The organism is Deinococcus arcticus, from assembly GCF_003028415.1.
GTDB classification, from domain to species: domain Bacteria; phylum Deinococcota; class Deinococci; order Deinococcales; family Deinococcaceae; genus Deinococcus; species Deinococcus arcticus.
In genome coordinates this window covers 1-222,866 of the sequence record NZ_PYSV01000002.1, presented here as the reverse complement: position 1 = coordinate 222,866, position 222,866 = coordinate 1, and the positions used below count along the sequence as shown (strand labels likewise).

Below are 222,866 nucleotides of genomic sequence, written 5' to 3'. Positions count from 1 at the left end.
CAAACCCCTCGGCCTGCAGGCGCACCGGCCGGGTCGTGCCGGCCAGGGCGGCAACGGCCCGGGTCAGGCGCTCAAAGGCGGCTTCATCGGGAACGTCGTTCGGGTGCAGCGTGGCCGTCAGCGGTGGCAGCCCGAAATTCACAATCAGGATCAGCCGCAGGCCGCCCGGGTCCACCTGAACCTCCAGCGAGTGTTCTGCCTCGTCCACCAGGGCCTGAAGGGTGCTGGGGTCCGGCAGGGGTGCGGGCTCGCCGTCCAGCAGGAAGGTCCAGGGCAGTGGACAGTCGCCCAGCACGGCACACAGCCCGTTCGCGTCCAGGGCTTCAACACTCAGCTCCAGCAGGGAGCCGTCAAAGTCAAAGGCGTCCTGCAGGTCGGCGCGCTTCATGGGCGCACCCGCTCGGCGCCGGCGTACACGGTCAGGCGGCCTTCGCGGGCAAAGCCGCACAGGGTCACGCCGAAGGCGGCGGCCGTGTCCACGGCCAGGGTGGTGGCCGCGCCCACCGCCACCACCACGCCCAGCCCTGCCGCCACCGCCTTCTGCACAATCTCAAATCCGGCGCGGCTGCTCACCACCAGGACGTGGTCCGTCAGCGGCAGGAGGCCGCGTTCCTGCGCCCAGCCCACCACCTTGTCCACCGCATTGTGGCGCCCCACGTCCTCAAAGGCGGCCCGCAGCGTGCCCCCGGGGGTAAACAACCCCGCACCGTGCAGGCCGCCGGTCCGGGCAAAGCCGGGCTGGGCGGCGCGCAGGCGCTCGGGCAGGGTGACCAGCCGCGCGGCGCTCAGGGGCCCGGCGGTCCAGCCCGGCGCCGGGGCCCGCCCCAGCAGCGCCTCGATGCTGCCGGTGCCGCACACGCCACAGGCACTGGACGACACCGTCAGCCGGGCGCGCAGGGCCAGCGCCGCAGGGTCCGGCGTGCGCAGGTGCCAGAGGTTGGGGCTGTCCGGGTCGGCCTCCAGCGCAAACTCGTCCGGCAGCAGGCCCTCGGCCACCAGCCAGCCCAGCAGCAGTTCGCGGTCATGGCCCGGCGTGCGCATCAGCACGCCCAGGGGCAGCGGGCCGTCCGGGGTGGGCAGCCGCAGTTCCAGCGGTTCTTCCTGGGCCACGGCGTCCTGGTGCGCCTGCCCCGCCGGAAAGCGCACCACTGGCAGCCGGGCACCGCTGGCGCTCAGCGCCCCACCTCGGCCGGGTGGGCGCTGGGCTCGGCGTCCCCGGCCTCGCGCAGGGCGCGGCCCATGCCCTTCAGGAGCGCGAAGATCGCTCCCAGGGCCACCTGCACGTCGCGGTCTTTGAGGAGCGTCAGCAGTTCGCCCAGGCCCAGCCCCCGGCCCAGGGCCACGTGGCGCGCGCCCTCGTTCAGGCCAGTGCTCAGGGCGTGGCCCAGCAGGCCCACCTCGCGTGGGTCCAGGGTGCCCAGGGTCCGGGTCAGTTCGGCCACGTTGCGCAGGGCCCGGGTGCCGCCGGGGCTGCCCAGGCCCTGCAGCAGCGCGGCGCTCAGGCCCTCGCCGCCGCGCACGGTGCGGCCCAGTACGTCCAGCACGCCGTGGTCGTGCAGGGCGCGCAGCAGGGCCAGCCCCTCCAGCAGGGCCTCGGTGGAATCCTGAACCTCTGCGTGCAGGCGCTGCTGGGCAGTGGGCGGTTGGGGGACGTAGTCCAGCGGCTTGGCCATGGGGGCTCCTGCAGGGGCGAGAACGGCGGGTGGGAGCGGGAACAGGGGAAGCGAGAAGGGGCTAGGGTGTGTCTGGCCCGTCGTCGGCGCCCAGGCGGTCAGTGCGGGCGTTCAGGCTGTTGCCATGCCCGGCCAGGGCGCGGCCGGGAAACACGTAGTCGGGCCGGGCCCACTTGCGCGCTACCTCCACGCCCGGCTGCGGGGTGGGGTGGCCCCAGCGCGGATTGCCCCGGGGCAACGGGTTCTCGCCCACCTCGGGCAGGATCTCCAGGCGCACGCTGGTGTCCTTGTAGGCCGGGGTGTTGGTCTGGCGGTCGCCGCCGCTGCCGGTCAGGCGGTTCACGGCCGCCTCGGCGTGGCGGGCGTTCATGGGCAGGTACAGCTCGTTGCCCCGCACCCGTCCGGTGACCAGCGCCCGCACCCGCACGGCCCCGTGGGGGCTGACCAGCCGCACCCACCTCCCGCTGTCCAGCCCGCGCTCGGCGGCCAGTTCAGGGCTTACCTCCACGAAGGTGTCCGGCACCTTCTGGCGTAGCCCCGGCACCTGAAAGGTCATGTTGCCCTCGTGAAAGTGCTCCAGCAGGCGGCCGCTGTTCAGGTGCAGGTCGTACTCGGCGTTCGGGGCAGATGTGCGGGGCTGGTAGGTGGCGGCCTTCAGGCGGGCCTTGCCGTCCGGGAAGTGAAAGCGCTCCTCATACAGCAGCGGGGTGTCGGTGCCGTCTTCAGCGACCGGCCAGCACAGCGAGCCGTAGCCCGAGAGGCGTTCGTAGGTCACGCCGGCGTAGAAGGGGGTCAGGCGGGCAATCTCGGCCATGATGTCGGCGGGGTGGGTATAGGTCCAGTTCGCGCCCAGACGCTGCGCCACGGCCTGATAGATCTCCCAGTCGGCCCTGGTGCCCTTCAGGGGTTCCATCACGCGGTACAGGCGCTGAATGCGCCGCTCGGTGCTGGTAAAGGTGCCCTCCTTTTCCAGCGAGGCGGCGGCAGGCAGCACCACATCGGCGTAGCGGGCCGTGTGGGTGAAATACAGGTCCTGCACCACCAGGAAGTCCAGGGCCTCAAAGCCCCGCGCCAGATGGTTCACGTTGGCGTCGGTCAGGCTCATCTCCTCGCCCGTGATCCACAGCCCTTTGAGCTGGCCGGAAAGTGCCGCGTCCATCAGCTGGGTGTTGTCCAGCCCGCGTTCGGGGCGCAGCGTCACGCCCCATTCGCGCTCGTGGCGCGCCACGGCCAGGGGGTCGGTGGTGGCCTGGTACCCGCTGACCTGATCGGGCATGGCGCCCATATCGCCCGCCCCCTGCACGTTGTTGTGCCCGCGCAGGGGATAGGCCCCGGTGCCGGTGCGGCCATAGTTGCCTGTGAGCAGCAGCAGGTTGCTGATGGCGGCGCTGGTGTCGCTGCCGCCGCACTGCTGCGTGACCCCCATGGCCCACAGGATGCACAGGCCCTCGGCCGCCGCCATCTGGCGGGCCAGGGCCTCCAGGGTGGCGGTCGGAATGCCGGTCTCGGCCTCGGCGGCGGCCAGGGTGTAGGCGGCCAGCGAGGCGCGGTATTCGTCCAGGCCACCCACCCGCGCGTCCAGAAACGCCCGGTCCTCCAGGCCGTGGTCCAGAATGAACCGGCACACGGCGCTGATCCAGACAAAATCGGTGCCCGGTTTCGGCCGGATGAACTGATCGGCGCGGCGGGCCATCTCGTGCTCGCGCAGATCAAAGACAATCACCCGCGTGCGGCCCAGCTTCTGCGCGCGCTTGACCCGGGTGGCCAGCACAGGGTGGCTCTCAGCGGTGTTGCTGCCGATAATGACCACCAGACTGGCCTGTTCGATGTCGTGAATGGTGCCGCTGTCCCCGCCGATCCCCACGGTCTGCGAGAGTCCCTTGGTGGCGGGCGACTGGCAGTAGCGCGAGCAGTTGTCCACGTTGTTCGTCCCAATCACCTGCCGGGCGAACTTCTGCACCAGGAAGATGTCCTCATTGGTGCTCTTGCTGCTGGCCACAAAGGCCAGGGCGTCGGGGCCGTGCGCCGCGCGAATGCCCTCCAGGCGGCTGGCCACCAGATCCAGCGCCTCGTCCCAGCTGGCTTCCCGAAAGCCGGTGGCTTCCCGGATCAGCGGGGTGCTCAGGCGCCCAGGACTGTTCACATAGTCCCAGCCGAATTTCCCCTTCACGCAGGTAGAGATGCCGTTGGCGGGGCCCGGCCCCGGTTCCACCTTCAGAATCTGACGGTCCTTGGTCCACACGTCAAAGGTGCAGCCCACCCCGCAGTAGGTGCAGACGGTCTTGGTCTGCGCCACAGAGCCGCGCCGCGCCGCCGCCTCGATCTCGGAAATGGCCGTGATGGGCTGCAGGCCGGTGCTGGCTTCCAGGCCCTTGACCACCGCCGTGGCCGCGTTCCACACCGGCAGGGGCAGGCCCGTGAACAGCCCGGCCTCGCCCAGCATGCTCTTTTCCATCAGGGCGTTGCAGGGGCACACGGTGACGCAGTGACCGCACGACACGCAGCTGGACTCGTTGATGGCGCGCCCGCCGTCCCACAGCACCCGGGGCTGCCCGGCCTCCCAGTGGATGCTCAGGGTTTCTTGCACCTGCACGTTCTGGCACGCCTCCACGCAGCGCCCACACAGGATGCACTGGTCCGGGTCGTAGCGGTAGAAGGGATTGGAGTCGTCCACCGGAAAGCCCTTGGGCTGAAAGGGCCGGGTCTGGTGGGCCGGGGCCAGCAGGCTCAGCGTGTTGTGCACCGTGCAGTTGCCGTTGTTGTTGTCGCACACCGTGCAGTACAGGTCGTGGTTGGCCACCAGCCGGTCGTAGGCGTCGCGCTGGGCGGCGCGGGCCGCCTGGGTCTGGGTGCGCACCACCTGCCCGGCCTGGACCGGGGTGCCGCAGGCCCGCGCCAGTGCCCCGTCCACCTCCACCACGCAGGTGTCGCAGGTCTGCACGGGCCCCAGTTGCGGGTGGTAACACACCTGCGCCAGCTCGGTGCGCGCCCGGTTGACCACCTCCACCAGGGGCTCGCCCTCGTGGGCTGCCCAGGCCACGCCGTCCACCTGAATGCTGACCGCCCGCCCCTGCGGCGGCCGGGCGGGGCCCACCACCGAACGAAGCTGCGCGCCGTTTGGTACGTCTCTTTGCCCCATGAAGCCCCCTTGCGAACCTTGTGGGGAGTATAGGGGGTCTATGGTCGATGGCAGATGGTCAATGGCAGATGGCTCAAAGAGGTTTTGCCATCTGCTGTCCGCCATCTGCACGCCCCCCAGAGCGCCTACAGCACCAGCACTCCGTGATGCTTGGCCTGCTCCTGGGGCTCGACGTGAATGGTCACGTTCACCTCGGGCATCTCGGCGCGCAGGGCGTCTTCCAGGCGGTCGCAGATGGCGTGCGCCGCCGAGACAGTCATGTCGCCGGGCACCACCATATGAAACTCGACAAAGGTCACCCGGCCTGCATGGCGGGTGCGCAGGTCGTGCATTTCCAGAGCGCCTTGGCCGTGTTCGCTGAGCAGCGTGCGAATGCGGTTCTCGGTCTGGGGCTCCACTGCCGCGTCCATCAGCCCGCCCACGCTGTCGCGCACGAGGTGCCAGCCGCTGTACAGAATGTTCAGCGCCACCAGCAGCGCCAGCAGGGGGTCGAGCACATGGAGTCCGGTCAAGCGCGCCGCCACCACGCCGATCAAGACCCCCACGCTCGTCACCACGTCGCTCAGAATGTGGCGCCCGTCGGCCAGCAGGGCCGGCGAACGCAGGGCCCGGCCCCGGCGCAGCAGCACCGAGGCCCACACCGCGTTGATCACACTGGCCCCCAGGTTCACCGCCAGGCCCGCGAAGGGCGCGTCCACCGCGCGGGGAGAAAACAATGCTGGCCACGCCTCGCGCGCAATGCTGACGGCGGCCAGCACCACCAGCACCCCCTCGGCCACCGCGCTGAAGTATTCGGCCTTGGTGTGCCCGTAGGGGTGTCCGGCGTCGGCGGGGCGGGCGGCCACGCGCAGGGCAATCACCGCCGCCACCGCCGCCGCCACATTGATGATGCTTTCCAGCGCGTCGGAGTACAGGGCCACGCTGCCCGTCATCAGGTAGGCGACGAACTTCAGCCCCAGCACCACCACCGCCACCAGCACGCTGCCCAGCGCCAGTCGCGTGGCGCGGGCGGCGGTCTGCTGGGACGCCTGGGAGCCAGTCACCGCAGGAGCGTAGCAGGGTTAGGTGCAGCAAAAGGCGTGCCCTGCCCAGAGACACCCGCCGCCGCTGATTACGCCTGGAACAGAACCGTGCCTGATACAATCCGCCCGTGACCGCGCCCGACCTTCTCTCGCAGCTGAACCCCACCCAGGCCCAGGCCGCCGACCATTTCACCGGCCCGGCCCTGGTGATCGCCGGGGCCGGCAGCGGCAAAACCCGGACCCTGATCTACCGCATTGCCCACCTGATCGGGCACTACGGCGTGAACCCCGGCGAGATCCTGGCGGTGACCTTTACCAACAAGGCCGCCGCCGAGATGCGTGAGCGCGCCAGCCACCTCGTGCCCGGCGCCGACAAGCTCTGGATGAGCACGTTTCACAGCGCGGGCGTGCGGATTCTGCGTGCCTACGGCGAACACATCGGCCTCAAACGCGGCTTTGTCATCTACGACGACGACGACCAGCTGGACCTGCTGAAAGAAATCATGGGCTCGCTGCCCGGCATTGGCCCGGAGACCTCGCCGCGCGTGGTGCGGGGGATTCTGGACCGCGCCAAGAGCAACCTGCTGACCCCCGCCGATCTGGACCGCAGCGGCGAGCCGTTCATTTCCGGCATTCCCCGTGAGGCGGCGGCCGAAGCCTACCGGCGGTACGAAGCGCGCAAGAAAAGCCAGAATGCCATTGATTTTGGGGATCTGATCACGGAAACCGTGCGCCTTTTTCGGGAAGTGCCCGGCGTGCTGAACGCGGTGCAGAACCGCGCGAAGTTTATTCATGTGGACGAGTACCAGGATACGAACAGGGCGCAATATGAATTGACGCGGCTGCTGGCCTCAAGGGACCGCAATTTATTAGTGGTTGGGGACCCCGATCAGTGTCTGCCCCCCGAGACGCTGATTTCCACCCCCCAGGGGCAGCGGCCCATCGCGGAGATTCGGGAGGGCGACACGGTATGCGGCGTGGGCGCCGCTGGTGTTCGGGTGCCGGTGCAGGTCACGCACGTCAAGCGTGGCTTTGCCGAGGGACCCCTGTGGCAGGTCAAGGCGGGTGAACAGACTCTGCGCGGCACGCCGCACCATGTGGTCCTGGCCCGCCACCAGCCCATGGAGGGGCAGTGGTACGTGTATCTGATGTACCGCGAGGACCGGGGGTACCGCATTGGGCTCACGGTGGGTGCACGGCAGAACAGCGAGGGCCAGCTGGACTATGGGTGCCGCGTGCGCCTGAATCAGGAAAACGGCGATAAGGTCTGGGTGCTCCGCACCTGTACCTCGCGCGCCGAGGCGGCGTACTGGGAAGCGCTGTATGCCGCTCGGTATGGTCTGCCCACTGCTCTGTTCCACGGACAGGGCCGCAACCTGGCGCTGGGTGAAGTACACCTGGTCCGGCTTTTTGCTGAACTGGACACCCGCGCAGCAGCCCAGCGGCTGATGGCTGATTTACACCTGCACCCGGAGTTCCCGCACCACCGCCCTCAGAACGGCGTGCGGCGTCAGAGCCTGAATCTGGTGATGTTTCAGGACTTCCGGCGCGGCTCGGTGGGTTACCACCGCATTCAGTGGAGCAGCAACCGCGCCGAGATTGCCCAGAAGCTCAAGGAGGCCGGGCACGCCGTTCGGGACAACGGGCGCGGTGGGTACCGCTTGGAACTCAGCCGCAAGGACTACGTGCAGGCGCTGCAGGAGGCCCGGCAGATCGCGCAGGACGGCGGTCTGGAACTCCAGCGCAAGGCCCAGATTGGCGGGCAGATATACGCCTTCATGCCGCTGTCGCACCTGCATCCGGGGATGCGCATGCTGGCAGCGGCGGGCGGAGAACTGCGCGAGGTGGCCGTTGATGAGGTCACGCAGATGTCCTACAGCGGCCCGGTCTACGACCTGACTGTGACGCCCACCCATACGTATCTGGCCCAGAATCTGCTGGTTCACAACAGCATCTATAAGTTTCGTGGCGCCGATATTCAGAACATCCTGGATTTTCAGAAAGATTACCACGATGCAAAGGTCTATTTGCTGGAACACAACTACCGCTCCAGCGCCCGCGTGCTGACCATTGCCAACAAGCTGATTGAAAACAACGCCGAGCGGCTGGACAAGACGCTGAAGCCCGTGAAAGAGGACGGGCACCCGGTCGTGTTTCACCGCGCCACCGACCACCGCGCGGAGGGCGATTTTGTGGCCGAGTGGATTACCCGCCTGCACAATCTGGAAGGGCGCCGGCTGAGGGACATGGCGATTCTGTACCGCACGAACGTCCAGTCGCGCGTGATGGAAGAGTCGCTGCGCCGGGTGCAGATTCCGGCGAAAATCGTGGGCGGCGTGGGCTTCTATGACCGCCGCGAGATCAAGGACATTCTGGCCTACGCCCGGCTGGCCATTAACCCCAGCGACGACGTGGCCCTGCGCCGGATTATCGGGCGGCCCAAGCGTGGCATTGGCGACACCGCGCTGGAAAAGCTGCTGGATTGGGCGCGGGTGAATGGCACCAGCCTGCTGACCGCCTGCGCCAATGCCGAGCAGGCGCGCATTCTGGACCGTGGGGCGCAGAAGCCCGTGGATTTTGCCCGCCTGATGGAGGCCATGAGCGACGCGGCCGACAACTACGAGCCCGCGCAGTTTCTGCGTTACGTGATTGAAACGAGCGGCTATCTGGACCTGCTGCGCCAGGAGGGCCCCGAAGGCGCTGTGCGCATGGAAAACCTGGACGAACTGATCAACGCCGCGCAGGAATGGGCCCAGGAGCACGAGGGCACCATTGCCGACTTTCTGGACGACGCCGCGCTGCTGTCCAGCGTGGACGACATGCGCACGAAGGCCGAGAACAAGGGCGCTCCGGAAGACGCCGTGACCCTGATGACCCTGCACAACGCCAAGGGGCTGGAATTTCCAGTGGTGTTCATCGTGGGGGCTGAAGAAGGGCTGCTGCCCAGCCGGGGCGCGCTTGTCGAGGCGGGCGGTATTGAGGAGGAGCGGCGCCTGTTCTACGTGGGCATCACCCGCGCCATGGAGCGCCTGTTCCTGACCGCCGCGCAAAACCGCATGCAATTTGGCAAGACGAACGCCGCCGAGGACAGCCGCTTTCTGGAGGAAATCGAGGGGCACTTTGACACCATTGACCCCTACGGGCAGGTGATTGAATACCGCGCCAAGACCTGGAAAACCTACCGACCCACCGTGCCTGCCGCTGTGAAGAACACCAGCCCGCTGACGAATGAGATGGCGTACCGGGGTGGGGAGAAGGTTCGGCACCCGAAGTTTGGAGAGGGGCAGGTGCTGGCGGTGGCGGGGGTGGGCGACCGGCAGGAGGTGACCGTGCACTTTCCGACTGCGGGGACGAAGAAGCTGCTGGTGAAGTTTGCGAATTTGACGGCGGTTTGAAGGAAGATTTTTCAGTTTCGTCGCGGGTTGGCCCCAGCCCCCCTACCCCGGAGGGGCAGGGGGGAGCAAGCGTTGGCACTGGGCAAGAGTTTCTACTGAAGTCGGCTGGGGTTGCTCGACCAAGTGACGTGTCCGGCTTCGACGCCATCCGCTGATGACGCGCAATGGCCCGCACGCTGCGCGCACGACGGCCTCGTCTGGACCTGGGCGGTACTGGGGCAAGGTCTCTTGGTGCGGCCCAGAGGGTTCTACTTTGAAAGGCAAAAGAGGCCGACGCTCCTGCTGCCTTTCAAAGTAGAACCTCGTGCCTGAAGTGTCCCCACCTGTCACCTTTACGGGGCAAGCAACGGAAGCCGTCGTGCGCGCAGCGCGCGGGCGTACGGCGATGGGCGGAGGCGGACCACGGCGTACAACGCGGGGCGAAGCCGGGCCGCCCCAAATCGTTAGTCAACGTTTGCCAGCGCAGCGCCGCTCCCCCCTGCCCCTCCGGGGTAGGGGGGCTGGGGGGGTGGGGCCAACCCGCAACCCTCATCGCCCAACACCTCACGAATCAGAAGCCCCTACCCTTCCCGATTCACAAAATGCCGCACCACCCCCACAGGCACCTCCAAAAGTTCCCTCACCACCAACGGATACACCGCCGCCTCCGCCAATGCCCCAAACGCCACCCACTGACAGCTCACCCCGGCATGGTCCAGCGTGGCAAACACCCCATCAGGAACGTCAGCCGGCGCGTCCATGTGGTAGTAAAACCCCAGCTCGTGCTGCCGCTTTTCCGGCGGCCCGAAAAAGTTCTCCACCACCCCCACCAGCCGAAGCGGCCCCGGCGCCACCCCCACCTCCTCCTGCTACTCGCGCCGCGCGGCATTGAGGGTGTCCTCGTTCACGGCCACCGTGCCGCCGGGCAGAAAGTGAAAGCCAGCGCCAAATTCGCCCGGGCCGGTGTTGGTGAGCAGGTGCCTGTTCCGGGTGCAGACAATGGCCACGCGAACGCTGAACTTCATACGGAACTCAGGTGAGCCGAAGGCGAGCCTGAGCGGAGCGAACACGAGAAAATACGGGACTACGGCGATGGAAAAGCATATTTGCGCTCTTCCCAATATGCTTTGGAATCAGAGTAGTCCCGTATCAGGCCCCCCAGGGGCAGGCGAAGATCGGTCATGGGGGCCGTGTGGGGGTCACGGCCGGCCCTGCGCGTCGGTCATTCGGCGGAGGGCCCCTCCAGTTCAGCACGCACGCTGGGATCAGGGTCCCCGGCCAGGGCCGCGCGCAGGGCAGGGGAGAGGTCGGCCCGGCCCGCCAGCGCAAGGCGCACGCCCTCGTCTGGGTCGTTGCGCAGGGCCTCCTGGGCGGGGGCGGGCAGCGCCGGGTGACGCGCAGCGGCCCGGCGCACCCCGGCGTTGGGGTCGCTTGCCAGGGCGGCCAGGGTCTCCGGGGGCGTGGTGGGCGCGTAGGCCACGGCCCGGCGCACCTCGGCGTGGGGGTCGGCGGCCAGGGTGGTCAGGCGCGCGGGGCCCAGGTCGGGGCGCACGGCCAGCACGGTGCGCACGTTGGCGTCGGGGTCACGCAGCAGCGTGTCCAGCACCGCGTCACTCAGGCCCTCGGCACTCGCCACATGCAGGCGAATGTCGGCCTCGGGGGCGCGGGCCAGGGCCAGCACCGCCTCGTCGGGCAGGTCGTGGCGCTCCAGCACGGCGCGGCGCACGGCTTCGGCCTCGTCGGCGGCCAGACGCACCAGGGTCACAGGGGGCGTGTCCGGGCGGCGGGCCAGGGCGGCGCGCACGTCGGGGTCGGCGTCCTGCTCGGCGCGGGCCAGCCATGCGGGCGGCACGGTCCAGCCCTGCAGGGCTGCGGCGCGCACCGCCGGGTCGTCGCTGCCTGCCAGCCACGTGCGCACGTTGCGGGGCAGGTCCACGCGCCGCGCCAGGGTGGCCAGCACGTCCGGGTCGCCGTCGGCAGCCAGGGTGATCAGGCAGTCCAGCGGCAGGTCCAGGCGGCGGGCCACGGCGGCGCGCACCATGCCGTGCCCGTCGGTGACCAGGGTGCGCAGCACGTCGCCGGGCAGTTCTGGGCGCAGGGCCACCGCCTTGCGCACGTCGTAATCGTCGTCAGCGGCCAGCTGGCGCACCAGGGCTTCTGGTAGGGGCTCGCGCCGCGCCACCGCCTCGCGGATCTGCCAGCCGGCGTCCTGGGCCAGGGCCGCTACCCGTTCCGGGCCCAGGTCCGGGCGGGCGGCCAGGGCGGTGCGTACTGCGTAGTCCTCGTGTCGCAGCGCGGCGTCGGTCACCCAGCCGGGTGCGCTGGGGGTATTCAGCAGCGCCACCACGCCGTCGGCTGGAAAGCTGCCCAGCAGGCCCGGGCGCGCCAGCCGCAGCAGAGGCAGGCCGGGGTTGGCCAGCACCGCCTCGGGGTAGGCCGCGGCCAGGGCGCCCAGCACGTCCGGGGGGGTGTTGGGGTGCCGGGCCACCAGGGCGCGCACGCGGCTGTCCGGGTGAGCGGAGAGGCCACCCAGGGTTTCAGCGCTGGCACGCGGGGCGGCGGCGGCCTCCAGCGCGCCCTCGACCCCCAGAATGGTGAGGGTGCGCGGGTCCAGTTCGGTGGTCATGGGCCCGATGATGCCACGTGGCCCTGCGCCTGACCCACCGCCCGGTCTATCAGGGTGCGCGCAATGCTGAAGGGCCCTGGCAACCCCGGCAGGCGGTCCACCGGAAACCAGCGCGCGTCTTCAATCTCGCCGGGCTGCGGCACCACGTCGCCGCCTGTGTACTCGGCTTCAAAGCCCATCATCAGCGAGTGCGGAAAGGGCCAGGGCTGGCTGCCCACATAGCGCAGGTGCTCAATGCGCACGCCCACCTCTTCCAGCACTTCGCGGTGCGCGGCGGCCTCCAGGGTTTCCGAGGGTTCCACAAAGCCTGCCAGCGCCGAGTACACACCGGGGGCAAAGTGGGGGCCGCGCGCCAGCAACAGTTCCGTCTGTGGGCCCTGGCCGCGCCGGATCAGCACCATCACCACGGGCGCCACACGCGGGTAGACCGTGAGGCCGCACGCCGGGCAGGTGCGGGCGCGTTCGTGGCCGGCTTCGGTCAGAGGGGCCCCGCAGCGCCCACAGAAACGGTGGGTGCGGGCAAAGTCAATCAGTTGCGCCGCGTACCCGGCCAGCCCCATCTGCACTTCGGGGAGGCGGGTCAGGCCCGCGCGCAGGGGCAGGGCTTCGAAGCCGGTGGGCAGGTCGCCAGCCAGCCCAGCAGCAAAGAAGGGCTGGCCGTGCAGCGTGCCCAGCGGCGTCACGTCTTCTACAGCAAAGGGGAGGGGCCCGTGCGGCAGCGTGCCGTTTGCCCCCAGCAGCAGGCGGGGCCCGTCAAAGAGAACCCACGCCGCGTCCTCGCCAGGCGCCAGCGTTAGGCTGGGCTGGAAGCTTTCGGGGCGGCTGGTGGCCTTCACCCGTGTTCTTCCAGACGCAGCACCTCGCCAAAGGGAAAGCCCTCGTCTTCCAGGCCGCCGGGCGGCACCACCCACAGCGTGGGCGTGCGGGGGGCCTGCTCGGGAAAATCGCCGTAGCCGTCGGTGAGGTACACCAGCACGTCCGGCTCGTGCTCGTCCAGCAGGCGGAAGATGGGCCGGAAATCGGTCCCGCCGCCGCCCTGGGGGGTCGGAATGGGGCCGCCGGGGCTCAGGTCGTGCGGTCCGTAGGCCTCGGTATCGGCGTAGTAGAGGGTGGCCTTGACATGCGGATAGGCCCCCAGCACCCCCTGCACCTCGCCCACCAGGGCCCGCACCGCGTCGTCGTCCACACTGCCCGAGGTGTCCACGGCAATCAGGGCGCGCAGCGACTCGTCGTCCAGCGCTTCAAGGTACAGGCCCCGCCCCACAAAGCGGCGGTCAAAGCCGCCAAAATCCACCGGCGTGCGTGCCAGAAAGCGCCACAGGTGTGCCCGCCAGTCCAGTCGCGCCGGAGCCAGGCGCATCAGTTCGCGGTGCAGGCCCAGGGGATCGTCGCCCTTGCCGCCGCTCATGGCGTCCACGCTGCGGGCCTGGGCCAGCGCCTGCTGCCACTGCCGCGCCACGCTCTGGCCGGGCTTGCCCTGCTTGGGGGGCGCGTCGCCGGGCGGGGCGTCCAGCAGGTCGTCGCCGTCCTCGTCGCCGTCGCCCTCGGCTTCGCCCTCCAGCGCGGTGTAGACCTCTTCCACGCTTAAGCGCTCCAGGTGCTCGTCGCGCCGGGACTGCGGAGGCGTGGGCAGCCCGGCCGCCGCCACCATGCCGTTCACGATCAGGTCAGCCGACCTGTTCCAGCGCTTCTTCTCGCGCGGCCCGCGCCGCTCCACATGCGACAGCGCCGCGTGCAAGACCTCGTGCAGCAGCAGGCCGTCCAGCACGTCAGGGGGTAGGCTGGCCGCCACCTCGGGGTTTACATACACGCGCTCGCCGTCGGTGCCCGCCGCCGCCACCTCGCGCGAGGGCACGAATTCCGCGTGCAGCAGCAGCGTGGCAAAGAACGCCGACTTGCCCCGCAGCCGCAGGCGCGAGCCGGAAATCAGGCGCTGGAAGTCGGGGGTCATGCGGTCCTCGTCGCACTGCCAGCAGGTACGCGGGTGAAGAGGGCGCTCAGCAGCGGCAGGCTCAGAAGGTAGGCCACCATGAGCAGCTGCTGGCGCAAAAGCCCACGGTGTTGTGATGGCACTGCCAGTTCCTGGGCGCTGTAGGCGGCCCCACCGAAACTGGCCAGTTGGACAGCCGCCGGCTTGGGAAGCGCGGCCAACTCCTGGTAAAACGCCTTGGACACCACTTTTTCCTCCTCGGCGCTGGCGAGCAGCGCGTAGTGGTAGCCCCCTTCCTGTTCATAGCCCACCTGGGTCACGACCTGCGTCTGCAGTGGTGGGCCCAGCAACAGGGAGATGCCTTCGTAGATCGTGGGCGCCGAGATAAGCAGCAGAATCGGAAAACCAGCCCCCACCACCAGGGCCATGGCGGGCGCAAAGCTGGCGGTGCCCGTCAGTGCGCCCGCGATGGCCGGGAAAATAAGAAAAGTGGTGAGCGAAGCCAGCGCCGCGAGTGGAAGCACATGGCTGTCCATGTCTGGCACGCTCAAACGATCAGACAGAACCAGCAGCACGCCAATAGAGATCAGGTGGAAGACCAGCAGGGTGGCATACAGCCTGGTCTTGCGAAAGGCCCGCTCCTGTGGCTCGGTCAGGGCGGCGAGAAGAGGAAGCCCGATCAACCAGACAAAGATGAGCAGGGTCAGCGCGCCCGCCAACAGGGCCGTCACCCGTTCCCCCTGGTCATCTGCCCTGTCCTCGTGGCCACTGGTCTCACCCTTCCGTCAGCGCCAGCGTGCCCTGCACCAGCGCGGCGAGGCGTTCGTCGCGGCCGATCAGGGCGGCCAGTTCGCCCAGCTGACCAATGGCCTGGAACTTGCTCACCAGGGTGGCCACGTACAGCTGCAGCCACTCGGGGCCCGCGCTGTCGGCCAGCCACGTAAAGGCGTGGTACGCCTGATCGGCGCCCGGCGCGCGGGCCGCAAGGCCCACCACGGCGGCGTAGCGCACGCTGGGTTCGTCCGGCAGGCGCAGGCCTCCGCCCCGGCCCTCCAGCACAATGCCCAGGTCTGGCAGCTGTTCGTACAGGCGCACAAAGGCGCTGAACTCGGCCCCCGCCGCCTCGCCAATGGCCGGCGCCGTGTCCAGGCCGGCGCGGTGCAGGCGCGAGGCCATTTCCCAGGCGCGCGGACTGGGCCACGCGGGCTGCTGGGGGTCCAGGCGGTGCAGCAACTCGGGCCGAAAGGTCAGAAAGGCAATCACATGTTCATGCAGACCACGGCCCAGGGCGTAGCCCCGCCAGGAATCAAAGTCCGGGCGCACGGTGAGGTGCAGAAAGCGGTTGGCCAGCGGCGCAGGCATATCGAAGACGCTGGCGCGGTCTTCCTTGCGGTTGCCCGCCGCCCACACGAACCAGCCGTCCGGCAGCTCGTAGCTGCCCACCCGGCGGTCCAGGATGAGCTGCTGCGCCATCCCCTGCATGGTGGGCGGCGCCATATTCACCTCGTCCAGAAACAGAATTCCGGCGCCGTGGCGCGGCAGAAATTCGGGCGGATACCAGCGGCTGACCCCACTGCCGGCGCCGTCGGCTTCGGGTACCGGCAGGCCGCGCAGGTCGGTGGGGGCCAGCTGCGAGAGACGCACGTCCACGAACCCCAGGCCGTGCCGCGCGGCCACCTGCGCCACCACGCTGCTCTTGCCCACGCCGGGTGGGCCCCAGATCATCGTGGACAGTTTCAGGTCGCCGGTCACCAGGGCGCTGAGGTACGTTTGCAGTTCGGCGGCAGTCAGGCTCACAAGGGGCAGGGTAGCGCACGGGCCACGTGCAGGCGCCCGCAGACCGGTGAAGGCTGCGGGCACGGGAGAGAGGGGAGAGGTTACAGGGGAAGTACGCAGCTGGCGCTGGTCTGCGCGTTGCCAATGCGCTGGGTGCCTTCCAGGGTCAGTTGCGGGGGCTGGGCGTAGGTGCCGAACTGGGCCTTGAAATCCATCTCGTAGGCGGGGTTGGCCGAGGAACTGTCGCTGAGCAGCCAGATCAGCATGTGCGTGGGCCCCACATTGACCTGATGGGTGAAGATGCGGATGGCCGAGGCAGAGGGCGTATGCGTGTACTTGAGGGTAGGCGTATCAAAGTCGTAACTGCCGTCGGCGCGGATGGTCACCGTGCAGGGGGCGTTCGCCAGCGTTTTTCCGCTGTAGGTGCCGGCCAGGCAGGCGCTGGCCGCCGGGTCAGAACTGTTCATCACCTGCGGGCAGGCCGCCAGACGGGTGGTGATGGCTGAGCCGGGGCCAGGATTCGGCGCTGGGTTCGGCGTGGGGTTGGGGGTCGGGCCGGGCGTGGGGGCCGGGGCGCCGCCTCCGCCGGTGCAGGCGGCAAGCAGCAGTGGCAGCAGGGCGGCGGTGGTCAGCAGGGTGTGGCGCATAGGGGTCTCCTTACAGGGAAAAAGATGGGCATAGAAAACCGTCGCCGCCGTGACAGGCGGGCGGCGACGGAGGGGAAAATTGAAGCTGGGTTATACGGCTTCCGAAAAATCCCGTCATGTGTTACGGAATTTTTTCGACCGGAGGGCGCAGGAATAAATGCGGATTTCCGGGAATGGACGGCAGTCCGAATTACTTGTCTTCGCAGGCGGGTGAGCGACAGGTCCAGATCCCATCGGTGTGAAGGGCACTGGCCGACACAGAGGTGGTGCCCAGGGCCGAGGCGGCGACAGCCAGCATCAGGAGCCTGGCCAGAAGTGAGCGGATCTTTTGCATGGGTTCCTCCGGGGTCAGAGTGGATAGGTGCGTGAACCATCCTACGGGTCATCTAACACAAAAGAATCTGTAGACTTTTCCAATGGAGCGCGTTAAAATTGTCGATCCCGAAGCAATTCAGGTCCTCATGGACATTGCCAAGATTCGACTGCTGGCTCCGTTTATGGTCGAGGCGCGCACCGTGGCGCAGGTGGCTGAAGTGACGGGGTATTCACACAACGCGCTGGGGTACTGGGTCAAGCGGTTCGTGCGCCTGGGCATTCTGGAAGAGGTGGGCAAGGATCGCCCGGCCCGCTATCAGGCCGCCGCGCAGGAATTTCTGATTGATCCGTCCCGGGTGATGCCACTGGACGACATGCTGGAGGCGCTCTACCGCCCGGCCTGGAACCGGCTGCTTCAGGGGTACACGCGGGAACACCGCCGGGTCTCGGAAGATTGGTATGTCCTGCTGAAATCAACCCCCGGCGGCCTCGTGACGCGGCAGGAAGTGGCCGCCTGGCAGATTGACGAGCCGCAGGCGCCGTCACCAGCGCTGCCACTGAATGACTGGGGCGTGATTCAACTGTCCAGGGAAAAAGCGCGGGAGCTGACGACTCGCCTCTCGGCCCTGATGGCCGAGTATTTCGAGGAGGGCGCCGAGACCCCCCAGGACGATCTTTATGTCTTTCATCTGGGCCTGACCCGAGACGTGCCCCACGAATAGACCAGCGCGGTCCGGCATGATGGTGGCAGCCGGAATCCGTTATAGTTTGCACTGAGTCCAAGATTTTCGCGCCCCCCCCCTTCTGCCCCAAGGAGTTGCCTCTTGCTGCCCCTCGTTCATCAGATTCTGTTTTTCGTCTTTGCCCTCCTGGCCGGTGGCCTTGGCCTGTGGGGCTTTTACCGTTTGTACCGGCGGGTGGCGCGCGGCGCAGCGGCCAGCGAGGCGCGCTTTGATCACCCCGCACAGCGCGTGCTGTATGCCATCCGCGCCAGCCTGACCCAGGAGCGCACCTTCCGCCGCCGCACCTGGGTCAGCGTGCTGCACAGCTTTATTTTCTACGGCTTCGTGTACTACCTGCTGGTGAACGTCGTGGACGGCCTGGAAGGCTATATTCCCTTCCACATTTACAGCAAGGACAGCCCGCTGCTGGCCGGGTACAACCTGCTGGCCGACGTGCTGAGTTTCCTGGTGCTTCTGGGCGTGCTCAGTCTGGTGATTCGCCGCCTGTTCCTGCCGTCAAAGCGCGACTTCCGCTTTACCGAAAAGACGCTGCTGCACCCGCTGGTGCGTGCCAACTACATTCTGCGCGACTCGCTGATTGTCTCGGGCTTCATTACCTTCCACGTGGGCAGCCGCGTGCTGGGCAACGCCGCCAAGATGGTCGAGGAATCCCGTGTGCTGGGCGGCTACGACAGCTTTCAGCCGCTGTCCTCGGCGCTGGGGCGCGTGCTGTTCGGCGGGGCCAGCGAGCAGGCCATTGAGGGCTGGCGCATTGCCGGGTACTGGGGGGCGCTGGGCTCCATTCTGGCGTTCCTGGCGTACTTCCCCTTTTCCAAGCACATCCACATCTTCATGGCGCCCCTGAACTACGCCCTGAAGCGCCCCGCAGGCACCGGCGTGCTGCCGCCCATGAAGGGGCTGGCCGAGGCGATGGAGGCCGAGGAGCCCAAGCTGGGCGCCGAAAAACTGGAAGACCTGGAATGGCCCCGGCTGCTGGACGCCTACGCCTGCATTCAGTGCAACCGCTGCCAGGACGTGTGCCCGGCCAACGCCACTGGTAAGGCCCTGAGCCCGGCGGCCCTGGAAATCAACAAGCGCATGGAGCTGAACGTGATCGCGGCGCACCCCAGCCCGTTCACCCTGAAGCCCGCGCCGTTTGAGGCCGGGGCCAGCACCGCCCACCCGCTGCTGGAATACGCGATCAACGAGGAATCGGTGTGGGCCTGCACCACCTGCGGCGCCTGCATGCAGGTGTGCCCGGTGCAGGACGAACAGATGCTGGATATCGTGGACATCCGCCGCCATCAGGTGATGGTGGCCGGGGAGTTCCCGCCGCAGCTGCAGACCGCCTTCCGGGGCATGGAGCGCGCCAGCAACCCCTGGGGTATTTCCCGCGACAAGCGCATGGAATGGGCCGAGGGCCTGAAAGTCCCCACCATCGACGAAAACCCCGAGCCCGACGTTATTTACTGGGTGGGCTGCGCGGCCAGCTACGATCCCGGCGCCCAGAAGGTGGCCCGCGCCTTTGTGCAGCTGCTGGACCGGGCGGGCGTGAACTACGCGGTTCTGGGCAAGAAGGAAGCCTGTACGGGCGACAGTGCCCGCCGCGCCGGCAACGAATTCCTGTATCAGCAGCTGGCCGAGGAAAATGTGGCGACCCTGAACCAGGTGGCGCCGAAGCTGATCGTGGCCACCTGCCCGCACTGCATGAACGCCATTGGCAACGAGTACCGGCAGCTGGGCGGCGATTACCGCACGGTCCACCACACCGAGTATCTGGAGACGCTGGTGGCGGCCGGGCAGCTGCCCATGGAGCACCTTGACCAGAATGTCACCTACCATGACCCCTGTTACCTGGGTCGCCACAACGGCGTGTACGACGCCCCCCGCAGCCTGATTACCCGCATGGCAGGCGAGGTACTGGAACTGGAACGCAGCCGCGAGAATTCGTTCTGCTGCGGGGCGGGCGGCGCGCAGTTCTGGAAGGAAGAGGAAGAGGGGCGCGAGCGCGTCTCTGACAACCGCTTCCGCGAACTGCAGGCCCGGCTGGACAGCGCCAAGGAGGCCAGCGAGGCATTCGAGCAGACCGGCAAGGTGGTGGCCGTGGGCTGCCCCTTCTGCAAGGCGATGATGAACTCCACGCCCGAAAAGCAGAAGCGCGACGACATCGTGGTCAAGGACGTGGCCGAGCTGATGCTGGAAAGCGTGCAGCGCGCCAGCGGCGAGTTCGTGGCTCCGGCCCTGACCAGTGACCCGGCCGAGGTCCAGGCCGACGCCGCCATGACCCCCAACGCGGCCCTGCCCATGGACCGCACCGGCGAGGCGCCCGCTGCCGGCGCCCCGGCGGCCGTGGTGGGGGAGACCAGCGCCGATACCCTGAATGCCCAGCCCGGCAGCCCGGTACAGAACCCCGACACCCAGCCCGAGCCGCAGGCCGCCGCGCCCACCCCAGCCACGCGCAAAGCCTGGGCCCCCAGGGCCAGAGCCGACGATGTGGCGCCGGTGCCAGCCGCTCCGGCCACAGAGGCGCCGGCCCGCAAAGCCTGGGCCCCGAAAGCGCAGGTGGACGACGTGAGCCCGGCGCCGCTGGCACCCGCCCAGACGCCCGCCGACCCCAGCGCCCCAGCCCGCAAAGCCTGGAAGCCCAGAGCGGCGGACGACGTGAGCCCCGCGCCGGTGGCGCCAGTTTCCCCAGCGGCGCCCGCCGCCGAATCAGCAGCCCCTGCCCCCACGGCGCCGGCGCGCAAAGCCTGGGCCCCGAAGGCCAAGGCCGACGTGGCGCCTGCTGGTGGCGAGCTGACCCCGGGGGAGCCGGCCCCCGCTGCCCAGCCCCCGGCCAATGTTCCCCAGGTGTCGCCCGCCCCCGAAGCGCCGATCCCGGGCGAGCGCAGGAAGTGGGCGCCGAAAGGAACAGGGGCGGTAGCCAGTGCGCCTGCCCCCCGGGCCCCAGAGCCGGTCATTGCAGAGGCGGCCACTGCAGAAGTAGCCTCTGCCCCGGAGGCCCCCACCACCGAGCGCAGGAAATGGACGCCAAAGAGCGCCGCTGCGGCCCCTGCGCCCGACCCCGCCCCCCCGGCAGCCAATCTGGCGCCGACCGACGCGGCGCCCACCGCCTCGCCCACCGCCTCGCCCGGGGAAGCCCCCACCGACACCAGCGCCACGGGCCGCAAGAAGTGGACCCCCAAGAAGGGCGGCTGAACCCAGCCCACGCCACGCCCCGAACCCCGCGCCCCCCGCTCTTGTAACGGGGGGCGCCTCATCGTGAGTCATGTCACGGTAAGATCAGGGAATGACCATCGCCCTTGTCACGGATTCCACGAGTGACCTCAGCGCGCAGCTGTGCTCGGATCTCGGCCTTGTCAGCGTGCCGCTGTATGTGCTGTTCGACGGCAAGATGCACAAAGACGGTATCGAGATCACGCCGTCCGATCTGTTCACGGGCCTGAAGGCCGGCAAAAAGACCCCCAGCACCAGCCAGCCCAGCCCGGCGGAATTTGCCGCTGTCTATACCCAGGCCCTGGAGCGCGCCGATCACGTGCTGAGCCTGCACATCAGCGGGCAGATGTCCGGCACCGTGGGCAGTGCCCGGCTGGCCGCGCAGGACTTTGGTGACAGGGTGACGGTGGTGGACAGCAAATCGGTGAGCATGGGCCTGGGCATGCGCGTGCTGCGCGCCCTGGACCTGATTCAGGCCGGGCGAAGCATTGCTGAGATCGTCACGGAACTGGAGCGCGTCTCGCAGGTGGCCGACATCCGCTTCACGGTGGACACCCTGGATTTCCTGCGCATCAACGGGCGCATTGGTGGAGCGCAGGCGCTGCTGGGCAGCCTGCTGAACATCAAGCCCATTCTGACGGTGAAAAGTGGACGGGTGGAATCGGCCGGGCGCGTGCGGGGCCACAAAAAGGCCATGCAGGACCTCGTGGACCACGTGCGCAAGTACGCCGCGCAGCACGGCGGCGCGCGGGCCGCCTTTATGGCCACCCCGGGCGGCGAAGCCTACCTGAAGGAAGTGCGCGCCGGCCTGCAGGGGCTGCAACTGGACGACCTGGGCGACCATCCCATTGGCGCCGTGGTGGCCACCCACGCAGGCCCCGGCACCGTTGGCGTGACCCTCGAACCCCTGCACACCTGAGGTGGGGCGCCGGAGAATCTGGGTCGCCGCGTGGCTGGCCCTGCTGCTCTTCGGATGCCGCCCGCCGCCGCCCGAAGGGCAGGTGCGGCTGGAACGGGCGCCGGCCCCCACCACGGTGCAGGTGGACCGTCAGGCCCCCGCGCAGGACCCGGACGGCTGCCTGGGCCACGCGCCCCCGGTCCCCAAGGCCCCGCCGCCCCCGCACCACCTGAGCGGGCGCCTGGGCCTGTGGGTGGCGGAACTGGACCCCCAGACCCTGCTGCCGCGCCGCGCCGTGGGCACCAACCCGGACAGCGTGTTTCCGCTGGCCAGCACCTACAAACAGGCGGTGCTGTGGGCCACGTTGCGGGCGGTGGACAGCGGCCGGCTCTCACCGGCCGAGCGCTTTGACGTCACGCGCGAGAACCAGTCGCTGGGCGCCTACCCGTATGACGGCTCGAATGTGCGCGCCCTGACCGAGCGCATGATTCGCAACAGCGACAATACCGCCACCGACATCCTGCACCGCCGGGTGGGCCTGCAGGCCGTGCAGGACACGGCCGACGAACTGGGCCTCTGTGCCACCCGCCTGATTCTGCCCACCCGGGACTGGTGGGTGGCGCAATCGGGCCTGTCGGGTACCTTCAACGGTACCCGGCGCTGGGCCGGGGCCCGGGGCGAGAAGCGGGCGCAACTGGCCGCCCTGATTGACCGCGACGCCCGCGCCTACCGCGCCGACTATCTGCAGCGGCGCCTGGACGAGTACTTTGACCATCGCCACCAGCCAGAGGACGACCTGAAGGCCCTGAACATCAGCACGCCCTACGAGTTCGGGACACTGGTGGCCCACGCTTTTGTGCGCCCGGGGTTACAGCCCCGAACCCAGGCGTGGCAGCGCGAGGTGATGGCCATGGGCTATGGCCGCTCGGGGTTGACGCTCACGCACCAGGGCCGGGTGGCCTATGCGGCGGGCAAGGGTGGCAACGGCTGGCGCCTGCTCACCTACAGCGGCTACGTGCGCACCAAAGCCGGGCAGCATCTGGTGTACGTATTCATGCAGCATGGCGCCCGGCAGACCTACACCATGCCGAACACCCGCCGCGCCTTTGCCTGGATCAACGCCGGCATAAACGCGGTGCTGCGGCAGGACGCAGCCGGGGAAACTTCAGCGGCCAAGCGCTGAGGTCGCCCCGGCGGGCGCGGCGAGCAGTGTGGCTCTGGCTGCCCGCGCTCAGGCCCGCCGCTCTGCGCCGTCGGCGCGGGCCAGTTCGGCGGCCACCGCCGCGTCCAGCTGGGGCCGCGCCTCTTCGTAGGGGGCGTTCAGGGTGGCGCCTGCGGCGGGAACGTGGCCGCCGCCGCCCAGGGCCACCGCGATGTTCTGGGCGCTCAGGTCCCCGCGTGAACGCAGCGAAACCTTCACGCGCTCCCCGTAGTCCTTGATCATCACAGCCAGTTCGGCGCCCTCGGCGTTGCGCAGGGTGCCCACGTAGTTTTCCACATCGTCCCAGGCGGCCCCGGCGCGGCTCAGCATCTCTTCGGTGACCCGGGCCAGCACCACGCGCCCGCCGTGCAGGAATTCCAGGGTGCCCAGCACCTCGCGCAGCAGGGTGTAATAAGTGCGCGGATTGCGCCCCAGCTGGTCACTGAGCCAGCCCAGCCGGGCGCCGGCTGCCCGCAGCCGCGCGGCGCACGCGAAGGTTTCCGGGGTCACGCTGTCAAAGCGGAAGCTGCCGGTGTCGGTGACCAGTCCCAGCATCAGCGGCGTGGCGATTTCGGCGCTCAGGGGCACGTTCAGGTGCTCCAGCAGGTCGGCCACCATCATGGCGGCCGCTGGAATGCTGGGTTCCACCACCCCGGCGGTGGCGCGGCGGGCGTTCGTGCCGTGGTGGTCCACGTTCACCACCGGTCCCTCAAAAACGCTCAGGTCGGCGCCGGCCACCCGGGCCGGATCGTTGTTGTCCACGTCCAGCACGGCGGCCAGGGCGCCGGCGGGCCACGCGGTCAGCGGCTCACTCAGCTCGCCGGGTTCAGGCAGGAACGCCAGGTAGCGCGGCACGCTCATGGGGGCCAGCACCTCGCGGCCCAGGGCGCGCAGGGCGCGGGTCAGGCCCAGCACGCTGCCCAGCGCGTCGCCGTCGGGGTTTTCGTGGGCCAGCACCACAATGGGGCCAGGGTGGGCCAGCAGCACGCGGGCCACCGCTCGCAACTGGTCTGGGTAGGAAGAAGGGCCACTCATTGCGTTCACTATAGGCAGTTGCGCCGCGCGCACGGCCCCGGGGTATGTGAAGGGGCTGTGACACGGCTTCTGTCTGTTGTGCCAACCAATCGGAACAGAGCCGATGTGCCCGCTTCACGCCCGGAGGACTGTTTTTCCCTCCCTCGCGCTGCGCGGCTAGGCCTGTTCGCTCGCCCCTGCACCGCTGTTGCACGGGGTGGGGTCGGCGTCCGCCTGACATGTGAGGGGCCTGTGACAAGCGCGCCGTATGCTGAACCTCGTGCTTTCCCGCCTGAATCTGGCCGCCCTGACCGACGAGGAACTGCAAGCCCTGGTCGGCCAGGAGCAGGCGGTGACGCTGCTGCCCGAGATCAGTGCGGCGCGTCTGGTCGAGCGGCCTGTGCCGGGGCCCAGCGTGAGCCCGGTCCTGACCGCTGAGCCGCTGCCCGAGCGGCCCTGGGGGGCCAGCCCCGAAGAATCGCGCGCCCTGGCCGCCCTGCACGCCGAATTCCTGGCGGCGCCGGCCACCGCGCACGGCACCTTCTACCTGCCCACGCTCAGCGAGGTGCGCCACCTGCGGGCCTATACCCTGGAGCCGGATGTCTCGGGGGCACTGCGCTGGAGCGAGACCCCCGAGAGTGTGGGGGCGGGCTGGCCCTTTTTGCAGTTGCTGACGTGGCTGCGCGACCGCGCCAGTGGCCTGGCCTGCGTGCTGACCACCAGTGCGCCCCATGCCCTGTCTCCGTCGCCCGGCGCCGAGGTGGATGTTCACCGCCACCCCGGGATGGGCGTGGCCGAGCTGCTGGCCTGCCACCGCCAGCATGTCCTGCGCCATGGCCGGGGGCAGAAGATGGCCCCGGACAGCGACTGGTTGCGGCCCTGGCAGGCCCTGCACGCGCTGAACCTGAGTGCATGGGAGCGGCGGGGCCTGCTGATTGGCAGTGGCTGATCTGGCCGCCGTGCTGGTGTGCGTGGCTGGAGCTGGACAAAACCGGAGGTGGCGCAGTCAGCCTGTGGACTGAGCCCGCGCAGCTGTGCAGGCAGCGCGGGCCGGGCGGGCTCAGCCCTGCGCGACAATCGGGCGCATGACCCTGCCCGTTTCGGCCCGCCGCCACGTCGCCTTTGACTGGGGCGGCGTGTTCACCATAGGCACCTTCGATGGCCGCAGCACCCAGAATGTGGCGGACCGGGGCGGCGTGCCCGTGGAGCGCGTGCGCGACAGCTATTTCCGGCATGTCCGCCAGCTGGAGGTGGGCGCCTGGACCCTGCCGCAGTTCTGGGCAGTGCTGCAGGAGGAAACGGGCCTGCAGCTGCCCTACGAGGACTTTGAGCCGCTGTACCTGGGCAGCATCCACGACAACGCGCCCATGTACGCCACGCTGGCCGCGCTGCCCCAGGCCGTGCGGGTGGGCCTGCTGAGCAACAACTACCCCGTGGTCAGCGACCATCTGCGCCGCGATCCCCGGTTTGCCCGCTTCGGCGCCCTGGTGTTCAGCAACGAACTGGGCCACAAGAAACCAGCCCCTGAAGCCTTTGCCGCGCTGGAACAGGCTATGGAGGTGCCGGCCGCGCAGGTGGCCTTTGTGGACGACGTGCAGGAGAACATTGACGCGGCGGTGGCGGCTGGCTTTCACGGCCTGCTGTACCACCACGACCGGCACGCCGAATTCGAGGCGGCGCTGGGCCGCTGGCTGAACGGGTAAGCGGGGGAGAGAGAGCCGGGGCGGTCCAGTCCGGGCTGCTCCTCCTTTTGCGGTCGGGCTTTTGCGGTCGGGGTGGTGTACCTGCCGCGCTGGTGTACTTCGGTCGCGCTGGGGTACACCACCCCAGGCGCGGGGGCCGGGGGGGCACAATGCCCCTACAGCACCACCTGCCCAGTCCGGGCAACGCCAGTTTTCTACTCCACGCCGCTGTTAAGGCGTGGCACGATTCCCACACCCTGCGGAGGCCCTACCATGACCACCAACCCCCCCGTTCCCAACCCCAGAACACCCGCTGAAATTCTGGAAAAAACCTGGCAGACCGAGGAGCGCTGGCAGGGCATCCGGCGCAACTACAGCGCCGAGGAGGTGGTCAAGCTGCGCGGCAGCCTGCCCATCGAGCACACCCTGGCCCGGCACGGCGCCCAGAAGCTGTGGCGCGCCATGAAAGACGAGCCCTTCGTGAATGCCCTGGGCGCCCTGACCGGCAATCAGGCCATGCAGCAGGTGAAAGCGGGCCTCAAGGCCATCTACCTCTCGGGCTGGCAGGTGGCGGGCGACGCCAACAACGCCGGGCAGATGTACCCCGACCAGAGCCTCTACCCCGCCTCCAGCGTGCCGGAGGTGGTCAAGCGCATCAACAACACCCTGCGCCGGGCCGACCAGATTCAGCACAGCGAGGGCAAGAGCGACACCGATTTCTTCGTGCCCATCGTGGCCGACGCCGAGGCTGGTTTTGGCGGCCCCCTGAACGCCTTTGAACTCATGAAGGCCATGATCGAGGCGGGCGCGGCCGGGGTGCATTTTGAAGACCAGCTGGCCAGCGAAAAGAAGTGCGGTCACCTGGGCGGCAAGGTGCTGGTGCCCACCAGCCAGTTCATCCGCACGCTGAACGCCGCCCGACTGGCCGCCGACGTGAGCGGCGTGCCCACCGTCCTGATCGCCCGCACCGACGCCGACGCCGCCAACCTGCTGACCAGCGACATTGACGAGAATGACCGGCCCTTCTGTACCGGTGAGCGCACGCCCGAAGGCTTCTACTACGTGAAGCCCGGCATTGAACAGGCCATTGCCCGCGCCCTGGCCTACGCCCCCTACGCCGACGTGATCTGGTGCGAGACCAGCGTGCCGAACCTGGAAGACGCCCGCAAGTTTGCCGAAGCGGTGCACGAGAAGTTCCCCGGCAAGCTGCTGGCCTACAACTGCTCGCCCAGCTTCAACTGGAAAAAGAACCTGGATGACGAGACGATTGCCAAATTCCAGGTGGAACTGGGCCGCCTGGGGTACAAGTTCCAGTTCATCACCCTGGCCGGCTTCCACTCGCTGAACATGAGCATGTTCGATCTGGCCTACGGCTACGCCCGCACCCAGATGAGCGCCTTCGTGGAACTGCAGGAGCGCGAATTTGCGGCCCAGGAACGCGGCTTCACGGCCGTCAAGCACCAGCGCGAAGTGGGCACCGGCTACTTTGATCTGGTGGCGCAGGCGGCCGGCGGCGGCCAGAGCAGCACCACCGCCCTGGCCGGCAGCACCGAGGCCCAGCAGTTTGGCAAGGAACGGGAGCTGATCGGCGCCCACGACTGAAGAACAACCGTCCATGTCAGCCGCTGGGGTGCCTGTGACGGGCACCCCAGCGGCGTGATAGGGGCTGGTGCTGGGCAGAGGGTGTGGTTGAAGGAGTGTGGTCACCCCGCACGGGTGGGCCGTGGCGGCTCACGGGCACACGGCACTCCCAGGACTGGCCAGGTGTGCTGTTTTCCCCGTCACTGCTGGGGCCGCCGCTGTAGGGTGGTGAAGCCAGGACGCCGGGGGCCACCGCCCGGTGGGCCAGCGTCCTGCACAGGAGAGCTGCGATGACGACCCATTTCCTTTCCGTTGCCCTGCTTGGTCTGACGCTTCTGCTGGGCGCCTGCACGTCCCCCACCGCCGCGCCGCCAGCGTCGCCGCCTGCGGCTGGTCCTGCACAGGACACGCCGGCGGCTCCAGTCCCCACCACCGGGCGGCTGCTGACGGTGGGCCCCGGCAAGACCTACGCCACCATCCGCGCCGCCGTGGCGGCCTCGCGCGACGGCGACACCGTTCGGGTGGACCCCGGCACCTACACCAACGATTTTTTCGAGGTCAGCACCCGCATCACCATTGAGAGCACCAGTGGGCTGGCGCGGCTGGTGGCCACCGTGCAGGCGCCCAACGGCAAGGCCATCATCACCACGAACACCGACGTGACCCTGCGTGGCCTGGAATTGACGGGTGCCCGGGTGCCAGACCGCAACGGCGCGGGTGTGCGCTACCAGGGTGGGCACCTTGTCATTGAGGACAGCTATCTGCACGGCAACGAAAACGGCCTGCTGGCTGGCAGCGCGCCGCTGGGCAGCATTCGCATCACCCGCTCAGAGTTTGCCCGCAATGGCCTGGGCGACCCGGGCCAGACCCATAACCTGTATGTGGGCGAGGTGGGGCAGCTGACCTTTGACCGCAGTTACTCCCACAGCGCCGCCGTGGGCCACGAATTCAAAAGCCGGGCACGCCGCACCACGATCACGAACAGCCGCCTGTTCGACCTGCAGGGCACGGCCAGCTACAGCATTGACGTGCCCAATGGCGGCACGCTCACCGTGACCGGGAACGTGATTGAGCAGGGCGCCCAGAGCCAGAACTCTGCGATCCTGACCTACGGCACCGAGGGCCTGCTGCGGGAAGGCCGCACGGTGACGATTGCCGACAACGTGGTGGTCAACCGCCGCGCCAGCGCCCTGGGCCTGCTGAACCCGGCCAAGGTGCCCATGACCGTCACGAACAACACGCTGTATGGCCTGAGCGTGTCGCAATTCCTGAACGGCACCTCGGGCACCGTGTCGGGCAATGTGGTCACCACGACCGCACCGGTGCTGGACACCTCGCATCCGTTCATGCGCTGAGGGCGCGCTTCCGCTCTGTATCCCGGCTGCCGGCCCTCAGCACGTTATGGCACCTGATCCTTGGTCCGGCTTCGAGCGGCCCGGTGCTGCGCTTTCTGGACGTACATGCGCTCGTCGGCCAGGTTCACCAGGGCGGCGCCGGCGCCTTCATGGGGAAAATAGGCCACGCCCACACTGGCGCCTATGTCGGGAAAGCCCTGCGCGCGCACGGCCTGCACAATGCGCCCCAGGCGGTCGTGAATGGCCCCTTCGCCCCCGGCGGCGCTGTGGGTCAGCAGCAGGGCAAATTCGTCGCCGCCCAGCCGGTAGGCGCGGTCTTCCGGGCGAAAGGCCCCGGGCAGCGCCCGCCCAAACGCCGAGAGCAGCGCGTCGCCGGCAGCGTGGCCGTGGCGGTCGTTCACTCCTTTCAGGCCGTCCAGGTCAATCATGGCCACCGCCAGGGGCAGGCCGTGGCGCCCGGCCCGCGCGGTTTCACGGGCCAGGTCCGTTTCAAAGGCGCGGCGGTTGCCCAGGCCGGTCAGGGTGTCCTCGCTGGCCAGCCGCTGCACCCGGGCGTGTTCCTGGGCGCGCTCGGTGACGTCGCGGGCCACCACCGCCTGCCCCAGGGCGTTGCCCCGCGCGTTGCGCACGGTGGACAGCCGCAGCTCCCAGACCTCGCGCCCGGGGCGCCACTCCACCGGGCGGTCCTCGGCCACCTGGGGCCAGCTCTGAAACACGTCGCCCATCTGCACGCCGCGCAGCGCCGGCGCCGGTCGCCCTGCCAGCCGCGCGGCGCGTTCATTGACCTCCAGAATGCGGCCCCGGGCGTCCAGCACGAACACCGCGTCGGCCAGCTGCTCTACCACCTGTCGGTGGGCCAGCGGCGCCACCCGCAGCAGACCGTAACGCATCATGCCCCAGGCCACCGGCACCAGACACAGCGCGAAGAACACCGGCGCGGGGGTGGCGCCGCCCGGCAGCACCGGCACCCCCAGCAGATAGGCGGTATTGGCCACGGTGGGCACCACGGCGGCCAGCAGCAACAGGGTGATCTGGTGCCGCTCGGCGCCCCGCCCAGCGCGCCATGCAGGCAGCAGTTGCCCGGCCCCCCACACCAGCAGCGCATTGGGATAGATCACGATCAGCAGCCAGTACAGCGGTGTGCGCTCCACCTGTCCCCACGCCGGCACCGTGCCCGCCGGGTACTGCCAGATCAGCTGATGCGCGCTGTTGGTTCCAATCAGAACCAGGGTCAGCAGGGGCGCGGCCAGCAGGGCCAGCAGCCGGGGCCAGGGCATCGGCTCGGGCACCGGGCGCAGGTGACGGCCCACCAGGGCCAGCCACGCCACCGGAATGGTCAGAATGCCCAGAAACTGCGCCAGCCCCCAGTCCCAGCGCGCCTGCGCGTCACTGGCCGAAAGCGACAGCACGTCGGCGCCCAGCCACACGCAGGTGGCCAGCAGCACGCCCAGAAACGCCCGCTGCAGGGCGTACGTGGTCCGCTGCAGGGTGTTGCCGGCCATCAGCAGGGTCACCGCCAGCGCCAGCAGCGTGGGCAACAGGTCCGGGGTCAGGGTGTACTGGGTCATGGGGGGCCGTTGGCCAGCAGGGGCAACTGAGCGCCACGCTAGCGCGCCTCGCCTTGCAAACCTCTCACGGCGGCCACCCTCTGGGCTGGTTCAAGGCCAGGGGAAACCGTGGGAAGAAAGCAGCGCGGCGCTCCCAGGTGGAAAGACAGCAAGGGGCGACCCGCAGGCCGCCCCAGACACCGCCGCTGCAGGGTCAGGCCGGGCCGCTCTGCTCCTGGTCGTCCCGGTGCTCCAGGCGAAAGCCGTCGGGCAGGAAATCCTTCACGTAGCCGCTGACCACGTCGCCGTGCTGGTTGGTGCAGGCCACGCGGGCGTCCGGGGCAAATTCAAACAGCACCTGCCGGCAGGCGCCGCAGGGGCTGGCAGGCGGCGTGGCCTCGGAATAGACCACGATATCTGTAAAGTCGCGCCCGCCCGCCGTGGCCATGGCCTGCACGGCGCTCTGTTCGGCGCAGCGGCCCAGGCCGTAGCTGGCGTTTTCCACGTTGGCGCCAAAGTACACCCGGCCGTCCGGGGTGCGCAGGGCGGCGCCCACCCGGAAGCGGCTGTAGGGGGCATATGCCTGCTGGAAAGCGGCCTTGGCGCCTTCCAGCAGCTGGGGATCGGGGGTCAGATTCAGACGGTTATTCATGGCCACTCTCGCTGTCCAGGGGATCGGGGTTCAGGGCGCGCTCCACCCGCACGCGGGTCACGCGGCGCTGGTCGGCGGCCTCTACGGTGAAGGTCCAGCCGTTGTGGGTGAAATGCTGGCCCGCTTCAGGAATATCGCCGAAGTGGCTCGTCATGAAGCCGCTCAGGGTATCAAATTCGCCCTCGCCGTCTTCGATGTTGCTGCCCAGCCGCTCCTCCACCTCGCCCACGGTCAGGCTGGCGTCCATGAGGTACATGCCCTCGCCAATCACCTCAATCATGGGCACCTCTTCCTCATCGGTTTCGTCGTAGATCTCGCCCACGATCTCTTCCAGGGCGTCTTCCAGCGTCACCAGCCCCGAGGTGCCGCCGAACTCGTCCACCACGATGCTCAGGTGGCTTTTCTTGTCGCGCATCTTGGCCAGCAGATCCTTGATCTTCATGCCTTCAGGCACAAAGAACACCGGGCGCATGATGTCGGCAATCAGGGTGTGGTCCAGGGCGTCCAGGTGGGCCAGCACGTCGCTGGTGTGCACCACGCCCACGATGTTGTCGGGCGTGTCCTGAAACACCGGAATGCGCGAGTAACCATGTTCAGCGTGCATGTCCAGCAGCCGGCGCAGGGGCGCGGCGCTGTCGGCCAGCACCATCTCGATACGCGGCGTCATGACCTCGCGCACCGTGGTGTCCGAGAGGTCAAAGACGTTGTAGACCAGTTCCTTCTCGTCGTCTTCCAGCACGCCTTCCTGGCTGGAGGCGCTGACGATCATGCGGATTTCCTCTTCGGAATAGGCGGTGTGGTGCCCCGAGACCCCGCGCAGGCCAAACAGGCGCACCACGCCGTTGCCCATGGCGTTCAGGCCCTTGATGACCCCCTTGAAGATGGTGGTGAAAATCAGCAGTGGACGCGTAACGATCAGGCTCACCTGCTCGCTGCGCTGCAGGGCCCAGGTTTTCGGGGCCAGCTCGCCAAAGACGATGTGCAGCACGGTGCTGATGGCAAAAGCCACGCCAAAGGAGATGGCCTTGATCTGCCCTTCCGTGAATTGTCCCTCGGGAAACAGCGGCTCAATCAGGTGCTCAATGGCTGGCTCGGCCACGAAACCAATGGCCAGACTGGCCATGGTGATGCCCAACTGGGTCGCGGCAATGTACAGGTCGAGGTTTTGCAGCGCGCGTTGCGTGACACGCGCGGTCGCGTTGCCTTCCTCGGCCAGCTGGTCAATGCGCGTGCGGCGCACGCTGACCAGAGCGAACTCGGCCGCCACAAAAAAGCCGTTCATCAGCACCAGGAAAAACAGGGCAAGAACACCAAACAGGTCATTCATGAATGGACGCGCTCCATCGTCGCGTCCCGATCATCCGCAAGGCACATGCTGCCCGCCCCGGCGCACAGAGGCGGGGCGTCGGTGATCGGTGGGGTGGGGCCTAGCAAAAACGCCGCCCCCTGGCGGTCGTCACTGGGCGCGGTGGAAGAGCCGGAACTGGGAGGCTCCATATGCAGGGGGGAGTCTAACACAGGCCCGGGAACGGGACTGCTGTCCTGAACGGATGATGAGCACTGCCGGGGCACGCTAGCCTGCCGCCATGTCCGCGCTGCCCCCGACCTACCGCGCCCTGCGTGTCGTGCAAGACGATCAGGGCCCCCGCGCCGAGTTCCAGACCCTGCCCACGGCGGCCCTGCCGGGGGGCGACCTGCTGATTGAGGTCAGCCACTCCAGCCTGAATTACAAAGACGGGCTGGCGGTGCTGGGCCGCCCCGGTGTGCTGCGCGCCTATCCCATGACGCCCGGCATTGATCTGGCAGGTACGGTGCTGCAAGACCGCTCTGGCCGCTGGGCGCCCGGCAGCGGCGTGGTGGTGACGGGCTGGGGCATTGGCGAGCGGCAGGACGGCGGCTATGCCGAACTGGCCCGCGTGCAGCCGGAGTGGGCCGTGGCCCTGCCCCCCGGCACCGATGCCCACTGGGCCATGAGTGTGGGCACGGCCGGCTTCACAGCCATGCTGGCGGTGCTGGCGCTGGAAGACCACGGTCTCACCCCCGGGGACGGTGAGGTGCTGGTGACCGGCGCGGCAGGCGGCGTGGGCAGCCTGGCGGTGGCCCTGCTGGCGGCGGCGGGCCAGACCGTGACAGCCAGCACAGGGCGGATGGAGGAGACCGCCTATCTGCAGGGGCTGGGGGCCGCGCGGGTGATTCACCGCGACGAACTGCCGGCCCTGACCCGCCCGCTGGAAAAGGAGCGCTGGGCCGGGGTGGTGGACACGGTGGGCGGCGCCACCCTGGCCGGCGCCCTCGCCTCTACGCGCACCCACGGCTCGGTGGCGGTGTGCGGGCTGGCGGGCGGCAGCGAGCTGCGCGCCACGGTCTTTCCCCTGATTCTGCGCGGGGTGAACCTGCTGGGGGTGGATTCCGTGACCTGCCCGGTGCCGCGCCGGGAAGCGGCCTGGGCCCGGCTGGCGCGTGACCTGCCCGCCGCCCGGCTGGCCGGGGTGACCCAGACACGCGCCCTGAGCGAGGTGCCAGCCCTGGCCCCCGAGATTCTGGCGGGCCGGGTGCGGGGGCGCACTGTGGTGGACGTGCGGGGTTAAGTCGCTCGCTGCCAAGCCCCCGATCAACCGAGCGGGCTGGAACAGCGGCGCCGCAGAGCGAGTATCAAAAAAAGGACGTTGCACCGGCCGTGGAGACTGTTCGGTGCTGTCCTGCAAAGTCGCACCATGAGGGGCAACGTCCTTAAGACTGGCCTCCCCTGATTCCAAAGCATGTTGGAAGGGGCGCAGGGGCGCTTTTCCATCGCCGGAGTCCCGTGGCTTCTCGTCTGCGCTCTGTAAGGCAGCTCTGCGAGTCCGCTTATCCCTCGCCTTCGGCTCACCGGAGTCCCTTGTCAGCCGCAGGCCAATACGAAGCCGCGCCGTGGGGAAGGCCCACGGCGCGGCGCCCGCCAGTTCTTAGCGCGGGTTCAGGTCGCCCACGTCGGCGCTGGGGGTGTCCTCGCCCAGTGTGATCTGCCGTTCGTCACGCAGCTCGTGGGTTTCGCCGTACACGCCATTGCTGTCGCGGTCGGTGCCGCCAATGACCGCGTAGCTGCCGTCTGCCAGATACGCCTGGAAGCGCCCCAGCGGGTCCAGCGCGGGCTGGAAGCTCTGGCCCCGCGCGTGCTGCAGCCTCAGGCCAAGGCCACTACTGACCGCCGGGGCGTTCAGGGCGGCGGCCGCGTTGATCATGCCAAAGCCGAACAGGTCGTCGCGGCCCTTGGCGCCCAGGTCGGTGGCGGTGGCGTTCAGGCGGGCCAGCGTGTCGGCGGCGCCGGTGGTGACGCCCTTGCTCAGCAGCAGGGCCGCCAGCGCCGCCACCTGCGGGCTGGCCTGACTGGTGCCCACCTGGGCGGTGTACATGGGCCGGTTCTCCTTGTAATTCCAGTCGGTGGAGAAGATGGCGTCCGGGAAGGCCGAGCCGTTGAGCTTGCCGCCGTTGAAGCTGTTGGCGCTGTAGGGCTCGGCGCCCCCGGGGGCCGAGAGCTGCACCTGCGGATAGGCGTTGCTGAAGGGCGAACGCACCGGCGCGCTGGCCCCCGAGAGGGTCACGCTGCCCACCGCCACGGCGCCCTCGCAGGCGGCCGGGTAGTAGGGCGTGGTGCCGTAGCCGTTGCCGGCGGCGGCCACCACCAGGGCGCCAGCGGCGCGGGCGTCGGCAATGGCCTCGCACAGAGGACGGGCCGCCTCGGCTTTGAGTTCGCCCCCCAGGCTCAGGTTGATCACCTGCGCGGCGTGCGGGGTGCGGTAGGTCGTGCCTTTCAGGGTCACCGGCAGGCCAGCGGCGTAGCGAATGGCCAGCGCCACATCGGCCTCGGTGGCGTCGCCCCGGCTGTCAATCACGCGCACTGGCAGCACCTTCACGTTGGCCTTGTAGGTGGCGCCCACCACCCCGGTGGGGCTGCAGCCCTCGCAGCTGGCGCCGTGGTCGCCCCAGCGCGCGGCGATGATGCCCGTTACGTGGGTGCCGTGGCTGCCGGTGGTTCGGCCCGCATCGCCCGCGTCGGTCGGGTCGGTGTCGGGACCGTCGCCGTCGCCGTTGTCATAGCGGGGGGGATCGCCTGCCTTCTCGCCCGCCTCAAAGTCCAGCACGTCCAGGGCGCCCTCGCCGGGGCCCCACATCTGGCCTTTCAGGTCCGGGTGGTCAAAGCGCACGCCGCTGTCAATGACCGCCACGGTCACGGGGCGCGAGTAACTGCCTGCTTCCATGTCGCGCCACACGGCCGCGTAACCGGCCAGGGCGTAGCTCCACTGCAGCCCCGCGTACTGATCGCCCGGCACCACCGGCTGGGCCAGCGTGCCCTGGGCGCGCAGAAGAGCGTTGGGGACCGCGTATTCCACCTGCGGGTCGGCGCGCAGGGTGCGCAGGGCCGCGTCCACGTCACTCACGTTCAGGCGGGTCAGGGTGCCGCCCAGCGCCTGCACACTGCTCACCTTCACCCCGGCGGCCTGCAGCGCCCGCACGCCCGTCTGGCCGGCGGCCGCGCGGTATTTCACGATCACGCCGCGCGCCGCCGGGGCAGGCGCCGGGTTCACGCGGGGCGCGGCCTGGGCGTCATTACCCTGGGTCTGGGCGGGGGCCACCACGCGGCCGCGCAGCTCGAACTGGCGGGCCGTGACCGGCCACGTCACCTCGCCGGTTTTCTCCCGGCTGCCCTCGCCGGCTGACCACGCCAGCTTGATCTCGGCGCTCAGCTCGGCCAGATTGGCCTTGAGCGGCGTGGCGCGCGCGCGGTCAATGGTGACGGTCAGGGCCACGGGACCAGTGCCGGCCTGGGGCGAAACGCTCAGCCATTCGGGGCGCTCCTGTACGCGCCAGCGGCCCGCATACGGCACGTCCACGCGCACGGAGGTGGCCTGTCCCAGGGCAACGGTGCGGGCCTGTAAGGGCTGTGGTGCCGGCGGCTGGCAGGCCCCCAGCAAAACCGTGAGCAGCAAAAAGCCGGGCAGGCAGGTGGTGGGTTTGGGCATGGGTGCGTACAGCATGCCCGAAGTTCTCTGACCAGAGATGAACGCAGCTCTCAATGTGCTGGCCCCCGGCGCGTCGCTCGCTGTCTGCTGCTGACCCTGGGCCCAAACCTCTGCTCCTGGCTTCCACTGGCGGCCGCAGCCTGCGCGGGGCCCGGGCACTTCTGGCACAATGGCGCCCGTGCCCAGCGGACGTGTGCATAACCTCATCAATATTGCGGCCTACAGCGTGCTGGCCGCCGGCGCCCTGATCGCCACCCGCCAGGAACTGGTGGTGCTCAGCCCGGCGCAGGCCCTGCAGTTCACCCTGGCCTTTGCGGCTGGCACCTTTCTGCTGTCCCCGGACCTGGATCTGGCCGAGGGCCGGGTGGACAGCAAGCGGCACTGGGGGGTGCTGGGGGTGCTGTGGGTGCCCTACGGCATGCTGTTCAGCCACCGGGGCTGGTCCCACACGTGGCTGGTGGGTCCCCTGACCCGGCTGCTGTATGTGGCCCTGATCGCCGCGCTGGTGTGGGGCGCGCTGCTGTATCTGGTGCCCGGCATGACCCTGCCCCAGTGGCCGCAGACCTTCACGCTGCAGGCCCTGTGGCCCCCGCTGCTGGGGTACTACCTCAGCCAGTGGCTGCACCTGATGGCCGACGGCGTGCGGCCGGATCATGGGGCCCGCCGGGCCCGGCGGCGGTAGGGTCTGGGGGTGCTGAAGCCCGGGTGCCCCTTGACTCTGGACCGTGCTATACCGGAGCCACGGAGCGGTGGCCTGCGGGCCCTGTCCTTTTGCTGAGGTCCCCCTATGATCCTGAACCTGTTTATCGTGTTGTTTGCGCTGGTGTGTATGGCGCTGGTGTTTTTCGTGCTGCTGCAGGTGCCCAAGCAGGCGGGGCTGTCGGCCAGCATGGCGTCTGGCGGTTCACTGCTGGGCGGCCGTGGGGTCGAGGGCGGCCTGATTCGCATTACCAGTGTGCTGGGCGGCTTTTTTATGCTGCTCGCGCTGCTGATCAGCGTCGTGTCGCGCTGACCCGGCTCTGCCTTTCTTTCCCCCGCTGCGCCCAGCGTAGCGGGGGACTGTCTTTGGGAGGCTGGGATTCGGGTCGCTGTATCTGGCAGCGCGGTTTGGGCGGGGTTCTTGACGGGCGACCCGTCCAGGCAGGTCCCCATACAGTGGGGGTCAACTGAACCCCGCCAGTGGGTGGGTTGAGGGTGCGCTGGCCGCCCGTGCAGGCGGCCAGCGCCGCCTGCTTTTGCGCTGCTGGCCGCGCTTTGCAAAATTTCCAGCCCAGGACGGCGTTTTCCGTAATCCGCGCTACCATGCAATTGTCAGGAAAAACCTTGACCAACCCTAGGCCATTCCATATAGTTGGCCTCGCTGGAAAACCGTTGTTCTGAATATCACCCCCCGGCCCGCGCCGGCGCGTTGTCGTATTCCAGATTTGCCCCTCCCGGAGGAACACCATGAAGAAGATCCTGACCCTTGCTCTTGCCCTGACCGTTGGCGCTGCCAGCGCCCAGAGCGCGTTTGTGTGGCCCGCTGCCTGGACGGCCGAGCAGAACACCGCCAACAAGCGCGGCGGCGAACTGCGCCTGGCCCAGTTCTCGGATTTCAAGACGTTCAACCCCTTCACCTCCTCGGAAGCGGACAGCATCCCCACCCGTATGGGCACGGGCAGCGGCCTGTTTACCCAGGACCCCCGCAACGACGAACTGATTCCCTACATGGCGGCGGGCGCCCCTGTGGTGAGCAACAACAACAAGCGGTTCGTGATCAAGATTCGCCAGGGCATGAAGTTCAGCGACGGCCAGGCCATCACCGCCGATGACTGGATCACCACCTGGAAGATCCACACCGACGACAAGGTGGGCTCGAACAGCCGAGACAACTTCTTCCTGGCGGGCAAGCCCATCACCATCAAGAAGCTGGACAACTACACCCTGCAGTTCGACTTCCCCCAGACCAGCGCCAAGGCCCTGGTGCTGATGTCCTACACCCCCTGGCCTGACCACGTGTTTGGTAAGGCGTACCGCGAAGGCGGCGCCGAGGCCATCAAGAAGATGTGGAGCCTCGCTACCCCCGCCAGCCAGATCGTGACCCCCGGTATGTGGGTGCTGGAGTCCTACCGCGCCGGCGAACGCACCGTGTTCAAGAAGAACACCTTCTGGGGCGACTGGAACAAGGACAGCCGTGGCCAGGAGCTGCCCTACCTGAGCAACATGTCCGTGCGCATCTTCGCGGACGCCAACGCCCAGCTGGCCGCCTTCCTGGCCGGTCAGGTGGACACCGTGCCCATGCGCAACGCTGACGACCTGGCTCAGGTCAAGCGGGCCATTGACAACGGCAGCCTCAAGGCGTTCCTGAAGGCCAACGTGAGCCCCCAGGCCACCAGCCAGTGGATCACCTTCAACTGGAACAAGTCCGGCGACCCCGCCAAGCAGAAGCTCTTCCGTGACGTGCGCTTCCGCCGCGCCATGAGCCACATTGCCAACCGCGAAGCCATGGTGCAGCTGGCACTGGGCGGCCTGGGCACCCCCACCTACTTCAGCACCTACCCCATCTTCAGGCAGCAGATTGAAGCGGGTCTGTCGGCGGGCGCGCCCCAGTACAAGTACAACCTTGCCGAAGCCACCCGCCTGCTGGCCCAGATGGGCTACACCAAGAAGAACGCCCAGGGCTTCCTGACCGACAAGAGCGGCAAGGTGCTGGAGTTCAACCTGAGCACGAACGCCGGCAACACCGTGCGTGAGCAGCTCGGCCGCATCTTTGCCGACGAGGCCAAGAAGGTCGGTGTTAAGGTCAACTTCACGCCCATCGACTTCAACACGCTGGTGGGCCAGCTGACCTCCAAGGGCGAGAACCGTCCCTTCGACGCGATCCTGCTGGGGCTGTCGGGCGGCGACAACATCTGGAGCTTCGGCCAGAACGTGGTGCCCTGCGGCACCAACCTGCACACCTACAACAACCCCACCAACGGCCGCTGCGCGACCAGCCAGGAACAGCTGATGACCAAGCTGTACTACCAGGGCGACGCTGAGCTGAACGACGCCCGCCGCCGCGCCATCGGTGGCCAGCTGATGAAGACGGAAGCCGAGCTGCAGCCGGTGATCTACCTGGTGGGCGCGAACTTCCACGTGGCCTTCAACGAGCGCCTGGGCGGCGAATTCCCCGCCAACCTGATGGACGCTTACTACGGCCAGCGCTTCCAGGCCCTGACCTTCATCAAGTAAGCCTGATTGACCCTGCTCCCAACGGGGGGTGGTCCGCCCGCGCGGACTGCCCCCCACACCCATGAAGGCCAACGCCATGAACCCCCACGGAGTACGTCCATGATTCCATTCCTGCTGCGCCGGGTGGTGCAGTCCATTCCCACCCTGCTGATGGCCAGTGTGCTGATCTTTTTTGTGCTGCAACTGGCTCCCGGCGACTTTCTGACGCCTGCCAAACTCAACCCCAACATCAGTCCCGAACAGCTGGCCGCACTGGAGCGCAACTTCGGCCTGGACCGCCACCCGCTGGAGCAGTATTTCCTGTGGATGCGCAACATGGTGCTGAACCTGGATTTCGGCCTGTCCTTCAGTTACCAGCAGCCGGTGTGGGATGTGATGACACCGCGCATCCTGAACTCACTGTGGCTGGTGCTGCTGAACCTGGCGTTCTTCTACGCCATTTCCATTCCCCTGGGCGTGTTCGGGGCGGTGCGTCAGAACTCGTTCGGCGACAAGGCAGTGAACGTGGTGCTGTACTTCCTGCTGGGCTTTCCCAACTTCTTCCTGGCCCTGATCGTGATTTTCGGGTTGCTGGAACTCAAGCGTGTGACTGGCATTGCCCTGCCTATTGGCGGCATGACCAGCCCGGGCTTCGAGCAGATGCCCGGCTGGCGGCAGGTGCTGGACGTGCTCTCGCACCTGCTGATTCCGGCGCTGGTGCTGGCCATCAGCGACGCCGCTGGCCTGACGCGTGTGATTCGCGGCCAGATGCTGGAAGTGATGCGCGCCGATTACATCCGCACGGCGCGCGCCAAGGGTGTTTCGGAGCGCACGGCCATCTGGAAACACACCTTCCGCAACGCCATTCTGCCGATCGTGGCGGGGATTGGTGGCCTGTTGCCAGCGGCCATCAGCGGCGCGGGCTTTCTGGAAGTGGTGTTCGGCTACCCGGGCATCACGCCCATGCTGCTGGACGCCCTGAACTCACAGGACATCTACCTGATTGCGGGCTTTACCGTGATCAGCACTGTGCTGCTGATTGTGGGCAATGCCCTGAGCGATATTCTCCTTGCGGTGGTTGACCCCCGCATCAAGGTCGGGTGAGCGGCGTGACCGTAACTGTTCCCACCCCCACTGCCAAACGTAAACGCGCCCAGGGGCAGTCTCAGTTCTCGGTGGCCTGGAGCCAGTTCCGCAAGAACCGGCTGGCGCAGATGGGCGGCGGCCTGCTGATCCTGCTGTACCTGATGGCGCTGCTGGCGCCGTTCCTGGCCCCCGCTGGCCTGTCCACCTATTCCACCAGCAACATCACGCGCTTTCATCCCCCCACGCCTGTCCATTTCCGTGACCCGGAGACGGGGGCCTTTGGTCGTCCCTTCGTCTACAAGTACGGCCAGAAGTTCAACGAAGAGACCTTCGTGAATGAATTCGGGCCCACGGGTGAGAAGTGCCCCCTGTACTGGGGGGTGCGCGGCGACAGCTACAGGATTCTGGGGCTGTTCCCCGGCAACATTCACCTGTTTGGCACCGGTAACCCCGACTGCAACGTGTATCTGCTGGGCGCCGAGGACCTGGGCCGCGACCTGCTGAGCCGCACCCTGTACGCCTCGCAGATCAGCCTGACCATCGGACTGGCGGCTGTGGTGATTACCACCGTGATCGGGCTGTTCATGGGCGCCATGGCGGCCTACTTCGGCGGCATCGTGGATACGGTGATTATGCGCTTCGTGGAAGTGCTGGCGTCTATTCCCACGCTGTTCCTGCTGCTGATGCTGCGCAGTGTGTTCCCCAAGGACATCAACCCGATTCTGGCGCTGTATGTGATTCTGGGGATTCTGGCGTTTATCGGCTGGGGCGGTCTGGCGCGCACCACGCGCGGGCAGCTCATGAGCGTCCGTGAGCAGGACTTCGTGTCGGCGGCCAAGAGCCTGGGTGCGAGCGACAACCGCATCATGATCCGCCACATGCTGCCCACCATGACCACTTACGTGATCGTGACCACCTCGCTGGCGATTCCGGGTTACATCCTGCTGGAATCGGGCCTGAGCTTCCTGGGGATTGGGGCAGTGGAGCCCTACGCTTCCTGGGGCAGCTTGCTGAAACTGGCGCAGGACGGCGGCCTGAGCAGCCTCAACCAGCGTCCCTGGGTGCTGGCACCGGGCTTTTTCATCGTGTTCACGGTGATGTGCTTCCAGCTGCTGGGTGACGGCCTGCGCGACGCCTTCGACCCCCGCAAGCGGTCGTAAGCGCACCAGACACGGGCGCGGCCGGCACTGCGGGCCGCGCCCGTGAACACTTTTCCCCTTACAATTCAAAGCAGTTGTATGATGTACAGCGTGCAGAAAACGGAGGAACAATGACCCACCAGGGTGAAGTCCTGCTGGCCGTAAATGGCCTCAAGACGTACTTCAATACGGATGACGGCGTCGTCAAGAGCGTGGACGGCGTGACGTTCCACATTAAAAAGGGCGAGACCCTGGCGGTCGTGGGTGAATCGGGCTCGGGCAAGAGCGTGACCAGCCTGTCGGTGATGCGCCTGATTCCCAGCCCTCCGGGCAAGATCGTGGAGGGTGAGATTCTCTTCCGGGGCCGCGACATCGTGGGGCTCAGCGAAGCCGAGATGCGCAAGATTCGCGGCAACGACATCTCGATGATCTTCCAGGAACCCATGACCAGTCTCAACCCGGTGTACACGGTGGGCGACCAGATTGCCGAAGCCGTGATGCTGCACCAGGGCAAGAACAAGAAAGACGCCATGGGTGTGGCCACCGACATGCTGCGCTTTGTGGGCATTCCTGCGCCGGAAAAGCGCGTGAATGAATATCCCCACCAGATGTCAGGCGGGATGCGCCAGCGCGTGATGATCGCCATGGCGCTGTCCTGCAAGCCGGCCCTCCTGATTGCCGACGAGCCCACCACTGCGCTGGACGTGACCATTCAGGCCCAGATTCTGGACCTGATGCGCAAGCTGCAAAAGGAAGTGGGCATGAGCATTCTGTTCATCACCCACAACCTGGGCGTGGTGGCCGAGATGGCCGACCGCGTGGTGGTGATGTACGGCGGCCGTGTGGTGGAAGAGGGCGACGTGGTGGAGATCTTCAAGGCGCCGCGCCATCCCTATACCATGGGCCTGCTGAATTCCATTCCGCGCCCCGGCGAGGTCAACCATGTGCCCGGCCAGCCCAAGGGCCGCCTGGAAGCCATTCCTGGCAACGTGCCCAACCCGCTGAGCCTGCCGCCCGGCTGCGCCTTTGAGCCGCGCTGCAAGTTCGCCGTGCCCGACTGCTCCAAGGCCGTGCCACCGCTGGAAGATACGGGGGGCGGCCACACCACCCGCTGCATCCGCTGGCGTGAATTCGCCCAGGCCCAGGAAGTGACTGCATGACCGCCACCGTTAAATCCAGCTCGCAGTCCCGCAGCTCCATGCCCACCACGGGCCAGACGCTGCTGGAAGTCAACAACCTTCAGAAGTACTTTCCCATTCGCGGCGGGCTGCTCTCGCGCGTGGTGGGCAACGTCAAGGCCGTCAACGACGTCTCGTTCCGGATTGGGCGCGGCGAAGTGGTGGGGCTGGTGGGTGAATCCGGTTCAGGCAAGACCACGGCCGGGCGCGCCATCCTGCGCCTGATTGAGCCCACGGGCGGGCAGGTGCTGTTTAACGGCACCGACATCACCAAGCTCTCCAAGGGCCAGATGCGCGACTACCGCCGGGAGATGCAGATTATCTTCCAGGACCCGTTTGCCAGCCTGAACCCGCGCATGACGGTGGCCGACATCATCGGTGAGGCCATGCAGATTCATAACCTGCACCCGGGCCGCCAGCGCATGGACCGCATTGCCGAGCTGCTGCAAAAGGTGGGCCTGCGCCCCGAGCACATGCGCCGCTACCCCCACGAGTTCTCCGGCGGTCAGCGCCAGCGCATCGGCATTGCGCGCGCCCTGGCAGTGGACCCGGCGTTCATCGTGGCCGACGAGCCGGTCTCGGCGCTGGACGTGTCCATTCAGGCGCAGGTGGTCAACCTGCTGCAGGACCTGCAGGAAGAACTGGGCTTGACCGTGCTGTTCATCGCGCACGACCTCGCGGTGGTGGAGTACATCTGCGACCGCATCATCGTGATGTACCTGGGCCGCGTGATGGAGATCGCCTCCAGCCGCGAACTCAACAACAACCCCAAGCACCCCTACACCGAGGCGCTGCTGTCGGCCGCGCCGGTGCCGGACCCCACCATCAAGCGCCAGCGCATCATTCTGGAAGGCGATATTCCCAGCCCCATCAACCCGCCCAGCGGCTGCGTATTCCGCACCCGCTGCCGCTACGCGATTGCGGAGTGCGCCAACGTGATTCCCGAGCTGCGCGAAGTGGCCCCCGGGCACTTCAAGGCGTGCATCCGGGATGACATTCTGTAAGCAGCTGGTCCAGGGCCGATGGCAAGTGGCCAGAGGCGATACCCGCTCCCGCGCCCTGGGGGCGGGTTTTCCTGTGCTGGGAAGAGCCGCGGCGGCGCAGAGAACCCGGCCCGTGCTGGGCGTCGCTTCAAATGCTAAAGGGGCCCCGCGTGTGTCTGTGTTGGCGGGCCCTCTGTACAGCTACGGCTTGATTTGACCAATCCCACTTGACCAACCGCACTTCACGCCGCTGTGATTTCTGTTTCATTTCTGACCCGCGCTCTCACATCTCACAATGGAGTGCGCGGCACGATGGCAGGCATGAAACCTGCATTGCCCGCCGTCCTCACCGCCGCTTGCGCTCTTGCTCTGGGCAGTGCCCAGGCCGCCGACCTGCGTATTTACCCCAGTTTCAGCGAGGTGAGGGTGCCGGTGAGCAGTGCCACCACCACCCTCAGCGTGAACCTGCCCCAGGACACCTGGGAAAGCATTCTGGCGGGCAGTCTGGACCTGGATGGGCTGGCCTTTACCCAGGCCATTCAGAAGCAGGAGCCCAACTGGCTGGCTGGCCTGGAAGGCAAGACGGTATTCCTGAAGCGCGGCGACACCACCGAGCCCGTGACGCTGGTGCGCGCCCGCGATCTGCTGGTGAAAGACGCGCAGGGCCGCTTTTTTAACGCCCGGTACGAGGAGCTGCAGTTTGATGTGGTGCCTCCCGTGAATGCCCAGCGCCCCACTCAGTCCGTGACCTACACGTTGGCCCGCCCCGGCCAGGGCACCCTGGGGTACCTGACGCGCGCCGTGACGTGGCAGCCTCGCTACACCCTGAAAGCCAGCAGCGCGGGCGCCCAGCTGAGTGCCCTGGCCGACATCCGCAACACCACCGAGCAGCCGTACGACGTGCAGAACACCGAGTTGTATGCCGGCGACGTGAGCGTGCAGAACCAGGAAGAAGCGGCCTACATGATGCGCGACGGCGCCATGGCCCAGGCAACGGCCGCCATGCCCGCCCCCGCCGCCCCCAAGATTCAGAGCCAGGGCGAGCTGCGCGGCCTGTACCGCTACGCCCTGACCACGCCGTTTACCCTGCCGGCCAACAGTGTGGTCACCCTGCCGTTCCTGACGCCCAAGCTGACCACCTTCGAGCGCTACGTCGGCCTGAACACCTATTTCGGCACCGACACGCGCGAGGGCAACCTGAACCGCTTCTACCGCTTCAAGGCCGATGAGCGCCTGCCCGCCGGGCCCATCACCGTGCGCGAGGACGGCCGCATCGTGGGACAGACGAACATTGGCGAGACGCGCGAGGGCGGCACCGTGGACTTCACGCTGGGCGAGGACCCGGATGTGGCCTACACCCGCAGCGTGCAGACCACCGCCCAGGTGAAAGACGCCAAGGGTAACGTGACCAAGACGACTTACCGCGTGACCTACGCCTTTGAAAGCAGCAAGGACCGCGCCATTCGCGCCGAGGTGACCGAGCGCATTGGCGGGCGCGTGATCATCATTGACAGCGCCGCGCCGGTGCGCAACCAGGGCACGGCCAGCGTGAAGGTGGACATTCCCGCCAAGGGCAAGATCAGCAAGAGCTTTACGGTGGTGGTGGACAACAGCGTCAACTGAACGGTGTCAACAGAGGCGCCGGGGATGAGCTGCTCCCGGCGCCTGTTTTTATGATGGGTGGTGGGCTGAGACCGGCGGCCGTCTGTTCCGCCGACCCATTGGAGTTCCGCCGTGAGGGCCGTGTGGCTCCTGCTTGCTCTGCGCCGCTTGACAAGTCCGCTCGGATGGAATCGCTTTTGCCGAGGGTGGGCTCGGCGTTCGACTGATCGTTATACGGACTGCCGTCCATTTCCGTCACATCCGGGAAGAAGGGGGATGTTCCGCTCCTACGGAGCCTTTCAGGTCCAATTCCCGGAAATCCGCATTTGTTCCTTCTCTGCTCCGCAGCTCTTCGAGTCCCTCTGGTCGGAAAAATTCCGTAATACGTTACGGAATTTTTCGGAATCCGTATTACACAGCATTCTGCCGGGGCAGCGCCTGGGTGGGCGGCGCCTGGTGCCCCGCCAGCAGGCCGCCCAGGTAGTCCAGCACGTTCACCTTCACCGGCATAAAGTAAGCGTGCTGGCCGCGCTGGCGGGCAAACTGCAGCAGCTCGGCGGCAAAGGCGCGGTTGCTGTCCAGCGTGGGGGCGAAGGTGCGGGGAAAGACAGCGTGGTTGCGCGCCCGCCAGTAGTTGAAGCTGGCTTCGGTCAGGATGCTGGTCGCACCCCACCACACCGGCGTGCCCTCGGGCAGCAGATCGGCCCAGGTGTCGGCCACGCGCAGGTCGAAGAAAGGCTGGGTGAAAAAGCCACAGGCCCCGGCGTCCATCTTCCGTTCCAGATAATCGCGCTCGCGCACGAAGGACTGCCGGTAGGGGTCCAGGCCCGCGTAGACGCGCAGATGCGGTGCCTCGCGGCCCAGGCGGCGAATCAGGTCCACGGCGTCCACGTCATAGACGCGGGCACTCATATCGGCGGGGGCGTCGCCTGTGATCACCAGCACCTCCTCGATTCCGTGTTGCGCCAGCAGGGGCAGAAACGGCAGCGGCTCGCGGGGGTTGAAGTCCACCGCGCGCAGGTGCGGAATGGCCGCAAAGCCCGGCCGCGCAAAGCCGCATCCTGCCCAGGACCGCAGCGAGTACCGCGTAAGGTCCGGCACGTTGATGGTGTCCACCCCCCGCAGGTGCGCGGCGACCTCGGCCAGTTCCGCCCGCAGCCCCGAACGGCTGCGCGGCACGAGTTCGACGGAAACGCGGGTCATGGGCGGCCTCCGGCCACGGGTGATGGTTGAGGGGTGATGGGTGATGGAAACTGCCCCTCTCTATCACCCATGAACGGTTGACCATCAACACCCGCAGGGTCATACGCCAGGACCGGCCCCAGCCAGCGCTCGGTTTCGGGCACGGTCCAGCCCTTGCGGGCGGCGTAGTCCTCGACCTGATCGCGGCCGATACGGCCCACGGCGAAGTAGCGGGCTTCAGGGTGGGCAAAGTACAGGCCCGAGACGGCCGCCGCCGGGCTCATGGCACAGGATTCGGTGAGGCGCAGGCCGGCCTCCTCGGCGCCCAGCAGGGCGAACAGGGTGCGTTTTTCGGTGTGGTCGGGCTGGGCCGGGTAGCCGGGGGCCGGGCGAATACCCACATAGCGTTCGCGGATCAGATCGTCGTTTCCCAGCGTTTCTTCGGGGGCATAGCCCCAGTGGCGCACCCGCACGTCGCGGTGCAGCTTCTCGGCAAACGCCTCGGCCAGCCGGTCGGCCAGCGCCTTGACCAGAATGGCGCTGTAATCGTCGTGCTCGGCCTCGAACTGCGCCGCCAGCGCCTCGGCGCCGTGAATCGCCACCGCAAAGGCGCCGATGTGGTCGCCGGCGGGCCCCACGAAGTCCGCCAGGGCGAGGTTGGGGCCACTTTGGGCGCGCTGCTGGCGCAAGGTGTGGAGGAGTGTTGATGGCTCACCGTTGATGGGTGATCGTCTTTCCTTAACCATCAGGCTTTCACCATCCACCACGATGTCGTCGCCGTTCCGCCGCGCCGGCCACAACCCGATGACTCCGCGCGCCGTGAAGAGCCTCTCGGCCACGATACGGTTCAGGAGGGCCTGGGCGTCGGCAAAGAGGCGGCGGGCCTCCTCGCCGCGCAGAGGGTCAGTCAGGATGTTCGGGTAGATGCCCTTCATTTCCCAGGCGATGAAAAACGGGGTCCAGTCCATGAAGGGCAGCAGCTCGGCCAGGGGCTGCTCAATGAGCTGGCGGCCGGGTTCACGCGGCGGGGGCGCCGGGGTGGGGGAGAACTGCGGCGCGTTGGCGCGGGCCCCGGCCAGGGGCAGCAGGCGCACCTGCCGGCCCGCGTGGCGTTCGCGCAGGGCGTCGTACTCGGGGCGCAGGCGGGCCTGCAGGGCTGCCGGGTCCGAGAGCAGGTCCGCGGTGGTGGTCACGGCGCGGCTGGCGTCCAGCACATGCACCACCGGGCCCGGGTAGGCAGGATCAATCTTGACGGCTGTGTGCGCCCGGCTGGTGGTGGCGCCGCCGATCAGCAGCGGCAGGCTCAGGCCCCGGCGCGTCATCTCGCGCGCCACGCCCACCATCTCGTCCAGGCTGGGGGTGATCAGGCCCGAGAGGCCAATCACGTCTGCGCCGATGCGGGCGGCCTCGTCCAGAATCTTCTCGGTGGGGACCATCACGCCAAGGTCGGTCACCTGATAGCCGTTGCAGGCCAGCACCACGCCCACGATGTTCTTGCCGATGTCGTGCACGTCGCCCTTCACGGTGGCCAGCAGCACCCGGCCCTTGCCGCCGCTCTCCTGCTTCTGCGCTTCCAGGTAGGGCGTCAGGTGCGCCACGGCCCGCTTCATCACCCGGGCCGATTTCACCACCTGGGGCAGAAACATCTTGCCAGCCCCGAACAGGTCGCCCACCACGTTCATGCCGGCCATCAGTGGCCCTTCAATGACCGCCAGCGGCGAGCCCAGCAGCTGATACGCCTCCTCGGCGTCCTCCACCACGAAATCGGTCAGGCCCTGCACCAGGGCGTGTTTCAGGCGTTCCTGCACCGGCCACTCGCGCCACGCCTGCACCGCTCCGGCTTCCCGCCGCACGCCCCGGTACTGCTCGGCCAGGGCCAGCAGCCGCTCGGTGGCGTCTGGCCGCCGGGCCAGAATCACGTCTTCCACGGCCCCGCGCAGCTCCGGCTCGATGTCCTCGTAGACGGCCAGCATGCCGGCGTTCACGATGCCCAGGTCCAGCCCGGCGCCGATGGCGTGGTACAGAAAGGCGGCGTGCATGGCCTCGCGCACATGGTTGTTGCCCCGGAAGGAAAACGACACGTTCGAGATGCCCCCCGACACCAGCGCGCCCGGCAGGTTCGCCTTGATCCAGCGCGTGGCCTCGATAAAGTCCAGGGCGTAGCGGTCGTGCTCCTCAATGCCAGTGGCCACCGTCAGCACGTTGGGGTCGAAAATGATGTCCTGGGGCGGAAAGTCGGCCTGCTGGGTCAGCAGATGGTAGGCGCGCGAACAGATCTGTATGCGCCGCTGCACGGTGTCAGCCTGCCCCTGCTCATCAAAGGCCATAACCACCGCCGCCGCCCCGTAGCGCCGCAGCAGCCGGGCGCGCGCCACAAAGGCCGCCTCGCCGTCTTTGAGGGAAATGGAGTTCACCACTGCCTTGCCCTGCACCCGCTTGAGGCCCGCTTCCAGAATCTCCCAGCGCGAAGAGTCCAGCATCAGCGGCACCCGGGCAATGTCGGGTTCGCCGGCCAGCAGGTTCAGGAACTTCACCATGGCGGCCTCGCCGTCCAGCATGCCCTCGTCGAAGTTCACGTCAATGATCTGGGCGCCGCTGTCCACCTGCTGCCGGGCAATTTTCAGGCCCGCGTCGTAATCGCCCGCCAGAATCGCCCGGGCAAAGCGGGGGCTGCCGGTCACGTTGGTGCGCTCGCCCACGTTCACGAAGTTGGTCTCGGGGGTCACGGTGAAGGCTTCCAGGCCGCTCAGGCGCAGCCGGGCCGGCAGGTGGGGGGGCGTGCGCGGGGGAATGTCCCGCACCGCCCCGGCAATGGCGCGGATGTGTTCGGGGGTGGTGCCGCAGCAGCCGCCCACGATGTTCACCAGCCCCTCGCGCGCGAAGTCGGCCAGCACGGCGGCGGTGTGCTCGGGGGTTTCGTCGTACTCGCCAAAGGCGTTGGGCAGGCCCGCGTTGGGGTGGACCGACACCAGCGCCTCTGTGGCGCGGGCCAGCTCACGCAGGTGGGGGCGCAGCAGATCGGCGCCCAGCGCGCAGTTCAGGCCCAGGCTGAACAGGGGCGCGTGCGCCGTGCTGATCGCAAAGGCTTCGGGTGTCTGGCCGCTCAGGGTGCGGCCCGAAGCGTCTGTGATGGTGCCCGACAGCATGATCGGCAGCGCCCTGCCCGTGCGGGCAAAAGCGTCCTCACAGGCGAACAGCGCGGCCTTGGCATTCAGCGTGTCAAACACCGTTTCCAGCAGCAGCAGATCGGCGCCGCCCTCGATCAGCCCCTCGGCGGCCTCGGTGTAGGCGGCCACCAGCTCATCGAAGGTGACGTTGCGGAACTCCGGGCGCTCCACATCCGGCGAGAGGGTGGCGGTGCGGTTGGTGGGCCCCATGCTGCCGGCCACCCAGCGCGGGCGGCCGTCGCGCGCCGTGAATTCGTCGGCCACCTCGCGCGCCAGCCGCGCTCCTGCCACATTCATGGCGCGGGCGTGCGCCTGCGTGCCGTAATCCGCCTGACTGATCGTGGTGGAATTAAAGGTGTTTGTGCTGGCGATGTCGGCCCCCGCCTCGAAATAGGCGCGGTGGATGTCCCGGATCACGTCGGGCCGGGTGAGCTGCAGCAGGTCGAAGTTGCCCCGGTACATGCGCAGCGGATCGGCATCCGGCAGGCGGAAATCGGCTTCGGTCAGCCCGGCGCGCTGCAGTTGCGTGCCCCAGGCCCCGTCCAGAATGAGAATACGGTGGTGCGCCTCGGCGCGAAGGTCCGTCACGGTGCTTACCCCTTCCAGCTGGCAGCGGTGGCCCCCGGCTTCGGGGAGCAGCGGCCACCGCCTGTGATGTTGCAGCGTCTGTGCGCCGCCCTGCGGGCCATCGAATCCGCTCGCGCCATCGTCAGCGCTGGGCAGAAACTTCCTGTGAGCACCGGTGCCGAAATGTTGGCCGGTTGCCACGCCTTCACTGGGCAGGAAAGACCCTCTGGCGGTTCTGGATGACCACGCCTGAGTCTGGGCGCGGTAAGGCGGAGGATAGCGCAGCGGCGCGCTGTGGACGCGGCCCCCACATGGACAGGTTCGGGGCGCGGCCAGAGAGAGACCTGGAGCCGCGGGTGCAAGCCGCGCGTTTGGAACCGCCCGGAGCAGCGGGGCGGACTCCGGGCTGGTGCACCCCCGGCCCAGATCACCTGTGGTCACGGGGCGGCCAGCGCCTCTGGCGTGGCGTCATGCCTGGGCCGCCGGCAGTGCGGTCTGGTCCGCCTGAAATCACCCTGGGAGCGCCGCCCCACACCACCCATGAGGAGTATCCATGAACCCACCAGGCACCACACTGATTCACTGGGCAGGTCTGGCGGCCCTGATCGCCGGGCTTCTTTTTGCGGGAATTCAGTCCCTTTATCCGCCCGATACGCTGGCTTCGGTCACGACGGGAACGTGGGCGGTGATCACGCCGGTAAAAACCGTGATGTGCCTGCTGTTCCTGGTGGGGTTGACCGGGCTGTATACCCGGCAGGTACGCCGGGCAGGGTGGTTGGGGCTGGCCGGATTCGTGCTGCTGGGCCTGAGCAGGCTGCTTCAGACTGCCTTCGTGTTTGCCGAGGCGTTCATCCTGCCGTTGCTGGCCCAGACGGCGTCCGCGTTTGTGTCGGGTTCCCTCGGCCTTGCCAGTGGCGTGTCCAGTGAGGTGCAGCTGGGGCCTCTTCCGGCGCTGCACACCTTCGTGGGCCTAAGTGAAGTCCCTCGCTGTTGATCTTGAGATCAACCGAGCGGGCTGGAACAGCTGCGCCGCAGAGCGAGAAGCGAAAACAGTGCCTCGCACCGGGAATGGAAACGGTTCTGCGCCCTTTTGAACCGTTGGACTGGGGGAGTGGCGAAGCACCTACATGCTGGGCGGGCTGATGTTCGGCGCCGCCACGTTTCGCGCCGGCATTCTGCCGCGCTGGACCGCTGGCCTGCTGGCCAGGGTTTCGCTTCTGACCCCGCTGGCCGCGCTGCTGCCCCACGCGGTGCAGCGGTACGCAGCGGTGCCGGTCGGTGTGGCCCTGGCCTGCAGGGGCTATGCCCTGTGGGCTGAGCGGCGTGCGTCGTCTCCTGGCATGGCCCCAGCCGTTCAGTCAGGGCCAGCTTGCGCTGAAACCGGCTGTTCAGCGCCGGCGCTCCGCTTGGCTGACGGACGAGGCGCAGTGGAGTCCCACCGCCGCCAGTACCGGGTTTAACACGTCCCAGCCCTCGTCGCCCCGGGGCGAGAGGAGGGCCTGCGCCTCGGCGGCCAGGGCGCGGGCAGCGGCGCGGTCACCCATGTCCAGCGCCAGCGCCGCCTGCTCGGCCACGATCAGACCCCGCAGGGGGCCGGCGTTGAGGGTGCGCGCGCAGGAGTCGGCGTCGCCCAGGGCGGCGGCGGCGGCCGGGCCCTGGCCCAGGCGGCGCAGGCTGGCGCCGTAGCGCCACAGGCCCAGCACCCGGCCCCGGCTGGGGGCGTCGCCGGGCAGGGCGGCCAGCGAGGCGCGGTAGTGCTGGGCTGCCCGGTCAAACTGCCCACTCTGAAAGTGGCTGTAGCCCAGCCAGTACAGGATGTTCGAGCGGCGCGCCGGGGCGGGGGTGTGCGTCAGGGCGCGCCCCAGGGCCTCCTCGGCCTCGGGCCAGCGCTCCAGGCAGGCCAGGGCGGCGCCGGCTTCCAGCAGCAGGGCCGAATGGTGATCGGCCGACAGGTGGGGGCCCCAGGTGCTCAGGGCCGCCTGGACTGTGGCCACTGCGCCCTCGTAGTCATCCTGTTCGGTGCAGCATTTGGCGTGGTGGGCCGCGTGTTCAGCGTGCAGAGCCGGGTCCTGGGTCTGTTCCGCCAGGGCGCGCATGGCCGCCAGGGCCTGCGCGCGGGTACCGGGGTCGTCCAGGTGGCGGCACAGTTCGCTGCGAGCGGCGTGCAGGGCAAAGGCGGCCTGGGGCGGCGGGGGGCCGGCCAGGGCCCGGTCGTACAGGCCCAGGGCCTCGGCATGGGCGTACAGTCCAGCAGCGGCCTGCGCGGCCTGGGCCCAGTGGGACCACGCCAGCGCCGGTTCTGCGGCCTGTTCAAAATGGCGGGCCACGGTCGCGGCCGGCGTGCCCTGGGGGGCCAGCCGCGCCAGTCGGCCGTGCAGGCAGCGCGCACGCGGCGCCCCCACCCCGGCGGCCAGCACCCGGCGGTGCAGGTGGTGCCCAAAGCGGTAGGCCGGGCCCTCGGGCACAATCAGCCGGGCGGCCTCGGCGCGTTCCAGGGCGTCCAGGGCTGCCAGTTCGGGCAGGTCGCAGGCAGCGGCCACCAGGGCCACCGGAAACGCCTCGCCCCACAGGGCCCCGGCCTGCAGCAGCTGGCGCGTCTCGGGCCCCAGGCGCTCCACGCGCTGCGCGATGGCGGCGGCCACGCTGCTGGAAATGGGCACCTCGGCGTAGTCCACCGTGGAGGCGTCAAAGGGGGTGTGCCAGCGCCCGCCGCGCTCGGTAAGCAGCCCGCGCTCGCGCAGGTCGCGCAGGGTTTCGAGCAGAAACAGGGGATGCCCGGCCGTGGCCTCGAACAGGCGGTGGCTGAACAGCGGCGCCGGAGCCCCCGAGAGATGCTCAATCAGGCCCGCCACCTCGGCCTCGGGCAGTTCGGTCAGGGTCAGGTGCGGGGGGTTCAGGCGGGCCAGCACCGCCTGCAGATCGGCGCGGGCCGCCAGTTCGCCGGGGCGCGCGGTCAGCCACAGGCGCGGCGCGCCCCGGTGTAACGCCAGAAAGGCGGCTTCCAGCGTGCCCGGGTCCAGCCAGTGCAGATCTTCGGCAATGAGGGTGCGCCCGCCGCACAGGCTCACCAGTGCCTGGGCCAGGGCGTCAAGCAGCGCGGCGCGGTCGGCCAGGGCCGGGGTGGCGCCGGGCGAAACCAGGGCCGCCCCCAGCAGAGGCCGCAGGCGTTCTGGGCAGCGGTGCAGCCCGGCGCCACGCAGCAGTTCCAGCAGGGCGCCGAAGGGCAGGGGCGTGAGCTCTGCGGCGCCGCGCACCACCAGCGCGTCCCCGGCTGCCTCCGTGACCAGCCGGGTCTTGCCCATGCCGGCCTCGCCCAGCACCAGGGTCAGCCGGCCAGCCTGCAGGGCGGCGCAGTCGGCCCCGCGCCCCACCAGAGGCACGGCCGGGCGCGGGCTGGGCGCCGGGCCCGAGAGCCGCGCGTCCACCTGGGCTTTCAGGGCGGCTGTGGCCGGCAGTGGCCCGGCGCCCAGATCCTGGCGCAGCCGCCGCTCCAGGGCCTCGTAAGCGGTCAGGGCGTCGGCTGGCTGACCCAGCGCGAGGTGGGCCTCCATCACGGCGCGCACGGTGCGTTCGCGCAGTGGGTCCAGATCCAGGGCGCGGCGGTGCCTTTCCAGCGCCGCCGCCCAGTGGCCCGCCTGCGCGTGTGCAGCGGCAGCCGCGTCCAGCGCCCGCAACTGGTCTTCAAAGGCGGCGTGGGCTGTGGCCTCGCGCCACGCCTCGAAGCGGGCCGCGCCCGGTACCCCCAGGTGATCCAGAAAGGGCCCGCCTGCCAGCGTGGCCGCCTGCACGGGCTCGCCCCCAGCCAGGGCGGCGCGCAGCTCGTTCAGGTCCACCCGCACGCCCGGGCGCAGGGCCAGTGCCGCGCCCGAAACTTCCAGCCACGCCCCCACCCCGCAGGCCCGCAGGCGGTGCACCTGCACCCGCAGGTTGCGCCGCGCAGCCGCGCCGTCCTGGTCGGTCCACAGCAGGTCCGCCAGCACCTCGCGTGGGGTCTGACCTTCCAGGGCCAGATAGGTCAGCAGCGCCAGGCTTTTGCCGGGCACGTCCAGCGCCGCGCCGTTCAGCGTGACCCCGGGCACGCCCAGCGTCTTGAGGAACAGCCCGGCCTGTGCACTCATGTGGACCTTCAGTGTACGCCCCGGCAAACGCCGGGTCATCGGCCGTGTGGGGGCGGGGCGGCGCCCCATGCAACGCCGGCGCAACACCCCGCTGCCTACCCTGGTCCCCAATGAAGCCTGTTCGCCCCACCCCCCAGCTGCCTGCCCCGTCCCCAGCGCCGGGCGCCGCCCCGCCCCCGGACAGCGCCCCCGAGGAATATGTGCTGCGCATTGAGCGCCGTTCCGGGGGGCTGCGCCTGCACCTGCGTGAAGGCCGGGCACCGGTGGAACCCGTGACCTGGCGGGAATTTCCTGATACCGACGCGCTGCTGCGCCACCTGTGGACCCTGCTGGAACCGGGCGGGCTGCGCTAGCCCGGCGCAGCGGCCTCTGGCTGGGTCAGGCGCGCCCGCAACTGCGCGCGGGCCACCTTGCCTGTCTCCGTGAGGGGCAGCGCGGGCAGGACGGTCAGGCGGGGGCGCAGGCGGCGGGGCAGCACCCCGGCCAGGCGCCGCTGCAGCTCGGCCACACTGCCACTGCCCGGCTCCAGTTCCACGAAGGCGAGGGGCACCTGCCCGTACTCCGCACACGGCACCCCGAACACCGCGCAGGCGCGCACCCCGGGCTGCGCGGCCAGCACCGCCTCCAGCTGCGCGGGCCACACATTCTCGCCGCCCACGATCATCAGATCGTCGGCGCGGCCCCGCAGATGGAGGCGCCCGGCCGGGTCCAGGGTGCCCAGGTCCCCGGTGTTCAACCACCTGCGTGACAGCAGGCCGCGCACCTGCAGCTGCCCATCCGGGGCGGCGCGCACCCCCACCCCGGGCAGGGGGCGCCCCACGCTGCCGGGCTCGGCGCGCAGGTCGGCGGGGCGGGCCAGGGCGATCAGGCCGGTCTCGGTGCTCCCGTACAGATTGAACAGCACGTCGCCCAGGCGGGTCTGCGTCTGGGTGGCCAGCGCGGGGTCCAGCGGCGCCGAGCCGCACACCACCGTGTGCAGCGCGGGGGCGTGGCCCTCGCCCGCCAGCAGGCGGCGCAGCACGGTGGGCACCACGACCAGGGTGCCCACCCGTTCCTGTGCCAGCACGGCCCACAGCTCTGCCGCGTCCGCGCCCCGGCGCAGGTGCAGCGGCGTTCCCAGGGCCAGGCACAGCGCCAGGGTGCTCAGGCCGTGGCCGTGCCACAGCGGCAGCGGCAGCAGCGTGGCGGTGTTCGGGGCCGGGCGCAGGGCCCGCAGCAGTGCCAGGGCCACCCGCCCGGCCGCCAGCGGCGAGACCCGGCGCGGAACCACCCGGGGCGCGCCCGTGGTGCCGGAGGTCAGCAGCACCGGGCGCCCGGCGCGGGGCCAGCCGGGACAGGGCCAGTCGAGACGGGGCCAGCCGGAGCGAGACTGGGGCCCCGGAGCGGCGGGCGACAGCGCCACCGTGGGCAGGCCCAGGGCGCTGAGCCGGGGGTCATCGGTCAGCAGCGCGCGAATGGACTGGCCCTGCAAGCGGGCGCGCACCTCGTCCGGCGGGCCCGGGGGGACCAGCAGCACCCGCAGGCCGCTGCGCAGCGCCCCCAGCAGCCCGGCCACAAAGGCCCGGCCACCCTCGCTGCACAGCGCAGCCGGGTCGCCGGGGCGGGTGTGCGCGGCCAGGCGCGCGGCCACCCCATCGGCGTGCGCCTGCAGGTCGGCGTAAGTGACCGGGCCATTGGCGTCGGTCAGGGCCAGCGCCTCTGGAGTGCGCCGCGTGTGGCCCGCCACCAGCGCGTACAGGGTGGGCCCGTGCCGGAGAATGGCCGCCGCCAGACCGGGCAGGGCGGGGGAGAGCACGCCGGCTGCCCGCAGGGCCCTCCAGGTGGCCCTCATGCCGGGCCGCCCTGGCCGGCTTCCCAGCGTTCCAGAACCCGCAGGGCGCGGCCCAGTGCGTGGGGGGCCAGTAGGCCCGCCAGTTCCACGCCGCGCAGCCACCACGGCGCGGCCCGCACCACCGGGCGCACCAGGGGCCACAGCACCGCCTGCGCGGCCTCGTCGGCGCTCAGGGCGGGCAGAAAGCGGTAGGCGCGGGTGGGGGCACTCATGGGGGTGCGCACCAGCGGCAGGTACACGCTGGCCACCCGCACGCGCGGCCACTCGGCGCCGGCCGCGTGCAGCCACAGGTCAAAGCCGGCCTTGCTGCCCTGGTACGCGCTCCAGCGCGGCGCCCCCACATGCCGCGCCGACACGCTGGAGACATTCACCACCACGCCCCCGGCCGCCAGCGCCGGGCGCAGCGCCAGCAGCAGCGCGGCTGGACCGCTGAAATTCACCGCCAGCAGCCTGGGCAGGTCCTGTGTGGCCTCGCCGTCCTGGGCCCGGCGCCGCACCGAGCGCCCCGCGTTGCTGATCACCGCGTGCAGCCGGGGATGCGCCGCCTGAATGCGCCCGGCCACCGCCTGCACCCCGGCCGGGTCGGCCAGGTTGGCCGGGTAGAGGTGGGCCTGTCCGCCCGCCGCCCGAATCTGAGCCGCCACGGCCCCCAGCGCCCCTTCCCGCCGCGCCAGCAGCAGCACCGTGGCCCCCGCCTCGCCCAGCCGCCGCGCCGTGGCCGCCCCAATGCCTGAGGACGCCCCGGTGACCAGAATGGTGTGTCCCGCCACCGCCCGCCGCAGGGTCCCCAGGTCACGGCAGGCCGGCGGTGAGAGCAGGAAGCGGCCCAGGGCAGACATGAAGAGATGATAAAGGGTGGCAGGCAGATGAGCGGATGGCAGATGGCTCAAAGCCCATGGCTCATGGACCGGAGCCCACACCCCCTTCCCCCACCGTGCCCTGGGCCGCCGGGTACGACCCGATGATCTTGGCGTAGCTGGCCTTGCGCAGCACGCCGGCCAGGGCCTGGGCCACCTGCGGATCCTGGGCGTGGCCCTCAATATCCACGTAGATCAGGTAACTCCAGGCGCGGTCGCGGCGGGGGCGGCTTTCAATGCGCGAGAGGTTCAGGCCGCGCAGTTCGCCCAGCGTTTCCACCAGAAAGCCCGGCGTGTGGCGCACGGCGAACACCAGGCTGGTCTTGTGCGGCGCGTCGCTGCGGGCGGGTTCGTGGCGCGAGAGGATCATGAAGCGGGTGTAGTTGAAGGGTTCGTCCTCGATCTCGCGGGCCAGGATGTTCAGACCGTACAGCTCGGCGGCGCGCGCACTGGCAATGGCCGCCAGATCGCGCTCGCCGCTCTGCGCCAGATTCTTGGCGCTGCCGGCCGTGTCGTGGGCCGCCACCGGTTGCCAGCCATGGCGGCGAATCAGCGCTGTGCACTGGTCCAGGGCCGGCTGCTGGCTGGCCACCCGGCGAATGTCCTCCAGTGCCACCCCCGGCAGGGCCATCAGGCAGTGCGACACGCGCACCACCACCTCGCCGGTCACGTGCAGATCGGTGTCGCTGAGCAGGTCAATGCTCTGGTGAATGGCGCCCATCAGACTGTTTTCCACGGGCAGCACACCGCACGCGGCCTCGCCGGCCTCCACGGCGCGCGCCACCTCGTGAAAGGTGGGATAGCCGCGCGTGTTCGCTCCCGGCGCGGCGTGCAGCGCGGCGATCTCGCCGTACGAGCCGGGATTGCCCTGAAAGGCCACGGTGGGACCAGACGCGTTCCTCATGCCCGCAACGCTAGCGCGCTGGACTGGGACCCAGAGCGCGGCACATAGACGTAGGGGGCCGTATCGTGAAAGGCGTGATTCCCTCCACCCCCGATCCCATCCTGGACTTGGACGCCGTCACGCTGGCCGCTGCCACCCGCCGGGACGACCTGACCTGCGCCGAGGTGACCCGGCTGTACCTGGGGCGCCTGGAGGCCCTGAACCCCCGGCTGCGCGCAGTGATCACCGTCAACCCCCAGGCCCAGGCCGACGCCGACGCCCTGGACAGCCGGCCCCGGGCGGCGCGCGGGCCGCTGCACGGCGTGCCCATGCTGATCAAGGACAACATTGATGTGGCTGGTCTGCCCACCACAGCCGGCAGCGCCCTGCTGCGCGCTCATGTGCCGGCCGCAGACGCGCCGCTGGTGGCCCGGCTGCGCGCGGCGGGCGCGGTGATTCTGGGCAAGGCCAACCTCACCGAATGGGCCAACTTCATGACGCTGGGCATGCCCAACGGCTATTCCAGCGCGGGCGGTCAGACGGTCAACCCCTGGGGCGAGGCGCTGGACACGGGCGGCAGCAGTTCAGGCAGCGGTGTGGCCGTCGCCGCGCGGCTGTGCGTGGCCGCCATCGGCACCGAGACCAGCGGCAGCATCGTCAGCCCGGCGCACCAGAGCGGGGTCATTGGCCTGAAACCCACCCTGGGGCTGGTGCCGCGCACCGGCATCGTGCCCATCAGCCACAGCCAGGACACGGCCGGGCCCATCACGCGCAGTGCCCGCGACGCCGCGCTGATTCTCTCCGTGATCGCCGGCCCCGACGCCCACGACGAGGCCAGCCGCCGCCTGCCCGTGCCCGATCTGGCTCTGATCGAGGCGGCCCTGGGCGGCGCCGACATTGGCCTCATCTGTGATGAACCGGCGCTGGATGAGCGCGAAACTGCCTCGCTGGAGCGGGTGCGCCAGACCCTGCAGGAAGCAGGCGCGCAGGTGCAGGACCTTGACTTTCCGTCCCGCGCCGAACTGGGCACCCACGGCTGGGGGCTGGAAGTGCTGCTCTATGAATTCAAGGGCGACCTGAACGCCTACCTCTGCGGGGTGCAGCAGGGCCCGCGCACCCTGCAGGAGGTACTTGAGGCCGGGGACCGCGACCCCGACCGCCTGCTGCGCTACGGTCAGACCCTGCTGCACGCCGCGCAGGGCACCCGGGGCGACGCGGGCGAAGCCACCTACCGGCTGGCGCGCACCCGCGACCTGAACCTCACCCGCGCCCGGGGCTTCGACACCCTGTTTGCCCGGGGCCTGGACCTTGTGCTGTTTCCTGGCATCCGTGGGTACCACCTTGCGGCCAAGGCGGGCTACCCCAGCGTGGCGGTGCCGGTCCCGCGCGCGGGGGGCGGCCAGCCCGGCGGCGTGCTGCTGGTGGCCCCCGCCGGCGCCGACGCCCTGCTGCTGGCAGGCGCGGCGCATCTGAACCGGCTGCTGGGGGGCGTGCGGTTTCCGGCAGGGGTGTAGGGTGTGGGCTGTAGGGTATGGAAAAACCCCTCCACCCTACAGCCCACGTCCCACGCCCTATTTCTGTACGTCAATCCGGATCGCGCCGTCGTGCAGGCGGGCCATTTCCGGCACCGGCTGGTCGTCGCGGTGGCGCATGGTGCTCAGGCTGCTGCCCTCGGGGGCGCGGGCCACGGCGTCGGCAATGCGGATCTGGGCGCTGGCAATGGGCCGCGCCCAGACCATGGCCTCGGTATTGCCGGTGCAGCCGGCGTGCGCCAGGCCGCGCAGGGCGCCCACCACGATCACGTCGCCTCCGGCCAGAATCTCGGCGCCCGGGTTCACGTCGCCCAGCACAATCACGCTGCCCGGGTAGGTTTCGCGCATGCCCGCGCGCAGGGTGTGCGGCACGATCTGCAGCCGGGGCGCCGGGGCTTCGGGGGCGGTGTTCAGGGGCGCGGGCACGCTCACCCGCGGCGCCCGCACCCGCCCCGGCGTGCCGCCCGCCGCGCGAATGGCCCCCAGGGCCGCTTCCAGCGCGTCAGGGTCGGCGTCGCCTTGAATTTCCAGCGTCACGTGGCTGGCCAGCAGCTCGGTGCGGCCCGCCAGCGCGTCCTGTACGGCCTGGGCCGTGTCTCCGGGTTCCAGGAGCAGGTTCAGGCCCCCCAGCGTGCCGCGCAACTTCATGAGGCCAATCTAGCGCGCTCATGAACATGTGGTGCCTTCTTCGGCGGCCCACCCGGTGGCGGGGATGGTGTACCATGGGCTCCATGCTTTTCAAGGAGACCTCCTTTGGTGCAGCTTGATTCCGGCGCGGTCGTGGAGGGCCGCGTAACGCGCGTGACGGACTTCGGCGCGTTCATCCAGTTCGAGAACGGTGAGACGGGCCTTGTGCACATCTCCCAGATCGCCCATTCCTTTGTCCGGAACATCCACGATCATGTCCGTGAGGGCGAGAACGTGGAGGTCAAGGTGCTGGGCCGCGATGAACGGGGGCGTCTGGACCTGTCCATCAAGGAACTGCTCGAAGAACCCGAAGAGGTGCCCCGCCCGCGCGCCATTGGGCGCCAGAGCCCCCAGTTCGAGGCCAAGCTGCGCTCGTTCATGCGAGACGCCAAGGAGCGCACCACGGGTGGCGGCGGCAAGAAGCCAGCCACCAAGCGCAAGAAGTAAGAAAGAACAAGAAGTAAGAAACAGTGTCGGCCTCGCCTAAGAACATCCGGGCGAGGCTCTGCTGTGTGGGCGGGCGCGCGGCCCCGCCGGCCGGGAAGGTTCAGCCCGGCATAAGGCGGCGGGGCCCCCTTTAACCCAGGCGTAACCGGCGCGCGGCACACTTCCCCCATGAACCGCACCCTCTCTCTTCTGGCCCTCACCAGCACCCTGGCCCTGGGCGCCCTGGTGGGCTACGACCTGCGTGACCGCGCCCTGGACCGTCAGGCCGCGCCGGTCACTGCCGCTCCGGTCACTGCTGGACAACCCACTTCCGGGCAGATGGTCCCTGCCCTGGCCACGGCGCCCGCCACCGAGGCCCGCGCCCGCACCGAGAGCGAGGCGAACACGGTGGAGGTGGTGCGGGCCCGGCGCGACGGTCTGGTGTACATCAGCGTGACCGAGGGCGACGAGAGCAGCGCCGAGGCGCAGCTGCGCCGCCGCCTGCAGGAGCAGTTGCCCTTCAACTTCGGCCTGCCCGAAGGTGGCCCCCGCACCGGCACGGGCAGCGGGTTCTTCGTCACGGCGGGGGGCGACATCATCACGAACAACCATGTGGTGGAGGGTGCGGGCGACATCACCATCCGCCTGCACGGCAGCACCAGGACCTACAAGGCCGAGGTGGTGGCCCGCGCCCCCGACTTTGACCTCGCGCTGCTGCGCGCCAAGGGGGTACCCACTGCCCAGATCAAACCCATTCCGCTGGGGAACAGTGATGGGCTGGACGTGGGCCTCAAGGCCATTGCTATGGGCGCGCCCTTTGGACTCGATTTCAGTGTCTCGGAGGGCATTATTTCGAGTCTGGAGAGGCAGGTGCCGGTGGGCACGCGGGCGGTGGAACAAAGCGTGATCCAGACCGATGCCGCCATCAACCCTGGCAACAGCGGCGGGCCGCTGCTGAACAGCGCCGGGCAGGTGATCGGGGTGAACACCCAGATTCTGACCGGCGGGATTGGGCAGAGCGCGGGCGTGGGCTTTGCCATTCCGGTGAATACGGTCAAGAAGCTGTTGCCCCAGTTGCAGGCCGGCAAGGGTGGCCAGGACGCCGTGATTCAGACCCCCAGCCTGGGCATTGTGCTGGGTGAGGTGGGTATCCTGAGTGCCGCCCAGCGCCAGCGCGCGCGGTTGCCAGAAGCGGGCGCGCTGGTCCGGTGTGTGTATGACGGCAGCCCGGCCCAGGCCGCCCGGTTGCAGGGAGCGCTGGGCTGCGCCAACCTGGAGACCCCGCAGGCTGAGGCGGCGGCCACCCCCGATCTGAACCGCGCCGACGTGATCACGGCCTTTGACGGGCAGCCGGTCGCCAGCGTCAACGACCTGCGCGCCGCCGTGCTGGGCAAGCGCCCCGGCGACCGCGTGACCCTGAAGGTGCAGCGCGCCGGCCAGACACGCGAGGTGCAGGTGACACTGAAGGTCTTTCAGTTTCCCGTCGCCCAGGAGTAGGTGATGGAGCAGCGGCGCGCATGGCATAGAGCTCTGCGCGCCGCTCCCCTTGCTGTTCCAGCGGTTACGTCCTCAGCCGAACAGCGGGCCCAGATCGGTCAGCACGCCGGTGGGTTGGGCGGGACCAAACGTATAGCTGCCAAACACGTCCAGAAAACCCTCGTGGCTGAGGGTGCGGGTCTGACCGCTGGGCCCAGTGGCCTGCACCTGCGCGCCCCGGGCGGTCAGGCAGTAGCTCCCCAGTTCGCGCACGGTGGCCTTTTTGCCGCGTCCGGCCCGCAGCAGGGCAGTCACGCGGTATTCCTGGCCCCCCCGGACAGTCAGAAAGTGCAGCAGGTCGGGCGCGCTTTGCATCGGCGGGCAAGCATAGCACCCGCCGCGCGCGTTACGACACCACCGTGCCGGCCCCGGCCAGAGCAGCGCTGACTGGCTGCCCGGCCCGAGCGTCCCCGAAGATCACGCGGCGCACCCCGCCCTGCACCGCTTCGGCGGCGCCCAGAACCTTTTTCTTCATGCGGTCCTGGGCAAATTCCAGGTACTGTTCCACGTCACCCGCCGGAATCTCGCGGATCAGGCTGCCCTCGTCCGGATAGGCGCGCAGCAGGCCCGGCACGTTGGAGAGCAGCAGCAGCGCTTCGGCTTTCAGGGCCACGGCCAGGGCGGCGGCGGCGCGGTCGCCGTCCACGTTGATCGCCACGCCTTCATAGGAACTGGCGGGCGGGGTCAGCACGGGCAGGTACCCGGCCGAGAGCAGCAGCTCCAGCAGCCCGGTGTTGACCCGCTCCACCGTGCCAGTGTGGTCGCCGCGCAGCACCTTCACCTTGCCGTTCTCCACGGCCCGCACGCTGTCCTTGTGGCGCCCCTCGAAGATGCGGCCGTCCAGTCCCGACAGGCCCACCGCGTTCACACCCAGGCGCTGCAGGCGTTCCACGATGCCCTTATTCATCTTGCCGCAGTACACCATCTCGAAAATCTCCAGGGTCTGGCGGTCGGTAAAGCGGCTGGTGTAGCCGCTGGGGCTGGTCACGAAGCGGGGCGGGTGCCCCAGCGCCTCGGCCACGCGGTTGGTTTCGCCGCTGCCCCCGTGGACCAGAATCAGGCGCTCGCCCGCCGTCCAGCGCGCAGCCATGTCGGCACACACCGCGTCGTAATCTATGCCGGCGCTGCCGCCCACCTTCACCACAATCATGCGGGCCATGTTAACGGATGAAAGAAAGCTAGGTCAAATTTATTTCAATTGGAAAGATGCATTCGTACAAGGGGCCCTCTGGACTCAGCCGGCCAGCCTCTGTACGCCAAGCAGCAGCGCCCAGCCCAGCAGCCACGCGGCCAGCAGGCGCCGGTAGACCCGCTGGTAGGCCACCTTGCGCGTCTTGTGCCGGAACAGCAGCTGCGCCACCCCCGAGCCCAGGGCGCCGCCCCAGGCCTCCAGACGGTGCAGGTGGCGCTCGGGAATGCGGCGCCGGCCTTCCCGCGCCAGCTCCTTGTCGCGCCAGATCGCCACGAAGGCCGCCAACCCCCACAGCAGTTGCCAGACCACGAACAACCGGAAGGCAAAGCCCAGCGCCTCAGGCGGCACGCTACTGCAGGGTGCGCGGCAGCGCCTGGCTGGGCGCGATCTTCTTGGGCTCGCGGAATTCGATGTTCTCCCACTCGCCTTCTTCCACCACCTGCAGCGCCGGGTTCAGCCCCTGGAAGTGGGCCACCACCCCCTGCACCAGATCGTCTGGCGTGCTGGCCGCACTCGTGATGCCGATGGAGCGCACGCCGCTCAGGTCCAGGCCTGCGAGGTCCGCCGCAGTTTCCAGGCGCTCGGCCCGGCCGCAGGCGTCGGCGGCCAGTTCCAGCAGCCGCATGCCGTTGCTGGAATGCGTGCTGGTGAGCACCAGAAACAGGTCCACGTGCGGGGCGATGGCCTTGACCGCGTCCTGGCGGTTCTTGGTGGCGTAACACAGGTCCTCGCTGGGGGGCACCACCAGCCGGGGAAAGCGCGCCTTCAGAATCTCCACGGTGCGCCGGGTGTCGTCCACGCTCAGGGTGGTCTGGGTCAGGACCACCAGCCGCTCGGGGTCGGGCACCGTTACGGTGTACGGGTCGTGCAGCCCTTCGCCGCTCTTGCCCAGCACGCCCACCAGAATGGTGGCCCCGGGCGCCTCGCCGCGCGTGCCAATCACCTCCTGGTGGCGGGCACTGTCGCCAATCAGCAGGATGGTGTAGCCCTCGCGGGCGTACTTCTTGGCCTCGGTGTGCACCTTGGTCACCAGCGGGCAGGTGGCGTCAATGGTGCTCAGACCCAGGGCGCGCGCCCGCTCGCGCACAGCGGGGCTGATGCCGTGGGCGCTGAACACCACGGTTTCGCCGCCTTCGGGCAAGGTGTCAATGTCGTTCAGGTCTTCCACAAAATGCACGCCGTGGCGCTGCTGCAGCCGCTCCACCACCGTGTGGTTGTGCACGATGGAGTGGTACACCGTGACCGGCTTGTCTTCGGTCTGCGCGGCCTTTTCCACCGCCTGAATGGCCATGACGACCCCCGCACAGAAGCCCCGGGGCTTGGCCAGATGCAGCCGCTCAACCACGGCGGGCCCGGCAGGTGTGGACGGGAAGGAAAAGGGCAGCCATCATGGCCCACAGTGTAGAGCGCCGGGGCGCGGCAGACCGTGCGCTGCGGCCCACCGCTTCAGGGGGCCAGCCAGCGTTCCAGTGGCAGCGGCACACTGCTGCGCTGCCACACCTGCTCGAAACTGGTCACCTGCCCGGCCACGGCAGCCGGGTCGCTGGTGGCCAGCGCCGCCTCGGCCAGCCCCAGGGTGCCCCAGGCACTGAAATGGAAATTCATGCTGCCCACCACCACCATCTGCCCGTCCACCGTGAGGGCCTTGGTGTGCATCGCAAAATCCACATAGCGCGCCTGAAAGCGGTTATCGGGAATGCCGCGCCGCCGCATCTCGCGGCGCAGCAGGGCCACGCCCGAGCGGTTGGCGGCGGCCCCCACGCCGTAGTTCACCGCCAGCAGCCGCACGCGCACCCCCCGGTCCAGGGCGCCCAGCACCGCCGGAAAGTACACCGGCAGATCGGCAAACGCGCAGCCTTCGGGGTGCAGGTAGGCGTACCAGCAGCTCAACCCCGCGCCAAAATCTGCCTGCATCAGGTCAATGCTCTCGCGGGCCGCGCCCAGCAGCGCCAGATGCGCGTCGTCGGCCAGCCCCTCACCACCGGGGCGGCGGTAGAGCAGCCACGCGCGGGCCTGCCCGGCGGGGCGGGCCACCCCCGCCGCCGGGGGATGGCTGGGCGCCGGCGCCGGGCCCAGGGCACAGGCCGCCTCCACCTCTTCGGGCGCCACCTGGGGCGGGCAGCGCAGGGCCTCGCTGCGGCGCCACAGGTCGTCAAAGGCCGCCACGCCCGCCTGCGCCACTGGCCCGCGCAGCCGCAGGCCCAGATCGTGCAGGGCGCGCCCGCCCGGCTGGCTGGCCGGCAGGTGCCAGGCGGTGAAGTTGAAGCCGGCGGCCGTGACGTCCTCGCCGTCAATCACATGCAGCTTGACGTGGCTGTGGGGAAAAGAAGCGTAGTTCAGCAGCGTGACGGTCCAGCCTCGCCCGGGGTCCGAGAACGGGACCCCGGCGGCGCGCAGGTCGCGGGCCAGGGTCAGGATGTGGGTGGCCTGCCCACTGGGCCCAAGCTGGGGCACGCCGCCCAGCAGCAGGCGCACGGTCAGGCCATCGGGGTAGGCGGCGGGGGTGGCCTGCAGGCGGCGGTACAGCCGCCCCACCGCCTGTGCCAGGGTCCAGCCGGGCTGCCCCTGGCCCCCCTGCCACTCCATGTTGGTCAGCAGCACTTCACGCCGCGCGCCTTCGACCTGCGCCGCGATCTGGCTAAAGGCGTCCTGGGGCGTGTCCAGGCTCTGCGGCGTGCGCAGGTACCCCGCAAAAGCGTTGCCGCACGACACGTCGCTGCCGCCCCGGGCGCGCACCACCTGCCACACCGCGCGTTCCAGCGGCGCAGTGGGGAGCGGGCAGGCATCGGCAGGCCAGTTGACCACCACGGGCGGGCGGGCGGGCCCCAGTGCCAAGGGGAGCGCCCCGGCCCAGGCCACTGCGGCCCATGCCCCCATCACTGCCTGCCCCAGCCACCGCTTCATGCACCGCGCAGCCTAGAGTATTTGTGCTGAGAAGGGCGCCGAACCTGCGGCCCGCAGCCCGGGCAGGGCAGGAGAGAACAGCCTGGGGCGGCAGTGAAACGGACTCCGACTATTTCCGTCACATCCGGGAAGAAGGGGGATGTTCCCCACCTTCGGCAGGGAGCAGCCCAATGCCCGAACATCCGTCTCTGTACCTGCTCTGCTGCGCAGCGCTGCGAGTCCCTCCGGTCGGAAAATTCCGGAAGACGTGACGGAATGTTTCGGAACGCGGATGAGGGGTCAACAGAAAGCGCCGCCGGGCGGGTGCCGCTGGCAGCGCTGTTCCCCGCTCATGTTCTCCGGCTCAGTCCACGACCTCAAAGCCCAGCTTCTGCGCCTGCTCCACGAAGAAATTGATGTTCTCGCTCAGGGTCTGCGGGCCCAGGCTCTTGCGCCAGTGCTCGCCGGTGGCGGCAATGATCAGGGTCTCGGCCAGGCAGGCGGGCACCTGCCCCTCGCCAAACTGCAGGTCAATGTTGCTGGTCATGCCGCCAGGGGGGCGCACCACGCCGCCGGGAATCACGCGCACGCCCGGCATGGTCAGCACGCTGTCATGCACGTCGGCGGGGCGGCCCTCATCGAAGATCCAGGCGCCGGTCTTGACATGCTGCGGAAAGATCACCGGATTGGGGTCGCTGGTGGCCGAGAAGATCAGGTCGGCGTCTTTCAGCGGCTCATAGCTGGTGGTCGTGATGATCTCGGTGTCTTTCGCGGCGCGGCGCAGGGTGGCGGCGCTGCGTTCCAGGCGCTCCACGTCGCGCCCCACCATGATCAGCCGGCCCACCTGCGGGGCGATGGTGCGCGCAATGCCGAACGCCACCACCCCGTTGGCTCCCACCACGCCCGCCGTGGCGTGCTTCAGGTCGCGGCCCTGCGCGGCAAAGTGCTCCAGAATGCCGGGAATGGCCGCCTTGATGGTGCCGGAGGTGTAGGCGCCGCCGTTGGTCACGGTGATCTCGGGAACGGCCGCCTGCACGTCCACCCCCTTGTTGCCCACCACCGACCAGAAGGCGCCCAGCCCAAAGACCTCGGCCCCCAGTTCCTGGGCCAGCCGCGCGCCCTCGATGGCGCGGCGGGTGGCCAGTTCCGGCTGGTCGCGGAACACGTCGGGCAGCAGGGGGCTGGACAGCAGGTAACAGCGAATGCGCTTGCCGTCCAGGGTACGGATGCCGTGCAGTTCGCCCACCTTCATGGGCCGCATGCTCTCGGCCAGCTGGCGCACGCCCTTTTCGCTGATGATGCCCCGCTCTACCAGGGGACGCAGCCACGCAAAGCGCTGCGCACTCCAGAAGTTCTCCAGCGTCATGGGGTGAATCATGAAGGCGGCCACCACCTCGTCGGGGCGGCGCCCGGCCAGCGGCACCGGGTCACCCAGGCGGGGCTCGGTACCGTCCAGCAGGCGGCCCAGGTTCTCCTTGAAGCGCCACGTGGCGGCCACCAGCAGCGCCAGCGCGCCCAGCTTGGCAGCCGGGCCCAGCGGCAGCAGGGCCACGGCCAGCGCAAAGGCCAGCAGGCCCGCCAGCGTGGCGGCACTCACAAAACCCCAGTACCCGGCCACCCCGGCGTACACCACCACCGGCAGCGCCGCTGCCCACAGCGGCAGGGCGCCCGTGACCGCCAGCGCCGAGAGCACCCCCAGCAGCAGCAGGTTGCCCCGGCCACGCGGCGGGCGCTGGCCGTACAGGGCGCGCGGCGGATTCAGGTGCCCCAGGTACGCCGCGAGCGCCGCGAGCACCGTGACCTCCGGGCGGCCCAGGCTGGACGCCATCAGCACCGCCACGAAGCCCTTGGCGGCGTCCAGCAGGGCGCTGAGCAGGGCCAGCCGGGGGCCCACGAGATGCAGAACGTTCTCGACCCCCAGGTTATGCGCGTTGGTCATGCGGACATTCACGCCCGCGCGGGACAGCAGCGTCTGTCCTGCGGGCAGCGTGCCCACCAGAAACGCCACGAGCAGCAGCAGGGCCGAGAGAAACACCATTTCGCCATTGTAGGGGAGGGGTGAGTGGTGGGTGGGGAGTGGTCAGTGGCGGGTGGGGCATGCAGGCCCCGTGTCCCTGAGACTGGGCCAGGACGTGCGGCAGAGCGCGCCGCGCTGGCCACGACCGGCGCCCAGGCGGTGCCTGAAAGGGCCAGCAGCGCGCTGGGTTTGATCCGGTGCCAGGACCGTGCGCCCGCTCAGCACCGGCTCTCTCCTTACCCCCCCATGACCCTCTCCCCCTCGCCGCCCTGCAGGTGCTGGGTTTCCCACACCAGATCGCGCAGTACCCAGCCGCTGCCGGAAAAGCGCAGCCCCAGCCGCAGTTCGCCCAGCAGGTACTCGCGCACATCGGCCACCGGCGTGCCCTGGTCCACGGCGTCACCCAGGGTGCGCTCGCCGTCCAGCAGGCGGGCCACCGGATGCAGGGCGGCGCGCTGTTTGGTGGGCTGCAGCTTCAGGCGCTGCCACTCGAAGCGGCCCCGGGGTTCCAGCGCGCCGCTCTGCACGTTCTGGGCCACCGTCTGCGCCACCTGAAACAGCGGCATCTCGGCGCTGAGGGCCGCCGAGCGCACCGAGCGGCCCCCCGGCACGTCGAACAGCGGCACGCGGCCTTCAAACACCTGACTGGGGCTGCCAATCACCTGACACACCTGTATCCACTCGTCACTCAGGCGGGCCCAGTCGGTGGAGAAGTGGCCGTAAGGCCCCAGGGGCGCGCCGGTGACGGCACGCGGCGAGAACATGAACATGCCGGCGTCCACCAGCAGGGGGCAGGCGTGAATGGCCTCGGTGCCCAGCCAGTCCAGAATGCCCCCCGAGACAATTTCTCCGCCCACAAACGCCACGGTGAACGGCACGTCCGTCTGAACCTCCAGCACCCCCGTCTGACGGGTCGTGTGAATCAGCTCGAGTACACCCAGAAGCGGAACGTCGCTCAGAAGCCCTTGCATGGATGAGCGCACGGTACCATCTTTCCGGCCGCGTGACGCTCCTGCACCTGAAGGGTGGGTCAGTTGCCCGGATGGGCCACCCGCAGGTCGGCCCAGGCGCCGCCCAGTTCGTGGGCCACGTCGGTGGCGCCCAGGCCGTAGCCGAAGACCCGCGCGGCGCGCTCGCCGGCGCGGGCGTGCAGACGCACGCCCACCCGGGCGGCCTCGCCCGGCCCCAGCCCCTGGGCCAGCAGCGCGGCCAGCAGCCCCGAGAGGGTATCGCCCATGCCGCCGCTGGCCATCCCCGGGTGCCCGCCGCGCGACACGCTCAGGCCCTGATCGTCGGCCACCACACTGGGCCCGCCCTTGAGGATCACCACGCCGCCCAGCCGGGTCTGCAGGGCGCGGGCCGCCGCCAGCGGCTCACGGGTGATGTCGGGCGTGCCCACGCCCAGCAGGCGCGCGGCCTCGCCGGGGTGCGGGGTCCACAGGCACCCGGCGTGCCCGTGTCCGGCCAGTTCGGGCTGCAGGGCGTCGGCGTCCAGCACGGTGGGCAGCCCCCAGGCCAGCACCCGGCGGGCGTGCCCAGCCGCCCCGGGCCCCAGGCCCATGCCCAGCGCCACGGCGTCCGGGCGGGCGTGGTCTTCGGCGGCCAGAAAGGCCCCCAGGTTGGCGTGATGGCGCACCATCAGCTCGGGGTACAGCAGCGGCAGCTCGGTTCCGCTGTGTACCGTTACCAGCCCGGCCCCGGCGCGCAGGGCGCCCAGCCCGGCCAGCAGCGGCGCCCCGGCCGTGCCCGGATGGCCGCCCACGATCCACACCCGCCCGGCGGTGCCCTTGTGGGCGTCGGCACCGCGCACAGGCAGGACTGCGCCCAGCTCGGCGTCGCCGGGCTGCGTGGCCACCGCCTCGGCCAGGGCCCAGCCGGGCGGCAGGCGCAGTGGGGCCACCACCACCCGTCCAGCGCGTGCGGCGGCCGGGCCAAACAGCAGCGCCGGTTTGAGACCGCTGAAGGTCACGGTGACGTCGGCCTGCACGCTCTGGTCTGCCCCGGCCAGTTCGGCCTCCAGGCCGCTGGGCAGGTCCAGGCTCAGCACCGGGCTGCCCAGCGCGCGGGCCGCGTTCAGCGCCGCGATCACCCCGGCCAGGGCCGGGCGCAGCGGCGGCTGAAAGCCGGTGCCCAGCAGGCCGTCCACCAGCACGGTGCTCGCGTCTGCCCGCCGGCTCAGGGCCGCTGGCGTGAGGGCGACCGTCTGACCGCCCACCGCCCGCCAGCGCCGCCGGTTGGCCCGCGTGAGCGGGTGACGCGACGGCAGCGCCAGCACGGTGGCGGGCGCGCCCAGCGCCAGCAAATGCCGCGCGGCCACGAAGGCGTCGCCGCCATTGGCACCCCCACCCGCCAGCAGCAGAGCTGCCCGGCCGGGAAAGGCCCGGGTCAGCTCATCGGCTGCCGCACGCCCGGCCTCTTCCATGGCCAGGTCCAGCAGCCCGGCTGCCGCAAGGCGCGCGTCCAGGCGCCGCACGCTGTTCGGGGTCAGTATGGCCTCACCCTCCCTGGCCCCGTTCATCTCAGCCGCCGCGCAGGGCCAGGTAGGCGATCAGGCCCAGGCCCGCCAGCAGCCCCCAGCGCAGGTGGCGCAGCGCCGGGCTGGCAGCAAAGCGCTCTTTCATCTCGGCGTCGGTGTCGTCCTTGGACCGCTTCATGGCCAGGCGCTGGCCCCGGCGAATACTGCGCACGCCCTCGGCCACCTTGCCCTGGCGGCGCAGCGCCACCCCTAAGTTGTGGTGCCCGCCGTCATAGTCGGGGTTGATGCGCAGCACCTCGCGGTAGGTGGCTTCGGCCTGGGCAAAGCGCCCAGCTTCCATATCCAGGTTCCCCAGGTTGGTCAGGGCGCGGTAGTGCCCCGGGTCGGCCAGGCGGGCCTCGTCCAGCACGCGCCGGGCGTCGTCGGCCTCGCCGCGCACCGCGTGCAGTATGCCCTGCATGTTCAGCGCCTCGGCCCGGGTGAGCGGCTGGGCCAGGGCGCCCGAGAGCCGTTGTTGCAGCGCCGCCGGGTCCGTTTCCTTCTGGCTGCCCTCCAGGGCGTTCAGGGCCGCCAGCACCTCGTCAGGCGGCACCTGCGCGCGCAGCGCGGCCAGCAGCGGTTCGCCCGGCGCGTCGTCCAGGGCGCGGCGGTACTCGCCCAGCGCCCGGCGCGCCGAGGGGTAGCGCCGGGCGCGCACCGCGTCCTGCACCCCGTCCAGCGCCCCCAGGGCCTCCTGCACGGGCGCGGCCTCGCCGGCCAGCCGGGCGGTAATGGCCGCGCGGCGCCAGTCGCCCGCCGCCACCAGTTCGCGGACGGGAGGCAGCGCCGGGGCCTCCGGCAGCCCACTCATGCCCGCCCCCGGCGGCAGGGAACAGGCGACCAGACTGCAGCGGCTCCTAAGCGACTCACGCGCCGAGTATACTGACGCGTTTCCGGCGCGGGCGGCCCCTCCCGGTCACCCCCTCTTCTCTCATGTCTCACCCTGACCCCACCCCGCGCGACCCTGCTCTGGCGCCGCTGTATTCCCCGGCGCGCGTGCGCGAACTGCTGACGCGCCACGGCCTGAAACCCACCAAGAGCCTGGGCCAGAACTTTCTGATTGACGGCAACATCCTGCGCGCCATTGCCGAGGCGGGCGGCGCCCAGCCCGGGGTGCCGGTGCTGGAAATCGGCCCCGGCCTGGGCGTGCTGACCCAGGAAATTGCCCGGCGTGGCGCGCAGGTCACCACCTTGGAAAAGGACGAGCGCCTGCGTCCGGTGCTGGCCGAGACCCTGGACGGGCTGGAGGTGCAGGTGGTCTGGGGCGACGCCCTGAACTTTGACTACGCGTCGCTGCCCGCCGGCACCCGCGTGATCGCCAACCTGCCGTACTACATCACCGGGCTGCTGCTCTCGCGCTTCATGCGCGCGCCGGGCATCGTGAGCGCCACCGTGCTGGTGCAAAAAGAGGTGGCGCAGCGCCTCGCGGCCAAGCCCGGCAGCGACAACTACGGCTTTCTGAGCGCCATCGCCTCGCTGTACGGCAGCGTGCGCCACGTGCGCGACGTGCCCAAGGGGGCCTTTTTTCCTGCCCCCGACGTAACCAGCAGCGTGGTGCGGCTGGACTTTGACCGCAGCCGCCCCGCCCCCGAGCCCGAGTTCCTGAGCTTCGTGGAAACGGCGCTGCACCACCGCCGCAAGACGCTGCGCAACAACCTGCGTCTGGGCGGCTTTGAGGGCGAGGCCATTGACGAGGCCCTGGCGGCGGCTGGCCTGCGCGGCGACGTGCGCGCCGAGGACGTGGCCCTGGGTGACCTGCGTGACATGGCCGTCAAACTGGGCGTGGTACGGTAGTCGCACGCGTTTTCACCGCCATGATCGCCATTCTGTGACGACTGAGGGCCCTGTGCGCCCTGGAGGGTTATGAAGTTCTATGTTATCGGCGACGTGACCGTCGACCATCTGTATCACCTGCGCCGCCTGCCCAAGCCCGGCGAGGAAGTCACGCCCACGCAGGCCAGCATGAAGCCCGGGGGCGCGGGCGGCACCATCAGCGTGACCCTGGCCCGTCTGGGTCACACCGTCACCCTGGCCGCCCGGGTGGGCACCGATCCCTTTGCCGAATACGCCCTGAGCCACGTGCGCGACAGCGGCGTTCTGGAAGGCGCCATTCAGCGCGACCCCGAACGCCTGACCAGCACCATTACCGTGATGCAGACGGCCAGCGGCGAGCGCGCCATGATCAGCCACGGCGCCGCCAACCGCCAGCTGGACCCGGCGGGCCTGAAGGTGGCCGACATTGAGGGCGCCGACGCCCTGATCATCAACGCCTACGCCCTGACCGAGGGCCCGCAGCGCGAGTACACCCTGGCCGCCATTGCGGCGGCGCGCGGCGCCAAGAAGCCGGTCCCCGTGTTTCTGGACCTGGGCACCGGCGCTGTGAACAAGGTGGGCACCTCGCTGCTGGGCGACGTGATTGCCGCCGATTACCTGATGCTCAACCAGCACGAGTTGCAGGCGCTGACCGGCACCGGGTCCATCAGCGCCGCGCTGGCCGGACTGGGTGCAGCCGGCGCGCAGCGCGTGGTGGTGAAGGTGGGCAAGATGGGTTCAATCACCTGGACCCCCACCGAGACTGAACTGGTGGACGCCATTCGCCCCGAGGGACAGGTCGTGGATTCCACGGGGGCAGGCGATACCTTCACCGCCACTTTCGCCCACGCCATCCTGAACGGCGCGGGCATGTCGGAAGCGGCGCGCGCCGCCAACGCCGCCGGGGCCCTGGCCGCCACCGGCATCGGCGCCCAGGAACGCCCCATCACCCCCGCCGATCTGGCCGGCGTGCTGCCCGGCGTGGCGGTGCCGTCGCCGGCCCCCACCCCAGCCCCCAAAGCCACCCGGGGCCGCAAGAGCACGGCGGGGTAAAAGGGGAAGGCAAGGGGACGGTCCGCTCAGCCACGCCGGCTGGGCGGCCGTTTTTTGGCCATGAGCCATGGGCACAGGCGCCTTTCCTCGTGGCGCATAGCTCAGGGCTCAGAGCCCATAGCCCTGCGCCTGCGCGCTACCCTGCGGCCGTGACCTACAACCCAGACGTTCCCACCGTTCGCCGCCCGGTGTATGCCCGCCGGGGCATGGTCGCCACCTCGCAGCCACTGGCCGCCCAGGCGGGGCTGTGGGCGCTGCAGCAGGGCGGCAACGCCGTGGACGCCGCCATTGCCACGGCTGCCGCCCTGACCGTGGTGGAGCCCACCAGCAACGGCATCGGCGGCGACCTGTTCGCCCTGGTGTGGGCCGGGGGTGAGCTGCACGGCCTGAACGCCAGCGGCGCGGCCCCTGCGGCCCTGACCCTGGACGTGCTGCGTGAGCACCACGGCGGCCAGATGCCCCGGCTTGGCTGGACCCCGGTCACCGTGCCCGGCGCCGTGCGCGGCTGGGCCGACCTGCACGCGCGCCTTGGCCGCCTGGACTTTGAACTGGTCCTGACCCCTGCCATCCGGTACGCCGAGGAGGGCTACCCGCTTTCACCCGTCCTGGCGGCCAACTGGGCGCGCGCCGCTACCATTTACCGCCGCCTGAACCGCCCCGACATGGCCGAGTGGTTTGCCACCTTCCTGCCGGATGGGTTCACGCCGGCCCCCGGCGCCCTGTGGCATTCGCCCGGTCATGCCCGCACCCTGCGCGAGATTGCCCGCACGGCCGGCGCCGCCTTTTACGAGGGCGAGCTGGCCGCGCAGATCGGCGCCCATGCCCGCGCCGGGGGCGGCCTCCTGACTGGCGCCGATCTGGCTGCCCACCGCAGCGAGTGGGTGACGCCCATTCACACCGAATTCGACGGCCACCGCGTCTACGAGATTCCGCCCAACGGCCAGGGTATTGCCGCCCTGATCGCCCTGAACGTGCTCTCGGGGCTGGAGCTGCCAGAGCGCCGCGACGATCCCCGGGGCCTGCACCTGCAGATTGAAGCCATGAAGCGCGGTTTTCACGACGCCCACAGCGACGTGGCTGACCCACGCCACGTGCCGGTGGACGTACCAGGGCTGCTGTCCAGCGCCAATGCCAATGCCCACCGCGCTCACCTGGGCGAGCGGGCCCACGACCCCCAGACCCGCGCCCCCAGCACCGGCGGCACCGTGTACCTGGCCGCAGCCGACGAGGACGGCGGCATGGTCAGCCTGATCCAGAGCAACTACATGGGCTTTGGCAGCGGCGTGGTGGTGCCCGGGACCGGTATTGCCCTGCACAACCGGGGCCACAACTTTCACACCGACCCCGCGCACCCCAACGCCCTGGCGCCGGGCAAGCGGCCCTACCACACCATCATTCCGGGTTTTCTGGGCCGCGCGGACGGTACCCCGGTGGGCCCCTTTGGCGTGATGGGCGGCTTCATGCAGCCCCAGGGCCACCTGCAGGTGGTGCTGAACACCGTGCGCTACGGCATGAACCCCCAGCAGGCGCTGGACGCCCCGCGCTGGCAGTGGCTGGACGGCCTGCGCGTGGAGGTCGAGCCCAGCCTGGGCGAGGGGCTGACCCGTGAACTGATGGCCCGGGGCCACAGCGTGACGGTGCAGCCCGAGGCCGGTTCGTTTGGCCGGGGCCAGATGATTCGCCGCGATCCACAGACCGGCGTGCTGGAAGGCGGCACCGAGACCCGCACCGACGGCCACATTGCGGTGTGGTAAGACCGCTGCGCCTGAGCACAGGCAAAGGCGGCCAGCTGCTGGCCATGCGCCGCTGGTTGCTGCTCCCACTGCTTCTCGCCCGGGCCAGTGCGGGCGGCCTGGATCCTGTCACCCGCAACGACGTGCTGTGCTGGGTGCCAGGGGTCGTGCAGGCCTCGGTGAGCGCCGTTGACCCAGCGAGGCTGGAATCCTATACCGCCAAACTGCAGGTGAACGTCCGGGGAGCCCCGGTGCAGGTCTATCTGACCACGGGGGCCAACCCGGACGCCGTGGCGCTGAACCTGAACCGCATCAACACCGTGATGGCTTGGGTACCAGCCGCTGTCCCCAGCCCGGCCCAGCGGGAAGCGGTGACGCGCGTGGCGCTGACCTAAGGACGTTGCACCTTACGTTGCGACTTTTCGGGAGAGCACCGCAAAGTCTCCACGCCCGGTGCAACATACTTTGTTCGAGACTCGCTCTGCGGCGCCGCTGTTCCAGCCCGCTCGGTTGATCTCAAGATCAACAGCGAGCGACTTAAGTAGCTGGTGGATAAGAAGTAGGATTCGGGCATGGGCCGTCCCACGCGACGAATCGAGATCAGCGAAGCTGCTGACCAGCAGCTCCGTGCGCTGGAATTCAATGTCCACGTGCATCCGAAAGTGCGCTTTCGGGCGACCCTGCTTCGGTTGCACCGTGCCGGCTGGACGGTCACCCAACTCGCGCAGCACTTTGATCGCAATCCGCAAGCGGTGCACAACGATCTGACGCGTTTTGAGCAGCAGGGCCTCGCGGGGCTTGCCGATGGGCAAGCCCCAGGCAAACCGCCGCTGGTCACCGCTGTGATCGAGCCGTTCCTCCACGAGAAACTGCGAGAAGACCGCTTCTGGACAGCCTCGATGCTCTGCGAGGCCGTCGCACAGCAGTTTCAGGTAACGATCAGTCCAAGAACCATGGCCCAGCATCTGCACCGCCTGGGTTACACCTGGAAGCGGGCGAGGTACTCGCCCGCCAAAACGCTCGACCCAACCCTGCAACACGAACACGCCGCGTCCATCGAGACGCTGAAAAGGGGGCACTGGATGGCAAACTCCGGTTGAGTTTTCTGGATCAGACGGGCCTGGGGTTGATGCTGTCCATCGGTTCGACGTGGACGCCTCGGGGCTCGGGGTGTCAGTTCGAGATCCCCACACGGTGGGGATCAAGTGGACGCATCAACCTCATGGGCTGTTTCACGTTTGACGGGGCCGATACCCGCCTGGACGTGCGCGAATTGAACGGAAACTGCACGGGCGAACAGGTCATGGCCTTCCTCGACACCGTGGCACGGACCTGTGACCCCCAGCGGTTGACCGTGGTGGTGTTGGACAATGCGCCCTTTCACAAGGGCGCGGCCCTGCGCGGGAAGATCCCCCACTGGGAGGCCCAGGGACTGTATCTCCGGTATCTGCCGCCCTACGCGCCGATGTTGAATCACATCGAGACTGTCTGGCGACAACTCAAGGGCTTTTTGATGCCCAGGCGCTGCTATGACTCTGTTGCTCAGCTGCGCGATGCCCTCGGCGCCGCTTTAACTGCCCTCGGCGCTCAGTTTATCTAACAATGATCCGCGAGATACTTAACTGCGCGTCTGTGCTCGCGTGGGCCCGGCGCAGGCGGCCCAGATTCAGGCCCTGGCGCGGCAGGACTGGCAGGCACAGCTGGGCTTTCAGGAGACGTGGGTTGGCCCCTTCAAAGTGGGCTGGGCCGACGGTGACGGCCTGAATATAGGCGGCAAGGACCGCGCGGGCATAACGGCCGACTGGCCCGCTGCGCAGAGCCGCTGCCTGTTTTCCGTGCCTACAGCGCGCGTGTGGTAAACACCATCACCTCGCTCCCTTCTTCCAGCGGGCCACCCTGAAAGGAGCCACTCACCCGGGGGCTTTCGAAGCCCGCACAGCGCAGCAGCCATTCCATTTCAAAGCGGGTGTAATAGCGCTGGGTCAGGGTGTAGTGACGCCGCTTCAGGGTGCCGTCCGGGGCGGTGGTGTCCACGTGGTACTCGGTGGTGACGTGCTGGCGCGCTTTGTCGTGGCGCTGCACCAGAAAGACGTCGGTGCGGCTGCCGTCCGGGGCGTGGAAGGTTTCGCCCTCGTGGCGCACGGTGTTTGGCTTGCCAAAGCGCGGCACGTACAGATCGAAGGCAAAGGTGCCCCCCGTGACCAGATGCGCGTGAATGTTCTCCAAGGCCTGCAGCTGCTCGGTGGGCGTGTACAGGTGCATCAGGGCATTGAAGGGGGCCAGCACGGTGGCAAACCGGTCCTCCAGCCGGAAGGTTCCTGCCTCGCCCTGCACAAAGCGCACCGTCAGCCCACCTTGCGCCGCGCGTGCCTGCGCCCGCTCGATCATGCGCGCGCTGGGCTCCAGCCCGGTGACCTGCACGCCGCGCCGCGCCAGAAAGGTGGTCACCCGCCCTGTCCCCGACCCGATCTCCAGCACCGGCCCCGCCGCCTGCTCCGCCACCCGCGCGTAGTGGTGCAGGTCGTCGCGGTAGACGTCGTACTGGTGGTCGTACAGGTCGGCAAAGTCATCGTAGTTCACAGGGAGAAGAGTAAAGGGCTCTGGGCTCTGGGCCATGAGCCATGGGGAAAAAGCGAGAGACGGGGGTGGGCCTACTGCCTCCTTCTCCCATTCCGGCCGCACCTCCCGATCTTTCCCCCATGGCCCAGAGCTCATGGCTAAAAAAAGCCGCCCCCCCGGACGCGGGAAGGCGGCATCAACTCCTGTCCCCTCAGTTCACCCGGACGCTGTTGGCCAGGGTGCGCACCACGGCCTCATTTTTCGAGTAGTCCTTGAGGTTACCGGCAATGGTGATCACCAGCATGCGCCCGCCCGCGCTGGTCACCATCAGTTCGCGGCGCAGTTCGTCGCCCTGGCCGGGGGTGGTGAACACGAACTGGGCCCAGGGCGCGCCGCCCACCTGCACCAGATTGGCTTTCAGACTGCGGATGTTGGGCACCTGGGCGCGGATCACGCCGGGAAACTGCTCGACCAGCTTGGCCACCTCGTTCTGCGCCAGCTTGCTCGCGCGCCACTCAAAGGCCACACTCACCTTGCGGTCCTCGGTCATGAACACAGCGTCAGGGCGGCCAGCGGCCGAGGGAAAGGCCGTGCGAATGCCGGCGGCACTCAGGGTCAGCAGTTTGGCGTTCGGTTCAACCGTCACGGGCACGTTGCCCAGTTTCACGGGCACGGCACTGGCGAGGGTGGCCGCGCCCAGGGCAGCGGTCAGCGGTACAGAAAGGAAGCGCCTCATGTCTGTGCCACCCTACCTGCCACGCGGGGGCTGCTCATGAACTGGGCATGAGGAATGTGCGGCCCTCTGGGCCTCGTCCTGACGCTCTGGGCTTTAGAGGGCCGCCGCCACAAACCTGGCAGCCCGCGCCCCGATCATCATGGTCGCCGCGTTGGTGTTGGCGTGCAGAATGCGCGGCATCACGCTGGCGTCGCCCACCCACAGGCCCCGGGTGCCGCGCACCGCCAGGGTGCGGTCCACCACGGCGCCGTCGCCGTCGCCCAGGGCCGCCGTGCCCACCGGGTGGTACAGCGTGGCGCACTCCTGAGCCACAAAGGCGCGCAGCGCCGCCTCGCTGCGCACCCCCTCGCCGGGCAGCACCTCGGCGCCGCGCAGGCCCCTGAGGGGCGGAGCCGCCGCAATCTCGCGCGCCTGCCGCACGCCCGCCAGCAGGCTCTGCAGGTCGCGCTCGTCGGTCAGGTAGGCCGGGTCCAGCACCGGGGGCGCCAGCGGATCGCGCGAGGCCAGCGTAAGGCGGCCCCGGCTGTGCACGTCCACCAGCACCGGCCCCACCGAGAAGTGCGCGCCGGGGGCGGTCTGAAAGCCGTGGTCACGGAAGTAGGCGGGTCCAAAGTGAAACTGAATGTCCGGGTCCTCGTCGGGGCGCAGGCCGGGGCGGGCGTGGGAAAAAGCGGCGGCCTCGGCCACGTTGCTGCTCAGGGGCCCGGTGCGGTTCCAGGCGTAGCGGGCCAGCGCGGCGGCGGGCGGGCCACTGTCCAGCGAGGGCACCAGGGAGCGGGTAATCACCGGCACGGCGAGGTGGTCCTGCAGCCCCGCCCCCACGCCGCCCAGCGCTGCGCGCACCGGGATATTCAGCCGCTCCAGTGCCGCGCGGGGCCCCACGCCCGAAAGCAGCAGCAGCTGTGGGGTTTGCAGGGCTCCGGCGCTCAGCAGCACGCCGCCCGCCGGGGCATCCAGGGTGCGGCCCTGCCAGCGCAGGCGCACGCCCGCCGCGTGGGTGCCGTTCCACAGCAGTTCCAGCACGTGGGCGCCCGTCAGCACCGTCAGGTTGGGGTGGTTCAGCACCGGCCTGAGAAAGGCGCGAAAGGCGCTGTAGCGCTCGCCGCCGCGGTGGTTGCTTTCCAGCAGGCCCGCGCCGGCCAGTTCCCCGTCGTTGAAGGTGTCTGCTGGCTGCAGGCCCAGCCCCAGCGCCGCCGAGGCCACAAAGGCGTGACTCAGGGCATGCGACTGCGCCCGCGCGCCCACCGGCATGGGCCCGCCCTGGCCCCGGGTGGGCGAGGCGGGCCCCCGGTAGTCCTCCAGCGCGCGGAAGGTAGGCAGCACGTCGGCCCAGGTCCAGCCCTCGCCCCAGCTGTCGAAATCACGCTTTGAACCGCGAATCCAGATGGTGGCGTTGATGGCGCTGCTGCCGCCCAGCACCTTGCCGCGCGGCCAGTAGAAGCTGCGCCCGGCAGCGTGGGGCTGGGGCACGGTGGAAAAATTCCAGTCCACCCGCGTGCGAAAGAGCTTGCTAAAGGCCCCCGGCGCGCGAATCAGCGGGTGGGTGTCCGGGCCGCCGGCCTCCAGCAGCAGCACCCGCAGTCCGGCGTCCAGCAGCGCGCGCGCCGCCACGCACCCGCCGGACCCGGCGCCCACCACCACCACATCTGCCTGTCCCCCGCTGCCTGTTGTCATGTGCGGCGAGTATAGGCCGGGGGCGGGCCGCGCCCGCTACACTTCCCCGCATGAGCCTTCCCCTTCCCACCGGTTTCACGGCCGCTGCGATGGCCGCCGGCATCAAGCCCAGCGGCAGGACTGACCTGAGCGGTGTGGTGTCCAGCCACGACTGCACCTGGGCCTTCGCCGGCACCCGCTCCACCACCGCCGCCGCGTGCGTGGAGCGCAACCGCGAGTTGTACGCAGCGGGCGGGCCCGTGCGTGCCCTGCTGGTGAATGCGGGCAACGCCAACGCCGCCACCGGCGCGCGGGGCGAACGCGACAACGCGGACATGGCCGGGGCGTTCGGCAGCGTGCTGAACGTGCCCGCAGCGGCCGTGCTGACCGCCAGCACCGGCATCATTGGGCACCTGCTGCCCATGGACCGCGTGCTCAGCGGCATTGAGCATCTGCCGGACGAACTGGCGAGCGGCGCCGACCTGTTCGCCGCCGCCATCATGACCACCGACACGCGGCCCAAGACGGCGCACGCCACCCTGAGCACCGGCGCGCGCATCGTGGGCACGGCCAAGGGCAGCGGCATGATTCACCCGGACATGGCCACCATGTTTGCCTTTGCCTTTACCGACGCGGCAGTGGAGGGCGAGGCGCTGCGCGCGGCCTTTCCGGCCATCGTGAACCGCACCTTCAACGCGGTGACGGTGGACGGCGACACCAGCACCAACGATATGGCCGCCGTGCTGGCCAACGGACAGGCGGGCGAGGTGCCGCTGGGCGAATTCCTGGCTGCCCTGGAAGGCGTGATGCGCGACCTGGCCCGGCAGATCGCCGCCGACGGCGAGGGCGCCACCAAACTGCTGACCGTGCAGGTCCAGGGCGCGCGCACCGAGGCCGAGGCCCTGGCCGCCGCGCGCACCTGCTGCGTGTCTCCACTGCTGAAAAGCGCTGTGCACGGCAATGATCCCAACTGGGGCCGCGTGATCATGGCCGTGGGGCGCAGCGGCGCCGCCGTGGACGTGGCCCAGCTGAAGGTGAGCGTGCAGGGTCAGCCGGTGTTTGCCGGCCAGCCGCTGCCCTATGACGCGGCGGCCGTGAGCCGGAGCATGCAGGCAGAGGAAGTGGTGTTCACCGTGGCCCTGGGCGTGGGCGAGGCCCGGGGCGAGGCGTGGGGCTGCGACCTGAGCGCCGAATACGTGAGCATCAACGCGGACTACACGACCTGAACGCAGGGAGACGTGGGGCGGGTGGAGGGCAGGTGATCTGGGACCCTGACGCCGGGAAGGTGAGAGAGGAGGTTTGACCTTCAGCTTTGGCAAGGTGTAAAAACGCCTGCCAAGTGGCGCAGGACAGGAGGGCTCAACCTCGTCACAGTCGCTCGAATTCCCTCACCTCCTGTGCCACATTTGGCGTAAGGAGGTGACGTGTGACGACGACCCCATTGCGCGCCCGAACGCCCGCCCAGAGCCCGTCCACTGCGGCGGCCAGACCCGCCAGTCCTGCCCCTGTGGCCCTGGCCAAGCCGCAGAAACCGGCTCAGCAACTCACCAATACCCTGACCACTGCGACCCGAGCCGCCACGGAGCAGACCCGGGTTGCCCTGAAGAAAATCAGCCGTCCCAACGAGGTCCTTGCCACTGAACTCCTGCATCAGAATTACGCTGTTGCTGTGGCGGGCAGCGCCGCTGTCAAGGCTGGGCAGGTGTTTGGGCCTGCTGGCACCAAACAGATTCAGGCCATCAATCAGGCGTTGGCAACGGCTTTCCTTCAGCCAGCAGGCCGAACAGCCAACATCGAGGACCTCCGCGATCTGGCCCGTTACCGGACTCAGCTTCTGGCTGACCTGACCGATGCTGGGTCCAATCCGGCCCGCAGAGCTGAGGTGAAGGCCAAGCTGGCGGCAGCCTATGCGCTGGCCCAGAAGGCGGCTGTCAGTACGGGCCGTGAGAAGGCTGGGGCGCTCTATGCCTTGCCCCAGGCCGTGGTGCCTTACAAAGTGTGGTCCGCCACGTACAACGAAACGGCCCTGAATCTGGCCGTGACAGGTTCGACCCGTCAGGTGAAAACCATTGGTGACACGCTGAGCCATGACATGCTCGGCTCCGGTGTGGGTGAATTGCCAGCGCTGGGCGCCGGTATTGTTGGCGCGGTTCTAGGTATCCGGGCCATGGGTGGGCGCAGCACGCCACCCCAGGGTGGGACTCAGCCACTGCCCCAGCGAGGCACACCAGCGCGCCCAGCCAGTGAAACGGGAACGCGCAGTCAATATGAGCAGGCGCAGCAGCAGGCCAGAGCCAGCGCGTACAAGTACGACGCCAAAAAGGTCACTTCCAACCAACTCTTTCTGGACGTGAATCCTAATGTCCGAACAGGTGAAACCCCGCAGCAAGCCGCCGCGCGGGTACAGGCTGCCAATGCTGAACTGCGCGCGCGGTTTCCCAAGATTGGTCAAGTGGACGGCCTGCTCAAAGATGTGCGCCCACATGTGGTGAGCAATGATTTTCTAGCCCGAGCACAACTCGATACAGGCGGGCAGATCAGCTTGCAAACAGGAAGTGCCGCCAAATTGGCGATTCCAGCATCCAAAGGCGTTGTCGTCGAGCCTATTCCAGGTTCAGCGGGAGAACCGATAGGCCGCTTTGAGTTCTATAACACCCCTGGTGGGCCCCGCAGCGGTTTTCTGTCTGGCGCAAATGCCATGTTGCCAGCAAGCGGTGGATACAACATCAAGTTTCTGACCGAGATTGGCAAAACCCCGCAAAACAGACCGAAATACGGAGAGGCGGCGCAGTGGAAGGCAGGGACCGAGCTGCCTGAGGGTTACCGCTATCAACTGGCACAGCGCACGATGCTCGAACGGGGTTTTGCGGGTGGACATTCAGCTGAGGCTTGGAAGAAGGCGCTCGACATATACGGTGATCAAGTGATCGTCAATAAGGCGGCAACCAAAACTATTTCATACAAAACTTCGTCTGCTGGGAAACTTGATACAGCCAGCCAGTATACATACAGTTTCAAAGGTCGTGCGGTGAAACAGCCCAAAACAGTTGGCGGAACCGCCAAAACGCTTGAATCTCTGGAGCCGGTTATAGCCAACCAGGTGGGGAAGTTTTTGTCTAGTAAGCCATTGACGACGGATAATCAGGTGATCACCGTGGAAGTCCCTGTCTTGAATAGATCCAATAAGACGGTTATGATGCCCATTGATGTTCGCATTGTTAAAAATCAAGTGAGTGGTCGACTGGAAATCGCAAGCTGGTACGTCAATGATAAAGCATTTACCATTGGAGGCTTGAAATGAATTATAGAGCGGTAAATTTTAGAGGTGATGGCTCGTATTTCATATCTGACGACCCTGAGAATATTCTTTACACCTTCATTTCGGGATCCGTAGGCGACATTATACAAAAAAGAGTCAAGGATTCTTCTGGATTTATGAAGCGATTCGATCCTATGGGCGAGGGCTATTACATTTATGCTCTTGGCGGTGCATCTCGAACCATCTATGCCCCTCAACCTAATGACCCTGAGCCGCAAGCTGAGGACGAGTGGACGGTTGATACAGAGGGCCCATATAGGTCAATCTCCATATCAGGCGATGAATTGCGGCACCTCTTCCGACAGGTCATTACCGGCCTGTTACCGCGCCACCCAGAACTGACCGCCGTTTATGACACCTGAGGGAAAGCCCGATTGCCGCGTGCACAGCCTCTACACAGTCAGCTGGGCAATGTATGGATGAAGCCTCAAGAACCCCTAAAGGTACGAACGTTGTCGTTCTGACACCTCTTCACCCCTAAAGCTGCTTACCGTAAAGCCATGACTGGACTTGCGCGGCAGATCACCCTGGTGTTGGCCACCCTGCTGACCCTGCTCATGAACTATCTGAGCAACGCCCTGCCCCTGTTCGGCAACAGCAACAAGGAGGTGAGCGACGCCCTGCCCAACGCGTTCACCCCCGCCGGGCTCACGTTTGCGGTGTGGGGCCCGATCTTCCTGGGCCTGCTGGTGTTTGCCGTGTATCAGGCGCTGCCCGGCCAGCGCACGGCGCGCTATGACCGGCTGTTCTGGCCGTTCTTGCTGGCGAACGTGCTGAACGTCTCCTGGCTGCTGGCCTTCCAGAGCCTGAACATTGGCCTGAGCGTGCCCATCATGCTGGCGCTGCTGGCCAGCCTGATCTGGCTGTACCTGACTGTGCGCGGCCTGAAGCCCCTGGGCGCCGAGGCACTGGCGTTGCAGGTGCCGGCCAGCCTGTACCTCGCCTGGATCAGCGTGGCGACCATTGCGAACGTCACCGCCTTTCTGGTCAGCATTGGGGTCACGGGCGGCGCCCTCGGCCTGAGCCCGCAGCTCTGGTCAGCCCTGCTGGTGGTGATCGCCGCCGTGATCGGGGTGTTCTTCCTGGTGCGCTTCCACGATTACGCTTTCGCTGCTGTGCTGCTCTGGGCCTTTTACGGGGTGTATGTGGCCCGCACGGATACAGCCATCGTGGCCCTGGGCGTGCTGGTGGCGGCGGCGCTGGTGGTGCTGGCCGGGCTGGCCAGCCTGCGAGGGCGAAAAGCCGCGCTGTAGGCCTCCTCCCCGGCCCTCTCCGTTGTGGGGGGGGCTTTTTTGCCAACTCTGAAGCGCTGAACGGGCTGGGGCAGCTGTGGCCGTGTTGGCCGAAGTCCTCTGTGCCCCTTTCGCTCACGCGGGGGGCTGCCTTTCACGGGTCAGCCCCTTTACTCCCAGTCCCAGGTGCGCCAGTCGCTGGGGCGGGCCTCGGTCGGGCGGGTGGCCGTGCGCTTTGGCCCGTCCGGGTGCGGATACCAGGGATAGGCCGCTGCCAGTGCCTCGTCCAGGCGGCGGCGCAGCAACCCGGCCAGGGCCGCGCGCTCGCGCTCGCTGAGGGGCGCCAGGGGCGCGGCCAGATGGTCCAGCACCGCGTCCAGCTGGGCCAGGTACGGCGCGCGGGCCTGCCGCACGGCGCCCTTGCGCAGCGGCTGGGGCTGCACCACGGGTACGAAGGCCGCCGCCGCCGTTTCCAGGGCCTCGGCGCGGGCCTGCGCGCGGGCGGCGCGGGTGCGCTCGGCGCGTTCGCGGGCGTCGGCAGCGCGGGCCTGGGCGGCCAGAAAGACGTCCTGGCGTTCCACATCCAGCACCCGGGCTTCCTCGTACAGCTTGACGGGCGGCAGGCGACGCCGGCCCATCTTCAGGCCGTTGGGGCGTGTGCTGTCGTGCTCGCCCAGAAAGCGGCGAATCAGCGCGGGGGTCCAGCCCCGGTCCTTCAGGTCCTGGGTGGCCAGAAAGCCTGGGGGGTTCACCGGGGGCGCCTCCCGGGTGCGGGGTTTGTTCGGGCTGGCCACCGTTACCCCCCTTCGCCCGGCCACTCGCGCCGCAGCAGGTCCAGCTGCACGCGGTCAAAGTGCTTCCCCCCCACCAGTCGGGCCTCGCGCACGCGCCCGGCCTCCTGAAAACCCAAGCGCCGCGCCGCACGGATCATGCGCGTGTTGCCGCTCCAGGTGGTGAAAGTGAGGACGTGCGCCTCTGTTTCGTCCAGTGTCGCCTGTACCCACTGCCGCAACGCCGCCGTGCCCAGCCCCTGGCCCCAGTGGGCGGGGTCGTAGATCAGCACGCCCAGGTCCCACCAGCCGCCGCCTGCCGGGTCTTCCTCGGCGCGGTTGACCATGCCAATGCACTGGCCACCCAGGTCAATCACCCGTTCGTGCGGGCTGGGCGGCGTCTCGGCCAGGCGCTCCACGTAACGCCCCAGGGCCTCGGTGGTGTTGCTGGCATGAAAATACGGCGCGTCCCACTGGCGCCACTCGGCGCCCGGGTCAGTCAGCCAGCGGCGCAGCACGTTCAGGTCACGCGGGCGGCGGCCCCGCAGGGTCAAGGCAGGAGCACTCACGCCGCGCATGCTGCCATAGACCCTGGGGGCCGACTGTACCCCTTCACGGCAGCAGGCGCAGCAGCGGCGGCCCCAGGGTAACGGCCCCCACCACCAGCGCGCTCAGGCTGGCCAGCAGCACCGCCGCCGCCGCCGTGTCCTTGGCCACCCTCGCCAGCGGATGAAGTTCCGGGCTGGCCAGGTCCACCAGCGCTTCCAGGGCGGTGTTCAGCAGTTCCAGCCCCAGCACCAGCCCGCAGGCCAGCGCCACCGGGGCCAGCGGCGCTCCCAGCGCCAGTCCCAGGCCCAGAGCCAGCGCAGCCGCCCAGCATTCAATGCGGAAGTTGGCCTGGTGCCGGTAGGCGTGCGCAGCCCCGGCCCAGGCGTAGCCCGCCGAACGCACAAAGCGCCGCCCACTCAGGGCCGAGCCGCCAGCCGGTCGCTCTGGGGGCCGCTGTGGCGCTGGCTCAGACACCGGCCGGCAGGGCGGCGCGCGCCGCGTCCCAGGCCGCGTGGAAGACCGCCCAGTCCTCGCCCGTGGCGCCTTCCTCAAACCCCAGGCCCTCGGCGTGGGGGTGGTCATGGCCCACCAGATGGGTCAGGCCGTGGCTGGCCAGCAGCGCCACTTCCCGGCTCAGGCTGTGGCCGCGTGCCCCGGCCTGCCGCGCGGCCGTGTCCAGGCTGATCACGATGTCGCCCAGGTGCGGCGGCATGAAGGGATCGCCGGGCTCCCAGGTGGGAAAGCTCAGCACGTCGGTGGCGGCGTCCTCGCCCCAGTGCTCGCGTTTCAGGGCGCGGATGGTCCGGTCGCCCACCAGTACCACGGTGACCTCGCGCGCCTGCACGCCAAAATGCGTCATCGCCGCCGTCAGGCTGGCCCGCAGCGCCGTTCGCAGGCCCGCTGGCGGGGTCTTGCGCACAATCAGGTCAATCACAGGGGCCAGTGTAGACCAGGGAGCCAGCGCCGCCCCACCAAGAGCAAGAGACCCCGGCGCAGCGTCACACCGGGGTCCTTCTATCAACCGTCACCGTTCAACCATCAGCCCTCACCCCACCGGATCACCTTCACCCTCTGGGATGCTGGCAAACTCGCCCCGGCGGGCGGCGCGTTTGTCCTGCTCGGCTTCCTCGGCCACCTCGTACGCCTTGATGATGCGGCCCACCAGCGGGTGGCGCACCACGTCCACCTCGGTAAACTCGTGCCACGCAATGCCTTCAATGCGGCTGAGCACGCGCTTGGCCACCGCCAGACCACTGGTGATGTGGCGGGGCAGGTCAATCTGGGTCACGTCGCCCGTGACCACGACCTTGCTGGAAAAGCCCATGCGGGTCAGGAACATCTTCATCTGCTCGCCGGTGGTGTTCTGGGCCTCGTCGAGAATGATGAAAGCGTCGTTGAGCGTGTTGTGCGTCACGACAAAGTGCTCGGTGACGTACAGCGCGTCCTCGGCGGCCACCCGGATGCACTGCATGGGCGCGCGCCCCACCTTTTCAATGGCCGTGATAAAGCGCATGGGTCGCCCGCCGCCGTGTTCGGCGTAGCGGTCGGCCTTGCGTTTCAGGCGGAAGGGCGCCACGCCGGCGGGCAGGCGGATGTCCAGCACATGGGCATCGTGGCGGTAGGCCACAGGGCGCCCATCCGCCAGTCCCGGGGTGCGTCCTTCGGCGGCCCGCACCCGGCGGTGGACCACGCCACCCAGCGACTGCACCAGTTCGCTCACGTCGTCGGCCAGCTGGGCCGAGGTGGTCGTGTACTGCACCCGGCAGGAGCGGCCCGCCTGCGTGACGGGGCCGCCATCTGTATCCAGCAGGCCCTGCAGCACCGCCAGGCGGACGGCCGGTGCATTGTGCTTGTACACGGCGGGCACGAATTTCTGCGCCGAGGTCCTGCCGTCCAGCCCCAGGGTGCGCAGGGCGCTGGTCACGGGATTGGCGATGCGCTGCCCGCCGCGCCCACCGGCCGTATGCCGCACGGTGTAGTCGTAGCGGTCCTTGTGCGCCAGGGCCAGCACAGGTTCGGGGGCCTGTGCGTTCAGGGCCACCTCCAGGGCCTGGACCAGTTCAGGGTCGGCGCTGGAAAAACTGGGTGTGCTGGTGCAGGTCGTGCGGCCGTCTCCCAGCAGCAGGCCCAGGGCGTAGGGCTCCAGGGGCACCGGCTGTTCGGGGAACGCGGCCGGGCCGCTCAGCAGGGGAATTTCGTAGCGGTGCTGGTGGTTGCTTCTCAGGTTGCCCATCATCTCGCGCGTTTCCAGTACGCGCCCGGGGCGGCCCCGCCGCCTGTCCGAGGGCGTGTGGACCGTCCACAGGTGTTCCTCGCAGCACTCCACGCTGACCCCATCGCTGAAAGTCACGCGGTACACGTCCTTGTCTCCCTGGGGATAGATGCCCACCACGCGCGTGGGGCGCCCGTCCGAGCCGATCACGTGGTCGCCCACTTCCAGACTGCCCATCTCGCGCCAGCCCAAAGGCGTGAGCACCTGGCTGGTCAGCGGCTGCGCCCGGCCGCGCATAAAGGCCAGCGGGGCAATCTCAATCACGCCGCTGGTCAGGTAGGACTCGAATTTCTCCTGGTCCAGCATGTCCTGCAGGGCGTCGTACAGGGGGCGCAGGTAGGGGTCAATCTTGGCCTGCAGGTCGCCGGGCAAGAAGCCCAGCTTCTCGCCGGCCTCCACAGCGGGGCGCGTGAGGATGATGCGCTTGACCTTCTTGGCCTTCAGGGCCTGCACCGCCATGGCCACCGCCATGTAGGTCTTGCCGGTTCCGGCCGGACCCACGCCGAAGGTGATGTCGCTCTTGTCAATGCTGTCCAGGTACAGCTTCTGCCCCGGGGTCTTGGGCTTCAGGCCACGCGGCAGGCTCAGGCCGCTCACCTGCGTTTCCTGGGCGAGGCTGCGGCCCTCGCCACTTAGGCGGGCGGCGCGCAGCAGGCTGTCGGGGGTCAGCTCGCCGCCCGAACGCACCAGGTCCAGGGCGTCGCGGACCAGCCGCTCGCCGTGCTGCACGTCGGCTTCTTCACCGGTAATCGTCACGGTTTCGCCGCGCGCCACCAGTTTGGCCTTGGTGAGTTCGCGCATGCGGCGCAGGTTGGCGTCGTTCGGGCCCAGCAGGGCGTAGGCTTCGCGGGGGTTGTCGAGGGTAATGGTGGCGCTGGCGCCGCCTTGGGGAAGCTGCGTCAAATGATCTCCAGTCGTGCCAAAGCACAGTCCTTCCCCACTTGGTGGCTGGGGAAGGAAAGGGGGGCGTGGGGCATTAAGGGTCGGCTCTCATTTTGTGGGCCCCCCCGGGGGGCGGACGTGTGCGGATCCACAATTGCGGCGCAGATGGGCCAGATGAAGTATTCCTCTGCGCCAGGATGCCCATGGACCAGAACCCGCATGGGCCAGGAGGTCGCCGGCGTCTGGCCGCCCACGAACCCGGCCGTACAGAACGGGGGAAGCGCAGCGGCCTGGGGTCAGAAGGCCCGGTGTCCTGGGGGCACAGCGGCCAGCCGGGCGCGGCCCGGGCCCGGGGTGGGTACACTGGGCGCGTGACCGTGCCGGACGCTGCGCCCCTTTTGCACGCCTTCCTGTTGGCCGACCCCGCCGCCCATTCGCTCTCGCCCCGGATGCATGCGGCGGCCTTCCACGCCGCTGGCCTGAACGGCACCTACGGGGCCCGGCGGGTGCCCGCCAGCGACCTGGGCGCGGCCCTGGCGGCCCTGCGCGCCCCGGGTGTACTGGGCGCCAACCTCAGCCTGCCGCACAAGGAAACGGCGCTGGCCCTGCTGGACACACTCAGCCCGGCGGCGCGGGCCATCGGCGCGGTGAACACGGTGGTTCACCGCAACGGGGAACTGCTGGGCGACAACACCGACGCCCCGGGGCTGATGGCGGCGCTGGACGACGCGGGGTTTGACTGGACGCCGGGTGCGCAGGCGGTGGTGCTGGGGGCCGGCGGCGCGGCGCGGGCGGCCGTGTACGCCGCGCTGCGGCTGGGCGAGGCGCGGGTGTGGGTGGTCAACCGGACCCCGGCGCGGGCCCAGGCGCTGACCCGCGCCTTCCCGGCCCCGGACCGTCCGGTGGTTGCCGCCCCCGCCGCCGACGTGCCCTGGCCAGAGATCTCGCTGGTGATCAATGCCAGCAGCGCGGGCCTGGACGCCCCGGACCAGACACCGCTGGACGCCGCCTGTCTGGCCGGGCTGCCTCCAGGCGCCCTGGTGTACGACATGGTGTACAGGCCTCTGGACACCCGCCTGCTGCGCGAGGCCCGCGCCCTGGGTCTGCGGGCCGAGAACGGGCTGGGGATGCTGGCCCATCAGGCGCGGCTGGCCTTTGGGCTGTGGACCGGGGTCACCGTGCCGGTGGAGGTGTTTCTGGGAGCCCTGGACGCCGGAGCCCAGCCGTGAACGCCCTGCGCCGCGCCTCGGCCCCGGTGATGGTGATGGCCCTGGTGCTGATCCTGACCACCGTGATGGCGCTGGTGGTGAATACTTTTACCCGCGAGCAGCAGCGCAGCCGCTTCGAGCGCGAGACCGATGTCTACACCCAGGCCCTGGCGGCCCGTGTGCAGATCTACGAGCGCCTGCTGGAAGCCACCCGCGCCGGCTGGCAGACCTGGGGGCAGCGGCTGGATGAACCGGTCTTTGCGCGCTACGTGCAGGGCGTGGACCTGCCGGGCCGCTACCCCGGGGTGCAGGCGGTGGGTTACGCCGCCTGGACGCCCGCCGTTCAGACCGCCGCGCTGGAACGCCAGTTGCGCGCGGCCGGCACCCCGGTGCAGGTGCGGCCCGCGCGCACCGGCCGGGCGCACCGCGCGGTGATTGCCCTGATTGGCCCGCCCGTGGCGCAGAACCTGGACGCCCTGGGCTTTGACATGTACAGCGAACCCGGGCGCCAGCGGGGCTTTGACGGCGCGCGCCGCAAGGGCCGGGCCCAGGCCACGGGCGCGCTGCACCTGATTCAGCGCGACGCCCAGGGCCAGCGGCTGCGCGGTTTTCTGATGATGCTGCCGGTGTGGCAAAACCCCGTCCAGCGCACCGAGCTGCAGGGCTTCGTGTACGTGGCGGTGCGCGCCGACCACTTTCTGCAGGACCTGACCCCGCTGCAGGGCGGGCGACTGCTGGCCGACGTGCGGCTGGGTGGGCAGTCCCTGAGCGCCGCGCCCCCGGACCTGGGCGACCAGTCCTTTCGCGCCCAGGAGACCCTGGAACTGGTGGGGCAGACCTGGGAGGTGCGCTTTGGCGCCGGGCCCGGCTTTGGCCGTGACCTCGCCGCCCTGATTCCGGCGCTGGTGGCGCTCACCGGCTTTCTGATCGCGGGGTTTTCCTTCCTGCTTGTCAAGGCGCAGGTGGATGCCCGGGGCCGCGCCGAGGGCCTGAACGTCTCGCTGGCCCAGGCCCGCGCCCGCCAGGAGCAGGCCCGCGCCGAATTCGAGGCCATCTTTCACGCCATGCAGGACGCGGCGGCCTTTACCGACACCGAGGGCCGCATCCGCATGGTCAATCCGGCCCTGAGCGCGCAGTTTGGTCTGGGGGCCGAGGCCCTGGCCGGCCAGCGGCTCTCGGCGCTGCATCTGGACCGGCGCCTGGACAGCCGCGCCACCTTCCAAGCCCTGACCACTCCGTACGTGCGCCACGGCGGCACGCAGTTCTACGGCGAGGCCCAGCGCTCCGAGGTGCGCGACCCCGGTGGCGAGCGCCTGGGCCTGCTGGAGGTGATCCGGGACGTGACCGAGCGCGTGGCGGCCGAGCGCGCCCTGCAGGCCGAGGAGCGGCGCTCGCGCAGTGTGCTGGACGCCATTCCGCACATCGTGCAGGTCAGTGAAACCAGCGGCGAGGTCACCTTTGTCAATCAGCAGCACCGCGCCGAACTGGGGCCGGGCGACCTGAGCGCCCACCTGCACCCCGAGGACCATGCCGCCTACGCGGCCATGTGGCGCGGCGCTGTGGCCAGCGAGCAGGGCGCGCAGACCGAGGCCCGGCTGCGCCTGCAGGGCACCGAGCGCTGGTTCGTGCTGAAAGTCGCGCCCATCTCGGACGGCAGCGGGCGGGTGACGGGCTGGGTCACCACCGCCACCGACATTCACGACCGCCTGCAGGCCGAGCGCCTCGCGCAGCGCAACGAGGAGCGCTACCGGGGCGTGATTGAGGGCATGCCGCAGATTGTGTGGCTGGCCGACGCCGGGGGGCAGGCGCTGTACTTCAACCGGCAGTGGAACGCCTACGTGGGCGACGAGCACGCGGGGGCCGGGCTGCTGCCACTGCTGCACCCCGATGACCGGGAAGACTACGCCCGGCGCTGGCGCGCGGCGCTGCACGCGGCCCGGCCCTTCGAAGCCGAGCACCGCCTGCGCGGCGAGGGCGGCGTCTACCGCACCTTCGTGACGCGGGGCCTGCCGGTGCGCGGCGCCGAGGGCCGCGTGATCGAGTGGGTGGGCACCAGCACCGATGTGGACGATTCGGTGTACGCCGAGAACGCCGCGCGGCTGCTGGCCGACGTGACCGAGCAGCTCACCGCCCGCAGCGAGGAAGGCGCGCAGATGCCCGCCGAACGCTACCGCGCCGCCCTGCTGCGCCTGAGCCGCTTTGTGGACAGCGGCGCCCTGTGGACCGTGGGGCCCACCCGGCTCTCGGCGTCCTCGCCGGGCGGCGCGTGGCGGGCGCCCGCCTTTGAAGCCTTCACGGCGCAGGCCATTGAGCGCGTGCTGGCCACCGAGGACCCCGTGTTCACCGACCGCGATCCGGCCCTGGCGCGCGTGGGGGCCACGGGCGCGCTGTTCTACCCCCTGATGGGACGCGGCGGGCACCTGGAAGGCGTGCTGGGCCTGCTCTACCGCCAGCCCATCAGCAACCGCGATTCGGATCTGGCCCAGGAACTCGCGCAGCGCTTCGCCTCGGCCCTGAGCAACGACCGCCTGCAGGAACGGGTGCTGAGCGCCCAGGCCGACCTGCAGCAGCTCAACCAGTCGCTGGAGGAGCGGGTGACGCAGCGCACCCTGGAACTGGAAGCGGCCAACCGCGAACTCGAAGCCTTCAGCTACTCGGTCAGCCACGACCTGCGCACGCCGCTGCGGCACATCGTGGGCTTTGCCGACCTGCTGGCCAGAGAGGTGGGCGAGGGCCTGAGCCCCAAGGGCGGGCGGTATCTGGGCGTGATCCGGGATTCGGCCGGGCGCATGAGCCAGCTCATTGACGACCTGCTGAGCTTCTCGCGCATGGGCCGCCAGGAGCTGCGCCGCGTGCCGGTGAACCTGCGCGACCTGGTGCTGAGCAGCTGGAAGGCCCTGGAACCGGACCGCCAGGGCCGCGAGGTGCACTTCGAGGTGCCCGGCGCGCTGCCGGTGGTGCAGGGCGACGAGGCGCTGCTGGAGCTGGTGTTCACGAACCTGCTGTCCAACGCCCTCAAGTACACCCGGGGCCGCGACCCGGCGCGTATTGAGGTCTCGGCGCATACCCACGGGGGCCAGGTGACAGTGACGGTTCGTGACAACGGCGTGGGTTTCGATCCGCGTTACGCGGATAAACTGTTTGGCGTGTTTCAACGCCTGCACCGCGCCGAAGAATTTGAGGGAATTGGCATTGGCCTGGCCAATGTGCGCCGGATCGTCACGCGCCACGGCGGCACCGTCAGCGCCGACGCGCAGCCCGGCGAGGGCGCGGTCTTCACCGTGACCCTGCCGCTGGAAGGCGCGGCGTGAGCGCCGACCTGAGCGCGCCCGGCCCGGCGTCGCCCGGCACCGACCGCGCCCCGACCGAATTGCCCGGGGCCAGCGGGGTTCTTTGCATCCTGCACCTGGAAGACAACGAACTGGACCATGAACTGGTCACCATGCACGTGGAAGGCGAGCTGCCCTGGCCGGTGCAGATCACCCGCGTGGAGGACGAAAGCGGCTTTCTGGCCGCGCTGGAAGGTCAGCCCCCCCACCTGATCCTGAGCGACTTTGCCCTGCCCAGCTACGACGGCCTGAGCGCCTACCGCGCCGCCCACGCCCGCTGGCCCAACGTGCCTTTCATCATCGTGACCGGGGCCATGGGCGAGGAAACCGCCGTGGACACCCTGCGCGAGGGGGTCACGGATTACATCCTCAAGCAGCGCCTGGAGCGCCTGCCCAGCAGCATCCGCCGGGCCATGGCCGAGGTGGAGTCCCGCCTGCAACGCGAGCGGGCCGAGCGGGAAATCCGCGCCCTGAACGAGAACCTGCGTGCCCGGCTGGACGAGGTGGAGCGGCTGCGCAACACTGCCGAGCGCCAGAGCCAGCGCCTGGAAATTCAGGCCCGGCAGCTCGAAGAGGCGCTGAACCTGCAAAAGACCTTTCTGGCCGAAACCAGCCACGAACTGCGCACCCCCCTGACCGCCCTGCACGGCTATCTGCGCCGCGCCGAGCGCGAGGTGGGCGGCTCGCAGACCCTGCTGGACGCCCAGCGCGTGGCCGAGAACATGACCCGGCTGGTCAACGACCTGCTGCAGCTCTCGCGCGGGGAACTGGTGCAGAGCATCGAGATGCACTTCATGAACCTGGGCCAGCTGCTGCGGCAGGTGGGGCGCGACTACGGTGTGGCCGCCCCCGAAAGCAGCGTGGAAATCGTGGGCGACCCAGGCCGCCTGACCCAGGTGTTTGTCAATCTGGTCACGAACGCCATTCGCGTGACCGGCAACGCCGAGCTGGTGCGCCTGGACATTCAGCCGCGCCCCGGCGAGGTGGAGGTGCGGGTGGTGGACCAGGGCCCCGGCGTGCCCGATCACGTCAAGCCCAAGATCTTTGACAAGTTCTACCGGGGCAAGGAGGCCGGGTCGGCCGGCCTGGGGCTGACCATCGCCCAGCAGGTGGTCACGGCCCACGGCGGCACCATTGACGTGGTGGACACGCCGGGCGGCGGCGCCACCTTCCGCGTGCGCCTGCCCCTGCCCGAGGAGGACGAGGAAACGGGCGTGGCCGATGACGCGCTGGACCCCCTGGCGGACATGGACCCCGGAAGCGCGCTAGCGTAAGGCATGAAAAAGACCCTGCACGTGACCTGGCTGGGCCAGCAGCGCTACCTGGGTGTCAGCGAGAGCGGGCACCAGTTGCTGATAGACAACAGCGCCGTCAAGGTGGGCGTGTCCCCCATGGAGGCCCTGCTGGGCGCCCTGGCCACCTGCACCGCCTATGACGTGGTGGAAATCATGAACAAGCGCCGCACGCCGCTGTCGCACTACCGCATCGAGGTTGAAGGCGAGCGCGCCGAGACTGCCCCCAAGCGCTACACCCGCATCACGGTGCGCCACATTGCCAGCGGCGCGGGCATCACCGAGGACGCGCTGCACAGGGCCGCTCACCTGAGCCACGAGAAATACTGCTCGGTGGCGGCCTCACTGAACAGCGAGATCGTGGTGGACACGCGGGTAGAGGCCGAGCCGGACCAGGCACGCTGAGCGCACCGCACGCCGGTTCCTCGGGCCCCACGCTCTGGCGTTCCGCCGGGGACTGGGGCCTGGGTTCTTTGGGCCCCCTTCGCTGTCCCTCTGCCCCGGCAGTTCTTATACGAACTCGGATTGAATGGCTGACAAAAGCGATTCAATTCAAGCGGACTCACAGAGCTGATTCGCAGAGCGACCAGCAGAAACACGTCCCTTCAGGCGTGGCGTGAGCAATCCGGTTCTGTTCCGGATTGTGAGCGTTACAGACGGAATCCGGATCAGAAGAGCACCGAGTCATTTCCGTTCCCGGTGCGAGGCCCTTTTTTCGCCCCTCGCTCTGCGGCGCAGCTGTCCCAGCCCTGCCGGTTGATCGGGGGCTTGGCAGCGGGCGACTTAAGGACGTTGCACCTCACGTTACGACTTTGCAGGAGAGCACCGCAAAGTCTCCACTCCCGGTGCAACGTCCTTTTTTCGATACTCGCTCTGCTGCGCAGCTGTTCCAGCCCGCTCGGTTGATCTGAAGATCAACAGCGAGCGACTTAACAGGACATTCATGTCTGCCCCGGCCGCTGATCCACCGGCCGGGCCACTGCATACAGCTGGATGTTCAGGGGCGCCTGCTGCGTGGGCCGCCCGCTGTACGTGCCGGAACCGTTTATCCCACCCTTTTTCCGGACCCGCCCTGCGGCGTGGTTCAGGGGCCCGCTGTGCCCCAGGAGTCTGCCATGACCCATACACCTGAATCCTCCGAAACCGTCAACCGCCGCGCCGCTCTGGGCTTTCTGGGCAAGGTGGGCCTGGGGGCCGCCGCTTTTGGCCTGGGCGGTGTGGCCAGCGCCGCGCCCGCCAAGAACATTGATGTGGACGTGCTGAACTTCGCCCTGAACCTCGAATACCTGGAAGCCGCCTTTTACCTTGCGGCGGTGGGACGCGTGGCCGAACTGCGCCGGATTGGGGGCGGCGCCGAGATCCGCCTGCCCGCCGGCCTGGACCAGAATCGGGGCATGACCTTCAAGGACGGCAACGTGCAGGCCCTGGCGCGCGATATTGCCGAAGACGAGCTGCAGCACGTCAAGTTTCTCTCCGGCGCGCTGGGCAAGGCGGCGGCCCCCCGCCCCGTCATTGACCTCAGCGGCGCCTTCCGCGCGGCCGGGCAGGCGGCGTCTGGCGGCAAGATCACCGGCTTTAATCCCTATCTGAACGACCTGTTCTTCCTGCACGGCGCGTTCATTTTCGAGGATGTGGGCGTGACCGCCTACAACGGAGCGGCCACCCTGATCACCAATCCGGCGTACCTGCAGGCCGCCGCCGGCATTCTGGCCGTGGAGGCGTACCACGGCGGCGCCATTCGCACCATGCTCTACCAGCAGCGTCAGGTGAGTGCAGCGGCCGGGCTGTACGTGGGACAGGTTGTGCAGGCGATCAGCAACCTGCGCGGCAAGGTGGGCGGCATGAAGGACATGGGCCTGAGCGACAGCCGGGGCATGGCCGTCTTCGCGCCGGCCGACAACAACGGCGTGGCGTACGGCCGCACCACCCGCGAGGTCCTGAACATCGTGTATCTGGCCCCGGGCGCCAGCCGGGGCGGCTTCTACCCGAACGGCCTGACGGGCTCGATCAAGTAGGGACCAGACGCCAGCAGGGCCCGCCAGGGCAGGGAACATGGGTGCGGCCGGAGGAAGGCCGCACCCTTTCGCGTGGCGCGGGGCCGTGGGCGCGGGGATCCCGCTCTCCAGCGCTGCTGGCCCCCCGGGGTAGGGGAGACCAGCCCTCCAGAGGCTTCGCCCGCTCTGCTACCCTGCGCCCCATGACGCCCACCCCTTCGGTGTTGCGGGCCGCCGCCTTTCGCACGCTGGCGCCCCAGCCCGGCGTGCAGGCGGCGCTGAACACCCTGGGCTTCGTGCAGGCTGATCCCATTCGGGCCCCCGCCCGCGCCCAGGACCTGACCCTGATGGCGCGCCTGCCGGATTACCGCGCCGGCGACCTGGAACGCCTGTACCCGGCCCTGGACGCCGAGGAGGACCTGCTGCCCAACTACGGCTTCGTGCCCCGGCGCGTGCAGGCCCTGCTGCACCCCCGCGAGGTCGAGCCGCAGGTGCTGCAGTCGCACCCGGAGCTGGCGGGCGCGGTGCGGGCGCTGCTGGAGGAGGCGGGTGAACTGCATCCCCGGCAGGCGGCGGCCCAGCTGGGGCGCGGGGGCGTGGTGAATGCCTGGGGCGGGCAATCCAGCGCGGCGACCCGTGTGCTGGAGGCCCTGCACCGCCGGGGCGAGGCGCGGGTGGTGCGCCGGGCGCGGGGCGTGCGGGTGTATGGTCCGGCCCCCCATCTGGCCGCGCTGCGCCTGAACCCTCTGCCCGAACCGGACCGCCTGCGCGGCGCCGTGCATCTGCTGGCCGAACTGTATGGCCCGCTGCCCGAAGCCAGCCTGGGCTATCTGGTGGGGCTCTCGCACCTCGGCTTTCCGCACCTGCACGGGGCGCTGCGGGCCGCCTTTCGCACAGCCGTGCGCGGGGAACTGGCGGGCGCCGTGGTGGACGGCGTGCGCTACGTGTGGCCGGCCGCGTGGACCCTGGAGGCTGACACCCCACGCGGGGTGCGCGTGGTGGGTCCTTTCGATCCGCTGGTGTGGGACCGCCGCCGCTTTGCGCACCTGCACGGCTGGACCTACCGCTTCGAGGCGTACACCCCGGCCCCCAGGCGGCGGCTGGGCTACTACGCGCTGCCTGTCTTTCAGGGGGAGCGGGCGGTGGGCTGGGCCAACCTGCGCCTGGATGGCCCGGCCCTGGTGGCCGAGGTGGGGCTGGTGCCCGGCGTGCGCCGCACCGCCGCGTTCACCCGCAGCCTGAAGACCGAACTGGCGCGCTACCGCACCTTTCTGGACGCTGCCGACGTGCAGGTGGTGGAGGGCTGAGCCTGTCGCGGTTCAACGCCTCTTTTCGGAATCCGTCTTACTCCCACCACGCGGCCACGGCGGCCGCCAGGGCCTGCTGCACGCCACTGCTCTCGCGGCGCTGGGCCTGCCGGGCCGTGGACAGGAGGTTCAGGGCCAGACCTGCCCGTTCCTGCGCGGCCAGTTCGGCCGCCGACAGGCGCAGGCCCCGGTCGGCCAGCGCCTCCCCGTACGCGGCGCGCAGGGCCGGGCCCAGGCGGGTACGCTCGGCCGGGTCCAGGCGCAGCGCCAGCAGATGTGCCAGGTCCTCGCCGGGCACGCTGGGGTGCAGCTGTCCGTAATCAATCAGTTCCGGTGGACCGCCGTCGCGGGGCCACAGCACCTGCCCGGCGTGAATGTCGCCGTGCACCAGGGTCCACACCGGGGCCCGCGCCAGCAGACTGGGCAGGGCCTGCGCCGCCGCCCGCAGGGCCTCGGCCGCGCCCGGCCCAGCGGCGTCTGGCGGGGACACCGGGGCGCTGCGGGCCAGCACCTCCTGCGGTTGCCAGGTCCAGCGCCCTTTCAGCATCGGCTGGCCCGGGCCGGCCCAGAAAGCGTGCAGCCCGGCCAGTAGGCGCACCACGTCCAGCAGGGCCCCCTCGCGCTGGGCATCGGTGACAAAGGCGCCCCAGCCCCAGGTGGCGTCTGTGCGGTCCACTGTGAGCAGGTGGGCCAGGGGCGGCTCGGCCCGCGCGGCGCTGTGCAGGTGCGGGGCGTGGGACACAGGTGCGTGCGGCGCCAGCTCGCGCAGGTAACGGCTTTCCCGGCGCAGGCGCTCGGCCGCGCGCGGGTTGCGCCAGCCGGCAGGCAAATACTTCAGAAACAGGGGCCCACCGGGACTGCGGTAGCGCGCGAAGGCGGCGCCCTCGCCGGTCCAGGTTTCAAGCACGCGGGCCCCGGGGAAGGCTGCCCGCAGCTCGGGCGGCCACATCCGGGGCCCGGTGGCCGGGGCGCGGCCCTGCAGGGTGGCGCCCCAGTCAGCGGCCCGGTCCCTCAGGGTGGGGGGCAGGGAAGGGGAAATGGAGGCGGCGCCCCGCTCAGCCCAGCAGGGAGAACAGGCCAGCCACCGAGCCGCCCGCTGCCAGCGCGGCAAACACGAACGCCCCCAGGCACCCCGAGGACTTCTTGGTGGTGCGGTAGTGACCGCTGTGCCCGTAGCCGTGGCGTTTGTGGCTGCTGTGGCTGCCATGCCCCACAAAACCGCCCTTGTGACCGCTGCGACTGAACGAGAAGGACCCTGCTGAAAATCCGCTCATGCCCTACGGTACGCAAAACGGCGCCGGGGGGGTGCGTTCCTTGGACCGGGTTCAATGTTGGGGATCGGGAGTGACACACTCGCGGGCGTATCATGCGTCCGATCATGAGTGAACGGAAGTATTTCGGAACAGACGGCGTGCGCGCGGTCGCGGGCGCGCATCCCCTCACGGCCGCCTGGGTCATGGACCTGGGCGCCGCTGCCGGGGAAATTCTCAAGGCGGGGCGCGAACACGCCAGTGTGGTGATCGGCAAGGACACCCGTCAGAGCGGCGACATGCTCGAAGCGGCGCTGGCCGCGGGCCTGACCAGCCGGGGCGTGCATGTCATTCATGTGGGCGTGCTGCCCACGCCGGGCGTCAGCTACCTCACCCGCTACCTGGGCGCCGACGCCGGCGTGGTCATCAGCGCCTCGCACAACCCCTATCAGGACAACGGCATCAAGTTCTTTGGGCCGGGCGGCCAGAAACTCAGCGACGCCACCGAGCACCGCATTGAGGCGGCCCTGGACAACCTGGCCGGGCTGCCCCCCGTGACGGGCGTGAGCCTGGGCGGCGTGACCAATTACTCCGAGGCTGAGCGGCTGTATGTGGGCTACCTGCGCGGGCACGCCCCGGACCTGAGCGGGCTGCGCATTGCCATGGACTGCGCCAACGGCGCGGCCTACCGCGTGGGCCCCAAGGTCTTTCAGGCGGCGGGCGCCGACGTGTTCGCGGTGTACACCACCCCCGATGGCCGCAACATCAACCGCGACTGCGGCAGCACCCACCTGGAGCACCTGCAGCGCATCGTGCGTGACGGGGCCTACGACCTGGGCGTGGCCTTTGACGGCGACGCCGACCGCGCGCTGTTCGTGGACAGCCGGGGCAACGTGATCCACGGCGACCACATGCTGCTGCTCAATGCCCGCGCGCGTGGCGAGCAGGGCGTGGTGACCACCATCATGGCCAATATGGCCCTGGAGGTGAAGCTCAAGGAGGCGGGCATTCCCCTGGAACGCACCGCTGTGGGCGACCGCTACGTTCACGAGCGCCTGCACGAACGGCACCTGAACCTGGGCGGCGAGCAGAGCGGCCACGTCCTGTTTCTGGACATTTCGCCCACCGGCGACGGCGTGCTGAGCGCCCTGCTGACCCTGAAGAGCATGAAGGCCCTGAACACCACCCTGGACGCCCTGTTCGACGATCTGGTGATGTACCCGCAGACCCTGGTGAACGTGCGCGTGGCTGACAAGAAAGCCATTGCCGCCGACGGCGAGGTGAGGGCCGCCGTGGCCCGCGCCGAGGAGCAGCTGCGCGGTAAGGGGCGGGTGAACCTGCGCCCCAGCGGCACCGAGAATCTGATTCGCGTGATGGTCGAGGGCCAGGACGCCAGCGAGATTCACGAGATTGCCCGCGTGCTGGCCGGCGTGGTGCAGTCGCGCGGTGCCCAGGCGTAGGTGCCCCAGCACACCCGCCGGGGGCATTCCCACGCCCCTCATGGCGCGCCGGGGTAAAACTGCACTCAGCCTGCCCGGCGCCGCCCCAGATCAGACTGGGGTCAAGCGCCGGGTGTGCAATGGGCCTGTTCCCTGATTTCTGGAGGTTGCACGATGAAACACAACTTGTTCTCTGCGGTGGCCCTGCTGTGTGGCCTGTCGCTGGCGGCGGCCCAGGCTGTGCCCAGTCCGCTGAAACTCACGGCCAGTACCTCGGTGGTCACCCAGACCACGCAAAACGGCAAGACGGTGGAAACCCTGACCGACGCCAGCAAGACCGCCGTGGTGCCCGGCACCCTGCTGGACATGGCCCAGACCTGGCAGAGCGTCACCAGGAGCGATCTGCGCAACATGAGCCTGAACATGAGGGTGGACCCGGCCACCACCTTCCGCAGCGCGGCGTGCAACGTCAGCGGCGTGACCACCCTGTTCAGCGCCGACGGCGGCAAGACGTTTGGCCCCGCGCCCCTGAAAAAGACCGTGACTGTGACCGAGAACGGCCGCCAGGTGCAGCGGCAGGTGGAGGTCAAGCCCAGCGAGTACACCAACGTGCGCTGGCAGCTGCCGCTGATCAAGGCCGGCAGCGAGGGCCGCTGCGCGCTGCGCGTGGTGGTGAAGTAAGCCGCACAGTCAATGCCGCAGGCAAAAAGCATCCCCCAGCCGGGTCCGGTGGGGGTGCTTTGTTGTGGCTGGCGGCGTGCCGCGCCCGGCCACCCGGGCTTAAGTACGTTGCACCTCACGTTACGACTTTGCAGGAGAGCACCGCAAAGTCTCCACTCCCGGTGCAACGTACTTTTTTCGATACTCGCTCCGCTCGGTTGATCTAAAGATCAACAGCGAGCTACTTAGCCCTGCTGCGCGGCCTTGGCGCGGTTGATCGCCTTGGCCAGACGGCTCTTCTTGCGGGCCGCGGCGTTCTTGTGCAGGGTGCTGCCCTTGGCGGCCTTGTCAATCAGGCTCTCGGCGCGGCTCTGCAGGGTGTTCAGGTCCTCGGCGCCGGTCTGGGCGGCCACCACGGCCTTCTTGGTGAAGGTCTTGATGGTGCTCTTGCGGCTGCGGTTCAGCAGGCGGCGCTTGAGGCTCTGGCGGTGACGTTTCTGGGCGGACTTGTGACGCAGGGCCATGTGAATTCTCCTTGTTCTCCCGCCGCCAGTCTGGCGGAGTCGGGGCGGTTCCTGCTGGGCAGGAACGCGAGCGTCCGGGGGCCCCGCGAGGGGGGGCCGGCGCGCCGGGGCAGGTTGCTGGCCCCGGGCCACCCACCCCAGGCAGGGAATGGGCAACCTCGTGACTATACCTGCCTTTGGGGGCGGCGGCAAGCGGCATACTGCGGGGCATGACGGGCCGATACCGCCGCGCCGGGCCACGCCGGGCCCCCGATGCCGACGCTGACGGCGCAGAACGGGTGCACCCCCCGCGCCGCCCCCCCACCCCTGAGGAGCAGCGCGACGCCCTGCTGGCCTACGCTTTTCGCGCCCTGGGCCAGCGCGCCCTGAGTGCCCAGGAACTGCGCGCCCGCCTGGAGCGGCGCAGCGACGACCCCGAACTGGTGGCGCAGGTGCTGGCGCGGGTGCAGGAACTGGGCTATCAGGACGACACCCAGGTGGCCCGCGCCGAGAACACCCGCCGGGGCGTGGGCGCCGTGCGTGTGCGCCACACCCTGAAGCGGCGCGGCCTGGACGAGGAACTGATTCAGGACGCCCTGCAGACCCGCGACCCGGCGCGCGAGGCCGAGGAGGTGGCGGCCCTGCTGGAGCGCCGCTGGCCCTCGTTTGCCCGCAAGCGCGATCCTCAGGCCAGTGCCTTTGCCTTTCTGGCCCGGCGCGGCTATCCCGGCAGCGTGATCTGGCCCGCCATCCGCGCCTTCCTGGCCGCTCAGGACCAGGAACCCGACTGGAGCGGGGAAGAGGAAACAGACTGATACGGGTTCCGAAAAGTTCCGTAACACGTTGCGGAACTTTTCCGACCAGAGGGACTCGAAGAGCTGCGCAGCAGAGCAGGAAAGAAGGCGGATTTCCGGGAATTGGAGGAACATCCGGCTCTTTCCCGGATGGTACGGAAATGGACGGAATCCGTATGAACCGTCTGGAACAGGGCAGGTGATCAGCCGTGGCCCGGTGCCATGGGCGGGCCCTGCAGGGATGAGGGAAGCTTGCTGGACCCTCTTGCCGGCTCACGCCTCTTCCGAAGCCCAGCCTCTTGCCGCTCGCAAGAGCGGGAAGCTACGTTCTGAGCCTGGTCACAGGCCCCCCTCAACGGTGCTGGCCCCTTGAGTCATACGACTTCCGAAAAATTCCGTAACGTGTCATGGAGTTTTTCCGACTGGAGGGAGAGGGAAAAAGTAGGGATTTCCGGGAATTGAAGGAACATCCAGCTCTTTTCTGGATGTTACGGAAATGAACGGAATCCGTATCACAGGACAGCCAGAGCCGCCTTCACATCAGGTCAGACCTTCCTCAGTCTGCCCTGGAGCCATCTGCCATCCACCATCCGCCGTTTGCTTGACACCCCCCCAGCGCGCGCGTAGACTACCCCCTGCCCTGCCGCCTGTGGCGTGGGTGCTTGGTCGGACTTCGGGGCGTAGCGCAGCCTGGTAGCGCACTTCGTTCGGGACGAAGGGGTCGGAGGTTCGAATCCTCTCGCCCCGACCAGCTTAGGACCACGGCCCTCCCCAGCGCGGGAGGGTTTTTCTGTACCGGAGCCCTGTATGCGCGTATACGCCATCGCCGATCTGCACCTGGCCTTTGTAACGCCCAAACCCATGACGGTGTTCGGGCCGCAGTGGGCCGGGCACCCGCAGGCCATCTTCGACCGCTGGCGCGAGGTGGTGCGCCCTGGCGATCTCGTGCTGCTGCCCGGCGACCTGTCGTGGGCCATGCGCCTGCCTGAAGCGATGCAGGACCTCGCGCCCGTGGCGGCGCTGCCCGGAACCAAGGTGCTGCTGCGCGGCAACCATGATTACTGGTGGCCCACCGCCAGCAAACTGCGCGCCGCCCTGCCCCCGGGAATGCTGGCGGTGGTGAACGACGCCGTGCGGGTGGGCAACGTGGTGGTGTGCGGCACACGCGGCTGGCTGACCCCGGGCCACGAGCCCCTCCCGGCCGACGACGGGCGCCTGCTGGAGCGCGAGGCCGAGCGCCTGCGCCTGAGCGTGACGGCTGCCCAGGCCCTGCGCCAGCCCGGCGACCGGCTGCTGCTGATGCTGCACTATCCGCCCGCCACCCCGCCCTACCCGGCCAATCCCCTGACCCGCGTGATTGAAGGTGCCCGGCCGGACCTGATTGTGTACGGGCACCTGCACGGCGTGCCGCCCGAGCGGGCCATGCGCCATGTGGCCGGCATTCCTGCCCACCTGGTGGCGGCCGACGGCCTAAAATTCACCCCCAAACTGCTGCTGGAGCCAGACGCGCCGGCGCCCGGCGTGCCGGGCTGAGCTGCCCTGCACGGGCCCCTGCACAGCGGCCCGCGCAGGGCTGTCAATTCATTCCCCCAGATTCAGAAGTCTGTGAGAGGGCGCCCCCTATCTTCAACCTCTCAGGTCAGGCTGCCTGCTGTTCCTATGCCCGGCCCCGGAGGTGCTTGCCCATGCCGCTTCAAACGTCTTCTCTGCGCTCCTCGCCTGCCGCGTGGCAGGAAGTGGACCGCCTCAACGACGAGGCCGACGCGGTGCTGATGCTCTCCATGCAGCGTGCCCAGGACCTGGCGACCCAGGCGCTGGCCCTGGCCGAGCGCAGCGGCTTTGAAGCGGGTGTGGCGCGCGCCCGGATGCTCATTGGCTACGGGCACTTTTACCTTGCCAACTACCCCGAAGCCAGCGCGGCGTTTCAGGAGAGCGCGGCGCTGGCCGCCCGCCTGGGCCTGACGGCCATTGAAGCGCGCAACCTCAACGGGCTGGCCATCACCCACGTGAAGACCGGTCAGGTGGGCGAGGCCCTGGAATACCACCTGCGCTGCCTGCAGATGGTGCAGGGCATTGGGGACCGGGTGGGGCAGGGGCGCACCCTGAACAACATTGGCAACCTGTACCTGGACCTGCGCGATTACGCCACCGCACTGCCCTATCACCTGGAAGCCCTGCAACTGGCCCGGCAGATTGGGCACCCCATCCTGATCTCCAGCGCGTCCATCAACGCGGCGCTGGACTACCACGAACTGGGCCGCTTTGAAGAGGCGCTGGCGCTGAATGAAACCACCCTGGCCCGCGCCCGCGAAGCCGGGTACCGCCAGCACGAGTTTCTGCTGCTGGCCAACATGGCGGCCAATCTGCTGGCCCTGGGCCGCCTGGAGGGAGCCCTGGCCCATGCAGAGGCCGCCACGCAGGGCTCGGAGGAACTGGGCGACCGCGAGAACCTGTGCGACGTGCTGGTCACCCGGGGCCGCGTGCTGTCGCGCCAGGGCGAACTGGAGGGTGCGCGCGCCGTGCTGTCGCAGGCGGTGGCCCTGGCCGACGAGCTGCGGCTGACCCTGCGGCAGGCCGAGGCCAACCTGCACCTGTCCGGGGTGCTGGAAGCGCTGGGGCTGTACCGCGAGGCGCTGCACCACGCCCGCCGCGCCGCCACCGCCGAACAGGCGCTGATGGCCGATGTGCTCAGCCGCCGCACCCAGGTGCTGGCCACCCAGCTGAAGGTGGAGCGCCTGGAGCACCGCGCTGCGCAGGAGCAGCTGCGCAACCAGGAGCTGTCCAGTGCCAACGCCGCGCTGCAACAGGCCCAGGAGCGGCTGGCCTATCAGGCCCAGCACGACGCGCTGACCGGACTCTTGAACCGCGCGGCCTTTGAGAGCCATCTGGAAGAGGCCGTGGCGGGCGGCCAGCCGCTGGGCGTGCTGTTCCTCGATCTGGACCATTTCAAGCAGGTGAACGACACCCTGGGCCACGCGGTGGGCGATCAGCTGCTCATTCAGGTGGCCGAGCGGCTGCGGCGTTCGGTGCGCGAGGGCGATCTGGTGGCCCGGCAGGGCGGCGACGAATTTACCGTGCTGCTGCGGCGGGTGCGCGCCCACGAGGAAGCCGAGGCGGCGGCCGGGCGCATTCTGGCGGCGCTTAGCGAGCCCCTCACGCTGGCCGGACGCGAGCTGACGGTCACGGCGTCTATTGGCGTGGCCCTGGCCCCTGAAGACGGCAGCGACGTGACCACGTTGCAGAAGAACGCCGACCTTGCCATGTACCTCGCCAAGCGCGAGCGCCACGCGGTGCGCCGCTTTCAGGCGGATCTGGGTGCGGCGGCCCTGGAACGGCTGGAACTGGAACAGGCCCTGCGTGTGGGGATTGACCGCCAGGAACTGCGGCTGTACTACCAGCCCATCGTGCAGGCGCGCAGCCTGGAACTGGTGGCCCTGGAAGCCCTGGTGCGCTGGCAGCACCCCACGCTGGGCCTGCTGCCCCCCGGGCGCTTCATTCCGGTGGCCGAGACCAGCGACCTGATAGTGCGCCTGGGCGACTGGGTGCTGCGCGAGGCCTGCCGCCAGCTGCGCGAGTGGCGCGCGCAGTGGCCAGGGCTGTGCATGACCGTGAATGTGGCGCCGCGCCAGTTCGCCCGCCCCGGCTTTGCCGCCAGCGTGCGCGCCCTGCTGGCCGAATACGCCCTGGACCCCGACGCCCTGATTCTGGAGGTGACCGAGGGCGCGGTGATGGCCGAGGACGGCACCCCCCACGAAGCGGCGATGGCCGGCACGGGCCTGAATCTGGCGCTGGACGACTTTGGCACCGGCTATTCCAGCATCAGCCGCCTGCACCGCCTGCCTGCCCAGTGGCTCAAGATGGACCGCTCGCTCATTCAGGACCAGGGCGAGCCGGAGGGGGGCCGGTCCTCGCGGCCCATCGTGCGCGCGCTGATTACCTTTGCCCACGAGGCGGGCCTGAAGGTGGTGGCCGAGGGCGTGGAGCGCCCTGAACAGCTGCGTGAGTTGCAGGACTGGGGCTGCGACCTGATTCAGGGCTACCTGATCGCCCGCCCCGCGCCCCCGGAGGCGCTGGACCTGCACGGGCTGTTCTACCCGGCGCCCCTTACACGCTGAGCAGGCCCAGCGCCACGCCCCGGGCCACCGCCCCGGCGCGGCTTTGCACGCCCAGCTTGGTAAAGACCGCCTGCACATGGAACTTCACGGTGCTCTCGCTGACCCCCAGTTCGCGGGCGGCGCGCTTGTTGCTGTGGCCCTCGGCCAGCAGCGCCAGCACGTCGTGTTCGCGGGGGGTCAGGGTGACTTCGGCGGGCAGGGGGTCATCGTCTGCCGCTTCGGGAGACAGGGTGCCGGGCGGCGCCACCACCAGCCCCGCCGCCGCGCCCAGAACGCCCGCCACCAGTTCGCCCGGCGTGGCGTCTGGGGGCAGGGCCGCCCAGCCGCCGGTCAGCACCCTGTGCAGCGTGCCTGCCCACGCGCGCGAGCCCAGTGCCACCACTGCCTGCCCGGCCAGCGCGGCGGCGTCGGGCAGCCAGCGGTCATCCACGATCAGCACGTCGGGGCCCTCGTCCCCGGCGGGCGGGTACAGCCCGGCCCCCGCCAGAATGGCCTCCACGCCCGCCGCCAGCACGGCGGACCCCAGGGCCACCCGCACAGTGGGCTGGGCGATCATCCCGGGCAGCGTCATGCTCAAGGGTAGCGCCCTGCCCCGCAGCGAAGGTCAAAGCGGCGGCCGGTAGAGCTGCGGCGTCCTGCGCCCGGCGGTGCGGGTGCCTGTTCACAGGGCAAGCCCCACGGAAGAGTCAGAACGCTTGAGGTGCCGGCCCGGGCGGGGTCAAGCGCGGTCAGCGCTCCCCCACGGTCACGGTCACGTCCTGCTCCTCACCGCCGCGCAGCACCTTCAGGGTGATGGACTGGCCAGCACGGTCCCGCACCCGGCCCAGCAGTTCGCGCGGGTGGCGCACCGCCTCGCCGTCCAGGGCCAGCAGCACGTCGCCCACCCGCAGGCCGGCCGCCTCGCCAGGGCTGCCCGCTTCCACCTGCACCACCGTCAGGCCCAGGCGCCCGGTGCGCCGCGCCCAGCCGCGTTCCCCCGGTCCCCGGCCCCAGGGGCTGCCCCGACCGTCGCGCTGCGCCGCGCCCACTGGCTTGTCCCCGGGACCCGGAAAATGCACCGGCTGGGTGGCCAGCCCCAGGTAGCCGCGCGGCACCCGGCCGGTGCTGGCCAGCAGCGCGGCCACCTCCAGCGCGCGCTGGGCCGGCACCGCCAGCAGTTCACCGCGTGAAACGCCCGCGTTCAGCAGGCCCACCAGCCCCCCGCCCGCCCCCAGCAGCGCCCCGCCGCTGACGCCACGGAAGGGCGCGGCGCCTGTGGGCAGCCAGTTCCCCGGTTGGGGCAGGCGCGCCATAAAGCCCAGGGTGGCCTGCAGGCCGCTGCCGGGGCGGCCCACCGCCAGCAGCAGTTCGCCCACCCGCACCCCGCCGGCCAGGGCCAGTGGCGGGGCGTCCAGGTCCTCTATTCGCAGCAGCGCCAGGTCGGTGGACGGGTCGCGGCCTGCCACCGCTGCGCTCAGGCGCTGGCCACCGGCGCCCAGCACCGTCACGTCATCGGTGTGCAGCAGGTGGGCCACAGTCAGCACCTGCCCGGGGGCCACGACGGTTCCGCTGACGGGGCGGGCCGCCTGCACGGTCACCAGACTGGGGGCGGCGGCCTGAACAGCGTCGGCCATGGCGCTGGAAAGATCAGTCAATAGGGTCATGCCGCCATGGTGCGCCGCGCGGGGCGAACATACGCCCTCCGGTTGGCCAGCTCTGCCCCCTGGCTGAATGGGGAGGGCGGCCTCTGCCCTTCCGGTCTGCGGCGGCCCAGTTACGCTGCGGGCGTGACGTTGCCGCCGCATCCCTTCCGGGCCCACACGGCGTTCCGGCACGCGGCCTTTGCAGGGCAGGGCACGCCGCGCCGCCAGTTTCTGCCGCGTGAATTTCTGGTCACCCTGCTGGAACAGGCCCCCGCCCGCTGCACGACGCCCCCGATCTGGACTGGGCACTGGCCGAGCGGGTGCATGACCCGGCGTATCTGCACCGCTGGCGCGAGGGGCAGGTCACCTGGGCCGAAGAACGCGCGCTGGGCTTTGCCTGGACGCCAGCCGTGACCGCGCGCGGCCTGGCCAGCAGCGGCGCCACCCTGACTGCCACGCGCGCCACCCTGAGCCTGGGGTGGGGGCTGAACCTGGGCGGCGGCACCCACCACGCCCACGCCGACCACGCCGAGGGCTTTTCCTTTCTGAACGATGTGGTGATTATTGATATCTGCGGAGATCGGGAACAGAGGACATCCGGATCATGAGGAGGCACATGGCGACAGGCAGGGCGATTTCTCCTCTCCTCCGCAGAGAGCCAAACCCTCAGGGCGTGACCAACCTCGGCAGGTATCAATAAGTCGCTCGCAGTTGATCTTTAGATCAACCGAGCGGGCTGGAACAGCTGCGCCGCAGAGCGAGTCTCGAACAAAGGACGTTGCACCGGGCGTGGAGACTTTGCGGTGCTCTCCTGCAAAGTCGTAACGTGAGGTGCAACGTCCTTAGCGCCCGCTGGCTGCTGGACACCGCCCAGGCCGCGCGGGTACTGGTGCTGGACCTGGACGTGCATCAGGGCAACGGCACCGCCGCCCTCCTTGCCGACGAGCCGCACGTGCTGACAGTCAGCGTGCACGCTGAGCACAATTACCCCTTTCGCAAGGCGCGCAGCCGTCTGGACGTGCCCCTGCCCGACGGGACCGGGGACGCCGCCTATCTGGCTGCGCTGGCCCAGCAGGTGGCGCCCGTGGTGACCGCCTTTGCCCCCGACTTCGCCTTTTACCTGGCCGGCGCCGATGTGCTGGCCGGCGACCAGCTGGGCCGCCTTGCCCTGAATCTTGCCGGTGTGCGGGCGCGTGACCGCCGCGCCTTTCGCTGGGCCGCGCGCACCCGCACGCCCCTGGTCACGGTGCTGGCGGGCGGCGACCACCGTGACCCCGCCACCCTGATTCAGGCCCGGCTGAACACCATAGACGAGGCGCTGGCGGCGCTAACGGCGACCCGTTGAGCAACAGGCGGCGCTGGGCACCGGCGCCTTCAGCACCCCCCCTCAGCGCACCACAAAGTCAATTTCCACCACCGCTGTCACGTCCTTGTCCAGGCTGCTGGTGTCGTAGCTGCCGCTGTCCTCCACACTGGTTTCAAAGCGCGGGGTGATCTGAAAGACGCCCATGCGGGCCGTCTTCACGGCGCCCACCTCGTTGCCCGCGCTCTGGGCGATGGCCTGGGCGCGGCGCTGGGCGTCCTGGCTGGCTTCTTTCAGCAGCGTCAGGCGCATGTCGGCCAGTTTGGTGTACAGGTAACTGATCTCGCCGCTTTCCACCGTTACGCCGCCGGTGCTGGCGTCCACAAAGGCCGAGGTCGCCGCGCCCACAGCGGCCTGCACCCGGTCAATCTCGCCGGACTGCACGCGGTAGGACTGGCTGACCACGTAGCGCGTGCGCTGCACTTCCTCGTTCTCGCCGCCAATGGTTTCAATCGTGCTATAGCTCTCGGGCCCGGCACTCACAGGCTCGCGCCTCAGCTCGCCCTGGGCGAAGTTCTGGCCGCGCAGGTAGGTGTCCAGCGCAGGCTGCGCGGCCCGGAACTGGGCATAGGCGTTTTGCAGGCTCGTGTCGCTGGCGCTGCGCACGGTAAACGTCCACACCGCCAGGTCCGAGGTGATGGAGCGCCGCGCGCTGCCGGTCACGTTAATCACGTCGCTGGCGTTTCTCAGGTCCGCCAGGCCCCGCACCACCACGAAGCCGGTGGCCAGAAAGGCGGCAGAGGCAATGGCGGTGGCCAGCACGGCGCTCAGGCCGGCGCGGGAAGCAGGGGTCATGCCCCCAGCGTACGGGATGGCGGGCGGGTCCGGCGCGGCAGGTCAAGTCGCTCGCTGCCAAGCCCCCGATCAACCGAGCGGGCTGGAACAGCGGCGCCGCAGAGCGAGTCTCGAAAAAAAGTGCGTTGCACCGGAAGTGGAGACACTTCGGTGCTCTCCTGAACAGTCGCACCATGAGGCGCAACGCACTTAGCACCGCCAGCGGGCCCCGTGACGCCCGGTGCCTGGGGCCGCTATCATGGCCCCATGACGGCACTCCTCACGCCCCCGTAGCGAGAGTCGAGACCGCGCTTACCCCCACCCACAGACCGCCGGGCCGCGCCCCTCAGGCCCGCAGGAGTTCCCATGACGAGTCCCGACCAGCCCTCTGCGGCGCTTGCCAGCGAGATTGCCCGCCGCCGCACCTTTGCCATCATCTCTCACCCCGACGCCGGGAAAACCACCATCACCGAAAAGCTGCTGCTGTACGGCGGCGCCATTCAGGAAGCGGGCTCCGTGACCGCCAAGGAAGGCCGCAGCCACACCAAGTCCGACTGGATGAGCATTGAGCAGCAGCGCGGCATTTCCATTTCCAGCTCGGCGCTGACCTTCGAGTACGCCGGGCGCCACGTGAACCTGCTGGACACCCCGGGCCACCAGGATTTCAGTGAAGACACCTACCGCACCCTGACGGCCGCCGACTCTGCGCTGATGGTGCTGGACGCCGCGCGTGGGGTGCAGGCCCAGACGGAAAAGCTGTTCGCCGTGTGCCGCAACCGGGGCATTCCCATTCTCACCTTCGTGAACAAGATGGACCGCCCCGCCCAGGACCCTTTTGAGCTGATTGCGCAGGTGGAAGGCACGCTGAAAATCACGGCGGTGCCGCTGACGTGGCCCATTGGCGACGGCCCGGACTTCAAGGGCGTGTACGACCTGCAGACGGCGCAGGTGCTGGCCTTCGAGCGCACCTCCGGGGGCAAGCACCGCGCGCCTGTGCAGACGGCGGGCCTGCACGACCCGCAGCTCGAAGCGATGGTGGGCGCCGATCTGGCCGCCAAGCTGCGGGAAGACGTGGAGCTGATTCAGGGCGCCATGCCCGAATTCGACCCGGCCGGTTTTCTGAACGGCGAGCTGACCCCCGTGTTTTTCGGCAGCGCCATGAACAACTTCGGTGTGGAGCACTTCCTGAGCAACTTCGTGGAACTGGCCCCGCCCCCAGGTCCGGTGGACACCAACCTGGGCGAACGCGCCCCGGAAGCGCCCTTTGCCGGCTTCATCTTCAAGCTGCAGGCCAACATGAGCCGTGCCCACCGCGACCGCACCGCCTACATGCGCGTGATGAGCGGGCACTTTGAGCGCGGCATGGACGTGACCCACACCCGCACCGGGCGCAAGCTGCGCCTGTCGCAGGCGCACACCCTGTTTGCCCAGGACCGCGAGAAGGTGGAAGAGGCGTACCCTGGCGATATCGTGGGGCTGGTGAACCCCGGCGTGTTCCAGATTGGCGACGTGGTGAGTGTGGACGCCAAGGTGACCCTGCCGGGCTTTCCGCGCTTTACCCCCGAAACCTTCGCCACCATTGCCCTGAAAGACGTGGGCAAGCGCAAGGCGTTCATGAAGGGCCTGACCCAGCTGGCCGAGGAAGGCGTGGTGCAGGTCTTTTACCCCACCGATGGAGCGCGCGACCCCTACCTGGGCGCCGTGGGTCCGCTGCAGTTCGAGGTCTTTCAGGCCCGCCTGCAGGAGGAATACGGCGTGGAGGTGGAGTTGAATATCACCAGTTATGGGCTGGTGCGCTGGCTGGCCGGCGACCCGGCGGGTGTGGCCCGCTTTGCCCGCCACGTGGAAGACGACCAGGGCCGACCCGTGATGCTGTTTCGCAGCAAGTACGACCTGGAATACACCGCCGAGCAGCACCCAGAAATTGAATTCCTGCCGCTGCCCAAGGACCTGACGAGGGTGTAGAGGCGGTGATGGGCTGTGGGGCGTGGGTTGTGGGCAAAGCCCTTCTTGCAACCGACAACCCACCTCCCACCACCTCCCTGAAAGGTTCCGGTGATGGGCCGCGTGCGATCTTTGCCCAGATGCGCGCGGCTTTTGTGGTGGTGTTCGGCGGGCTGGTTCTGGCTTCGGCGCAGGCGGCCCCGCCGCCCGGGTATGTGCTGCAGGGGATGCCGCTGGTCCGGCAGACCTACAATGCCTGCGGCCCCGCCAGCCTGACCCAGGTGCTGGCCTATTACGGCCTGAAGATGAACATGGCCGAGGTCAGCCGCCAGACCCGCCCCACCGAGCGCTCGTACATGAGCGCCCAGGCCATCGTGAAGTTTGCGCCCACGGTGGGCCTGGAAGCGCGCCTGTACACCGGCGGCAGCCTGAACACGGTGAAGGCGGCGATTCGCAGCGGCATTCCGGTGATTGCGCTGCAGTCGCACATCACGGCGGCGGGCCGGGTGATTCCGCACTGGCGGGTGCTGGTGGGCTACAACGATCAGTCGGCGCAGGTGTACATCATGGACCCGCTGCTGGGCTACGTGGCCATGCGCTACAGCGATATGGCGCGTGTGTGGGCCGACCAGCGCGGCCAGTTTGCCCTGATGTACCCGCCGAAGCTCTCGGCCACGGTCAGGAAAGTGGTGGGCTAGGGGAGACGCTCCTGTCTAGCGCGCTTTCAACGTCCTGGCCCGCACCTATTGTGTCTGAATGAACCGGCGCGATATTGGGCAGAACATCCGCAATATCCAGCAGCAACTGCCTCTGCTGCCGGTGGTGCGGCCTCCAGCGCCGTGGCGGCTCACCACCTCACGCGCGGTGGGGGGCCTGACTGAGGTGGGTTTTGGCACAGGTTCAGATTGGCTCTTGATCGTGTCTGCGCAGGGCCGTGGTGTGGTGGACGGCTTAACAGGCGAACGGCTGGCCCGGGATGCAGAGACAGGCTCGGATTGGTGGAGCGGGGGGGAGTTGCTGGCCCTAGGTATTGGCGTGCTGGCCGGGCACCAGGTGCGCATGGCTGGCTTGGCAGGGGGCGGGCTGCCCGCTACCACCTACGATGGCTGGACCGTGAACATAGAAACTTTCGAGTGGCCTGTGCGCAGCGTGATCTTGAAGCGGCCAACTTGGTACGAGCAGGCAGACGCTGCACAAGGCTGCGCGGTCATTGCCAGAGAGCCTGAACTGCGCGCCACAGGGTTTTCCCCAACAGGCCAGTGTCTGGTGGTCGCTACCAGCAGCGAACTCTACCTGTACACCCGGTCTGAGGGGGAGTGAGGTTCGTCTCTAGAAGCGCGTGCGTCTCAGGTCAGCAGAGACGGACGCGCCACGCCCTTTTTTGACATCTTCTGCCGGTACATGCGCTGATCGGCTTCCTCGAAGGCCGAGATCTTGGGCGCGTGGCCGGTGTGCGCCACCCCGAAGCTCACGCCAGAGGTGGGGTACTCGGCCTGCATCTCGCTCTCAATCTCGCGCACCCGGGCCACCAACCGTTTTTCCTCGCTGGGGGGAGCCAGCACAGCGTACTCGTCGCCGCCCAGACGGTAGGTGGTGATGCCCTCGCCTTCCAGGGTGCGCAGATGCCGCGCAAAGGCGCGCAGCAGTTCGTCGCCCTTCAGGTGGCCCTGCTTGTCGTTGATGCCCTTCAGACCGTCAAGATCCATCACAATCAGCAGCTGGTTGCCGGATGCGTTGAATGCCTGCTCGAAGGCGTAGCGGTTGAGCAGCCCCGTGAGGGTATCGGTGCGCGCCAGGGTCAGGGCCTGGCGCAACTGGGCGATGGACGCCTGGTTCTGGCGGCTGAGCAGCCGGATCAGGTCGGCCAGGGCAAAGGCCAGCAGCAGGCCGTCCAGGGTGCCGCCCAGCAGGGTAAACAGTTCGGAATTGAAGGGCACGTCCGGCGTGAGGCCCACATTGCCGGGCAGGATAATCGCGGCCGGAAGAAACAGGGCCAGCAGGCCCAGCACGAAAAAGCGCGCTGGCTCAAAGCCCTGGCGCCAGCTGATCACGCCCGCCACCAGGGCCAGCACCAGCCACAGTGAAATGGCGCCCGTGGCCAGCACGTGGGCATAGGGCAGCAGGAAAAATGAACTGGGCAGCAGCGCCAGCGACAGCCAGATCACGCCCCGGCTCAGACGGGCCAGGCGCGGCAGGCGGGTGTCCAGCTGCAAAAAGTGCAGGTAGAAGAGCGTGTTCAGCACCGGCAGCAGGAAAAACCACAGGTAATGCAGCCGCAGGTCGCGCAGCCCGAACACGTCGGCGGGAATGTGGAAGGTAAAGGCCCAGCCCGCGCAGTAGGTGAGCATGTAGGCCGCGTAGTACAGAAACGAGCGGTTGCGGGTGCCCGCGTACACGAACAGGTTGTAGACCGACAGAGTAATCAGTGCGCCCAGCGCGGCCAGAATCAGGAAGTTTTCGCGTGAGACCTTGCGGCGGTAGTCCGCGCGGGAGCTGACCACGAATTCGGGCTGCGAGGCGTAGAAGGGGCTGCTGAAGCGCGCCACCAGCCACGCCCGCTCGCCGGGGGCCAGGGTGATGTCCACCCCATAGTGCAGCATGTAGGCGTGTTCGGCGCGGTAGCCGGTTTCGATGATCTGGGGCGGGCGGCCCTGGCGGTAGAGCCGGGCGCTGACCCGTTCAATCAGGGAGCCCTGCGGCGAGAACACCCATTCGCGGTTCTGGCTGGGGTTACGCAGCTCCATGACCAGCCATGACTCGTCGCCGGTCAGGCGCACACGTGGAACGGCGCGGAGTGACTGTTTCCAGGTGGGCACGGCGGCCCCGGTGGCGGGAAAAGCGTCCGCTGTGCCCCGGTACAGCGCAGAGGACACGGTCAGGGCGTCCGGCGACGCGGCGGCGCGGCCCAGTCCCACCAGTGCCAGCAGCAGGACAAGAACCGTCAGAACAGTACGGGACCGGCGATCTGAGTTCACGAACACTTTCCTCCCAGAGAATGACCTCAGTATAAAGTGAGGAACCTCACGTCAGATACCATGCCGCTCCCGCCGCCCTTTCGCTGCAGCCATCATTTCCTGCAGAGATGCCGGTCGGCTTGGCCTGTTGGGTGGGTCTATACCCCCATTGTGGTCTCACCCTTTTTCATGAAGACTGCGTGAACCCATGCCCCGACCTGATTACCTTTTCCTTCCGGGCTCTGTTCTCATGCACGCGCCGCTGGTCCTGCAGGGCGCAGACATGCGCGGCTTCTTTCTGAAGGGCGACCCCGAAAAACTGCAGGCCACTGTGGACGCGGGCCTGAACCGCGCGGCGCAGGGCCACGCCACCTTTCGCGTGCTGTCGCCCTACGTCATGCTCACCTTCACGCGGGTGGGCCACGCGCACTCTGCTCATCCCAGCGACGCGGCCAAGGGCTGGATCACCGAAACCGACATCATCACCTGGATTCCGGTGGGGCAACTGGATGACCGCGGACGGCTGCAGCACCTGTACTTCTACCCGGTGCACATCTGGGTGGACGACACCATGGCGCTGATCAACGGGCGCGAACTGTACGGCTACCCCAAATATGACTGCCAGTACGAGATGCCCGCTGCAGGCGAGGCGGGGGATTTCCGGCTGCGGGTCAAGGGCTTCGAGCCCTTCTCGCCGGGCACCCAGATTGCGTGGCACCCCCTGCTGGAGCTCACGCCCCACGCGCGCGGCGGCCTGCTGGGCGGCCTGAAGGACCGCGCCCGGCCCATTCAGACCTTCGGGGATCTGGTGCGCGGCGCCTTTGAGGGGCTGGCCCACCTGCCCGACTTCCTGATTCCCGATCTGGCCGGCTGGGAAGACCTGCTGTCGCTGCTGGCCGAGCCGCGCACCGACCAGCTGTTCCTGAAGCAGTTTCCAGACGGCACGGGGGTGGGGGCGGTGTATCAGGCCGTGGTGGCCGCGCCCGCCGTGGTGAACGCCGTGCATGGGGGCCAGCTGTTCGGGCAGGGCTATACCTGTACCCTGCACGACTTCGCCTCGTTTCCCCTGCACGAGACGCTGGGCCTCTCCCTGGGCGATCAGCCTGCCCACCTGCCCTTTGAGGTGCGCTTTGATTTCACCGTCACCGAGGCCCAGGAGCTCACGCCCCCGGCCCGCACCCCACCCGAGAAGATCGCCATTCTGGGCGGCGGCGTGGGCGCCATCAGTGCGGCGTACCACCTGACGCAGGAAAAGGACTGGCAGGACAAATACGACATCACCCTGTACCAGATGGGCTGGCGCCTGGGCGGCAAGGGTGCCAGTGGGCGCAACGCGGCGGCGGGGCAGCGCATCGAGGAACACGGCCTGCACATCTGGTTTGGCTTCTACGAGAACGCCTTTCGCATGATTCAGGGCATCTACGGCGACCTGGGACGGCCCCCCGGCGCGCCGCTGGCGACGTGGCAGGACGCCTTTAAGCCGCACGATTACATCGTCCTGAGCGAGCATATTGGCGAGTCATGGCGCCCCTGGCCGCTGATGTTCCCGCACCGCCCCGGCACCCCGGGCGACGGTGCCGAGCACCCCATGCTGTGGGAGGCCGCGCAGGCGCTGCTGGCCCAGATCAGGAAGTGGCTGGCGGACATCTGCCACCTGCACGTGCCCGAACCTGTGGCCGCCCCGCAGCAGCAACCCGGGCAGCACGATTCCTGGCTGCACCACCTCGCCGCCGCGCTGCAGGCCGATGTGGAGCATCTGGCCGCCAGTGTGCTGCACACCGTCGAGGGCGCCTGTCAGCTGGACTCGGCGCTGCCCACGCGCCTGCAGGGGAACGAGAACGAGCACAGTCTGCTGGCCCACACCCTGCAGGGCATCAAGGGCTGGATTGACCATCTGCTGTGCGCCCTGCTGGACCGCGACGACGAGATAAGGCGCGCCTACATCTGCCTGGACCTGGGCGTGACCACCCTGCTGGGCCTGCTGCGTGACGGGGTGCTGAAGGGCGGCTTTGACGTAATCAACGACATTGACCTGCGCGACTGGCTGCTGAAGCACGGCGCCAACGAGCGCTACAGCGTGAACAGCGCGGTCATTCGCGGCTTTTACGACCTGATCTTCGCCTACGAGGGCGGCGACTATGACCGCCCCAACGCGGAAGCCGGTACCCTGCTGCGCGCCATGATGAAGATTGGCCTGAGCTACAAGGGCAGCATCATGTACAAGATGCAGGCCGGCATGGGCGACACCATCTTCTCGCCTGCCTATCAGGCCCTCAGGGCACGCGGGGTGAAGTTCAAGTTCTTCCACAAGGTCGAGGCACTGACCCGCGACGGCGACGAGGTGGGCACCATCCGCCTGACCCGGCAGGCCACCGTGGCCAGCGGCGAGGCCCACTACGACCCCTTCGTGTACGTGAAGGGACTGGCCTGCTGGCCGAATAGGCCCAACCTGGACCAGCTGTTGCCGGAAGAGGCCCAGGCGCTGCGGCAGAGCGGCGCCAATCTGGAATCGCACTGGAGCACCTGGCCGCAGGTGTACGAGCAGACGTTCGGCAAACCGCTGCCCGAAGTCACGCTGACAAAAGGCGTGGACTTTGACCGGGTGATTCTGGGAGTGTCGGTGGCCTCGGTGCCGCTGGTGGCCCCGGAGCTGGTGGCGGGCAGCGAGGCGCTGAAGAACGCCACCACCTTCGTGAAAACCGTTCCCACCCAGGCGTATCAGCTGTGGTTTAACCAGACGCTCTCGGAACTGGGCTGGACCGCGCAGCCGGACGGCCAGCAGCCCGTGCTGAGCGGCTTTACCGAACCCTACGACACCTGGGCCCCCATGGACCAGCTGCTGTGCCGGGAGGACTGGCCAGACACCCCCGGGGCCCCAAAGAATGTGTCTTACTTCTGCTCGGTGTTCCCCGACGAGGGCCTGCCGCCGCCCAGTGACACCGCCTTTCCCGTCCACTGCGCCGAGCAGGCCAGGGCGGGTGCGCTGAATCAGGTGCAGCAGCAGCTGACCGCCCTGCTGCCCGCCGTGGGCCCGGCCGGCGAGTTCAACTGGAACCTGCTGAGCGCGCCCGACGACACCCAGGGTGAGGCCCGGTTCGACGCCCAGTACTGGCGCGCGAACATGGACCCCTCCGAGCGCTACGTGATGAGCGTGGTAAGCAGCAGCCAGCACCGCCTGCGCGCCGACGAATCCGGCTACCGCAATCTGGTGCTGACCGGCGACTGGCTGAACACGGGCCTGAACGCGGGCTGCGTGGAAGCGGCGGTGATGGCCGGGATGCAGGCCGCGCAGGCGGTCACGGGCAAGAAGGCGCCCATTCCCGGCGAACGGGACGTGTAACCGGGTGGCATGACGGGCCGGGCAGGTGATACGGACTGCCGTCCATTTCCGTAACATCCGGGAAAGAGCTGGATGTTCCCCGCCTTCGGCGCTGTTCCAGCCCAATTCCCGGAAATCCGTATTTCTTCCTTCTTCCGCTGGTCGAAAAAATTCCGGAACACGTTACGGAATTTTTCGGAATCTGTATGAGAAAGGGCGGCCCGGTCCGTCGGCGGTCTATCCCTCGTCGTGAACAGGGAAGAACAGGTCAGCCAGAAACGGCTGCGCCCCGGAGAGGCCTCGCAACACTTCGTGGGCTCTGATCTCCTGCGCGGGGCTCAGGGCCCGGGTGCGGGCGTAGACATCCAGGCCGGCCGGGGTCAACGGGGTGCGGGCAAAGACCGTTACCGCCCAGACATCCTCGGCGTGCAGCACCTGCCAGCGGCTGGGGGTCCAGCGGGTCAGCAGGCTCAGGCCGCGCCATTCCCAGCCGCCGCCCGGCAGGGGCCGGTCCAGCCCCACGATCAAGCCGGGTCGACCGCGCCGCGTGAAGCGCACCGTGTCCATTACCCGGCCGTCCGGCAGTGGGGCGTAGGTGACGCTGGGGTTGTCGCGCGTGTGCCACAGCGGCAGACTGGTGCGCACCACGAACCAGGTGCCAGAGACCACGGCTGGGTCGCTCACACGGGCCATGTCAGCCCCAGCACTGCCTCCACCGTCTGCTCCAGGGTCAGGTGCGTGCTGTCCACCACCGCCCAGCCGGCTTCCCGGAAGCTTTGCGGCGGCATCTGGCCGTACAGGCCGTCAATCAGCGGCGCCAGCACGCGGGTGTCGTAGGTCTTGTTCGTGCGGGTTCGGTTGCGGAAGTGGGCCACCTCCAGGGTGGTGTACAGGCGCACCGGGCGTACGTCCAGCCCTGCCCAGTGGGCGGCCATGGGCGCCACGTCGGTGGGCCACAGTACGTCGTCAATGGCCACGGCAAAGCCCGCCTCGGCATACAGGCGGGCGTGGTGGGCGGCGGCCGTGCGGGCCAGGGCAAACTGCCGCACGGCCTCGGGCGGATGGTCCAGCGCCGGCTGGGCCAGCCCCGAGACCACCAGTTCGCGCAGATCGTCAATAGGCAGGTGCAGCCCCAGCGGAAAACGTGACAGCAGCGCGCGCGAAACGCTGGTTTTGCCCGCGCCCGGACTGCCGCTGAACACCCAGATGGGACCAGTCATGCGGGTCATGCTAGCGATTGGACAGGGGAGAAGGAGGCTCAGCTGCCGGGCGCAGTTCGTACAGGGCTGGATCGGTCAGCAGGGCTTCCGAGAAGCTGGGCAGGGCCAGCAGGCGGCGCAGCGACTGGGCCACCCGCAGCATGACGAGGCTGGAGGTGCCCACCACATCGTGCCCGGCCGCCTCCAGCGTGAGCGTGCCAGCGGGGAGGGCAAATGGCTCTGATGCTGTGGGTTCGGCCAGCCCCCGCAGCACGGCAGCGTGAAATTCGCCGGGGAGCCCGGCGCGGCGATCTGGCGCTTCACCATAAGGCACGTCGTCCAGCGGCACTGGCGCTGGCAACACCACCACGAAGTCGCCCTCAGACTTGGGTGTGAAGGTGCCGCCCAGCAGCCCAAAACGTGGAAAGCCAGAGATGAAGTCGAGACTGACCGCCGCGTGGCGCTCCGGCCAGGAACCCGGGCGGCCCCCAGCGACACGCACTTCTGTTCCAGGCGGCAACTGGTAACCAGCGGGTAAGTCATCCACCCAGACATGCACAGACAGACTGCTCGGGTGAGGTTTTCGGAGACGGGGCCAGTATTTTGGCATGGCCTTAAATCACGAACTGGCCGTTTTCCTGCACCACCTCGCCGTCCAGGCTCAGGCGCCCGCTCGCGCGCAGGTCGGTAATCAGGTCCCAGTGCACGGCGCTGGCGTTCACGCCGCCCGTTTCGGGGTAGCTCTTGCCAATGGCAAGGTGAACGGTGCCGCCAATCTTCTCGTCGAACAGGATGTTGCCGGTGGGCACCTGAATGCCGCTGTTCGTGCCAATGCCCAGTTCACCCAGGCGCCGGGCACCGGGGTCGGTGTCCAGCGCGGCGTGCAGGACGGCTTCGCCTTCTTCAGCCGTGGCGTCCACAACCAGCCCACCCCGGAATTCCAGCCGCGCCCCGCGCACCACCTGCCCCTGGTATTCGGCGGGCACGGTGAAGGTCACCACGCCCTCGGCGCTGTCCTCCAGGGGCCCGGTAAAGACCTCGCCGCTGGGCATGTTGCGCCGCCCGTCGCTGTTGGCCCATGTCCGTCCGCCCACCCGCAGGGTCAGGTCCGTGCCGGGGGCTTCAATCCGCACCACGTCGGCGCGGCTCAGGCGTTCAATGATCCGGGCCTGCATGGTGCGCACCTCGCCCCAGGCGGCCACCGGGTCCGGGCGGTCCAGGAACATGGCGCGCATCACGAAATCCCCGAACTGCATTGCATCCATGCTGGCCTGTGCGGCGGCGTGCGCGGTCGGGTACAGGGTCAGACTCCACTTCTTGCGGGCGCGCGCGGCGGCGATGGGCGCCCGCGCAGCCAGCAGGCGGGCGCGCCGGGCCGCGTCCACCGGCGTCCCCGGGGTGGGGGTCAGCACCCGCAGGCTGCCGTCCAGCGCCTGCACGTCGGCCAGATCGGCGGCGTGGGCGGCGTCCAGCACGGCGTCGCTGGCCAGCTCGGCAAAATCCTCATCCTGGCCGGGGTAGTCCACACGGGGCACCGGGCGCGCCCCCCGGGTCAGCAGGGCGCGGGTCAGGGCGCGCAGCAGCGGCGTGGCCTCCTGCCCGCCCGCCACCAGCAGCCGCTCGCCTGCCCCGGCCATCAGGCAGTAGTCGGCCAGCAGCGCCGCGTGAAGCTCCGGGTCGTAGGGGACAAGAGGGTTCGTCTGCACGTCCGCGAGGCTACCACTGCCCAGGGCGGGGTATGCTCGCCGGATATGACGGCTCCGGCTTCCGCTCCCCACGCGCTTGATCCCCACCACACCGCTGTGCTGACCATCACCTGCCCGGACCGGGGCGGCATCGTGGCCGCCGTGTCGCAGTTTCTGCACAATCACGGCGCCAACATCCTGCACAGCGACCAGCACAGCACCGATCCCCAGGGCGGCACGTTTTTCATGCGCATGGAGTTTCATGTGGCCGGGCTGGACCTCGCGCGGGAGCCCTTCGAGCGGGCCTTTGCAGCGGTGGTGGCCGCGCCCTTTGGCATGACGTGGCGCGTGAGCTACACCACCGAGCCCCGGCGCATGGCGGTGCTGGTGAGCAGGTACGACCACTGCTTTCTGGACCTGCTGTGGCGCAAGCGCCGGGGTGAACTGAATGTGGAGATTCCGCTGGTGATCAGCAACCACGAGGACCTGCGCCGCGACGCCGAGATGTTTGGCCTGCCCTTTCACGTGGTCCCCGTGACCAAAGGGAACAAGGCCGAGGCCGAGGCCGAGCAGGTGCGGCTGCTGCAGGAAGCGGGCGCCGAATTCGCTGTGCTGGCCCGCTACATGCAGATTCTTTCGGGCGACTTTCTGGCCGCGTTCGGCAAGCCGGTCATTAACATTCACCACTCGTTCCTGCCCGCCTTCGTGGGCGCCAACCCCTACCGCGCGGCCTTTCAGCGCGGCGTGAAGCTGATCGGCGCCACCAGTCACTACGTCACCGAGGAACTGGACGCCGGGCCCATCATCGCCCAGGACGTGGTGCCGGTGACCCACCGCGAAACCCCGGACACCCTGATGCGCCTGGGCCGCGACGTGGAGCGGCAGGTGCTGGCGCGCGCGGTGAAGGCCCATGTGGAGGACCGGGTGCTGGTCCACGGCAACAAAACCGTGGTGTTCTGAGCACTGCCGGGGGAACCACAAGGGGTGTCCGTGTTCCGCCCGCCGCTCGTGTCCTTGAGCTGACCGCTCGGTAAGCGATAGGCTGATGGGCATGGAAAGCCTGTATCTGGTGCTGCTGACCCTTCACAACCTCAACCGCTGGGTGATTCTGCTCACGGGCATCTGGGCGGTGGCGGCCAGCCTGATGGGCCGCTCGGCAGGGCGGGCCTACACGGCGGCCGACCGCCGCCCGGTGGTGGCGTTTATGGGTAGCCTGCACCTGCAGGTGGTGCTGGGCCTGCTGCTGTTCGCGTTCATGGGCATGCAGAACATCCCGGTGTTTGCCGGCGCCCCGCGCTCCAGCTTTCAATGGGAGCACCTGGGCCTGGGCCTGCTGGCGGCGGTGTTTGCCACGCTGGCCAGCAGCCGCGCCCGCAAGGCGACTGGCGATCAGGCGAAGTTTGGTGCGGCGGCCCTGTGGAGCGGGCTGGCCCTGCTGACGGTGCTGCTGGCCATTCCCTGGTGGCGCCCCCTGCTGCGCTTCTTCGGCGCGTAAGGGCTGGGTTCAACCGGGAAGGGCAAGCCTCAATGGGGCTTGCCCTCTGCCGTGTGGTGCGGGTGTGGAACGGAAGCTGAACCCTACAGGTACTTCAGCACGTCCATCAGTTCGTCCACCAGTTCCTGCTCGTCGCCCCGGGTGGCGGCGGTCGCCACGTGGGCTTCCAGGTGCCCGCGCAGCACCACGTTGGCGGCGCCGTCCAGCGCGCCCTGCACCGCCTTGATCTGACGCAGCACATCCACGCAGTACACGTGGGGGTCGTCCAGCGAACGGCGAATGCTTTCCAGGTGGCCGCGCGCAATGGCCAGCCGCCGCGCCGCCCGCTTGCGGCTGTCTTCCGGCATGCACAGGTGGCCCGCGTGGGTGTGGGCCTCAACCCCCTCCTGGGGGGTGGGTGCGGGGCAGGCGGCGGCCGGATCGTGGGTCATCAGGGGGCCGAAACCTGGGCGCCGTAGCCCTCTTCCTGCACGGCCGCGATCAGCTGCTCGGGCTGGGCCGCGCCCTGCACCACGGCTTTCCCGGTCTGCAGGTCCACCTGCACGTCCTGCACGCCGGGCACGCTTTTCAGAGTCTTGGTCACGGCGGCCTGGCAGTGGCCGCAGGTCATGCCCGTTACATCCAGTTCAATCTGGGTCATGGCTGTAGCGTATATCCTCCCCCTGGGGGTGTCAATGGTCCCCAGAAGGATACGCCGCCCAGCAGCAGTTTTCGCTCTCGACTCTTGTTAATCCCCCAGGATCAGCCTATGCTGAGGGCGTCTGTATCCCCCATGGGGGGATTTGAGAAAAGGCCGTAAGGGAGGAACGCGATGCTGAAAACCATCGAATTGGGCGTCCAGGGCATGACCTGCGCCAGTTGTGTGGGACGGGTGGAGCGGGGGCTGGGCAAGGTGGAGGGGGTGCAGGAGGCCAGTGTCAATCTGGCCACCGAGCGCGCCACTGTCACCTACGACCCTGCTCTCACCAGTCCACAGGCGCTGCTGGCGCGGGTGCAGGACGTGGGCTATGAGCCGGTCACCGCCCAGGCCGAATTCGGGGTGCAGGGCATGACCTGTGCCAACTGCGTGGGCCGCGTGGAGCGGGCGCTGCTGCGGGTGAACGGCGTGCTGGGCGCCAGTGTGAATCTGGCCACTGAGCGCGCTGCGGTGACCTACCTGCCCCAGAGCGTGGGCCCAGGTGCGCTGAAAGCGGCCATCCGGGACGCGGGCTATGAGGTGCTGGACGCCCCCACGCCAGCGGCCCAGGAGGACCAGGCCCGCGAGGCGCGCGCGCGCGAGGTGGCTGAACTGCGCCGGCAGGTGACCTTCAGCGCCCTGTTCGCCGCGCCGCTGCTGCTGCTGGCCATGGGCCCCATGCTGATTCCGGCCCTGAACGACGCACTGATGACCACCTTTGGGCACGGCGTGATGACCACCCTGAACTGGGTGATGCTGGCGCTGGCGCTGCCCATTCAGTTTGGGCCGGGGCGGCGGTTCTACCGCCTGGGCTGGAAAAGCCTGCGGGCCCGCTCGCCCGACATGAACGCCCTGGTGATGATCGGCACCACGGCGGCCTTTGCCTACAGTGTGGTGGCCACCGTGGCCCCGGGCCTCTTTCCAAGAGGCACGGCCCATGTGTACTACGAGGCGGCGGGCGTGGTGATCACGCTGGTGCTGCTGGGCAAGTATTTTGAGGCGCTGGCCAAGGGCCGCTCCAGCGAGGCCATGAAGAAGCTGCTGGGCCTGCAGGCCCGCATGGCGCGGGTGCGGCGCGGCGATCAGGAACACGACGTGCCCACCGACGAGGTGCGCCCCGGCGACCTGATCGTGGTGCGCCCCGGCGAGAAGATTCCGGTGGACGGCGAGGTGGTGCAGGGGCAGAGCTACGTGGACGAGAGCATGATCACGGGCGAGCCGGTGCCGGTGAACAAGCAGCCGGGCGCTGGCGTGGTGGGCGGCACCCTGAACGGCCACGGCGCCCTGACCTTCCGCGCCACGCGCGTGGGCGCCGATACGGCCCTGGCGCAGATTATCCGGCTGGTGGAAACCGCCCAGGGCAGCAAGCCGCCCATTCAGGGGCTGGCCGACCGGGTGGTGGCGGTGTTCGTGCCGGTGGTGCTGGGCATCGCTGCGCTGACCTTTGCCCTGTGGCTGGCGTACGGCGGGCCCAGCTTTGCCCTGGTGACCACGGTGGCGGTGCTGATTATCGCCTGCCCCTGCGCCATGGGGCTGGCCACCCCCACCAGCATCATGGTGGGCACCGGCAAGGCCGCCGAACTGGGCGTGCTGTTCAAGAGTGGCGGCGCGCTGGAGGGCCTGCAGGGGGTGGGCGTGGTGGCGCTGGACAAGACCGGCACCCTCACCCGGGGCCGCCCTGAACTGACAGACCTGCTGCCGGCCGCCGGCGCCGACCGTGCGGCCGTGCTGCGTCTGGTGGCCGCCGCCGAGAGCCAGAGCGAGCACCCCATTGCCCGCGCGCTGGTGGAGGCCGCTGCCCGGCAGGGGCTGGCCATCTCCCAGCCAGAGCGGGTGGAAGCCGTCCCCGGGTTTGGCCTGGACGCGGTCGTACAGGGCCAGCGCGTCCAGGTGGGCGCCGACCGCTACATGGCCGGGCTGGGCCTGGACGTGACCCCCTTTGCCGCGCAGGCCCAGGCCCTGGGAGATGCGGGCAAGAGCCCGCTGTACGCGGCCATAGACGGCCAGCTGGCGGCGGTGCTGGCGGTGGCCGATCCCATCAAGGACGGCAGCCGCGAGGCGGTGCAGGCCCTGCACCGGCTGGGGCTGCGGGTGGCCATGATCACCGGGGACAACGCCCGCACCGCGCAGGCCATCGCCCGTCAGCTGGGCATAGACACGGTGCTGGCCGAGGTGCTGCCCAGCGGCAAGAGTGAGGCTGTGAAAGACCTGCAGGCCCAGGGTCAGCGGGTGGCCTTTGTGGGCGACGGCATCAACGACGCCCCCGCGCTGGCCCAGGCCGATGTGGGGCTGGCCATCGGCACCGGCACCGACGTGGCTGTGGAAACCGCCGACGTGATCCTGATGGGCGGAGACCTGCGCGGCGTGCCCAATGCCTTCGCCCTGAGCCGCGTCACCCTGCGCAACATCCGCCTGAACCTGTTCTGGGCCTTTGCCTACAACATCGTGCTGATTCCGGTGGCGGCGGGCGTGCTGTACCCGGCGCTGGGCTGGCTGCTCAACCCGGTGCTGGCGGCGGCGGCCATGGGCTTTTCCAGCGTGTTTGTGCTCAGCAATGCGCTGCGGCTGCGCGCCTTCCAGCCCCCGCTGCGCCCCGGGCCCCCGCCGCCTGCCACAGTGCCCAGCGGCACGCCAAGCCCAGCGTAAGCTGGCCGGCAGAGGGGGTGGGGGCGGGTGGTCCCTCACCCCTCGTGGCTGGGTACGTCCGGCCAGAAGATCAAGCTCTCCCTCTGTCGCTCTCCCATGTTTCCCGGAGAACCCCGGTATGCCCAAATTGACTGTTGGTCCTTACGTCGCTTCACTCAAGACAGGTCCGGCGCAGGTGCGCGACCGTTCCGCCTTTCTGGCGCGCGCCCGGCTGCGCGACGAGGTGCCCAGCGTGGCGGGGGCCAGCCGCTGGTGGGCCTGGGCGGTTCGTGTGGCAAGCCCGCCTTTTTGCTGCCGTACCTAAGGACGTTGCACCTTACGTTGCGACTGTTCAGAAGAGCACCGAAAAGTCTCCACTCCCGGTGCAACGTCCTTTTTTCGAGACTCGCTCTGCTGCGCAGCTGTTCCAGCCCGCTCGGTTGATCTAAAGATCAACAGCGAGCTACTTAATTCGCTGGACCGAAAAGAACACGCTGGCCCTGGAAGCGGTGGCGGCCGAATTCGACTGCTTTGTGGAATATGGCGCCTGTCCCCACCTGAAGCTGCAGGGCGGCGGCCAGGAGGTGGCGGCCGTGCAGGACTGGAGCACCATGGCCCTCGTCTTTCTGCGCCCCGGCTACGAGCGCGCCGAGGACCTGTTGATTCGCCTGCGCGGCGTGCTGGCCCCGCAGGGGGAGGTGTAGGCGGCGGTCACCCTCCGTCTCTGGGCGCCTCTGCGGCCGGCAGGGTCAGGGTAAAGGTGCTGCCGCCCGGCCCGGACTGGGCGCGCAGGGTACCGCCCATCTGAACAGCCAGGCCCCGGGCAATGGTCAGGCCCACGCCGCTGCCGTCGCCCCGGGTGCGGGCCGGGTCCACGCGGTAAAAGCGCTCGAAAATGCGCTCCAGGTGCTGGGCGGGAATGCCGTGGCCGGAATCGGTGACGCTCAGGACCACCTGCCCGGCTTGGGCCCGCGCGCTGAGGGTGACGTGGCCGCCGCCCGGCGTGGCCCGTAGCGCGTTGGCCAGCAGGTTGGACAGCACCTGCAGGGCCCGCTCGAAATCGGCCAGCAGGGGCAGCGGCCCGGGTGGGGGCGTCACCCGCAGCGCCACGCCCCGGTCCTCGTAGGCGTCGGCAAAGCGCTCGGCAGCGGCCCGCAGCAGTTCGCCGGCCTCGCAGGGGCCCAGGTGCAGGGCCACCTGCCCGGCTTCCACCCGCGACACCAGGCTCAGATCAGCGGCCAGCCGTTCCAGGGCGCGCAGTTCGCGCGTCATGGCCGGTGCGGCCTGTTCGGGGGGCAGCACGCCGTCGCTCAGGGCCTCGGCGTACCCGCGCAGGGCGGCCAGCGGCGCGCGCAGCTCGTGGCCCACGTTGCCGATCAGGGCCACGCGGTCCTGCTCCACGCGGTCCAGTTCGCCGGCCAGCACATTGAAGTGGTGGGCCAGCTGCGCCAGTTCGTCGCGCCCCTCTTCAGGCAGGCGCCGCGCGTAGTCCCCGCCCGCCAGGGCCTGACTGCCCCCAGAGAGCAGCCGCACCGAACGCACAATGCGCTGCGAGGTGAGCAGGGCCGTGCCCGCCGCCACCAGCGCCGCAAAGGGCAGGGCGGCCAGCAGCGCGCCGGTCAGGGTGCCGCGCATCCCGCGTTCCAGGTCCGGCTGCAGCGCCCGGCCTTCCGGGCCCAGCAGCGCGACCATCTGCTGAACGTGGTGGTGGTAAAAGGCGGGCGCGCTCCACTCGGCCAGCCCCAGCAGGGCGCCCAGGGCCAGCACGGTCACCAGCAGGTGCCCCAGAAAGAGGCGGGGAAAGAGCCTCATGCGGGGGCGCCGGGCCGGGCCGCCCGGGGCGCGCTCATACGGATGCCGTCCATGTCCGGCACATCCGGAAAGAAGGGGATGGTCCGCGCCTGCGGAGCCTCTCAGGGCCAATGCCCGGAACTCCGTCTTGGTTCCCTCGGCCTCTGGTCGGCAACATTCCATAGGACGTTACAGAATTTTCCGGACCCCGTATCATCCGTCCTCCCGGAAGCGGTAGCCCACGCCGCGCACCGTTTCGATGAACCGGGGGTGATCGGGCTGCTCGCCCAGTTTGCGGCGCAGGGCCGCCATCTGCACGTCCACCACCCGTTCCACACCAGGAAAATCGGGGCCCCAGACCCGTTCGAGCAGCCGGGCGCGCGACCACACGAAGCCCGGGTGGCGCGCCAGGGTCAGCAGCAGATCGAACTCCAGTCGGGACAGGGTCAGCTCCTGGCCGTCCAGGCGGGCGGCCCGGCGCCCCTCGTCCAGCCACAGCCCAGAGACCGCCACGCTGGCCCCCAGGCGGGCGCGGCGCAGCAGGGCGCGCACCCGGGCGACCACCTCGCGCGGGGAAAAGGGTTTGGTCACGTAGTCGTCGGCGCCCGCGTCCAGACCACGCAGGCGGTCTTCTTCCTCGCCCCGGGCGGTCAGCAGCAGCAGCGGAAAGTCCGGGTGCGCGCGCCGATGCTGCCGGGCCAGTTCCAGGCCGCTCTGGCCCGGCAGCATCCAGTCCACAATGGCCAGATCGGCGCTGGCCAGGGCCTGCCGGGCGCCCAGGCCGTCGCGGGCTTCCAGCACCGTGTGGCCCTCGGCACGCAGGTAGGCCCCCAGGATGTCCAGAATGGCGGGGTCGTCGTCAACAATCAGGATGCGGGCCATGCGTCTGTTCCCAGAGTAGGGTGCCCGGAGGCACGCCGCTTATTTCTGGCGCAGCAGCCACACCTGAAACGCGTACAGTTCCGCCGCCTGCCCCGTGATGATGTCGCGCGAGAGCTTCAGGATGCGGCTGTCCCCGCTGTTTTGCAGGGCGAGGCTGGCCATCTCCAGCGCCGAGGCGTGGTGCGGCCGCATGCCCTGCACAAAGGCGCGGTCCGGGTTGGCGGCCGTCTTCAGCGGCGCCACCATGCCTTTCATGTGCCCGGCCATCTGGTCGCGCCGCGCGGTGTCCACGCCGCCCAGGCCAGAGAGCCACCCCGTCATGACCGAGATTTCCCGGCTCTGGTCGCGAATCACGGCAGCCACCCAGGCTTTCACCTGCGCGTCTTTCACCCGGCCCTGCACCGCGCGGGCCATGTCCACGGCGCCCTGGTGGTGGGCGATCATCATGGACAGGTAGGCGCGGTCAAAGGCGCGCCCGCTGAGGGTGGCCAGCCCGGCCGGGGCGGCTTTGGCCGTGGCTGGTGCTGCGCCGTGCATGCTGTGGTCGGCCTGGGCCTGCGCGGGCAGGGGAGAGAGCAGCAGCGCCAGGGTGGTCAGGGCCAGAGGCTTGAAGGTCATGGCCCCAGGCTAGAAGAGGCGTGTTCAGGTTCTGTAAACGTGAACGGGGGCCCCGTCAGGGTGTGGTGGCGGCCGGGCGGCTGGCCCCGGGCCCCACAATCTGCGGCAGCACGTCCTGCAGCCGCTGCATGGACAGGCCAAAGACGGTGCGGGCCGGTTCGTTGGGGGCCGAATTGCCCTCCTTGAGCATGGCGTACTGGTCGCGCGTGATGGGCGGCTTGGGCAGCACCTGCATCAGCGGCACGGCCAGATTCATCAGGGCCAGGGGCACCGGCACGATGGGCTTGCGTTTGCCCAGGGCCTGCAGTTCCAGTTCCAGCAGCTGCCGGAAGGTGAATTCCTCGGGGCCGGTCAGGGCGTAGGTGTCGCGCAGGCCCACCTCGCCCCCGGCGGCTGTGGCAAAAGCGCGGGCCACGTCCGCCACGCCCACCGGCCGGAAGGGAAATGAGCCGTCACCAATCTGCGGCACCACGGGCGCCGTGCTCACCAGTTCGCGCAGCACCCGCCCAAAAAAGTCGTCGCCGGGCCCAAAAATCAGGCTGGGCTGAAAGATGGTCCAGCGCAGGCCACTGGCGCGCACCAGCGCCTCGGCCCGGCCCTTGGAACTGGAATAGCCGCTCTGGCTGTCCTCGCGGGCGCCCAGGGCGCTCATGTGCACGTAGCGCGCGCCGCGCGGCGTGGCGGCCAGCACGTGGCGGGTGCCCTCTACATGCACCCGCTCGAAGGTCTGCGCGCCCGTCTCGGCAATGATGCCCACCAGATGCACCACCGCCGCCGGATCACTGGCCGCCACCGCCCGCTCCACGCTGCCGGGGTCGGTCACGTCCAGCTTCAGGCCGTGGGCGCCGCCACTGGCCTCGCCGCGCCTGGACCCGGCCCACACCATATGCCCACGCGCGACCAGTTCGCGCACCACCGCCTGTCCCACGAAGCCGCTGGCTCCGGTCACGAGTATGTTCATGCGTCTCCTTGTGGTTCTTCGGGCGCGCGGTGCAGCTGCGCGGCGATGATCTGCGCGGCGCGCGGCGCGTCCGGGCCCGCGTACAGGCCGCCCAGTTCGGCCGCCAGTTCGGGGCGGGCGTTGAGCAGCGCCCCGCCCAGAAACAGCGGCGCGCCCAGGCCGTCCAGATCGTGCAGGTGCGCGCGCGTGGCGGCCAGGGCCCACTCACCGTTCAGGGCCAGCAGCACCGCGCGGGCCCGGCGCAGGCGGGCAAACACGGCCAGATCGCCCAGCGGCACGTTGGCGCCCAGGTACGCCACCCGCACGCCCCGGCGCCGCAGCGCCAGGGTGAGCATCATCAGGCCCAGTTCGTGCGATTCGCCCGGCGCGCAGGCGGCCACTGCCAGCGGCCCGAAGCCTTCTTGCACGCCGGCCAGTTCCATCAGGTGCGACAGCCGGGCGCGCACAAAGGCGCTGGCCTGATGTTCGTGGGCCACCGTGATTTCGCCGCGTTCCCACCGCTGCCCGATCTCCACCAGTGTGGGGGAGAGCACGGCGGTCAGCACGTCTTCCACTGGCAGCTGCGCGTGAATCTGGCCCAGCAGGGCCGCCGCGCCGTCCATATCCGAGGCCAGCAGCGCCTGGGTCAGCCCGGCGCTCCATTCGGCGGGGGTGCGGCCCAGGCGCTCATCGGGGGGCGGGGCGGCGTCCGGGGCCAGTTCGGCGCAGGTGAGCGCGGCGGCGCGGCTGGCCGGCACGCCCGCATTCAGGTGCGCCTGCATGCGCTGAATGGCCGCCACGTCCTGCGGCGAATACAGCCGGTAGCCGCTGGCGTTGCGCTCGGGGTGGGGAAAGCCGTAGCGCCGTTCCCACTGCCGCAGGGTGGTGGCGGGCACGCCGGTTTGCGCCTCAACCTCCGAGGCGGTAAACATGGCGGTCTGTGACCAGCCGGCCGGTGTGCTCATCGTGCTCATTGTGCGTGTTGCTGGGCCTGGAGACCGTAAGCAGGCCCGCAAGCGTGCCCGGCGCGGGGCATCTGCCTGCCCGGGGCGCGTAGCATAAGCAGCCGTGTTCCGCTCCTCTGCCGCCCGCGCTTCCCTGCCGCTGCGCCGGGTGCTGGTGGTCTCGCGCCCGGCGCTGTGGGTCAACACTGTGGGCACCCTGGTCACCGGCACGTGGCTCAGCGGGCATCTGTACAGCCTGCACCCGGGGCTGCTGGCGCTGCTGGCGTACCTCACGCTGCCCTTTAACCTGCTGATCTACGGCCTGAACGACCTCTTTGACCGCGAGGAAGACGCCCGCAGCAGCCGCAAGGGCGGCTGGCAGGGGGCGCGGCTGGCCGCGCACGAAACGGCGCCGCTGCTGCGCGTGACCGCGTGGCTGAATCTGCCGGCCCTGGGGGCGCTGGCCCTGCTGCTGCCGCCGGCCGCCACCGGGGCGCTGCTGCTGTCGGCTGCGCTGTTCGTGGCCTACAGCCTGCCCCCGCTGCGCCTGAAGGCCCGCCCGGTGCTGGACGGCCTGAGCAACGTGGCCTACGCGCTGCCCCTGGCGCTGCCCGCCCTGGTGCTGGGCGAGCGCGTGCCCACATGGCCGCTGCTGGCCCTGATGGCGTACTCGGTGGGCAAGCACGCCTTTGACGCCGCGCAGGACATTCCTGCTGACCGGCAGGCAGGCACGCGCACCGTGGCCACCCTGCTGGGGGCCGGCGGCACGGCCGGGTACGCCCTGGCGTGGTTTGCGCTGGCGGCGGCGCTGCTGTGGCCGGTGTCGCGCCTGACCGCCGGGGCGCTGCTGCTCACCTGCGGCGGCATGGCGCTGGCGCTGGCCCTGAACCCCACCCCGGCGCAGGCCGCGCGGCTGTACCCCCTGAGTATCGTGACCCCCTGGATCGTGGGCGCGGTGGCCGGGGTGCAACTGGTGTACCTGCTGGCGCGCGGGCTGTGGCCATGAAGGGGGAACCCAGCAGCCGCTCGGTGGGAATTCTGGGGGGCGGGCTGGCCGGGCTGGCCCTGGCCGCGCTGCTGGCCGGGCGCGGCCACCGGGTCACGGTGTACGAGCGTGACCGGCTGGGCGGCAAGCTGCGCCGCCTGCAGGTGGGGGCCGTGACCTTCGACACCGGGCCCAGCCTGTTCACCTTTCCGGCCGTGTGGCAGGCGTATCTGGCCCGGCTGGGCGAATCTGACCCTCTGGACCTGCGCCCGCTGCCCGGCGGCCTGGGGGTGCACCACACGCCCCACGGCCCGGTACCGCTGCCGGTGCCGCCCACCCACGCGCTGTGGCCGGAGTGGCAGCGGTACGTTCAGGCGGCGGCCCCCCTGCCCACCCACCTGCCCACCCTGCTGACCACCCCGCCGCGCCTCACCGACCCCGCCTTCGTGCGCGCCAGCGCGGCGCTCTGGCGGGCCACGGGCGGGCACCTGACGGCCAGCGGCTGGCTGCGCGCCCAGCGGCTGCCCCCGGCGCTGGCCCACGCGGTCGCCACCCACGCCCTGAATGCCGGGCTGTCACCCCAGGACGCCCCGGCCCTGTACGCGCTGATTCCGGCGCTGGTGGGCCGCGAGGTCTACCGCCCGGCGCGGGGCATGGGCGCCCTGCTGGACGCCCTGAAAGGGTGGGCAACGGCGCGCGGGGTGGTCCTCCGCGAAGGGCAGGGGGTGGAGGTCGTGCGGGGCTCCACCCTCCAGCTGGCCGGGGGTGAGGTGGCCTGCCATGACCTGCTGGTGAGCGCCCTGGACCCGGCGCGGCTGGCCGCCCTGCGCGGCGGGTCGGTGCCCTCGCCCGTGGCCCGGCGCACCGTGAGCGGCGCCGCCCTGTACGCCGAGTTGCCGCAGCCCGCGCCGCTGCCCGCCACCAGTGTGGTGCCGCCCCACGATTTCGCAGTGTTCCGGCGCTGTGTGCGCGCGGGCGCGCTGCCCCCCAGCACCCTGGCCCTGGTGCATGCCGAGGGCCGGCGCCTGAGCGTGCTGCTGGCCGCGCCCGCCACTGGGGCCCCGCTGACGCTGGCGCATTCCTGGGTACAGGCGCAGATCCGGCAGGTGGAGGCGGCGCTGGGGGTGCCGGGGCTGTGGCGCTCGGCGCGGGCGGCGGCGGCCCTGCCCCCGGCCCACTACGCGGCGGGCGGCCACCCGGGCGGGGCACTGTACGGTGCGGCGTTGCCCCCCTGGCGCGGGGGGCCGCTGCACCCTCAGCCCTATCAACTGGCCCCGGGGCTGTGGCAGGTGGGCACCGGGGTGCATCCGGGCGGCGGCCTGCCAGCGGTGCTGGGCGGCGCCCTGATCGTGGACACGCTGCTGCACGCCAAGCTTCAGGCCGGGTCAGCCTGAAGCCGTTACCCTGCGGGCATGCGCACGCTGCTCACCGTCCTCCTGCTGTCTTCCCCGGCAGCCGCTGCTTCCCTGTCCGCGTCGTTCACGGTGCCCGGCCACGCGCTGGGCAGCTTTGGTCAGCCGGAATCGGCCACCGAGGAGCCGGGTGGCGGCGCGGCGTGGTCGGCCGACGGCGCGCAGGTGTACACCCTGGACACCACCCGCATGCTCCGGCGCTGGCGTCTGGGGGACGGCGCCCTGCTGGACCAGCGCCGCCTCCCGGCCCCCGCCGCCCTGCCGGATGCGGGCCCGCTGCCCACCACCGCGCTCCACCTGAACGGACTACAGGCCGGGGCGCTGCGCCTGGAGGCCCGGGGCTTTCGCAACACCCAGCCGGCCGCGCTGCACTACGCGCTGAACCTGCGCACCGGGGCCACGGCGCCCCAGCAGGGTTGCCTTTCCAGTCGCCGGGCTCTTCAGGTCTGCGCTGGGGGCACCGTGCTGCGCGCCGAGGGCGGCACCCTGACCTGGACCACCGCCGGGGCTACCCGGACCCGCGCTCTGCCCGGCGGGCGCCTGCAGGCCGTGGCCCTGAACCCCGGGGGCACCCAGGCGGCCCTGCTGCTGACCGAGCCCCAGGCCGACTGGGGCACCCACGGCCGCGCCGCCCTGCTGCTGTGGGGGGCGGGCGGGCTGCGGCGCGTGGCGCTGGGCCCGGTGCTGTCGGGGACCCCCGCCCGCCTGAACTGGACCCCGGCCGGCTGGCTGCTGGCCGCCCCGGTCCACGATCCCCGCACCGGGGGCGTGCAGGCCGGTGAGTGGCTGAGCCTGCACCGCCCGGACGGCGTGCGGCGCTGGCAGCTGGCCCCCGGCGCCGGGCTGCGCGGCATCTGGCCCTCGCCCGGTGGCCAGCACTTTGTGACCCTGCGGGCCGGCAGCGTGCCCGAGGTGCGCCGCACGGGCGACGGCGCGTTGGTGCGTGGCCTGGGCGAGGCGGTGGTGGCGGCCGTGCCCCTGGCCGGTCAGCGCGCGCTGCTGGCGCTGCGGCAGGGGGGCGGCGCGGGCCGGGTGGCGCGGCTGGAGGGCGGGCGCCTGCACACCCTCAGCCGCCAGGGGGCTGCGGCCCTGGCGGCCCACCCCGACGGCCAGCGCTTCGCCGCCGCGTCTGGCACCGAGGTGCGGCTGCACCGTGCCCGGGGCGAGGTGGTGCGGCGCTGGACGGCCCCGGCGCCGGTGGCCGAGCTGGCCTTTACCCCGGATGGTCAGGCCCTGAGTGCCTGGATTCAGAACGAGGCGGGCGGGGAGGTGCGCGCCTGGCGCCTGGACGGCACGCCGCTGCCCCTGCCGGCCGGCGCCCTGTTTCCGCTGTCCAGCGTGGCGCTGACCCGCACAGGCGATCAGGGGGGCCCGCAGGCCACCCACCGTGAACGCCTGAGCGCGCAGGAACCTGGGGGGCGGGCGCTGTGGATCACCCCCTGGCGGCGCGGTTCCCTGGCGGCGTGGCCCTCGGCCGATGGGCGCGCGGCGGCCCTGTGGAGCCAGCACCCGGACAGCCAGAGTGACCCGGTCGTCACGCAGTTCTGGCGGGTGAACCTGCGCACCGGACAGGGAGGGCCGGTGCTGAACATGGCCCCCACCACCCGCGACCCCAACAGCGGCTGGTCCCTGGCCGCCCTGCGCGGCGATGGCCGCCGCGCCCTGCTGCGCGAGAGCACCGGCGACGGCTGCGGCTGGGGGCAATATGGGTTCGCGCTGGCCGACCTGTTCATGGGCCGGCGCCTGCCCACCCCCGCAGGACTGGCCACCGGCTTCAACCGCATGGGCGGCTGCGGCTTCAACGTGCCCTTTCCACAGGCAGCCTTTGCCCCCGACGGCCGCCTGTTGGTGCAGGACGGCAACCGCCTGGACTGGTGGACCTTCACGCAGGGCGCCGCGCCGCCTCAGCCAGTTCAGGGAAACGGCACGCCCTGATCAAACGAGTTCCGAAAGATGCTGTCATGTGGTCCGGAATCTTCCCGACCGAAGGGACTCGCAGAGCGGCGCAGCAGAGCAGGAAAGGATGCGGAGGTCCGGGCAGTGAACTGCGCCCAGCCGAAGGCGGGGAACAGCCCCCTTCTTCCCGGAGGTGACGGAAATGAACGGAATCCGTATCAAACGGCGCCGCCCCAACGGCACAGAAGAGCGCCCCGCCCCTCGGCCCGGTCAGGGGGGCCAGAGGCGGGGCGCTGCTGCGCCGCTTTACTGCCCGGTGATCGCCTTCAGGGGGTCCACCAGACCGAAGCCGAAGTTGTTGTCCTTGCCGGCGGTGCCCAGGTCCCTGGCGGTGCTGGTCAGCAGGTTCAGCAGGCCCGTGTTCGTCAGGGTGGGCTTGGCGGCCCACACCACGGCGGCGGCGGCCGAGACGTGTGGGGTGGCCATGGAGGTGCCGTTGTACGACTCGTAGTCGGCGCCCGTGACTGCCACGGTGCCCGTGGTGGGCAGCTGGCCCAGCAGGCTCTGCCCGTCGGCCTGCAGGATACCCACCACCGGAATGCTGTAGCTGTTGGTCAGGCTCAGGCCCAGCGCGCCCGCCGCGTTGTTGAAGATCATCACGGCCCGGGCGCCGCTGGCGGCTGCGTTGGCCACCTTCTCTTCGAAGGAGCAGGTGCCGCGCGAGATCAGGGCGATGTTGCCGCTCAGGGCCGCGTTGCGCACGCCCACCCCACAGAATTCGTTGTTGGTGCCGCCCGCCGCCACCACGTTGCCGCTGAAGGTGGCCTTGGCGCTCAGGTCCGCCGACTTTACGTCGCTGAAGGTCGCGCCGCCGCCCGAGGCACTGGCGCGGGTACCCTGGCCCAGCGGCACCGGGCTGATCACGTCCACGCCGGGGCCCACCAGATCCACCTGGGTGCCGAAGTTGCTGAAGTCGGCCTTGAGCAGGTTGCTGTCCACGGCGCCCACGCCCACCACGTTGGTGTAGGCGGCGGGGTAGGACACGGCGGCGCCGTCGTTGCCAGTCGCGGCGATGGTCAGGGCGCCCTTGCCATGCACGCTGGTGTAGGCGCGCTGCTCGGTCTGGCTGGCGCGGCCACCGCCCAGCGACAGGCTGATCACCACCTTGCTCTCGGTGCCGCCCTGACTCTTCAGTTGCGCCGCGCACCAGTTCACGCCGTTGATGATGCTGCTCGACGAGCCCGAGCCGGTGTCGCCCAGCACACGCGCAATGTACAGGTTCACGCCCGTGGACACGCCCACCACGCCGCTGGCGTCCATACCACTCTGCAGCCCCGCAGCCCCGGTGCCGGCGCCCAGCTGGGCAAACACCGTGCCCGCCACATGGGTGCCGTGGTGCGACACGTCGTTGAGCTGGTAAGGATCGTTGCGGTTCGCTTCAGTGGTTACAAAGTTACGGAAGCCCTTGATCTTGCGGCCAAACTCGGGGTGGTTGCCGTCAATGCCCGTGTCGCCCACGCACACGGCCACGCCCGCGCCGGTGTAGCCGCCCGCCCGCAGGTTCTGCACGCGCAGGGCGTTGTCGCCCCAGGTGTACTCGCCGCTGGGGCTGTACAGCGCCTGGGCAGTCAGCCCCTGCCCGGTCACGGCCTGGGCACTCAGGCCCGCCGACACCTTGCTGTCCGTCACGCCGCTGCGCGCTCCCATGGCGCGGCGCACCAGATCGGGTTCCACGTACTCCACCAGCGGGTTGGCCTGCAGGCGGGCCAGGGCGGCGCTGTCCAGCTTCACGGCCGCCGCGCTGATCTCGGCCCACTGGCTGGTCAGGACCCCGCCGGCCGCTGCAATGGCCTGCGCCTGCAGCGCCGCCTGGGCGTCCAGCGCCTGCGCACTCAGGCCCTGGGCGCTCACCGCGCCCTGCTTGAACCCCACGAGGTAGGCCCCGGCAATCGCCTCGGCGGCGGGTGCGCTGGCTGCCGGGGCAGCGGCCACGGGCGTGGTCTGCTGCCCGCAGGCGGCGAGGGTCAGGGCGAGGGTGGCGGCCAGCAGGAAACGTGCGTGGGTCATGGGGGCTCCAGACAGACAGGAAAGTGGGGGCGGGGCCCGGGGCCGTGGGGGCCAGGGCACAGACGGGGGCCGGGCGCCACGGCAAGGCAGCGGCGAGGCGAACAGTGTGGGTTCGTGCAGAACGGAAAGGTTGGAGCGGATAGTAGAGCGCGCCCAGCGCCCGGCCCGCCTCATGTCTAGGTCGCAGTGGGCTGGGTGTAAAAAGAGCCAAAAGGGGGCAGTGGGCGCGCCTCTGGAGCTGATCGCAGGCTGACTGGGCGTCAAGTTGTGGCTATGGAACCGGCACAGCCGTCGTACGATGATTTTTTTGAAGCTCTGGCGGCTGGATGCGCCTCTGCCCAGGGCGCCCCCGGGGCCAAAAAAACGCTGGGAGCCTGCGCCCCCAGCATCTGCACGCTCCCGATTACCAGCGCTCGGTCACGGTCTTGAGCTGCATGAAGTTGGCCAGGTAGTCCGGCCCCCCCGCCTTGGAATCGGTGCCGCTCATGTTGTAGCCGCCGAAGGGCTGCACGCCCACGATGGCGCCGGTGATCTTGCGGTTGAAATACAGGTTGCCCACCTCGAACTCGTTTCTGGCCTGTTCCAGCCGCTCACGGCGGTTGCTGCACACCCCGCCGGTCAGGCCGTATTCGGTGGCGTTGGCAATATCCAGGGCGTCCTGCCAGTCTCTGGCCCGCAGTACCGACACCACCGGCCCGAAGATTTCCTCCTGGGCCATGCGGGCATCCCGCGCCACGTCGCCCACAATGGTCGGCTCAATGTAGTAGCCCGGCTTGCCGCCGCACTCGCCGGGGGCCTGGCCGCCCAGCAGCACGGTGCCCTCGCGCGGAGCCAGTTCCAGATAGCCCCTGATCTTGTCGAAGCTCATCTGGTTCACCACGGCCGTGACATTGGCGTTGTCCTCGCCGGTGCCCACCTTCAGGGCCCGGGCGCGCTCCACGAAAGCACCCACCACCGCGTCGTACACCTCGTCCACCACGATCAGGCGGCTCATGGCGCTGCACTTCTGACCGTTGAAGCCGAACGCCCCTTGCACGGCGGCCGTCACCGCCACGTCCAGATCGGCGGTTTCGTCCACGATCATGGCGTCTTTACCGCCCAGTTCCATCACCACGCGCTTGATCCACTTCTGCCCGGGCTGCACCTTGGCGGCCACCTCGTTGATGTGCAGGCCCACGGCGCGGCTGCCGGTAAAGGTAATAAAGCGGGTTTTGGCGTGGGTGGTCAGGTACTCGCCGATGTCCTTGCCCACGCCGGGCAGGAACTGCAGCACCCCGGCGGGCAGCCCGGCTTCAAGCATGATGTCCACCATGAACCCGGCAATCAGCCCGGCGTCCTCGGCGGGTTTGACCAGCACGCAGTTGCCCGCCACGATGGGCGCGGCTGCCATGCCGATAAAGATGGCGCAGGGAAAATTCCAGGGGCTGATGCTTACGCCCACGCCCAGCGGAATGGACATCAGGCCGTTTTCCTCGCCCTCGAACCATGTGGTTTCGCTGCTGCCAAACCCGGCGTACTTCATGGCGCTGCGGGCGTAGTACTCCAGGAAATCAATGGCCTCGGCCACCTCCACATCGGCCTCGGCGTAGTTCTTACCCACCTCGATGCTCATCAGGGCGCAGGCTTCCAGGCGGCGGCGCTTCAGGATGGCGGCGGCTTTCAGCAGGATGCGGGCGCGGGCGTCCATATCCCACTTTTTCCAGCTCTCGAACGCTGTCCAGGCGCCCTGCAGGGCCCGTTCGGCATCTTCGCGGGTGGCCCTGGCGGTGGTGCCCACCACCTCGTTGGTGTCGCAGGGGTTCAGACTGGTCAGCTTCTCGGCGGTGTCCACCCGCTCGCCGTCAATGATGAGCGGGTAGTGCTTGCCCACCAGTTCGGCGCGCACCTTCTTCAGCGCGGCCTCATAGGCGGCCACGTTCTCTGGCTGGGTGAAGTCAATGAAGCTCTGCGGGCGGTAGTCCTGAACTTTGATCATGGGGTGTCTCCTTGCAGCAGGTGTGGCAGGTCGTGGGCGAAGGCCTGTGCGGTACGGGCCGGGCGGCCCAGCAGGCGGGGTAGGTCCTCCGAGACGTGAGCGGCGAGGCCAAAGCGGGCCGTGGCGTAGATGGCTTCCATCACCAGAATCTGGGCCGGCGCCACGCCGCGTGCCCGCAGCAGCCGGAAAAAGGCCAGCGGCGAGGGATCGGTGTAGTGCACCGGACGGCCCAGCGCCTCCGTGAAGATGCGGGCCAGTTCGCCGTAGGTCAGCGCCTGGGCCCCCGTCAGTTCGTAGGCCCGCCCCGCGTGCCCCGGCTGGGTGAGCACTGCGGCCGCCGCCTCGGCCACATCGCGCACGTCCACGAAGGCGGTGCGGCCCTGGCCAGCAGGCACAGCCAGTTCGCCCCGGCGCAGTTCGGGCCGGTGGGTGGTGGTCAGGTTCTGCAGAAAGAAGCCGGGGCGCAGGAAGGTCCAGTCGGCGCCGGTGCCGCGCAGGTACGCTTCCAGCTGCGCGTGGGGGGTGACGGTCAGGCGCTCGGCGCCCTGCAGCGACAGCAGCGCGAAGTGGGTCACGCCCGCACCCAGGGCCACGTCCAGCGCGGGCACGAGGTCGCGCGTCACGCGCCCCAGCTGCGGTGGGCGCAGCACGAACAGCTTCTCCACGCCCTGCAGGGCCGCGCGGTAGGTGGGGCGCTCCCCGAAGGTCAGCGGCGCGAACTCCACCTGCCCGGCCACATCGGCCAGGGCCCGCCGGGCCACCTCCGGGCGGCGGGCCAGCACCCGCACCCGGGCGCCCCGGCGCAGCAGTTCACGCACCAGCGGCGTGCCCACGTTCCCGGGGGCGCCGGTCACGCCGATCAGGCCCGGTGGAGTAGAAGCGGGCAGGTGCGGTCTGGGTTCCGTCATGGGGTCTCCTTTGGCTGGTCCTCAGCGGGAGGGCTGGGCGGAAGTGGGCTCAGGCAGCAGCGCCTGACGGCCCACCCCCAGCGCCTGGGCGTGACGGGTGATCTGCTCGCGCAGGGTGTTCAGGCGGGTGGCCTGTTCGGGTTCGGGCAGCTGGGCCAGCGCAAAGGCCTGCGCCACGTCGTCCAGCAGCGCCTCGGTCTGGGTGCTCAGGCGGGAAAACTCGGGGCTGCTTTCAGGCACCTTGGCCAGATCGTGCGCGGCCTGGTGGGCCAGGTCCCACAACTCGCCCAGGCGCCACTCGTCGCGGATCAGCACGTCCAGCGGCTGCGGGCGGCGTTCGGGCAACTGGTTCAGGCGCGTCAGCACGCCGGCAGGCAGTTCGGCGGCCAGATGCTCGTCCAGGGCGCGGCGGCCGACCGGCTGACAGTCCGCCAGAATGGCGGCAAAGGCGCGCTGGCGCCCCCCGCCCAGCGCCTTCTGTACAGCGCTCAGCCGCAGGGGCAGGGTCAGCAGGAAGTACGAGATCAGCAGCAGGACGCCGTAAAACCCAACCACCAGCAGATTTTCAAGGAACCCGCCCTCGGCCAGCAGCAGGAGCAGCGCGAGCAGGCCGAAGCTCACCAGATGCGCCCACAGCAGCGTCAGATGAATCACGCCGTAGGCGTCGCGCGCCACCGGCAACTGGCTCAGGCGCCGCAGCGCCGCCGGGTGCAGGTACAGCGTTTGCCCGCCGCGCTGAAACCCCTGGTACATGCCCTCGCGTTCACTGATCTCGTGCAGTGTGGCGCGCACATGGGGCTCAAGCCGGGGAGAGAACAGCGCCCGGATCTTGTCCTCCAGGGCCCCGGCGGTCTGCAGCGCGCCGTCCGGGTAGATGTGCAGGGTCAGCGGGGGCGCGCTGTGCTCGCTGAAGGTCAGGAAGAATTCAGGCAGGTGGCGCCGCTGCTCGGGCGTCTGGTCTAGCCCCAGTTCGCGCACCGCCTGAAAGTAGTCGTGGAAGAAGTTACGCAGGCCACTGATGGCGCGGGGATGAACAGGCGGCAGGGACATGACCGTATTCAAGCGCGTCTTAGCCCCGGAGCATGCCGCGAATGACGAACATCGCGTTGCGCGGCGTCTCGGCAATGCGGCGGCTGAAGTAGGGATACCAGTCGCGGCCGTAGGGAATGTAGGCGCGCACGCGGTAGCCGTCTTTCACCAGGCTCTTTTGCAGGTCGCGGCGAATGCCGTACAGCATCTGGAACTCAAAGGCGTCCCTGGCAATGCCGTGTGCCAGCGCGAACATCTTCACGTCGTCAATCAGGCGTTCGTCGTGGGTGGCCACGTTCACGTAGTTGCCAGCCGTCATGTGCGCGTACACCAGGCGGCGGTAAGCAGCGTCCACATCGGCCTTGTCGGGGTAGGCCACCGTCTCGGGTTCCAGGTACGCGCCCTTCACGACCCGCAGGTTGGGCTGCAGGTCGTCCAGCGCCGCGCGGTCGGCCTCGCTGCGGTAGAGGTAGCTTTGCAGCACCGTGCCCACGTGTCCATGCCCGAATTCGCCCACCAGCGTGCGGAACTGTGCCAGCGTCTGGTCCACGCGGGGGTGGTCTTCCATATCCAGGCACACGAAGCCGCCAAATTGCCGCGCCCGCCCGATGATGCGCCGGGCGTTCTTTAAGCCCAGGTCCTCGCCCCCCACGGTTTTGCCCTGGCCCACGCTGGAGAGCTTGATGCTCACGTAGGGCGTAATGCCGGCCGCGTGGGCCGCGTCAATCATGGTCAGCACGTTGTCGGCAAACGCGGTGCATTGTTCGGGCGACTCAATGAACTCGCCCAGCAGGTCAAGGTTGGCCAGAATGCCGTCCTGCTGAAGTTCCTGCACGGCGGCAATGGCCGTCTGGGGGGTCTCGCCGGCCACGAAGCGCTGGGCCATGCCCCAGCCGCGCGCGCGCACGACATTCTCGATGGCTTGCTGACCGGCAACGGTCAGAACGGCTTTGCGGTACAGCTGATCAATCATGGGCATTCTCCTCAGTACCTCGCCCCCGCATTTCAACGGTTCAGAAGTGTGCCGAAACGTTTCCATTTCCGGGGCGAGGCACTTTTCTCGCTACTCGCTTCGCTCGGTTGATCCGGGGATCAACAGCGACTGATTGAGGTCGTGGGGCACCAGGGCGGCGAAAGTGCGGACGTGAAGGCGCGCCGCCTCGCGCGCGGCGCCGGGGTCGCGCGCCAGAATTGCGTCCAGCAGGGCGGCGTGCTGCGCGTCGGTCTGGGGGTGGGCGTTGTAGGTGCGGGTCTGGTGTTTGATCAGGGCCACCCGCTGCTCCAGGTCGCGGGCCAGGGGTGTCAGGGCGGCGTTCTGGGCCGCGTGCGTGATGGCGCGGTGAAAGGCAAGGTCCAGGCGCGTCTGGGCGCGGTAGTCGTCGGCGGGCGCGGCGTGCAGCTCGGCCAGGGCGGCACGCAGCGCGGCGGCGTCCGCCGGGGTGTGGTGCTGCGCGGCCAGGGCGGCGGCCAGACCGTCCAACTCCTCGCGCACCACGTAGGTGTCGCGGGCCTCGGCGGCGCTCAGCAGGCGCACCCGCACTCCCTTGTTCGCTTCGGCCACCAGCAGGCCGTCCTGGGCCAGCCGCATCAGTGCCTCGCGGATGGGGGTGCGCGACACGCCCAGTTGTTGCCCCAGTTCCACCTCGCCCAGGCGTTCGCCGGGGGCCAGCACGCCGTCCAGCACGGCGCGGCGCAGGTGTTCGTACACACCGTCGCGCACCAGGGTGGGGCGTTCAAACGAGGTCATTGTGGATACTGTATACAATACTTGAGCCCGGGTCACCAGCCCCCCTGTTGGCCTCTGCCCACCCAGGCGAGTGGTGCTGCAGTGGTGGCGCTGGGAAGCGGGCCGTTCAGCTGTTCTCGCCTGTTTCCCTGTTGCGTCCACCGCCACCCTCGGCCAGACGGTGCAGCGGGCGCAGGATGAACAGAAACAGCAGCGTGGCCCCCAGCCCGAACACGTACAGGTGCAGGCCGCAGGCCACCCCCACTCCGGCGGTTGCCAGCAGGCTGGCCGCCGTGGTCAGGCCGTGCATCTGCCGGCCCTGCCCGGAAGAAAAGATGGTGCCCGCCCCCAGGAAACTCACGCCGCTGACCACCGCTGCCAGCACACCCACCACATCAAAGCGCACCCCGGCGTGGTCATTGCCGAACTGCCGAATCAGGGATTCAGCCAGCACCACGAACAGCGCCGCGCTGACCCCCACCAGCATGTGGGTGCGCAGGCCCGCGCCGGCCCGCTGGGCCTCGCGTTCCCAGCCGATCAGGCCGCTGAGCACCGCTGCCACCAGCAATCCGGTGAGCAACTGCAACTGCGCGGCAATTTCTGTCCAGGGCATCATGTTCCCCGACCGTAGGGGGCGCAGCTTCCCGGGGCAAGGGGCCCGGTCTTAACATTCCCGCACTCAGAGTCAAAAGTGACCTAGGGCACGTTTGCTTTGGGCTATCCCCCCCTAAACTGCTCTCATAGTTTTCCTGGGTACGCACATTGAGAAGGGGCGCGCAGGCAGATTCTGGGCGCCCCGGATCGCCCTTGAGAGCTAAGGAGTGCATTATGGCAGTAGGCAAAGTAAAGTGGTTCAACGCGGAAAAGGGTTACGGCTTCATTCAGACTGAAGGCAGCCCCGACGTCTTCGCGCACTTCAGCGCCATCCAGGCCAGCGGCTTCAAGAAGCTGAACGAAGGCGACGAAGTCGAGTTTGAAATCGAAGAAGGTCAGCGCGGCAAGGGCCCCCAGGCCAAGAACATTGTCGTGACCAAAGCTGCTCCCGTCAGTGAGTACGGTGGCGGCGCTGGCGGCGGCAGCCGTCGCAACGACCGCTGGTAACCCCAGTCTTCAAGGTCAGAGGCACCTCCTGTGTGGGGTGCCTCTGGCTTTAGTGTGGCCGGACCAGTGTGGGGTGTTCAGCCTTCACCGCGCTTCAACGTTTCCCCCGATTCAACGTTCGTCGGGCCCCACAGGCTCAATGGGAAAGATGCGCCCGGCCAGCTTCAGCAGGGCGCGCTCACCGGCCCGGGCCACGCAGGCCGCCGACCCCAGGCACAGCGTGACGTAGCGCGTGCGCCGCGCCGCCACATGCACCCGGTACAGTGCGGCCTCGCTGCGGCTGCGCGTGTAGTGGCACAGGTCGCAGTGCAGGGGGTTGTTGCCCTTGGGCTCAATGGGCGTGAATTCGGCCAGCTGGTCACCGTGCACCAGCGCCAGGCGGCCATCGGCCACCTCGTACAGACCCAGGGTGGCGCGCGCCGGGCCGTGGCCGTCGCCAAACAGTTCGCGGTGGGTGTCTGGAAACAGTTCGCGCAGCAGATCCTGCGCGCTGTGCTCGTCGTGTTTCTTGCGCGGGTCGCTCATGGCCTTGCAGTGTAGGGGGCGCCCGGCGCGCCGATGGTGGACCGTGGCACAGCCCCCTGCGACCGCGCGGCGCTAGACTGCCGGGCGTGAGGTCGCGCAGCGCCAACCGCAGTGGCATTGTGATTCGGCGCCGGGTGACCCCGGCGGGCGACATCATCGTGACCCTGCTGACCCCGCAGGGCAAACTCAAGGCCATTGCGCGCGGTGGCGTGCGCGGCCCGCTGTCCAGCCGCCTGAACCTGTTTCACCATGTGGGCGTGCAGATTTACCAGACCCCCGGCAACGACCTGGCGACCGTGCAGCAGGCGGTGCTGGAAGGCGCGCTGCCCAGCCTGGCCCAGCCGGGGCGCTACGCCTTTGCCCACCTGATGGCCGAGTTTGCCGACGCGCTGTTTCAGGAAGGCGAGTTCAGCGAGCAGGCGTTTGAGCTGTTTGCCGGCGCCCTGCGTGGCGTGGCGCACCAGCCCGACCCCGAATGGGTGGCGCTGGTCATGAGTTACAAGCTGCTGGCCCTGGCCGGCTTTGTGCCGCAGACGGCCCGCTGCGCCCGCTGCGGGGCCCCGGCGCCCGCTCACCCCGATCCCCTGGGCGGCCAGCTGCTGTGCGCGCGCTGCGCCGCGTTGCCCGCCTACCCCGCCGAAGCGCTGGATTTCTTGCAGGGTGTGGTGCGGCGCACGGTGCGCGAGAGCATGGCCCACCCCCTGAGTGCCGAGCAGCGCCCGGCGCTGTGGCGCGCCCTGGAACGCTTCGTGACTGCCCAGGTGGGCAGCGTGCAGTCCTGGCGCCAGCTGGTGCCGACCGCCCTGAGCGCCTGAGCGGGCCCCGCCTGTTCCCGCCTTACTGTCCCAGCGCCGCGATGGCCCCCAGCAGGGCCACCGGCGCGGTTTCGGCGCGCAGGATGCGGGGCCCCAGGGTGACTGCGTGGGCGCCGCGTGCGCTCAGGGCCGCCACCTCGGCGTCGGTCAGGCCGCCCTCGGGGCCGGTAATCACCGTCAGTGGGCCGTGCCACGCCACCACGTCGGCCACGCGCGCCTCGGCGCCCGGCTGCGCCACCAGCACCTGTCCGGCTGGCTGAAAGGCGGCCAGGGGCACGGGTGGGCGCACCGGGGGCACCACCGCGCGGCGCGACTGCTTGCTGGCTTCCTGGGCCACGCGGTTCAGGCGCTCCAGCTTCTGCGGCCCAATTTCGCGCACATCGGCGCGGGCGGTGACCAGGAGCTGCACCTGCGCCACGCCCAGTTCGGTGGCGGCGCGCACCACGTCCGAGAGCTTGTCGCCCTTGAGCAGCGCGGCCCCCAGCGTGAGGGGAAAGGGGGTTTCGGCCGCGCCGCTGACGGCCTCGCCCAGGGTCAGCACGGCGCGGCCCTCGTCCAGCTCGCTCAGCGTGGCGCGCGCTTCCTGGCCCCCGCCGTCGAACACGCGCACCTCGTCCCCGGGGCGCAGGCGCAGCACGTGCAGGTGGCGGGCCTCGCCCGGGCCCAGCACCATCGTGGGCCCCAGTGCCCCCACCCGCAGGCGGTGGCGGGGCAGGTCCGGGCTCACGCGCCCGCGCGGGCGGTGACCAGTGCCCACTCGCCGTCCTCGCGCACGGTCACGTCCGTGAAGCCCTCGCGGGCCAGGGCCGCGCGCACCAGCGGCAGTTTGCCCAGCAGAATGCCGGTCAGGATCAGTGGGCCGCCCGGACGCAGGTGCGGCACATACGCCCCGGCCAGCAGGTCGTGCAGTTCGGCGTACAGGTTGGCCACCAGCACGTCGTACACGCCGTCTTCCACCACGTCGCCGGGCAGCTCGTCGCCCAGGGTGCCTTCCATAAAGGCGCTGCGGCCCGCCGGCACCCCGTTCAGCTCGGCGTTTTCCCGGGCAATGGGAATGGTGATGGGATCAATGTCCACCCCCAGGGCGTAGCGCGCGCCCAGCAGCGCCGCTGCGATGGCCAGCACGCCGCTGCCAGTGCCCACATCCAGCACGGTGCGGCCGTTCAGGTTCAGGGCGCTCAGGGCTTCCACCGCCAGCCGGGTGGTGGCGTGGTGGCCAGTGCCAAAGGCCATGCCCGGCTCGATGATCAGCGGCACCTGCGGGGCGCTCACCTCGGCGCGCAGCCACGGCGGCACGATGGTCACGCGCCCGGCCGCCACCGGGCGGAGGTTGGCCTTGAACTCGGCCAGCCAGTCCTGATCGGCTTCCTGGCGCCACTCGCCGTCGCGCACCGCCTCGGGCAGGGGGGTCTGCTCGTCGAAGTAGGCGCGGATCACGCCCGCGCGCTCCTCCAGGCCGGTGGCCCCGGCCTGCCACAGCAGGTCCAGGTGATCGTCTCGCGTGTCGAAGGTTCCGGGAAGGTGATACACCAGCATCGCCTGCAGTGTACAGAGTTGCCCTGCTCCCAGCGCTGCCCAGGGGACATCTGCACGGGCGGCCCCGGGCGGGGGGCGGGGCGCACCTATACTGGCCCGGATGAAGCTCGCCATCGTCGGAGTGGGAAAACTGGGTCTGGCACTGCTGGAGGGGGTTACCGCGCGCGGCGTGATGCCCGCCGCCGAGATTGGTCTGCTGGACGCCAACGCCCCGCGCGCCCAGGAGATCGCCGCGCGCACCGGCGCCCGCGTGCTCTCTCCTGCAGAACTGGGCCGCGCCGAGCGCATTCTGATCAGCCTGCAGCCGCGCGTGTTTCCCGAGGCGGCCGAGTGGCTGGCGCAGGAAAACGCCGGGTACATCTCTACCATGGCGGGCGTGAACGTGACGGCCCTGTCGCGGCGCCTGGGCACCAAGCGGGTGGTCCGCGTAATGCCCAACCTCGCCGCCACGATTGGCCTGAGCCAGACGGCCATCACCGGCCCGCGCGAGGCGACCGACGCGGGGGATCTGGCGTTTGCCCGCACCCTGTTTGGCGCGGTGGGCGACACCTACGACCTGCCCGAGCACCTGTTCAACACCTTCACCGGCATGAGCGCCTCTGGTCCCGCCTACGCCGCCGTGGTGGCCGAGGCGCTGGCCGACGGCGGCGTGCGCATGGGCCTGCCCCGGCCACTGGCCAACGAACTGGCGGCCAAGCTGCTGGTGGCCACCGGCGAACTGCTGCAGCGCCGCGCGCACCCGGGCCTGCTGAAAGACGAGGTGGCCAGCCCCGGCGGCACCACGATTGCGGGCCTGGCCGCCCTGGAGGCGGCGGGCGTGCGCGGCGGCCTGATTGAAGCGGTGGTGCAGGCCACCCGGCGCGGCAACGAACTGGGCCGCGACCAGGATTAAGGGCAGGGGCCAGTGTCACCCTGGGGCTTGCCTCCAGGGCCGCTGGCTCTGGCCTCGTTGGTCAGGGCAGGAGCGGGCTGTCCGTGAGCGCCTATGTATGTGCGCTGGCCCGCTGAAAAGAGAGGCAAGGCTGTTCCTTGCCGTCCCTCGGTGAAGAGAGAACGGGGCCAAGGCAGGCGACTCCTCTTAAAGGGCGCAAGCTGCACACGCGCTCCTGTCCCGCTGGAATCTGAAAGCGCTTTCATCTACACTGGCCCTATGGTTGACCCTCAGCCCCTGCGGCCCCAGTCCGGGGAGAGGCGCCCATGACCCATACCGTCACCCTGGTCCAGGTGGCGCGTGCGGCAGGCGTGTCGCCCAGCACCGTGTCGCGCGTGCTGAACGGCACAGCCCAGGTGAGCGAGATCCGGGCCGCGCTGGTGCGCCGGGCCGTGGACCACCTGGGGTATACCCACAGGGCCGCCTCGCCCCGGCCGGTCACGGGGCCGTCTGGCCTGATTGGCGTGCTGACCCCGGACCTGGGCAGCCCCTTTTACACCGACGCCCTGAAGGGGATTGAGCGCGGCCTGCTGGACAGCGGGTACTCGCCCCTGGTGGTCAGCGGCCAGGGGCGCCCGGGTGCAGAGGCGCACGCGCTGAGGGTGCTGCTGGGCCGCCGGGTGGAGGGCCTGCTGCTGCTGGGCGGGGGCCTGCCCGATGGACAACTGCAGGCGGTGGCGGCCCGCGTGCCGGTGGGGGTGCTGGGGCGACAGGTGAACCTGAGCGCCTGGGGCGGGGTGTGCCTGACGCTGGACCAGCGGCCAGCGGCGCGCGACCTTGTGACCTATCTGGTGGGGCGCGGCCACCGGGTGATCGGGCACATCAGCGGGCCGCCGGAGCACGCCGACGCCCGCGAACGTCTGGGCGGGTACCGCGAGGCCCTGGAGGAGTGCGGCCTGCGGTTTCAGCCCTCGCTGGTGGTGCAGGGCGACTTTCAGGAGGCGTCTGGCGTGATTGCCATGCAGCGGCTGTTGCAGCGCTGCCCGCAGGTGAGCGCCGTGTTCTGCGCCAACGACCAGATGGCCTACGGCGCCCGGCTGGCGCTACACCGCCTGGGCCGTCGCGTGCCACAGGACCTCTCCCTGATCGGCTTTGACGATCTGCCCGGCTCAGCGTATACGACGCCGCCCCTGTCCTCGGTGCGCCAGCCCATGGCTGAGATGGGCCGCTGGCTGGCACGCGCCGTATTGGCCCGGCTGCGCGGCGAGCCTGCAGACCCCCTGACCCCCCGGCCGGAACTGATGCTGCGCGAATCGGTGGCCACCCGCGGCGACGCCTGGAGCGGGCTGCCCACCGTGCCCCGCTCTCAAAGCCGCTACCCTGGGGGCCGATGATCGCCCTGCGCCCGGCCCAGTTCCTTTTCCTGTTTCTCCTGTCCCTGCCGCTGGCCGGCGCGCTGGCGGTGGACGCCAGCTACTACCCCAAGCGCCCCGGCCTGCGCTGGACCTACAGCAGCGGCGAAACCCAGGTGATGGGCGCGCCCGTGGTGCACCGGGGGGTGTCGGTCACGCCGGTCAGCCACCAGTTCGGTTCAACGGTCTTCACCCAGGATCTGCTGGAGCACCGCGCCGACGGCAGTGTGTGGCTGCGCGGCGTCAACACCGGGGGCCGCCTGACGTGGTACACCCCGCCCCTGAACATCTACCCCCCTGGCCCGCTGCGCCCGGGGCAGACCTGGACCGGCGTGACAGCGGGGCTGCGCCAGCGCTCCACGGTGGTGGGCGTGGCGCCGCTGCGCACCCCGGCCGGGGCCTACAACACCCTGAAAATCCGCACCGAAACGGTGGCGGCGGGCAAGCTGAGTACCCAGACCACCTATTTTGTGCCCACCGTGGGCGTGGTGCGCTACGAAACCGCCGACGGCAGCGTGATTGATCTGGTGAAGTAGGACAGGCGCTGACACGAGTTCCGAGCAATGCCGTACCCCATGACGGAATGTTTCCGACCGGAGGGACGCGCAGCGCTGCGGAGCAGAGCAGGAACAGAGACGGCTGTCCGGGAATCGGACTGCCCCCAGCCGAAGGCGGGGAATATCCCCCTTCTTCCCGGATGTTCCGGACATGGACGGCCGTCCGTCTGACACGGCCGCCTGCAACAGCGGTTCAGGGTCAAGCGGTAGGAGCGAGCACGAGAGAAAGCGGTTCTCTGGGCATGGAGCCGGCACACCGATCAGAGTGATTGGCGGCGCCGACGGCAGTCCTCATCAGACGGGCCCCAGTTCTCCTGCGGGCCTCGCCTGAGCGCTACTTGCGGCGCCGGGCGCGGTAGGTCAGCAGGGCGGCGTACATCTTGGTGCGGGCCTGGGCGCCGCGCCAGAAGCCGCGCTTCTTTTCCTTGACCACCTGGGCCACCTGCGGCAGATTCACATACGCCCAGCGGGCCCCGGTGGCTTTCAGGTGCTGGGTGATGGCGGGTTCGGGCCAGCGTTCGGCGCCCAGGTCCGGCACGCCCAGCAGCCACGCGCGGCGGCAGGCGCGCTGCCCGCTCAGGTGTGGCGTGAGCTTGTTGCCCCAGTCGGTCACGAAGCCCCCGCCCTCAAACACGCCAATACTCATGTCCAGGTCGCCGCTCAGGACGGGGGCGACCAGCCGCTGCAGGTGGGCCAGGGTCAGGCCGGTCAGGTCTGCGTCCAGCAGCACCACCGTCTCGGCGGTGGCGGCCTGCACCGCCGCCAGCAGCGCCGCGCCCTTGCCCGCGTTCTGGGGCAGGTCCACCACCTGCGCGCCAGCCTCGCGCGCCGAATGCGCTGTGCCGTCCGTACTGCCGTCGGACACCACGATCACCTGCGGGGTCAGTTCCAGGGCCACGCGCACCACCGTGCCCACCGTCTCTGCCTCGTTGAACGCGGGAATCAGCACAGCCAGGGCAGAGGCGGGGGGTGGGGGCGCCAGCATGCCGCCCATGGTAAGCGATCACGCGCGCGGCGCAGGGGCGGGTGCAGAACCTGGGCCCCCCCCGCCCCCACGTCCCGCTCAGTGCGGTTGCTCGGCCTCGGCGGCCAGGCGCAGGGTGGGGACCAGTTCGTCGCTGCCAGCGGCGGCGGCCAGCCACGATCCGTGGCGCACCAGCAGCAGATGCAATTCGGGCACGCGCACCACCAGCAGGTCATGCAGGATCATGGGGGCCAGCCCCGGCAGCACCGCCACCAGTTCGCCCTTGTAGTCCTGGCGCAGCGTCACGGCGCGCCCGCCCGCTTCCAGGGTGAGGGGATCATCGCCCAGTTGCACACTCAAAAAGGCGCCGGGACTCAGCTCGAAACGCTCGCCGCTGCGCGGGTCGGGCAGGGGTTCGGGGCGGTGCAGCGCGGCGTGCAGGGCGCCGTGCAGGCGCTCGGCGGCCAGGGGGTGCAGCCCCAGGTGGGCGGCCGCCTCGGCAAAGGCGCCCCTCGCCTGGGCCGGGTCGCTGCGTTCCAGACGTGCCGACAGGGTTTCTACCCCCTTGCGGGCAAAGGCCAGCAGCACGTCGGGCGTGGCGGCGTGGTATTTGTGGGCGCTGTCTGGACCCAGCGTGTCCAGCTTGAGGGCCCCCCCGCGCAGCAGCTGGGCGGCGGCCCGGGCCAGCCGCAGGTAGGCAAAGGCTTCCTGGCTGTCCAGCAGCAGCGACACGGCGCGCGCCAGCGAGGCGCGGCGGCCCAGTTCGGCGGCGGCGTGGCTGTCCACATGCAGCAGCAGGTAGGCGCCGCTCAGAAACAGGCGCAGGTGGGTGCCGGGCAGGCTGAGGGTCTGGGTGCGCTCCAGGGGGCTCAGGCCCGGACGCAGCAGCGCCACCTGTCCGCCAATCTGCAGCTGCCAGTTGGGCCCAATGGGCTGCCAGCGCAGGTCCAGCCCGCGCCAGTGGGCCGCCTGGGCCCCGCGCAGATGAATGATCAGCCGGTCGGCGCCGTCATCGGGCACCCGCATGGCGTTGGCAGGGTGCTGGGCGTACAGCACGCTGCCGTGCGGTACGGCGCCCAGGGCCCGCTGCGGGGCGCTGTCCAGCAGCGGTTCCAGTTGCTCGGCCACCTCGCGCGCCGCCACCCGAATCACCGAGCGCTCGCGTGGGTCGCGCGGCATGGGGTACTCGGCCTTCAGGGCGCGGATCAGGGCGTCCTTGGCCTCGGCAGACAGGGGCTCGCGCTCGGCGGCGGCAATGCGCGCGGCCAGCACGTCCTCGTCTGGGTGGCGCGGAAAGGGTTCGGCCTGCACCTGTGAGAGCGCCGCGCGCACCTGCACCCGCCCGGCTTCGCTGTGCAGCAGGGTGCCCAGGGCGCGCGCAATCGCCTGATTCACCTCCGGGTCGTGCAGGTCCATCAGGGGATCGTTGGCTTCGGGCACCGGCACCGGCTGGCCGCTGCCGGCGCGCTCGGCGTTTTCCACCACGGCGTACAGCACGCGCAGGCGCTGCAGGGTGGCGTCACGCTGCCAGTGGGCGGCCAGTTCCTGCAGGCGCACCGCAGCGCGGTGGTGCCACAGCAGGGTCTGCAGTTCATCCCAGGCCAGCGCCTCTTCAGAATCGGCCGTCACCGGGGCTTCCCAGACCGGGTGGGCCTGCGGCGCCGGGCGCCCCCGGTGGGGGTTGGGCGCGCGCCCGTTTGTGCCGCCCCGGAACAGCCGGTCGGTTTCCATCAGGCGGCGCAGCAGGGCCGGTTCCAGCGGCGCCGAGAGCAGCTCCTCGCGCAGCTCGGTGACCGAGCGGCGCCCCCCACGCGGGGTGCGGCCTTCCATCAGGTCCATCACCTTGTACTCGAACAGTTCAACCAGTTCGGCCCAGTGCGTCACGGCGCACCTCGCGGGCTCCTGGGGGCGGCCTGGGGGCGGGGCTGCTCGCCGCCGGGGCGCGGCGCCGCAGGGGCAGAGGCAGGGCAGGTGGGGCGCGGCATCCCTCTCAGTATGCCCCCCTCAGGCCCGGCGCACCCACACCCAGCGCCATGTAAGTTCTGCGCAAGGGCCGCCCTGTATAACTGAGCATGATGAAGCCGACCCTTCAACTTCCCCCGCCCGGCGGCGCGGCGTGACCTGGCTGCTGCTGGGCGCCCTGTTCATCGTGGGGCTGCTGCTGTCGGTGCGCGCCCCCGAGCGCGTGCTGGGCTTCGTGTCGGCGGGTGTGGTGGGTGTGCTGGCGCTGCTGCTGGGCGCTCTGGCCATGGGCGCGGGCACGGCGGGCACGCCCCCCAGCTTCGCGGGCCTGGGCCGCGCGCAGGGCGTGCTGAGCGTGGCGGCCTTTGTGCTGGCCACCGCCGCCTTTCGCCTGGGGCGCGTGCTGACCCCCAGCCTGCACCGGGGCCCCCGCGACGCCCGGGGCCGCCCCGTGCGGGTGCAGCGCACCGCCAACCCCACCCTGGCCCAGCGCCGCAGCACCCTCACGCAGACTTCGACCGACCTGCGCTTTCAGGACTACGAGGTGCTGGACCGCATTGGGATTGGCGGCATGGGCAGCGTGTACCGCGCCCGGCGCCGCCAGGACGGCCGCGTGGTGGCCCTGAAGGTGCCGCAGGACAAGTACCTGGCCGACGCCAAGTTTGTCAAGCGCTTTTACCGCGAGGCAGAGGTGCTCAAGCGCTTCAACCACCCCAACATCGTGCGGGTGTACGACTACCGCATGCAGGACCCCGAGCACTACATCGCCATGGAGTTTCTGGACGGCGACAGCCTGGAAGCGCTGCTGGAAAACCGCACCCTGAGCTTCACCGAGGGCACGCAGATTATCCGCGCCCTGGCCGACGCCCTGCGCCACATTCACATGCAGAACGTGGTGCACCGCGACATCAAGCCCGCCAACGTCATGATTCTGAAAAATGCCTTCACCGAGGGGCTGCTGCGCGAGGGCGGGGTCAAGCTCATGGACTTTGGCATTGCGGTGGGCAAGGTGCTGACCCGCCTGACCATGACGGGCGCCCGGGTGGGCACGCCCATCTACATGGCCCCCGAACAGGCCAAGGGCAACCGCGTGGACGCCCGCAGCGATGTCTATTCCCTGGGTCTGCTGGCCTACGAGATGGTCACGGGCCAGACGGCCTTTAAAGGCAGCTACGAGGCCGTGGTGCACCAGCAGGTGTTCGAGTCGCCCAAGCCGCCCAAGCAGGTGCGGCTGGAGGTGCCCGGCAAGCTCAACGACCTGATTCTGCACATGATCGAGAAAGACCCGGCCCAGCGCCCCACGCTGGACGAGGTGATCGCGCGTATTGACGCGGGTGTGCTGAGCGACGAGGCGTTCAACGACCCGGTGGCCCTGGCCCTGAGCGTGCAGGAAAAACGCGGCACCGTGCGCCTGCTGGACCTGAAATGCAAGCTGCGCGCCAGCCTGCGTGACCAGTCGGCGGCGGCTGGCGGCATGCCCGGCGCGCCCAACGCCATGGCCAGCGATCCCCAGGGCCACCTGTACGTGACGCTGCTGGACTACCGCCAGGGCAAGGCGGGCGCGCTGGTGCGCAAGCTTGACCCCCAGGGCAAGGAGCTGCTGAGTTTCGGGCCCTACGGCCTGGGTGACGGTGAATTGCTGCAGCCTGTGGCGATTGCCGCCACCGATTCGCAGGTGTTTGTGCTGGACGCCGAGGCCCACCATGTGGTGGTGTTCGACCCTCAGGGCCGTTTCGTGCGCCGCTTTGGGGGCAAGGGGCAGGGCCTGGGCCGTTTCGAGAAACCGCGCTCGGTCGTGGCGTCTCCCGACGGCCACGTGTATGTACTGGACGTGGGCACCAACGAGGTGCAGCGCTTTACCCCGCAGGGCGAGTACCTCAGCCGCTACGCCTTCCGCCTGGACCGCACCACCGACAACCTGCGGCCCCTGGAGGGCCTGGGCGTGGACCAGTTCGGCGCCGTGTACATCGTGGACGCGGTGGCCAGAAAGGTGCGCAAGATCGAGGCCGACGGCAGCCCGGGCCTGACCTTTCCGCTGGACACCCTGGTGGGCGAACCCACCGAGGCGCCGTGGCTGCTGCAGGTGGGCCCCGAGGGCCAGCTGTACGCCGTGCGCCAGGGCGGGCAGGTGCTGCGCACCTACTCCGGCGCGGGCGACCTGCTGAGTTCCTGCGACATGTACGCCCCAGTACAGGCCATGGCCATCCTGGCGCGGCCCCACGCCCTGCAACCCGCCTGAGCCTATGCCGCTGCCCCGCCTGACCCTGTACCACCGGCCCGGCTGCCACCTGTGCGAACTGGCGGCGCAGGGCCTGGACGCCCTGGGCTTTGCCTACGAGGCGGTGGATGTGGACGGGGACCCGGCCCTGCGCGCACGCCACGGCGACGACGTGCCGGTGCTGGCCCTGGGGGCGCGGGTGCTGGGCAAGGGGGCTTTCAGCCGCGCCCGCCTGAGCAGCCTGAAGCTGCTGCTGCTGAGAGAGGCGCTGGGGCCGCGCGGAGGCTAGCCCGGCGGCTGGCTGGCACCCGCTGCCGGACCTCTGGCCTGCGTGCTGGGCGCTATGGTGGGGCCATGACCAAGACCGCCCCCCGCCCCGAGGTCCGCGCGTGAGCTGGCTGGAGCGCCTGCGCGACGGGCTGAGCAAGACCCGCAAGCAGATCAACGACACGGCCGGTTTCCTGGGCACCGATGTCCGGGACGTGTTCACGAACCGCCTGGAGACCATTGAGGACCTGGAATACGCCCTGATTGCCGCCGACGTGGGCCGCGCCGCCACCGAAGAGATTTTGGAGGACATTCGCGCCAGCGAGGGCAAGAACCTGCAGCAGGCCCTGATGGACGCCCTGACGCTGCAACTGGAGCCCGACAGCCGCCGCGCCGATTTCCGCAAGCTGGGTTTTACCCCCGATGCCCGGCGCAGCGCCGTGGATCCCCGGGGGCACGTGGTGATGGTGATTGGCGTGAACGGGGTGGGCAAGACCACCACGATTGCCAAGCTGGGCCAGTACTACCGGGGCCGGGGCAAAAGCGTGATGTTCGCGGCGGGCGATACCTTTCGCGCGGCGGCGGGCGCGCAACTGGGCGTGTGGGGCGAGCGCCTGGGCATTCCCGTGGTGCAGGGCGTGGACGGCGGTGACCCGGCCGCCGTGGCCTTTGACGGCGCCAGTGCGCGCGCCGCGCGCGGCACGGACCTGCTGTTCGTGGATACCGCCGGCCGCCTGCACAACAAGCACAACCTGATGGAAGAGCTGAAAAAGGTGCGCCGCGTGATTGACAAGGCCGACCCCGGCGAGCCGACCGAGGTGTGGCTGGTGCTGGACGCCGTGACTGGTCAGAACGGCCTGCAACAGGCCAAGAAATTCCACGAGGCCACGCCCCTGACCGGCGTGATCGTGACCAAGCTGGACGGCACGGCCAAGGGCGGCATCCTGGTGCCTATCGTGCGGGAACTGGGCGTGCCCATCAAGTTCATTGGGGTGGGGGAGGGGGCCGGCGACCTGCAGCCCTTTGACAGCCGCGAGTTCGTGCGCGCCCTGTTCGACGTGAACATTCCGCGCGAGTAAGGGCTGCTCTGCCGCAAGGACAAAACAGGCAATCTGACTGAAGAGCGCAGGGCCACGTTCCCACGACGGTTTGACGCACTCGTGTAAACTGCGCTGAATACCCCCCCCTATTCCGCACCCCACGCCTTACCTGACAATGAAGTTGAGCGAAGCGGGCATGCAGATAAAGACTTGCGCTTTCTACAGAATGAGCAGCTGCCGTTCGACAACAACCGAGCAGGGCGTGACATTCGGCGGACCTGCGTCAAGCATCAAGTCATCAGGCCCTTTCGTTTTACAGAAGATGGCCTGCATTTTTACTGCCTTCCCAGCTGTAGCGCGATGGTTGACCACCAAGGTCTGAAGAGATGGTGAGATGCCAATGTTTTCGGAAACAGCGCCCTTGGGCTTCACTGCCCGCCCTGTGTGGGCATAGAAGACATCGGGTGACTCCAGAATTATGACTTCCTCTGATCCTGTGGAGTCTTCAGAGCCTCAGTGGAGCACCCCTTATCTCAAACTCTCTCTTCAGTTTCTTGCACTGGCTGCGCCTGAGCGACAGAAAAATCTCCCTTACACTTTCGACGGCCGCATCACTTTGGATAACGGTTATCTGGTTGAATGCGATCATCCGATGCATTTGATGCTGTTGTTCTTGCAAGACTTCACCTTTCTACCAGAGTTCTGGGAGAACGATCCGGAGTTCACGCTTCTTACTCTTTCCGGCAAGGACGATATGGAGAAGGTCGGAGCGCTCATCGCTGACTTGAGAACCAGGCTTGAGACCCTAGCCTGGCGCGAGCTTCAAACGGATGCCAGTGAATGTCAGCAGCGAGCCGTGAACATCCTGATGCTGTTGGCGTGGCCCTGCACGGCCCCTGAGGTCCCTGCTGTAGAGCTTCTGGATGAATATACGTATGGTGGCTTCTCTCAGGTCGCTCGTCTTACTGACTGAGCCCTCACCCTGCTTGATGAACCGCTCTATGGAGGTGCTCGGCACGAGACGCTCTGTGGTGCTCGGCAGCTCTTCCGCTTTCATCGTTTTGTAAGAATGATTGAACCCGAAGATAAAAGGAGAACAAGCGGGTGGGGAGAACAGGCAGTAGAGTGCATCAGTCCCTTCCGTCGCTCCCGCCGTTCAGGAAAAAGGCCAGCACATCGTCGCGCATGCGCACGCTGGTGTAATGGCCCACGCCGGGGTAGGTGCGGGCCTGGAAGCGGCCCGGGTGCCCGGTATAGGCCGCGCGGTACGCCTGGGCGGTGGGCGCGTGGTGGGTCTCCAGCGCAAACACCGGGTCCGCCTCGCCGCTGGCCAGCAGCAGCGGGGTGGGGGCCAGATCGTGCGCGTGGGTCAGGGGGCGGTGCCAGTCCAGAAAGGCGAGCAGGCTGGGCCGGGTTACCTCTGGCTCGTGCCACACGCCAGAGGTGATCAGCGCGGCCACCTGGGCCACCCGGGGCTCCGTGCGGCCCAGGGTCTGCGCCACGTAACCGCCCATGCTGGACCCCACCACCCACACGGGTACCTCGCCGTAAAGCGCCTGGGCTGCGTCCAGCAGGGCCGGGGCCTCGGCCACCGTGCGGCGCACGCTCTCCCACACGTATTCGCGGGCATTCAGGCCGGGCGGGGTGTCGCCCTGGCGCTCGCCGTGCAGGGCGCTATCGGGCAGCAGCACGGCCGCGCCCGCCTCGCTCAGGGCGCTGTACACGCCCAGCTTCCCCTCCTTGGCGGCCCAGGCCCCGTGGTACACCACGCACAGGGCGCGCACCGGCTGGCCCTCTGGGGGCCGCTCGACCAGACAGGGCACCCCGGCCAGCACGCGGCGCTCGACGGTGTACGGCGCGCCGCCCGTCGTGGGTGTGGCGTGGGGGTCGGCGGCGGAAAACGCGCGGCTCATGGGCCCTGCTCGCGCAGCAGGCGGCGAATCAGCCGCAGCTGGCCCCGGTGACTGACCTCATCTTCCATCACGTGAAACCACGCCCAGTGGTGGTTCATGGTGGGATCGGCCGGCACCGGCCCGGCCAGCCACGCGTCGTCCCGGGCGGCCAGGCCGGTCAGGGTGAGGTTCAGGGTGGCTTCCAGTTCGGCCTCGTACCACGCCAGCTCGTGGCCCCGGATCGTTTCGCGCGCCGCCTCGCCCAGGTCCAGAGCCGCGCGGTAGGGGGCGTAGGCGTCGGTGTCGTAGGGGTCATGGCCTTCAAAGCTCAGGGCGTGATAGGCCCGGTGAACCGCCCCCAGGTGCGCCAGCAGCATTCCGCAGGAGTTGCCCAGGCCCGGGGGCACAGCGTCCAGTTCCCCGGGGGTCATGCCGGCCACCGCCTGCAGGGTGGTCAGGCGGGCATAGACAAGCATGTCAGCCAACGCGGCCAGCTGCGGCGTGAACGGCGCCGGCGGCCCGGTAAGGATCTGAAAGGCCCGGTCCGCTTTCAGGGTGGTGGCCAGCTGGGGAAAGGTGGTCATGCCCTCAGGGTAGCGGCTCTGGGTCCAGGCGCCGGGGCCGGGTGCCGGGCACCCAGAGCCAGACATCCGGGTTGCGCAGGGCTGCCCAGTCCGCAAAACGCAGGTTCAGCCCCAGGGTCAGGAGATTGCCGTGGGTGACGACCACGCTCACGCCTGCCGGGTCGCGGGCATCCTGTAGGGCGGCCTGAATCCGGGCCTGTGCCTGATGACCAGACTCGCCGCCCGGAAAGCGCAGGGTCGGGAGATGGAAGCTCATACGATTTCCGAACAATGCTGTCACATGTGACGGCATTGTTCCGACCGGAGGGAGCAGGAACAGAAACGGATTGCCGGGAATTGGAGAAACATCCCTCTTTTTCCCGGATGTTGCGGAAATGGACGGCAATCCGTCTCAGGCGCAGGGCGCCCCTCCACCAGCTCACCGGATGGCCGGTGAGCACCCGCTCAGTCAGGCGCGGGTCGGTGTGAACAGGCAGGCCCAGGCCGTCAGCCAGCGGCTGCGCGGTGTCCACCGCCCGCTCCCACGGACTGCTGACGATCCGCGTGACCCCCAGGGCCATGAGGCGCCCGGCCAGCTGCTGCGCGGCGGCCTGCCCGGCCGGGGTCAGCGGCGCCGCTGGGGCCTGTCCGGCTGCCTTCGCGTGGCGAACCAGCAAGAGGGTGCCGGGGGGCAGGGCAGTCAAAGGTTTTCCTCGCGCGCCCGCCTCCCGGCCTGCAGCGCCTGCACGTCCACCGCGCGCCCATTCCTGCTGCGCTGCAACACTGCCCAGGCCGCAAACGCGGCCAGTGCGCCCGCCGTGCGGTGGCACGGCGCCACCCCAGCCCACTGGCAATTCAGGGTGCAAGAGGGCACCGGGAAGATCAAGGGGCCGCCGCTCACTGCACCTCGACAGTGCCCCAGACCCGGCCACCAACGAGCACCTGAAAGGGACCGGTGCGCGGCAAGGCCCCCGAATCCGTGAACGTGAACGTGTGAGGCCGGACCGCAGCCACGCACACGGCGCCCTCTGGCTGCGTGCCCCGCACCTGTATGGACAGCTGGTTGCGGGTGCGCTCGGTGGTGTAGCCGTCGAAGCGGCCACAGGCGAGGTCCACGGTGACCGTCACCGGCAGAGACGCTGTGGCGCCGATGCTGGCGGGCAGTTCGACGCCCAGCACGGCAGGCACAAAGGGTGGCTGGGTGGTGGTGCACGCACTCAGCAGCAGACCGGCCGCCAGGAGCAGATGTTTCATGGCGCTCATCCTGCCATGTTCGTGTCGCTGGTGTCTGGGCAGGTGTGCCGGGTGGCCTGTTCGCGCCAGGCGTGCGCGAACAGGTGCCGCAGGGCCGCCTGGGTCAGCCAGTTGAAGTGCGCCGGGTCATGATCAAGCTGCCGGCGCACCTGCGGGAATGGCAACCACACGTGCCCCTGCGCGTGGTCGCCCTGGCGGATCAGTTCACCGGTCGCCTGCACCCGGAAAAAGAAACCCACACTGTCCACCGGGCCGCGCAGCGTCTGGTACACGAAGGCGGGCGTCAGGCATTCCACCTCGGCGCCCGGGGTGACGGTATGGGTGCGGTTCAGATCATCCAGAAAGGCGGTCACGGTCAGGCCGGTTTCTTCCCGCACCTCGCGGGCCAGGGCCTGGGTGATGCCCTCGAACAGGTCCAGCTGGCCGCCTGGCAGTTCCATGGTCCGGGGCTCACCAGGTTTGGCGCGCTGTTGCAGCAGAACCTCGCGCGTCCCAGCATGCTCTCGCTCAATAATCGCCCGCGCGTTCACGTAAAAGCGCTGGGTCTTGCGGCCCCACCTCATACGGAACTCAGGTGAGCCGAAGGCGAACGTGAGCCGAGCGAACATAAGCAAAAACGGGACTCCAGCGATGGAAAAGCGTATCTGCGCTGCTGCCAATCTGCTTTGGAGTCAGAGGAGCCCCGCATCATCCCTTGACCGCCCTTTCAGTGACCTTCGTGCGCGAGTGCTGGCCCAGCACAAACGCGGTGTGAATGGGGATGGTGGCAATACTGGGGCGGCATTCTTTCCGGCGCGTGGGGCCTCCCCTGAGTCGGGTCATGCCCGGCAGTGTACCGGGCCGGGCGCGCGCAGGCATGAAGAAACCAGCGCCGCAAGGGGCGCTGGCTCAGGGCAGGGTCAGGCGTTAGCGGCCGTCGCCGTCGGTGGCTTCGCGCTTGCCTTCGCTGTATTCGGCGTGGGCCTGGTTGTTGTGAACCTCGGCCTTCGCGCGGTCCTCCAGGGCCTCGGCCTTGTGGTGGACGTCGCCTGTGACAGCGTGGGCCACGTTGTGTCCCGTTTCGCGTGCGCGGTCGGCGGCTTCGTTCACTTTGGCCTTGGCGGCGTCCAGCATGTTCCCAGGAGTGCTTTTGTCAGTCATAGGGTCAGGTCCTCCTGAGGGCTGAATTCCCGGTATGGGTGCTCCCAGCGTGCCGCGCCGCCGCCCCCTGCAGGTGAGCCGCCCTTCAGCCAAGATGCAGGCTTCCCAGGGCGTTTTCTTCATGTGCCGGGGGCTCAACAGCGAACGACTTAGCCGGAAAGGCCTGCGGTTTCCCCCGCGGCCCATCTGTTCTTGAACCGCGTCTAAACCGTTCGGGTAACAGCCACACCAAGGCTGATTTTCACCGGGTGGAGTACAGTAGGGCCGACATGGATAAGCACATCAAGGTACCCACGCAGGGCGAGAAGATCACCATGCAAGGCGGCAAGCTGACCGTTCCCAACCACCCCATCATTCCCTTTGTGGAAGGCGACGGCACCGGCCCGGACATCTGGCGTGCCAGCGTGCGGGTGCTGGACGCGGCCGTGGAAGTGGCCTACGGCGGCGAGAAGAAGATCGAGTGGATGGAAGTCTACGCCGGCGAAAAGAGCCTGGAAGTCTACGGCGAGAACGAGTGGCTGCCCCAGGGCACCATCAATGCCTTCAACGAGTACCTCTTCGGCATCAAGGGCCCGCTGACCACCCCGGTGGGCACCGGCATCCGCTCCATCAACGTGGCGCTGCGCCAGGAACTGGACCTGTACGCCTGCGTGCGCCCGGTGCAGTACTTCGAGGGCGTGCCCAGCCCCGTCAAGCGTCCGGGTGACGTGAATATGGTGATCTTCCGCGAGAACACGGAAGATATCTACGCGGGTATCGAGTACAAGGCCGGCACCGACGAGGCCGACAAGATGCGCGGCTTCCTGATGCGCGAGATGGGCGTCAAGAAGATCCGGTTCCCCGAAAGCAGCTCCTTTGGGATCAAGCCGGTGTCCAGGGAAGGCACCGAGCGCCTGGTGCGCGCCGCGATCCAGTTCGCCATTGACAACGGCCGCAAGAGCGTGTCGCTGGTGCACAAGGGCAACATCATGAAGTTCACGGAAGGAGGATTTCGCGACTGGGGCTATGAACTGGCCAAGCGCGAATTCGGCGCCGTGGAGCTTGACGGCGGCCCCTGGTGCCAGCTGCCGAACGGCATCGTCATCAAGGACGTGATTGCCGATAACTTCCTGCAGCAGATTCTGCTGCGCCCTACCGACTACGACGTGATCGCCACCCTGAACCTCAACGGCGACTACATCTCCGACGCGCTGGCCGCGCAGGTGGGCGGGATTGGCATCGCGCCCGGTGCCAACATCAACTATGTCACCGGCCACGCCATCTTTGAGGCGACCCACGGCACCGCGCCCAAATACGCGAACAAGGACGTCATCAACCCCTCCTCCGTGATTCTGTCCGGCGAGATGATGCTGCGTTACATGGGCTGGACCGAGGCCGCCGACCTGATCCTGAAGGGCCTGGACGCCACCATTCAGCAGAAGACCGTGACCTACGACTTCGCCCGTGGCATGGACGGCGCCACCGAGGTGAAGACCAGCGAATTTGCTGACCGCATCATCGAGAACATCAAGGCCAGCAAGGCGTAAGCCAAAGAAGGCCAGTGCGGAGCGGGCGGGGGCGAAAGCCTCCCGCCCGCTTCCTTCGGGTTCACTCCGGTGGCGCAACCAGGAAATCCACTTATACGGATTCCGTCCATTTCCGTAACATCCGGAGAAGAGCCGGATGTTCCTCCAATTCCCGGAAATCCGCATTTGTTCCTTCTCTGCTCCGCAGCTCTTCGAGTCCCTCCGGTCGAAAAAATTCCGTAATGTGTTCCGGAATTTTTCGGAAGCCGTATTAAACCGGGCCCAGGGCGAGCCCGACCAGAGCTGCCAGACCGGCGAGAACGGCGGCAAGAGCCACACGAACAGAGAGGGCACCTGGCAGGAAGATGCCCCCCAGGCTGAAAAAGAACAGAGCAAAGAGGACGGCCATCAGTGGATTCGCGTTCCTGCCTATCTCTAGACTGAAGGACAGTGCCCCTGACCAGAAAAGGCCGCCAATCATCAGGCGTATTTGCGCGTTTTTGGCCTCTCGTTGCGCCTCGGTGATCGGCGGCTCAGGCGCGGGGGCAGGATTCGAATCTGGGCGCTGGCGTCTGCCGAACCACCAGAAGCCCAGGGCCGCCCCACAAACAAGGGCAACGAACAGCTTGGACAGGTAGACCCCAACGTCTTCCAAGAGCGTTGGGCTCAGCAAAGTGCCCAGTGCTCCGGCGGCCAGCAGCGCGCCTCCAACCCAACGGTTGAGAAACCACAGAATCGCCCCCAAAAAATAGCCAGCAAAGACGAGGTAAAGCGTCCAGTCATCAAAGGTCACGGTTCGCGATGACTCTGCGCACCGGAAGGCCTCCACTGGTCAGAGCCTGCTGCTCTGTCCTCTATCCAATCGCCAACATGCGTTCAATGGGCTTCAGGGCCCGGACGCGAATCTCCTCGGGCACGGTGACGCGCGGCTGCAGGTTCACAAGGCTGTCGCGGATGTTCTCCAGCGTGATCATCTTCATGTATTCGCAGCAGGCGGTGCGGCTGACCGGAATAAAGGTCTTGCCCGGCACGTCCTTTTCCAGGCGCGTGACCATCCCGGTTTCGGTGACCACAATGAATGCCTGCGCGGGGCTGGTTTTGGCGCGGCCAATCATGCCCTCGGTGGAGTACAGCTGCAGTTCAGGAATGGTCCCCAGAATCTTGCTGGAGCAGCCGCATTCCGGGTGAATCAGCAGTTCGGCGTCCGGGTAGGCCGCCTGCTGGCCCTGCACGTCTTCGGGGCGGATGGCCTCGTGCACGTGGCAGGCGCCGTCCCACACGTCCATCTGGCGGCCTGTTTCGCGGATCACGTGGGCGGCCAGGTAACGGTCCGGGGCAAACAGCACGGGCATGCCTTGCGGCAGGCTCTGCACCACCTGCACGGCGTTGCCGCTGGTCACACAGTAGTCGCTTTCCGCCTTCACGTCGGCGGTGGTGTTCACGTAGGTGACGACCAGCCCGCCAGGATTCCCCGCCTTCCAGTCGCGGATGCCCTGGGCGGTCAGCGTGTCAGCCAGCGAGCAGCCCGCGCGCAGGTCCGGCAGCAGCACCGTTTTTTCCGGGTTCAGGATCGCGGCGGTTTCGGCCATGAAGTGCACGCCTGCAAACACAATCACCTCGGCGTCGGTCTTCGCGGCCTGGCGCGACAGGCCCAGCGAGTCGCCCACGAAGTCGGCCATTTGCTGCACTTCCGGGCGCTGGTAGTTGTGGGCCAGGATGACCGCGTTCTTCTCGCGGCGCAGGCGCTCAATGTCGGCGCGCAACTGGGCTTCGTCAGGGAGAACCTGCAGCTGCAGCAGGTCGCGGTGCGGCACCTGGGGGCGCGGCACCACCAGGGTGGGTTCGTTGGGGCTCTTCATGGTTGGTCCTTGGGCAGAAAGTTCAGGCTGATGTCCAGGGCGGGGGCCGAATGGGTCAGGGCGCCGGCGCTCACGAAGTCCACGCCGCTTTCTCGCACGCGGGGCAGTCGCGCCAGGGTCATGTTGCCGCTGGCTTCCAGGGTCACGTGCGGGGCCACGCGGTCACGCAGGGCCACCGCCTCGGCCAGCAGGGCGTCGCTCATGTTGTCCAGCAGCACGCGGTCCGCACCCGCGCGCAGGGCTTCGTCCAGCCCCGGCAGGTCCGGCACCTCGCACTCCACCTTCAGCAGGTAGGCGTATTCGCGGGCGCGGCGAATCGCCTCGGCAATGCCGCCCGCCGCCGCCACATGGTTGTCCTTGATCAGGATGCCGTCGTCTAGCCCCGCGCGGTGGTTGAAGCCGCCGCCATGGCGCACCGCCTGCTTTTCCAGGTCACGCCACAGCGGCGTGGTCTTGCGGGTGTCCAGCAGGCGCGTGTGGCCTTCCCCCAGCGCGTCCACGTACCGCCGTGTCTGGGTCGCCACGCCGCTCAGGCGCTGCAGCAGATTCAGGGCCAGCCGCTCGCCGGTCAGCAGGCTGCGCGCCGGGCCCACCAGGGTGCCGAACACGCCGCGTTCGCGCGCCTCGCCGTCGCGGGCGGTCCAGGTCACGCTTACCCGCTCATCCACCAGCGCAAACACACGCGCGGCCACCCCCAGGCCGCTGAGCACCCCGGGCTCTTTCAGCAGGAATTCGGCGCGGGCGGGCTGATGGGCGGGAATGGTGGCCCGCGTGGTGGCGTCGCCGCGCCCGATATCCTCGGCCAGGGCGGCGTGCAGGCGGTCATCCAGGCTCAGCATGACCGGCCCGGAGCAGGAAAAGGCAGCGGGGAAGAAGGAAGGAGAGAACGCACGGGCAGAACCCTAGCGCATTCGCCGGAAGCGGGCGGGCACACCTGCGCGCCGTTCACCGGGCCCCCACAGCCGGCCCCACGGGGACCTCGCGCAGGACCGGCTGGCCCGCGCTGCTGTGCCCCCAGACCGCGTGTCTGGGTGGCGTGGCCTCGGCAGGAAAGTCGGTGCGGCAGTGCCCGCCGCGTGATTCCTCGCGGGCCAGGGCCGCGCGCAGCAGCAATTCCCCCAGGGTGGCGAGGTGCCCGGCTTCCAGGCTGGCGCGGGTGACCCCGGGCGCTGCTGGCCACGTCCAGTCCGCCAGCGCGGCTTCCAGGTCCGCTGCATTTCGGCGCAGGCCCGCCGCCCGGTCCATCACGGCGCGCAGCCTGGGCAGGCAGGCGGGGTCCACTCCGGTAAAGGGGGGCGCCTCGCCGTCCCCGTGCGGGGTGCGCAACTCGGCCAGGGCGGCGCGGGCGGCCCGCGCACCGAACACCAGACCCTCTGACAGACTGTTGCTGGCCAGCCGGTTGGCGCCGTGCAGGCCACTGGAGGCCACCTCGCCCGCCGCGTACAGGCCCGGCACCCCAGCGCGGCCGTCCACATCGGTCTGCACGCCGCCCACTGTGTAATGCACGGCCGGGCAGACCGGAATGGGGTCGGTGCCTGGGTTCAGGCCCCAGCGGCCCAGCGATTCGGTCACGGTGGGAAAGCGGGCCTGCACGAACGCCTCGCCCAGGTGGCGCAGGTCCAGCCACACGCCGCCGGTGGCCGCAATCTCGGCGGCAATGGCGCGCGCCACCACGTCACGCGGGGCCAGTTCCAGCGCCTCGTCGTAGCGGGGCATAAAGCGTTCGCCCCGGGCATTCAGCAGCTGTCCGCCTTCGCCGCGCGCCGCCTCGGTCACCAGCTGCGCCTCCCCGCCGCGCACCACGGCGGTGGGGTGAAACTGCACGAATTCCAGGTCACGGAGGCAGGCGCCCGCCGCCCAGGCCAGCCCCACGCCGTCGCCTGTGCCCTCGGGCGGCGCGGTGGTCACGCCGAACAGGCGCCCAAAGCCCCCGGTGGCCAGCAGCACCGCGCCGGCCCGCACCCGCAGCGGCCCGGCCGGGGTCAGCAGATCGGCGCCCACCACCCGCCCGCCCGAGCAGCGCAGGGTCTGCACAAAGGCCCCTTCCTGCACCTGTAACGCGGGGCCCTGACCCGCCCGCAGCGCGGCGCTCAGGGCGAGGCTGACCGCGTGCCCGGTGGCGTCGCCGGTGTGGCGAATCCGGGCGCGGCTGTGCCCGCCTTCCAGCGTCACCTGCGGGGAAAAGGTCACGCCCAGGTCGCGCAGGATCTCCACCTGGGTGCGGGCCTCGCGCACGAAGACACCCACTGTCTCGGGTTCGCACAGGCCCCGGCCGGCCTTCCGGGTGTCGGCGGCGTGGCTGGCCTCGTCGCCACTCTCCAGGGGCGCGGCAATGCCGCCCTGGGCCCAGCGCGTCGAGCCGCCGCTCAGCGCGCCCTTGCAGGCCAGCAGCACGTCCGCGCCGTAGCTGCGCGCCGTCAGGGCGGCGTAGGCTCCGGCCACGCCGCCGCCCACCACCAAGAGCTCGGTTTCCACCGTTTTCACGACTGTTCAGGGTAGGGCAGCCGGGACCCGCTCAGGTGTCACTGCGGCGCTGAACAGCTGACCCTGCGGCCACGCTGCTAGACTGCCGCCATGACGCGCGTTCTGCTGGCCCTGGCGGGCGTGGTGCTGCTGGCGGTGACGGCGCTGGCGCTGGTGTGGCTGCTGGGCCAGTTGCTCACCGGGCTGGGCATTTTTATCGTGGGCGCCGCCGGCGTGCTGGGGCGGTTGCTGTGGTTCGTGCTGGTGACGGGGCTGCTCTCGGGGCTGGTATATTTCGTGGCCAGTGCGTGGCGCCCCGGCACGCGGGTGCTGGCCAGTGCCGGCCCGCGCCGCCCAGCGCCGGCCGCCAGCGCCCCGGCCGCTGCCACGCCAGCGGACCCGGCCCCCGCACCCCGTTCATGAGGCCCCGCCGGCTGCGCCCGGGCCGCGAGAGAGCCGCTGCTGGCCGGCCCCGGCCCTGGACATGTTACGCTGAGGACAGAAAGGAGGGCGTCCCATGACCATCGCCATCACCAATCCGCAGCGCACCGGCTACGCCGCCGAAGTGGTGGCGAACGCCTTTCTGGACCTGGCCCGCCAGGAGGGCCGGCCCCTGACCCAGATGCAGGTGCACAAACTGGTGTTCATTGCCCACGGCTTTACCCTGGCCCTGCTGGGCCGCCCGCTGATCTACAACACCGTGCATGCGTGGCGTGGCGGCCCGGTGGTGCGCCGCCTGTGGCAGCTGTGGGGCGAACGGGGCACCCAGCCCATCGAGGGGCAGCTGTCCGTGGCGCCGGGTGAGCCGGACCTGAACGGCGATACTGAAGCGGTGGATGTCATTCGCAGCGTCTGGGACGCCTACGGCCAGATGGACGGGCTGGAACTCTCGCGCCTGACGCACCGGCCCGGCAGTCCGTGGTCACAGGTGTATGGCCAGGCCCCCGACCTGATTCCCGATCAGGTGACGCGCGAGTACTACACCGCCCTGGCCCGCAGCGCCTGAGTATGACCCGGCCGCCTCCGCCTGCCCCGGACAGCACCTCGGCCACGATTGCCCGCACGGTGCAGCACAGCCTGGAAGCCGAGCGGCGCGACCTGCCCACCCCGGCCGAGCTGGAGCGCCGCACCCGGGAACTGCGTTACCGCGAGGCGGTGGACCAGCGCTGGTTGCGCCTGGGCGTGGGGGCCATCGTGTTTCTGCTGTCGGCCGGCTGGCTGGCCGCCGACATCGTGCTGACCCTGGCGGTGGGCTGGGGGCAGCTGGGCGGGCGGCCCTTCAAGCTGGACAGCACCGTGGTCGTGGCGTTCCTGACCACCAGCACGGCCACCGTCATTGGCCTGTTTCTGGTGTTTTTGCGCTGGCTGTATCCTCAGGGCCCGGCGCCCGCTGGCCCGCCCGGTCCCCCAGCGGCGTGAGCCGCCCAACAGTTCACCGGCGGAAATGCGGTAAAATCGCAGATTGTGACGCGCGCCGCCTGAGCCTGACGGTTGAAGGCTTCCCTCCGGCGCGGGCCACGTCCCGGAGGACTTTTGAGTTACTGGCGCACCACCTATAAACCCCTGCTGGATGCCGAAACCGGCACCATCTTCAAACAGGCCCCTATCCGCGTGACCCTGGCCTTTCCCAACCGCTACAGCGTGGGCATGGCCTCGCTGGGTTACCAGGTCATCTACCGCATGTTCAACCAGGAAGAGGGCGTGGCCTGTGAGCGCGCCTTTTTGCCCGACGATGTGGAGGCCTTCGAGCGCACCGGCCAGGCGTTGCCCACGGTGGAAACCGGGCGCGACGCCGGAGACTGCCAGCTGTTTGCCCTGAGCGTGTCCTTTGAGCTGGACCTGACGAACATCATCCGCACGCTGGATGTGGCGGGCCTGCGCCCCCTGCGCGAGGAGCGGGATGATTCCGACGCCCTGGTGATGATTGGCGGGCCCTTTACCAGTTCCAACCCCTACCCGCTGACGCCCTTTGCCGACATCATCATCATCGGGGACGGCGAGCAGATTGTGCCGGTGATCAGTGAAGCGCTGCGCGAGGCCACCTCCCGCGAGGACTTCTATGACCTGGTGGACGGCGTGCCGGGCATCTTCCTGCCGGCGCGCCACACGCACGAGCCCAAGTGGGCCACCGCCCCCAAGGAACTGCTGCCCGCCTACAGCCAGATTGTCACGCCCCACAGCGAGCTGAGCAACATGTTCTTGGTGGAAGCCCAGCGCGGCTGCCCGCGCCCCTGCACCTTCTGCCTGGCCCGCACCATGTACGGCCCCAACCGCAACAACCAGGCCCAGGAACTGCTGGACACCATTCCCGACTGGGTGGAGAAGGTGGGGCTGGTGGGCGCGGCCCTGAGCGACTTTCCGCACACCAAGTACGTGGGCCGCACCCTGACCGAGCGCGGCATCAAGCTGGGCGTGAGCAGCATCCGCGCCGACACCGTGGACGCCGAACTGGCCGAGATTCTGAAAGCGGGCGGCCTGCGCACCTTCACGGTGGCCAGCGACGCCCCCAGCGAACGTCTGCGCCGCTGGCTGAAAAAGGGCATCACCACCGAGGACCTGCTCAAAACCGCGCATATCAGCCGCGACCTGGGGTTCAAGGGCATCAAGGTGTACATGATGATCGGCCTGGGCCCGGAAAATGACGACGACATCACCGAGCTGATCGAGTTCACCAGGGAACTGGCGAAGATCAACCGCATCGCGCTGGGCATCAGCCCCTTCGTGCCCAAGCGCCACACGCCGCACTTTGCCGACCCCTTCGCGGGCGTGCAGACCATTGAAAAGCGCATGAAGCGCATTCAGAAGGAACTGCGCACCACCGCCGAACTGCGCAACGTGTCGGCCAAGTGGGCCTGGGTGGAAAGTGTGATTGCGCGCGGCGGCCCGGAAGTGGGCATGGCCGCCTACCAGATCTACCGCAACGAGAGCATCGGTGCCTGGAAAAAGGCGCTGGACGAAGTGGGCTGGAGCGATGAATTCGAGGTCAATATGCCCACCATCGGCCTGCCGCCGGGGCAGTACGAGAGCAAGGACGTCAGCGCCCACGCGCAGGGCCTGGCGATTTAAGTAGCTCGCTGTTGATCTTTAGATCAACCGAGCGGGCTGGAACAGCTGCGCAGCAGAGCGAGTATCGAAAAAAGTACGTTGCACCGGGAGTGGAGACTTTGCGGTGCTCTCCTGCAAAGTCGTAACGTGAGGTGCAACGTACTTAAGAGACCCCGCAAGAAACCTCTGCGAGAGCCCCGCCGAATGTGGCGGGGTTTGTCGTGATGGCGCTCTGTGTGCTGCGCGCAGGCGCGCACTGCTCTGCACGGTGTTTGTCCGAACTGGCAGGAGAGGGGCGCTTCTCTCGTGGCGTTGGCAACGCGGAACAGGCCCGGAAGCTGGGGAGGTCATACGGCTTCCGAAAAATTCCGTCATGTGTTACGGAATTTTTTCGACCGGAGGGCGCAGGAATAAATGCGGATTTCCGGGAATTGGACTGGCACAGCGCCGAAGGCGGGGAACATCCCCCTTCTTCCCGGATGGTACGGAAATGGACGGCAGTCCGTATCATGCGGCTTCCGAACTCTTCCGTCAGACGTTACGGAATGTTTCTGACCGGAGGGACTCGCACAGCTGCACAGCCCAGCAGGCACACATGCGGATCTTCGGGAAGTGGACCGGGAAGGCTCCCCAGGAGCGGAACGTCCCCCTTCTTCCCGGATGGTCCGGCCATGCACGGCCGTCCGTAATCACTGCCCGCTCGGGTAAGTGTTCGGCAGTTCGCCCTCTTCTCCGCCGCTGTCCCGGTCCAGCGGCACCAGCGCCGTGGTCTGGTCCAGGTACAGCAGGGCGTCGTATTGCGCGGGTAGGTGGGCATGGTAGTAGTGGCTCTGGCGCTCGGTGTCGGGGCGGTAGATCACACCGATAAAGCGTTGCAGGCGCTCGCCCTGGAAGGCTCCGGGCAGGTCGCCGCGCAGGTCCAGCCAGAAGTCGCCCACCCCCAGTTCGTGCAGGGCAGCTTCCACACTGCCGGCCAGCGCCGGGCGCACCCGCTTGACCTGCCCGGGCTTGCCCCAGTCGTCGGCGGCCAGCACCTCGCCGCTGCAGGTGCTCTGGCCCAGAATGAAGGTCTGCCCCGGCCAGCGCTGCCGCAGGTACTGGCCCAGATTCTCCTGCCTCTGGCGCCAGCCGGGCTCGGTGGCGCGCGCGTCCCCCAGGTGCGAGTTGTGCGCCCACACCACGATTCTGGGCTCCAGGCCCTGGGCCCGCTGGTGCTCGGCCAGGGCGCCCACCGTGTCGGCCATGTGGGTATCGCGCAGGTTCCAGGTGTCCAGGCGGCCCCGGAACATCTCGCGGTAGTAGCGCTCGGCGTTCAGGGCCAGCCGCGCGTTCTGCTCGGCGTAGAACAGTTCGTCACTGGCCAGGGGATCGGCGGCGGTGTGGCTCTGGCGCTGCAGTTCCAGCAGCTGGGCCACCGCCTCGTCCTCGCAGGGCTCGTCCACTCCGTAAGCGGTGGCCAGCCCGTAACTCTGGGGGTCGTTGCCGTAGGGTTCAAAGCAGCTGTAGCGCTGCCGGGCGCGCTGCGCGGCGGCTGGGTCCACGCCTTCGAGGTACGCCACCACCGCGTCCATGGAGCGGTGCAGGCTGTACAGGTCAATGCCATAAAAGCCCGCCTGCGCCTGTGGGCGGCGCTCGTTGTGGCCGCGCAGCCACGTCACGAAGTCGCGCACGGGCTCGTTACGCCACATCCAGCGCGGAAACCGCCCAAAGTCCCCCAGGGCCTGTTCGGCGCTGTGGTCGCCCTTCTGGCCGCGCACGTAGCGGTTCACGCGGGAGGCATCAGGCCAGTCGGCTTCTGCCGCCACCGCCGTAAAGCCCCGCTCCTCAATCAGGCGCCGGGTCAGCGCGGCGCGCTCGCGGTAAAACTCGTGGGTGCCGTGCGAGGCTTCCCCGATGAGCACGAAGCGGGCGTCCCCGATGCGGCTCAGCAGGGCGTCGGAGGCCGCCGGGTCGGTCAGGGGGTGCAGGCCGGGCAGGGAAGAGGGCATGCCCCTACCATGCCCGCCTGTGGCCCAGCCCCGGATCAGCCCTGGCTAAAGCAGGGCTGACCGAATGCCCACAGCAGGCCGCAAAGAGCGCAACGGTCGTGACAGGGGCGGCGCCCACCAGTCCTCAGTTCTGGTTTGCCAGGAACGCTGCCTGGTTGCGGTAGAACGCCTTCACATCCCGGAACGACAGGTTGCCCGTGATGTCAATGTGGTCGTAGCCGTCCACCCGGCCCAGGCGGTACCACGTGCCGGGCGCGGTGGCGCCGCCGCTGTACGCCACGCTGGTTTCGTTCAGCGGGGCGTTCATGGACCTGCCCGGCACAATGCCGTCGTTGGCCCACCAGCCCCGGTCATAGGTGATGGCCCCGCCCGGACTGCGCCCGCCGATGTTGCCCAGCCCCGGGCTGAGCGGCGGCGCGTAGGGAAAGGCCACGGCCGACAGCACCGGATTCATGGTGAGGTTCGGGTAGTGCCAGCCGGTCAGCAGCCCCGGGGTGGTGGCGTTCGTTTCCCAGGAGAAGTAGCGCGCATGTCGGCTGCGCCCCAGCCAGCGGTTGAGTTCGGCCGCGCCGTCGGGGCTCAGGTCCCAGGCGGCCTGGTCCTTGCTGGTCCAGACGCGCGAGGCGAACACCCGGTTCTGGTAGGTGCTGAAGCGCTCGCCGGGCGCGCGGCTCAGGCCCCAGTGGCCCAGGTCGAAGTTGTACACGAAGTTCTCGGGGTCGGCGGCGCCCACGCTGGCGGCAAAGGCCAGAATCAGGTTCTTGAACATGGGCACTGCCGCCTGCAGCGTGTCGGCCGCCGGGCTGCCGCTGTTGGGACTGCTGACGGTCATCACGCTGCGCACCCAGCCCGCGCGCCCGCCCGTGAACAGGCCGCCGCTGCCCGCGTTGGCCGGGTGGCCGTCGTCCAGCAGCTTGACCAGGGTGCGGGCCGTCTGGCCGCCCATGGAGTGCCCCAGCAGGTTCACGGGCCGCGCCGCGCTCCACTGCGGGTAGAAGCCGGGGTAGCACTTGGCGCTGTCTGTGCGGGCGTGTCCATGCTGCGCCGCGTGCGCCGCCCCGTAGTCCACGCAGCCGCCCTTGATCTGTGCGTACAGTTCGGCGGCGCGGTCCCAGTTGCTGCTGACCGGCCCCAGGCTGGCGGTAAACACCGCGTAGCCCTGGGCGCGCAGGTCCGCCTGCACGTCCAGAAGTCCGCCCCAGTAGCGCAGGCCCAGCGCCTCGTCGCGCCCGAAGCCCCCCAGCCCATGCACCAGAATCAGGGGCACGCTCTTGTCCAGCGCCTGCGCTGCCATGCCCCGCGTGCCGGGGTAGGTGCGGCTCAGGTCCGTCTGGGGCGCGGGGCGGGCAGTGGGCTCGGGTGGCGTGGGGGTGGCGGCGGCCGGTTGCAGGGTGGGCGCGGGCACCGCTGCCGGAGCGGCGCAGCCGGCCAGCAGGCCAGTCGTGACGGTCAGGGCAAGAAGCAGGAAGGAACGTGAACCAGTCATGGGACTCCCGGGGGCCACCTTTCAGGACACAGCTGTGCGCCGCGCAGGCCACGGCGGCTCCACGTCTTGGCGCGCCCCTGGGGCGGCAGGTTGAATTTTTGGTACAGGCTGCACTGTGCCACACAGCTGACCCGCTGTCTTGACCCGGGTTCAAAAGAGTGAGAAAGCTCAGCTTTGGTGGGCAGGGGGGGCCCAGGCGGGCGGTGTCCCCGGGTCCGCCTTCAGGCGCGCGGATACTTCCAGAGTCCAGGCACAACACATGGGCTGGCGTGTTGACCCTGCAGTGAGGGACACCGCTTACACCACGAGAGGGAGACGCTCGCAAATGGGCGTCAGTGGGTCCGCCGTCCCAGACGACGTTCTTCCCATGACTGGCCCACTCGCTGAACACCAGACTCCACCAGAATTCTTGCTGATTGAAAAGAATTCTGGCTGTATTCCAGTCAATCTCACGCTCGGTATCGCCGCAGGCGGCATGATGGGGGCATGACAGCTGTGAGCAGACCGCAGACCATGGCGGAGAAAATTCTTTCTCAGCGCGGGGCGCGCCCGGTGTATGCCGGGGACCTCGCGGTGGTGGAGGTGGACGGGGTGATGGTGGTGGACTCCATCGCCCAGAGCTTTATTGAGCGCATGGAGCGCGATCTGGAGGCGCCGCCAAAGTTCCCCGAGCGGGTCAGCATCGTCATCGACCATGTGGCCCCGGCCAGCACCGTCAGTGTGGCGCAGGCGCAGAAGGAGGCGCGCGAATACGCGGCCCGCACCGGCGTGCGCCTGTTCGATGTGGGCCGGGGCATCTGCCATCAGGTGCTGGTGGAAGAGGGGCTGGCGCGGCCCGGCTGGATTGTGCTGGGCAGTGACAGTCATTCCACGACCTACGGCGCGGTGGCGGCCTTCGGCACCGGCATGGGCGCCACCGACATCGCCCTGGCGGCGGCCAGCGGCAAGACGTGGCTGAAAGTGCCCGAGAGCGTAAAAGTCACCTTGCACGGCGAGTTGCGCCCCGGCGTGGCCGCCAAGGACGTGGCCCTGGAGATGATCCGGGTGCTGGGGGCCGACGGCGCCACCTACCAGAGCATTGAAATCCATGCCGGGGACCGCTTCACGCGCGGCGAGCGCATGACCCTGGCGAACCTGTGCGTGGAGGCCGGGGCCAAGGTGGGGCTGGTGGTGCCCGGCGGCGAGATTCTGAACCTGTACGAGGTGCCCGGCTGGGTGTACCCCGACCCCGGCGCGGCGTATGTCCGCGAGATCGAATTGGACCTCTCGGCCCTGGCCCCGCGCATGAGTGCGCCCAGCGAGGTGGACAACGTACACAACGTGGCCGACCTGCGCGGCCTGAAGGTGGATCAGGTGTTCATCGGCACCTGCACGAATGGCCGCCTGGATGACCTGCACGCGGCGGCCGACGTGTTGCGCGGGCACCGGGTGGCGCCGGGCACCCGCCTGCTGGTCATCCCCGCCAGCAGCGAGGTGATGGAGCAGGCGATGGCCGACGGCACCCTGCTGACCCTGCAGCGGGCCGGGGCCGTGCTGGGCACGCCGGGCTGCGGGCCCTGCATGGGCCGCCACCAGGGTGTGCTGGCCCCCGGCGAGGTCTGTGTGAGCACCAGCAACCGCAACTTTGTTGGCCGCATGGGGGACAAGGACGCGCAGATTTACCTCGCCAGCCCGGCGGTGGCGGCGGCCACAGCGGTGCTGGGGCGCATTGCCCTGCCCGAAGACGTGGGGGCCGCGTGAGCGAGACCATTTTTCATGTGCCGGAAACGCTGCCCCGGGTTCCGGGCTATACCCCGGCTGTGGAGGTGCGCGGTGGCCGCACCCTGTACATTTCCGGCCAGGTGGCCCTGAATGCCGGGGGCGAACTCGGAGGCCCCGGCGACTTTGAGGCTCAGGCCCGGCAGTGTTTTCAGAACGTGGCGCACGCGCTGGCGGCGGCCGATATAACCTTTGCCGATGTGGTCAAGCTGGGTCTGTACGTGTTGGACATGGCGCACTTGTCTGCTCTGCGCCGCGTGCGCGACGACTTCGTGAACACCGCCCGGCCCCCGGCCAGCACCTTGGTGCAGGTGAGCGCCTTTTTCCGGCCCGGCGTGCTGGTGGAAGTCGAGGCGGTGGCGGCGGCCCCGCTGGAAAGGAGGGCCTGAGATGCCCCGAATCTGGAAGTTTGGCGACAGCGTGAACACCGACGACATCCTGCCCGGCAAGTTCGCGCCGTTCATGGCCGGCGAGGACCGCTTTCAGACCTTCGCCTTTCACTATCTTCGCCCGGAGTTTGCCGCGCAGGTGCAGCCCGGCGACGTGCTGATCGGCGGGCGCAACTGGGGGCTGGGGTCCAGCCGTGAATATGCCCCCCAGGCCCTGAAAAAGCTGCAGATTGGCGCCATTGTGGCGCCCAGCTTTGCGCGCATTCACTACCGCAACCTGCTGAACCTGGGCATTCCCGCCTTCGAATATGACCTGACGGGCCTGCTGCGCGACGGCGACGAGGTGACGCTGAACGTGGCGGCTGGGCTGCTGGCGCACGCCACGGGCACGGTCCAGCTGCCGCCGCCCCCCGCCTTTCTGCGCGAGGCGCTGAAGGAGGGCAGCATTCTGGCGTTCTTCAAGAAGCACGGCCGCTTTCCGGGAGAGCCGGCCTAAACTGGGCCCATGGCAATTCTGGAAGTGGAGTGTCCGATCTGCGAAGAGGTGCTGGAACTCACGGACGAGGACCGCGCCGAACTGGCTGTGGGCGACGTGATCGTGTGTGCGTCGTGCCACAGCGAGATGGAGGTCACCCGCAACGGCGGCGGCGAGGATTTCGAGCTGGACCTGCTGAGCGCTATGACCACCTGCCCCCACTGCGACGAGGAGTTTGAGGTGACCCCCGACATGCTGGCCGCCGCGCCCGCAACCCGCAGTCAGGACGGCGCGGAAGTCAGCCTCATGACCTGTCCCCACTGCAAGGTGAAATTTGAGCTGGAACTGACCGAGGAGCAGGCCTAGGGTCGGCTGACCTGTCCAGACAACATCAAACGAAAAGCAAAATCTGATCTAACCTGACAAACGCAAGGAGAGGCTATGTCAACTGTTGTGTTTGAAAACCCTGATACCGGTGCCGCCATTGAGCTGACCAACCCTGAACTGGGTGAACTGGTGATTGACGACGAAACCGGCGTGGAATACGAAGTGGTGTCTCTTGACCCGCCCCGCCTGGCTGCGGCCCCACAGGAAGCGGAGGACTGGGGCGAGTAACGCGGCCCGGCGGCGCTCAGGTGGGCCGGGTGCCCGGTCTGAGCGCCGCTGCCCCGTTGCCCCCGGAGAGCCCCTATGGCTGAACTGGCCGTGCTGTACGACCGTATCCGTCCCGACGAGAAGATGCTGTTCGAGGCGCTCGACGAGCTGGGCGTGCCCTACGACAAGGTGTATACGCCCCAGCTGAAGCTGACCTTCGATGACGCGGGCCGCGCCAGGGTGCCGTGGCGCGTGGCCATCGAGCGCTGCGTGAGCCAGAGCCGGGGCCACGCGGTCACCCGTGCGCTGGAAGGCTTTGGGGTGCAGGTGATCAACCCGGCCCACGTGATCGAGGTGTGCGGTGACAAGCTGGCCACCAACGCCGCTCTGCACGCCGCCGCGCTGCCCACCCCACGCACCGGCGTGGCCTTTGACGGCGAGGCGGCCCTGGCCCTGATTGAAGACCTGGGCTATCCGGTGGTCCTGAAACCCACCGTGGGCTCGTGGGGCCGCATGGTCAGCCGCCTGAATGACCGCGCCGCCGCCGAGGCCGTCATTGAACACAAGGAAGTGCTGGGCGGGCCACAGCACGGCATCTTCTACGTGCAGGAACTGGTGGATAAGCCGGGGCGCGACATCCGCGCCTTTGTGGTGGGCGGGCAGTGCATAGGCGCCATCTACCGTACCAGCGAGCACTGGATTACCAACACGGCGCGCGGGGCAACAGCGAGCCACTGCCCGGTCACACCCGAACTGGCCGATCTGGCCACCCGCGCTGCGGCCGCCGTGCAGGGTCAGATCGTGGCCATTGACCTTGTGGAAGACCCACGTGCGCACAACGAGTGGGGCGGGCTGACCATCATCGAGATCAACCACACCATGGAATTCAAGAACTCGGTGAGCACCACGGGCGTGAATATCCCGCGCCTGATGGGTGAATACGCAATTTCAAAGCTGTAGCGCACGGCTCGTACGGACTCCGATTGATACGGATTCCGTTCATTTCCGTAACATCCGGGAAAGAGCCGGATGTTCCCCGCCTTCGGCGCTGTTCCAGCCCAATTCCCGGAAATCCGCATCTTTTCCTGCTCCCTTCGGTCGAAAAAATTCCGTAACTCGTTACGGAATTTTTCGGAACCCGTATGAATCGCTGACAAAAGCGGTTCCATCCGAGCGGACTCGGAGAGCTGCTTCGCAGAGCGAGCAGAAGAAGATGCGGATTGCCGCGAGATGGAAGCGCGGACAGTGCCGTTCCGGCCGCGCGGCAATGAAACGGCAGTCCGTATCAGAGATGCACAGCCACAGCAGCGGCCCGGTTCTTGTGTCAGACCGGGCCGCTGCTGTGGCTTTTAATCGAGCGCGTCTAATCCAGCACGTCAATGCCCGCGTTCTGCACGCGGCGGCGCACGTCCTGCACGCCCTCGCCGCTCACGCGCATCACGAAGCGGCGGCGGCCGTTTTCACCGCCAAACGTGGCCACGCTGATGATGTTGCTGGGCAGCACGGCGCCCGTGGCCCGCTCCAGGCTGCCGGGCACGTCCGGCATGTCCAGGGTCAGGCGCTTGCCGCCCTCGCGCATGCCCAGAATGCCGGTAAAGGCGCGCAGCACGTCCATGGTGGTGATGATGCCGCTCAGGGCGCCCGCATCGTTCAGCACGGGTAACCCGCCCACATGATGCTCCTGCATGCGCAGTGCGGCGTCTTCCATATATTCGCCCTCGGCGGCGGTAATCACCGGCCGGGCCATCATCTCGGCCACCGTCAATTTGCTCAGCAGGTAATTCAGCTCCCAGACGCTGAGGGTGGTGGCCTTGCTGGGCATGGCGTCTTTCAGGTCCTTGCGGGTGGTGATGCCCACCAGCCCGCCGCCTGCGTCCACCACCGGCAGGCGGCGGAAGTTGCCCTCCTTGAGGATTTTCAGCGCGTCCATGACGGGCGTGTCGGGCGTGACCGTGATGGGGTTGGGGGTCATCCAATCGCGTACGAGCATGGCCGCAGTCTACGGGGTGGGCTGCGGGGTGGATGCCCCGGGAGCGGTGAGGCGCTCTGGGCTGACCGCCAGCTGACGGCGCATGTGAACTGGATGCAGCGCCCTTCATTCGGCTCAGAAAGGCGCGTGCTACGTTGCCGGGCATGAAGATCAGCGCCAAAGTCATGGCTCCTCTGGCTCTCGCCGCCGCGTTCGGCCTGGGCACGGTGGCCCCGCACGCCCAGACCACGCCACAGAAAGTGGGCTTCGTGGATGTGGACAAGCTTCTCCAGGCGCACCCGAATTATAAGGATGTGCAGGAAATCGAGAAGAAAGCTGAGGCCGAACTGGGTCCCATTGACAAGCAGATCAAGGCCATTGACGCCAAGGGCGCCTCGGCAACCGCCGCCGAGAAACAGACCCGTGAAACGCTGGTCAAGACCATTCAGTCCAAGGCGGATGCTTACAACAAGCAGATGGAGCCGAAAGTCACCGCCATGGAGAAAGCTGTGGACGGTGCCATTACAAGCGTGGCCAAGAGCAACGGCTACAGCATCATCATGGACCGCGACGTGGCCGCCAAGAGTGGCCTCGTGATCTACGCCGACGGCAGCGCCGAGATTACCGACGCTGTAGCCAAAGCCGTCAAGTAAGGCCGCGCTGGCCTGGGCAGGCCCCCGTCGCCAGGGGCCTGCTTTCTCTTCCGTGCCCCCAAGGAGGCCCCCCGGCATGAACAAGATGTGGTTGATTCTGCCCCTGGCCCTGCTGTCCACGGTGCCCCACGCCCAGCAGGCCAAATCCCGCCTGGCCATTGTGAATGTGCAGCAGGCCGTCAAGGCCCTGCCCGACAGCAAGGCGTACCTGGACCTGAACGCCAAGGTGGCCGCCGACCTGAACGCCCGCCAGAAGGCGCTGCAGGACCTGAGTGCCAGGGCCGCTGCCACCCGCAGCGCGGCCGACCGCCAGGCGCTGGCCAAGGCGCAGCAGGCCTATGCCAGTGCCCGCGACAATTACGCCACGCGCATTGACGCGGCCTTCAAGCCGCTGGCGACCAAGCTGAACGCCGCTGTGGCCAAGGCCGCCAAGGCCAACGGCTACACCATCGTCTTCGACGAGCAGGTGGCCGCTCAGACCAGTCTGGTGGTCTATGCCAACGAAACGGCCACCAACCTCACGCCCGCTGTGATTAAGAACCTGAAGTAAACGGCGCAGCAAAGAGCCCCGGGATGTGCTCCCCGGGGCTCTTTGCTGCGCCGCTTACAGCGACACGCGCTCGTTCTCACCCTGCTTGGCCTGGGTGCCGGTCAGCAGGCCCTTGGCCAGCCCCAGCAGGCTACGAATCTTGCCGTCGCTCTCCCAGTATTCGGCGCCGTGGGCCTCAATGCGGATCAGCTGAATGTTCGGGTCGTCCTTGCCTTCCGGAAAGTACGCCTTGTACATGTCATTCCACAGCTCGTCCAGCTTGGCCCGGTCCTCGACCAGGGCAGCGGTGCCCTGCACGCTCACGTAAATGCCCTTGTCCGGCTTGGAATAGCTGACGTTCACCTGCGGACGGGCGGCCATATTGCGCACCTGTTCAGTGTCCTTGCCGCCCAGGAACCACAGGTCGCCGTCAAACTCCACTTCCTGGGTGGTCATGGGGTGCGCCTTGAGGTGTCCATTGTCGCTCTGCACCGTCAGCATGGCGAACTTCACGTCCTTGATCATCGCGCCAATCTTCTTCAGGGCGTCCTCGCGGGTGATGTCACTCATGCCGTCACCGTCGCATGGGGCCCCCAGGGGAAATTGAGAGGTCTCCTACCGTCTGAACGCCGCCCAAAGACCCCCTGAAGATGAAGAGGGGCACGGAGCCGCCTAAGCGGACGCCGCGTGCCGATCTGCCTGTACCTGCTCCGGCACGTTGCGCACCAGAATCACCCCCAGCATGAAAAAGGCGGCAGCGAGGCTAAACACCAGCGTGTAGCCCAGATTCTCGGCCCGGGCGTTGCCCCAGTCCAGCAGCAGCCCCTGCGGCCCGCTGATAAATTGCGGCGCCACAAAGGCCACGTGCCAGATGCCCATGTCGCGCGCAAAGGAGCGCGCGCTGGGCATGGCGTCGCTGCCCAGCGCCCAGTCCACACTGGTAAACGCCCCAAAGCCCAGCCCGAACAGCGCCGCCAGTGGCAGGGCCAGGGCGAACGAGGGCACGATCAGCAGCAGCAGGGCCGCGCCTGCCATGGTGGTGCCCGCCACGTAGATCACTGGCTTGCGCCCCACGCGGTCACTCAGGCGCCCGCCGATCAGGGCCGAGACGATGCTGGCCACGATGATGCACGCCAGCATGATGGAATTGGAGGTCACGGGGTCCTTCTGGCCCAGCACGTCGCCGTTGTAGTACTGCAAGAAGGGCTGCACCGAATACTGCCCCAGCGCGAACAGCGCCCGCGTGATAAACACCCACAGAAAGGGGCGGTGGGCGAAGAGGGTGGTCCAGGGGGCCGGTGGCTGCGTGGCCTGCGGGCCCGCCGGGGGGGCGTCGTCCGGCACGCCGCGCATGGTGACCAGGGAGGGCACCAGCAGCGCCAGCGCAGTCAGCGGAAACAGCAGGATGGACGGCAGTGCCAACTGCCCCAGCGCAAAGGCGCTGAGCGCCCCCAGCAGTTGCCCGGCGGCCTGCAGCATCCCCATGGCCCCGCTGTAGCGTCCGCGCTGAGACACGGGCACCAGCTGGGGAATCAGGGCCGAATAGGGGGCCGTGGCGTAGTTGTTGCCAAACTGCACCAGCAAAAAGCCCAGCACGTACACCCAGAAGCCGGACATGCCGTCCAGCAGGGCCACGGCCAGGCCCATGACCCCCAGGCCCACGAGGTTAACCCCCACCCCCAGCTTCAGGTAGGGCAGGCGGCGCCCGGTGCGGTCACTGTGCGCCCCCACAATGGGCGGAATCACCAGGGCCATCACGGCGCCGATCACCGTGAGCAGCCCCACGTAGGATCCCTTGCGCTCTGGGCCTACGAAGTCCAGCACGTTGGCCGGCATGAGAATCAGCAGCAGCGCCAGCCAGTGAAAGGCCGTGCCGAACCAGAACGCCGAGAGCACCCACGGGCTCACGGGCGCGCGTGCAGGAGTGGAAGTCATGTGCGGCGAGTATACGGGGGGCTGCCCGGGGCCGGGGGACGATTTCTCGTGGCCCAGGCAGGCGCCGAGGTTCAGGCTGGGGCTCCGTCCTGGGGCAGCGCTTCCCAGTAGGCCTGCAGGTCCGGGGCCAGGGGCAGTTCGGCGCTGAACTGGGTGCCGCTCCAGGGAAAGGCAATGCGCGCGGCGTGCAGCGCCTGCCGGGCCAGCCCCAGCCGGGCCGTCAGTTCGGGGGTCTGCCCCTCCTCCATGAAGGCCAAGAACACCTCCGGGTCGCGGCCGTAAATCTTGTCGCCCACCATGGGCAGCCCCAGGTGGCTGAGGTGGGCGCGAATCTGGTGCAGGCGCCCGCTGCGGGGATAGGCCTCGATCAGGGCGTGCCCGGCCCGCCGGTCCAGCACCCGGAAATCGGTCACGGCGGGGCGGCCATCCGGCACCACCGCCTGCCGGATGGCAATGCGGTTGGCTCCACCCAGGCCCAGGTCACCCAGTGGGGCGTCCAGGGTGCGCCGGTCCCAGTCCGGGGTGCCGTGCACGATGGCCACGTAGGTTTTGCCCACCAGATGCGTCTTGAACAGGGTAAAGAAGCGCTGGGCGGCCTCGCGGTCACGGGAAAACACTTGCGCGCCGCTGGTCTCGCGGTCCAGGCGGTGCGGCGGCGCCAGGGTGTCCTCGCCGGTGGCGCGGCGCAGATAGGTCAGCACGTCGGGCACGTCCACGCGGGCGCGCACCGGATGGGTCAGCCACAGCGCGGGCTTGTGCACCACGTAGAAATCCGGGTGCTCCACCACCACACGCGGCTTTTCTGTGGGGGGCAGCAGGGGCGCGCGGGAGGCGGGCGTGCTCACAGCTCCCACACGCTGCGGTAGGAGCGGCCCTGCAACCGGGCCGACAGGTCCACGCCGCGCGCCACCGTGCGCGCCAGCCGCGCTGCCAGCCACTCGCCCGGCACGCCCGGCGCCGTCCAGTGCGCGCCCGTGGCATACACGAAGTCGGGGTTCACCACGCAGCGGAAATCCACCATCAGGCCAAAGGCGAAAGCGCCGTGGCTGAGGTACCCGTGGTCCAGGCCGCCCGACACCAGAAAGGTCACAGGCTGGTCAAACCACGCGCCGTGCAGCCCGCGCGCCTCGTCGCTGCTGCCTGTCAGTTCCACCAGGGCCTTGGCGCCCGAACCCAGGCCCCAGTTGTAGACCGGCACGCCCAGAAACAGGCCGTCGGCTTCGCGGATGGCGCGGTGGTACAGCGCGGCGTGGGGGTGGTCGTAGCAGCCGCCCGGCCCCTGCACGTTGTCAAAGGGCGGCAGCGGCGTCTGGCGCAGGTCCAGGTGGGTGACCTCGTGGCCACCCGCGCGCAGGTGCTCGGCGGCCAGGGCACACAGCCACGCGCTGCGGCTGTCGGGGTCCAGGCTGGTGGACAGAACCGTGAACTTCACGCCCCGCAGCCTAGAGCACAGCTGGCCGCCCGGTGTGCCGGTGTGGCTGTAGGGTGTGCCGCCCGGCGCCGGGGCAGGGGAGGGCCGCCGGCCCCACCCGGGTGGAGCCCGGCCTAGGGGTTCGCTTCCTCCAGCGCCCGCAGGTCGTCAATGCGCTCCCGGGTATCGGGGTGAGAGCTGAGCAGGTCCAGCCAGGAACCGCCGCCGTCCTGCTCGCTGCTGTCCGGGCCACCGCCCGCCGCTTTCTCCAGCCGGGCCAGCATGGTCTGCAGCGGCCGGGTGGTGCCGTACACCCGCAGCATGTACGCGGCCGAGACGCGGTCGGCCTCGCTTTCGGCGGTGCGCGAATAGCCGCTGCGCAGCAGGGTGGCCGGCACCGCCGCCGCAAAGGTGCCCGCGCTGACCAGATCGCCCGTCAGCAGGGTCACCACCAGCGACACCCCCAGGGCCTGATACACCGTGGCCAGGCCGTGGCGCCGGGTCACATGGGCGGTTTCGTGGGCCAGCACGCCCACCAGTTCGCGGTCACTGCGCGCCAGTTTCACCAGCTGATCGGTCATGACGATGGTGCCGTTGGGCAGGGCAAAGGCGTTGGCGCCCAGTTGAAAGTCGCGCCCGGTCTCACCGTTGCGCAGCAGCAGGCGGTACGGGTAGCCGCCGCCGGCCCAGTCGCGCACCGGGGCGAACGCCCTTTGCAACTGTGCCTGTCGCGCGGCGCTGAGCTTCGAGGGCCCCAGATAGTCCTCGGTGTCCAGCAGCTCGATGGTTTCGCGGTCAAAGGTCTGCAGTACGCTGCGCGGTGTGGCCAGCGCTGCCTGCGTGGCCAGTGCCGGAATGCCCCAGATCACAAAGGCGCCGGTCAGGGCCGCCGCAAGGCCCAGGGCGCCCAGCGCGGTGGTCCAGCGGCCCTCCAGGCCCCGCACGCCGCGCAGCACCCGGTTGCGCCCCGTCTGGCCCTCCCAGCGCCGCAGCGCCGCGTCGTCCCCGGTTTCAAAGCGGCTGCCATCCGGAAAGGTCACGCGGCGGCGCACGCCGGGAATGGCCGGGTCCACCGTCACCTGCGCCGCGTTCCAGTGAACGGCGCTGGCCGCCACGCCGCCGCCCTGCACCCGCAGCGCCGCGCCCCCGGCGTCCAGGGTCAGTTCGGCCGGGTGGGGGCGGCTGCTGTGGCCATCGAAGTACACGCCCTGCAGCGCGGTCTGCGGGCGGGCGGCCGGGGCGCGGCTCATCCTCAGAACCCCACCTGAATGTCCAGCAGCTCGCTGGCGGCCTCACCCAGCGCCGATTCGCCGTGGCTGGCCTGCCCGGTGAAGGTGTCCAGCGGCACCAGCGAGCGCACCTGCAGGCCGCCCATGATGTAGCGGGTGCGGCGGATGGCCGCCCAGGGCGTGGCCAGCCCCAGGGTCAGCAGCTGCGCGAGGCTGTTGGTGACCCCAATCCACACCACGCGCCACGGCGAGAAGCTGGCCCCGGTGCGCACCACCCCGCCCAGTTCGGTGTGGTTGAGCACGTAGGCCATGATCGCCGCGCGCACGTACTGCCACGCCACGCTGTACACCAGCAGCACCACGACGTAGGTGACCAGCGCCGGCACCAGCAGCATCAGCACGGTGGCCATGACGGCGGCCTCGCTCTGCTCCTTGGCCGAGAACAGCTCCAGTAGGGCGCTGCCGCCAAAAAAGGCCAGCCACAGCCCGAACATCACGGCGGCGCTGCCCAGCACCAGCGCCAGGCCGGTGACGGCAATCAGGTAAAACGGCGCCACGTCCCCCCGGAACTGGGCGCGGGCCGTGCCATAGGCCAGGTGGTCCAGCTGATAGCGCCGCTGCATGAACCACGCCCACGGCAGTGCGAAGCTGACCAGACTGGCCGCCAGATTGGCCGCGCCGTAGGCCACGTACGCCTGCCCCACGCTGCCGTGAAAGGAAAAGTTGAGGCCCCGGTGAACCGTGTTCACGGCCTGAAAGCGCAGCGACTGGCGCACCAGCCACGGATAGAAGCCCAGGTAAACCAGCATCAGCAGGATGCCCAGCATGAGGTACGTGGGGTCCGGCGACTGAAACGCCAGCGACGCCAGCAGCGACAGCCCGCCAATCAGCAGGTACCCGCGCAGCAGCGCCCAGGGATTGGCGCGGTATTCGAAGTTCTGGCCGTCCACCCAGGTGTGGCCGTAAAAATACTGCTTGGTGCGAATGCGCGCCCAGGGCATATACAGGCCAAACGTCACCAGCGTCAGGGCGATGTTCACGATCCAGATGCGGAAGTATTCGCCGGCCTGCCCGGTAAAGCCCACCGGATGGTGCAGCACGGCGGGCGGCGCTGGGGCCTCGGCAACAGGGCGGCCCAGGCTGGGGGCGGCGAGCGACAGATCGGTCATCTGCTGCATGGTAGCGGGCCGTGGGTGGCCGCTGGGCCGCAGGTGCGGCCGCTGTGCAGTCTGGGGCCGTCCCGCGCGTGGGGCCCGCACCAGCCCCCCGCCAGGGCGCACCAGACGAGTGCCGACCAGAGGAACGTGCAGAGCGGCGGAGCAGGGCAGGACAGAAGGCGGCGTTCCGGGCGTTGGGCTGCTCTCCGTCGGAGGCGGGAACAACCCGTGCTGTGCTGGCTGTTCCGGACATGGCCGGCCGGCTCATTTCCGCCCTGCCCTGCGCGGTGTGCCCGGGTTCCGGGCGGCGGCCCATGCTACCCTGGGCGGCAGTTCACCATCTGCCCCGGTTCGACGCGGCGCGCGCTGTGGTGCCCCTGTGGGCGCCGGAAAACCGCGCCCGTGACCGTGGCCCCCGGAGGAAAGGCATGCCGCGCTACGCCCTGGACGGGCACGTCCCCCAGATTCATCCCACGGCTTTTGTGGCTCCCAGCGCCGACATCATTGGGCAGGTCACGGTGGCCGAAGACGCCAGCGTGTGGTACGGCGCGGTGCTGCGCGGCGACCTGGAACCCATTACCGTGGGGCTGGGCAGCAACGTGCAGGACGGCGCCGTGCTACACACCGACGCCGGCTGGCCCTGCGTGCTGAGCGAGCGGGTGACGGTGGGGCACCGCGCGGTGGTCCACGGCGCCACCTGCGGGCCCGGCAGTCTGGTGGGCATGGGCGCCGTGATGCTCAGCGGGTCCAGCCTGGGGGCCGGGGCCATGCTGGGCGCGGGGGCCGTGCTGCCCGAAGGCGCCCACGTGCCCGACGGCATGCTGGCGGTGGGGGTGCCGGCCCGGGTGGTGCGGCCTGCTCCCAGCGGCGCCAACGCGCAGCGCTACGTGCTCAACGCCCGGCGCTTTCGCCAGGGCGCGCGCCGTCTGGACGAGGCTGCGGACCTGCCCGCGCGCCCGGAAGCCGCGCTGTCTGAAGCGCTGTGAAGTCCTCCCACCGGAGCGTCCCATGACTGATCCTGAACGGCGGCCTGCCCCCCAGCCTCAGCCAGAGCCGGGCCAGACGAACCTGAGCCCGGCTGAGCTGGACAGTGAAACGGTGCCGGAACTGGCGCCCATGTTTCCTGGCGCCGCGCCCTTTCTGGCCCGCTTTCTGCCGCACGCCGCGCCGCTCCACGCCGGACTGCATGGCCATTTCTGCGATCTGCACGCCTTTTTAAAGTATCTGCACGAACAGGCGTGGTACGGCTACCTGCATGCGGGTCTGGGCGAGCAGAGCGCCTTTGTCCTGCTCTACGAGGGCCGCGCGGTGACCGCCGCTGCGGGCAGCCTGACGGGCGAGCAGGCTCTGGGCGAGCTACTGGGCCTGTACGAGCAGGGCGCGCTGCTCAGCGCCTGCGCGCTGGACCCCCAGCTGGCCCACGCCCTGAGCGGTATTGGCTCCCGGGCCTGGAAATTCAACCTCACCGAGGATTTCACGGGGCTGCACGCCCGGCCGGGCGGGGCCATCTTCTATGTGCGCGGGCAGATCCTGGCCACCATGCCCGCCACCTTGCCCTACGAGGGGGCCTTTCCGGCGCCGCTGCGCCCCCAGACCCTGATTCTGCCGCGCCGACTGGCCGGCTGGGCGCACCACCAGTACGCGCTGACCCTGCGCGGCAAAGACGCCCTGAATGCGATCACCAACGTGCACCAGAATTTCCGGGCCCGCCACGGCCAGCCGGGCCTGATCCTGCTGCGCGCCCTGGCCGAGGGCCTGACCCCGGCCGAATTTGCCCTGCGCGACGACGGCGCCCTGCATGAACTTGAAGCGCTGGTGCAGGAATTCGTGCAGGGCGGATTCGTGCGCGAAACGTAGAGGCCGCGCCGCTCACCAGGAGCAGGCGGCGGACTGAGCGGGTGGCCTACCTCGTCTCCGCGCCCCGGTCGGCCAGATACGCCTCGCTCAGCTGCCACAGCGCCTGCGCCGCGCCGTCGTCCAGGGCCTGCGGCGCGGGGGTGGCCTCGCGGCGCTCGCTGTAGTACCGGCCCGAGGCCATCAGCGGGGCACTGGCCACGTGCAGGGTGGTCTGCGCGCCCTGCTCGGGGGTCAGGGCAAAGCGGTCCACCACGCGGTACAGCCGGCTGACCCAGCCGCCATTGTTGTGGGCAAAGCCGGTGGCCACCATGCCGGGGTGCAGACTGCTGCTGCGCAGTGTGGGTTCGCGCCGGGCCAGTTCGCGGGCGAAGAGTATATTGGCCAGTTTGCTCTGGGCATAGGCAGCCCAGCCGCCATAGCCCCGGCGAAATTCCGGGTCGTCCAGGCGCAGTCGGCCCATGGCGTGCGCGGCGCTGGCCACCGTGACCACACGCGCCCTCTCCGACTGCCGCAGCAGGGGCAACAGGGCCCGCGTGAGCACAAAGGGCGACAGGTGATTCAGGGCCCAGGTCTGCTCAATGCCCTCGCGCGTTTCCCGCCGATCGCGGTAAAAGGCCCCAGCGTTGTTGATCAGCACGTCCAGCTGCGCGGTCTGGGCCTGCACCTGCGTGGCCAGCCGCTCCACCTGCGCCAGTTCCGAGAGGTCGGCAATGAAGGTCCCTGCCGCGCCAACTTCCCGGGCCACCCGCTCGGTCTTTGCGGGGTCGCGGCCCACGATCAGCACCCGGTCGCCCTGGCGGGCCAGTTCGCGGGCGGTGACCAGGCCGATACCGCCAGTGGCGCCGGTAATCAGCACCGTGCGGGGGGTCGCAGAAGGCAGACTCATGCGGCGCAGCATAATGCACCCGCCAGACGGATTCCGTCTCCTGCACTGCCAACCCTGCCGGGCTGGGGGTCCTCTGGGTGGCCCCGTGGGGTCCGTGATGGCCCGGTTCTGGCGGCCGTTCCAAAAAGAAGCCGGAGGCAGTGGGGGCACCGCTCCGGCCTCGTGCGCAGCGGACTTCACCCGGCCCGCCTTGATATTCAGTTGCGCTGGTACTGCTCAGTGTAGGTGATGGGCGTCACAGAAGTGTCACATGTGTGCAGGGCACTCCAGCCCGATTCATGCGGGCGCAGGTCCAGCAAATGACCTCCCAGCGCAGCCGAAGCAGAAAAGATAGAGGGAAGAGAACACCCAGTGGCGCAGACTGTCCGGGCAGCGAGGACAGTGCCATGAGCGTACCCTGTGTCAGGTGCCAGGAACCACCGTGGCGTTCCCACCACTGCTGAGCGGCCCAGGGACATTCATCCCTTACCAATCCGACTGATTTACTTAGGATTGCGGGGATGATTCGCACCGCACTGACCCTGAGCGCCCTGCTGCTGGCCGGTTCCAGCCTCGCGCAGACCACCCTGACCGTTTACTCGGGCCGCGCCAAGACCTTCGTGGACCCTATCGTTCAGCAGTTCGAGCGCCAGACCGGTGTAAAGGTGAATGTGCGCTACGGCACCGACGCGCAGCTGGTGGCCGCGCTGCGCGAGGAAGGCGCGCGAAGCCCCGCCGATGTCTACTGGGGCAACTCGGTGGGCGCGCTGGGCGAACTGGCCTCGGAGGGCCGCTTCACCAAGCTGGGCACGGCCCTGACCCGCAACGTCAGCGACGACTACCTGCCCGACAACCGCGCGTGGCTGCCCACCACGGTGCGCTTCCGCACCCTGGCCTACAACACCAGCAAGATCAAGCCCGAATCTCTGCCCGACTCCATCCTGGACCTGCCCAAGATGACCAGCCTCAAGGGCCGCATCGGCTGGACGGTGTCCTACCCCAGCTTCCAGGACTTCCTGGCCGCCATGATCGCCAAGTACGGCGAGGCCACCACCAAGACCTGGATTGAAGGCATGAAGGCCCTGCAGCCCAAGGACTACAAGACCAGCAACGTGGCCATGCTGGAGGCCATGCGTGCCGGCGAGATTGACGTGGCGCTGACCAACCACTACTACATCCAGCGCGTGAATCGCCTGAACTACCCCATTGACACCTATTTCTTCAAGGCAGGCGACATGGGCAACCTGGGCAACGCCACGGGCGCGGGCATCCTGAAAACCAGCAAGAACCAGGCCGCTGCCCTGCGCTTCCTGCAGGCCCTGGTGGCCAAAGACGCCCAGACCTTCTTCCTGAGCGTGAACTTTGAGTACCCGGTGATTGGCAACATCCTGCAGCCCACCACCATGCTGCCCTACGCCGATGTGGTCAAGCGCAGCCCGAAGATCGACCCCACCGTGCTGCCCAAGAACATCGAAAAGGCGCAGAAGCTCCTGCGCGACGCGGGCCTGCTGTAACGTCCGCCAACCCTAGCCGCGCTGCAGCCCCTGCCCCTACCCGGGCGGGGGCTTTTCTGGCCCGGCCGGGACGCGTGGCCCGAATGCTGAGTATTCCGGTCTGCTATGGTGACGCGGCCCCAGGCCCCCTTTGCCCATGACCCACCGCCGACCCCCTCTGCCCCTGCTGCTGCCCGCTCTGCTGACCGTGCTGGGCGTGCTGTTGCCGCTGGTGTATCTGGTGGTGCGTGCCTTTGGCGCCGAGGGAACCGAGCTGCGCGAGATCGTGTTCCGCGCCCGCAACCTGGAGCTGCTGGGCAACACGCTGCTGCTGACGGCCGCTACCCTGCTGACCACCACCCTGCTGGCCCTGCCGCTGGCCTACGTGGCGGCGCGCACCACCCTGCGCCCGCGCTGGCTGCCCATGCTGCTGGGCGTGCTACCGCTGGCCATTCCGGGGTATGTGGGCGCCTACGCCCTGATTGCTGCCAGTGGTCCGGGAGGCACCATTCAGGCCTGGACGGGCCTGAACTGGCCCGGGCCCACCGGCTTCTGGGGCGCCCTGGGCGTGCTGACCCTGTTCACCTTTCCGTACCTGTTTCTGAACCTGCAGTCGGCGCTGCGCAGCCTGGACCCCGCCCTGGAAGACGCCGCGCGGCTGCTGGGCCGCACCCGCCGCCAGACCTTTGTGGCCATCACCCTGCCCCACCTGCGCCCGGCGTGGCTGTCGGGGGGGCTCCTGATCGCCCTGCACGTGCTGGGCGACTTCAGTGTGGTGAGCCTGATGCGCTACCCCACCTTCAGCGCCGCCATCTACCAGCAGTACACCGCCGCCTATGACCGGGTGTATTCGGCGTGGCTGGCCCTGGGGCTGCTGCTGGTCACGGGCGCGGTGCTGTGGCTGGAGGCCCGGCTGATGCGCGGCCTGCACCTGTCGCGCGTGTCGCCGGGGGGCGCCCGCGAGCCGCGCCGCGTGTCGCTGGGCCGCGCCGCGCCCCTGGCCTGGGCCTTTCTGGCGGCCCTGGCCGGCGCCACGCTGGTGGTGCCGCTGGGCACCGTGCTGCACTGGCTGCGCCTGGACACCAACCCTTACGCCTGGGCCGGGTTGCAAGAAGCCCTGCAGGGGGCACTGGGCGCCGCCGCCCTGGCTGCCCTGACCACCACGGCCCTGGCCTTTCCGCTGGCGTACATCGGCAGCCGGGCGCAGGGGCGGCTGGCCCGCATCACCGAGCGGGCCGCCTACCTGGGCTACGCCACCCCGCCGCTGGCCTTTGCCCTGGCGCTGATCTTTTTTACCCTGCGCCTCGCTCCGCCCCTGTACCAGACCTTTCCGCTGCTGATTGCCGCCTACACCCTGCATTTTGTGGCCGAGGCGGTGGGCCCTATCCGCACTGGCCTGACCCGGGCCACGCCCCGGCTGGAGGAAGCGGCGCGGGTGCTGGGCCAGAGTGGCGCCGGGGCCCTGCGCCGCGTGACCTTACCCCTGCTGCGCCCGGGCCTGCTGGTGAGCGCCGCGTTCGTGTTCCTGAGCGTGCTGAAAGAATTGCCGCTGACCCTGCTGCTGGCGCCCATTGGCTTTGAAACCCTGGCCCGGAACGTCTGGACCTACACCGAAGAAGCGCAGTACGCGGCCGCCGCCCCCTACGCGCTGGCCCTGGCCCTGAGCGGCGCGGGCCTGACGCTGCTGATCCTGCGCCGCGAACGCCCGCGTGAGCGGCGACCAAAGGGAAAGGACCGACCATGACTGAAGCGCCTCCGTGCATTCTGGAACTTGCTGGCCTGACCAAACGCTTCGCCCCGGGCCTGCCCCCGGTGGTGAACGCCCTGAACCTGCAGGTGCAGCGGGGCGAACTGCTGACCCTGCTGGGGCCCTCGGGGTGCGGCAAGACCACCACGCTGCGCCTGATTGCCGGCCTGGAACGCCCGGACGAGGGCGCGGTGCGGATTGCCGGGCGGGACGTGACGGCGCCCTTTGCCCCCCCCGAGCGCCGGGGCGTGGGGCTGGTGTTTCAGGACTACGCGCTGTTTCCGCACCTGACGGTGCTGGGCAATGTGCTGTTCGGCCTGCGTCACCTGCCGCGCGCCGAGCGCCTGCCCCGCGCCCGCGAGACGCTGGCGCTGGTGGGCCTGACGGTCTTCGAGTCGCGCCGCCCGGACCAGCTGTCCGGCGGCCAGCAGCAGCGGGTGGCCCTGGCCCGCGCCCTGGCCCCACGCCCCAGTGTGCTGCTGCTGGACGAACCCTTTTCCAACCTGGACGCGCAGCTGCGCCACAGCACCCGCCAGGAAGTGCGCGCCATCCTGCACCAGAGCGGCACCACGGCGGTGCTGGTGACCCACGACCAGGAAGAGGCCCTGGCCTTCAGTGACCGGCTGGTGCTGATGCGCGGCGGCCAGATTGAGCAGGTGGGCCCCCCGCATGAGGTGTATGCCCAGCCGCGCACCGCCTTTGTGGCAAACTTCCTGGGCCGCAGCAATCTGCTTTCGGGCACCGCTGACCGCCACATGGCCCGCACCGCCCTGGGCGTGGTGCCGCTGCGCGAGGCCGCCAGCGGCCCCGTGATGGTCAGCGTGCGCCCCGAGCACCTGGGCTTTACCGATGACCCCGCCGCCCCCGAGGTGACCATCGTGGCCCGCGAGTTCAAGGGGCACGACGTGACCTACACCGTGCGCCTGGCCGGCCACGCCCAGGACCTGCTGGTGCACCGCCCCAGCGACGAGGTGCGCCCGGAAGGCAGTCAGGCCCGGTTGCAGGTGCTGCAGCCGGCGCGCGCGGTGCAGTAGCTTACCCGGGCTCGTTGGCCTGGAGGTTTGCCGGCCAGCCGTGCCCGGTAGGCGGCCACCGTCTGGCCCGCGCCGCTCAGGGGATGCACCTGAACCAGTCGGCGCCACGTCTGCACCAGCTGATCGTCCAGCAGCACCTGCGGCTTGGGCAGGAAGGCGGTAAACAGCGCCTCCAGGCCCACCTCGCGCGCACTGGCGCGGGCGTAGGCGGCGCCGCCCGAACTCCAGCAGTACAGCTCGGCCCCCTGCGCCGCCAGCTCGCGCACATGGGCCACCGCCGCCGGAATGGGAATGCGGGAGCGCCCTGCGTTGCGCACCAGGGTTTCGTCCACATCCACGTATATGACCAGTGGGGGAGGGGTCACCTCAAATCACTTCCCTGAACGCCACGCTCTGGCTGCGGTTTTGCAGTTCGCTGCGCAGATACTGCAGACGGGGGTGCTCCAGCCGGGGGTCGTGGGCCAGGATGTGCTTGGCGAGTTCGCGCGCCTGCTCAATGATCTCGGTGTCGTTGGCAAGGTCAGCCAGCCGCAGGTCAGGAATGCCGCTCTGGCGGGTGCCGCGCAGCTCGCCGGGGCCGCGCAGCTTCAGGTCTGCTTCGGCAATCACGAAGCCGTCGGTGCTGCCCTCAATGATCTTCAGGCGCTGGCGGGTTTTCTTGCTGTGCTCACCGGCAATCAGCACGCAGTAACTCTGCGCGCTGCCACGCCCCACCCGGCCGCGCAACTGGTGCAGCTGCGCCAGCCCGAAGCGTTCGGCGTTTTCAATCACCATGACCGTGGCGTTGGGTACGTCCACACCCACCTCAATCACCGTGGTGGATACCAGCACATCGAATTCGTGGGCACGAAAACGGTCCATCACGTGGTCTTTCTCGGCGGCGCTCATCTTGCCGTGCAGCAGGTCAATGCGGGCCTCGGGCAGCATGGTCTTCAGGTCGTCGGCCAGCTGGGTGGCGGCCAGCAGTTCCAGGTTCTCGTTTTCTTCAATCAGGGCGGTGACCACGAACGCCTGCCGCCCCTCGCGGATCTGGCGCATGACAAAGCCGTACGCCTGCGGCCGGGCCGTGTCCTGAATCAACTTGGTTTCAATGGGCGTGCGCCCGGGCGGCAATTCGTCAATCACGCTCAGTTCCAGGTCGCCGTAGGCGGTCAGCGCCAGCGAACGCGGAATGGGCGTGGCGGACATCACCAGCACGTCGGGGCGCCCGGCCAGGAGTTTGCGGCGCTGCTGCACGCCAAAGCGGTGCTCCTCGTCCACCACGGCCAGCCCCAGGTTGTCAAAGCGCACGTTCTCCTGAATCAGGGCCTGGGTGCCCACCACCACGTCCACCTCGCCCTGGGCAATGCGGGTCTGCATCTCCAGCTTGGTCTTTGGGGTCATGGCGCCAATCAGCAGGCCCACGCGCACGTCCAGCTTCCCCAGGTAGCCGCGCAGGTTGGCATAGTGCTGGCGCGCCAGAATCTCGGTGGGGGCCATCAGCGCGCCCTGGTAGCCGTCGCGCACGGCCAGATACAGCGCGCAGGCGGCCACGGCGGTCTTGCCGCTGCCCACGTCGCCCTGGACCAGCCGCGCCATCTGGCGTTCGCCCCGCATGTCGTCGGTGATTTCCAGCAGCACCCGGCGCTGGGCGTTGGTGAAGCGAAACGGCAGCGCGGCCTCGAAGGTGTGGATGTCGTCGCCCGTGGCCTGGAAGCGCTTGCCCTGCAGCACGGCGTCCTCGCCCTGCAGCAGCAGACGCAGTTCTAAAAACAGGTACTCGTCAAAGCGCAGCCGGGCGCGGGCGCGGCCCAGGTGCGCCTCGTCGTGCGGAAAGTGGATGCCCCACAGGGCGTCGGCCAGATCCGTCACGCGGTACTTCTGGCGCCAGTGGGCGGGCAGGTAGTCGTCCAGCGGCACGGCCTGAAGCGCCCGGTGCGCGGCGCGGCGCAGAAACTCCTGCGAGACGCCCTCCTTGCTGTCGTACACCCCCACGATGCGCCCGGTGGACAGGCTGTCCTGGGCGCCTTCCACCGTCTCCAGGTGCTCCACGCCCAGCTGCACCGAGCGGCCAAATTTCTTCACCCGGCCCGTCAGCACCAGCCGCGCGCCCTCTTTGAGCTGCCGCTCCACCCAGGGCTGGTTGAACCAGCTGGCGCGCACCCGTCCCCCGGCTGGCGTTTCCAGCGTGACTTCCAGAATCAGCATTCCGGGCTTGGGGCTGCGGCGCGATTTGGCCACCACCCGGCCCTCCACGGTGACCTTCTGCCCCTCTTCCACCTCAGACAGGTCCGGCAGGGCCCGGCGGTCCTCGTGGCGGTGGGGGTAGGCGTGCAGCACGTCGCGCAGCAGGTGCAGGCCCAGCGTGTGCAGCTTGCGCGCGCCGCCGGGGCCGGCGTCCAGGCGCTCCACCGGGGCGTCCGGGGGCAGGCGCTCGCCCGGGACGGCGGCAGGCACCGCCACCTTGGCGATGCGGGCTGGCTTGGCGGCCGGTCTGGGGGCCTCACTCAGCAGCGCCAGCGCCCGCTTCAGGGCGGCCTCACGCTCAAGGTGGTCCAGCCCCGCGTAGCCGGCCAGCGCCTCGCGCACCTTGGGAAAGGGGTTGCCCAGCGGCGAGGCCAGCAGCTTGTCCATGCCGCCGGCCACCACGCGGTTCTGACAGCCCGAAGCCAGCTCGGCCGACAGGGGCCGCCGCAGTTTCTCCCGAAGTTCCGCCACGGTCGCCATCGCCCGCCCAGGCTAGCAGAGGGCGCGGTCCCGCCACCGGGCCGGGCGGCACCTTCGCCGGGTCAGGTGATGGGGAAAAGGGAGGACGGGCCCTGACCACGCCCCGACCCCTCCTAAGGCCGTTGCCCCTCATGGTGCGACTGTTCAGGAGGGCACCGAACAGTCTCCACTCCCGGTGCAACGTCCTTTTTTCGAGACTCGCTTCGCTCGGTTGATCGGGGGCTTGGGAGCGAGGGACTTAAGGACGTTGCACCTCACGTTACGACTTTGCAGGAGAGCACCGCAAAGTCTCCACTCCCGGTGCAACGTCCTTTTTTCGAGACTCGCTCCGCTCGGTTGATCTAAAGATCAACAGCGAGCTACTTAATTCAGCAACTTCGCCTCGCGCGGCACGTAGCCCAGCAGCAGGTCCAGCCGGTCGCCCAGGGTGGGGGCCCGCAGGGCGTCTTCACGCTGCTCGGGGGTCAGGGGCAGGTTCACGGCCGCGAAGCTGGCCAGCAGCAGGGGTTCGCTCGGCGCCGCGCCGCGCAGGGCCTCGCTCTCCCCGGGGCGCAGGCGAAGCAGCGCCGAGAGCAGTTCGCCCGCCGAGACGCGTTCCACCTCGCTCTCCTCGCTGTCCAGGGGCCACAGCCGCACGTCGGCCGAGAGGTACGGCTGGTCCAGGTGAAAGGTCTGGGTTTCAAAGCGCTCGCCCCCGGCGACCACGATGGTGCTGGTGCCGTCCTCGTGGCCCTGGGCCTGGCGCAGGTAGGCCAGCGTGCCCACCCGGGACACCCGCTCGTGAAACGGCCGGTCCGATTCCTCCGAGGACACCACGATGCGCACGATGCCAAAAGGCCCCCCGCTGGCCTGCACATCGGCCAGCAGGGCCCGGTACCGGGGCTCGAAGACGTACAGCGGCAGCAGCACGCCTGGAAACAGCACCAGTTTGGGCAGGGGAAACAGCGGAACGCGCATACGCCGTTATGGTGCGCCCATTTGGGGCCGGGAACTTGAGCGCAGGCCACACAAAGCCCGCCAAAACACTGAATTTCTCTCCACCAACACTTGAGATGAGCGGGGTGGTGGCCTGGCGTATCCCGGTTCAGGCACTTTCACGAATGGTGCGGACAGTGTTCCAGTGGAGAGGGGCAAAGGCGCCGTGTGTCCCAGGGAATGCCAAGCGAAAGGCTGAACCTGTCCGAACCATTGTTCAATCAGGGTTCGTCTCTGCTCAACGCTTCGACCGGCTGCGGCGGCGCTTGGGCGCGGGCGGCGGCGGCGCGCCCCAGGCGGCCAGCTGCTCGTCCCCGGCCCCCAGGGCCAGCAGCGCCGCGCTGTCCTGCGGTGTCAGGGAGGTGCGGGCCAGCAGGTCGGGGCGGCGGGCCAGGGTCCGGGCCAGGGCCTGCTCGCGCCGCCACGCCGCCACGGCCGCGTGGTTGCCGCCGCGCAGCACCTCGGGCACTGCGTGGCCGCGCCACTCGGGGGGCCGGGTGTATTCCGGGTAATCCAGCAGCCCTGAACTGAAGGAATCCATCTGGTGCGACTGCGGGTCGCCCAGCACCCCGGGGCGCAGGCGGGCCACGGCCTCCAGCACGCAGGCCGCCGCCGCTTCGCCGCCCATCATCACAAAGTCGCCAATGCTCAGCTCGCGCGTGACCAGGGTTTCGGCGCGGGCGTCAAAGCCCTCGTACCGGCCGCACAGAAAAGCGAGGTGGCGCTTGCCCGCCAGTTCCTCGGCCATCGCCTGCGTGAAGGGCGGCCCGGCCGGGCTGAACAGAATCACCTCGTCGGCCGGGGGCAGGCTGGCCAGGGCGCGTTCAGCCACGTCCACCCGGATCACCATGCCCGCGCCGCCGCCATAGGGGGTGTCGTCCACCTTCAGGTGCTTGTTCTGGGCGAAGTCGCGCAGATTCACCAGCTGCACGTCAATCAGGTTCCGGGCTGCCGCCTTGCCCAGAATCGCTTCCTGGGCAAAAGGCAAAAGCAGTTCTGGAAACAGGGTCAGGAACGAGAAGCGCAGCGGCTCTGGCGGCGCGTCAGTCGTCGTCGGTGTCATCGTCGCCCAGCAGGTTGTCCGGCGCGTCGGCCGTCAGGGTGATGGCGCGGGGACGCCGCCGCTCGCTCAGCTCCACGACCACGTAGGGCGCCTGCAGCGGCACAAAGGCCTCGCCGCCCGCATGACGCACCACCAGCAGGTCCTGGTGCCCGGCGTCCACGGCGTCCGTAACCTCACCCAGCCGCTCGCCCGAGGCGCCGTGAACCGACAGGCCGCGCAGTTCGTGGTAGTAGTACACGCCCTGTTCGAGTTCGGGCAGTTCATCATCGGCGGCGTACACGTTCAGGCCGCGCAGGTCCTCGGCGGCCTCGCGCGTGCTCACACCGGCCAACCCCAGCGCCACGCCCGGCGAGAGGGGCTCGGCTTTGGTGACCCGCAGCCAGCCCCGGCCCTCCACATACACCCGTTTCAGGCCCAGCAGCTGGCCCGGATCGCCCAGCACATACACCTTGACGCCGCCGCGCACTCCGTGGGGGCCCAGAAAGTAGCCCAGGCGTGTGCGGTCCTGTTCGCCCCCGCTCACGCTTTGCGGGGGGCGTCCAGGTCCACGTTCAGGCGTTCACGCGGATCGGCGGCGGCGCGCACCAGGGTGCGAATGGCCTGAATCACCCGGCCCTGGCGGCCAATCAGGCGCCCTTCCTCGCCGGGGCCCACCCGCACGACCACGGTGGGGCCGCGCCGCGCGGCACGCACCAGCGCGGGCTGGTCCACCACGCTCTGCGCGAGGTACAGGGTCAGTTCCACGGGATCGGTTTTCATGGCGCGCATTCTACCGCCTGCGGCCCCCGGCCGGCGCGCAGCACAACAAAAAAAAGCCCCCCGGGTGGGGAGCTTCCGGGGCGTAGAAAATCGCTTAAGCGACCTTGACGCCCTGGCTCTTGAGCAGGCGGCGGGCGGTGTTGGTGGGCTGGGCGCCCTGGGCAATCCAGTGGGCGGCGCGCTCGGCGTCCACCTTCAGGTAGTTTTCGGTGGTCTTGCGGGGGTCGTAGTACCCCAGGTTCTCGATGTAACCGCCGTCGCGGGGGCGGCGGGCATCGGTGACCACGATGCGGTAGTGGGGGTTATGGGTGGAACCAAAGCGGGACAGGCGGATTTTAACCATGACAGACAACCTCGGAATTGGGTGTGTTTTGAGGGTACAGCGCCCGCTAGGATCACGGGGGTCATGCGCCCGTCAGCAGCCAACCGGGGTGCGCACCGAAAAAGAGTAGCAAAAGCGCTGTCCGGCGGCAAGGTCCTATCTCCCCAGGCCCGCCCCCCAGTGCCTCGGGGCCTCGTCCCGCTGGGTTGAGCTGGGGATCAGAAGGGCGGCGCGATCACGTCCTGCCCGCGCCGCAGCTGAAAGGCCATACTATCGGGGCCAATAATCGAGCTGCCGCCCACTGTGCCCAGCGGCGTGCCCCGGCTCACCCGGTCGCCTGTGTTCACGAATTTCTCGCGCAGGCCCAGGTACACCGTGACCAGGGCGCCGTGATCCACCAGCACCACCCCGCCCAGCGAGGCATAGAAGGTGGAGGTCAGCACGTTGCCGTCCTGGGCTGCCACCACCTGCGTGGCGCCCGAGAGCACCACCCACGGCGATCCCCCGCTGCCGAACGGCGCGCTGACCCGCCCACCCGGCAGCGGAAAGCCCAGCGGCCCGGCTGCTGGGGGCAGCGGGGCCAGCTGCACCTCTACCTGTTGCTGCTGGGCCTGCACCTGCTGCTGGCGCTGCTGCAGGGCGGCGCGTTCCTGCTGCAACTGGGCCTCACGCTGGCGCTGCTGGGTCAGGCGCTGCTGCGCCTGCTGGGCAGCGGCGCGCTCGGCGGCCACGCGGCTGGCGGCGGCACGCTCGGCCTGGGCGCGCTCGGCGGCGGCCTGACGCTCGCGGGCCAGCCGCTCCTGCTCGGCACGGATGCGGGCCAGCCGGGCCGCCTCCTGCCGGGCCCGCTCCTGTTCTTCGCGGATGCGCCGGGCCTCGGCCTCGCGGCGGCGGCGCTCCTCTTCCAGGCGGCGCTGGCGCTCGGCTTCCAATCGGGCCTGCTCGGCCTGCACCTGGCCCACCAGCTGGTCAATGGTGCGCGCGGCCAGCGCCTGTTCGGCCTGCCGCTGAGCGGCCAGGGTGCGCTGGCCCTGCTCGCTGCTGCGCAGCTGCGACAGGAGGGTGTTCTGCTCGGTGCGCCGGGCCTGCAGGTCGCGCAGTTTGGCCTGCCGCTGCACCTGCAGGGCCCGCAGTTCCCGGGCCTGCCGGGTCTGCAGGTCGCGTTGCTCGCGCAGCACCTGCACGTCGGCCGCCAGCGTCTCGATCACGCGGGTGTTGTACTCGCCCGCGCGGTTGGCGTACTGCAGCCGGATGAGCAGGTCCGACAGGCTGCGCGACTGCGACAGCAGCTGCAGGTAGCGCCCGGAGCGGTCCCGGTACTGCGCGCGCAGAATCTGGCGCACGTCGCCCTGCAGGCGTTCCACCCGCGCCTGGGTCACCTTGAGCTGGCTGCCGGTGTCGGCCAGGGCCCGTTCCGCCAGGGCCACGCGGGCCGTGGCGGTGGCCAGTTCGTTTTCCAGCCCCCCGGCGCGGCGGGTCAGCTCGTCCAGGCGGCCCAGGGTCTGGCGCTGCTGCGCGCTGAGGCTGGCAATGGCCCGCCGCGCCTGCTCAATCTGCGCCGCCTTCTGGGCGTTGAGTTCGCGCTGCTGCTGCAGTTCGCGCTCCAGGGTCTGCAGCCGCTCGCTGGTGGTCTGCGCCAGTCCGGCCTGAGGCACGCCGCACAGCAGGGCCACCGCCAGCAGCGCCCCCGCGCGGGCCCGCCGGGTCATTCCAGCTCCCGCAGGTAGCGCCGGGTGGCGAACAGGCTGCCCAGCAGCCCCGTCAGAATGCCCAGCAGCGCCACGCCGCCCAGCAGCGGCAGCAGGGTGTCCGGGTCGCGCGCCACGGGAAAGACCGGGGCCAGCTGCTGCACCCGCCCCGCCAGCGCCAGATACGCCGGGGTCAACAGGGCGACCGCCAGTGCGGCGGCCAGCGTGCCCACCAGCAGCCCCTCAATCACATGCGGCATGCGGATAAAGCCCCGGGTGGCGCCCAGCAGCCGCATCACGCTGATCTCGTCACGCCGGGCGTACATCGCCACGCGCACCGCGTTCAGAATGTTAAAGAGGGTGCCCAGAAACAGCAGCCCCACCAGCACGTATCCGGCCCCGCGCACGGCGGTCAGGGTGCGCACGGTGGGGTCCACGTAGTCGGCGCCGTATTCCACGTCCTCCACGCCGGGCAGCTGCGAAACCGCCTGCGCCACCACCCGCGAGTCCTCCACGCGGCCCACCCGCAGCCGCAGCGTATCGGGGAAGGGGTTGCCCACCAGCGCCACGGCGTCACGGGTGTAGGGCGAATCCTGGGTCATCTCCTGCAGCACCTGCTCACTGGTGACCAGGGTGGCCTCGCGCACCTGCGGAAACTGCCGCACCTGCGCCAGCAGCGCGCTGTCCTGGGCCGTGGGGGTGAGGAACGCCGCCACCTCCACCTGTGATTCGAGCTGCGAGAGCGTGCGGTTCACATTCAGGGTCAGCAGCAGCACAAAGCCCAGCATCAGCAGCGTCAGCGTCATGGTGACCAGCGTGGCCAGCGTGGCCGTGACGTTGCCCCGCATGGCCAGCAGGGCCTGACGGAAGTGGTAACTCATTGGCCGCCTCCGGCGGCGCAGATGGCCGATAGCAGATGGCCCGTGATCGGGGCTGAAGCGCTGCCATGTGCCATCTGCCATTGGCTATGGGCCCTCATCCCCTTCACAGCGCATACCCCCCGTACGGGTCGTCGCGCACCAGTTTGCCCTTGCGCAGGGTCAGGGTGCGGTGGCGGAAGGTTTCCACGAGGTCGCGGGCGTGGGTGGCCACAATGACGGTGGTGCCGCGCAGGTTGACGTTTTGCAGCACTTTGAGCACCTCGCGGCTGTTGTCGGGGTCCAGGTTGCCGGTGGGCTCGTCGGCCAGCAGCAGGGGCGGGTTGCCCACGATGGCGCGGGCAATGGCCACCCGCTGCTGCTCGCCCTGCGAGAGCTGCACGGGCAGGGCGTATTTCTTGTGTTCCAGGCCCACGGTGCGCAGCGCCCCGCCCACCCGCTGCGGCCACTCGCGCCCCGGCACGCCAGTGACGCGCAGGGCAAAGGCCACGTTGTCGTAGGCGTTCAGGTGCGGCAATAGCAGGTTGTCCTGAAACACGGTGCCCATGCGGCGGCGCAGCAGGGCGGTGCGGCGGCCCCGGTAGCGCGCCAGCGGCTCGCCCGCCACCTTGACCTCGCCCCGGCTGGGCAACGCCCGCTTGAGCACCAGACTCATGAAGCTGCTCTTTCCGGCCCCCGAATGGCCCACCAGATAGACGAACTCGCCCTTGCCCACGTGCAGCGACACGTCGTCCAGGGCCAGGGTCCGGGTGACCGGGTACTCCAGCGAAACGTTCTTGAAATCAATCACGCCGCACCCCGCAAGGAGAGGCGCAGCGGCAAGGCGGTGCGGTTGGTCATGCTCGCGGCCCAGCATAGCCCGGATGATTGGGGGGACGGTGAAAGGGGGAGGGGGGCTGTTTGGGCGATTTCATTTGCTGGCGTTGCCCCACCCCCCCAGCCCCCCATCCCAGACTCGTAGAGCTGCGCAGCAGAGGGGACGGGGGGAGCGACGCTGCGCTGGCAAACGTTGACTGACGGTGTGGGGCGGCCTTCCTTCGCCCCGCGACGTACGCCGTCGCCTTTCTCCGCCCATCGCCGGACGCCCGCGCGCTGCGCGCACGACGGCTTCCGTTGCTTGCCTCGTCAAGGGCGAGAGGTGGGAACGCTTAAGACACGAGGTTCTACTTTGAAAGGCAGCAGGAGCATCGGCTTCGGCTGCTTTTGCCGTTCAAAGTAGAACCCTCTGGGCCGCACCAAGGTGTCTTGCCCCCTTACCGCCCGGGTCCAGACGAGGCCGTCGTGCGCGCAGCGCGCGGGCCATTGCGCTGGGGCGGAGGATGGCGTCGAAGCCAGACACATGACCGGAGAGGGCAAGCCCGCCAACGTCAGTAAAAACTCTTGCCCAGCGCAGCGTCGCTCCCCCCTGCCCCTCTGGGGTAGGGGGGCAGGGGGGGTGGGGCCGCCCGCAAGCTAAAACACAAACCACCCCCCCTGTAACAGCCACCCCCTTTGATCTCATGCTCAAGCACTATCCTGCGCAGCGTGAACGCCAAACGTCTGACCGTCACCCTGGCCGCGCTGGGCGCGACCGCCGCCGTCGCCTACGCGCAACTTGGCGGGTACACCCAGGCGAACCTCAGCAGCACCCCCGAGGGACGCACCTTCCTGCAGGTGCTGAATGAACTCAACCGCCTGTATCTGTACCCCGTGGACCAGGAAAAGGTGCTGCGCGGCGCGATTACGGGCGCGCTGGGCAGCCTGAACGACGAATTCACCTACTACAGCGAACCCGAGGACAACGCCATTGACGCCGCCAATCTGCAGGGGGAGTTCTTCGGCATTGGCGTGCAGCTGGTGGCGGCCAACGCCGACGGCACGGGCGGCAAGATTGACAACGTGTACAAGGGCGGCGCCGCTTCGGGTGCGGGCGTGCAGATTGGCGACCAGTTCCTGAAAATTGGCGACAAGGACGTGACCAGCGCCAAGCTGAACGAGATTGTGCGCCTCGTGCGCGGTGAGCGCGGCACCCAGGTCACCGTGACCTTTGCCCGCGACGGCAAGCCCTACACGGTGAAGATGGAGCGCCAGCCCGTGACCATCGTGAGCGTGGAATCCACCGTCTTGCCCGGCAACATTGGCTACATTGCCCTGAACACGTTCTACAACGAGAAGGTCAGTGAGCAGTTCCGCGCCGCCGTGGCCGACATGAAGAAGAAGAATGTCAAGGCCCTGATTCTGGACCTGCGCGACAACGGCGGCGGCCTGTTGAACGCGGGCGTGGACGTGGCCGATCAGTTTATGCAGAGCGGCCCCATCGTGAGCCTGCGTGACCGTTCCAAGCAGACCCAGGTGTTTGGCACCGCCCGGCGCCAGGCCAGCGACTACACCGGCAAACTGGTAGTGCTGGTCAACAAGAACAGCGCCAGCGCCAGCGAGGTGGTGTCCGGGGCGCTGCAGGACACCGGACGCGCGACCATCGTGGGCGAACAGACCTTCGGCAAGGGTGTGGCGCAGATTCCGGTCACCCTGCCCGACGGCGGCAAGGCGGCCATCGTGAACAGCGAGTGGCTGACCCCCAAGGGCCGCCAGATTCACAAGAAGGGCGTGACGCCCGACGTGCTGGTCAAGGACACCCGCTTTACCACCCCGGTCAACTTCACGGGCAGCGGCGTGAAGCCCGGCGAGAAGATTACCCTGACCATCGAGGGCAAGCCCGTAACGGTCACCGCCGACAAAGACGGCAAGTTCACCTACACCGGCGAGATCAAGCGCCCTACCCGCAGCGCCCAGCAGGGCGAGGCCACGGTGGACCTGCAGACCGACGCCATCCTGAAAAAGGCCGTGGACCTGCTGAAGTAAAGGCAACACGGAAAGAGCGGCTCCGAAGGGGGCCGCTCTTTTGCAGGAGTGATCCGAGTTCCGAACAATGCCGTACCCCATGACGGAATTGTTCCGACCAGAGGGACTCGCAGCGCTGCGGAGCACATCAGGAACAGGGACGGATGTCCGGGAAGTGGATCGCCCCCAGCCGAAGGCGGGGAACATCCCCTTCTTCCCGGAGGTGACGGACATGGACGGACGGCCGTATGAACGTGCTCGCGGGGGTCCCTGCCCCCTCTCTGGCGCCTACTCTGCCTGCCACCAGTCATCAAGGGGTGACACCGGCTGCGCGCGCTTGTGGCGGGTGGCGCGGTACAGCTCTTCCAGTCGCGCGGCCACCTCATCCGGCACTGGCTGGCCCTCCAGGTAGTCGTCAATCTGCGCGTAGGTTACGCCCAGGGCGGCCTCGTCGGGCAGGCCGGGGCGGTCGTCTTCCAGGTCGGCGGTGGGGACCTTCTGCCAGGTTTCAGGCGGGGCGCCCAGGGACGCCAGCAGCGCCGCGCCCTGGCGTTTGGTCAGGCCGCTTAGCGGGGTCACGTCCACGCCGCCGTCGCCGTACTTGGTGAAAAAGCCGGTCAGGGCCTCGGCGGCGTGGTCAGTGCCCACCACCAGCAGGCCCTCCTGCCCGGCCAGCGCGTACTGGGTCACCATGCGCAGCCGGGCCTTCACGTTGCCGCGCACGAAGTCGCGCAGCGGCGTGCCCAGGGCCGCGCCCGCCGCCTGCGCCGCCGCGTCGGCCGCCGCCTGGATGTTCACGGTCGCCGTGCGGTCGGGCTGAATAAACGCCAGGGCCCGCGCCGCGTCGGCCTCGTCGGCCTGCACGCCGTAGGGCTGGCGCACCGCCACGAACTGGGCAGCTGCGCCCCCGGCCCGCAGCCGCTGGGCGGCCAGCTGGCACAGGCGCCCGGCCAGCGTGCTGTCCTGCCCGCCACTGATGCCCAGCACGAAGCCCCGGGTGCCCGAGGCCTGCAGGTAGGCGCACAGAAACGCCACGCGCCGCTCCACCTCGGCGGCCGGGGTGATGGCCGGCTGCACCCCCAGTTCACGCCGAATGCTGTCCCTCAAACTGACCACGGGCGCAGTATGGCACGGCGTTCTTGGGGCCCCCGGGGCGCCTACACTGGAGGGCGTGACCGAGCCGCCCACCCGATTGCGCCTGCCGGCCCACGCTGCGCCCGCGCCCCCGCCCGGCACCCAGAGCGTGGACAGCGCCCTGGCCGCCCTGGGCACCGGCCGCTTTCAGGTGCGGCTGCTGCTGATCTGCGGCCTCACCTTCGCGGCGGCGGCCATGGAGGTGCTGGTCATGGGCTTTGCCCTGCGCGGCATCACCGCCGATCTGGGTCTGCCGGGCAGCCCCGTGCCGCTCCTGATGGCCACCTTTCTTGGCATGCTGCTGGGCGCGCCCTTCTGGGGCCTGCTGGCCGACCGCCTGGGCCGCCGCCCGGTCTTTCTGACCACCACGGTGCTGGGGGTGGTGTTCGGCCTGCTGGGGGCGCTGTCGCCCAGCGTGGAGGTGCTGTTTGTGGCCCGGGTGCTCACGGGGTTTGCGGTGGGCGGCACCATGCCGGTGGATTACTCGCTGCTCTCGGAATTTCTGCCCCCGGCGCGGCGCGGGCGCTTTCTGGTGCTGCTGGAAAGTTTCTGGGCGGTGGGGACCCTGGCGCTGGCGGCGCTGGCCTACGGCCTGAGCGCGCTGCTGCCCCCCGAAGCGGGCTGGCGCTGGCTGCTGGCCCTGGCCGCCCTGCCAGGAGTGGTGGGCCTGCTGGTGCGTGCCGGCGTACCGGATTCGCCCTACTGGCTGCAGGTGCGCGGCCGTCTGGACGAGGCCCGCGCGGCCCTGACGGTGGTGGCCCGGGTCAACCGCCGCGCCCTGCCCACCGCCCCCCTGAGCCCCGCGCCTCCCGGTGCAGCGGCGGCCCGCCACCGCGACCTGCTGGGCCCGGGGTGGCGCGACCGCACCTTTCTGCTGGCGGGCGCGTGGTTTGGCATGAGCCTGGGCTACTACGGCATCTTCTCGTGGTTACCGGCCTACCTGCGCACCCACGGGGTGGACCTGGGGGAAACCTACCGCACCGCCATGATTCTGGCCATTGCCCAGATTCCGGGCTATCTGCTGGCCTCGCTGCTGATTGAGTGGGTGGGACGGCGCGTGACGCTGATGGGCTTCATGCTGGCCAGCGCGGCGGGGGCCTACCTGTTTCTGCTGGCCGGCGAGTCGGCAGTGGGGGTGCTGCTCACCTCCGCGCTGCTCTCGGCGTCGCTGCTGGGCGGCTGGGGCGCGCTGTACGCCTACACCCCCGAACTGTTCCCCACCCCACTGCGCGCCGGGGGCATGGGTATGGTGAGTGCGTTTGGGCGCCTGGCCAGTGTGCTCTCGCCCCTGGCCGCCGCCGCGCTGCTGGGCGGCCACCTGGGGCAGGCGCTCACCGTGTTTGCCGCCGCCTTTATCATCTCGGCCGGGTGCATCTGGGGCATTGGCATCGAAACGCGCGGCTGCCCCCTGCCGGACGGAGAGCGGCACTGAACGCGGCGCGGTCAGGCGGAACGCTGGCGGTGTATATCGGGCGCTTTCAGCCGCCGCACGCCGCGCACCTGCACACCATGCGCGCGGCGCTGGCCAGCCACGGGCAGCTGCTGGTGCTGCTGGGCAGCGCCAATCTGGCCCGCAGCCATAAAAACCCCTGGACCGCTGCCGAGCGTGCCCGCCTGATTCGCCGCGCCCTGGCCGCCCAGGGGGTGCCCCGGCGCGGGCTGCACCTGCGCCCCCTGCCCGATGAGTTCGACGCCGCGCGCTGGGCCGCCCGGGTGCGCGCCGAGGTGGAGGGCGTGGCCCGGCTCACCGGGGCCGCCGAGGTGGTGCTGACCGGCTTCGAAAAGGACGCCAGTAGCGCCTACCTGCGCTGGTTTCCCGAGTGGCGCCTGAGTCCAGTGCCCGCCCGGGGCGCCCTGAACGCTACGGCGCTGCGGGCCGCCCTGTTTGAGGGCAGGGCCCTTGCGGACTGGACCCCGATCCCGGTGGCCGCCTTTTTGCAGGCGTTCCGGGCTGGCCCGGCTTTCGCACGCCTGCAGGCCGAGTTCCAGGCGGTGCAGGCCGAGCAGGCGGCCCTGCGTGGATCTGATCCCCGCCATGAGGTGCTGCGCCTGTTCGTGGACCACGCGGGCGCGGGCGGAACCGCGCGCATTTGGCTGGGGCGCCGCCCGGGGCCTATCGGCGCGGGGCTGCTGGCGCTGCCGGGAGAAATGCAGTCCCCGGGGGCTGCGACCCCCTCAGCGGCGGCCGTCTTCGACCACCCGGGCCGGTCGCTGGGGTGGCCGGCGGTGGCCCATGTGGTGCCGGTGACAGCGCCGCTCCCCGGCACCCGGCCCATGTTGCTGGACCGCGCCCTGCAGCGCCCGCACGCCTTTTTCGAGGACCACGCGGTCATCCTGCGCCGCCTGGGCCTGGACGCGGCGCCCGTCCCGGCTTGACACTTCCCTGCGCGGCGCCGCAAGCTGCCAGCGGATTTCCACCCCGAACCCTGTGCCCCAAGGAGGCCTCTATGCCCTGGACCCGAGACGAGATGGCGGCCCGCGCCGCGCGCGAACTGAGTGACGGCTATTACGTGAACCTGGGCATCGGCCTGCCCACGCTGGTGGCCAACCACATTCCTGAAGGGGTGTCGGTGATGCTGCAGAGCGAAAACGGCCTGCTGGGCATTGGCCCCTTTCCCACCGAGGCCGAGGTGGACCCGGACCTGATCAACGCGGGCAAGCAGACGGTCACGGCCCTGCCCGGCGCCAGTTTCTTTTCCAGCGCGGATTCCTTTGCCATGATCCGGGGCGGGCACGTGAACCTCGCCATTCTGGGCGCCATGCAGGTGAGCGAACACGGTGACCTGGCCAACTGGATGATTCCCGGCAAGATGGTCAAGGGCATGGGCGGCGCCATGGACCTCGTGGCCGGCGTGCAGCGCGTGGTGGTGCTGATGGAACACACCGCCAAAGGCGACGCCCACAAGATTCTGCGCGAATGCACCCTGCCCCTGACCGGCAAGGCCGTGGTGAACCGGATTATCACCGATCTGGGCGTGCTGGACGTGACCCCTGAGGGCTTGAAACTGGTGGAACTGGCTCCCGGCGTGAGCCTGGAAGAGTTGCAGGCCAGGACCGGCGCGCCCGTCTTGGCGTAAACGCAGGGAGGGCCGATCAGGGGCGCCTCCGGGGGCCCCTTTCCGCTGCGGCGCCACGCGCCGGGTTCCAGCATGGGAGAGGACCAGGACAGAACCCCCGCTGAGACGGCTTCCGAAAAATTCCGTCATGTGTTCCGGAATTTTTTCGACCGGAGGGACTCGAAGAGCTGCGGAGCAGAGAAGGAACAAATGCGGATTTCCGGGAATTGGGCTGGAGCAGCGCCGAAGGCGGGGAACATCCCCCTTCTTCCCGGATGTTACGGAAATGGACGGCAGTCCGTATGAGACGGAACTCAGGTGAGCTGCGGGCAAGGGGTGAGCATACGCGCAGCGCTGCGCCGCAGAGCAAAGACGACAGAAGACGGAGCTGCAGCGATGGAACAGCACCCCTGCGCGCTTCCCAGGAGGCTTTGGCAGCAGAGGCGGCCCGGATGAAGGATCAAGGCGCTGGAAAAAAGCGTCTACTGGAGCGCTCCGACAACGGTGATGAGGTACCCCGGGCGCCGCGCAGCTCTGGCCGAGTGGTCAACTCCATACGCGCAGCAAGGCCGTTCCTCTTATGCTGCGGCAGATGCGCCGCGCCTTCCTGTTCCCCCTGCTGGCCCTGCCACTGGGCTACGGGCTGGGCTGGGGCCTGTTTGGGCTGCCGGGGGGCGCCGTGCTGGCGGTGGTGTTTGGCGCAGCATTGGCACTGGCGGCCGGGGCCAGCGGGGCCCGGGGCGTGGCCGGCTTTCTGCGTGTCCTGGCCCTGCTGGTGCTGACGGCCGGGGGACTGTGGCTGCTGGGCGGCGGCCTGCTGCTGGTGGGCATGGTGCGCTCGCCCCACAATCCCCTGCCTATCGGCCTGAACGGCGCGCTGGCGCTGCTGGGGGTGGGGGCCGTCGCCGCTGGGCTGCTGGGCACCCTGGCGTGGCGGCTGGCCCGCAGCGCGCCTGCCTCGCTGCGGGCCAGTCCGGCGGCGCCCTGGCTGCTGGGGGCCGGGGTGCTGCTCTTCGCCTTTGCGCCTGCCGTGCGGGTGGACTGCCGGGGCCTGCAAACCGATTCGTTCCTGCGCCCCGGCAGCGGCTTTTCGGGCGCCAGCGCCGACCAGCGCTACTGGGCCAGGAAACCCAGCTTGATTCCGGGCCGCGCCGAATTGCCGGCCAGCTTCGTGATAGACGGCGTGCAGGCCAGTGTGACGCGCTGTTTTCAGGACCGCCACGGCCGGCCCCGTCCCCTGAGTCTGCGGCCCAGTGCGCCGCTGCTGGTGGTTTACCTGACCGAACGGGTACGTCCCGGGATGCGGGCTTACGCCGCCGTCTTCACCCCGGGCGAGCACCGCAAGCTCACCCCCTGGGTGCCTGCCCCGCCCCCCTCCGGCGACCTGCGTGTTCACCGCCCCTACCGCTGGCCCGGCTGGGTGGTCTTTCCCGAATTGCCGCACCTGTCCCCGGCCCTTGCCGGGGCGCTGGGGCCATAGCCCGCTCAGTCGCCGGCCAGCGCCTGGACCTGCGCCAGCACCGGCCCGTCCGGCTTCAGGGTCAGGCCCGGGGCCAGCCCCTGCGGGCCGCCGCCGGGCACGTCCAGCGTGAAGTCGCGCAGCACCAGCGCGGCAATCAGGGCCGCTTCCAGCAGCGCGAGGTGGTTGCCAATGCACATCCGGGCCCCCGCGCCAAAGGGTATGAAGGCGTCGGGGGTGCGGGTCAGGCCCAGCCAGCGGTCCGGGCGAAACTGGTGGGCCTGCGGCCAGTGACGGCTGTTGCGCTGCACCAGAAAGACATTCACGCTCACATGGGCGCCGGCCTCCAGCGGCACGCCGCCCACCGTCACCGGCCCGCTGGCCTGCCGGGGCAGCAGCCACGCGGGCGGGTACAGGCGCAGCGTTTCTTGCAAGCACGCCTGCAGCAGCGGCAGGGCGCGCACCTGCGCGGCGCTGGGCGCACCGCTGCCCAGGGCCCCGCGCACCTCGGCCTGCAGCTGGGCGCGCACATCCGGGTGGCGCGCGAGCGTCAGGAACAGAAAGGTCAGCAGGGTGGCGGTGGTCTCGTGGCCCGCCAGAAACAGCGTCATGACCTCGTCGCGCAGTTCGGCGTCGCTCAGGCCGGCGCCGCCTTCATCGCGGGCGGCCAGCAGCTGGCCCAGCAGGTCATGGCCGCCGGGCCCCGCCAGGCGCCGCGCGGCGATGATGCGGTGCACCACCTGGTCCAGCGCCGCGCCCGCCGCCTGCGCCCGGCGCTCTGCGGGGGTGGGCAGGCGCCAGTCCACGGGCGAGCGCACCCGGTCGGCGGTGCGCGCCAGCAGCGGGGGCAGTTCGCGCTCCACCACCGCCAGGTCCTCGTCGCCCAGGGCAGTGCCGAACAGCACGGCGGCCACCGCGCGCAGGGTCACGTGCAGCATCTCGCGGCCCACATCCACGGTTTCGCCGCGCGCCGCTGCGCCGTGTAGCCGCGCCAGCAGGGGCGTGGTGGCCGCCGCAATGGCTCCCGCCATGCCCTCCAGCGCGGCGCGGTGAAAGGCTGGCTGCATCAGGCGGCGGTGGGTGCGCCAGGGCTCGCCCTCGGCGGTCAGCAGGCCGGTGCCCAGAAAGGGCCGCATCTTCTGAATGCCGCGCCCCTTGCGAAAGCAGGCGCCCTTGTCCACCAGCACTTCGCGCGCCGCCTCCGGCGAGGCCACCACCAGCACGTCGCGCGGGCCCAGCCGAATGCGGAACAGGTCACCGTAGGCGGCCCGGCTGTGGCGCAGGAAGCCCAGGGCGTCGCGGCGCAGTTCGGGCACGTGGCCCAGCCAGGGTGCCAGCGGCCCCCGGGGGCGCGGTCCAGCGGGCCAGCCAGCGGGAGGGGTCATGGTGCCCAGTATGACCCCTGTTGCCTGGCCCCCACTTGTCCTAACGGGCGTTTGTTAGACTAGTCCCACAGATGACGCAGACCGACCCCAGCGCGCCCGCCGCGCCGCCCGCCCCCTGGCCTGACGCCCTGAGCCGCCTCGCCGCCGATCAGGCGCGGGTGCGCGCGGGCGGCGGCCCCAAGGCCCAGCAGCGCCAGCATGACAAGAACCGTCTGACCGCCCGGGAACGCATTGCGCGGCTCGTGGACGAGGGCACCCCCTTTGACGAACTGATGACCTTTGCGGGCGACGGCATGTACGAGGATGTGGGCGGCTGCCCGTCGGGCGGCACGGTCACGGGCATCGGCACCATCGCCGGGCGCCCGTGGATGATCGTGGCCAACGACGCCACTGTCAAAGCCGGCGCCTTTTTTCCCATCACCGCCAAGAAGGTGATCCGCGCGCAGACCATCGCCCTGGAAAACCACCTGCCAGTGGTGTATCTGGTGGACAGCGCCGGCGTGTATCTGCCCATGCAGGACGAGATTTTCCCGGATCAGGACGACTTCGGGCGCGTGTTCTACCTGAATGCCCGCATGAGCGCGCGCGGGATTCCGCAGATCGCCGCCATCATGGGCAACTGCGTGGCGGGCGGGGCGTACCTGCCGGTCATGTGCGACACCCTGATCATGACCGAGGGTTCGGGGCTGTACCTCGCCGGGCCCGCGCTGGTGAAGGCGGCCATTGGGCAGGTCGTGGACAGCGAGGACCTGGGCGGGGCCAGCATGCACGCCGCCATCGCCGGCACCGTGGACTACAAGGAACCCGACGACGAGGCCGCCCTGAAACGCATCCGCGCCCTGGCCGACCTGTACGCGCAGGGTGACGTGGCTCCCTTCGCCAGGCGGCGCAAGGAGACCGTGCCTGCCCCGGCGCGCGACCTCACCGAGCTGGTGGGCTTTGACGGAGGCAAGACCTACGACGTGCGCGACCTGATTAAGACACTGGTGGACGGCGGCGAGTTCCATGAGTTCAAGCCGGAATACGGCGAGACGCTGGTGTGCGGCTTCGCGCGTGCGGGCGGCTACCCGGTGGCGTTCGTGGCCAACCAGCGCACGGTGATCAAGAAGAAGCTCAAGAGCGGCGGCGAGCCCGGCCTGCGCACGCGGATTGAGGTGGGCGGCGTGATCTACGGCGACTCCGCCGACAAGGCCGCGCGCTTTATCATGGACGCCAACCAGGCCGGGGTGCCGCTGGTGTTCCTGAGCGACGTGACCGGCTTCATGGTGGGCCGCGACAGTGAACAGGAAGGCATTATCCGCCGGGGCGCCAAGCTGGTGAACGCAGTCAGTAACTCCGTGGTGCCCAAAATCACCATCATCACAGGCGGTTCCTTTGGGGCCGGCAACTACGCCATGAACGGCAAGGCCTACGCCCCACGCTTCCTGTTTGCCTGGCCCAGTGCCAAGTACGCCGTCATGAGCGGCAACGCGGCGGCCAAGACCCTGCTGGACATTCAGCTGGCGGCCCTCAAGCGCAGTGGTCACCAGCCCGACGATGAAGAGTTGCAGCGCCTGTACGACGAAGTGAAGGCCAAGTACGACACCGAACTCGACCCCCGCTACGCCGCCGCCCGCTTGTGGGTGGACGAGATCATTCCCCCCAACGACACCCGCGACCGCCTGATCCGTGCCCTGGAAGCCTGCGCCCAGAACCCGGTGCAGGAGGAATTCCGGGTGGGCGTGTTTCAGGTCTGAAGACGGTGATGGGAGATGGTTGAAGGTTGATGGAAAAAGCAGATGCGTCAACCCTTTTCCCTGTCCCGCCCTTCTGCAGTCACCGCCCTCCCCTCTATCAACCATCAACTTTCAATCATCCACCCTCCAAAGGAGCCCCCATGACCAGCACCCTGTCCCGCCCCGACGCCGCCAACCCCAACACCGCCCCCCTCAATGACGACCAGCGCACCATCATCAGTGCCCTCAAGGCCTTTCTGAAGAACAAGGTCGAGCCCGGCGCCGCCGAGCGTGACCAGACCGGCGAATTTCCCTTCGAGATCGTGCGCGAGCTGGGCGAAATGGGCATCATGGGCGCCCAGACGCCCGAGGAATACGGCGGCGCTGGCCTGGACACCGCCACCTTCGCCATGATCATTGAGGAGGTGGCGGCGGTGGACGGCAGCCTGTGCCTGACGGTGGCCAGCCACAACAGTCTGTGCCAGGGCCACATCCTGATTGGCGGCACCGAGGCGCAAAAGGCCAAGTTCCTGCCCGACCTCGCCAGCGCCACGAAACTGGGCGCCTGGGGCCTGACCGAACCCGGCAGCGGCAGTGACAGCGGCGGCATGCAGTCGCGCGCCGTAGAGCAGGCCGACGGCAGCTGGATTCTGAACGGCTCCAAGAACTTCATCACCCAGGGCAGCGTGGGCGGCACCTACGTGATCCTGGCCCGCACCGACGCCGCGCGCCCCGGCAAGGGCAAGAACGACGGCATCTCGGCGTTCGTGTTCAACCGCGACGAGGTGCAGGGCTTCTCGATTGGCCGCAAGGAAGACAAGCTGGGCCTGCGCAGCAGCGACACCGCGCAGCTGATTTTTGAAGACATCCACCTCCCTGCTGACGCCCTGCTGGGCGAGCGCGGCAACGCCTTCAAGGACGTCATGAAGGTGCTGGACGGCGGCCGCGTGGGCATTGCGGCCATGGGCCTGGGCCTGGGCCGCGCCGCCTACGAGTACGCCGCGCGCTACACGATGGGCCGCGAGCAGTTTGGCAAGCCCATTGCCCACAACCAGAACCTCGCCTTCCGACTGGCCGATATGGACACCAAGCTGGAAGCCGCCCGCCTGCTGATCCGCAAGGCCGCCGACCTGAAAGACGCGGGCATGAACTTCACGGTGCCCGTGGCCCGCGCCAAGCTGTACGCCACCACGGTGGGCGTGGAAGCCTGCGACGAGGCCATCCAGATGCTGGGCGGCTACGGCTACATCAAGGAGTACCCCGTGGAGCGCTTCTGGCGGGACAACCGCCTGACGCGCATTGGCGAGGGCACCGACGAGGTGCAGCGTCTGGTCATCAGCCGCGACGTGCTCAAGCGCTTCGCGCAGTAAGCCAGGAGACAGATTTCAGTTTGAGGCGCGGCGGCCATCCTGGGATGGTGCCGCGCCTCAACACCATTTCGCTCCGCACCTTGCTGACCGCACGTAGCAACCTCCCCCTGCGGCCCGATGACCGGATGGAACATGTGCTTCTCCGGTTCCGCGTGCCCTTTGACGCCGCCGCAACAAGTAAGAATGCCGCGCAGCTCATGCAGGGCAATCTTGTCTTCTGGTTTCTCAAAGGCCAGCTGGACAGCCTTGAACTCACCGCCCCGCACGGGCCGTCCGACCTCATCAACTGGTGCGGCTTCGATTGGGTGCAGGACAGAGACCGGTTGCTGCATTGGTGCCAGGCCCAGGGTATCCCGCTTGCCCTGGTTCTGGAAGAAGGGGAAAGTCAGCTCTGGCAGAGCCCTTCCGGTGCGCTGTTGTCCGTCCACGAGGGGAAACTCTGGAACGTCACCCTGGATCTCTTTACACCGGAATCGCGGCCCAGGGCCGGATCGGCACCCCGTCGCGGTGCACCTCAATGACCCGGCCCACGTCGGTCAGGGTCTGGGTGGCGCGCATGGCGTCGTAATACTGCAGCCGCCGCGCCACCGCGCCCAGCTCAAAGGTCCAGTACAGGCCCATCAAGGGGTTGATCCACAGTTCGCTGCCCTGGGTGCGGCTGGTGGCGTGGTGGTCACCGTACTGCCCGTCCACCGCGCTCAGAATGCTGCTGTTCACGATGCTGGTGTACCGGGGCATCATCTGAAAGACGGCCTCGCAGGCGTCGCGGTATTTCTGGACGGCGGGCATCTCCGGCGTGAGGCTGAAGGCGCCCAGGTACGCGCCAGCCCGGCTCAGTTCCGCTGCCGCCTCCAGATACTGCGCGTGGCAGACTCCGTGAAAGGCGTCAATGCCAAAGCCCAGGCAGGCCAGCAATTTGTGAACGCCGCTCAGTTCGTTCACGGCGACGAGGCTGGCGGCGTCCTCGTGCGGCGTGCCCAGGCCAGCCTCGTCGCCGCGCATCAGGGAATCGGTGCCGCCGTCCACCAGCAGCACGGTGTCCACCTGCAGATGCCGGACCAGCGCTTCGTAAGCGGTCTTCAGGGGCGCGGCGCCCACCTTGCGAAAGGCGTACACGGTGTCCGGCTCGCCCTGGGTACGCAGCCAGCGGCTCAGCCAGTATTCGGGAAAGTAGTCGCCCGGCGTGACCAACAGCTCCGGGGTTACCTCAAAGACGGCCTGCGCTAGAGGGGGCCGGGGCACATATGGCAGGCTGGTAAACGAATAATTCGCCAGAAACACCGCTTTGCCCTCGGCCCTCAGGGCAAAGTACAGTGGCAGGCCGCAAAACACGTCAAAGCCGCCCCCCATCCCCGCAATCAGAATGCGCTGGCTGGAGGCCAGTTCACAGAAAAACGGGGGCTGCAGCGCGCTGAGCATGGCCTATTCTCTCAGACTGGCCCCGAAGCTTTGCGCCGGCTGGCCCTGCGCTGCAACGCCCGCGTAACTCTGGCCCTGGCATCCTCCGGGTCATGAAGCTGCGGCTTCTGTGGAGGTGCGCTATGAACCGAATTTTGCTCAGTGCTGCCCTGCTGCTCTCTGGCAGCGCCCTGGCCCAGTCCATTCCCTTGGTCTCGGACGCCCTGAACTATGCCCGCACCGGCACCGTAGCCAAGGACACGCGCGCCGTGGTGTACGCGACAGTCACGCTGGTCTCGGCCCTGCCCGCCCAGACGGCCGACCGCACGGTGGTGGCCTACGGCAGCGGCCCGCTGAACCTGGGCGGCGCAGCGGGCGCGCCCCAGCTCACCGGCGAGTTTCCGGTGCTCTGGAACACAGGCAAGCCGTTTTTAAACACCGGGGCCACCCTCAGCCTCGCCCTGAACCCGGACGGTAGCGCGCTGGTGGGGCTGAAACTGGACGGCAAGAACTTCCTGGGGCGGCCCCCCGCGCCGGTGAAGTTCACGCCAGCTGGCGAGGTGCTGGTCGCCACAGGCATCAACGTGGGGGGCTTCCGCACCATGACCCTCACGTTGAACAAGGGCATCTGGCCCCCGCCCGGTGCCCAGAGCGCCCAACCTGTTCAGCCGGCGCAGCCGCCCAAGCCCACGGGCGTCCGCGTGCGGGTCAGCAGCCGCCTCGTGGTCACCAATGCGGACGACGGCTTTGCCGACAACACCCTGGAACTGTACGCCAGCATCTGGACGGGCAGCGGTGATCTGAGGCTGGCCAACACCTCCGCCGGAAAGGGGGCGCAGTTTGCCGGTGAGACGGTGATTGTGGATATTCCCTTCGCCAGTGCCGATGCCCGGTTCCTGGCGGTGGGCGGGCTGGTCATTGACCGCGATTCGGCGTCCAAGGACGATCTGCTCTGGCGCCATCCCGGCGCCAAGTTTGACCTGCTGGGGGCGGTGCAGGCCAAACCACAGGGCCCCACCTCCTGGACCCTGCCCGGCGACCGCAGCGACGAGAGCGCCGATCTGGTCATCACGGTCGAGAAGGTGGAGGACCTGTACTGAGGGCGGTTGGGGGGCCCGGTGGAGGGCCCTGGCCCAGAAGCGGCCCCACTGGAACCACACGAGGCCTCGCCCCCTGCCCCTGCCGGTCTCCAGCTCCAGCTGGGCTAGGCGCTGCGCTGTGCCCAACTGCAGGAGACCGCACGGCAGGTGACCGCTTAACGTTCATCCATGAATGAAATCATCGTAAGCCCCGTGCCATCTGTGTCAGACCGGGGGGCCTACAATGGCGACATGAAGGGCCTGCGCGAATTTGTGGAGTGGTTGCGCGAGGTGCTCCAGGGGAGCCCGCAACCCCAGCCCGTGCCGGTGCCCGTCCGCGTGCGCGAGCGACAGCGCCGCTGATTGGATCACTGGATTCTTCTCTTTCTGCCCTTCCCTCGCCCACCGTTCCAGCGGTGGGCGTGTTCTGTGCCGGGTGGCGGGCAGCCTGGATGAGGGCCAGTCGTCCTGGGCCACACGTGCCGGCTTCGGGTGTGCCGGCGCGGCGCGGAAATGCGCCGCCGCGTTCAGGCGCTATTCTGCGGGGCGTGGTGGATGGCGATCATGGAATGGGAGAGCTGCGCGCGCTGATCGCGTCTCGCCCGGAAGACGACCGGGCGAGGATTGAAGCGGCCTACGCCTTTGCGCGCGACGCCCACGATGGGGTCAGCCGCAAGAGTGGCGAGCCTTACATCACGCATCCCGTGGCGGTGGCGGTCATTCTGGCCCGGCTGGGCATGGACACCGACAGCATCATGGCCGGGCTGCTGCACGACACCGTCGAGGATGTGGACGGCGTGACCTTCGAGCTGATCGAAAGCCAGTTCGGGCCGGATGTCCGGCGCATTGTGGAAGGGGAGACCAAGGTCAGCAAGCTCTCCAAGCAGGGCTCGCAGAGCGCCGAGGTGAGCGAGACCGGGCGCGACGTGCAGGCCGAGAACCTGCGCCAGATGCTCATTGCCATGACCGGCGACATCCGCATCATCGTGGTGAAGCTGGCCGACCGCCTGCACAACATGCGCACGCTGGGCGCCATGAAGCCCGAAAAGCAGGTGCGCATTGCCCGGGAAACCATGGACATCTTCGCGCCGCTGGCCCACCGCCTGGGCATCGGGCAGATCAAATGGGAACTGGAAGACCTGAGTTTTCAGTACCTGCACCCGGATGACTACGCGTATCTGCGCTCGCGCCTGCGCACCCGCCAGGAAGAGCGCGACGCCCTGATTACCCGCGCCGTGGCCGATCTGCGCGCCGCCCTGGAAGACGACCTGGAACTCCCGGAATGGGTCTCGGACATTGATATTGCCGGGCGCAGCAAACACCTGTGGAGCATCCACAACAAGATGAAGCGCGAGGGCAAGGCGCTGGAGCAGATTTTTGACCTGCTGGCCATCCGCGTGATGCTGACCCCCCGTGACCTCGTGGTGCCCCCCGGTACCGACGAGGCCCGCCGGGAGCGCGCCGAGGCCACCCGCGAGAAGCGCATCTGTTACCACACGGTCAGCATCGTGCATTCCATCTGGACACCGCTGCCGGGGCGTTTCAAGGATTACATCGCGGTCCCCAAACCCAACGGCTACCAGTCGCTGCACACCACGGTGATTTCCCAGAGCGGCCAGCCTATCGAGGTGCAGATTCGCTCCCGGCGCATGCACGAGGTCGCGGAATTCGGTATTGCCGCGCACTGGATGTACAAGCAGGGCTCGCAGCTGGCTGCCCGGGACCGCGAAAACTGGATTGCCCAGCTGCGCGAGCTGCAAAACGAGATCAACGACGCCTCGGACTATATGGACGCGGTGAAAACCGACATCCTGTCGCAGCGGGTGCGCGTCTTTACGCCCAAGGGCCTGGCGATCAGCCTGCCGGCGGGCAGCACACCCATTGATTTCGCGTACCACATTCACACCCGCATTGGCGAAACCACCGTGGGTGCGCGGGTGAACGGCTCGATTGTGCCCCTGTCGCACCGGCTGGGCAACGGCGACATGGTGGAAATCGTGACCAGCAAGAACGGCCACCCCAGCAAGGACTGGCTGAACTTCACGGTTACCCGCTCGGCACGCGCCAAGATTCGCCACCATTTCCGCCAGCAGGAACGCACCGAGGCCCTGCAGCACGGCCACGACCTGCTGGAGCGCTACCTGCGCAAGCGGCAGCTGGCCGTGCGCCAGCTGATGCGCACCAAGCTGCTTGAAGACGCCACCCAGAAGCTGCTGGGCACCCGCAACCCCGACGACCTGTATCAGGCGCTGCACGCCGGCAAGCTGACGCCCAGCGGCGTGGGGCGCGTGCTCTCGCCGCAGCTGGCCCAGGAACAGGCCCCCAGCGCCAGCCGCCGCGCGCCGGTGCCCCGGGCCCCCGAGCCCGGCGGCGTGTACGTGGAGGGCTTTACCACCACCACCAAGCTCAGCCAGTGCTGCAATCCCATTCGCGGCGATCAGGTCATGGGCTACCTCACCCGTGGGCGCGGTGTCAGCGTGCACCGCATTGACTGCCCCAACATGATCCGGCTGCTCAAGGACGAACCCGAGCGCTGCGTGGCGGCCTCCTGGGAAGCGGGTACGGCGGGCACCATGCTGGTGGATGTGGACGTGGTGGCACCGGACCGGCAGGGCCTGCTGGCCGACGTGCTGGGCGTGCTGGCGCGCGAGAAGCACAGCCCCACCAAGGTGGAGGCCGTGGTGGGCCAGGAAGAGATTGCCGTGATTCACCTGCGGCTGCATGTGGCCGGTCAGGGCGACCTGGAAGCGGTGCGCCGGGCCATTCTGGCTGTGCCCGGCGTGACGGATGTGGTGCGGGTGGGCGGGCGCAAGCGCAACGGCGCCGGCTCGTAGCGGGCGCACTCTAGACTGCGGGCCATGCGCCTGCGCTCCGCCCACCCCCCGAGGCCCCTGTGTCCCTGACCCTGCTGCCGGATCTGGGCGACCTGCTGCGGCTGCAGCCGCAGTTCAACGCCGGCACGGTGGTTGAAGCCCTGCGCCACCTGGGCACGCGGGAGGTGCACTGGGCCACGGGCCCCGACCCCGACCACCCCCTGCGCGACGCGCTGCCCGCCGCTGGAATCCAGCTTCAGGAGGTGGCTCCTGACTGGGCCTGGGCCGACGCCGAGCACGAACAGCTGCTGTCGTTTCTGGGCCAGTACCCCCAGGGCCGCGAGCGCCTGAGGCAGGCCGCGCAGGCCGGACGCGATCTGGCGGCCCTGGTGACCGCACCCCTGACGTTGCCCCAGGCCGTCAGCCCTGGGCTGCTGGCCCAGCTTCAGACCCTGCTGGACGCCGAACGCACTGCCCTGGACGAGGGCCCCGGCACCCGCTGGCGTGCGCGGCGCCTGGGAGAAACGGGGCAGGCCCTGGCCGGTCAGGGCGGCGTGGCGCTGGTGCCTCTGGACGACCTGCCGGGGCTGTTACCCGCGCTGCCCGGCGCCCAGTTGCCTGATCTGAGCGGTTTTGTGCCCGGCGAGACCAGCCGCCTGCGCGCCCTGGCCGACCGCGCGTGGCAGCTGGGCGAGGCCGACGACCTGGGCAGCCTGCTGGCGGCCCTGGCGCGCGAGGGTGGCGACGCCGTGACCCCCCGCGCCGAACTGGACGCCGCCGAGGCACACATCTACCTGGCGGCCGGCGAACTGGCAGCGGCCCGCGCCCGGCTGGAACGCGCCGCGCACGCCCTGACCGACCACCTGCCGCGCAGTCTGCCGGGGCTGGTGCTGGCGCGGCTGGGGCAGGTGCGCGACGCCCAGGGCGAACGCGACCTCGCCCGGCGCACCTACCAGGCCACCCTGGCGCTGAGCTACGCGCCGCAAGTGGCCCGGGAGGCGGCCCAGGCCGGGCTGGAGACGCCGTTTACCCTGGCGCTGTGAGGGCCGCCTACCTGACTGCCGCTGCTATGGCCCGCCCGGCCACGCGCCCGCTGAACAGGCAGCCGCCCAGAAAGGTGCCTTCCAGCGCGCGGTAGCCGTGCAGCCCGCCGCCCCCGAAGCCTGCCACCTCGCCCGCCGCGTACAGGCCGGGCATGGGCTGGCCGCCGGGGCCCAGCACCCGGCCCTGCAGGTCGGTTTCCAGGCCGCCCAGGGATTTGCGCGTCAGGATATTCAGGCGCACGGCGATCAGCGGGCCGTCTGCCGGGTCCAGCAGGGGCGCGGGCCTGGCCACCCGGATCAGGCGCTCGCTGAGCAGGGCCCGGGCACCCCGCACCACCGCCAGTTGTGGGTCCTTGCCCGCCACGTTGCGCAGCTGCAGGTCGCGGTCCCGGACTTCCTGGGCCACCACGCCGTGGTTCACCAGATCCGTGCCCGTCAGTTCATTCATGCCCGTCACCAGGGCCCGCAGGTCGCCGCGCACCACGAAATCGGCGCCCCGGTCCATGAACGCCTGCACAGGGGGCTGCACGGCCTTGCCAGCGCGGCGCAGGGTCAGCGGCAGGCTGCGGCCAGTCAGATCCGGGTTCTGCTCACTGCCCGAGAGGGCAAACTCCTTCTTGATGATGGCCCGGTTGAGCACAAACCACGTGTAGGGGTAGCCGTGCCGGGTGATGTGCTGCAGGGTGTCCAGGCTGCTGGCCCCCGGGAGATGGGGGAAGGGCAGCCGCCGGCCCGTAGGGTCCAGCCACAGGCTGCTGGGCCCGGGCAGAATGCGAATGCCGTGGCCCGGCCAGACCGGGTTCCAGTTGCGCAGCCCCTCGGTGTAGTGCCACATGCGGTCAGGGTTGATCAGGCGCGCGCCGGCCGCGTGCACCGCCTGTTGCAGGGCGCCGTCCACATGGGCAGGCACGCCGGACACCATGAACGCGGGCGCAGGCCCCAGCCGCTCGGCGGGCCAGTGGCGGCGCACCAGGGCGTGGTTGCCGCCGATCCCGCCCGAGGTCACCAGCACGGCCTGGGCGTTCAGGCTGAAGTCGCCTACCACCACCCGCGAACTGTTTTCCCCGCGCGCCGTGTCCGAGGGCTCCAGCACGTCGCCGTACACGCCGTGCACCACGCCGCCTTCGATATTCAGCCCGCGCACCCGGTGACGAAAGCGAAAGCCAATCCGGCCCGCCTGCACGTGCCCGCGCACCTGCCGCTCAAAAGGTTCCAGCACGCCGGGGCCGGTGCCCCAGGTGACATGAAAGCGCGGCACGCTGTTGCCGGGCAAACCCGCGCCCGCGCCGCCCCGCTCGGCCCAGCCCACCGCCGGAAACCAGCGCAGGCCCAGGCCACGCAGCCACGCCCGCTTTTCGCCCGCCGCAAAATCCACATACGCCTGCGCCCACTGCCGGGGCCAGTGGTCCTCGGGACGGTCAAAGGTGGCGGCGGTCATCCAGTCGCGCAGCGCCAGCTCCCGGGAATCGCGGATGCCCAGCCGGCGCTGCTCGGGGCTGTCCACGAAAAACAGCCCGCCCAGTGACCAGTGGGCCTGACCGCCCAGGTTCTGCTCGCCTTCCTGGTCCAGCAGCAGCACGCGCCGTCCGGCATTGGCCAGTTCAGCGGCGGCCACCAGCCCGGCCAGCCCCGCGCCAACCACAAGTACGTCCGTCTCCAGTGTGGGCATACGTCATTAAACAGTGTGCACAGGAGGGAACGGGACCCATTGGCCAGCGGACCACTAGCCGTCCGTGCAGGTTGCGCAGATGTGAGAACTCAAAAGTGCCGCCCAACCTTGGGTGAACAGCGCATTGGGCGAACTGTCAGGTGCGCCGTGGGGGCCGGCCCTACGCTGGGGCCGTTCACCCCACAAGGGGGCACTTCAGCCACACGGAGGGCACCACCATGACCATGACGAATGAAACTGTGCTGGACAAACTGCAGTACCTGCTGGGCACCCTGCGCGACGGCGAGAAGGGCTTCAAGGACGCGGCCGAGCACGCCACCGACCCCCAGTTGCGCCAGCTGTTCATGGAGCGCAGCGTGCAGCGCGCCCAGATGGCCGGCGATGTGGAAAGCCACATCAGCCGCCTGGGTGACAAGCCCCGCGAAGGTGGCAGCGTGGGCGCCGCCCTGCACCGTACCTGGCTGAACGTGCGTGACGCCCTGACCGGCCGCGACGACTATCAGGTGGTGGCCGAGTGCGAGCGCGGGGAAGACGTGGCCGTCGAGAACTACCAGGACGTGCTCAAAGAAGCCGAACTGCCCGCCGAGATCCGCTCCTTTGTGGAGGGGCAGTACGCCCAGGTGAAGGCCAGCCACGACCAGATCCGCGACATGAAGCACAGCATGCAGGCCAGCTGAGCCGAAACAGCAGAAGCGGGGCCCCCCCCCAACCCCCCCGCCGCGCGCGACGGAGGGTGGTGTTAA

At 69.1% G+C, this 222,866-nt stretch carries 207 protein-coding genes, 1 tRNA gene and 4 pseudogenes (1 of these 212 running past the window's edge); 100 read left to right on the top strand and 112 right to left on the bottom strand.

Annotated elements, in window-relative coordinates; translation table 11 throughout:
• From C8263_RS03270 to mntE, 5 genes are all read right to left on the bottom strand, one after another.
• On the bottom strand, positions 1-388 hold the 5' portion of the coding sequence (locus C8263_RS03270) for a hypothetical protein (protein ID WP_107136667.1). 59 nt of this gene lie to the left of the window's left edge; only the first 388 of its 447 coding nucleotides appear in the window; it begins with the start codon at positions 386-388; the stop codon falls past the left edge of the window.
• Entirely contained in the window at positions 385-1,146 is a 762-nt protein-coding gene (locus C8263_RS03265) for a formate dehydrogenase accessory sulfurtransferase FdhD (protein WP_107136757.1), read from the bottom strand. The genes C8263_RS03270 and C8263_RS03265 overlap by 4 nt, the downstream gene beginning before the upstream one ends.
• A gap of 26 nt (positions 1,147-1,172) precedes the next feature.
• Positions 1,173-1,673, bottom strand: coding sequence for a helical membrane plugin domain-containing protein (locus tag C8263_RS03260; protein WP_107136666.1), 501 nt, complete (start codon positions 1,671-1,673; stop codon positions 1,173-1,175).
• A gap of 61 nt (positions 1,674-1,734) precedes the next feature.
• Entirely contained in the window at positions 1,735-4,812 is a 3,078-nt protein-coding gene (fdhF, locus tag C8263_RS03255; protein ID WP_107136665.1) for a formate dehydrogenase subunit alpha, read from the bottom strand.
• A gap of 125 nt (positions 4,813-4,937) precedes the next feature.
• On the bottom strand, positions 4,938-5,855 hold the full coding sequence (gene mntE, locus C8263_RS03250) for a manganese efflux transporter MntE (protein ID WP_199188291.1): 918 nt from the start codon (positions 5,853-5,855) through the stop codon (positions 4,938-4,940).
• A gap of 107 nt (positions 5,856-5,962) precedes the next feature.
• Here mntE and C8263_RS03245 point away from each other — a divergent pair, with 107 nt between their 5' ends.
• Positions 5,963-9,229, top strand: coding sequence for a UvrD-helicase domain-containing protein (locus C8263_RS03245; protein WP_107136664.1), 3,267 nt, complete (start codon positions 5,963-5,965; stop codon positions 9,227-9,229).
• A gap of 560 nt (positions 9,230-9,789) precedes the next feature.
• Here the strand turns inward: C8263_RS03245 and C8263_RS19570 are convergent.
• The 9 genes from C8263_RS19570 to C8263_RS19200 all read right to left on the bottom strand — a co-directional run bounded on the left by C8263_RS19570 (position 9,790) and on the right by C8263_RS19200 (position 16,521).
• Positions 9,790-10,068 carry an NUDIX hydrolase gene (locus C8263_RS19570; RefSeq protein ID WP_233218613.1) on the bottom strand — a complete coding sequence of 93 codons (279 nt, stop codon included), beginning with the start codon at positions 10,066-10,068 and terminating at the stop codon, positions 9,790-9,792.
• A 9-nt stretch (positions 10,069-10,077) separates the two neighbouring features.
• Positions 10,078-10,233 (bottom strand): NUDIX hydrolase, encoded by a 156-nt coding sequence (locus tag C8263_RS19565; RefSeq protein ID WP_233218612.1) that lies wholly within the window; start codon positions 10,231-10,233, stop codon positions 10,078-10,080.
• Positions 10,234-10,430: 197 nt separating this feature from the next.
• A complete protein-coding gene (locus C8263_RS03235; RefSeq protein ID WP_107136663.1) occupies positions 10,431-11,834 on the bottom strand; it encodes a hypothetical protein in 1,404 nt (467 codons plus the stop codon).
• A complete protein-coding gene (gene nudC, locus C8263_RS03230) occupies positions 11,831-12,670 on the bottom strand; it encodes an NAD(+) diphosphatase (protein ID WP_199188290.1) in 840 nt (279 codons plus the stop codon). Before nudC ends, C8263_RS03235 begins: the two co-directional genes overlap by 4 nt.
• Positions 12,667-13,785: a vWA domain-containing protein gene (locus tag C8263_RS03225; protein ID WP_107136662.1), complete on the bottom strand. Its 1,119-nt coding sequence runs from the start codon at positions 13,783-13,785 to the stop codon at positions 12,667-12,669. Before C8263_RS03225 ends, nudC begins: the two co-directional genes overlap by 4 nt.
• Positions 13,782-14,483: a hypothetical protein gene (locus C8263_RS03220; protein ID WP_146160570.1), complete on the bottom strand. Its 702-nt coding sequence runs from the start codon at positions 14,481-14,483 to the stop codon at positions 13,782-13,784. The genes C8263_RS03225 and C8263_RS03220 overlap by 4 nt, the downstream gene beginning before the upstream one ends.
• A 55-nt stretch (positions 14,484-14,538) precedes the next feature.
• On the bottom strand, positions 14,539-15,561 hold the full coding sequence (locus C8263_RS03215) for an ATP-binding protein (protein ID WP_107136660.1): 1,023 nt from the start codon (positions 15,559-15,561) through the stop codon (positions 14,539-14,541).
• A gap of 80 nt (positions 15,562-15,641) precedes the next feature.
• Positions 15,642-16,187, bottom strand: a complete 546-nt coding sequence (locus C8263_RS19790; protein WP_107136659.1) for a hypothetical protein — start codon at positions 16,185-16,187, stop codon at positions 15,642-15,644.
• A 190-nt stretch (positions 16,188-16,377) separates the two neighbouring features.
• Complete coding sequence (locus tag C8263_RS19200; RefSeq protein WP_158263731.1) at positions 16,378-16,521, bottom strand: hypothetical protein; 144 nt, start codon at positions 16,519-16,521, stop codon at positions 16,378-16,380.
• A gap of 82 nt (positions 16,522-16,603) precedes the next feature.
• Here C8263_RS19200 and C8263_RS03205 point away from each other — a divergent pair, with 82 nt between their 5' ends.
• The 4 genes from C8263_RS03205 to C8263_RS03190 all read left to right on the top strand — a co-directional run bounded on the left by C8263_RS03205 (position 16,604) and on the right by C8263_RS03190 (position 22,521).
• Entirely contained in the window at positions 16,604-17,224 is a 621-nt protein-coding gene (locus tag C8263_RS03205) for a hypothetical protein (protein WP_146160569.1), read from the top strand.
• 102 nt (positions 17,225-17,326) lie between these two features.
• A complete protein-coding gene (locus tag C8263_RS03200) occupies positions 17,327-20,422 on the top strand; it encodes a (Fe-S)-binding protein (RefSeq protein ID WP_107136657.1) in 3,096 nt (1,031 codons plus the stop codon).
• Between the two features lie 91 nt (positions 20,423-20,513).
• Positions 20,514-21,359, top strand: coding sequence for a DegV family protein (locus C8263_RS03195; protein WP_107136656.1), 846 nt, complete (start codon positions 20,514-20,516; stop codon positions 21,357-21,359).
• A 1-nt stretch (position 21,360) separates the two neighbouring features.
• On the top strand, positions 21,361-22,521 hold the full coding sequence (locus C8263_RS03190; protein WP_107136655.1) for a serine hydrolase: 1,161 nt from the start codon (positions 21,361-21,363) through the stop codon (positions 22,519-22,521).
• A gap of 48 nt (positions 22,522-22,569) precedes the next feature.
• Here the strand turns inward: C8263_RS03190 and C8263_RS03185 are convergent, their stop codons facing one another.
• Positions 22,570-23,574, bottom strand: a complete 1,005-nt coding sequence (locus tag C8263_RS03185) for a DHH family phosphoesterase (protein ID WP_107136654.1) — start codon at positions 23,572-23,574, stop codon at positions 22,570-22,572.
• Between the two features lie 259 nt (positions 23,575-23,833).
• Between C8263_RS03185 and C8263_RS03180 the strand changes: the two genes are divergently transcribed.
• The 4 genes from C8263_RS03180 to C8263_RS03165 all read left to right on the top strand — a co-directional run bounded on the left by C8263_RS03180 (position 23,834) and on the right by C8263_RS03165 (position 28,171).
• A complete protein-coding gene (locus tag C8263_RS03180; protein WP_233218611.1) occupies positions 23,834-24,502 on the top strand; it encodes a hypothetical protein in 669 nt (222 codons plus the stop codon).
• Between the two features lie 136 nt (positions 24,503-24,638).
• Entirely contained in the window at positions 24,639-25,256 is a 618-nt protein-coding gene (locus C8263_RS03175; protein ID WP_107136652.1) for an HAD family hydrolase, read from the top strand.
• Between the two features lie 252 nt (positions 25,257-25,508).
• The gene (aceA, locus tag C8263_RS03170) at positions 25,509-26,837 is read left to right on the top strand and encodes an isocitrate lyase (protein WP_107136651.1); all 1,329 of its coding nucleotides are present in this window, start codon (positions 25,509-25,511) and stop codon (positions 26,835-26,837) included.
• Between the two features lie 269 nt (positions 26,838-27,106).
• A complete protein-coding gene (locus C8263_RS03165) occupies positions 27,107-28,171 on the top strand; it encodes a right-handed parallel beta-helix repeat-containing protein (RefSeq protein ID WP_107136650.1) in 1,065 nt (354 codons plus the stop codon).
• 44 nt (positions 28,172-28,215) lie between these two features.
• Here C8263_RS03165 and C8263_RS03160 read toward each other — a convergent pair whose 3' ends face one another.
• The 3 genes from C8263_RS03160 to C8263_RS03150 all read right to left on the bottom strand — a co-directional run bounded on the left by C8263_RS03160 (position 28,216) and on the right by C8263_RS03150 (position 31,697).
• The gene (locus C8263_RS03160; RefSeq protein ID WP_107136649.1) at positions 28,216-29,739 is read right to left on the bottom strand and encodes a histidine kinase N-terminal 7TM domain-containing diguanylate cyclase; all 1,524 of its coding nucleotides are present in this window, start codon (positions 29,737-29,739) and stop codon (positions 28,216-28,218) included.
• A gap of 193 nt (positions 29,740-29,932) precedes the next feature.
• The gene (gene cdd, locus C8263_RS03155; protein WP_107136754.1) at positions 29,933-30,370 is read right to left on the bottom strand and encodes a cytidine deaminase; all 438 of its coding nucleotides are present in this window, start codon (positions 30,368-30,370) and stop codon (positions 29,933-29,935) included.
• On the bottom strand, positions 30,363-31,697 hold the full coding sequence (locus C8263_RS03150; RefSeq protein WP_107136648.1) for a hemolysin family protein: 1,335 nt from the start codon (positions 31,695-31,697) through the stop codon (positions 30,363-30,365). Before C8263_RS03150 ends, cdd begins: the two co-directional genes overlap by 8 nt.
• 259 nt (positions 31,698-31,956) lie before the next feature.
• On the opposite strand from C8263_RS03150, the gene C8263_RS03145 reads away from it, so the two are divergent.
• The gene (locus C8263_RS03145; RefSeq protein ID WP_107136647.1) at positions 31,957-32,958 is read left to right on the top strand and encodes an MDR family oxidoreductase; all 1,002 of its coding nucleotides are present in this window, start codon (positions 31,957-31,959) and stop codon (positions 32,956-32,958) included.
• A 357-nt stretch (positions 32,959-33,315) separates the two neighbouring features.
• Here C8263_RS03145 and C8263_RS03140 read toward each other — a convergent pair whose 3' ends face one another.
• On the bottom strand, positions 33,316-35,370 hold the full coding sequence (locus tag C8263_RS03140; protein ID WP_233218610.1) for a S8 family serine peptidase: 2,055 nt from the start codon (positions 35,368-35,370) through the stop codon (positions 33,316-33,318).
• Positions 35,371-35,539: 169 nt separating this feature from the next.
• On the opposite strand from C8263_RS03140, the gene C8263_RS03135 reads away from it, so the two are divergent.
• The 8 genes from C8263_RS03135 (at position 35,540) to C8263_RS03100 (ending at position 44,571) form a co-directional block, all read left to right on the top strand.
• Positions 35,540-36,052, top strand: a complete 513-nt coding sequence (locus C8263_RS03135; protein ID WP_107136645.1) for a metal-binding protein — start codon at positions 35,540-35,542, stop codon at positions 36,050-36,052.
• 105 nt (positions 36,053-36,157) lie between these two features.
• Complete coding sequence (gene secG, locus C8263_RS03130) at positions 36,158-36,382, top strand: preprotein translocase subunit SecG (protein ID WP_107136644.1); 225 nt, start codon at positions 36,158-36,160, stop codon at positions 36,380-36,382.
• 434 nt (positions 36,383-36,816) lie between these two features.
• Positions 36,817-38,583 (top strand): ABC transporter substrate-binding protein, encoded by a 1,767-nt coding sequence (locus C8263_RS03125; protein ID WP_107136643.1) that lies wholly within the window; start codon positions 36,817-36,819, stop codon positions 38,581-38,583.
• A 99-nt stretch (positions 38,584-38,682) separates the two neighbouring features.
• Positions 38,683-39,666: an ABC transporter permease gene (locus C8263_RS03120; RefSeq protein WP_107136642.1), complete on the top strand. Its 984-nt coding sequence runs from the start codon at positions 38,683-38,685 to the stop codon at positions 39,664-39,666.
• A gap of 5 nt (positions 39,667-39,671) precedes the next feature.
• Complete coding sequence (locus C8263_RS03115) at positions 39,672-40,808, top strand: ABC transporter permease (protein ID WP_107136753.1); 1,137 nt, start codon at positions 39,672-39,674, stop codon at positions 40,806-40,808.
• Between the two features lie 110 nt (positions 40,809-40,918).
• The gene (locus C8263_RS03110; RefSeq protein WP_107136641.1) at positions 40,919-41,947 is read left to right on the top strand and encodes an ABC transporter ATP-binding protein; all 1,029 of its coding nucleotides are present in this window, start codon (positions 40,919-40,921) and stop codon (positions 41,945-41,947) included.
• On the top strand, positions 41,944-42,969 hold the full coding sequence (locus C8263_RS03105) for an ABC transporter ATP-binding protein (RefSeq protein WP_107136640.1): 1,026 nt from the start codon (positions 41,944-41,946) through the stop codon (positions 42,967-42,969). The genes C8263_RS03110 and C8263_RS03105 overlap by 4 nt, the downstream gene beginning before the upstream one ends.
• Before the next feature lie 300 nt (positions 42,970-43,269).
• Positions 43,270-44,571 (top strand): DUF4139 domain-containing protein, encoded by a 1,302-nt coding sequence (locus tag C8263_RS03100; protein WP_107136639.1) that lies wholly within the window; start codon positions 43,270-43,272, stop codon positions 44,569-44,571.
• A 390-nt stretch (positions 44,572-44,961) separates the two neighbouring features.
• Here the strand turns inward: C8263_RS03100 and C8263_RS03095 are convergent, their stop codons facing one another.
• Together C8263_RS03095 and metH are read right to left on the bottom strand one after the other, a co-directional pair.
• A complete protein-coding gene (locus tag C8263_RS03095; protein ID WP_107136638.1) occupies positions 44,962-45,753 on the bottom strand; it encodes a methylenetetrahydrofolate reductase in 792 nt (263 codons plus the stop codon).
• Positions 45,750-49,487 carry a methionine synthase gene (metH, locus tag C8263_RS03090; protein WP_199188288.1) on the bottom strand — a complete coding sequence of 1,246 codons (3,738 nt, stop codon included), beginning with the start codon at positions 49,485-49,487 and terminating at the stop codon, positions 45,750-45,752. Before metH ends, C8263_RS03095 begins: the two co-directional genes overlap by 4 nt.
• Positions 49,488-50,019: 532 nt before the next feature.
• Between metH and C8263_RS03085 the strand changes: the two genes are divergently transcribed.
• On the top strand, positions 50,020-50,460 hold the full coding sequence (locus C8263_RS03085) for a hypothetical protein (protein ID WP_107136637.1): 441 nt from the start codon (positions 50,020-50,022) through the stop codon (positions 50,458-50,460).
• Between the two features lie 394 nt (positions 50,461-50,854).
• Here the strand turns inward: C8263_RS03085 and C8263_RS03075 are convergent, their stop codons facing one another.
• On the bottom strand, positions 50,855-53,584 hold the full coding sequence (locus C8263_RS03075; protein ID WP_107136636.1) for an ATP-binding protein: 2,730 nt from the start codon (positions 53,582-53,584) through the stop codon (positions 50,855-50,857).
• Positions 53,585-53,694: 110 nt separating this feature from the next.
• Here C8263_RS03075 and C8263_RS03070 point away from each other — a divergent pair, with 110 nt between their 5' ends.
• Entirely contained in the window at positions 53,695-53,937 is a 243-nt protein-coding gene (locus tag C8263_RS03070; protein WP_107136635.1) for a hypothetical protein, read from the top strand.
• On the opposite strand, the gene C8263_RS03065 is transcribed toward C8263_RS03070, so the two are convergent.
• The 3 genes from C8263_RS03065 to C8263_RS03055 form a co-directional block, all read right to left on the bottom strand.
• On the bottom strand, positions 53,934-55,415 hold the full coding sequence (locus C8263_RS03065; RefSeq protein WP_107136634.1) for a class I adenylate-forming enzyme family protein: 1,482 nt from the start codon (positions 55,413-55,415) through the stop codon (positions 53,934-53,936). The genes C8263_RS03070 and C8263_RS03065 overlap by 4 nt on opposite strands.
• Positions 55,412-56,254, bottom strand: a complete 843-nt coding sequence (locus C8263_RS03060; protein ID WP_107136633.1) for an SDR family NAD(P)-dependent oxidoreductase — start codon at positions 56,252-56,254, stop codon at positions 55,412-55,414. Before C8263_RS03060 ends, C8263_RS03065 begins: the two co-directional genes overlap by 4 nt.
• Positions 56,255-56,315: 61 nt before the next feature.
• Positions 56,316-57,176: a prephenate dehydratase gene (locus C8263_RS03055; protein ID WP_107136632.1), complete on the bottom strand. Its 861-nt coding sequence runs from the start codon at positions 57,174-57,176 to the stop codon at positions 56,316-56,318.
• 65 nt (positions 57,177-57,241) lie between these two features.
• Here C8263_RS03055 and C8263_RS03050 point away from each other — a divergent pair, with 65 nt between their 5' ends.
• Positions 57,242-58,669 carry an amidase family protein gene (locus C8263_RS03050; protein ID WP_408608029.1) on the top strand — a complete coding sequence of 476 codons (1,428 nt, stop codon included), beginning with the start codon at positions 57,242-57,244 and terminating at the stop codon, positions 58,667-58,669.
• Positions 58,670-58,726: 57 nt separating this feature from the next.
• Here the strand turns inward: C8263_RS03050 and C8263_RS03045 are convergent, their stop codons facing one another.
• Entirely contained in the window at positions 58,727-59,335 is a 609-nt protein-coding gene (locus C8263_RS03045; protein ID WP_107136631.1) for a septum site-determining protein MinC, read from the bottom strand.
• A 105-nt stretch (positions 59,336-59,440) separates the two neighbouring features.
• Between C8263_RS03045 and C8263_RS03040 the strand changes: the two genes are divergently transcribed.
• Together C8263_RS03040 and C8263_RS03035 are read left to right on the top strand one after the other, a co-directional pair.
• Entirely contained in the window at positions 59,441-59,821 is a 381-nt protein-coding gene (locus tag C8263_RS03040) for a S1 RNA-binding domain-containing protein (protein WP_107136630.1), read from the top strand.
• A 168-nt stretch (positions 59,822-59,989) separates the two neighbouring features.
• The gene (locus C8263_RS03035; RefSeq protein WP_107136629.1) at positions 59,990-61,297 is read left to right on the top strand and encodes a S1C family serine protease; all 1,308 of its coding nucleotides are present in this window, start codon (positions 59,990-59,992) and stop codon (positions 61,295-61,297) included.
• Between the two features lie 72 nt (positions 61,298-61,369).
• Here C8263_RS03035 and C8263_RS03030 read toward each other — a convergent pair whose 3' ends face one another.
• From C8263_RS03030 to C8263_RS02990, 9 genes are all read right to left on the bottom strand, one after another.
• On the bottom strand, positions 61,370-61,651 hold the full coding sequence (locus C8263_RS03030) for a hypothetical protein (protein ID WP_107136628.1): 282 nt from the start codon (positions 61,649-61,651) through the stop codon (positions 61,370-61,372).
• A gap of 31 nt (positions 61,652-61,682) precedes the next feature.
• Positions 61,683-62,486, bottom strand: a complete 804-nt coding sequence (locus tag C8263_RS03025; RefSeq protein WP_107136627.1) for a [LysW]-aminoadipate kinase — start codon at positions 62,484-62,486, stop codon at positions 61,683-61,685.
• 84 nt (positions 62,487-62,570) lie between these two features.
• Positions 62,571-62,876 carry a DUF1294 domain-containing protein gene (locus C8263_RS03020; RefSeq protein ID WP_233218609.1) on the bottom strand — a complete coding sequence of 102 codons (306 nt, stop codon included), beginning with the start codon at positions 62,874-62,876 and terminating at the stop codon, positions 62,571-62,573.
• 1 nt (position 62,877) lies between these two features.
• Positions 62,878-63,873 carry a 4-hydroxy-3-methylbut-2-enyl diphosphate reductase gene (ispH, locus tag C8263_RS03015; RefSeq protein WP_107136626.1) on the bottom strand — a complete coding sequence of 332 codons (996 nt, stop codon included), beginning with the start codon at positions 63,871-63,873 and terminating at the stop codon, positions 62,878-62,880.
• A gap of 101 nt (positions 63,874-63,974) precedes the next feature.
• Positions 63,975-65,432 (bottom strand): phospholipase D-like domain-containing protein, encoded by a 1,458-nt coding sequence (locus C8263_RS03010; RefSeq protein ID WP_233218608.1) that lies wholly within the window; start codon positions 65,430-65,432, stop codon positions 63,975-63,977.
• 343 nt (positions 65,433-65,775) lie between these two features.
• Positions 65,776-67,449: a glycerol-3-phosphate acyltransferase gene (locus C8263_RS03005; RefSeq protein WP_107136625.1), complete on the bottom strand. Its 1,674-nt coding sequence runs from the start codon at positions 67,447-67,449 to the stop codon at positions 65,776-65,778.
• A 215-nt stretch (positions 67,450-67,664) separates the two neighbouring features.
• Positions 67,665-68,399 carry a DUF4388 domain-containing protein gene (locus C8263_RS03000; protein WP_107136624.1) on the bottom strand — a complete coding sequence of 245 codons (735 nt, stop codon included), beginning with the start codon at positions 68,397-68,399 and terminating at the stop codon, positions 67,665-67,667.
• A 59-nt stretch (positions 68,400-68,458) separates the two neighbouring features.
• Complete coding sequence (locus tag C8263_RS02995; RefSeq protein WP_233218607.1) at positions 68,459-69,946, bottom strand: NAD(P)H-hydrate dehydratase; 1,488 nt, start codon at positions 69,944-69,946, stop codon at positions 68,459-68,461.
• 1 nt (position 69,947) lies between these two features.
• On the bottom strand, positions 69,948-70,754 hold the full coding sequence (locus C8263_RS02990; protein WP_107136623.1) for a tetratricopeptide repeat protein: 807 nt from the start codon (positions 70,752-70,754) through the stop codon (positions 69,948-69,950).
• Positions 70,755-70,876: 122 nt separating this feature from the next.
• On the opposite strand from C8263_RS02990, the gene rsmA reads away from it, so the two are divergent.
• From rsmA to C8263_RS18775, 7 genes are all read left to right on the top strand, one after another.
• Positions 70,877-71,737 (top strand): 16S rRNA (adenine(1518)-N(6)/adenine(1519)-N(6))-dimethyltransferase RsmA, encoded by an 861-nt coding sequence (gene rsmA / locus C8263_RS02985; RefSeq protein ID WP_107136622.1) that lies wholly within the window; start codon positions 70,877-70,879, stop codon positions 71,735-71,737.
• A gap of 69 nt (positions 71,738-71,806) precedes the next feature.
• On the top strand, positions 71,807-72,808 hold the full coding sequence (locus C8263_RS02980) for a carbohydrate kinase family protein (protein WP_107136621.1): 1,002 nt from the start codon (positions 71,807-71,809) through the stop codon (positions 72,806-72,808).
• Positions 72,809-73,014: 206 nt separating this feature from the next.
• Positions 73,015-74,562: a gamma-glutamyltransferase family protein gene (locus tag C8263_RS02975; protein WP_107136747.1), complete on the top strand. Its 1,548-nt coding sequence runs from the start codon at positions 73,015-73,017 to the stop codon at positions 74,560-74,562.
• Positions 74,556-74,936 (top strand): hypothetical protein, encoded by a 381-nt coding sequence (locus tag C8263_RS02970; protein WP_107136620.1) that lies wholly within the window; start codon positions 74,556-74,558, stop codon positions 74,934-74,936. The genes C8263_RS02975 and C8263_RS02970 overlap by 7 nt, the downstream gene beginning before the upstream one ends.
• A gap of 177 nt (positions 74,937-75,113) precedes the next feature.
• On the top strand, positions 75,114-75,641 hold the full coding sequence (locus tag C8263_RS02965; protein ID WP_107136619.1) for a winged helix-turn-helix domain-containing protein: 528 nt from the start codon (positions 75,114-75,116) through the stop codon (positions 75,639-75,641).
• Entirely contained in the window at positions 75,638-76,141 is a 504-nt protein-coding gene (locus C8263_RS02960; protein ID WP_158263730.1) for a transposase, read from the top strand. The genes C8263_RS02965 and C8263_RS02960 overlap by 4 nt, the downstream gene beginning before the upstream one ends.
• Positions 76,142-76,181: 40 nt before the next feature.
• Positions 76,182-76,400 (top strand): hypothetical protein, encoded by a 219-nt coding sequence (locus C8263_RS18775; protein ID WP_146160567.1) that lies wholly within the window; start codon positions 76,182-76,184, stop codon positions 76,398-76,400.
• Here the strand turns inward: C8263_RS18775 and C8263_RS02955 are convergent.
• The 3 genes from C8263_RS02955 to C8263_RS02945 all read right to left on the bottom strand — a co-directional run bounded on the left by C8263_RS02955 (position 76,381) and on the right by C8263_RS02945 (position 79,510).
• Positions 76,381-77,121, bottom strand: coding sequence for a class I SAM-dependent methyltransferase (locus C8263_RS02955; protein WP_107136617.1), 741 nt, complete (start codon positions 77,119-77,121; stop codon positions 76,381-76,383). The two genes, C8263_RS18775 and C8263_RS02955, sit on opposite strands and share 20 nt — an antisense overlap.
• 190 nt (positions 77,122-77,311) lie before the next feature.
• The gene (locus C8263_RS02950; RefSeq protein ID WP_107136616.1) at positions 77,312-77,836 is read right to left on the bottom strand and encodes a hypothetical protein; all 525 of its coding nucleotides are present in this window, start codon (positions 77,834-77,836) and stop codon (positions 77,312-77,314) included.
• 93 nt (positions 77,837-77,929) lie between these two features.
• A complete protein-coding gene (locus tag C8263_RS02945) occupies positions 77,930-79,510 on the bottom strand; it encodes a GMC family oxidoreductase (RefSeq protein WP_107136615.1) in 1,581 nt (526 codons plus the stop codon).
• Positions 79,511-79,560: 50 nt separating this feature from the next.
• Between C8263_RS02945 and argJ the strand changes: the two genes are divergently transcribed.
• The 4 genes from argJ to C8263_RS02930 all read left to right on the top strand — a co-directional run bounded on the left by argJ (position 79,561) and on the right by C8263_RS02930 (position 84,061).
• Positions 79,561-80,715: a bifunctional glutamate N-acetyltransferase/amino-acid acetyltransferase ArgJ gene (argJ, locus tag C8263_RS02940; RefSeq protein ID WP_107136614.1), complete on the top strand. Its 1,155-nt coding sequence runs from the start codon at positions 79,561-79,563 to the stop codon at positions 80,713-80,715.
• A gap of 281 nt (positions 80,716-80,996) precedes the next feature.
• On the top strand, positions 80,997-82,790 hold the full coding sequence (locus C8263_RS18770) for a hypothetical protein (RefSeq protein ID WP_146160566.1): 1,794 nt from the start codon (positions 80,997-80,999) through the stop codon (positions 82,788-82,790).
• Positions 82,787-83,170 (top strand): hypothetical protein, encoded by a 384-nt coding sequence (locus tag C8263_RS18765; protein ID WP_146160565.1) that lies wholly within the window; start codon positions 82,787-82,789, stop codon positions 83,168-83,170. Before C8263_RS18770 ends, C8263_RS18765 begins: the two co-directional genes overlap by 4 nt.
• 138 nt (positions 83,171-83,308) lie before the next feature.
• A complete protein-coding gene (locus tag C8263_RS02930; protein WP_107136612.1) occupies positions 83,309-84,061 on the top strand; it encodes a TspO-related membrane protein in 753 nt (250 codons plus the stop codon).
• Between the two features lie 149 nt (positions 84,062-84,210).
• On the opposite strand, the gene C8263_RS02925 is transcribed toward C8263_RS02930, so the two are convergent.
• The 7 genes and pseudogenes from C8263_RS02925 to C8263_RS19545 all read right to left on the bottom strand — a co-directional run.
• Positions 84,211-84,792 (bottom strand): hypothetical protein, encoded by a 582-nt coding sequence (locus tag C8263_RS02925; protein WP_233218606.1) that lies wholly within the window; start codon positions 84,790-84,792, stop codon positions 84,211-84,213.
• A gap of 44 nt (positions 84,793-84,836) precedes the next feature.
• Positions 84,837-85,388 carry a GNAT family N-acetyltransferase gene (locus tag C8263_RS02920; RefSeq protein WP_107136610.1) on the bottom strand — a complete coding sequence of 184 codons (552 nt, stop codon included), beginning with the start codon at positions 85,386-85,388 and terminating at the stop codon, positions 84,837-84,839.
• Positions 85,389-85,422: 34 nt separating this feature from the next.
• Positions 85,423-85,833 (bottom strand): diacylglycerol kinase, encoded by a 411-nt coding sequence (locus tag C8263_RS02915; RefSeq protein ID WP_107136609.1) that lies wholly within the window; start codon positions 85,831-85,833, stop codon positions 85,423-85,425.
• Positions 85,826-86,293, bottom strand: a complete 468-nt coding sequence (gene ybeY / locus C8263_RS02910) for an rRNA maturation RNase YbeY (RefSeq protein ID WP_107136608.1) — start codon at positions 86,291-86,293, stop codon at positions 85,826-85,828. The genes C8263_RS02915 and ybeY overlap by 8 nt, the downstream gene beginning before the upstream one ends.
• A gap of 111 nt (positions 86,294-86,404) precedes the next feature.
• A pseudogene (locus C8263_RS19555) lies at positions 86,405-86,761 on the bottom strand (PhoH family protein); the annotation flags it as partial.
• Positions 86,762-87,040: 279 nt separating this feature from the next.
• Positions 87,041-87,181: pseudogene (locus tag C8263_RS19945) on the bottom strand (LAGLIDADG family homing endonuclease); the annotation flags it as partial.
• A 675-nt stretch (positions 87,182-87,856) separates the two neighbouring features.
• Positions 87,857-88,561: pseudogene (locus tag C8263_RS19545) on the bottom strand (PhoH family protein); the annotation flags it as partial.
• Positions 88,562-88,884: 323 nt separating this feature from the next.
• Here C8263_RS19545 and aroE point away from each other — a divergent pair.
• From aroE to C8263_RS02875, 6 genes are all read left to right on the top strand, one after another.
• The gene (gene aroE / locus C8263_RS02900; protein ID WP_233218605.1) at positions 88,885-89,742 is read left to right on the top strand and encodes a shikimate dehydrogenase; all 858 of its coding nucleotides are present in this window, start codon (positions 88,885-88,887) and stop codon (positions 89,740-89,742) included.
• The gene (locus tag C8263_RS02895; RefSeq protein ID WP_233218604.1) at positions 89,739-93,032 is read left to right on the top strand and encodes a PAS domain S-box protein; all 3,294 of its coding nucleotides are present in this window, start codon (positions 89,739-89,741) and stop codon (positions 93,030-93,032) included. The genes aroE and C8263_RS02895 overlap by 4 nt, the downstream gene beginning before the upstream one ends.
• Positions 93,029-94,324, top strand: a complete 1,296-nt coding sequence (locus tag C8263_RS02890; protein ID WP_408608027.1) for a hybrid sensor histidine kinase/response regulator — start codon at positions 93,029-93,031, stop codon at positions 94,322-94,324. Before C8263_RS02895 ends, C8263_RS02890 begins: the two co-directional genes overlap by 4 nt.
• Before the next feature lie 3 nt (positions 94,325-94,327).
• Positions 94,328-94,747: an OsmC family protein gene (locus tag C8263_RS02885; RefSeq protein ID WP_107136606.1), complete on the top strand. Its 420-nt coding sequence runs from the start codon at positions 94,328-94,330 to the stop codon at positions 94,745-94,747.
• Between the two features lie 710 nt (positions 94,748-95,457).
• Positions 95,458-96,357 carry a ferritin-like domain-containing protein gene (locus C8263_RS02880; RefSeq protein WP_107136605.1) on the top strand — a complete coding sequence of 300 codons (900 nt, stop codon included), beginning with the start codon at positions 95,458-95,460 and terminating at the stop codon, positions 96,355-96,357.
• A gap of 182 nt (positions 96,358-96,539) precedes the next feature.
• Positions 96,540-97,643, top strand: coding sequence for a DNA glycosylase AlkZ-like family protein (locus C8263_RS02875; RefSeq protein ID WP_107136604.1), 1,104 nt, complete (start codon positions 96,540-96,542; stop codon positions 97,641-97,643).
• 37 nt (positions 97,644-97,680) lie between these two features.
• Here the strand turns inward: C8263_RS02875 and C8263_RS02870 are convergent, their stop codons facing one another.
• Both C8263_RS02870 and C8263_RS02865 read right to left on the bottom strand, forming a co-directional pair.
• Positions 97,681-98,550, bottom strand: coding sequence for a phosphotransferase family protein (locus C8263_RS02870; RefSeq protein WP_233218603.1), 870 nt, complete (start codon positions 98,548-98,550; stop codon positions 97,681-97,683).
• A 148-nt stretch (positions 98,551-98,698) separates the two neighbouring features.
• A complete protein-coding gene (locus C8263_RS02865) occupies positions 98,699-98,917 on the bottom strand; it encodes a hypothetical protein (protein WP_107136602.1) in 219 nt (72 codons plus the stop codon).
• 104 nt (positions 98,918-99,021) lie between these two features.
• Here C8263_RS02865 and glmM point away from each other — a divergent pair, with 104 nt between their 5' ends.
• Together glmM and C8263_RS02855 are read left to right on the top strand one after the other, a co-directional pair.
• Positions 99,022-100,353 carry a phosphoglucosamine mutase gene (glmM, locus tag C8263_RS02860; RefSeq protein ID WP_107136601.1) on the top strand — a complete coding sequence of 444 codons (1,332 nt, stop codon included), beginning with the start codon at positions 99,022-99,024 and terminating at the stop codon, positions 100,351-100,353.
• Between the two features lie 153 nt (positions 100,354-100,506).
• A complete protein-coding gene (locus C8263_RS02855; RefSeq protein WP_107136600.1) occupies positions 100,507-101,013 on the top strand; it encodes a hypothetical protein in 507 nt (168 codons plus the stop codon).
• 224 nt (positions 101,014-101,237) lie between these two features.
• On the opposite strand, the gene rpsT is transcribed toward C8263_RS02855, so the two are convergent.
• The gene (gene rpsT, locus C8263_RS02850; protein ID WP_107136599.1) at positions 101,238-101,516 is read right to left on the bottom strand and encodes a 30S ribosomal protein S20; all 279 of its coding nucleotides are present in this window, start codon (positions 101,514-101,516) and stop codon (positions 101,238-101,240) included.
• Between the two features lie 209 nt (positions 101,517-101,725).
• Here rpsT and C8263_RS02845 point away from each other — a divergent pair, with 209 nt between their 5' ends.
• The 4 genes from C8263_RS02845 to C8263_RS02830 all read left to right on the top strand — a co-directional run bounded on the left by C8263_RS02845 (position 101,726) and on the right by C8263_RS02830 (position 106,404).
• Positions 101,726-102,310: a RecX family transcriptional regulator gene (locus C8263_RS02845; RefSeq protein WP_107136598.1), complete on the top strand. Its 585-nt coding sequence runs from the start codon at positions 101,726-101,728 to the stop codon at positions 102,308-102,310.
• A gap of 653 nt (positions 102,311-102,963) precedes the next feature.
• Positions 102,964-103,040 (top strand) — tRNA-Pro (locus tag C8263_RS02840).
• A gap of 56 nt (positions 103,041-103,096) precedes the next feature.
• Positions 103,097-103,822: a metallophosphoesterase gene (locus C8263_RS02835; RefSeq protein ID WP_107136597.1), complete on the top strand. Its 726-nt coding sequence runs from the start codon at positions 103,097-103,099 to the stop codon at positions 103,820-103,822.
• Positions 103,823-103,974: 152 nt separating this feature from the next.
• Positions 103,975-106,404 (top strand): EAL domain-containing protein, encoded by a 2,430-nt coding sequence (locus tag C8263_RS02830; protein WP_107136596.1) that lies wholly within the window; start codon positions 103,975-103,977, stop codon positions 106,402-106,404.
• Here the strand turns inward: C8263_RS02830 and C8263_RS02825 are convergent.
• Positions 106,394-106,975 carry a helix-turn-helix transcriptional regulator gene (locus C8263_RS02825; protein WP_233218602.1) on the bottom strand — a complete coding sequence of 194 codons (582 nt, stop codon included), beginning with the start codon at positions 106,973-106,975 and terminating at the stop codon, positions 106,394-106,396. The two genes, C8263_RS02830 and C8263_RS02825, sit on opposite strands and share 11 nt — an antisense overlap.
• Before the next feature lie 157 nt (positions 106,976-107,132).
• Positions 107,133-108,047, bottom strand: coding sequence for a S1C family serine protease (locus tag C8263_RS02820; protein ID WP_233218601.1), 915 nt, complete (start codon positions 108,045-108,047; stop codon positions 107,133-107,135).
• A gap of 299 nt (positions 108,048-108,346) precedes the next feature.
• Here C8263_RS02820 and C8263_RS19540 point away from each other — a divergent pair, with 299 nt between their 5' ends.
• Positions 108,347-108,634, top strand: coding sequence for an arginase family protein (locus C8263_RS19540; protein WP_233218600.1), 288 nt, complete (start codon positions 108,347-108,349; stop codon positions 108,632-108,634).
• A gap of 218 nt (positions 108,635-108,852) precedes the next feature.
• The gene (locus C8263_RS02810) at positions 108,853-109,371 is read left to right on the top strand and encodes an arginase family protein (protein WP_332888916.1); all 519 of its coding nucleotides are present in this window, start codon (positions 108,853-108,855) and stop codon (positions 109,369-109,371) included.
• A gap of 42 nt (positions 109,372-109,413) precedes the next feature.
• On the opposite strand, the gene C8263_RS02805 is transcribed toward C8263_RS02810, so the two are convergent.
• Positions 109,414-110,184 (bottom strand): SIMPL domain-containing protein, encoded by a 771-nt coding sequence (locus tag C8263_RS02805; protein WP_107136593.1) that lies wholly within the window; start codon positions 110,182-110,184, stop codon positions 109,414-109,416.
• A 345-nt stretch (positions 110,185-110,529) separates the two neighbouring features.
• Between C8263_RS02805 and C8263_RS02800 the strand changes: the two genes are divergently transcribed.
• The 3 genes from C8263_RS02800 to C8263_RS02790 all read left to right on the top strand — a co-directional run bounded on the left by C8263_RS02800 (position 110,530) and on the right by C8263_RS02790 (position 113,427).
• Positions 110,530-112,128 carry a peptide chain release factor 3 gene (locus C8263_RS02800; protein ID WP_107136592.1) on the top strand — a complete coding sequence of 533 codons (1,599 nt, stop codon included), beginning with the start codon at positions 110,530-110,532 and terminating at the stop codon, positions 112,126-112,128.
• A gap of 119 nt (positions 112,129-112,247) precedes the next feature.
• Positions 112,248-112,805 carry a C39 family peptidase gene (locus tag C8263_RS02795; RefSeq protein WP_107136591.1) on the top strand — a complete coding sequence of 186 codons (558 nt, stop codon included), beginning with the start codon at positions 112,248-112,250 and terminating at the stop codon, positions 112,803-112,805.
• 58 nt (positions 112,806-112,863) lie between these two features.
• On the top strand, positions 112,864-113,427 hold the full coding sequence (locus C8263_RS02790; protein WP_107136590.1) for a hypothetical protein: 564 nt from the start codon (positions 112,864-112,866) through the stop codon (positions 113,425-113,427).
• Between the two features lie 26 nt (positions 113,428-113,453).
• Here C8263_RS02790 and C8263_RS02785 read toward each other — a convergent pair whose 3' ends face one another.
• Complete coding sequence (locus tag C8263_RS02785) at positions 113,454-115,082, bottom strand: GGDEF domain-containing protein (RefSeq protein ID WP_146160563.1); 1,629 nt, start codon at positions 115,080-115,082, stop codon at positions 113,454-113,456.
• Positions 115,083-115,344: 262 nt separating this feature from the next.
• On the opposite strand from C8263_RS02785, the gene C8263_RS02780 reads away from it, so the two are divergent.
• The gene (locus C8263_RS02780) at positions 115,345-118,401 is read left to right on the top strand and encodes an NAD(P)-binding protein (protein WP_233218599.1); all 3,057 of its coding nucleotides are present in this window, start codon (positions 115,345-115,347) and stop codon (positions 118,399-118,401) included.
• A 216-nt stretch (positions 118,402-118,617) separates the two neighbouring features.
• Here C8263_RS02780 and C8263_RS02775 read toward each other — a convergent pair whose 3' ends face one another.
• From C8263_RS02775 to C8263_RS02760, 4 genes are all read right to left on the bottom strand, one after another.
• On the bottom strand, positions 118,618-119,064 hold the full coding sequence (locus C8263_RS02775; protein WP_146160562.1) for a hypothetical protein: 447 nt from the start codon (positions 119,062-119,064) through the stop codon (positions 118,618-118,620).
• Entirely contained in the window at positions 119,061-119,600 is a 540-nt protein-coding gene (locus C8263_RS02770) for an AAA family ATPase (RefSeq protein WP_158263729.1), read from the bottom strand. The genes C8263_RS02775 and C8263_RS02770 overlap by 4 nt, the downstream gene beginning before the upstream one ends.
• Before the next feature lie 10 nt (positions 119,601-119,610).
• Positions 119,611-120,081, bottom strand: a complete 471-nt coding sequence (locus C8263_RS02765) for a hypothetical protein (RefSeq protein ID WP_107136585.1) — start codon at positions 120,079-120,081, stop codon at positions 119,611-119,613.
• Between the two features lie 112 nt (positions 120,082-120,193).
• Positions 120,194-121,285 (bottom strand): aminopeptidase, encoded by a 1,092-nt coding sequence (locus C8263_RS02760; RefSeq protein WP_269845088.1) that lies wholly within the window; start codon positions 121,283-121,285, stop codon positions 120,194-120,196.
• A 45-nt stretch (positions 121,286-121,330) separates the two neighbouring features.
• Between C8263_RS02760 and purU the strand changes: the two genes are divergently transcribed.
• Together purU and C8263_RS02750 are read left to right on the top strand one after the other, a co-directional pair.
• On the top strand, positions 121,331-122,224 hold the full coding sequence (purU, locus tag C8263_RS02755; protein ID WP_107136584.1) for a formyltetrahydrofolate deformylase: 894 nt from the start codon (positions 121,331-121,333) through the stop codon (positions 122,222-122,224).
• Between the two features lie 91 nt (positions 122,225-122,315).
• Complete coding sequence (locus C8263_RS02750; RefSeq protein ID WP_146160560.1) at positions 122,316-122,759, top strand: hypothetical protein; 444 nt, start codon at positions 122,316-122,318, stop codon at positions 122,757-122,759.
• Positions 122,760-122,842: 83 nt separating this feature from the next.
• Here the strand turns inward: C8263_RS02750 and C8263_RS02745 are convergent, their stop codons facing one another.
• On the bottom strand, positions 122,843-123,190 hold the full coding sequence (locus C8263_RS02745; protein WP_408608026.1) for a metal-sensitive transcriptional regulator: 348 nt from the start codon (positions 123,188-123,190) through the stop codon (positions 122,843-122,845).
• Positions 123,190-123,399, bottom strand: coding sequence for a CopZ family metallochaperone (locus tag C8263_RS02740; RefSeq protein WP_107136582.1), 210 nt, complete (start codon positions 123,397-123,399; stop codon positions 123,190-123,192). The genes C8263_RS02745 and C8263_RS02740 overlap by 1 nt, the downstream gene beginning before the upstream one ends.
• Before the next feature lie 171 nt (positions 123,400-123,570).
• Between C8263_RS02740 and C8263_RS02735 the strand changes: the two genes are divergently transcribed.
• The 3 genes from C8263_RS02735 to C8263_RS02725 all read left to right on the top strand — a co-directional run bounded on the left by C8263_RS02735 (position 123,571) and on the right by C8263_RS02725 (position 126,764).
• Positions 123,571-126,081 (top strand): heavy metal translocating P-type ATPase, encoded by a 2,511-nt coding sequence (locus C8263_RS02735; RefSeq protein ID WP_107136581.1) that lies wholly within the window; start codon positions 123,571-123,573, stop codon positions 126,079-126,081.
• Between the two features lie 118 nt (positions 126,082-126,199).
• Complete coding sequence (locus C8263_RS02730; RefSeq protein WP_199188286.1) at positions 126,200-126,385, top strand: hypothetical protein; 186 nt, start codon at positions 126,200-126,202, stop codon at positions 126,383-126,385.
• A gap of 184 nt (positions 126,386-126,569) precedes the next feature.
• A complete protein-coding gene (locus C8263_RS02725; protein ID WP_332888915.1) occupies positions 126,570-126,764 on the top strand; it encodes a hypothetical protein in 195 nt (64 codons plus the stop codon).
• A 7-nt stretch (positions 126,765-126,771) separates the two neighbouring features.
• Here C8263_RS02725 and C8263_RS02720 read toward each other — a convergent pair whose 3' ends face one another.
• From C8263_RS02720 to C8263_RS02700, 5 genes are all read right to left on the bottom strand, one after another.
• Positions 126,772-127,872, bottom strand: coding sequence for a HAMP domain-containing sensor histidine kinase (locus tag C8263_RS02720; protein WP_107136580.1), 1,101 nt, complete (start codon positions 127,870-127,872; stop codon positions 126,772-126,774).
• A gap of 192 nt (positions 127,873-128,064) precedes the next feature.
• Positions 128,065-128,733, bottom strand: a complete 669-nt coding sequence (locus C8263_RS02715; protein WP_107136579.1) for a response regulator transcription factor — start codon at positions 128,731-128,733, stop codon at positions 128,065-128,067.
• Between the two features lie 39 nt (positions 128,734-128,772).
• On the bottom strand, positions 128,773-129,351 hold the full coding sequence (locus C8263_RS02710; protein ID WP_107136578.1) for a DUF305 domain-containing protein: 579 nt from the start codon (positions 129,349-129,351) through the stop codon (positions 128,773-128,775).
• Positions 129,352-129,406: 55 nt separating this feature from the next.
• Positions 129,407-130,312 (bottom strand): complex I NDUFA9 subunit family protein, encoded by a 906-nt coding sequence (locus tag C8263_RS02705; protein ID WP_107136577.1) that lies wholly within the window; start codon positions 130,310-130,312, stop codon positions 129,407-129,409.
• Positions 130,309-131,256 carry a MerR family transcriptional regulator gene (locus C8263_RS02700; RefSeq protein ID WP_233218598.1) on the bottom strand — a complete coding sequence of 316 codons (948 nt, stop codon included), beginning with the start codon at positions 131,254-131,256 and terminating at the stop codon, positions 130,309-130,311. Before C8263_RS02700 ends, C8263_RS02705 begins: the two co-directional genes overlap by 4 nt.
• A gap of 103 nt (positions 131,257-131,359) precedes the next feature.
• Here C8263_RS02700 and C8263_RS02695 point away from each other — a divergent pair, with 103 nt between their 5' ends.
• From C8263_RS02695 to C8263_RS02685, 3 genes are read left to right on the top strand one after another with little or no spacing between them, the layout of a single operon-like run.
• Positions 131,360-132,241, top strand: coding sequence for a UbiA family prenyltransferase (locus C8263_RS02695; protein ID WP_107136575.1), 882 nt, complete (start codon positions 131,360-131,362; stop codon positions 132,239-132,241).
• Positions 132,238-133,614, top strand: a complete 1,377-nt coding sequence (locus C8263_RS02690; RefSeq protein WP_107136740.1) for a phytoene desaturase family protein — start codon at positions 132,238-132,240, stop codon at positions 133,612-133,614. Before C8263_RS02695 ends, C8263_RS02690 begins: the two co-directional genes overlap by 4 nt.
• An 18-nt stretch (positions 133,615-133,632) precedes the next feature.
• Entirely contained in the window at positions 133,633-135,567 is a 1,935-nt protein-coding gene (locus C8263_RS02685) for a hypothetical protein (RefSeq protein WP_107136574.1), read from the top strand.
• A gap of 267 nt (positions 135,568-135,834) precedes the next feature.
• Here the strand turns inward: C8263_RS02685 and C8263_RS02680 are convergent, their stop codons facing one another.
• The 7 genes from C8263_RS02680 to C8263_RS02650 form a co-directional block, all read right to left on the bottom strand.
• Positions 135,835-137,595, bottom strand: coding sequence for a S8 family serine peptidase (locus C8263_RS02680; RefSeq protein ID WP_107136573.1), 1,761 nt, complete (start codon positions 137,593-137,595; stop codon positions 135,835-135,837).
• Positions 137,596-137,998: 403 nt separating this feature from the next.
• On the bottom strand, positions 137,999-139,570 hold the full coding sequence (gene pruA, locus C8263_RS02675) for an L-glutamate gamma-semialdehyde dehydrogenase (protein WP_107136572.1): 1,572 nt from the start codon (positions 139,568-139,570) through the stop codon (positions 137,999-138,001).
• Positions 139,567-140,478 carry an SDR family oxidoreductase gene (locus C8263_RS02670; RefSeq protein WP_107136571.1) on the bottom strand — a complete coding sequence of 304 codons (912 nt, stop codon included), beginning with the start codon at positions 140,476-140,478 and terminating at the stop codon, positions 139,567-139,569. Before C8263_RS02670 ends, pruA begins: the two co-directional genes overlap by 4 nt.
• Before the next feature lie 21 nt (positions 140,479-140,499).
• Positions 140,500-141,528 carry a hypothetical protein gene (locus C8263_RS02665; protein ID WP_107136570.1) on the bottom strand — a complete coding sequence of 343 codons (1,029 nt, stop codon included), beginning with the start codon at positions 141,526-141,528 and terminating at the stop codon, positions 140,500-140,502.
• 19 nt (positions 141,529-141,547) lie between these two features.
• A complete protein-coding gene (locus C8263_RS02660; protein WP_107136739.1) occupies positions 141,548-142,480 on the bottom strand; it encodes a proline dehydrogenase family protein in 933 nt (310 codons plus the stop codon).
• 90 nt (positions 142,481-142,570) lie between these two features.
• Positions 142,571-143,254 (bottom strand): GntR family transcriptional regulator, encoded by a 684-nt coding sequence (locus C8263_RS02655; protein WP_107136569.1) that lies wholly within the window; start codon positions 143,252-143,254, stop codon positions 142,571-142,573.
• A 106-nt stretch (positions 143,255-143,360) separates the two neighbouring features.
• Positions 143,361-143,849, bottom strand: coding sequence for an MgtC/SapB family protein (locus C8263_RS02650; RefSeq protein ID WP_233218597.1), 489 nt, complete (start codon positions 143,847-143,849; stop codon positions 143,361-143,363).
• 212 nt (positions 143,850-144,061) lie between these two features.
• On the opposite strand from C8263_RS02650, the gene C8263_RS02645 reads away from it, so the two are divergent.
• On the top strand, positions 144,062-144,334 hold the full coding sequence (locus tag C8263_RS02645; RefSeq protein ID WP_107136568.1) for a cold-shock protein: 273 nt from the start codon (positions 144,062-144,064) through the stop codon (positions 144,332-144,334).
• 111 nt (positions 144,335-144,445) lie between these two features.
• Here C8263_RS02645 and C8263_RS02640 read toward each other — a convergent pair whose 3' ends face one another.
• A complete protein-coding gene (locus C8263_RS02640; protein ID WP_107136567.1) occupies positions 144,446-144,859 on the bottom strand; it encodes a hypothetical protein in 414 nt (137 codons plus the stop codon).
• Positions 144,860-144,945: 86 nt separating this feature from the next.
• Between C8263_RS02640 and recO the strand changes: the two genes are divergently transcribed.
• Complete coding sequence (recO, locus tag C8263_RS02635) at positions 144,946-145,674, top strand: DNA repair protein RecO (RefSeq protein WP_107136566.1); 729 nt, start codon at positions 144,946-144,948, stop codon at positions 145,672-145,674.
• A gap of 22 nt (positions 145,675-145,696) precedes the next feature.
• Here the strand turns inward: recO and C8263_RS02630 are convergent, their stop codons facing one another.
• Positions 145,697-146,347: a 16S rRNA (uracil(1498)-N(3))-methyltransferase gene (locus C8263_RS02630; RefSeq protein WP_233218626.1), complete on the bottom strand. Its 651-nt coding sequence runs from the start codon at positions 146,345-146,347 to the stop codon at positions 145,697-145,699.
• A gap of 50 nt (positions 146,348-146,397) precedes the next feature.
• Positions 146,398-147,210: a 50S ribosomal protein L11 methyltransferase gene (locus tag C8263_RS02625; RefSeq protein WP_107136565.1), complete on the bottom strand. Its 813-nt coding sequence runs from the start codon at positions 147,208-147,210 to the stop codon at positions 146,398-146,400.
• Positions 147,211-147,310: 100 nt separating this feature from the next.
• Here C8263_RS02625 and proC point away from each other — a divergent pair, with 100 nt between their 5' ends.
• From proC to C8263_RS02610, 3 genes are all read left to right on the top strand, one after another.
• A complete protein-coding gene (proC, locus tag C8263_RS02620; RefSeq protein WP_107136564.1) occupies positions 147,311-148,102 on the top strand; it encodes a pyrroline-5-carboxylate reductase in 792 nt (263 codons plus the stop codon).
• Positions 148,103-148,407: 305 nt separating this feature from the next.
• The gene (locus C8263_RS02615) at positions 148,408-149,475 is read left to right on the top strand and encodes a LacI family DNA-binding transcriptional regulator (RefSeq protein WP_107136563.1); all 1,068 of its coding nucleotides are present in this window, start codon (positions 148,408-148,410) and stop codon (positions 149,473-149,475) included.
• Entirely contained in the window at positions 149,472-150,029 is a 558-nt protein-coding gene (locus C8263_RS02610; protein WP_107136562.1) for a hypothetical protein, read from the top strand. The genes C8263_RS02615 and C8263_RS02610 overlap by 4 nt, the downstream gene beginning before the upstream one ends.
• 355 nt (positions 150,030-150,384) lie before the next feature.
• On the opposite strand, the gene C8263_RS02605 is transcribed toward C8263_RS02610, so the two are convergent.
• Together C8263_RS02605 and C8263_RS02600 are read right to left on the bottom strand one after the other, a co-directional pair.
• Complete coding sequence (locus C8263_RS02605; protein ID WP_107136736.1) at positions 150,385-151,035, bottom strand: glycosyltransferase; 651 nt, start codon at positions 151,033-151,035, stop codon at positions 150,385-150,387.
• A gap of 78 nt (positions 151,036-151,113) precedes the next feature.
• Positions 151,114-152,898 carry a hypothetical protein gene (locus C8263_RS02600; protein ID WP_107136561.1) on the bottom strand — a complete coding sequence of 595 codons (1,785 nt, stop codon included), beginning with the start codon at positions 152,896-152,898 and terminating at the stop codon, positions 151,114-151,116.
• Positions 152,899-153,130: 232 nt separating this feature from the next.
• Here C8263_RS02600 and C8263_RS02595 point away from each other — a divergent pair, with 232 nt between their 5' ends.
• The 4 genes from C8263_RS02595 (at position 153,131) to C8263_RS18760 (ending at position 157,474) form a co-directional block, all read left to right on the top strand.
• Positions 153,131-155,215: a protein kinase domain-containing protein gene (locus C8263_RS02595; RefSeq protein WP_107136560.1), complete on the top strand. Its 2,085-nt coding sequence runs from the start codon at positions 153,131-153,133 to the stop codon at positions 155,213-155,215.
• Between the two features lie 4 nt (positions 155,216-155,219).
• Complete coding sequence (locus C8263_RS02590; RefSeq protein ID WP_107136559.1) at positions 155,220-155,483, top strand: glutaredoxin family protein; 264 nt, start codon at positions 155,220-155,222, stop codon at positions 155,481-155,483.
• Between the two features lie 100 nt (positions 155,484-155,583).
• Complete coding sequence (gene ftsY / locus C8263_RS02585; RefSeq protein ID WP_107136558.1) at positions 155,584-156,540, top strand: signal recognition particle-docking protein FtsY; 957 nt, start codon at positions 155,584-155,586, stop codon at positions 156,538-156,540.
• Positions 156,541-156,979: 439 nt separating this feature from the next.
• Positions 156,980-157,474, top strand: a complete 495-nt coding sequence (locus tag C8263_RS18760; RefSeq protein ID WP_146160559.1) for a hypothetical protein — start codon at positions 156,980-156,982, stop codon at positions 157,472-157,474.
• A gap of 157 nt (positions 157,475-157,631) precedes the next feature.
• Here the strand turns inward: C8263_RS18760 and C8263_RS02575 are convergent, their stop codons facing one another.
• The 9 genes and pseudogenes from C8263_RS02575 to C8263_RS02545 all read right to left on the bottom strand — a co-directional run bounded on the left by C8263_RS02575 (position 157,632) and on the right by C8263_RS02545 (position 161,350).
• On the bottom strand, positions 157,632-158,414 hold the full coding sequence (locus C8263_RS02575; RefSeq protein WP_107136556.1) for a serine aminopeptidase domain-containing protein: 783 nt from the start codon (positions 158,412-158,414) through the stop codon (positions 157,632-157,634).
• Positions 158,411-158,977, bottom strand: a complete 567-nt coding sequence (locus C8263_RS02570) for a mycothiol transferase (RefSeq protein WP_107136555.1) — start codon at positions 158,975-158,977, stop codon at positions 158,411-158,413. Before C8263_RS02570 ends, C8263_RS02575 begins: the two co-directional genes overlap by 4 nt.
• Positions 158,978-158,981: 4 nt before the next feature.
• Positions 158,982-159,233, bottom strand: a complete 252-nt coding sequence (locus tag C8263_RS02565) for a histidine phosphatase family protein (protein WP_158263728.1) — start codon at positions 159,231-159,233, stop codon at positions 158,982-158,984.
• 196 nt (positions 159,234-159,429) lie between these two features.
• Positions 159,430-159,633, bottom strand: a pseudogene (locus tag C8263_RS19535) (histidine phosphatase family protein); the annotation flags it as partial.
• A gap of 23 nt (positions 159,634-159,656) precedes the next feature.
• The gene (locus tag C8263_RS19195; protein WP_158263727.1) at positions 159,657-159,857 is read right to left on the bottom strand and encodes a hypothetical protein; all 201 of its coding nucleotides are present in this window, start codon (positions 159,855-159,857) and stop codon (positions 159,657-159,659) included.
• Positions 159,854-160,210, bottom strand: a complete 357-nt coding sequence (locus C8263_RS19190) for a hypothetical protein (RefSeq protein WP_158263726.1) — start codon at positions 160,208-160,210, stop codon at positions 159,854-159,856. Before C8263_RS19190 ends, C8263_RS19195 begins: the two co-directional genes overlap by 4 nt.
• Positions 160,211-160,215: 5 nt before the next feature.
• Positions 160,216-160,773, bottom strand: coding sequence for an NUDIX domain-containing protein (locus tag C8263_RS02550; protein WP_158263725.1), 558 nt, complete (start codon positions 160,771-160,773; stop codon positions 160,216-160,218).
• Positions 160,774-160,897: 124 nt separating this feature from the next.
• Complete coding sequence (locus C8263_RS19785) at positions 160,898-161,032, bottom strand: hypothetical protein (RefSeq protein ID WP_269845086.1); 135 nt, start codon at positions 161,030-161,032, stop codon at positions 160,898-160,900.
• 84 nt (positions 161,033-161,116) lie between these two features.
• The gene (locus C8263_RS02545) at positions 161,117-161,350 is read right to left on the bottom strand and encodes a hypothetical protein (RefSeq protein ID WP_107136552.1); all 234 of its coding nucleotides are present in this window, start codon (positions 161,348-161,350) and stop codon (positions 161,117-161,119) included.
• A 269-nt stretch (positions 161,351-161,619) separates the two neighbouring features.
• Between C8263_RS02545 and icd the strand changes: the two genes are divergently transcribed.
• Entirely contained in the window at positions 161,620-162,876 is a 1,257-nt protein-coding gene (gene icd, locus C8263_RS02540; RefSeq protein WP_107136551.1) for an NADP-dependent isocitrate dehydrogenase, read from the top strand.
• 250 nt (positions 162,877-163,126) lie between these two features.
• Here icd and C8263_RS02535 read toward each other — a convergent pair whose 3' ends face one another.
• From C8263_RS02535 to C8263_RS02520, 4 genes are all read right to left on the bottom strand, one after another.
• Positions 163,127-163,648: a hypothetical protein gene (locus C8263_RS02535; RefSeq protein ID WP_146160558.1), complete on the bottom strand. Its 522-nt coding sequence runs from the start codon at positions 163,646-163,648 to the stop codon at positions 163,127-163,129.
• A 61-nt stretch (positions 163,649-163,709) separates the two neighbouring features.
• Positions 163,710-164,714 (bottom strand): quinolinate synthase NadA, encoded by a 1,005-nt coding sequence (nadA, locus tag C8263_RS02530; RefSeq protein WP_107136549.1) that lies wholly within the window; start codon positions 164,712-164,714, stop codon positions 163,710-163,712.
• Positions 164,711-165,553 carry a carboxylating nicotinate-nucleotide diphosphorylase gene (gene nadC / locus C8263_RS02525; RefSeq protein ID WP_107136548.1) on the bottom strand — a complete coding sequence of 281 codons (843 nt, stop codon included), beginning with the start codon at positions 165,551-165,553 and terminating at the stop codon, positions 164,711-164,713. Before nadC ends, nadA begins: the two co-directional genes overlap by 4 nt.
• A 106-nt stretch (positions 165,554-165,659) precedes the next feature.
• The gene (locus C8263_RS02520) at positions 165,660-167,198 is read right to left on the bottom strand and encodes an L-aspartate oxidase (RefSeq protein ID WP_107136547.1); all 1,539 of its coding nucleotides are present in this window, start codon (positions 167,196-167,198) and stop codon (positions 165,660-165,662) included.
• A 90-nt stretch (positions 167,199-167,288) separates the two neighbouring features.
• Here C8263_RS02520 and C8263_RS02515 point away from each other — a divergent pair, with 90 nt between their 5' ends.
• The 4 genes from C8263_RS02515 to C8263_RS02500 all read left to right on the top strand — a co-directional run bounded on the left by C8263_RS02515 (position 167,289) and on the right by C8263_RS02500 (position 170,243).
• Positions 167,289-167,600, top strand: a complete 312-nt coding sequence (locus tag C8263_RS02515; protein WP_107136546.1) for a hypothetical protein — start codon at positions 167,289-167,291, stop codon at positions 167,598-167,600.
• A gap of 94 nt (positions 167,601-167,694) precedes the next feature.
• Positions 167,695-168,183: a Panacea domain-containing protein gene (locus C8263_RS02510; RefSeq protein ID WP_107136545.1), complete on the top strand. Its 489-nt coding sequence runs from the start codon at positions 167,695-167,697 to the stop codon at positions 168,181-168,183.
• Between the two features lie 2 nt (positions 168,184-168,185).
• Positions 168,186-168,596, top strand: coding sequence for a hypothetical protein (locus C8263_RS02505; RefSeq protein ID WP_107136544.1), 411 nt, complete (start codon positions 168,186-168,188; stop codon positions 168,594-168,596).
• Positions 168,597-168,710: 114 nt separating this feature from the next.
• Positions 168,711-170,243 (top strand): B12-binding domain-containing radical SAM protein, encoded by a 1,533-nt coding sequence (locus C8263_RS02500; RefSeq protein ID WP_107136543.1) that lies wholly within the window; start codon positions 168,711-168,713, stop codon positions 170,241-170,243.
• Between the two features lie 668 nt (positions 170,244-170,911).
• Here the strand turns inward: C8263_RS02500 and C8263_RS02495 are convergent.
• Both C8263_RS02495 and C8263_RS02490 read right to left on the bottom strand, forming a co-directional pair.
• Positions 170,912-172,210, bottom strand: a complete 1,299-nt coding sequence (locus C8263_RS02495; RefSeq protein ID WP_107136542.1) for an erythromycin esterase family protein — start codon at positions 172,208-172,210, stop codon at positions 170,912-170,914.
• Between the two features lie 124 nt (positions 172,211-172,334).
• Positions 172,335-173,696, bottom strand: a complete 1,362-nt coding sequence (locus C8263_RS02490) for an esterase/lipase family protein (RefSeq protein WP_107136541.1) — start codon at positions 173,694-173,696, stop codon at positions 172,335-172,337.
• A gap of 513 nt (positions 173,697-174,209) precedes the next feature.
• Here C8263_RS02490 and C8263_RS02485 point away from each other — a divergent pair.
• From C8263_RS02485 to lysX, 6 genes are all read left to right on the top strand, one after another.
• Positions 174,210-175,436, top strand: a complete 1,227-nt coding sequence (locus tag C8263_RS02485) for a homoaconitate hydratase family protein (protein ID WP_233218596.1) — start codon at positions 174,210-174,212, stop codon at positions 175,434-175,436.
• Positions 175,433-175,843, top strand: coding sequence for a RidA family protein (locus tag C8263_RS02480; RefSeq protein WP_107136539.1), 411 nt, complete (start codon positions 175,433-175,435; stop codon positions 175,841-175,843). The genes C8263_RS02485 and C8263_RS02480 overlap by 4 nt, the downstream gene beginning before the upstream one ends.
• Position 175,844: 1 nt before the next feature.
• On the top strand, positions 175,845-176,339 hold the full coding sequence (locus tag C8263_RS02475; RefSeq protein WP_107136538.1) for a LeuD/DmdB family oxidoreductase small subunit: 495 nt from the start codon (positions 175,845-175,847) through the stop codon (positions 176,337-176,339).
• A 9-nt stretch (positions 176,340-176,348) separates the two neighbouring features.
• Entirely contained in the window at positions 176,349-176,684 is a 336-nt protein-coding gene (locus tag C8263_RS02470) for a hypothetical protein (protein ID WP_107136537.1), read from the top strand.
• 75 nt (positions 176,685-176,759) lie between these two features.
• Positions 176,760-176,933 (top strand): lysine biosynthesis protein LysW, encoded by a 174-nt coding sequence (lysW, locus tag C8263_RS02465; RefSeq protein ID WP_107136536.1) that lies wholly within the window; start codon positions 176,760-176,762, stop codon positions 176,931-176,933.
• A gap of 75 nt (positions 176,934-177,008) precedes the next feature.
• Positions 177,009-177,872 carry a lysine biosynthesis protein LysX gene (gene lysX, locus C8263_RS02460; protein ID WP_107136535.1) on the top strand — a complete coding sequence of 288 codons (864 nt, stop codon included), beginning with the start codon at positions 177,009-177,011 and terminating at the stop codon, positions 177,870-177,872.
• A gap of 403 nt (positions 177,873-178,275) precedes the next feature.
• On the opposite strand, the gene C8263_RS02455 is transcribed toward lysX, so the two are convergent.
• Positions 178,276-178,902 carry a CBS and ACT domain-containing protein gene (locus tag C8263_RS02455; protein ID WP_107136534.1) on the bottom strand — a complete coding sequence of 209 codons (627 nt, stop codon included), beginning with the start codon at positions 178,900-178,902 and terminating at the stop codon, positions 178,276-178,278.
• Positions 178,903-179,045: 143 nt separating this feature from the next.
• On the opposite strand from C8263_RS02455, the gene C8263_RS02450 reads away from it, so the two are divergent.
• A complete protein-coding gene (locus C8263_RS02450; protein ID WP_107136533.1) occupies positions 179,046-179,534 on the top strand; it encodes an OmpH/Skp family outer membrane protein in 489 nt (162 codons plus the stop codon).
• Between the two features lie 76 nt (positions 179,535-179,610).
• The gene (locus C8263_RS02445; protein ID WP_107136532.1) at positions 179,611-180,084 is read left to right on the top strand and encodes an OmpH family outer membrane protein; all 474 of its coding nucleotides are present in this window, start codon (positions 179,611-179,613) and stop codon (positions 180,082-180,084) included.
• Between the two features lie 54 nt (positions 180,085-180,138).
• On the opposite strand, the gene C8263_RS02440 is transcribed toward C8263_RS02445, so the two are convergent.
• The 6 genes from C8263_RS02440 to C8263_RS02415 all read right to left on the bottom strand — a co-directional run bounded on the left by C8263_RS02440 (position 180,139) and on the right by C8263_RS02415 (position 185,807).
• Entirely contained in the window at positions 180,139-180,633 is a 495-nt protein-coding gene (locus C8263_RS02440; protein ID WP_107136531.1) for a pyridoxamine 5'-phosphate oxidase family protein, read from the bottom strand.
• Between the two features lie 102 nt (positions 180,634-180,735).
• The gene (locus C8263_RS02435) at positions 180,736-181,998 is read right to left on the bottom strand and encodes an MFS transporter (RefSeq protein WP_107136530.1); all 1,263 of its coding nucleotides are present in this window, start codon (positions 181,996-181,998) and stop codon (positions 180,736-180,738) included.
• 71 nt (positions 181,999-182,069) lie between these two features.
• Complete coding sequence (locus tag C8263_RS02430; RefSeq protein ID WP_233218595.1) at positions 182,070-182,843, bottom strand: RluA family pseudouridine synthase; 774 nt, start codon at positions 182,841-182,843, stop codon at positions 182,070-182,072.
• Positions 182,840-183,430 (bottom strand): NADPH-dependent FMN reductase, encoded by a 591-nt coding sequence (locus tag C8263_RS02425; protein ID WP_199188285.1) that lies wholly within the window; start codon positions 183,428-183,430, stop codon positions 182,840-182,842. Before C8263_RS02425 ends, C8263_RS02430 begins: the two co-directional genes overlap by 4 nt.
• Positions 183,431-183,543: 113 nt before the next feature.
• Positions 183,544-184,659 carry a M48 family metallopeptidase gene (locus C8263_RS02420; protein ID WP_107136527.1) on the bottom strand — a complete coding sequence of 372 codons (1,116 nt, stop codon included), beginning with the start codon at positions 184,657-184,659 and terminating at the stop codon, positions 183,544-183,546.
• 2 nt (positions 184,660-184,661) lie between these two features.
• Complete coding sequence (locus tag C8263_RS02415; protein ID WP_233218594.1) at positions 184,662-185,807, bottom strand: YjgN family protein; 1,146 nt, start codon at positions 185,805-185,807, stop codon at positions 184,662-184,664.
• Between the two features lie 416 nt (positions 185,808-186,223).
• Here C8263_RS02415 and C8263_RS02410 point away from each other — a divergent pair, with 416 nt between their 5' ends.
• Together C8263_RS02410 and C8263_RS02405 are read left to right on the top strand one after the other, a co-directional pair.
• Positions 186,224-186,781: a gamma carbonic anhydrase family protein gene (locus tag C8263_RS02410; RefSeq protein WP_107136525.1), complete on the top strand. Its 558-nt coding sequence runs from the start codon at positions 186,224-186,226 to the stop codon at positions 186,779-186,781.
• 22 nt (positions 186,782-186,803) lie between these two features.
• Positions 186,804-187,652 carry a hypothetical protein gene (locus C8263_RS02405; protein WP_332888913.1) on the top strand — a complete coding sequence of 283 codons (849 nt, stop codon included), beginning with the start codon at positions 186,804-186,806 and terminating at the stop codon, positions 187,650-187,652.
• A 46-nt stretch (positions 187,653-187,698) separates the two neighbouring features.
• Here the strand turns inward: C8263_RS02405 and C8263_RS02400 are convergent, their stop codons facing one another.
• Positions 187,699-188,538, bottom strand: coding sequence for an SDR family oxidoreductase (locus C8263_RS02400; RefSeq protein ID WP_233218593.1), 840 nt, complete (start codon positions 188,536-188,538; stop codon positions 187,699-187,701).
• Positions 188,539-189,038: 500 nt separating this feature from the next.
• On the opposite strand from C8263_RS02400, the gene C8263_RS02395 reads away from it, so the two are divergent.
• The 3 genes from C8263_RS02395 to C8263_RS02385 all read left to right on the top strand — a co-directional run bounded on the left by C8263_RS02395 (position 189,039) and on the right by C8263_RS02385 (position 192,791).
• The gene (locus tag C8263_RS02395) at positions 189,039-190,031 is read left to right on the top strand and encodes an extracellular solute-binding protein (protein ID WP_107136523.1); all 993 of its coding nucleotides are present in this window, start codon (positions 189,039-189,041) and stop codon (positions 190,029-190,031) included.
• A gap of 136 nt (positions 190,032-190,167) precedes the next feature.
• Positions 190,168-191,754 (top strand): ABC transporter permease, encoded by a 1,587-nt coding sequence (locus C8263_RS02390; RefSeq protein WP_107136522.1) that lies wholly within the window; start codon positions 190,168-190,170, stop codon positions 191,752-191,754.
• Entirely contained in the window at positions 191,751-192,791 is a 1,041-nt protein-coding gene (locus C8263_RS02385) for an ABC transporter ATP-binding protein (RefSeq protein WP_107136521.1), read from the top strand. Before C8263_RS02390 ends, C8263_RS02385 begins: the two co-directional genes overlap by 4 nt.
• On the opposite strand, the gene C8263_RS02380 is transcribed toward C8263_RS02385, so the two are convergent.
• The 10 genes from C8263_RS02380 to ftsE form a co-directional block, all read right to left on the bottom strand.
• The gene (locus C8263_RS02380) at positions 192,746-193,156 is read right to left on the bottom strand and encodes a DUF705 domain-containing protein (protein WP_107136520.1); all 411 of its coding nucleotides are present in this window, start codon (positions 193,154-193,156) and stop codon (positions 192,746-192,748) included. The two genes, C8263_RS02385 and C8263_RS02380, sit on opposite strands and share 46 nt — an antisense overlap.
• Before the next feature lies 1 nt (position 193,157).
• A complete protein-coding gene (gene recG / locus C8263_RS02375) occupies positions 193,158-195,497 on the bottom strand; it encodes an ATP-dependent DNA helicase RecG (RefSeq protein WP_107136519.1) in 2,340 nt (779 codons plus the stop codon).
• 363 nt (positions 195,498-195,860) lie between these two features.
• Positions 195,861-196,454, bottom strand: a complete 594-nt coding sequence (locus C8263_RS02370) for an LON peptidase substrate-binding domain-containing protein (RefSeq protein WP_107136518.1) — start codon at positions 196,452-196,454, stop codon at positions 195,861-195,863.
• A 256-nt stretch (positions 196,455-196,710) separates the two neighbouring features.
• Positions 196,711-197,535 carry a tRNA (guanosine(37)-N1)-methyltransferase TrmD gene (gene trmD / locus C8263_RS02365; RefSeq protein ID WP_107136517.1) on the bottom strand — a complete coding sequence of 275 codons (825 nt, stop codon included), beginning with the start codon at positions 197,533-197,535 and terminating at the stop codon, positions 196,711-196,713.
• Complete coding sequence (gene rimM / locus C8263_RS02360; RefSeq protein WP_107136516.1) at positions 197,516-198,058, bottom strand: ribosome maturation factor RimM; 543 nt, start codon at positions 198,056-198,058, stop codon at positions 197,516-197,518. The genes trmD and rimM overlap by 20 nt, the downstream gene beginning before the upstream one ends.
• Positions 198,055-198,294: a KH domain-containing protein gene (locus C8263_RS02355; protein WP_199188284.1), complete on the bottom strand. Its 240-nt coding sequence runs from the start codon at positions 198,292-198,294 to the stop codon at positions 198,055-198,057. Before C8263_RS02355 ends, rimM begins: the two co-directional genes overlap by 4 nt.
• Before the next feature lie 94 nt (positions 198,295-198,388).
• Complete coding sequence (gene rpsP, locus C8263_RS02350) at positions 198,389-198,637, bottom strand: 30S ribosomal protein S16 (RefSeq protein ID WP_107136514.1); 249 nt, start codon at positions 198,635-198,637, stop codon at positions 198,389-198,391.
• A gap of 197 nt (positions 198,638-198,834) precedes the next feature.
• A complete protein-coding gene (locus C8263_RS02345; protein ID WP_107136513.1) occupies positions 198,835-200,325 on the bottom strand; it encodes a murein hydrolase activator EnvC family protein in 1,491 nt (496 codons plus the stop codon).
• The gene (locus C8263_RS02340; RefSeq protein ID WP_107136512.1) at positions 200,322-201,185 is read right to left on the bottom strand and encodes a cell division protein FtsX; all 864 of its coding nucleotides are present in this window, start codon (positions 201,183-201,185) and stop codon (positions 200,322-200,324) included. Before C8263_RS02340 ends, C8263_RS02345 begins: the two co-directional genes overlap by 4 nt.
• A gap of 103 nt (positions 201,186-201,288) precedes the next feature.
• Entirely contained in the window at positions 201,289-201,972 is a 684-nt protein-coding gene (ftsE, locus tag C8263_RS02335; RefSeq protein WP_107136511.1) for a cell division ATP-binding protein FtsE, read from the bottom strand.
• A 734-nt stretch (positions 201,973-202,706) separates the two neighbouring features.
• Between ftsE and C8263_RS02330 the strand changes: the two genes are divergently transcribed.
• The gene (locus tag C8263_RS02330; protein ID WP_107136510.1) at positions 202,707-204,023 is read left to right on the top strand and encodes a S41 family peptidase; all 1,317 of its coding nucleotides are present in this window, start codon (positions 202,707-202,709) and stop codon (positions 204,021-204,023) included.
• Positions 204,024-204,290: 267 nt separating this feature from the next.
• Here the strand turns inward: C8263_RS02330 and nadE are convergent, their stop codons facing one another.
• A complete protein-coding gene (gene nadE, locus C8263_RS02325; RefSeq protein WP_107136734.1) occupies positions 204,291-205,118 on the bottom strand; it encodes an NAD(+) synthase in 828 nt (275 codons plus the stop codon).
• Between the two features lie 55 nt (positions 205,119-205,173).
• Between nadE and C8263_RS02320 the strand changes: the two genes are divergently transcribed.
• The 4 genes from C8263_RS02320 to C8263_RS02305 all read left to right on the top strand — a co-directional run bounded on the left by C8263_RS02320 (position 205,174) and on the right by C8263_RS02305 (position 209,672).
• Positions 205,174-206,568: an MFS transporter gene (locus C8263_RS02320; protein ID WP_332888912.1), complete on the top strand. Its 1,395-nt coding sequence runs from the start codon at positions 205,174-205,176 to the stop codon at positions 206,566-206,568.
• 29 nt (positions 206,569-206,597) lie between these two features.
• A complete protein-coding gene (locus tag C8263_RS02315; protein ID WP_233218592.1) occupies positions 206,598-207,512 on the top strand; it encodes an adenylyltransferase/cytidyltransferase family protein in 915 nt (304 codons plus the stop codon).
• 71 nt (positions 207,513-207,583) lie between these two features.
• On the top strand, positions 207,584-208,213 hold the full coding sequence (locus C8263_RS02310) for a CoA transferase subunit B (RefSeq protein ID WP_107136508.1): 630 nt from the start codon (positions 207,584-207,586) through the stop codon (positions 208,211-208,213).
• Positions 208,214-208,784: 571 nt separating this feature from the next.
• Entirely contained in the window at positions 208,785-209,672 is an 888-nt protein-coding gene (locus C8263_RS02305) for a hypothetical protein (protein WP_146160557.1), read from the top strand.
• Between the two features lie 5 nt (positions 209,673-209,677).
• Here the strand turns inward: C8263_RS02305 and C8263_RS02300 are convergent, their stop codons facing one another.
• A complete protein-coding gene (locus tag C8263_RS02300) occupies positions 209,678-211,036 on the bottom strand; it encodes a cytochrome P450 (protein WP_107136506.1) in 1,359 nt (452 codons plus the stop codon).
• Between the two features lie 71 nt (positions 211,037-211,107).
• Between C8263_RS02300 and C8263_RS02295 the strand changes: the two genes are divergently transcribed.
• The 3 genes from C8263_RS02295 (at position 211,108) to C8263_RS18755 (ending at position 214,642) form a co-directional block, all read left to right on the top strand.
• Positions 211,108-212,772: an acyl-CoA carboxylase subunit beta gene (locus tag C8263_RS02295; RefSeq protein WP_107136505.1), complete on the top strand. Its 1,665-nt coding sequence runs from the start codon at positions 211,108-211,110 to the stop codon at positions 212,770-212,772.
• A gap of 140 nt (positions 212,773-212,912) precedes the next feature.
• Positions 212,913-214,121: an acyl-CoA dehydrogenase family protein gene (locus C8263_RS02290; RefSeq protein ID WP_107136504.1), complete on the top strand. Its 1,209-nt coding sequence runs from the start codon at positions 212,913-212,915 to the stop codon at positions 214,119-214,121.
• A gap of 47 nt (positions 214,122-214,168) precedes the next feature.
• The gene (locus C8263_RS18755) at positions 214,169-214,642 is read left to right on the top strand and encodes a hypothetical protein (protein WP_146160556.1); all 474 of its coding nucleotides are present in this window, start codon (positions 214,169-214,171) and stop codon (positions 214,640-214,642) included.
• Here C8263_RS18755 and C8263_RS02285 read toward each other — a convergent pair.
• Positions 214,584-215,540 carry a DUF1152 domain-containing protein gene (locus tag C8263_RS02285; RefSeq protein WP_107136503.1) on the bottom strand — a complete coding sequence of 319 codons (957 nt, stop codon included), beginning with the start codon at positions 215,538-215,540 and terminating at the stop codon, positions 214,584-214,586. The genes C8263_RS18755 and C8263_RS02285 overlap by 59 nt on opposite strands.
• Positions 215,541-215,662: 122 nt before the next feature.
• On the opposite strand from C8263_RS02285, the gene C8263_RS02280 reads away from it, so the two are divergent.
• The 4 genes from C8263_RS02280 (at position 215,663) to C8263_RS02270 (ending at position 220,454) form a co-directional block, all read left to right on the top strand.
• On the top strand, positions 215,663-216,619 hold the full coding sequence (locus C8263_RS02280; RefSeq protein WP_107136502.1) for a hypothetical protein: 957 nt from the start codon (positions 215,663-215,665) through the stop codon (positions 216,617-216,619).
• A 168-nt stretch (positions 216,620-216,787) separates the two neighbouring features.
• Entirely contained in the window at positions 216,788-216,961 is a 174-nt protein-coding gene (locus C8263_RS19185; RefSeq protein WP_158263724.1) for a hypothetical protein, read from the top strand.
• Between the two features lie 206 nt (positions 216,962-217,167).
• Positions 217,168-219,432: a RelA/SpoT family protein gene (locus tag C8263_RS02275; protein ID WP_199188296.1), complete on the top strand. Its 2,265-nt coding sequence runs from the start codon at positions 217,168-217,170 to the stop codon at positions 219,430-219,432.
• Between the two features lie 59 nt (positions 219,433-219,491).
• Positions 219,492-220,454: a hypothetical protein gene (locus C8263_RS02270; protein WP_107136501.1), complete on the top strand. Its 963-nt coding sequence runs from the start codon at positions 219,492-219,494 to the stop codon at positions 220,452-220,454.
• 7 nt (positions 220,455-220,461) lie between these two features.
• Here C8263_RS02270 and C8263_RS02265 read toward each other — a convergent pair whose 3' ends face one another.
• Positions 220,462-222,123 (bottom strand): FAD-binding dehydrogenase, encoded by a 1,662-nt coding sequence (locus C8263_RS02265; RefSeq protein ID WP_107136500.1) that lies wholly within the window; start codon positions 222,121-222,123, stop codon positions 220,462-220,464.
• A 224-nt stretch (positions 222,124-222,347) separates the two neighbouring features.
• On the opposite strand from C8263_RS02265, the gene C8263_RS02260 reads away from it, so the two are divergent.
• Complete coding sequence (locus C8263_RS02260) at positions 222,348-222,800, top strand: PA2169 family four-helix-bundle protein (protein WP_233218591.1); 453 nt, start codon at positions 222,348-222,350, stop codon at positions 222,798-222,800.
• Positions 222,801-222,866 lie beyond the last annotated feature (66 nt).

What these genes read in the sequence shown, in the direction of transcription:
- C8263_RS02285 (WP_107136503.1), bottom strand. Translation starts at nt 215,540, where the DNA reads ATGCTCAGCGCGCTGCAGCCCCCGTTTTTCTGTGAACTGGCCTCCAGC.
- lysW (WP_107136536.1), top strand. Translation starts at nt 176,760, where the DNA reads ATGTCAACTGTTGTGTTTGAAAACCCTGATACCGGTGCCGCCATTGAG.
- C8263_RS02545 (WP_107136552.1), bottom strand. Translation starts at nt 161,350, where the DNA reads ATGACTGACAAAAGCACTCCTGGGAACATGCTGGACGCCGCCAAGGCC.
- C8263_RS02990 (WP_107136623.1), bottom strand. Translation starts at nt 70,754, where the DNA reads ATGAGTGGGCTGCCGGAGGCCCCGGCGCTGCCTCCCGTCCGCGAACTG.
- rsmA (WP_107136622.1), top strand. Translation starts at nt 70,877, where the DNA reads ATGTCTCACCCTGACCCCACCCCGCGCGACCCTGCTCTGGCGCCGCTG.
- C8263_RS02945 (WP_107136615.1), bottom strand. Translation starts at nt 79,510, where the DNA reads ATGACAACAGGCAGCGGGGGACAGGCAGATGTGGTGGTGGTGGGCGCC.
- C8263_RS03225 (WP_107136662.1), bottom strand. Translation starts at nt 13,785, where the DNA reads ATGACCCCCGACTTCCAGCGCCTGATTTCCGGCTCGCGCCTGCGGCTG.
- C8263_RS02300 (WP_107136506.1), bottom strand. Translation starts at nt 211,036, where the DNA reads ATGACCCCTCCCGCTGGCTGGCCCGCTGGACCGCGCCCCCGGGGGCCG.
- C8263_RS02295 (WP_107136505.1), top strand. Translation starts at nt 211,108, where the DNA reads ATGACGCAGACCGACCCCAGCGCGCCCGCCGCGCCGCCCGCCCCCTGG.
- C8263_RS02720 (WP_107136580.1), bottom strand. Translation starts at nt 127,872, where the DNA reads ATGAGGCTCTTTCCCCGCCTCTTTCTGGGGCACCTGCTGGTGACCGTG.
- C8263_RS02565 (WP_158263728.1), bottom strand. Translation starts at nt 159,233, where the DNA reads ATGAGCTTCCATCTCCCGACCCTGCGCTTTCCGGGCGGCGAGTCTGGT.
- C8263_RS03260 (WP_107136666.1), bottom strand. Translation starts at nt 1,673, where the DNA reads ATGGCCAAGCCGCTGGACTACGTCCCCCAACCGCCCACTGCCCAGCAG.
- C8263_RS19190 (WP_158263726.1), bottom strand. Translation starts at nt 160,210, where the DNA reads ATGAAACATCTGCTCCTGGCGGCCGGTCTGCTGCTGAGTGCGTGCACC.
- C8263_RS03185 (WP_107136654.1), bottom strand. Translation starts at nt 23,574, where the DNA reads ATGAGTGGCCCTTCTTCCTACCCAGACCAGTTGCGAGCGGTGGCCCGC.
- C8263_RS03055 (WP_107136632.1), bottom strand. Translation starts at nt 57,176, where the DNA reads ATGAGGAACGCGTCTGGTCCCACCGTGGCCTTTCAGGGCAATCCCGGC.
- C8263_RS03125 (WP_107136643.1), top strand. Translation starts at nt 36,817, where the DNA reads ATGAAGAAGATCCTGACCCTTGCTCTTGCCCTGACCGTTGGCGCTGCC.
- C8263_RS02835 (WP_107136597.1), top strand. Translation starts at nt 103,097, where the DNA reads ATGCGCGTATACGCCATCGCCGATCTGCACCTGGCCTTTGTAACGCCC.
- C8263_RS02445 (WP_107136532.1), top strand. Translation starts at nt 179,611, where the DNA reads ATGAACAAGATGTGGTTGATTCTGCCCCTGGCCCTGCTGTCCACGGTG.
- C8263_RS03035 (WP_107136629.1), top strand. Translation starts at nt 59,990, where the DNA reads ATGAACCGCACCCTCTCTCTTCTGGCCCTCACCAGCACCCTGGCCCTG.
- C8263_RS19790 (WP_107136659.1), bottom strand. Translation starts at nt 16,187, where the DNA reads ATGCGCCACACCCTGCTGACCACCGCCGCCCTGCTGCCACTGCTGCTT.
- C8263_RS02415 (WP_233218594.1), bottom strand. Translation starts at nt 185,807, where the DNA reads ATGACCGATCTGTCGCTCGCCGCCCCCAGCCTGGGCCGCCCTGTTGCC.
- C8263_RS02855 (WP_107136600.1), top strand. Translation starts at nt 100,507, where the DNA reads ATGAAACACAACTTGTTCTCTGCGGTGGCCCTGCTGTGTGGCCTGTCG.
- C8263_RS02475 (WP_107136538.1), top strand. Translation starts at nt 175,845, where the DNA reads ATGCCCCGAATCTGGAAGTTTGGCGACAGCGTGAACACCGACGACATC.
- C8263_RS03070 (WP_107136635.1), top strand. Translation starts at nt 53,695, where the DNA reads ATGAAGCCTGTTCGCCCCACCCCCCAGCTGCCTGCCCCGTCCCCAGCG.
- C8263_RS03235 (WP_107136663.1), bottom strand. Translation starts at nt 11,834, where the DNA reads ATGACCACCGAACTGGACCCGCGCACCCTCACCATTCTGGGGGTCGAG.
- C8263_RS02310 (WP_107136508.1), top strand. Translation starts at nt 207,584, where the DNA reads ATGCCCTGGACCCGAGACGAGATGGCGGCCCGCGCCGCGCGCGAACTG.
- lysX (WP_107136535.1), top strand. Translation starts at nt 177,009, where the DNA reads ATGGCTGAACTGGCCGTGCTGTACGACCGTATCCGTCCCGACGAGAAG.
- C8263_RS19785 (WP_269845086.1), bottom strand. Translation starts at nt 161,032, where the DNA reads ATGACCCGACTCAGGGGAGGCCCCACGCGCCGGAAAGAATGCCGCCCC.
- C8263_RS02625 (WP_107136565.1), bottom strand. Translation starts at nt 147,210, where the DNA reads ATGCTGGTGTATCACCTTCCCGGAACCTTCGACACGCGAGACGATCAC.
- C8263_RS03205 (WP_146160569.1), top strand. Translation starts at nt 16,604, where the DNA reads ATGGAGCGCGTTAAAATTGTCGATCCCGAAGCAATTCAGGTCCTCATG.
- C8263_RS02490 (WP_107136541.1), bottom strand. Translation starts at nt 173,696, where the DNA reads ATGACTGGTTCACGTTCCTTCCTGCTTCTTGCCCTGACCGTCACGACT.
- C8263_RS03150 (WP_107136648.1), bottom strand. Translation starts at nt 31,697, where the DNA reads ATGAATGACCTGTTTGGTGTTCTTGCCCTGTTTTTCCTGGTGCTGATG.
- C8263_RS03145 (WP_107136647.1), top strand. Translation starts at nt 31,957, where the DNA reads ATGTCCGCGCTGCCCCCGACCTACCGCGCCCTGCGTGTCGTGCAAGAC.
- C8263_RS02880 (WP_107136605.1), top strand. Translation starts at nt 95,458, where the DNA reads ATGACCCATACACCTGAATCCTCCGAAACCGTCAACCGCCGCGCCGCT.
- C8263_RS02420 (WP_107136527.1), bottom strand. Translation starts at nt 184,659, where the DNA reads ATGAGCCGCGCCCCGGCCGCCCGCCCGCAGACCGCGCTGCAGGGCGTG.
- C8263_RS02570 (WP_107136555.1), bottom strand. Translation starts at nt 158,977, where the DNA reads ATGACCACCTTTCCCCAGCTGGCCACCACCCTGAAAGCGGACCGGGCC.
- C8263_RS02395 (WP_107136523.1), top strand. Translation starts at nt 189,039, where the DNA reads ATGATTCGCACCGCACTGACCCTGAGCGCCCTGCTGCTGGCCGGTTCC.
- C8263_RS02485 (WP_233218596.1), top strand. Translation starts at nt 174,210, where the DNA reads ATGGCGGAGAAAATTCTTTCTCAGCGCGGGGCGCGCCCGGTGTATGCC.
- C8263_RS02640 (WP_107136567.1), bottom strand. Translation starts at nt 144,859, where the DNA reads ATGAGCGACCCGCGCAAGAAACACGACGAGCACAGCGCGCAGGATCTG.
- C8263_RS02470 (WP_107136537.1), top strand. Translation starts at nt 176,349, where the DNA reads ATGGCAATTCTGGAAGTGGAGTGTCCGATCTGCGAAGAGGTGCTGGAA.
- C8263_RS02575 (WP_107136556.1), bottom strand. Translation starts at nt 158,414, where the DNA reads ATGAGCCGCGCGTTTTCCGCCGCCGACCCCCACGCCACACCCACGACG.
- C8263_RS02610 (WP_107136562.1), top strand. Translation starts at nt 149,472, where the DNA reads ATGATCGCCCTGCGCCCGGCCCAGTTCCTTTTCCTGTTTCTCCTGTCC.
- C8263_RS02750 (WP_146160560.1), top strand. Translation starts at nt 122,316, where the DNA reads ATGGAAAGCCTGTATCTGGTGCTGCTGACCCTTCACAACCTCAACCGC.
- C8263_RS02980 (WP_107136621.1), top strand. Translation starts at nt 71,807, where the DNA reads ATGAAGTTCTATGTTATCGGCGACGTGACCGTCGACCATCTGTATCAC.
- C8263_RS02400 (WP_233218593.1), bottom strand. Translation starts at nt 188,538, where the DNA reads ATGAGTCTGCCTTCTGCGACCCCCCGCACGGTGCTGATTACCGGCGCC.
- C8263_RS02655 (WP_107136569.1), bottom strand. Translation starts at nt 143,254, where the DNA reads ATGACCTCGTTTGAACGCCCCACCCTGGTGCGCGACGGTGTGTACGAA.
- cdd (WP_107136754.1), bottom strand. Translation starts at nt 30,370, where the DNA reads ATGAATAACCGTCTGAATCTGACCCCCGATCCCCAGCTGCTGGAAGGC.
- C8263_RS03160 (WP_107136649.1), bottom strand. Translation starts at nt 29,739, where the DNA reads ATGACCCAGTACACCCTGACCCCGGACCTGTTGCCCACGCTGCTGGCG.
- C8263_RS03010 (WP_233218608.1), bottom strand. Translation starts at nt 65,432, where the DNA reads ATGAAGCGGTGGCTGGGGCAGGCAGTGATGGGGGCATGGGCCGCAGTG.
- C8263_RS02370 (WP_107136518.1), bottom strand. Translation starts at nt 196,454, where the DNA reads ATGCGCGTTCCGCTGTTTCCCCTGCCCAAACTGGTGCTGTTTCCAGGC.
- C8263_RS03030 (WP_107136628.1), bottom strand. Translation starts at nt 61,651, where the DNA reads ATGCAAAGCGCGCCCGACCTGCTGCACTTTCTGACTGTCCGGGGGGGC.
- recG (WP_107136519.1), bottom strand. Translation starts at nt 195,497, where the DNA reads ATGGCGACCGTGGCGGAACTTCGGGAGAAACTGCGGCGGCCCCTGTCG.
- C8263_RS03120 (WP_107136642.1), top strand. Translation starts at nt 38,683, where the DNA reads ATGATTCCATTCCTGCTGCGCCGGGTGGTGCAGTCCATTCCCACCCTG.
- C8263_RS02875 (WP_107136604.1), top strand. Translation starts at nt 96,540, where the DNA reads ATGACGCCCACCCCTTCGGTGTTGCGGGCCGCCGCCTTTCGCACGCTG.
- C8263_RS02435 (WP_107136530.1), bottom strand. Translation starts at nt 181,998, where the DNA reads ATGACTTCCACTCCTGCACGCGCGCCCGTGAGCCCGTGGGTGCTCTCG.
- C8263_RS03025 (WP_107136627.1), bottom strand. Translation starts at nt 62,486, where the DNA reads ATGATTGTGGTGAAGGTGGGCGGCAGCGCCGGCATAGATTACGACGCG.
- C8263_RS02700 (WP_233218598.1), bottom strand. Translation starts at nt 131,256, where the DNA reads ATGAGCACACCGGCCGGCTGGTCACAGACCGCCATGTTTACCGCCTCG.
- C8263_RS02505 (WP_107136544.1), top strand. Translation starts at nt 168,186, where the DNA reads ATGACCCGGCCGCCTCCGCCTGCCCCGGACAGCACCTCGGCCACGATT.
- C8263_RS02550 (WP_158263725.1), bottom strand. Translation starts at nt 160,773, where the DNA reads ATGAGGTGGGGCCGCAAGACCCAGCGCTTTTACGTGAACGCGCGGGCG.
- C8263_RS02515 (WP_107136546.1), top strand. Translation starts at nt 167,289, where the DNA reads ATGACGCGCGTTCTGCTGGCCCTGGCGGGCGTGGTGCTGCTGGCGGTG.
- C8263_RS02665 (WP_107136570.1), bottom strand. Translation starts at nt 141,528, where the DNA reads ATGTCCCTGCCGCCTGTTCATCCCCGCGCCATCAGTGGCCTGCGTAAC.
- C8263_RS02340 (WP_107136512.1), bottom strand. Translation starts at nt 201,185, where the DNA reads ATGAGTTACCACTTCCGTCAGGCCCTGCTGGCCATGCGGGGCAACGTC.
- proC (WP_107136564.1), top strand. Translation starts at nt 147,311, where the DNA reads ATGAAGCTCGCCATCGTCGGAGTGGGAAAACTGGGTCTGGCACTGCTG.
- C8263_RS03005 (WP_107136625.1), bottom strand. Translation starts at nt 67,449, where the DNA reads ATGGTGTTTCTCTCGGCCCTGCTGCTGCTCGTGGCGTTTCTGGTGGGC.
- C8263_RS02740 (WP_107136582.1), bottom strand. Translation starts at nt 123,399, where the DNA reads ATGACCCAGATTGAACTGGATGTAACGGGCATGACCTGCGGCCACTGC.
- C8263_RS02825 (WP_233218602.1), bottom strand. Translation starts at nt 106,975, where the DNA reads ATGACGCTGCCCGGGATGATCGCCCAGCCCACTGTGCGGGTGGCCCTG.
- C8263_RS02715 (WP_107136579.1), bottom strand. Translation starts at nt 128,733, where the DNA reads ATGGCCCGCATCCTGATTGTTGACGACGACCCCGCCATTCTGGACATC.
- C8263_RS03110 (WP_107136641.1), top strand. Translation starts at nt 40,919, where the DNA reads ATGACCCACCAGGGTGAAGTCCTGCTGGCCGTAAATGGCCTCAAGACG.
- C8263_RS03075 (WP_107136636.1), bottom strand. Translation starts at nt 53,584, where the DNA reads ATGAGTGCACAGGCCGGGCTGTTCCTCAAGACGCTGGGCGTGCCCGGG.
- C8263_RS02615 (WP_107136563.1), top strand. Translation starts at nt 148,408, where the DNA reads ATGACCCATACCGTCACCCTGGTCCAGGTGGCGCGTGCGGCAGGCGTG.
- C8263_RS03065 (WP_107136634.1), bottom strand. Translation starts at nt 55,415, where the DNA reads ATGAGGGCCACCTGGAGGGCCCTGCGGGCAGCCGGCGTGCTCTCCCCC.
- nadC (WP_107136548.1), bottom strand. Translation starts at nt 165,553, where the DNA reads ATGCTGAGCCTGGATGACCGCCTGCACGCCGCCCTGGCCGAGGATATC.
- C8263_RS02455 (WP_107136534.1), bottom strand. Translation starts at nt 178,902, where the DNA reads ATGCTCGTACGCGATTGGATGACCCCCAACCCCATCACGGTCACGCCC.
- glmM (WP_107136601.1), top strand. Translation starts at nt 99,022, where the DNA reads ATGAGTGAACGGAAGTATTTCGGAACAGACGGCGTGCGCGCGGTCGCG.
- C8263_RS02345 (WP_107136513.1), bottom strand. Translation starts at nt 200,325, where the DNA reads ATGACCCGGCGGGCCCGCGCGGGGGCGCTGCTGGCGGTGGCCCTGCTG.
- purU (WP_107136584.1), top strand. Translation starts at nt 121,331, where the DNA reads ATGACGGCTCCGGCTTCCGCTCCCCACGCGCTTGATCCCCACCACACC.
- C8263_RS19565 (WP_233218612.1), bottom strand. Translation starts at nt 10,233, where the DNA reads ATGAAGTTCAGCGTTCGCGTGGCCATTGTCTGCACCCGGAACAGGCAC.
- C8263_RS03105 (WP_107136640.1), top strand. Translation starts at nt 41,944, where the DNA reads ATGACCGCCACCGTTAAATCCAGCTCGCAGTCCCGCAGCTCCATGCCC.
- C8263_RS02265 (WP_107136500.1), bottom strand. Translation starts at nt 222,123, where the DNA reads ATGCCCACACTGGAGACGGACGTACTTGTGGTTGGCGCGGGGCTGGCC.
- C8263_RS02845 (WP_107136598.1), top strand. Translation starts at nt 101,726, where the DNA reads ATGACGGGCCGATACCGCCGCGCCGGGCCACGCCGGGCCCCCGATGCC.
- C8263_RS03060 (WP_107136633.1), bottom strand. Translation starts at nt 56,254, where the DNA reads ATGTCTGCCCTGGGCCGCTTCCTGCTCTCACCGCCGGCCTGCCGTGAC.
- C8263_RS18765 (WP_146160565.1), top strand. Translation starts at nt 82,787, where the DNA reads ATGAATTATAGAGCGGTAAATTTTAGAGGTGATGGCTCGTATTTCATA.
- C8263_RS02790 (WP_107136590.1), top strand. Translation starts at nt 112,864, where the DNA reads ATGAACCGGCGCGATATTGGGCAGAACATCCGCAATATCCAGCAGCAA.
- C8263_RS03175 (WP_107136652.1), top strand. Translation starts at nt 24,639, where the DNA reads ATGACCCTGCCCGTTTCGGCCCGCCGCCACGTCGCCTTTGACTGGGGC.
- C8263_RS02830 (WP_107136596.1), top strand. Translation starts at nt 103,975, where the DNA reads ATGCCGCTTCAAACGTCTTCTCTGCGCTCCTCGCCTGCCGCGTGGCAG.
- argJ (WP_107136614.1), top strand. Translation starts at nt 79,561, where the DNA reads ATGAGCCTTCCCCTTCCCACCGGTTTCACGGCCGCTGCGATGGCCGCC.
- trmD (WP_107136517.1), bottom strand. Translation starts at nt 197,535, where the DNA reads ATGACACCGACGACGACTGACGCGCCGCCAGAGCCGCTGCGCTTCTCG.
- C8263_RS02450 (WP_107136533.1), top strand. Translation starts at nt 179,046, where the DNA reads ATGAAGATCAGCGCCAAAGTCATGGCTCCTCTGGCTCTCGCCGCCGCG.
- C8263_RS03095 (WP_107136638.1), bottom strand. Translation starts at nt 45,753, where the DNA reads ATGACCCGCGTTTCCGTCGAACTCGTGCCGCGCAGCCGTTCGGGGCTG.
- C8263_RS02690 (WP_107136740.1), top strand. Translation starts at nt 132,238, where the DNA reads ATGAAGGGGGAACCCAGCAGCCGCTCGGTGGGAATTCTGGGGGGCGGG.
- C8263_RS02805 (WP_107136593.1), bottom strand. Translation starts at nt 110,184, where the DNA reads ATGACCCCTGCTTCCCGCGCCGGCCTGAGCGCCGTGCTGGCCACCGCC.
- C8263_RS02710 (WP_107136578.1), bottom strand. Translation starts at nt 129,351, where the DNA reads ATGACCTTCAAGCCTCTGGCCCTGACCACCCTGGCGCTGCTGCTCTCT.
- C8263_RS19185 (WP_158263724.1), top strand. Translation starts at nt 216,788, where the DNA reads ATGAATGAAATCATCGTAAGCCCCGTGCCATCTGTGTCAGACCGGGGG.
- C8263_RS02645 (WP_107136568.1), top strand. Translation starts at nt 144,062, where the DNA reads ATGGCAGTAGGCAAAGTAAAGTGGTTCAACGCGGAAAAGGGTTACGGC.
- C8263_RS02820 (WP_233218601.1), bottom strand. Translation starts at nt 108,047, where the DNA reads ATGACCCTATTGACTGATCTTTCCAGCGCCATGGCCGACGCTGTTCAG.
- C8263_RS02605 (WP_107136736.1), bottom strand. Translation starts at nt 151,035, where the DNA reads ATGCTGGCGCCCCCACCCCCCGCCTCTGCCCTGGCTGTGCTGATTCCC.
- C8263_RS03000 (WP_107136624.1), bottom strand. Translation starts at nt 68,399, where the DNA reads ATGCAAGGGCTTCTGAGCGACGTTCCGCTTCTGGGTGTACTCGAGCTG.
- C8263_RS19200 (WP_158263731.1), bottom strand. Translation starts at nt 16,521, where the DNA reads ATGCAAAAGATCCGCTCACTTCTGGCCAGGCTCCTGATGCTGGCTGTC.
- C8263_RS02885 (WP_107136606.1), top strand. Translation starts at nt 94,328, where the DNA reads ATGAAAAAGACCCTGCACGTGACCTGGCTGGGCCAGCAGCGCTACCTG.
- C8263_RS02770 (WP_158263729.1), bottom strand. Translation starts at nt 119,600, where the DNA reads ATGACTGGTCCCATCTGGGTGTTCAGCGGCAGTCCGGGCGCGGGCAAA.
- C8263_RS02510 (WP_107136545.1), top strand. Translation starts at nt 167,695, where the DNA reads ATGACCATCGCCATCACCAATCCGCAGCGCACCGGCTACGCCGCCGAA.
- C8263_RS03100 (WP_107136639.1), top strand. Translation starts at nt 43,270, where the DNA reads ATGAAACCTGCATTGCCCGCCGTCCTCACCGCCGCTTGCGCTCTTGCT.
- rpsT (WP_107136599.1), bottom strand. Translation starts at nt 101,516, where the DNA reads ATGGCCCTGCGTCACAAGTCCGCCCAGAAACGTCACCGCCAGAGCCTC.
- C8263_RS02260 (WP_233218591.1), top strand. Translation starts at nt 222,348, where the DNA reads ATGACGAATGAAACTGTGCTGGACAAACTGCAGTACCTGCTGGGCACC.
- C8263_RS02495 (WP_107136542.1), bottom strand. Translation starts at nt 172,210, where the DNA reads ATGCCCTCTTCCCTGCCCGGCCTGCACCCCCTGACCGACCCGGCGGCC.
- aceA (WP_107136651.1), top strand. Translation starts at nt 25,509, where the DNA reads ATGACCACCAACCCCCCCGTTCCCAACCCCAGAACACCCGCTGAAATT.
- C8263_RS02920 (WP_107136610.1), bottom strand. Translation starts at nt 85,388, where the DNA reads ATGCGCGGCGTGAGTGCTCCTGCCTTGACCCTGCGGGGCCGCCGCCCG.
- C8263_RS02795 (WP_107136591.1), top strand. Translation starts at nt 112,248, where the DNA reads ATGCGCGCGGCTTTTGTGGTGGTGTTCGGCGGGCTGGTTCTGGCTTCG.
- fdhF (WP_107136665.1), bottom strand. Translation starts at nt 4,812, where the DNA reads ATGGGGCAAAGAGACGTACCAAACGGCGCGCAGCTTCGTTCGGTGGTG.
- C8263_RS02735 (WP_107136581.1), top strand. Translation starts at nt 123,571, where the DNA reads ATGCTGAAAACCATCGAATTGGGCGTCCAGGGCATGACCTGCGCCAGT.
- C8263_RS02730 (WP_199188286.1), top strand. Translation starts at nt 126,200, where the DNA reads ATGCCCAAATTGACTGTTGGTCCTTACGTCGCTTCACTCAAGACAGGT.
- C8263_RS03165 (WP_107136650.1), top strand. Translation starts at nt 27,107, where the DNA reads ATGACGACCCATTTCCTTTCCGTTGCCCTGCTTGGTCTGACGCTTCTG.
- secG (WP_107136644.1), top strand. Translation starts at nt 36,158, where the DNA reads ATGATCCTGAACCTGTTTATCGTGTTGTTTGCGCTGGTGTGTATGGCG.
- icd (WP_107136551.1), top strand. Translation starts at nt 161,620, where the DNA reads ATGGATAAGCACATCAAGGTACCCACGCAGGGCGAGAAGATCACCATG.
- C8263_RS02385 (WP_107136521.1), top strand. Translation starts at nt 191,751, where the DNA reads ATGACTGAAGCGCCTCCGTGCATTCTGGAACTTGCTGGCCTGACCAAA.
- pruA (WP_107136572.1), bottom strand. Translation starts at nt 139,570, where the DNA reads ATGATCAAAGTTCAGGACTACCGCCCGCAGAGCTTCATTGACTTCACC.
- nadA (WP_107136549.1), bottom strand. Translation starts at nt 164,714, where the DNA reads ATGAAGAGCCCCAACGAACCCACCCTGGTGGTGCCGCGCCCCCAGGTG.
- C8263_RS02930 (WP_107136612.1), top strand. Translation starts at nt 83,309, where the DNA reads ATGACTGGACTTGCGCGGCAGATCACCCTGGTGTTGGCCACCCTGCTG.
- C8263_RS02780 (WP_233218599.1), top strand. Translation starts at nt 115,345, where the DNA reads ATGCGCGGCTTCTTTCTGAAGGGCGACCCCGAAAAACTGCAGGCCACT.
- C8263_RS02865 (WP_107136602.1), bottom strand. Translation starts at nt 98,917, where the DNA reads ATGAGCGGATTTTCAGCAGGGTCCTTCTCGTTCAGTCGCAGCGGTCAC.
- C8263_RS02590 (WP_107136559.1), top strand. Translation starts at nt 155,220, where the DNA reads ATGCCGCTGCCCCGCCTGACCCTGTACCACCGGCCCGGCTGCCACCTG.
- C8263_RS02390 (WP_107136522.1), top strand. Translation starts at nt 190,168, where the DNA reads ATGACCCACCGCCGACCCCCTCTGCCCCTGCTGCTGCCCGCTCTGCTG.
- C8263_RS03195 (WP_107136656.1), top strand. Translation starts at nt 20,514, where the DNA reads ATGACCATCGCCCTTGTCACGGATTCCACGAGTGACCTCAGCGCGCAG.
- C8263_RS02705 (WP_107136577.1), bottom strand. Translation starts at nt 130,312, where the DNA reads ATGAACATACTCGTGACCGGAGCCAGCGGCTTCGTGGGACAGGCGGTG.
- C8263_RS02630 (WP_233218626.1), bottom strand. Translation starts at nt 146,347, where the DNA reads ATGGTGCTGGGCCCGGGCGAGGCCCGCCACCTGCACGTGCTGCGCCTG.
- C8263_RS18760 (WP_146160559.1), top strand. Translation starts at nt 156,980, where the DNA reads ATGACTTCCTCTGATCCTGTGGAGTCTTCAGAGCCTCAGTGGAGCACC.
- C8263_RS02670 (WP_107136571.1), bottom strand. Translation starts at nt 140,478, where the DNA reads ATGACGGAACCCAGACCGCACCTGCCCGCTTCTACTCCACCGGGCCTG.
- C8263_RS02745 (WP_408608026.1), bottom strand. Translation starts at nt 123,190, where the DNA reads ATGACCCACGATCCGGCCGCCGCCTGCCCCGCACCCACCCCCCAGGAG.
- C8263_RS02290 (WP_107136504.1), top strand. Translation starts at nt 212,913, where the DNA reads ATGACCAGCACCCTGTCCCGCCCCGACGCCGCCAACCCCAACACCGCC.
- C8263_RS02660 (WP_107136739.1), bottom strand. Translation starts at nt 142,480, where the DNA reads ATGATTGATCAGCTGTACCGCAAAGCCGTTCTGACCGTTGCCGGTCAG.
- C8263_RS03045 (WP_107136631.1), bottom strand. Translation starts at nt 59,335, where the DNA reads ATGAAGTTGCGCGGCACGCTGGGGGGCCTGAACCTGCTCCTGGAACCC.
- C8263_RS02965 (WP_107136619.1), top strand. Translation starts at nt 75,114, where the DNA reads ATGGGCCGTCCCACGCGACGAATCGAGATCAGCGAAGCTGCTGACCAG.
- C8263_RS02440 (WP_107136531.1), bottom strand. Translation starts at nt 180,633, where the DNA reads ATGAGTGACATCACCCGCGAGGACGCCCTGAAGAAGATTGGCGCGATG.
- C8263_RS03140 (WP_233218610.1), bottom strand. Translation starts at nt 35,370, where the DNA reads ATGCCCAAACCCACCACCTGCCTGCCCGGCTTTTTGCTGCTCACGGTT.
- C8263_RS02650 (WP_233218597.1), bottom strand. Translation starts at nt 143,849, where the DNA reads ATGATGCCCTGGACAGAAATTGCCGCGCAGTTGCAGTTGCTCACCGGA.
- C8263_RS02275 (WP_199188296.1), top strand. Translation starts at nt 217,168, where the DNA reads ATGGGAGAGCTGCGCGCGCTGATCGCGTCTCGCCCGGAAGACGACCGG.
- C8263_RS02950 (WP_107136616.1), bottom strand. Translation starts at nt 77,836, where the DNA reads ATGAGGCGCTTCCTTTCTGTACCGCTGACCGCTGCCCTGGGCGCGGCC.
- C8263_RS02410 (WP_107136525.1), top strand. Translation starts at nt 186,224, where the DNA reads ATGCCGCGCTACGCCCTGGACGGGCACGTCCCCCAGATTCATCCCACG.
- C8263_RS02305 (WP_146160557.1), top strand. Translation starts at nt 208,785, where the DNA reads ATGCGCCGCGCCTTCCTGTTCCCCCTGCTGGCCCTGCCACTGGGCTAC.
- C8263_RS02680 (WP_107136573.1), bottom strand. Translation starts at nt 137,595, where the DNA reads ATGACCCACGCACGTTTCCTGCTGGCCGCCACCCTCGCCCTGACCCTC.
- C8263_RS02405 (WP_332888913.1), top strand. Translation starts at nt 186,804, where the DNA reads ATGACTGATCCTGAACGGCGGCCTGCCCCCCAGCCTCAGCCAGAGCCG.
- C8263_RS02800 (WP_107136592.1), top strand. Translation starts at nt 110,530, where the DNA reads ATGACGAGTCCCGACCAGCCCTCTGCGGCGCTTGCCAGCGAGATTGCC.
- C8263_RS02685 (WP_107136574.1), top strand. Translation starts at nt 133,633, where the DNA reads ATGCGCACGCTGCTCACCGTCCTCCTGCTGTCTTCCCCGGCAGCCGCT.
- C8263_RS02975 (WP_107136747.1), top strand. Translation starts at nt 73,015, where the DNA reads ATGGTCGCCACCTCGCAGCCACTGGCCGCCCAGGCGGGGCTGTGGGCG.
- rpsP (WP_107136514.1), bottom strand. Translation starts at nt 198,637, where the DNA reads ATGGTTAAAATCCGCCTGTCCCGCTTTGGTTCCACCCATAACCCCCAC.
- C8263_RS03135 (WP_107136645.1), top strand. Translation starts at nt 35,540, where the DNA reads ATGGCGCCCGTGCCCAGCGGACGTGTGCATAACCTCATCAATATTGCG.
- C8263_RS03085 (WP_107136637.1), top strand. Translation starts at nt 50,020, where the DNA reads ATGAACCCACCAGGCACCACACTGATTCACTGGGCAGGTCTGGCGGCC.
- C8263_RS02995 (WP_233218607.1), bottom strand. Translation starts at nt 69,946, where the DNA reads ATGAACGGGGCCAGGGAGGGTGAGGCCATACTGACCCCGAACAGCGTG.
- C8263_RS02355 (WP_199188284.1), bottom strand. Translation starts at nt 198,294, where the DNA reads ATGAAAACCGATCCCGTGGAACTGACCCTGTACCTCGCGCAGAGCGTG.
- C8263_RS02280 (WP_107136502.1), top strand. Translation starts at nt 215,663, where the DNA reads ATGAACCGAATTTTGCTCAGTGCTGCCCTGCTGCTCTCTGGCAGCGCC.